General features: G+C 70.5%; 165 protein-coding genes, 2 tRNA genes and 1 riboswitch (1 of these 168 cut by a window edge). Of the genes, 89 read left to right on the top strand and 78 right to left on the bottom strand.

What is annotated here, in order from left to right:
• The 5 genes from JAP66_RS16805 to JAP66_RS16785 form a co-directional block, all read right to left on the bottom strand.
• The coding region (locus JAP66_RS16805; protein ID WP_199432673.1) for an FAD-dependent oxidoreductase at window positions 1-795 on the bottom strand (795 nt) is incomplete at its 3' end.
• A 108-nt stretch (window positions 796-903) separates the two neighbouring features.
• Complete coding sequence (locus tag JAP66_RS16800) at window positions 904-1,287, bottom strand: hypothetical protein (protein WP_199432672.1); 384 nt, start codon at window positions 1,285-1,287, stop codon at window positions 904-906.
• 185 nt (window positions 1,288-1,472) lie between these two features.
• Window positions 1,473-2,174, bottom strand: a complete 702-nt coding sequence (locus JAP66_RS16795; RefSeq protein WP_199432671.1) for a glutaredoxin domain-containing protein — start codon at window positions 2,172-2,174, stop codon at window positions 1,473-1,475.
• Entirely contained in the window at window positions 2,171-2,401 is a 231-nt protein-coding gene (locus tag JAP66_RS16790) for a DUF427 domain-containing protein (protein ID WP_199432670.1), read from the bottom strand. Before JAP66_RS16790 ends, JAP66_RS16795 begins: the two co-directional genes overlap by 4 nt.
• Window positions 2,398-3,072, bottom strand: a complete 675-nt coding sequence (locus tag JAP66_RS16785; protein ID WP_199432669.1) for a TetR/AcrR family transcriptional regulator — start codon at window positions 3,070-3,072, stop codon at window positions 2,398-2,400. The genes JAP66_RS16790 and JAP66_RS16785 overlap by 4 nt, the downstream gene beginning before the upstream one ends.
• Window positions 3,073-3,265: 193 nt before the next feature.
• Between JAP66_RS16785 and JAP66_RS16780 the strand changes: the two genes are divergently transcribed.
• The 4 genes from JAP66_RS16780 to JAP66_RS16765 all read left to right on the top strand — a co-directional run bounded on the left by JAP66_RS16780 (window position 3,266) and on the right by JAP66_RS16765 (window position 7,072).
• Window positions 3,266-4,831, top strand: coding sequence for an FAD-dependent monooxygenase (locus tag JAP66_RS16780; protein ID WP_199432668.1), 1,566 nt, complete (start codon window positions 3,266-3,268; stop codon window positions 4,829-4,831).
• Between the two features lie 250 nt (window positions 4,832-5,081).
• Complete coding sequence (locus JAP66_RS16775) at window positions 5,082-5,798, top strand: SAV_915 family protein (RefSeq protein WP_199432667.1); 717 nt, start codon at window positions 5,082-5,084, stop codon at window positions 5,796-5,798.
• The gene (locus tag JAP66_RS16770; RefSeq protein ID WP_199432666.1) at window positions 5,758-6,114 is read left to right on the top strand and encodes a hypothetical protein; all 357 of its coding nucleotides are present in this window, start codon (window positions 5,758-5,760) and stop codon (window positions 6,112-6,114) included. The genes JAP66_RS16775 and JAP66_RS16770 overlap by 41 nt, the downstream gene beginning before the upstream one ends.
• Window positions 6,115-6,136: 22 nt before the next feature.
• On the top strand, window positions 6,137-7,072 hold the full coding sequence (locus tag JAP66_RS16765) for a hypothetical protein (protein WP_199432665.1): 936 nt from the start codon (window positions 6,137-6,139) through the stop codon (window positions 7,070-7,072).
• A 101-nt stretch (window positions 7,073-7,173) separates the two neighbouring features.
• On the opposite strand, the gene JAP66_RS16760 is transcribed toward JAP66_RS16765, so the two are convergent.
• Window positions 7,174-7,995: an SAM-dependent methyltransferase gene (locus JAP66_RS16760; protein ID WP_199432664.1), complete on the bottom strand. Its 822-nt coding sequence runs from the start codon at window positions 7,993-7,995 to the stop codon at window positions 7,174-7,176.
• Between the two features lie 45 nt (window positions 7,996-8,040).
• Window positions 8,041-8,430: a RidA family protein gene (locus JAP66_RS16755; protein ID WP_199432663.1), complete on the bottom strand. Its 390-nt coding sequence runs from the start codon at window positions 8,428-8,430 to the stop codon at window positions 8,041-8,043.
• A 95-nt stretch (window positions 8,431-8,525) separates the two neighbouring features.
• Between JAP66_RS16755 and JAP66_RS16750 the strand changes: the two genes are divergently transcribed.
• On the top strand, window positions 8,526-8,870 hold the full coding sequence (locus JAP66_RS16750) for a winged helix-turn-helix transcriptional regulator (RefSeq protein WP_199432662.1): 345 nt from the start codon (window positions 8,526-8,528) through the stop codon (window positions 8,868-8,870).
• A gap of 16 nt (window positions 8,871-8,886) precedes the next feature.
• Here the strand turns inward: JAP66_RS16750 and mdlC are convergent, their stop codons facing one another.
• On the bottom strand, window positions 8,887-10,488 hold the full coding sequence (mdlC, locus tag JAP66_RS16745) for a benzoylformate decarboxylase (protein WP_199432661.1): 1,602 nt from the start codon (window positions 10,486-10,488) through the stop codon (window positions 8,887-8,889).
• Between the two features lie 196 nt (window positions 10,489-10,684).
• Between mdlC and JAP66_RS16740 the strand changes: the two genes are divergently transcribed.
• Window positions 10,685-12,151: an aldehyde dehydrogenase family protein gene (locus JAP66_RS16740; RefSeq protein ID WP_199432660.1), complete on the top strand. Its 1,467-nt coding sequence runs from the start codon at window positions 10,685-10,687 to the stop codon at window positions 12,149-12,151.
• Window positions 12,152-12,164: 13 nt separating this feature from the next.
• Here the strand turns inward: JAP66_RS16740 and JAP66_RS16735 are convergent, their stop codons facing one another.
• The 4 genes from JAP66_RS16735 to JAP66_RS16720 form a co-directional block, all read right to left on the bottom strand.
• Window positions 12,165-12,629 (bottom strand): MarR family winged helix-turn-helix transcriptional regulator, encoded by a 465-nt coding sequence (locus tag JAP66_RS16735; RefSeq protein WP_199432659.1) that lies wholly within the window; start codon window positions 12,627-12,629, stop codon window positions 12,165-12,167.
• Window positions 12,626-13,429 carry an alpha/beta fold hydrolase gene (locus tag JAP66_RS16730; protein ID WP_199432658.1) on the bottom strand — a complete coding sequence of 268 codons (804 nt, stop codon included), beginning with the start codon at window positions 13,427-13,429 and terminating at the stop codon, window positions 12,626-12,628. Before JAP66_RS16730 ends, JAP66_RS16735 begins: the two co-directional genes overlap by 4 nt.
• A 195-nt stretch (window positions 13,430-13,624) precedes the next feature.
• On the bottom strand, window positions 13,625-14,110 hold the full coding sequence (locus JAP66_RS16725) for a nitroreductase family deazaflavin-dependent oxidoreductase (protein ID WP_199432657.1): 486 nt from the start codon (window positions 14,108-14,110) through the stop codon (window positions 13,625-13,627).
• Window positions 14,111-14,150: 40 nt separating this feature from the next.
• Window positions 14,151-14,753, bottom strand: coding sequence for a TetR/AcrR family transcriptional regulator (locus JAP66_RS16720; protein ID WP_199432656.1), 603 nt, complete (start codon window positions 14,751-14,753; stop codon window positions 14,151-14,153).
• 213 nt (window positions 14,754-14,966) lie between these two features.
• Here JAP66_RS16720 and JAP66_RS16715 point away from each other — a divergent pair, with 213 nt between their 5' ends.
• The 12 genes from JAP66_RS16715 (at window position 14,967) to JAP66_RS16660 (ending at window position 27,087) form a co-directional block, all read left to right on the top strand.
• Complete coding sequence (locus JAP66_RS16715) at window positions 14,967-16,238, top strand: phenylacetate--CoA ligase family protein (protein WP_307849592.1); 1,272 nt, start codon at window positions 14,967-14,969, stop codon at window positions 16,236-16,238.
• 54 nt (window positions 16,239-16,292) lie between these two features.
• The gene (locus tag JAP66_RS16710) at window positions 16,293-17,399 is read left to right on the top strand and encodes a zinc-dependent alcohol dehydrogenase (RefSeq protein WP_199432654.1); all 1,107 of its coding nucleotides are present in this window, start codon (window positions 16,293-16,295) and stop codon (window positions 17,397-17,399) included.
• A gap of 20 nt (window positions 17,400-17,419) precedes the next feature.
• Window positions 17,420-18,508, top strand: coding sequence for an amidohydrolase family protein (locus tag JAP66_RS16705; protein WP_199432653.1), 1,089 nt, complete (start codon window positions 17,420-17,422; stop codon window positions 18,506-18,508).
• 105 nt (window positions 18,509-18,613) lie between these two features.
• Window positions 18,614-19,171 (top strand): UGSC family (seleno)protein, encoded by a 558-nt coding sequence (locus tag JAP66_RS16700; protein WP_199432652.1) that lies wholly within the window; start codon window positions 18,614-18,616, stop codon window positions 19,169-19,171.
• Window positions 19,168-20,268, top strand: coding sequence for a hypothetical protein (locus JAP66_RS16695; protein ID WP_235999050.1), 1,101 nt, complete (start codon window positions 19,168-19,170; stop codon window positions 20,266-20,268). The genes JAP66_RS16700 and JAP66_RS16695 overlap by 4 nt, the downstream gene beginning before the upstream one ends.
• A complete protein-coding gene (locus JAP66_RS16690) occupies window positions 20,265-20,495 on the top strand; it encodes a hypothetical protein (RefSeq protein ID WP_199432651.1) in 231 nt (76 codons plus the stop codon). Before JAP66_RS16695 ends, JAP66_RS16690 begins: the two co-directional genes overlap by 4 nt.
• Window positions 20,496-20,552: 57 nt before the next feature.
• Window positions 20,553-21,575: an ABC transporter ATP-binding protein gene (locus tag JAP66_RS16685; protein WP_199432650.1), complete on the top strand. Its 1,023-nt coding sequence runs from the start codon at window positions 20,553-20,555 to the stop codon at window positions 21,573-21,575.
• The gene (locus tag JAP66_RS16680) at window positions 21,565-22,560 is read left to right on the top strand and encodes an ABC transporter ATP-binding protein (RefSeq protein WP_199432649.1); all 996 of its coding nucleotides are present in this window, start codon (window positions 21,565-21,567) and stop codon (window positions 22,558-22,560) included. Before JAP66_RS16685 ends, JAP66_RS16680 begins: the two co-directional genes overlap by 11 nt.
• On the top strand, window positions 22,557-23,516 hold the full coding sequence (locus tag JAP66_RS16675) for an ABC transporter permease (RefSeq protein WP_199432648.1): 960 nt from the start codon (window positions 22,557-22,559) through the stop codon (window positions 23,514-23,516). Before JAP66_RS16680 ends, JAP66_RS16675 begins: the two co-directional genes overlap by 4 nt.
• Window positions 23,513-24,553, top strand: coding sequence for an ABC transporter permease (locus tag JAP66_RS16670; protein ID WP_199432647.1), 1,041 nt, complete (start codon window positions 23,513-23,515; stop codon window positions 24,551-24,553). Before JAP66_RS16675 ends, JAP66_RS16670 begins: the two co-directional genes overlap by 4 nt.
• Window positions 24,554-24,580: 27 nt before the next feature.
• A complete protein-coding gene (locus tag JAP66_RS16665; protein ID WP_199432646.1) occupies window positions 24,581-25,513 on the top strand; it encodes an SDR family NAD(P)-dependent oxidoreductase in 933 nt (310 codons plus the stop codon).
• Window positions 25,510-27,087, top strand: a complete 1,578-nt coding sequence (locus JAP66_RS16660) for an ABC transporter substrate-binding protein (protein WP_199432645.1) — start codon at window positions 25,510-25,512, stop codon at window positions 27,085-27,087. The genes JAP66_RS16665 and JAP66_RS16660 overlap by 4 nt, the downstream gene beginning before the upstream one ends.
• Window positions 27,088-27,134: 47 nt before the next feature.
• Here the strand turns inward: JAP66_RS16660 and JAP66_RS16655 are convergent, their stop codons facing one another.
• On the bottom strand, window positions 27,135-27,935 hold the full coding sequence (locus JAP66_RS16655; RefSeq protein WP_199432644.1) for an IclR family transcriptional regulator: 801 nt from the start codon (window positions 27,933-27,935) through the stop codon (window positions 27,135-27,137).
• Window positions 27,936-28,230: 295 nt separating this feature from the next.
• On the opposite strand from JAP66_RS16655, the gene JAP66_RS16650 reads away from it, so the two are divergent.
• Entirely contained in the window at window positions 28,231-29,892 is a 1,662-nt protein-coding gene (locus JAP66_RS16650) for a catalase (RefSeq protein WP_199432643.1), read from the top strand.
• Between the two features lie 243 nt (window positions 29,893-30,135).
• Here the strand turns inward: JAP66_RS16650 and JAP66_RS16645 are convergent, their stop codons facing one another.
• On the bottom strand, window positions 30,136-30,939 hold the full coding sequence (locus tag JAP66_RS16645) for an aminotransferase class IV family protein (RefSeq protein ID WP_199432642.1): 804 nt from the start codon (window positions 30,937-30,939) through the stop codon (window positions 30,136-30,138).
• Between the two features lie 65 nt (window positions 30,940-31,004).
• On the opposite strand from JAP66_RS16645, the gene JAP66_RS16640 reads away from it, so the two are divergent.
• Entirely contained in the window at window positions 31,005-31,370 is a 366-nt protein-coding gene (locus JAP66_RS16640; RefSeq protein ID WP_199432641.1) for a MerR family transcriptional regulator, read from the top strand.
• A 51-nt stretch (window positions 31,371-31,421) separates the two neighbouring features.
• Here the strand turns inward: JAP66_RS16640 and JAP66_RS16635 are convergent, their stop codons facing one another.
• Complete coding sequence (locus JAP66_RS16635; protein WP_199432640.1) at window positions 31,422-32,048, bottom strand: TetR/AcrR family transcriptional regulator; 627 nt, start codon at window positions 32,046-32,048, stop codon at window positions 31,422-31,424.
• Window positions 32,049-32,115: 67 nt separating this feature from the next.
• On the opposite strand from JAP66_RS16635, the gene JAP66_RS16630 reads away from it, so the two are divergent.
• The 4 genes from JAP66_RS16630 to JAP66_RS16615 all read left to right on the top strand — a co-directional run bounded on the left by JAP66_RS16630 (window position 32,116) and on the right by JAP66_RS16615 (window position 35,796).
• On the top strand, window positions 32,116-32,781 hold the full coding sequence (locus tag JAP66_RS16630) for a DUF4386 family protein (RefSeq protein WP_199432639.1): 666 nt from the start codon (window positions 32,116-32,118) through the stop codon (window positions 32,779-32,781).
• Between the two features lie 81 nt (window positions 32,782-32,862).
• Window positions 32,863-33,981, top strand: a complete 1,119-nt coding sequence (locus JAP66_RS16625) for a sensor histidine kinase (RefSeq protein WP_199432638.1) — start codon at window positions 32,863-32,865, stop codon at window positions 33,979-33,981.
• Window positions 33,968-35,110: a hypothetical protein gene (locus tag JAP66_RS16620; RefSeq protein ID WP_199432637.1), complete on the top strand. Its 1,143-nt coding sequence runs from the start codon at window positions 33,968-33,970 to the stop codon at window positions 35,108-35,110. The genes JAP66_RS16625 and JAP66_RS16620 overlap by 14 nt, the downstream gene beginning before the upstream one ends.
• Window positions 35,068-35,796, top strand: a complete 729-nt coding sequence (locus JAP66_RS16615) for a response regulator (protein WP_199432636.1) — start codon at window positions 35,068-35,070, stop codon at window positions 35,794-35,796. Before JAP66_RS16620 ends, JAP66_RS16615 begins: the two co-directional genes overlap by 43 nt.
• A 107-nt stretch (window positions 35,797-35,903) precedes the next feature.
• Here the strand turns inward: JAP66_RS16615 and galT are convergent, their stop codons facing one another.
• A complete protein-coding gene (galT, locus tag JAP66_RS16610; protein ID WP_199432635.1) occupies window positions 35,904-36,980 on the bottom strand; it encodes a galactose-1-phosphate uridylyltransferase in 1,077 nt (358 codons plus the stop codon).
• A 350-nt stretch (window positions 36,981-37,330) separates the two neighbouring features.
• Between galT and JAP66_RS16605 the strand changes: the two genes are divergently transcribed.
• The 5 genes from JAP66_RS16605 to JAP66_RS16585 all read left to right on the top strand — a co-directional run bounded on the left by JAP66_RS16605 (window position 37,331) and on the right by JAP66_RS16585 (window position 44,672).
• Complete coding sequence (locus tag JAP66_RS16605) at window positions 37,331-39,871, top strand: LamG-like jellyroll fold domain-containing protein (RefSeq protein WP_199432634.1); 2,541 nt, start codon at window positions 37,331-37,333, stop codon at window positions 39,869-39,871.
• A gap of 150 nt (window positions 39,872-40,021) precedes the next feature.
• Complete coding sequence (locus JAP66_RS16600) at window positions 40,022-41,107, top strand: ABC transporter substrate-binding protein (protein ID WP_199432633.1); 1,086 nt, start codon at window positions 40,022-40,024, stop codon at window positions 41,105-41,107.
• Between the two features lie 16 nt (window positions 41,108-41,123).
• The gene (locus JAP66_RS16595) at window positions 41,124-42,701 is read left to right on the top strand and encodes a sugar ABC transporter ATP-binding protein (RefSeq protein ID WP_199432632.1); all 1,578 of its coding nucleotides are present in this window, start codon (window positions 41,124-41,126) and stop codon (window positions 42,699-42,701) included.
• On the top strand, window positions 42,694-43,683 hold the full coding sequence (locus tag JAP66_RS16590) for an ABC transporter permease (RefSeq protein WP_199432631.1): 990 nt from the start codon (window positions 42,694-42,696) through the stop codon (window positions 43,681-43,683). The genes JAP66_RS16595 and JAP66_RS16590 overlap by 8 nt, the downstream gene beginning before the upstream one ends.
• Entirely contained in the window at window positions 43,680-44,672 is a 993-nt protein-coding gene (locus JAP66_RS16585) for an ABC transporter permease (protein ID WP_199432630.1), read from the top strand. Before JAP66_RS16590 ends, JAP66_RS16585 begins: the two co-directional genes overlap by 4 nt.
• A 59-nt stretch (window positions 44,673-44,731) precedes the next feature.
• Here the strand turns inward: JAP66_RS16585 and galK are convergent, their stop codons facing one another.
• On the bottom strand, window positions 44,732-45,883 hold the full coding sequence (gene galK / locus JAP66_RS16580) for a galactokinase (protein ID WP_199432629.1): 1,152 nt from the start codon (window positions 45,881-45,883) through the stop codon (window positions 44,732-44,734).
• Entirely contained in the window at window positions 45,880-46,698 is an 819-nt protein-coding gene (locus tag JAP66_RS16575) for a DeoR/GlpR family DNA-binding transcription regulator (RefSeq protein WP_199432628.1), read from the bottom strand. Before JAP66_RS16575 ends, galK begins: the two co-directional genes overlap by 4 nt.
• A gap of 302 nt (window positions 46,699-47,000) precedes the next feature.
• Between JAP66_RS16575 and JAP66_RS16570 the strand changes: the two genes are divergently transcribed.
• The gene (locus tag JAP66_RS16570; protein WP_199432627.1) at window positions 47,001-49,694 is read left to right on the top strand and encodes an NPCBM/NEW2 domain-containing protein; all 2,694 of its coding nucleotides are present in this window, start codon (window positions 47,001-47,003) and stop codon (window positions 49,692-49,694) included.
• Window positions 49,695-49,715: 21 nt separating this feature from the next.
• On the opposite strand, the gene JAP66_RS16565 is transcribed toward JAP66_RS16570, so the two are convergent.
• Window positions 49,716-50,744 carry a tryptophan--tRNA ligase gene (locus tag JAP66_RS16565; protein ID WP_199432626.1) on the bottom strand — a complete coding sequence of 343 codons (1,029 nt, stop codon included), beginning with the start codon at window positions 50,742-50,744 and terminating at the stop codon, window positions 49,716-49,718.
• Window positions 50,745-50,826: 82 nt separating this feature from the next.
• Between JAP66_RS16565 and JAP66_RS16560 the strand changes: the two genes are divergently transcribed.
• Window positions 50,827-52,242 carry an aminotransferase class V-fold PLP-dependent enzyme gene (locus JAP66_RS16560; RefSeq protein WP_199432709.1) on the top strand — a complete coding sequence of 472 codons (1,416 nt, stop codon included), beginning with the start codon at window positions 50,827-50,829 and terminating at the stop codon, window positions 52,240-52,242.
• Between the two features lie 4 nt (window positions 52,243-52,246).
• On the opposite strand, the gene JAP66_RS16555 is transcribed toward JAP66_RS16560, so the two are convergent.
• Entirely contained in the window at window positions 52,247-52,846 is a 600-nt protein-coding gene (locus JAP66_RS16555) for a CGNR zinc finger domain-containing protein (RefSeq protein WP_199432625.1), read from the bottom strand.
• Window positions 52,847-52,901: 55 nt separating this feature from the next.
• Between JAP66_RS16555 and JAP66_RS16550 the strand changes: the two genes are divergently transcribed.
• Window positions 52,902-53,324, top strand: coding sequence for an SRPBCC family protein (locus JAP66_RS16550; protein WP_307849590.1), 423 nt, complete (start codon window positions 52,902-52,904; stop codon window positions 53,322-53,324).
• On the opposite strand, the gene JAP66_RS16545 is transcribed toward JAP66_RS16550, so the two are convergent.
• The 4 genes from JAP66_RS16545 to JAP66_RS16530 all read right to left on the bottom strand — a co-directional run bounded on the left by JAP66_RS16545 (window position 53,299) and on the right by JAP66_RS16530 (window position 58,427).
• Window positions 53,299-53,850, bottom strand: a complete 552-nt coding sequence (locus JAP66_RS16545; RefSeq protein WP_199432624.1) for a TetR/AcrR family transcriptional regulator — start codon at window positions 53,848-53,850, stop codon at window positions 53,299-53,301. The genes JAP66_RS16550 and JAP66_RS16545 overlap by 26 nt on opposite strands.
• The gene (locus JAP66_RS16540) at window positions 53,823-54,632 is read right to left on the bottom strand and encodes an SGNH/GDSL hydrolase family protein (protein ID WP_199432623.1); all 810 of its coding nucleotides are present in this window, start codon (window positions 54,630-54,632) and stop codon (window positions 53,823-53,825) included. Before JAP66_RS16540 ends, JAP66_RS16545 begins: the two co-directional genes overlap by 28 nt.
• 133 nt (window positions 54,633-54,765) lie before the next feature.
• On the bottom strand, window positions 54,766-56,361 hold the full coding sequence (locus tag JAP66_RS16535) for a beta-N-acetylhexosaminidase (RefSeq protein WP_372448978.1): 1,596 nt from the start codon (window positions 56,359-56,361) through the stop codon (window positions 54,766-54,768).
• A 173-nt stretch (window positions 56,362-56,534) separates the two neighbouring features.
• Entirely contained in the window at window positions 56,535-58,427 is a 1,893-nt protein-coding gene (locus JAP66_RS16530; RefSeq protein WP_199432621.1) for a propionyl-CoA synthetase, read from the bottom strand.
• 148 nt (window positions 58,428-58,575) lie between these two features.
• Here JAP66_RS16530 and JAP66_RS16525 point away from each other — a divergent pair, with 148 nt between their 5' ends.
• A complete protein-coding gene (locus JAP66_RS16525) occupies window positions 58,576-60,267 on the top strand; it encodes a serine/threonine-protein kinase (protein ID WP_199432620.1) in 1,692 nt (563 codons plus the stop codon).
• Between the two features lie 5 nt (window positions 60,268-60,272).
• On the opposite strand, the gene JAP66_RS16520 is transcribed toward JAP66_RS16525, so the two are convergent.
• Complete coding sequence (locus tag JAP66_RS16520; protein WP_199432619.1) at window positions 60,273-61,844, bottom strand: dolichyl-phosphate-mannose--protein mannosyltransferase; 1,572 nt, start codon at window positions 61,842-61,844, stop codon at window positions 60,273-60,275.
• A gap of 62 nt (window positions 61,845-61,906) precedes the next feature.
• Here JAP66_RS16520 and rsmI point away from each other — a divergent pair, with 62 nt between their 5' ends.
• Complete coding sequence (gene rsmI, locus JAP66_RS16515; RefSeq protein WP_199432618.1) at window positions 61,907-62,755, top strand: 16S rRNA (cytidine(1402)-2'-O)-methyltransferase; 849 nt, start codon at window positions 61,907-61,909, stop codon at window positions 62,753-62,755.
• Between the two features lie 4 nt (window positions 62,756-62,759).
• Here the strand turns inward: rsmI and JAP66_RS16510 are convergent, their stop codons facing one another.
• Window positions 62,760-63,272, bottom strand: a complete 513-nt coding sequence (locus JAP66_RS16510; RefSeq protein ID WP_199432707.1) for a QsdR family transcriptional regulator — start codon at window positions 63,270-63,272, stop codon at window positions 62,760-62,762.
• A 118-nt stretch (window positions 63,273-63,390) separates the two neighbouring features.
• On the opposite strand from JAP66_RS16510, the gene JAP66_RS16505 reads away from it, so the two are divergent.
• Window positions 63,391-64,350: a quinone oxidoreductase family protein gene (locus tag JAP66_RS16505; RefSeq protein ID WP_199432617.1), complete on the top strand. Its 960-nt coding sequence runs from the start codon at window positions 63,391-63,393 to the stop codon at window positions 64,348-64,350.
• A 144-nt stretch (window positions 64,351-64,494) separates the two neighbouring features.
• Here the strand turns inward: JAP66_RS16505 and JAP66_RS16500 are convergent, their stop codons facing one another.
• Window positions 64,495-65,814 (bottom strand): aminodeoxychorismate synthase component I, encoded by a 1,320-nt coding sequence (locus JAP66_RS16500; RefSeq protein WP_199432616.1) that lies wholly within the window; start codon window positions 65,812-65,814, stop codon window positions 64,495-64,497.
• 26 nt (window positions 65,815-65,840) lie between these two features.
• Complete coding sequence (locus JAP66_RS16495) at window positions 65,841-66,335, bottom strand: DUF4234 domain-containing protein (protein WP_199432615.1); 495 nt, start codon at window positions 66,333-66,335, stop codon at window positions 65,841-65,843.
• A gap of 139 nt (window positions 66,336-66,474) precedes the next feature.
• On the opposite strand from JAP66_RS16495, the gene JAP66_RS16490 reads away from it, so the two are divergent.
• On the top strand, window positions 66,475-67,464 hold the full coding sequence (locus JAP66_RS16490) for a glycoside hydrolase family 183 protein (protein WP_199432614.1): 990 nt from the start codon (window positions 66,475-66,477) through the stop codon (window positions 67,462-67,464).
• Window positions 67,465-67,495: 31 nt separating this feature from the next.
• Here JAP66_RS16490 and JAP66_RS16485 read toward each other — a convergent pair whose 3' ends face one another.
• From JAP66_RS16485 to JAP66_RS16470, 4 genes are all read right to left on the bottom strand, one after another.
• Window positions 67,496-68,086, bottom strand: coding sequence for a glycoside hydrolase family 25 protein (locus tag JAP66_RS16485; protein ID WP_199432613.1), 591 nt, complete (start codon window positions 68,084-68,086; stop codon window positions 67,496-67,498).
• Between the two features lie 126 nt (window positions 68,087-68,212).
• The gene (locus JAP66_RS16480; protein ID WP_199432612.1) at window positions 68,213-68,980 is read right to left on the bottom strand and encodes an ABC transporter permease; all 768 of its coding nucleotides are present in this window, start codon (window positions 68,978-68,980) and stop codon (window positions 68,213-68,215) included.
• The gene (locus tag JAP66_RS16475) at window positions 68,970-69,959 is read right to left on the bottom strand and encodes an ATP-binding cassette domain-containing protein (protein ID WP_199432611.1); all 990 of its coding nucleotides are present in this window, start codon (window positions 69,957-69,959) and stop codon (window positions 68,970-68,972) included. Before JAP66_RS16475 ends, JAP66_RS16480 begins: the two co-directional genes overlap by 11 nt.
• Window positions 69,960-70,039: 80 nt before the next feature.
• Window positions 70,040-70,639, bottom strand: a complete 600-nt coding sequence (locus JAP66_RS16470; protein ID WP_199432610.1) for a PadR family transcriptional regulator — start codon at window positions 70,637-70,639, stop codon at window positions 70,040-70,042.
• Between the two features lie 59 nt (window positions 70,640-70,698).
• On the opposite strand from JAP66_RS16470, the gene metG reads away from it, so the two are divergent.
• From metG to JAP66_RS16445, 5 genes are all read left to right on the top strand, one after another.
• Window positions 70,699-72,492 (top strand): methionine--tRNA ligase, encoded by a 1,794-nt coding sequence (gene metG, locus JAP66_RS16465; protein ID WP_199432609.1) that lies wholly within the window; start codon window positions 70,699-70,701, stop codon window positions 72,490-72,492.
• Window positions 72,482-73,312 carry a TatD family hydrolase gene (locus JAP66_RS16460; RefSeq protein WP_199432608.1) on the top strand — a complete coding sequence of 277 codons (831 nt, stop codon included), beginning with the start codon at window positions 72,482-72,484 and terminating at the stop codon, window positions 73,310-73,312. Before metG ends, JAP66_RS16460 begins: the two co-directional genes overlap by 11 nt.
• Before the next feature lie 297 nt (window positions 73,313-73,609).
• On the top strand, window positions 73,610-75,067 hold the full coding sequence (locus JAP66_RS16455) for a resuscitation-promoting factor (protein WP_307849588.1): 1,458 nt from the start codon (window positions 73,610-73,612) through the stop codon (window positions 75,065-75,067).
• Between the two features lie 82 nt (window positions 75,068-75,149).
• Window positions 75,150-75,995: a 16S rRNA (adenine(1518)-N(6)/adenine(1519)-N(6))-dimethyltransferase RsmA gene (rsmA, locus tag JAP66_RS16450; protein ID WP_199432607.1), complete on the top strand. Its 846-nt coding sequence runs from the start codon at window positions 75,150-75,152 to the stop codon at window positions 75,993-75,995.
• A gap of 76 nt (window positions 75,996-76,071) precedes the next feature.
• A riboswitch (SAM riboswitch) is annotated at window positions 76,072-76,161 on the top strand.
• 174 nt (window positions 76,162-76,335) lie between these two features.
• Window positions 76,336-77,340, top strand: a complete 1,005-nt coding sequence (locus JAP66_RS16445) for a methionine ABC transporter ATP-binding protein (RefSeq protein WP_199432606.1) — start codon at window positions 76,336-76,338, stop codon at window positions 77,338-77,340.
• A gap of 53 nt (window positions 77,341-77,393) precedes the next feature.
• Here JAP66_RS16445 and JAP66_RS16440 read toward each other — a convergent pair whose 3' ends face one another.
• Window positions 77,394-78,815, bottom strand: a complete 1,422-nt coding sequence (locus tag JAP66_RS16440; RefSeq protein WP_199432605.1) for an MFS transporter — start codon at window positions 78,813-78,815, stop codon at window positions 77,394-77,396.
• Window positions 78,816-78,956: 141 nt separating this feature from the next.
• Between JAP66_RS16440 and JAP66_RS16435 the strand changes: the two genes are divergently transcribed.
• From JAP66_RS16435 to JAP66_RS16420, 4 genes are all read left to right on the top strand, one after another.
• Complete coding sequence (locus JAP66_RS16435) at window positions 78,957-79,526, top strand: TetR/AcrR family transcriptional regulator (protein WP_307849587.1); 570 nt, start codon at window positions 78,957-78,959, stop codon at window positions 79,524-79,526.
• A 23-nt stretch (window positions 79,527-79,549) separates the two neighbouring features.
• Entirely contained in the window at window positions 79,550-80,518 is a 969-nt protein-coding gene (locus JAP66_RS16430) for a 4-(cytidine 5'-diphospho)-2-C-methyl-D-erythritol kinase (RefSeq protein ID WP_199432604.1), read from the top strand.
• A 41-nt stretch (window positions 80,519-80,559) separates the two neighbouring features.
• Window positions 80,560-82,338 (top strand): ABC-F family ATP-binding cassette domain-containing protein, encoded by a 1,779-nt coding sequence (locus JAP66_RS16425; RefSeq protein ID WP_199432603.1) that lies wholly within the window; start codon window positions 80,560-80,562, stop codon window positions 82,336-82,338.
• 114 nt (window positions 82,339-82,452) lie between these two features.
• Window positions 82,453-84,135: a fatty acyl-AMP ligase gene (locus JAP66_RS16420; RefSeq protein ID WP_199432602.1), complete on the top strand. Its 1,683-nt coding sequence runs from the start codon at window positions 82,453-82,455 to the stop codon at window positions 84,133-84,135.
• On the opposite strand, the gene JAP66_RS16415 is transcribed toward JAP66_RS16420, so the two are convergent.
• The 8 genes from JAP66_RS16415 to JAP66_RS16380 form a co-directional block, all read right to left on the bottom strand.
• On the bottom strand, window positions 84,092-84,469 hold the full coding sequence (locus tag JAP66_RS16415; protein WP_199432601.1) for a DivIVA domain-containing protein: 378 nt from the start codon (window positions 84,467-84,469) through the stop codon (window positions 84,092-84,094). The two genes, JAP66_RS16420 and JAP66_RS16415, sit on opposite strands and share 44 nt — an antisense overlap.
• Window positions 84,470-84,835 (bottom strand): DivIVA domain-containing protein, encoded by a 366-nt coding sequence (locus tag JAP66_RS16410; protein WP_199432600.1) that lies wholly within the window; start codon window positions 84,833-84,835, stop codon window positions 84,470-84,472.
• A gap of 185 nt (window positions 84,836-85,020) precedes the next feature.
• Window positions 85,021-85,614, bottom strand: coding sequence for an aminoacyl-tRNA hydrolase (gene pth / locus JAP66_RS16405; RefSeq protein ID WP_199432599.1), 594 nt, complete (start codon window positions 85,612-85,614; stop codon window positions 85,021-85,023).
• 9 nt (window positions 85,615-85,623) lie between these two features.
• Window positions 85,624-86,271 carry a 50S ribosomal protein L25/general stress protein Ctc gene (locus tag JAP66_RS16400; protein WP_199432598.1) on the bottom strand — a complete coding sequence of 216 codons (648 nt, stop codon included), beginning with the start codon at window positions 86,269-86,271 and terminating at the stop codon, window positions 85,624-85,626.
• 211 nt (window positions 86,272-86,482) lie between these two features.
• Window positions 86,483-87,463 (bottom strand): ribose-phosphate diphosphokinase, encoded by a 981-nt coding sequence (locus tag JAP66_RS16395; RefSeq protein ID WP_199432597.1) that lies wholly within the window; start codon window positions 87,461-87,463, stop codon window positions 86,483-86,485.
• Window positions 87,460-88,932, bottom strand: a complete 1,473-nt coding sequence (gene glmU / locus JAP66_RS16390; protein ID WP_199432596.1) for a bifunctional UDP-N-acetylglucosamine diphosphorylase/glucosamine-1-phosphate N-acetyltransferase GlmU — start codon at window positions 88,930-88,932, stop codon at window positions 87,460-87,462. The genes JAP66_RS16395 and glmU overlap by 4 nt, the downstream gene beginning before the upstream one ends.
• A 51-nt stretch (window positions 88,933-88,983) precedes the next feature.
• Window positions 88,984-90,690, bottom strand: coding sequence for a GGDEF domain-containing protein (locus JAP66_RS16385; protein WP_199432595.1), 1,707 nt, complete (start codon window positions 90,688-90,690; stop codon window positions 88,984-88,986).
• 93 nt (window positions 90,691-90,783) lie between these two features.
• Window positions 90,784-90,855, bottom strand: a tRNA-Gln gene (locus tag JAP66_RS16380).
• 159 nt (window positions 90,856-91,014) lie between these two features.
• On the opposite strand from JAP66_RS16380, the gene JAP66_RS16375 reads away from it, so the two are divergent.
• Window positions 91,015-91,968, top strand: coding sequence for an acyl-CoA desaturase (locus JAP66_RS16375; protein ID WP_199432594.1), 954 nt, complete (start codon window positions 91,015-91,017; stop codon window positions 91,966-91,968).
• A 94-nt stretch (window positions 91,969-92,062) separates the two neighbouring features.
• Window positions 92,063-92,656: a TetR/AcrR family transcriptional regulator gene (locus tag JAP66_RS16370; RefSeq protein ID WP_199432704.1), complete on the top strand. Its 594-nt coding sequence runs from the start codon at window positions 92,063-92,065 to the stop codon at window positions 92,654-92,656.
• 7 nt (window positions 92,657-92,663) lie between these two features.
• Here the strand turns inward: JAP66_RS16370 and JAP66_RS16365 are convergent, their stop codons facing one another.
• The 3 genes from JAP66_RS16365 to JAP66_RS16355 all read right to left on the bottom strand — a co-directional run bounded on the left by JAP66_RS16365 (window position 92,664) and on the right by JAP66_RS16355 (window position 95,545).
• A complete protein-coding gene (locus JAP66_RS16365) occupies window positions 92,664-93,524 on the bottom strand; it encodes a cytochrome c biogenesis CcdA family protein (protein ID WP_307849586.1) in 861 nt (286 codons plus the stop codon).
• Window positions 93,525-93,526: 2 nt separating this feature from the next.
• Complete coding sequence (locus tag JAP66_RS16360) at window positions 93,527-94,141, bottom strand: protein disulfide oxidoreductase (RefSeq protein WP_199432593.1); 615 nt, start codon at window positions 94,139-94,141, stop codon at window positions 93,527-93,529.
• A 192-nt stretch (window positions 94,142-94,333) separates the two neighbouring features.
• Window positions 94,334-95,545: a PQQ-dependent sugar dehydrogenase gene (locus JAP66_RS16355; RefSeq protein ID WP_199432592.1), complete on the bottom strand. Its 1,212-nt coding sequence runs from the start codon at window positions 95,543-95,545 to the stop codon at window positions 94,334-94,336.
• 136 nt (window positions 95,546-95,681) lie between these two features.
• On the opposite strand from JAP66_RS16355, the gene mfd reads away from it, so the two are divergent.
• Window positions 95,682-99,275: a transcription-repair coupling factor gene (gene mfd / locus JAP66_RS16350; protein WP_372448977.1), complete on the top strand. Its 3,594-nt coding sequence runs from the start codon at window positions 95,682-95,684 to the stop codon at window positions 99,273-99,275.
• A 32-nt stretch (window positions 99,276-99,307) separates the two neighbouring features.
• Here mfd and JAP66_RS16345 read toward each other — a convergent pair whose 3' ends face one another.
• Entirely contained in the window at window positions 99,308-100,186 is an 879-nt protein-coding gene (locus JAP66_RS16345; RefSeq protein WP_235999049.1) for a hypothetical protein, read from the bottom strand.
• A 313-nt stretch (window positions 100,187-100,499) separates the two neighbouring features.
• On the opposite strand from JAP66_RS16345, the gene JAP66_RS16340 reads away from it, so the two are divergent.
• From JAP66_RS16340 to JAP66_RS16330, 3 genes are read left to right on the top strand one after another with little or no spacing between them, the layout of a single operon-like run.
• Entirely contained in the window at window positions 100,500-101,450 is a 951-nt protein-coding gene (locus tag JAP66_RS16340; protein WP_199432590.1) for a SurA N-terminal domain-containing protein, read from the top strand.
• On the top strand, window positions 101,447-102,412 hold the full coding sequence (locus JAP66_RS16335; RefSeq protein WP_199432589.1) for a nucleoside triphosphate pyrophosphohydrolase: 966 nt from the start codon (window positions 101,447-101,449) through the stop codon (window positions 102,410-102,412). The genes JAP66_RS16340 and JAP66_RS16335 overlap by 4 nt, the downstream gene beginning before the upstream one ends.
• A gap of 53 nt (window positions 102,413-102,465) precedes the next feature.
• On the top strand, window positions 102,466-103,257 hold the full coding sequence (locus tag JAP66_RS16330; protein ID WP_307849585.1) for a lysozyme family protein: 792 nt from the start codon (window positions 102,466-102,468) through the stop codon (window positions 103,255-103,257).
• 24 nt (window positions 103,258-103,281) lie between these two features.
• On the opposite strand, the gene JAP66_RS16325 is transcribed toward JAP66_RS16330, so the two are convergent.
• Complete coding sequence (locus JAP66_RS16325; RefSeq protein ID WP_199432588.1) at window positions 103,282-103,683, bottom strand: tetratricopeptide repeat protein; 402 nt, start codon at window positions 103,681-103,683, stop codon at window positions 103,282-103,284.
• 141 nt (window positions 103,684-103,824) lie between these two features.
• On the opposite strand from JAP66_RS16325, the gene JAP66_RS16320 reads away from it, so the two are divergent.
• The 8 genes from JAP66_RS16320 to JAP66_RS16285 all read left to right on the top strand — a co-directional run bounded on the left by JAP66_RS16320 (window position 103,825) and on the right by JAP66_RS16285 (window position 112,154).
• On the top strand, window positions 103,825-104,283 hold the full coding sequence (locus tag JAP66_RS16320) for a VOC family protein (RefSeq protein WP_199432587.1): 459 nt from the start codon (window positions 103,825-103,827) through the stop codon (window positions 104,281-104,283).
• Window positions 104,284-104,373: 90 nt separating this feature from the next.
• The gene (gene eno / locus JAP66_RS16315) at window positions 104,374-105,660 is read left to right on the top strand and encodes a phosphopyruvate hydratase (protein WP_199432586.1); all 1,287 of its coding nucleotides are present in this window, start codon (window positions 104,374-104,376) and stop codon (window positions 105,658-105,660) included.
• A gap of 168 nt (window positions 105,661-105,828) precedes the next feature.
• Entirely contained in the window at window positions 105,829-106,188 is a 360-nt protein-coding gene (locus JAP66_RS16310) for an FtsB family cell division protein (RefSeq protein ID WP_199432585.1), read from the top strand.
• A 90-nt stretch (window positions 106,189-106,278) separates the two neighbouring features.
• Complete coding sequence (locus JAP66_RS16305; protein ID WP_199432584.1) at window positions 106,279-106,800, top strand: DUF501 domain-containing protein; 522 nt, start codon at window positions 106,279-106,281, stop codon at window positions 106,798-106,800.
• A gap of 180 nt (window positions 106,801-106,980) precedes the next feature.
• Entirely contained in the window at window positions 106,981-108,222 is a 1,242-nt protein-coding gene (locus JAP66_RS16300; protein WP_307849584.1) for a lytic transglycosylase domain-containing protein, read from the top strand.
• A gap of 16 nt (window positions 108,223-108,238) precedes the next feature.
• Window positions 108,239-109,192, top strand: a complete 954-nt coding sequence (locus JAP66_RS16295) for a Ppx/GppA phosphatase family protein (protein WP_199432582.1) — start codon at window positions 108,239-108,241, stop codon at window positions 109,190-109,192.
• Between the two features lie 93 nt (window positions 109,193-109,285).
• Window positions 109,286-111,025, top strand: coding sequence for a S8 family serine peptidase (locus JAP66_RS16290; protein WP_307849583.1), 1,740 nt, complete (start codon window positions 109,286-109,288; stop codon window positions 111,023-111,025).
• A 178-nt stretch (window positions 111,026-111,203) separates the two neighbouring features.
• Window positions 111,204-112,154 (top strand): hypothetical protein, encoded by a 951-nt coding sequence (locus JAP66_RS16285; RefSeq protein ID WP_199432581.1) that lies wholly within the window; start codon window positions 111,204-111,206, stop codon window positions 112,152-112,154.
• Between the two features lie 3 nt (window positions 112,155-112,157).
• Here the strand turns inward: JAP66_RS16285 and JAP66_RS16280 are convergent, their stop codons facing one another.
• Window positions 112,158-113,651 (bottom strand): S10 family peptidase, encoded by a 1,494-nt coding sequence (locus tag JAP66_RS16280; protein ID WP_199432580.1) that lies wholly within the window; start codon window positions 113,649-113,651, stop codon window positions 112,158-112,160.
• Window positions 113,652-113,682: 31 nt separating this feature from the next.
• Between JAP66_RS16280 and JAP66_RS16275 the strand changes: the two genes are divergently transcribed.
• The 3 genes from JAP66_RS16275 to JAP66_RS16265 all read left to right on the top strand — a co-directional run bounded on the left by JAP66_RS16275 (window position 113,683) and on the right by JAP66_RS16265 (window position 115,898).
• Entirely contained in the window at window positions 113,683-114,390 is a 708-nt protein-coding gene (locus JAP66_RS16275) for a uracil-DNA glycosylase (RefSeq protein ID WP_199432579.1), read from the top strand.
• Window positions 114,391-114,474: 84 nt separating this feature from the next.
• Window positions 114,475-115,797: an NAD(P)/FAD-dependent oxidoreductase gene (locus JAP66_RS16270; RefSeq protein ID WP_199432578.1), complete on the top strand. Its 1,323-nt coding sequence runs from the start codon at window positions 114,475-114,477 to the stop codon at window positions 115,795-115,797.
• 27 nt (window positions 115,798-115,824) lie between these two features.
• Window positions 115,825-115,898: transfer RNA gene (locus JAP66_RS16265), tRNA-Leu, on the top strand.
• Between the two features lie 81 nt (window positions 115,899-115,979).
• Here the strand turns inward: JAP66_RS16265 and JAP66_RS16260 are convergent.
• The 11 genes from JAP66_RS16260 to JAP66_RS16215 all read right to left on the bottom strand — a co-directional run bounded on the left by JAP66_RS16260 (window position 115,980) and on the right by JAP66_RS16215 (window position 123,372).
• A complete protein-coding gene (locus JAP66_RS16260; protein ID WP_199432577.1) occupies window positions 115,980-117,134 on the bottom strand; it encodes a tyrosine-type recombinase/integrase in 1,155 nt (384 codons plus the stop codon).
• Entirely contained in the window at window positions 117,134-117,310 is a 177-nt protein-coding gene (locus JAP66_RS16255) for a helix-turn-helix transcriptional regulator (RefSeq protein WP_199432576.1), read from the bottom strand. The genes JAP66_RS16260 and JAP66_RS16255 overlap by 1 nt, the downstream gene beginning before the upstream one ends.
• Window positions 117,307-118,665, bottom strand: coding sequence for a replication initiator (locus tag JAP66_RS16250; RefSeq protein WP_199432575.1), 1,359 nt, complete (start codon window positions 118,663-118,665; stop codon window positions 117,307-117,309). The genes JAP66_RS16255 and JAP66_RS16250 overlap by 4 nt, the downstream gene beginning before the upstream one ends.
• Before the next feature lie 102 nt (window positions 118,666-118,767).
• Complete coding sequence (locus JAP66_RS16245; RefSeq protein WP_199432574.1) at window positions 118,768-119,454, bottom strand: DUF2637 domain-containing protein; 687 nt, start codon at window positions 119,452-119,454, stop codon at window positions 118,768-118,770.
• An 18-nt stretch (window positions 119,455-119,472) separates the two neighbouring features.
• Entirely contained in the window at window positions 119,473-119,706 is a 234-nt protein-coding gene (locus tag JAP66_RS16240; protein WP_199432573.1) for a hypothetical protein, read from the bottom strand.
• Complete coding sequence (locus JAP66_RS16235; RefSeq protein WP_199432572.1) at window positions 119,703-120,125, bottom strand: hypothetical protein; 423 nt, start codon at window positions 120,123-120,125, stop codon at window positions 119,703-119,705. Before JAP66_RS16235 ends, JAP66_RS16240 begins: the two co-directional genes overlap by 4 nt.
• A 19-nt stretch (window positions 120,126-120,144) precedes the next feature.
• Window positions 120,145-121,566 carry an FtsK/SpoIIIE domain-containing protein gene (locus JAP66_RS16230; RefSeq protein WP_199432571.1) on the bottom strand — a complete coding sequence of 474 codons (1,422 nt, stop codon included), beginning with the start codon at window positions 121,564-121,566 and terminating at the stop codon, window positions 120,145-120,147.
• 153 nt (window positions 121,567-121,719) lie between these two features.
• Window positions 121,720-121,932 (bottom strand): hypothetical protein, encoded by a 213-nt coding sequence (locus JAP66_RS16225; protein ID WP_199432570.1) that lies wholly within the window; start codon window positions 121,930-121,932, stop codon window positions 121,720-121,722.
• A 241-nt stretch (window positions 121,933-122,173) separates the two neighbouring features.
• Window positions 122,174-122,443, bottom strand: a complete 270-nt coding sequence (locus JAP66_RS16220; protein ID WP_210770219.1) for a hypothetical protein — start codon at window positions 122,441-122,443, stop codon at window positions 122,174-122,176.
• 49 nt (window positions 122,444-122,492) lie between these two features.
• Complete coding sequence (locus tag JAP66_RS32710; RefSeq protein WP_268963242.1) at window positions 122,493-122,615, bottom strand: hypothetical protein; 123 nt, start codon at window positions 122,613-122,615, stop codon at window positions 122,493-122,495.
• A 403-nt stretch (window positions 122,616-123,018) separates the two neighbouring features.
• The gene (locus JAP66_RS16215; RefSeq protein WP_199432569.1) at window positions 123,019-123,372 is read right to left on the bottom strand and encodes a hypothetical protein; all 354 of its coding nucleotides are present in this window, start codon (window positions 123,370-123,372) and stop codon (window positions 123,019-123,021) included.
• A 142-nt stretch (window positions 123,373-123,514) separates the two neighbouring features.
• Here JAP66_RS16215 and JAP66_RS16210 point away from each other — a divergent pair, with 142 nt between their 5' ends.
• The 3 genes from JAP66_RS16210 to JAP66_RS33555 all read left to right on the top strand — a co-directional run bounded on the left by JAP66_RS16210 (window position 123,515) and on the right by JAP66_RS33555 (window position 125,739).
• Entirely contained in the window at window positions 123,515-124,258 is a 744-nt protein-coding gene (locus tag JAP66_RS16210; protein WP_199432568.1) for a GntR family transcriptional regulator, read from the top strand.
• A 134-nt stretch (window positions 124,259-124,392) separates the two neighbouring features.
• Complete coding sequence (locus JAP66_RS16205; RefSeq protein WP_199432567.1) at window positions 124,393-124,779, top strand: SCO5389 family protein; 387 nt, start codon at window positions 124,393-124,395, stop codon at window positions 124,777-124,779.
• Window positions 124,780-125,286: 507 nt separating this feature from the next.
• Entirely contained in the window at window positions 125,287-125,739 is a 453-nt protein-coding gene (locus JAP66_RS33555) for a GvpU-like protein (RefSeq protein WP_504957005.1), read from the top strand.
• Window positions 125,740-126,080: 341 nt separating this feature from the next.
• Here the strand turns inward: JAP66_RS33555 and JAP66_RS16200 are convergent, their stop codons facing one another.
• Window positions 126,081-126,932, bottom strand: a complete 852-nt coding sequence (locus tag JAP66_RS16200; protein ID WP_199432566.1) for a VOC family protein — start codon at window positions 126,930-126,932, stop codon at window positions 126,081-126,083.
• A gap of 116 nt (window positions 126,933-127,048) precedes the next feature.
• Between JAP66_RS16200 and JAP66_RS16195 the strand changes: the two genes are divergently transcribed.
• Together JAP66_RS16195 and JAP66_RS16190 are read left to right on the top strand one after the other, a co-directional pair.
• On the top strand, window positions 127,049-127,585 hold the full coding sequence (locus tag JAP66_RS16195; protein ID WP_199432565.1) for an MmcQ/YjbR family DNA-binding protein: 537 nt from the start codon (window positions 127,049-127,051) through the stop codon (window positions 127,583-127,585).
• Window positions 127,586-127,756: 171 nt separating this feature from the next.
• A complete protein-coding gene (locus JAP66_RS16190) occupies window positions 127,757-128,950 on the top strand; it encodes a hypothetical protein (RefSeq protein ID WP_199432564.1) in 1,194 nt (397 codons plus the stop codon).
• Between the two features lie 24 nt (window positions 128,951-128,974).
• Here the strand turns inward: JAP66_RS16190 and JAP66_RS16185 are convergent, their stop codons facing one another.
• The gene (locus JAP66_RS16185) at window positions 128,975-129,652 is read right to left on the bottom strand and encodes a hypothetical protein (RefSeq protein WP_235999048.1); all 678 of its coding nucleotides are present in this window, start codon (window positions 129,650-129,652) and stop codon (window positions 128,975-128,977) included.
• Between the two features lie 224 nt (window positions 129,653-129,876).
• Window positions 129,877-130,239, bottom strand: coding sequence for an STAS domain-containing protein (locus tag JAP66_RS16180; RefSeq protein WP_199432563.1), 363 nt, complete (start codon window positions 130,237-130,239; stop codon window positions 129,877-129,879).
• Between the two features lie 150 nt (window positions 130,240-130,389).
• Between JAP66_RS16180 and JAP66_RS16175 the strand changes: the two genes are divergently transcribed.
• The 6 genes from JAP66_RS16175 to JAP66_RS16150 are packed head-to-tail and all read left to right on the top strand — an operon-like array spanning window position 130,390 to window position 135,728.
• A complete protein-coding gene (locus tag JAP66_RS16175; RefSeq protein WP_199432562.1) occupies window positions 130,390-131,232 on the top strand; it encodes an STAS domain-containing protein in 843 nt (280 codons plus the stop codon).
• Between the two features lie 12 nt (window positions 131,233-131,244).
• A complete protein-coding gene (locus JAP66_RS16170) occupies window positions 131,245-131,622 on the top strand; it encodes an STAS domain-containing protein (protein ID WP_199432561.1) in 378 nt (125 codons plus the stop codon).
• Window positions 131,619-132,044, top strand: a complete 426-nt coding sequence (locus JAP66_RS16165) for an anti-sigma regulatory factor (RefSeq protein WP_199432560.1) — start codon at window positions 131,619-131,621, stop codon at window positions 132,042-132,044. Before JAP66_RS16170 ends, JAP66_RS16165 begins: the two co-directional genes overlap by 4 nt.
• Entirely contained in the window at window positions 132,041-133,042 is a 1,002-nt protein-coding gene (locus JAP66_RS16160; protein ID WP_199432559.1) for an ATP-binding protein, read from the top strand. The genes JAP66_RS16165 and JAP66_RS16160 overlap by 4 nt, the downstream gene beginning before the upstream one ends.
• Window positions 133,039-134,412 carry a PP2C family protein-serine/threonine phosphatase gene (locus JAP66_RS16155; RefSeq protein ID WP_199432558.1) on the top strand — a complete coding sequence of 458 codons (1,374 nt, stop codon included), beginning with the start codon at window positions 133,039-133,041 and terminating at the stop codon, window positions 134,410-134,412. Before JAP66_RS16160 ends, JAP66_RS16155 begins: the two co-directional genes overlap by 4 nt.
• A complete protein-coding gene (locus JAP66_RS16150; RefSeq protein ID WP_199432557.1) occupies window positions 134,409-135,728 on the top strand; it encodes an amidase family protein in 1,320 nt (439 codons plus the stop codon). Before JAP66_RS16155 ends, JAP66_RS16150 begins: the two co-directional genes overlap by 4 nt.
• Before the next feature lie 60 nt (window positions 135,729-135,788).
• On the opposite strand, the gene JAP66_RS16145 is transcribed toward JAP66_RS16150, so the two are convergent.
• The 4 genes from JAP66_RS16145 to JAP66_RS16130 form a co-directional block, all read right to left on the bottom strand.
• A complete protein-coding gene (locus tag JAP66_RS16145; protein WP_199432556.1) occupies window positions 135,789-136,730 on the bottom strand; it encodes a coiled-coil domain-containing protein in 942 nt (313 codons plus the stop codon).
• Window positions 136,731-136,809: 79 nt separating this feature from the next.
• Window positions 136,810-138,804, bottom strand: a complete 1,995-nt coding sequence (locus tag JAP66_RS16140) for an SDR family oxidoreductase (RefSeq protein WP_199432555.1) — start codon at window positions 138,802-138,804, stop codon at window positions 136,810-136,812.
• A 93-nt stretch (window positions 138,805-138,897) separates the two neighbouring features.
• Window positions 138,898-139,635 carry a class F sortase gene (locus JAP66_RS16135; RefSeq protein ID WP_199432554.1) on the bottom strand — a complete coding sequence of 246 codons (738 nt, stop codon included), beginning with the start codon at window positions 139,633-139,635 and terminating at the stop codon, window positions 138,898-138,900.
• Between the two features lie 2 nt (window positions 139,636-139,637).
• Window positions 139,638-139,817, bottom strand: a complete 180-nt coding sequence (locus tag JAP66_RS16130; RefSeq protein WP_199432711.1) for a hypothetical protein — start codon at window positions 139,815-139,817, stop codon at window positions 139,638-139,640.
• A gap of 296 nt (window positions 139,818-140,113) precedes the next feature.
• On the opposite strand from JAP66_RS16130, the gene JAP66_RS16125 reads away from it, so the two are divergent.
• Window positions 140,114-140,944, top strand: a complete 831-nt coding sequence (locus JAP66_RS16125; protein ID WP_199432553.1) for a Bax inhibitor-1/YccA family protein — start codon at window positions 140,114-140,116, stop codon at window positions 140,942-140,944.
• Window positions 140,945-141,094: 150 nt separating this feature from the next.
• Complete coding sequence (locus tag JAP66_RS16120; protein ID WP_199432552.1) at window positions 141,095-141,859, top strand: LppU/SCO3897 family protein; 765 nt, start codon at window positions 141,095-141,097, stop codon at window positions 141,857-141,859.
• A 63-nt stretch (window positions 141,860-141,922) separates the two neighbouring features.
• On the opposite strand, the gene JAP66_RS16115 is transcribed toward JAP66_RS16120, so the two are convergent.
• Both JAP66_RS16115 and JAP66_RS16110 read right to left on the bottom strand, forming a co-directional pair.
• Complete coding sequence (locus JAP66_RS16115; protein ID WP_199432551.1) at window positions 141,923-143,143, bottom strand: acetyl-CoA C-acetyltransferase; 1,221 nt, start codon at window positions 143,141-143,143, stop codon at window positions 141,923-141,925.
• A gap of 122 nt (window positions 143,144-143,265) precedes the next feature.
• Window positions 143,266-145,113, bottom strand: coding sequence for a bifunctional metallophosphatase/5'-nucleotidase (locus JAP66_RS16110; RefSeq protein ID WP_372448976.1), 1,848 nt, complete (start codon window positions 145,111-145,113; stop codon window positions 143,266-143,268).
• A 110-nt stretch (window positions 145,114-145,223) separates the two neighbouring features.
• Between JAP66_RS16110 and JAP66_RS16105 the strand changes: the two genes are divergently transcribed.
• The 4 genes from JAP66_RS16105 (at window position 145,224) to JAP66_RS16090 (ending at window position 149,973) form a co-directional block, all read left to right on the top strand.
• The gene (locus JAP66_RS16105) at window positions 145,224-146,594 is read left to right on the top strand and encodes a cystathionine beta-synthase (protein ID WP_199432550.1); all 1,371 of its coding nucleotides are present in this window, start codon (window positions 145,224-145,226) and stop codon (window positions 146,592-146,594) included.
• Window positions 146,595-146,714: 120 nt separating this feature from the next.
• On the top strand, window positions 146,715-148,232 hold the full coding sequence (locus JAP66_RS16100) for a hypothetical protein (protein WP_199432549.1): 1,518 nt from the start codon (window positions 146,715-146,717) through the stop codon (window positions 148,230-148,232).
• A 98-nt stretch (window positions 148,233-148,330) separates the two neighbouring features.
• The gene (locus JAP66_RS16095; RefSeq protein WP_199432548.1) at window positions 148,331-148,795 is read left to right on the top strand and encodes a hypothetical protein; all 465 of its coding nucleotides are present in this window, start codon (window positions 148,331-148,333) and stop codon (window positions 148,793-148,795) included.
• A 20-nt stretch (window positions 148,796-148,815) separates the two neighbouring features.
• The gene (locus JAP66_RS16090) at window positions 148,816-149,973 is read left to right on the top strand and encodes a cystathionine gamma-synthase (RefSeq protein WP_199432547.1); all 1,158 of its coding nucleotides are present in this window, start codon (window positions 148,816-148,818) and stop codon (window positions 149,971-149,973) included.
• A gap of 6 nt (window positions 149,974-149,979) precedes the next feature.
• On the opposite strand, the gene JAP66_RS16085 is transcribed toward JAP66_RS16090, so the two are convergent.
• Window positions 149,980-150,249: a hypothetical protein gene (locus JAP66_RS16085; RefSeq protein ID WP_199432546.1), complete on the bottom strand. Its 270-nt coding sequence runs from the start codon at window positions 150,247-150,249 to the stop codon at window positions 149,980-149,982.
• A 99-nt stretch (window positions 150,250-150,348) separates the two neighbouring features.
• Here JAP66_RS16085 and ilvA point away from each other — a divergent pair, with 99 nt between their 5' ends.
• Window positions 150,349-151,554, top strand: coding sequence for a threonine ammonia-lyase (gene ilvA / locus JAP66_RS16080; protein WP_199432545.1), 1,206 nt, complete (start codon window positions 150,349-150,351; stop codon window positions 151,552-151,554).
• 71 nt (window positions 151,555-151,625) lie between these two features.
• On the opposite strand, the gene hppD is transcribed toward ilvA, so the two are convergent.
• Window positions 151,626-152,810, bottom strand: a complete 1,185-nt coding sequence (hppD, locus tag JAP66_RS16075; RefSeq protein ID WP_199432544.1) for a 4-hydroxyphenylpyruvate dioxygenase — start codon at window positions 152,808-152,810, stop codon at window positions 151,626-151,628.
• Window positions 152,811-152,931: 121 nt separating this feature from the next.
• Between hppD and JAP66_RS16070 the strand changes: the two genes are divergently transcribed.
• Window positions 152,932-153,399 carry an Lrp/AsnC family transcriptional regulator gene (locus tag JAP66_RS16070; RefSeq protein WP_199432543.1) on the top strand — a complete coding sequence of 156 codons (468 nt, stop codon included), beginning with the start codon at window positions 152,932-152,934 and terminating at the stop codon, window positions 153,397-153,399.
• A 48-nt stretch (window positions 153,400-153,447) separates the two neighbouring features.
• On the opposite strand, the gene JAP66_RS16065 is transcribed toward JAP66_RS16070, so the two are convergent.
• The 3 genes from JAP66_RS16065 to JAP66_RS16055 all read right to left on the bottom strand — a co-directional run bounded on the left by JAP66_RS16065 (window position 153,448) and on the right by JAP66_RS16055 (window position 155,394).
• The gene (locus tag JAP66_RS16065) at window positions 153,448-154,254 is read right to left on the bottom strand and encodes an MBL fold metallo-hydrolase (protein WP_199432542.1); all 807 of its coding nucleotides are present in this window, start codon (window positions 154,252-154,254) and stop codon (window positions 153,448-153,450) included.
• Window positions 154,255-154,348: 94 nt separating this feature from the next.
• The gene (gene greA, locus JAP66_RS16060) at window positions 154,349-154,846 is read right to left on the bottom strand and encodes a transcription elongation factor GreA (RefSeq protein WP_199432541.1); all 498 of its coding nucleotides are present in this window, start codon (window positions 154,844-154,846) and stop codon (window positions 154,349-154,351) included.
• 170 nt (window positions 154,847-155,016) lie between these two features.
• Window positions 155,017-155,394, bottom strand: a complete 378-nt coding sequence (locus tag JAP66_RS16055; protein WP_199432540.1) for a DUF4307 domain-containing protein — start codon at window positions 155,392-155,394, stop codon at window positions 155,017-155,019.
• Window positions 155,395-155,607: 213 nt separating this feature from the next.
• On the opposite strand from JAP66_RS16055, the gene mca reads away from it, so the two are divergent.
• Together mca and JAP66_RS16045 are read left to right on the top strand one after the other, a co-directional pair.
• On the top strand, window positions 155,608-156,522 hold the full coding sequence (gene mca, locus JAP66_RS16050; RefSeq protein ID WP_199432539.1) for a mycothiol conjugate amidase Mca: 915 nt from the start codon (window positions 155,608-155,610) through the stop codon (window positions 156,520-156,522).
• Window positions 156,519-156,896 carry a hypothetical protein gene (locus JAP66_RS16045; protein WP_199432538.1) on the top strand — a complete coding sequence of 126 codons (378 nt, stop codon included), beginning with the start codon at window positions 156,519-156,521 and terminating at the stop codon, window positions 156,894-156,896. Before mca ends, JAP66_RS16045 begins: the two co-directional genes overlap by 4 nt.
• A gap of 52 nt (window positions 156,897-156,948) precedes the next feature.
• Here JAP66_RS16045 and JAP66_RS16040 read toward each other — a convergent pair whose 3' ends face one another.
• A complete protein-coding gene (locus JAP66_RS16040; protein ID WP_199432696.1) occupies window positions 156,949-157,701 on the bottom strand; it encodes an ABC transporter permease in 753 nt (250 codons plus the stop codon).
• A gap of 68 nt (window positions 157,702-157,769) precedes the next feature.
• Window positions 157,770-158,723 (bottom strand): ATP-binding cassette domain-containing protein, encoded by a 954-nt coding sequence (locus tag JAP66_RS16035; RefSeq protein WP_199432537.1) that lies wholly within the window; start codon window positions 158,721-158,723, stop codon window positions 157,770-157,772.
• A gap of 90 nt (window positions 158,724-158,813) precedes the next feature.
• On the opposite strand from JAP66_RS16035, the gene JAP66_RS16030 reads away from it, so the two are divergent.
• The 4 genes from JAP66_RS16030 (at window position 158,814) to JAP66_RS16015 (ending at window position 164,233) form a co-directional block, all read left to right on the top strand.
• A complete protein-coding gene (locus JAP66_RS16030) occupies window positions 158,814-159,599 on the top strand; it encodes a TetR/AcrR family transcriptional regulator C-terminal domain-containing protein (protein WP_307849582.1) in 786 nt (261 codons plus the stop codon).
• Between the two features lie 12 nt (window positions 159,600-159,611).
• Window positions 159,612-161,618, top strand: a complete 2,007-nt coding sequence (locus JAP66_RS16025; RefSeq protein ID WP_199432536.1) for a thioredoxin domain-containing protein — start codon at window positions 159,612-159,614, stop codon at window positions 161,616-161,618.
• A gap of 93 nt (window positions 161,619-161,711) precedes the next feature.
• Complete coding sequence (gene abmR / locus JAP66_RS16020; RefSeq protein ID WP_199432535.1) at window positions 161,712-162,269, top strand: ATP-binding transcription factor AbmR; 558 nt, start codon at window positions 161,712-161,714, stop codon at window positions 162,267-162,269.
• Between the two features lie 41 nt (window positions 162,270-162,310).
• Complete coding sequence (locus JAP66_RS16015) at window positions 162,311-164,233, top strand: acyl-CoA dehydrogenase family protein (protein ID WP_199432534.1); 1,923 nt, start codon at window positions 162,311-162,313, stop codon at window positions 164,231-164,233.
• 136 nt (window positions 164,234-164,369) lie between these two features.
• Here the strand turns inward: JAP66_RS16015 and trhA are convergent, their stop codons facing one another.
• Entirely contained in the window at window positions 164,370-165,017 is a 648-nt protein-coding gene (gene trhA, locus JAP66_RS16010) for a PAQR family membrane homeostasis protein TrhA (RefSeq protein ID WP_199432694.1), read from the bottom strand.
• A gap of 117 nt (window positions 165,018-165,134) precedes the next feature.
• Here trhA and JAP66_RS16005 point away from each other — a divergent pair, with 117 nt between their 5' ends.
• Window positions 165,135-165,914 (top strand): isoprenyl transferase, encoded by a 780-nt coding sequence (locus tag JAP66_RS16005; protein WP_199432533.1) that lies wholly within the window; start codon window positions 165,135-165,137, stop codon window positions 165,912-165,914.
• A gap of 70 nt (window positions 165,915-165,984) precedes the next feature.
• Here JAP66_RS16005 and JAP66_RS16000 read toward each other — a convergent pair whose 3' ends face one another.
• Window positions 165,985-166,215, bottom strand: coding sequence for a hypothetical protein (locus tag JAP66_RS16000; protein ID WP_307849581.1), 231 nt, complete (start codon window positions 166,213-166,215; stop codon window positions 165,985-165,987).
• Window positions 166,216-166,993: 778 nt separating this feature from the next.
• Between JAP66_RS16000 and phoH2 the strand changes: the two genes are divergently transcribed.
• A complete protein-coding gene (gene phoH2 / locus JAP66_RS15995) occupies window positions 166,994-168,280 on the top strand; it encodes an RNA 5'-3' helicase PhoH2 (protein ID WP_199432531.1) in 1,287 nt (428 codons plus the stop codon).
• 123 nt (window positions 168,281-168,403) lie between these two features.
• On the opposite strand, the gene JAP66_RS15990 is transcribed toward phoH2, so the two are convergent.
• Together JAP66_RS15990 and JAP66_RS15985 are read right to left on the bottom strand one after the other, a co-directional pair.
• Window positions 168,404-169,243, bottom strand: a complete 840-nt coding sequence (locus JAP66_RS15990; RefSeq protein ID WP_199432530.1) for an ABC transporter permease — start codon at window positions 169,241-169,243, stop codon at window positions 168,404-168,406.
• Window positions 169,243-169,265 carry the end of an ABC transporter ATP-binding protein gene (locus tag JAP66_RS15985; protein WP_199432529.1) on the bottom strand. The gene runs 934 nt beyond the window's last position, so only the last 23 of its 957 coding nucleotides appear in the window; its start codon lies off the right edge, out of view; the stop codon is at window positions 169,243-169,245. Before JAP66_RS15985 ends, JAP66_RS15990 begins: the two co-directional genes overlap by 1 nt.

The raw sequence follows: 169,265 nt of genomic DNA, 5'->3' as shown, positions 1-169,265 counted from the left end.
GGTGGCCACCAGGACCCGGTCGGCGGACACCGTGGTGGAGCCTTCGGGCCCGGAGGCCGTCAGCTCGGTCCCGGTGGTGTTGCCGCGAGCCTTCGTGACCCTGGTGGAGGTCAGTACCAGCAGACCCTCCGCGGACAGCGTCGCCGCCAGCGCGCGGCCTGCCCGCGGTTCCTCCTTCGGCAGCAGGGTCTCGGCCGTCTCGACGATCGTGACTTGGCTGCCCAGACGGGCGAAGGCCTGCCCGAGCTCGCAGCCGACCGGGCCGCCGCCGAGAACCGCCAGGCGCGCGGGAAGTTCGGTGAGCTCCCACACGGTGTCACTGGTCAGCGGCTCGGCGTCGGCCAGGCCGGGCACCGGGGGCAGGGCGGGGGAGGAGCCGGTGGCGATGACCGCGTGCCGGAAGCGCAGCACCCGATCGCCGACTCGTAGCCGCGCGGGCCCGGTGAACGCGGCATCGCCGGTGACGACCTCGGCACCGGCCTCGATCAGCGCCGCCGGGGAGTCGGCGGGTTCGATGCGCGCGATCGCGTTGTGTACGTGAGCCCGCACCGCGGCGAAGTCCACCCGCGGTTCGTGCGGGGCGATGCCGAGGCTGGCCCCGGTGCGCATCCGGTGTGCGGTGTTCGCCGCGGCGATCAGCGACTTGCTGGGCACGCAGCCGGTCCACAGGCAGTCGCCGCCGGTGCGATCCCGCTCGACGAGCAGCACGCGTGCACCCAGCCGTCCCGCGGTCCTGGCCGCGATGATGCCCGCGGTGCCGCCACCGACCACGACCAGGTCATAACGCCGCTGCACAGCTGTGCCCCTTCCTCGCCGAGCTCATCTCCTCGTGACGGCAGCCTTACGCGTCCCATTCGGATCGGCCACTCCGAGCTCACGACGAACCTCTCACGTGGTGAACGGTCAGGCGAAGGTGCCGAGCCAGGTGGTGAACGCGTACAGCGCGAGGTAGGTCAGCACCGCGACAGCGGCGACGCCGAGCAGTCGCCATCGCCGGCGCCGCATTCCGGCGACGTTGCACTGGTTCTGCCGCCGCAGGGACCGCCACACCAGCAGCGCCAGCACCACGAGCCCGCCGAGGCGGAACAGCCACGCGTAGCCGCCGTAGAGCTCGCTCGCCCACGCGAAGGCCGTACCCGCGCTCACGATCCCCAGCAGTGCCAGCACAGTCGGGCCGACACAGCACAGGATGCCGACCAAGCCGCCGGTCAGGCCGATTCGCCAGACCGGCAATCGATCGGTGCGGGGCTCGCTGGTCGTGGCGGCCGGCTTCTCGGATGTGGCCAACGGTGTTCCTTCCCGGTTCTGGCCGTCCATCACAGCGGCCGACTCCGGCCTCGCGCAGCGGGAATGGTGATCAACATGACGAGATCCGAGCCCACGCTTCACGGTACCGCCAACCAGCTCGGTGGACGCGGTCATTCGAGCAGGTCGCGACCGACGCGGCAGGAGGTTGTTCGTCGTGGGTGCACTCACGAGGGGTCACCACGCCTCCGTGCTCGGGATCGCGGGTCCCTGCGCCGGGGAACGACGGCGAGCGCGGCGCCGGCGAGCGTTCCGAGCGCGATGCCGGCAAGGGTTTCGGTGAGCCCGTTGGGAAGGCCGAACAGGGCTGGACCCGCCAGCGCGTTGCGGGCCGCCAGCAGTGCGGTGGTGACCACGGCGAGCAGGCCGCCCCCGAATGCTGTCGCCATGGCGGGCACGGCAGGCAACGCTCGGGCGGCACGCAGCCGGCGGCCGACGGGCCAGGCGGCCGCCACGATGGCGGACGCGAAGTGGTACGTCGTCGTGGGGTTGCCTGCGGCCAGCGCGAACCACAGCCCGGCGATGACGATCGCGAATCCCAGGCCGGCGTGCCAGGGTCCGACCGCGATCTTCGCCAGGCCGTCCTGGCTGATCTTGTCGAGCAGGCCAGGCGCTTGGGCACGGGCGGCCTCGACCACCTCGGTCGCGCTGGGGTTGACCATCGCGTGGTCGTCGCCGACGACCACCGTGGGCACGGTCTCGTTGCCGCCTGCGACCGAGCGCACGCGGGCGGCTGCTCCGGTGTCCTGCCAGATGTCGACCTTCCGGATGGGCAGGCCGATCCGGTCGAGGTCACCGAGCAGCCGAGAGCAGTACGGGCAGCCGGGCCGCCAGTACACCGTCACGGACGGCGTGGCTTCGTCGCTCACGATGTCCTCGCGTGACCGAACAGCCGCCGCCGGTTGCCCTGTTCGCCCTCGTTCCACGCGATGCCCTTCCACGGGCAGAGCGTCTTCATCCTGCTCCTGCTCAACTGCTGCTGCTTCACCGTTTCCGGCGGAAAGTAGTGGTTGCCTTCGATGCGGACCGTGTGCGGCGCCTCCGCCAGCACGGTCCCGTTCAGTGCTGTGACAGCGGGGTAGGGGCGTCGGGTCACCGACCGCGACTGCCGGTGCGCGGCTCTGTTGCCGGGGCCGCCGGTGATGTCGATGCGTTCACCTGGGCGGCCAGGCCCGCGATGAACACGTCGAGCATGAACTCGAAATGATCGATCCCCTCGCCGCGAAAGTGTTCCCGCATGGCGACCAGGTGCGGCACCCGGTCGGCCGGCAGGGAATCCAGGTAGGCGTTGATCTCTTCGAGACGTTTGCGGGCTTCCGAATCCTGCGCGGAGGACCACAGACTGGCCTCGTAGGCGAAGGCGGTGACGTACAGGGCGAGGCCATCGCATGCCGGGGGGACCAGGCGCGCGGGCAGGCCCGAGCTACGCACGATCCCCAGCATCGCGTCCATCGTCACGAGGATGCCCGGAGTGGTGGGGATCAGGGTCTCCATGGCGATTCGGGCGATGCCCGGATTCCGCACCATGATCCTGGCCTGGTCGAGGCCCAGCTGCTTGAGTTGCTGTTGCCATCGCTCGGGGTCCGGTTCGGGCACGGGGATGTCCCGCATCGCGGCGTCGAGCATCAGCTCGTGGAGTTCTCGCTTGTCGCGGACGTGGGCGTAGAGGGAAGCCGGTCCGGTGTCGAGTTCGTGGGCCACCCTGCGCATGCTCACCGCGTCCAGGCCCTCGGCTCCCATGACGCGCATCGCGGCGTCGACGATCACGTCGACATTGAGCTGCCGACGTGGCTTGCCGCGCTCACGCCGCCAGGGCGGGGTCGGGAGTTCGCGATCCGTCGTCACGCCGAAAGCGTACGGCAGGGCCCACTGAGACGAACACCGTACTTGTCAGGAACAATGTTCGCTGATAGAACGGTGTTCGTTAACGAACGGTGTTCGCCAAAGTGGGGAGTCTGTGATGTCGGTTGATGAACGGGTGCCGGTGCTGGTGGTGGGCGCGGGTCTGGCCGGGTCTTCGGCCGCGATGTTTCTCGGCTTGCACGGTGTGCCTCCACTGCTGGTGGAGCGGCACGCCGGTACGTCCGCGCAGCCCAAGGCCCGGGGCCAGTCGTGGCACGCCATGGAGGCGCTGCGCATCGCCGGGGTACACCAGCGGGTGCGCGACGCAGGCTACGACGTCGATGCCGGTATGCCGATCGTGATCGCCCAGAGTGTTGCCGGTCCGGTACTTCACGAGATCGTCGGCGACGCATGGCCGGACTGGTCGCACCTGACCCGGGAAGAGATGGGAATGGCCAGCCAGGAGAAGACGGAGCCGATCCTGCTGGAGCGCGCACGCGAGCTCGGTGCGCGGGTGCGGTTCTCCACCAGGCTCGACGCACTCGAGCAGGAGGTGGACGGTGTCCGTGCCCGGCTCACCGATCTCACCACAGGATCCGAGTACACCGTGCACGCCGACCATGTGGTGGCTGCCGATGGCCGGCGCAGTCCTCTTCGCCGCGCGCTCGGTATCGGCGTGCACGGGAGGGGGCCGCTGGGGCACTCTGTCGCGGTGCAGTTCGAGGCCGATCTCAGCGACCTCGTGGGTGGTCGTGAGTTCGCCCTCTTCTACCTTCAGAACAACCCGACGCTGGCTGACGGTGCGACTCTCGTGAGCACGGACCGCCCGGGCCACTGGGTTTTTATGGTGCCCTACGACTCGGATGCGGGCGACAGGGTCGACTACTTCACCGAGGAACACCTGATCGCGTGTGTGCGGGCCGGGGTGGGCGTGCCGACGCTTCCGGTCACGGTGCTCGATGCCACGCCGACCACGATCGCGCACCAGGTGGCCGATCGGTTCACGTGCGGGAGGGTGCACCTGGTCGGCGATGCCGCCCACACGATGCCACCCCACGGCGGGCAAGGCGGCAGCACCGCGATCATGGACGGCTTCTATCTCGCGTGGAAGTTGGCCGCCGTTGTGCGTGGCTGGGCAGGACCCGGCCTGCTGTCGAGTCACGACGTCGAGCGCCGTCCCTACGGCGCTCTCATCGCGGGGCAGCAGTACACGAACATGATCACGCGATCGCGTCCCGAACTCGCGGACGGCACCGAGGACCCGCCGGTTCCCCCCGAAGAGCTCCTGTTCGGCTACCGCTACCCCGACGGTGCCATCGTGCCGGAACAGGGGGAGGACGGCGCTCGCCTGGAGGACCCTGCCACGGCCACGGGGCGTCCGGGGTCTCGGGCACCGCACGTGTGGCTGCCGGGTGGCCGTTCCACAATGGACTTGTTCGGACGTGGTTTCGTCCTGCTCACGGTCTCACCCCGATGGGTCACCGCGGCACGGGAGGTTGCCGTCCGACTCGGTGTGCCGCTCCATGCTGAACGCCTGCCGGCGGGCGACTGGACCACCCGCTACGGAGTCACGCCGAACGGTGCTTCGCTGGTACGCCCCGACCGATTCGTGGCCTGGCGTGCGCACGACGAGGCATCCGCCAGTGAACTCGAGTCCGCACTGCGAACCATCCTCGCCCGCTGACCGCGTGCTGTCGCGTCCGGCGAACGACGTCCGCGACATCGCCGCGGCGCGCACCAGTCGTGAGTGAGGAACCGTGTTCTAACTCGCGTGGGCACTCACGAGAGGTGACCAGCCTCGGGTTTGCAATGGCGACCGCTTGAACTGATCGGCGGGTGCGCCGGCCGACGGTCTGGTAGACATCACGAAAGGCGGAGGTCTTACATGATCTATTCGTCGTGGTGTCGCTGGCTGACGACAGGGACGTGCACTGATGAGTGACAGTAGCGGCGGCCTGGGGTCCCTGAGCCGTGCCGGGTTGCTGGCCCCTGACGACGTCGCAGGCCGGGTGCGTTCCGATCTGTTCGTGCTGACCTCGCCGGAGGGCATGCTCGAACTCGGGGGGACGGACCGGAACGAGGCAGTGGTGTGGGCGTATTCGACGGTCGGTCTCCTGGTCGAGTCCTGTGGCAACGGGCAGCCCTATGCGCGACTCACCGCGCACGAGCTCGCGGAAGCCCTCGCCAGGCAGAGCTCGGTGTTCGTTGCGCTGGACGTGCGGCACCCCGACGGTGTCCGGTATCCGGAGCCGGACGCGCGCGACCTGCCGCACGCGGAAGAACTGGACGAGGAGCCGGCGAGCGCGGCGGTGCTGTGGGTGCCCAGCCAACCGGTCCGGCCCCGGGACCAGCGTGCGGACCTGGAGTTGCATCGTGACGACTCCGGCCGTCCGATGCTGCTGGTCTACTCCTCGCTCGAGCGGCTCCGCGCGGGTTGCGGGCCGTACCAGGCCGCGGTGGCCATCGAGACACACCTGATCGGTGAGGTGGCACGGGACGTGGGTGCCGAGGGCGTGGTCCTCAACCCGGAACTCGCCGAGCAGGCACGGCACACCAGTGCGGTCAGATTGGGCAGAACGAAGGGCCGGCCGAGCGAAGGGCGACAGAAGCGTGGCAGGACAGTGGGACAGCGAAACCCCGATCGGGATTGACACGAGCGGTTTCTCGTATGACGCGGGGGCGCTCGAGTCCGTCGAGGCTCATCTCAGGGGCGCCGCCGACACCTTGCACGAGGCGACCGGCAACCAGGTCGGCTCCGTCGACGCCGGTGCCTCGACCGAGATCGTCACGGCGGCGATGGCCACACTGCAAGGACTCGGCATGATCAGCACGCACGTGCTGCGCGAGGCGGCCGCCAAGATCGACGCCGCCCGCGGCTCCTACGGCGAGATCGACAACACCGCGGAAGGCTACATCCGCCGTCAGGAGGAGATCACCGAGCAGATGGTCGAGGACTACCAGAGATGACGGACAACGTGGGGAACCAGCGATGACAGGGCATCTCGACACCGCGGTGGAGGGCGATCCGAACTCGTGCGCCGAGGCCGCGGACACGATGGGCACGCTGGCTACGGCCGCCGCCGGTGCCGCCGACGAGTTCGGCACGGCGCTGGCGACCGCCCAAGCGGGCTGGCAGGGGCCGGCGAGTGAGTCGTTTCTCAGCGCCGTGCATTTCCTCCACACTGATCTCGACGAGATCGCGTCCACCGGGGAGAAGATCTCCTCGGGCCTCGCCGAGTTCGGTTTCGCCCTCGCGGCCGCGATCGCCAAGATGGCGGACATTCGCGGCCAGGCGGCCGCGGGTGGCCTCGAGGTGGACGGAACCATCATCCTCCCGCCACAACCGGGGCCGGTCCTGAAACGGTACGGGGCGATTCTGGCCGGTTCGCGGCAGCAGGGACGGTTGCTGAGTGACGAGGACCGCGAGTACATCCGAAGCGACGAGGTCAGTCAGGCCCTGGACGCGCACAACGCCAAGGTCCGGTTGTACAACGACTGTATCGACAGCGTTCGCGAGGTTCGGGAACGCGAGGAAGAGGCACACCGTACGTTGCACGACGTGATCACCCCGCCCGCCAGGAAGCTGGGCGACGTGATGATCCGCGTGACTGCGCTCTCCGTGGCCTTCACCGCAGGCAAGCAGGCCTATAACGCTCTGCAGGGCCACCAGAGCTGGGGCGAGGCAGGTAGCAAGGTGCCCAGCATCGTCGCCGGAGGTCTCGCCGGCGGCTCGAACGGTGCGGCGGTGGGTACCTTTGTCTGGCCGGGTCCCGGCACGGTGGTCGGTGGAGTGCTCGGCACGATGGGAGGCAGCGTCGTCGGCGGGATACTCGGCTCGAAAGTGGCCGATTTCGTTCTGCCGGAGAAGGACCTCCTCGGCGATGTGGACGAGCAGTCGGAGATCCCTCTCTACCGCGGGTCGTAGCGGCGTGGTGCCTGGTCACCGCTCGTGAGTGTCCAGCCGAGTTAGAACGCGGCTGGACACTCACGACCCGTGAGCTGCTCCCACCGGGCACGCGTAGCCGGTCAGCGCTTGCGGCCGACTCCGGCGAGCACCGGAGTGTGGGCAGGGCCGTCGTCGGACGCCGTATCGCGCCGCCATTGTGAAGCCGACACCAGGCCGGGCTCGACCAGTACGAAGTCACCGAACAACTCGGCGATGTCCTCGCGGCTTCGCATCCCGCCACCCTGGTTCACGGTCTGCTTCGCGTAGTTGGCGGCGATGCGCCGCAAGGCCGCCTGCGCCTGCTCGTCCGCGGGATCGAAGTAGGCGTGGGACAGCACGAGCAGGCTGCCCGGCGCGAGCTGGTCGCGGTAGAAGGACAGGATCCGCTCGGGCTGCCGCTCGGCAGGCAGAAGATGGAGCAGAGCCACCGTGAACAGGCACACCGGCTGCTCGGGGTCGATGCCACCCTCGTCGAGGATGCGTTGCCACAGCTCCGGTCCGTCGAAGAAGTCTCCCCACAGCGCGTGGTGGCGAGCCAGGTCCGCGGTGCTCTCCAGCAGGATCTGGGAGTGCGCGTGCGCGACCGGCTCGTTGTCGACGTAGACGACCCGCGCCTCACCCGGTGCGACATCGTCGGCGACCTCGTGCACGTTGCCCTGGGTCGGTAGCCCGCTGCCGATGTCCACGAACTGCCGGATCCCGGACTCGGTGGCATAACGCACGGCGCGTCCGAGGAACGCCCGGTTCGCCATGGCGGCGTCCCGGATCTCGGGGGCCAGTTCCAGCTGGCGCTCGGCGAACTCGCGGTCGATGGCGTAGTTGTTCGTCCCGCCGAGCCAGTAGTCGTAGACACGACCCGAGCTCGGGCGATCAAGGTCCAGTGGTGGTTTGTCGTCCGGCACGAGGAGACCGTACCGAATCAGGGGGACGATCCGGCAGAGACGCGGTCACCTGGCGACCGCGATCGCGTCGATCTCGACCATCCAGTCGGGTTGCGCGAGACCGGCCACCTGCAACAACGTGTCCGCGGGATACGGCTCGGTGAAGTACTCCTCGCGCAGCCGGACGATCTGGTTCAGGTAGCTCATGTCGGTGACCATGATGGTCACTTTCACGACATCGGCGAGGCTACCGCCGCCCTGTTCGAGCACCGTCGCGAGATTCCGAAACGCCTGGCGTGCCTGGGTTTCGAAATCACCGGCGCCCACTGTCCTGCCGTGCTCGTCGATCCCTGCCTGGCCGGAGACGAAGACCAGGCCGTTCGCCTTGATCGCCAGCGAGATGCGGTAGGGCTCGTACCAGTCGGGGTCATGTTCCACCCGTTGCATCGAAGTCATGCGAAGAGCCTCGGCCGTACAAGCACTCTTCGCAAGTACTGTCATTCTTGACCCGTACTATCAAAATGTATAGCCGTGAGGTCAGGGAGGTATCCATGGGCACTCGCATCGATGACCTGGCAGAAGAGTGCACCGTCGAGGCCGCGCTGGAGGTCATCGGCGGCAAGTGGAAGCTCGTCATCCTGCGACATCTGCTGGAGGGCACCAAGCGCTTCGGCGAACTCGACAAGGCGCTGCCCGGCATCACCCCGCGGATGCTGACCCGGCAGCTCCGTGAACTGGAGAGCGACGGCTTGGTGCTGCGGACCGTGTACCCGCAGGTGCCACCCAAGGTGGAGTACTCCGTCACCGAGATCGGCGAAAGCCTGCGCGCCATCACCGACCAGCTCGAACAGTGGGGCCGCGCCTACCGGGAACGTGAACACACACGGCGCTGGTGACGCCAGTGCAGGCCGGTCAGCCGAGCGGGCGGGTCTCCGCGGTGATCGGTATCTCGATCAGCCGGGGACCCGTGTCCGGCCCCGCGCTCGCGAGCACGGCGTCGAGCTCGTCGAGATCGGTGAGGTGCTGGGCGGGTAGGTCGTAGCCCTCCGCGATGCGCACGGCGTCGATGCCCGGCAGGTCGAGGCCCGGCGCGCCGGACACGCCGAGCTGCGCCACGAAGCTCCGCAGCGCGCCGTAGCCACCGTTGCGCAGCACGAGGAACGTGACCGGCAACCGCCATTGCACCGCCGTCCACAGCCCGGCCATGCCGTACTGGGCTGCGCCGTCGCCGAGGACCGCCACCACCGGGCGGCCGGGGTCGGCGAGAGCCACGCCCACCGCGGCGGGCAGCCCGAAGCCGAGCCCGCCCGCGGCGGGGAAGAACAGGCTGCGCGGCCGGGCGAGGTCGAGGTGTTGCCAGAACTGCGTGGTGTTCGCCGTCGATTCGTTCACCACGCGCGCGTTCGCCGAAAGCGATCCGCGCAGGCGGGCGAAGACCGCATCGGCGGTGAACGGCGCCTGGCCCGGCGCGGGACTCCCGGGCCTGCTCCGTGCCGGGGGAGCCGCCCTGTCCAGGGTCGCGGGCAGGGCGTCCAGCAGCTGGGTGAAGACCGTGCCGACGTCCGCGACGATCGCGTCACCGAACGCCGCCCGTGCGGCGTTGCCCGGATCGGCGCCGACGGAGATCAGCGCGGTGCCTTCGGGCAGCCAGGGTCCCGGCCGGTAGGCGTGGTAGCGGAAGACGGGTGCTCCGGCGACGAGCACGAGATCGTGGCCCGCGAGATGCTCGCTGACGCCCGCGACGCTCGGCGGCAGCACGCCCTGCCACAGCGGGTGCCGGGTGGGGAACGGGCAGCGCGGTGGCGTCGGCGCGGTCCAGACCGCGGCGCGCAGCCGCTCGGCGAGGGCGACCGCTAGGTCGAACGCGGGTTCGTCGTCCACCTCCGGGCCCAGCACGAGAGCGGGGGACCGGGCGGCACTCAGGCGACCGGCCAGGTCGGCGAGCAGCTCCGGGGTGAGCGCTCCCGCGGAACGCACCCGGCGCGTGGCGAGATGTGCCACCTCGGTCTCGGGCACCTCCTGGACCCAGTCGTCGAGCGGTAGCGACACGAACACCGGCCCGGCCGGGGGCAGGGTCGCGAGGTGGAAGGCCTCCGACAGCGCGCGGGGTACGTCCTGAGCCCGTGCCGGTTCGGACGCCCATTTGACGTGCGGCTCGGGCACTCGCGTCATGGCGGGCTCCGCGAGCACCGAACCCAGCGCGACCATCGGCCGCGCCTGCTGTCCGGCGGTCACGACCAGCGGGGTGCCCGACGCGCGGGCGTTGGCGAGGTTGCCCATCGCGTTGCCGAGCCCGGCGGCTGAGTGGAGGTTCACCAGCGCCGGCCGGCCGGTGGCCTGCGCGTAGCCGTCGGCCATCGCGAGCACCGCGCCCTCGTGCAGGCCGAGGACGTAGCGGAAGTCCTGCGGGAACCCGTCCAGGAACGGCAGCTCGTTGGAGCCGGGATTGCCGAAGACGGTGGTGAGTCCCCAGGCGCGCAAGAGCCCATAGGTCGTGTCGCGAACGGTCGGCAAATGCTGCTCCCAGGTTCCCGGCGTTGCGTGTGCGCCACTCGGCCTCCGGCGCGGCCGGACACCGAGTGTTCCCGGTGGGTTCCCCGGCGCCCTGCGTCAAATGTCGCGACCACATCGCGTCCGCTGTCCGGCAGCGCCGGAGACGTCGAGTCGTATCGTTCGCGGCGAGAACCACCTTCAAGGAGACGAGACGACGATGACGATCTCCGCAGACCAACTGCCTCTCATCGAGACGGGCCTGTTCATCGACGGCGAGGCTCGCGGGGCGGCCGACGTGCTCCGGGTCGTCGACCCGGCCGACGGCACGTCCGTGGTCGGCCACGCGGCGGCGGCGACGGCCGAGCAGGCCACCGCCGCGGTCGAGGCGGCCGACCGGGCGTTCCCCGCGTGGGCGGCGCGCAGCCCGCAGGAGCGGGCAGAGCTGCTGACGTCGGCGCTGGCCTCGCTCGAGGCCGACCGTGCCGCGACCGCGGAGATTCTCACCAGGGAGAACGGCAAGATCCGGATGGAGTCGTTCATCGACTCGCTGGTGTTCGAGCAGCGCTGCCGCATGACGATCGACCTGGCCGGTGACGTCGGCGAGGTGACTCACCTGCCCGCTCCGCCGTACCGCACCGAGGTGCACCACCGCCCACTCGGGGTGGTGACGATCATCGTGCCGTTCAACTGGCCGATCGCCATTCTCGGCGCGTCGCTGCCGCATGCGCTGCTGGCGGGAAACACCGTAGTGGTCAAGCCGCCGCCCACCGCGCCGCTGGCCACGGTGCGCACGGCCGAGCGGGTGGCGAAGGCGCTGCCGCCCGGCGTGCTCAACGTCGTCACGGGTGCCGACGCGGAGATCGGTGAGGCGCTGATCGCCGACGACCGTGTGAAGAAGGTCTGCTTCACGGGCAGCCCCGGCGGCGGCAAGCGGATCATGGGTATCGCGGCGGGTTCGCTGACCCGCGTCGCGCTCGAACTCGGCGGGAACGACCCGGCCGTCGTGCTCGCCGACGCCGACCTCGGGCCCGACGCGCTGCGGTCGCTGTTCAGCGGCACGTTCGACTCCACCGGCCAGATCTGCATGGCTGTCAAGCGGCTCTACGTGCACCGGTCGCGCTACGCCGAGGTGGTCGACGGGCTCTCCGAGCTGCTGTCCGGAACGGTGCTGGGGCACGGCCTCGACGAGACGGTGACGATGGGGCCGCTGCACAGCCCCCGGCAGAAGGAGTTCGTCGAGGAGCTCGTCGCGCAGGCCAGGGCGTCCGGTGCGGAGGTGCGGGAGTTCGGGACCCCCGCGGACGGTGCGGATCTCACGCGTGGCAACTTCCTGCGGCCGACGCTGGTTCTCGACCCGGCCGACGACACCCGGGTCGTCACCGAGGAGCAGTTCGGGCCGACGCTGCCGATCCTGCCGTTCGACGACGAGGACGCGGTGGTGGCCAGGGCCAACGACACGTGGTCGGGCCTGTGCTCGTCGGTGTGGACGGCCGATCTCGACCGCGCCGCGGACGTCGGGTCGCGGCTGCGGACCGGCTACACCTTCGTCAACGTGCACGGTGCGGCGCACCTCGACGAACGGGCGCCGTTCGGCGGGTTCGACAACAGCGGTATGGGCCGGGAGCTGGGCATCGAGGGTATCCGCGAGTTCATGGACACCCATGCCCTGAGCTTTCCCGCCTGAGCGGTGGGCTCCGCTACCGCCCGGGCGAGCCGGGGTGTCCCGAGTGCAGGATCTGCCCCAGCGCGGCCTTGACGTCGTCGAACCGCTCGGCTCCCACCATGCGCGCGCTGCGGTCTTCCAGCTCCGCGAAGTACTCGGCGGCGGCCTCGGCCGCCGCCTCGCCCCGTTCGGCGTAGATGACCACCCGCGCGCGCCCGTCGCCGGGATCGGGGACCCGCCGGACGTAGCCGGCCTGCTCCAGATGCGCGACCAGCTCGCTGACCGCCTGTGGGGTCATCCCTGCCCGCTGTGCCAGGACGGTCGGCCTGGTGCCGTCGCAGTCGATGTGCCGCAGCACGTTGACCACATGGGTCGGCCTGAGGTCGGTGAAGCCGCGACTGCTCAGGTGTTCGTCCAGCCCGATGACCACCCAGTCCAGCAGCTGGCTGATCAGCTGGGGCAGTGACGCCGGACCGGCGTTCGCCGATGACCCGGTCATCGCGGGAGATCACCGTTTCGGGCCTGCGGCGAAGACGGTGCGTGGACGCGCCGGACCCAGTCGGCGACCGTTTTCGTGAAGACCTCTGGCTGGCACAGGTTCGAGGGGTCGACGGAGTCCTCGATGAGCGTGAACTCGGACTCCGGCAGGGCCTCGTGGACCCGGCGCATCATCTCCACTCCCGTGGGCATGGAGGCACCGGCCACGCACAGCGTCGGCGTCGCGCAGCGCCGCAGCCGGTCTTCCAGCCGGATCGCGTTGACGGCACGGCGTTGCTTCACCAGGTCGTCGCGGCGTGAGTTCAGGAGGGCGTCCGCGACCGCCTGCCCGGCCTCCGGCCACCGCCGGTAGACGCGCTGCTCGAGTGCGGACAGCCACCGCGGCGGCAACCGGTAGAGGAGAGGCTGGACCTTCGCGCTCGCCATCAGCAGGCGCTCGGGCAGGCTGCGGGGCCGCATGTCGCACAGGCTGTCGCAGATCACCGCGGACGCGACACGCTCGCCGTGCTCCAGCATGAGCGTCTCCACCACGACGCCGCCGTAGGAGATGCCCACCAGGTGCGCCGCCGCGATCCCTCGTTCGTCCAGGGCCTCGACGATCTCCCGGGCCTGCACTCGCAGGACCTCGTGCTCCGGGACACCGTCGAGGGTGGGCGAGGCTCCGCAGCCACGCAGGTCGACGGCGAGACAGCGGAACTCGTCTCGCAGCGCCTCGACCTGCGGCGCGTACATCCGGTGATCGGCGCCGAGTATGGGAACGAGGACGACGGCCGGGCCGCTGCCTTCATCGAGTACGAACACCGGGACCTCCGAGCCGCCGTGCCGGACAGATGCTTCAGACGCCTTGTAAGGTAACTTACCAAGGCTTCCTTACCAAACAGGGAGTCGGTTCCGGGCGGTGCGTCCTGCCGCCGTCGTGGTCACCCCTCGTGAGTGCACACGCGGGTTCTAACTCGGCTCAACACTCACGAGCACGAAGTGCGGCGGGCGGGGGCGTCATGCGGCTGGCTGCGGCAGCGGGGTGAACCGGACGAAGGGAAGCGTGCGTCCGGCCGCGCGAAAGTCCTCGGTGCTTCCGTCGACCTCGATGCCCATCAGCTTGCGAAGGCCCCGCCTGGCCAGGCGGGGTCGCTGGGCGCCGTAGAGCGCCATGACGTCGCCCCCTTCTTCGGTGGGCAGCGCTTCGGCGACCGCCCTGGTGCGGTGCCTGCCGACCTGGATCGTCACCTCGGGTGTGTCGAGGACGTTGCGGTACCAGTCCGTATTGGGGCCGAAACCGGCGCAGACGAGGTAGCCGCTGTCCCGGCCGACGACTTCGAGCACCACCTCGCGGGGCCTGCCGGACTTACGTCCGATGTGGACAAGGTAGAGCAGCCGACGTCCGAGTAGCCACCCGAGGCCCAGCCGGTACAGGCGGATCGGCAGGCGGAACACCAGCCGGGTGATGCCGGTCGGCGGCTGGGGCCGCTTCACGATCTTCATGTTTGACCTTTCTGTGCGTCTCGTTCGGTGTCGGCCGCGGTCATGAGCAGTCCACCAGCGCGGCGATCATGTCGTGGGCCGCGTCCAGCGCCTCCGCCGCCGGTGCCTCCGGATCGAGCATCAGGTGCAGGGCCAGCCCGTCCAAAGCCGACATCGCCATCGTGGCCGTTCCGGCGCACCGCCCCCGCGTCCAGTCCGGATGCAGCTCGGCGAGCCGGTCGGCGATGCGGTCGCGGGCGAGTCGTGTCTGCTCACGCAGGTCCGCGCCGAGTTCGGGATCACGCAGAGCGCCGGCAAGCAGCTCGACGACAAGCGGCAGGGCCGACCTCTCGTCGGCGGTGACCGGCAGTGCGTCGCGGACGGCCGCGAGCGCGGCCCGCTCGTCCGGCGCGCCGACGAGGAGTTCGACGACGGGGCCGATGACCAGATCGACCGCCCTGCGGGCGATCTCGACGCGCAGGCGGGGAAGGCCGCCGAAGTGGTAGTGGATCAGCCCCGCGTTGACGCCGCTGCGCTCGGCCACGGCACGGGTGGTGATCGCGCTCCAGCCTCCCTCGCCGAGCAGCGCGATACCGGCGTCGACGAGCTGCTCACGCGTGTGCCGGCCACGGCGCGAACTTGCTCGATCGACTAAGTTAGTCACTCGACTAATGTAGCATACGTCCGCCTGACGGCCTTCCGCGTCACGAAAAGAGTCTCGTCGTGCCGGGCGGTGGCACGGCACCGTGAGTTCACGCAGGGAAGCCGGCGTCTCCCGGGAGCTGGGCGGGGTGCCCGCGGTCCGGGCCGCTGGAGTCGGTCACCACACCGGTAGTCCCCCTTACCCGAGAGGACCACTGTGTTCACACCGAGTTTCGTGGCACCGCAGGACACCGAGGCCGTCACCGAGCTGCTTCGCGCGCAGCTCGAGGAACTGCCCGGCCGATCGCCGCTCTACGCCGACCTGTTCGCCGAGCACGGCGTGACCGCGGCGACGTTCGCGACGCTCGACGACCTCGGCAAGTTTCCGTTCACCACCAAGCAGATGCTGCGCGACTCGCAGGCAGCCACTCAACCGCTCGGGCGGCACGCGGGCGTGGACATGACCGAGGTCATCCGCGTGCACGCCTCCACCGGCACGACCGGCAGACCGAGCTGGGCCGGGGTGACCCGTCGTGATGCCGAGGCCTGGACCGACATGGTGGCCCGTGCCTTCCGCACGATGGGCGCGACCCGGGAGGACGTGGTCCTGCACGGCGCCGGGCTCACCCTGTTCGTCGGTGGCCTCCCGATCCGCGACGCGCTGGAGCGGATCGGCGCCACGATGGTCCCGATCGGCACCGGTGCGTCGGACAAGGCGGTGCTGGCGCTGGAGACCCTCGGCGTCACCGCCCTGCACTCCACCCCTTCCTACGCGCGCTACCTCGCGGAGCACCTGCGCGAGCGGGGCCGCGACCCCAAGGAGTTCGGGCTGCGCAAGATCTTCGTCGGCGGTGAGCCCGGCGGCGGCGAACCGGCGTTCCGCCGTCTCGTCGAGCAGGAGTGGGGAGCCCCCGTCACCGAGGGACTGGGTAACGCGGACATGGCACCGGTGCTGTTCGGCGAGGCTCCCGGCACCGACGGAATGCGGTTCACCGGAGGCAGGCATGTCGTCGTGGAGCTCATCGACCCGGATACCGAGGAGCCGGTCGTGCCCGAGCCGGGGGCGTCGGGCGAGCTGGTCTACACCTCGGTGGACCGCGAGTGCTGCCCGCTCGTGCGGTTCCGCACCCGCGACCGGGTGCTCGTCACGGGACTCGGTCCGGACGGGGCGCCGCTGATCCGCTGTGTCGGTCGCAGCGACGACATGCTCATCGTCCTCGGGGTGAACGTCTTCCCTTCCGCGATCCGTGACCTCGTCCAGACGCTGTATCCGCGCACCACCGGTGCGGTGCATGTCGTGCTGCCCTCGAAGGGGCCACGCGTCGAGCCCCCGCTACGGGTGGAGGCGGAGTGGGGAAGAGAAGCAGGCGACCGCGACCAGCTCGGGCGGGAGATCGAAGAGCTCATCCGGGCCCGCCTTTCCGTGCGCGCGGTGGTCGATCTCGTGCCGCCGGGGACGATCGAGCGTTCGGAGATGAAGTCCAGCCTCACCCGACTCGCCCCGTGACCACCACCTTCCGCACGCCGCGAACCGCGGCGATCACGACGACAGGAGCAGCTCATGGGTGAAACGGTCCGGGCCGCGGTGCAGGTCGGTCCACGACGGATCGAGATACGGGAGTTCCCGCGTCCCAAGATCGGCCCGGACGACGGGCTGCTGCGGGTGGAGGCCAACGGCATCTGCGGCAGCGACGTCGAGGTGTTCAAGGGCCATATGGGAGGGGACCGGCGAGCGCCCATGGTGCCGGGCCACGAACCGCTTGGCATCGTGGAGGAGATCGGCGAACGCGCCGCCGAGCGCTGGGGTGTGCGGGTGGGCGACCGGGTGGCGCTGGAGGTGATCGTGCCCTGCCGGTCTTGTCACGACTGCCTCACCGGCCGCTACCAGTCCTGCCGGAACCGCCGCTACGCCCACGGCGTCACCGGCGTCGACGTGGCGCCGTCGCTCTGGGGCGGGTTGGCCGAGCACCTCTACCTCACGCCCGGTGCCGTCCTGCACAAGATCGACAAGCGGCTCCCCGCCGAGGTCGCGGTCATGTTCAACCCGCTCGGGGCGGGCGTGCGCTGGGCGGTCCACCTCGGCGGCGCGGGGCTCGGTGACACCGTGCTCGTGCTCGGCGCCGGGCAGCGGGGCATCGCCGCGGTGATCGCGGCCAGGGCCGCGGGAGCGGGGACGATCATCGTGACCGGCCTCGCGTCCGACGCCCACAAGCTGGAGCTCGCCCGCGAGTTCGGCGCCGACCACACGATCGTCGTGGGCCCGGACGGGGTCGACGATCCGGTGGAGCGGGTCCGCGAGATCACCGACGGGGCGATGGCCGACGTCGTGCTCGAGCTGACCCCGATGGCGGCGGAGCCGGTCTCCCACGCGTTGCTCGCGGCCAGGCACGGCGGCTGCGTGGTGCTCGCCGGTCTGAAGGGCGGGGCCGAGATTCCCCTGCGCACCGACCTCATCATCCAGCGTGCGCTGAACGTGCGGGGCGCGTTCGGTGTGGACGCTCGCGGCTACGCCGACGCGATCGCCATCATCGAGTCCGGCCGGTTCCCGCTGGAACGGATGCACACCCACTCGTTCGGCCTGGACGACACCGCACTGGCCATGGAGACGCTCGCGGGCGACGTGCCGGACGCCGGCGCCGTGCACGTTTCCGTCCATCCCCACGGCTGATCCCAGATCCGGAGGCACTCGTGCTCGTCGACACCCACGCCCATCTGCTACCACGCGACTACCCGGCCGACGCGCCGGATTCCTTTCCCCGCATGGAGTCCATCGACGGCGAGACCGCCCGCCTGCTGCTGTGGGGTGCGACCCGCTTCCGTGCCCGGGACGTCTTCTTCGACGCCGAGCGACGCATCGCGGCGCAGGAGGAGTCCGGTGTGGACGTCGAGGTACTCACCCCGATGCCACCGCTGTTGCGCTACGACCTGCCGGGAGCCGAGGGGCTGTCGCTGGCACGGCATGTCAACGAGTTCACCGCGACGCTCTGCTCGGCCGACCCCGGCAGGCTGATCGGATTCGGCCTCGTGCCGATGCAGGATCCCGACCTGGCCGCGGCGGAGCTCGCGGTGCTGAAGGAGCACGGCCTTCGCGGGGTCGAGGTCGCGTCCAGCGTGCTCGGCCGCTCCATCGGGGACGAACAGTTCCTGCCGTTCTTCACGGAGGCGCAACGGCTCGATCTCGCCGTGTTCGTCCACGCCATGCCCGCTCCGACGGACCGGCTTCCCGCCTCTGCCATGGGAACCTACGTGGTCGGCCTGGAAGGGGCGACCGCCGCCGCTTCGATGATCACCGGAGGAACGGCGGCGGCCTGCCCCGAGCTGCGGATCTCGTTCAGCCATGCTGCGGGCGGCTTCCCGCTCATGCTGCCGAGAGCCCAGTACTTCTGGGGCGGCTCGTGGAACGAGGAGCCGCCGGTGCCGGAGCGGGCCTTCGCACACGACGACGGACCGTCGCCTCTGGACTACGCGCGCCGCTTCTACTACGACTCGATGGTGTTCGACCGGCGCGCGATCCGGTACCTGATCGACCTGCTCGGCCACGAGCGGCTGCTCGTCGGCTCGGACTTCCCGGCGATGCCTCGGGAGGAGCCCGCGGGCCGCACGTTGCGGTCGATGGAGCTGCCCGACGCCGTTCTGGCGGACATCACCTGGCACAACGCGTTCCGCTGGCTGGGAATCGAGCCGAACGCCGATCACGGCGCGCATTCCATCGCACGAAAGTCCCGTAGCGACCGGCACAGCCGCGGAACTAGCGTAGGAAACGCAGCGGGCCGGTAGCCGCGCACGGCGGGCCTCACCTGCCGCGACGCGCGGTCGCCCCGCGTTCGATTCCCGGTGCCACCGCCGCTTTCCGGTGCGCGCTCCGAGGGGAAGGAGTCCCGGATGTTCGAGAAGATGATCGATCCGACCGCCGGTCCGGACGTCGCCGCCGGCGACGCACCGCGTCTCGCCGAGCGCACGGACCGGCTCGACGGGCTGACCGTCGGACTGCTGGCGAACACGAAGCAGAACGCGGCCGCCTTCCTGGACGCCGTCGCCGAGTCGCTCGCCGAGGAGCACGCGATCGCGGACGTGGTGCGGCGGACCAAGCTGAGTATCACCGACCCGGTACCACCGGACATCCTCACCGAACTGGTCGACACCTGCGACGTCGTCGTGGTCGGCGTCGGGGACTGCGGCTCGTGCAGTGCCTCGGCGGTCGTCGACGGGATCACCCTGGAAGCCGCCGGGTTGCCCGCCGCGGTGATCTGCAGCGACGCGTTCCAGGTCAGCGCCGACGCGATGGCGGGCCTGCGCGGCAGCCCCGGCTACCGCTACGTCCGCACGCCGCATCCCGTCGCGTCGCTCGACGCCGACGCCGTGCGCGAGCGGGCCCGGACCGCCCTTCCCGAGATCGTCGGCCTCCTGACCGGTGCCCGGCCGGGAGCGGTCGCCCGATGACCGCCGTCACCGGCAGCGCCGCCTCGGACGACGCCGAGGACGTGGACGAGACCGCGCGGCTGCACTACGCCAGGGAGGCGATCGAGCACGCCTACGCCCAGGGCTGGACGGACGGCCTGCCGATCGTCCCGGTGACCGAGGCGGTCGTCGAGGAGTTCCTGGCGGTGACGCCACGGGACCGGCACGAGGTGGTCGCGGCGGTGCCGCACCTCGGGCGGAGGTGCACGGTCGAGCAGGCCGCAGTCAACGCAGCCATGGCCGGGTGCCGCCCCGAGTACCTCCCGGTGGTCCTGGCCGCCTGGGACGCGCTGATGAACCAGCGGGTGGTCACCGGCGGCGGCTGGCAGAGCACGAGCGGGCCTGCGCCGCTGATCATCGTCAACGGCCCGATCCGTGGTGAGCTGGGGATCAACTCGGCGGGCGGCGTGCTCGGTCCCGGATTCCGGGCGAACGCGACGATCGCCAGGGCCGTCGGCCTGGTGGTGCGCAACGTACTCGGAATCCGCCCACAGGAACTGGAACAGGCGACACAGGGCATCCCCGGCCGGTTCACCCTCTGCGTCGGCGAGAACGAGGAGGAAAGCCCGTGGGAGCCGCTGGCGACCGAGCTCGGCCTGCCTGCAGGGGCCGATGCCGTCTCGGCGATGCTGCTGCGGACCTGCGAGTACGTGGACAACCGGCACACCACGGACCCCGAAGGCGTGCTGTGGGACCTGACCGACACCGTCGCCAGGACCGGTGCGGTGATCGGCCGGAACTCCTCGGCCGGGCTGCTCCTCGGCGTCGAGCACGCGCAACTGCTGGCGGAGGCCGGGATGTCCAAGGCCGACGTTCAGCGGTGGATCTCCGGGCACGCGAGGCGCGGTGCCGCCGATCTGCGGCGGGCGGGCAAGGAGATCGAGCAGGGGCAGGACGAGGGAACCGGGGAGCTGCGGATGGTGCCGGACCCGGACCAGATCCCGATCGTCGTCACCGGCGCGCGCAACGCGGCCATGTCGATGGTCATGCGCCCGTTCGGTTTCGGCGGCTGGTCCCGCACGGCCCATCCGGTGCGCCGTCCCGCGGTGTCCGAATCGGACGGAGGAAACCGATCATGAGCATCGACGAACAGGCACTCGCGGGTCTTCGCGACACGCTCGCCGCCGACGACTACCGGCTCGCCGTCACGGAGTCGGAGACCGGCTACCAGGTGACGATCACCGCGGGGCCCGAGTCCTGCGACGACTGCCTCGTGCCGAAGCCGGTGATGCGGTCCGTGCTGACGTCCGCGCTCGGTGTGCCCGAGGATGCGATCGAGCTGGTGTATCCCACCGATCCGGCCTGAGCCGGGAGCCGGTCCCGCCACCGCATCATCCACCGCACAGACCAAGGAAAGCCGACGATGACTTCTCCTCCGTTGCTCGCCGTGGACGATCTGCGCGTCGAGTTCCCCACACCGGCCGGTCCCGTGGAGGCCGTGGGCGGCGTGTCGTTCACGGTCTCCCCCGGGGAGACGGTCGCCGTGGTCGGCGAGTCGGGCTCCGGCAAGAGCGTCAGCTCCCTCGCGGTGCTCGGGCTGCTCGGCAGCGGCCGGATCACCTCCGGATCGGTTCGCTTCCAGGGTGAGGAACTCGTCGGCGCGGGCAGGGAACGGTTGCGCCGCCTCCGGGGCTCCGAGATCGCCATGGTGTTCCAGAATCCGATGAGCTCGCTCGATCCGCTGTTCACGATCGGCGGCCAGATCGCGGAGGCCCTCCGGATCCACCGGCCGATCTCCCGCGGTGCGGCCCGTGCGCGCGCGGCCGAGTTGCTGCGCGAGGTGGGGATCCCGGATCCCGAGCGCCGCCTCCGTTCCTACCCGCACGAGCTGTCCGGCGGGCAGCAGCAGCGGGTGCTGGTGGCGATCGCGCTGGCCTGCGATCCGGCACTGCTCATCGCCGACGAGCCGACGACGGCGCTGGACGTCACCGTCGAGGCGCAGATCCTCGAACTCATGCGCAAGCTGCAGCATGAGCACGGCGCGTCGCTGCTGTTCATCACGCACGACATGGCGGTGGTCGCGCAGATGGCCGACCGCGTCGTCGTGATGTACGCGGGCCGGGTCGTCGAGCAGGGGGCGGTGGCCGATGTGCTCCGGTCGCCTCGCAACCCCTACACCCGGGCGCTGATCGACTCGATCGCGACGCCGACCACGCCACGGGACGTGCCGCTGCCGGCCATCGCGGGCAGCGTGCCGAACGCCGCGGACTTCCCGGCCGGCTGCCGGTTCCACCCGCGATGTCCCGAGGTCCTGGACCGATGCCGGACGAGCGAGCCACCGCTGCTCGACATCGAGCCGGGCCGGTCGAGCCGCTGCTGGCGCCACGACGCCGGACAGGCCGGCGAGCCGGTGGCGGCCGGAGGGAGCGTGCCCGGTGTCAGGTGAATCGGCGCTCACGCCCACGCTGTTCGAGGCGCACGACCTGGTCAAGCACTTCCGGCGGCGGGGCGGTGTCGTCCAGGCGGTCAACGGGGTGTCGCTGTCGATCCCCCGTGGACGCACGGTCGGTCTCGTCGGCGAGTCCGGATCGGGGAAGTCGACCGTGGCGCGCCTCGTGCTCCGGCTGCTCGAGCCGACCTCGGGGCGGATGTCCTTCGACGGGGCCGATCTCCTTCGTGCGTCGCGGACCGAGCTGCGCGGCCTCCGGCGAAGGATGCAGATCGTGTTCCAGGATCCCGCCGGCTCGCTGAACCCGCGCATGACCGTGCTGCAGGTCGTCGGGGAACCGCTCGTGGTGCATCGCCTCGCGCGCGGCAGGGACCTGCCCGCCCGGGTGGTGGAGCTGCTGGAACGGGTCGGCCTCGGCGCCCGCGACCTGTACAAGTACGCCCACCAGTTCTCCGGGGGGCAGGCGCAGCGCATCGGCATCGCCAGGGCACTGGCCACCGACCCCGACCTCATCGTGTGCGACGAGGCGGTTTCGGCGCTCGACGTATCCGTACAGGCACAGGTCCTGAACCTGCTCAAGCGGCTGCAGGCGGAGAGTGGGCTGTCCTACCTCTTCATCGCCCACGACCTCAACGTGGTGCGGTACATGTCCGACGAGGTCTGCGTCATGTACCTCGGCGAGATCGTCGAGCGAGGCGACGGGGACGCGATCTTCGCCGATCCCCGCCATCCCTACACCCGGATGCTCGTCGACGCGATCCCGGAGCTCACGACGACCGGACCGCTGCGGACCGCGCGGTCACTGCCGGTCGGCGAGCCCCCGAGCCCGAGCGCTCCACCCTCGGGATGCCGTTTCCACACCCGCTGCCCGCACGTGACCGATGCCTGCCGGGCCGCCGTTCCGCCCCTGCGCCAGGTCTCGGCCGACCGCAGTGTCGCGTGCCTGCTGGCCGAGCCCCAGCGGGAGGTGGCCGCGACATGATCTTCTACACCCTCCGCAGGCTTGCCTACGGCGCCGTCGTGATGGCTCTGGTCACCGTGCTCGTCTTCGTGATCATGCGCATGGTGCCGGGTGACGCGGTCAGCCTCCAGCTCCAGGAGACCGGGGTGAGCGCGGAGGAGGCCGCGGCGATGCGCGCCCAGTTCGGCCTCGACGACCCGGTGTGGGTCCAGCTGTGGACGTGGCTGGCCGGTGCGTTCCAGGGCGACTTCGGGACCTCGTACTACGGCGGGGAACCGGTGCTGTCGCTGTTCCTCGACCGCGTGCCGGTGACGGTGCAGCTCGGCCTGCTCGCGATGGTGATCGGTTCGCTGCTCGGGATCGGTCTGGGCATCGTCGCCGCGGTCACCCGCGGGTCGGCCACCGACGGCGCCGTGCGGGCGTTCGCCGTCGCGTTCCTTTCCGTGCCCAACTTCGTGGTCGCCCTGCTGCTGCTCACGATGTTCTCCCTCTGGTTCGCCTGGTCACCCCCGCTCGTCTACGCCGGCCCTGGAGAGGACTTCGGAAGCTGGCTCCAGCAGATCGCGATCCCGGTCTTCGCGCTCGGCACCGGCGGAATGGCCGCCATGGCCCGGATGACCCGCTCGTCGATGCTCGAGTCACTCGGCTCGGACTACATCCGCGCGGTGCGGGCCAAGGGCGCCGGCAACCGGACCGTGATCGCGAAGCACGCCCTGCGGAACTCGACGATCTCCGTGCTGACCCTGCTCGGCCTCGAACTGGCGACCGTGCTCGGCGGAACGGTGATCATCGAGCAGATGTTCTCGATTCCCGGTACCGGCCAGCTCATCTACCAGGCCGTGCTGGACCGCGACTACCCCGTGGTGGTGGCCTGCACGATCTTCTACGCGGCGCTGTTCGTGGTCATCATCATCATCATCGACCTGCTGTACGCGCTCGTCGATCCCAGGATTCGCACCGGGAGGGCGCTGTCATGAGCGAGGAGCAGAAGATCCACCAACAGGCGGGCGAGCCGTCGCCTACCCGGCGGCGCGGTCCGAGAGCCGTGTTCGCCGCACTGCGCGGGTTCGTCGTGGCTCAGCCGCTGGGCGCCGTGGCGCTGGTGTTCGTCACCGCGTTTGTCCTCGTGGCCGTGTTCGCGCCGTTGCTGGCGCCGTACGACCCCCTGGAGCAGTTCCGCCGCGAGATCCTCCAGCCACCGTCGGGCCGGTTCCCGCTCGGCACCGACGACCTGGGCCGGGACGTGCTCAGCCGCACCATCCACGGCGCCAGCACGTCGCTGCTCATCGGGGTGGTCACCACCGCGATGAGCCTGGTGCTGGGGACGACGATCGGGGTGATCTCCGGGTACTTCGGCCGCGTGGTCGACGTTGTCCTGCAACGGGTGATGGATGCCGTGCAGGCGGTCCCCGGCATCGTGCTCCTGCTGTTCATCGCCGTCATCCTCGGCCCGTCGATCCGGAACACGATCATCGCACTGACCGTCGTGATCACCCCGTCGTTCAACCGGATCGCCAGGGGCGAGGCGTTGCGGGTCAGGGAGGAGCGCTACATCGAGGCCGCCCGCGCCACCGGAGCGACCATCGGGCGGATCCTGGTGCGGCACGTGCTGCCCAACATGTTCGCCCCCGTGTTCACGCTGGGCAGCCTGATCTTCGCCGGGGTGATCATCGCGGAGTCGGCGTTGAGCTTCCTCGGCATCGGCGCACCACCTCCCACGCCCTCGTGGGGGCTCATGCTCTCCGAAGGCGTGCGCTACGTCGAACGGGCGCCCTGGCTGATCATCGTTCCCGCGGTCGTGCTCTCACTGGCGGTGTTCGGGTTCAACCTGATCGGTGACGCGCTGCGCGACCACCTGGACCCGCGGCTGGCGGGCCGGGTCTCCCCGCGTTCGGTGCGGCCGCGCTGGTGGCGCGGGCGGCCACCCTCCCGGCTCGCCCCCACCCTCGCCCGCGCGGTCGAGCGCGCCGAAGGAGACCCCGGAGAAGGACCACCGACGACATCCACGCGCTGAGCATCGAACAGTCCGAAAAGGAGACTCATGGAGATATCGCTGGAGGGCAAGGTCGCCCTCGTCACCGGCACAGGCCCGAACATAGGCAGCGGCATCGCGCTCGCCCTCGCGCGCTACGGCGCGACGGTGGCCTGCAACGACCTGAACCCGGCGGCCGCGAAGACCGCGGTGGAGCGGATCGAGCGCAACGGTGGGAAGGCGATCGCGGTTCCCGGCGATGTCACCGACGAGCAGCAGGTCCTCGGCTACATCAACAAGGTCGTCGAGACCTGCGGCCACATAGACATCCTCGTCAACAACGCCGCGTTGCTGGGTGGCATGGGCGTGCTCGACGAGAGCGCGGAGTTCTTCGGGCGGGCCGTCCAGGTCGCGGCGATGGGCAACTTCCTCAACACGAAGTACGTCGGCCGGCACATGGCGGAGCGGGGAATCCGCGGCTCGATCGTCGCGATCTCGTCCTCGAACGGCTGGTCCGGCTCCGCCGGCGTGATCGCCTACGCCTTCCACAAGGGAGGTGTCAACAACTTCGTGCGCGCGGCGGCGATGGACCTGGCGCCCTACGGCATCCGCGTGAACAGCTTCACGCCGACGGCACCGACGCCCGACAACCCGGAGCTCGTCGCGGAACAGGGCGCCGGAGGAGTGCTCGACCGGCCCCGCTCGGGCGGGATCGGCGGCGAAACCGGCCAGGAGGAATGGCGCAGGCCGGCGCGCTGGTCCGGGGCGCGCCCGCCCCTGGTGCCGATGGGCACGACCGGCACACCCAGCGACATCGGGCACTGCGTCGCGTGGATGTGCTCGGACTACGCCCGCCTCATCACCGGATGTGACTTCGTGGTCGACGGCGGCGCGCGGGCGAAGAACTTCGCCTACGCACCGGCCCCCGCATCCGAGGTCGCGGGTCCCGTTCCGCTGGTCCCGCTCGACGTCACCGGTGAGCTCGACAAGGAGTTGACATGAAGCGACGTGCGTTGTTCGCGGCCCTGACGGCGGCCGTGGTGACGATGGCGGGTTGCAGCGGCGAGGGCGGGTCCTCGGCAGGTCCGGGGGGAGAGCCGGTTCCCGGCGGCACCCTGGTGTTGCAGCTGCCCGCGGAGATCAAAAGCGGCATCAACCCGCTGGAGTCGAGTGACCCGACCGCGATGGGGATCGTCTCCGGCACGGTCTACAGCAAGCTGGTGGAGTTCAAGACCGGCCCCGGCGTGGAGGGTCTTGAGGTCGTGCCCGACCTGGCGGAGTCGTGGGAGATCACGCCCGACGGGCTGACCTACACCTTCCAGCTCCGCGACGACGTGCGCTGGCACGACGTCGCGCCGGTGAACGGCCGGCCGTTCGTCGCCGACGACGTGGTGGCCACGTTCCAGGCACTGAAGCAGTCGACGGGCGTGCACGGGTGGATGATTGAGCCGGTCACCGACATCTCCGCGCCGGACGAGCACACGGTGGTCTTCACCCTGAGCAGGCCCTACAGTCCGCTGCTCGAATACCTCGCGTACCACTTCAACATGATCCTGCCGAGGGAGGGTGTCGAGGGCGAGTTCGACCTGGCGACCAAGGCGATCGGGACTGGCCCGTTCATCCTCGACAGCCACAAGCCCGACGTCGAATGGGTCCTGCGCCGCAATCCGGACTACTTCGTGCCCGGGCGCCCCTACCTCGACGAGATCCGCAGGCCGATCATGACGGACGCCGCCGCCGTCACCGCGGCGTTGCGCAGCGGACGCCTCGATGTCGGCACGACCAGCGATGCCAACATGGCCGAGGAGTTCCGTTCGCGGGGCGGCTTCAGCATCACCGAGACCCCGGGCGCCCCGGTCAGCTTCTACATCAACCCCGAGCGGGAGCCCTTCGACGATCCCCGCGTGCGGCAGGCCGTCGTCGAGGGGATCGACTGGGCCGGCATGGGTGAGAACATCCGCGGGCGGTTCAACCTGACCTCGATGCTCCGGCCGGACACCAGTGACGCCGCGCTCACGGAGGAGGAGGTCCGCGAGGTTCGCCCGTTCGACCCCGAGGGGTCCCGGTCGCTGCTGGCGGAGGCCGGGCTGCCGAACGGGTTCTCCACGACGTTGACGGTGCAGCGTGTCGACGACGAGGACGTGCGCGAGGCGCAGTGGATCCAGGCCGACCTCGCCGATATCGGGGTGAAGGTGGAGATCGAGATCGTCGACCCCGCTACCGGCATCGATCGCCGGCGCAGTCACGACTTCGCGATGGCCAAGGCGTTGCGCGGGGTGCACCTTGCCGACCAGGTGTGGCGTGACTTCGAACCCGACTCGATCGAGAACTACGCCCTGGTCGACGATCCGGAGCTCAACGACCTGATCGCCGGCGCGCGCGCCGAAACCGACCCGGCGGCCCGTGGCGAGCTGTACCGGCAGGCGCAGCTCCGCATGGAGACGGAGATTCGCCAGGCCCTCTATCCGATCCAGAAGTTCGACTACACCATCGCGGGCGAGCGCGTGCACGACCTGTACGCCAGCCCGATCTACCAGGGCAGGCGGCTCGCCGACGTGTGGGTGACCCAGGAGTGACCGCACCGCCGGACCCGGCTCACCACGAGCCGGGCCCGGCGGGCTCGTCAACCGGTGTGGACTCCGTTCGCGGCCTTCAGCGACCGGCTGATCGCCCGGGACACCTCGCGCAGCGCGATCTCCAGCTCGCGCGGGCGGGCCCGCTCGGACTCGACCACGACGGAGATGGCGGCGGTGACCTCACCCGAGATGGCGAGGACCGGGACCGCGACCACCGTGTTGGGCAGCGTGATCTGCCCGTGCGCCACGGCGACGCCGGTACGCCGGATCTGGGTGAGGATCCGGCGCAGCTCTCCCGGGTCGACCACGGTCTTCGGGGTGAACCGTTCGAGCGGTGCGCTCAGGACCTCGTCCTGCACATCCTGGCCGGCATGGGCCAGCAGGACCAGGCCGGTACCCGTCGCGTGCAGCGGCCACCGATCGCCCACCCGGCTGGTGATCGGATGCCTCAGCCGGGACCGCATGGTGTCGACGTAGACCACCTCGCTGCCGTCGCGGACGCCGAGGTGCACGTTGCCGCCGGTGGTCCGGTGCAGATGGCTGAGGAAGGGGAAGGCGATCTCGCGCAGCTGGAGGCCACGTGGCGCGAGAGCCGACAGCTCCAACAGCCGCAGCCCCACGCCGTAGCGCCCGTCGTGTCCCCGTTCGAGGGCGCCGAAGCTGACGAGTTCGGCGACGAGCCGGTGCGCGGTCGGCAGTGTCAGCTCGCCCCTGCGGGCGATCTCGCTGAGCGAAAGGAGCCGGTGCTGGTAGTCGAACGCGCCCAGCACCGCGAGAACACGGCCCGCCGCCGTCCGGCCTGCGGGCGCGAGCGAGTCAGTGGGTGGCTCGGCGGTGGTGGTGGTCATGCTCAGCTCCTCCGGTCGCGAGGGTGTGGCGGCAGGAACCTTGGGTACGAGGCACGTCGGTCCTGCGCGCCAACGTCGTCGTCCAGCGCCGCCCGGGTCAGGTTTACTCTCGGCACCGGAGAGCCATGTCACAACCGTCGTCCCGCCGCGCGCGGCCGACCAGGTCCGGCATGCCGGTCCGGGACGAATGACGTACGACTGACTTGCGTCCTGAGGCACGGTTAGGGCGGGGAGCGGCCGGGTATGCACCGCAAGACCTCGTCCAGACCGTCGTGCAGGAAGGACACCGAGTGCCATGACGGACGTGTCGAGCCAGGGCCCCGGACCGGGGGACGACCGCCCCGTGCTGACCAACCGGCAGGGGCATCCCGTCTACGACAACCAGAACCAGCGGACGGTCGGCACTCGCGGCCCCGCCACTCTGGAGAACTACCAGTTCCTTGAGAAGATCAGCCACTTCGACCGCGAGCGCATTCCCGAGCGGGTCGTGCACGCCCGCGGCACCACCGCGTTCGGCTTCTTCGAGGCGTACGGAACGTGGGGCGACGAGCCCATCGGCCGCTACACCAGGGCGAAGCTGTTCCAGGAGCAGGGCAAGCGGACCGACGTCGCCGTGCGCTTCTCCACTGTCATCGGGGGCCGCGACTCGTCCGAGTGCGCCCGTGACCCGCGCGGCTTCGCGGTGAAGTTCTACACCGAGGACGGCAACTGGGATCTCGTCGGCAACAACCTCGCCGTCTTCTTCATCCGCGACGCGATCAAGTTCCCCGACGTCATCCACGCGCTCAAGCCCGATCCCGTGACCTTCCGGCAGGAGCCCAACCGGATCTTCGACTTCATGTCGCAGACGCCGGAGAGCATGCACATGCTGGTGAACCTGTTCAGCCCGCGTGGCATCCCAGCCGACTACCGGCACATGCAGGGCTTCGGCGTCAACACCTACAAGTGGGTCAACGAGGCGGGTGAGACCGTGCTCGTGAAGTACCACTGGATGCCGGCCTCGGGCGTGCGGAGCATGACGGAGGCCGACGCCGCGGCGATCCAGGCCGAGGAGCTGGGGCACGCGACCCGGGACCTGCACGAGGCCATCGAGCGCGGCGATCCACCGGAGTGGGAGCTGCTGGTCCAGCTGATGACCGACGAGGAGCACGCCGAACTCGACTTCGATCCGCTCGACGACACCAAGGTGTGGCCGGAGAACGAGTTCCCGCCGAAGCCGGTGGGCAGGATGGTGCTGGACCGCACCGTGAGCAACTTCTTCGCGGAGAACGAGCAGATCGCCTTCGGCACCGGTGTGCTGGTGGACGGCCTCGACTTCTCGGACGACAAGATGCTCGTCGGCCGCACCTTCTCCTACAGCGACACGCAGCGCTACCGGGTCGGGCCCAACTACCTCCAGCTCCCCGTGAACCAGCCGAAGAACGGCCGGGTGCACACCAACCAGCGGGACGGGGAGATGACCTACTACGTCGACCAGGGCGGCGGCAATCCCCATGTCAACTACGAGCCGTCCATCACCGGCGGGCTCCGGGAGGGCCAGTACCCCACGCACGACGAGCAGGGCCCGCGGATCGAGGGGCGGCTGACCCGCAAGCGGATTCCCCGGACCAACGACTACGTCCAGGCGGGCCAGCGCTACCTGCTCATGGAGGACTGGGAGAAGGACGACCTCGTGCGCAACCTGGTCAACCTGCTGTCCCAGTGCGAACGGCCGATCCAGGAGCGGATGGTGTGGCACTTCCTGCTCGCCGAGGACGAGCTCGGTCAGCGCGTCGGCGACGGCCTCGGCATCGGTGCGGACGACGTGGCAGCGCTGAAGCCGCTGGCAAGCCAGGATCTCACCGAGGAGGACCGCAAGCGGCTGGAGAACCTGGGCCGCAACGGCCGCCGGGACGTCGCCGACCTGAGGATGACGCACTGCGTTCCCGACGAGCGCGCCTCGGCCACCCGCTCCTGATCCCCGGTCACCTCTCGTGAGTGCGTNGGCTGGAGAACCTGGGCCGCAACGGCCGCCGGGACGTCGCCGACCTGAGGATGACGCACTGCGTTCCCGACGAGCGCGCCTCGGCCACCCGCTCCTGATCCCCGGTCACCTCTCGTGAGTGCGTACGCGAGTTAGAACGCTGTTACGCACTCACGAGCGGTGACCTGCTTCAAACAGTGCGCTATGGTCCGCTACGGCAGTTCGAGGACAGGCCTCTTACGGCGTGGTGAGCGGTTCGGCCTGGTAGACCCGGTGAAGCAGGTCCAGGAAGGACGGTGCGCCGGGCAGGGCAACCGCGCCGATCCGGTGGACCGCGACGCCCGGTGTCCAGGAGTTCATGACGACGCCCCCGGCCAGCGCGGGCAGGTCGGCGAGCGTGACCTCCTGCGTGCGCTGGGGCACACCGAGGCGGTCGAGCTGCCTGCGGACGATGCCCATCGTGGTGCCGGCCAGCATCTCGGCCCCGGGCCACACCACCGCGGCGCCGTCCCAGAAGGCCAGGTTCCAGATCGAGCCCTCGCTGAGCCTGCCCCGGTGGTCGACGAAGGCGGCGTCGTCGAAACCCTGTCCGGCGGCCCGGCGGAGGAAGTACGTCTTGGCCACCTCGCCGACATGCTTCACAGCAGGCAGGACACGTTCGTGCTCGACCGCCGCGAGTGCCAGCGGGCCCACGGGACCGGATGCGGCCGGCCCGGTACGGACCAGCACCTCGGGCTCCGTGTCGGCCTCGGCCACGGTGAACTCGCCCGCAGGCGAGTACATCGTGACCAGCAGTGAGAGGTCGGCGGGACCGCTCGCCAGTGCCGTCCGCAGGAAGGACCGCACCCGGTCGTCGGGCAACGCCCGGCCGAACAACTCGACCGAGGCGGACCGCAGCCGCTCCAGATGGAGGTCGAGCCCTCGGACCCGGCCCCCGCGCACCTGCATGGCGGTGAAGTGTGCGTAGCCCGCGAAGGCGAGCGGCGCCAGCTCCCCGGCGGTCGCCGGCCTGCCGTTACGTTCGACGACGAAAGAGGTCATGACGGCAACGTAGGATCTGACACAGGTGTGAGTTTCAAGCGCGGATGGGGGAGATCACACTGAGGATGAAGATCGGTGACCTGGCGCGCGCGACCGGCGTGAGCCCGCGCCTGCTGCGCTACTACGAGGAGCAGGGACTGCTCACGTCGCACCGCGTCGGCCGTGGCCACCGCCGGTATGCCGATGATGCCCCGGTCGTGGTCGGTCACATCAGGGCCCTGCTCGCCGCCGGCCTGCCCACCAGCGCCATCCGTCAGATGCTGCCCTGCGTCGAGGGCCCGGGCCCGGAGCTGAACCACTGCGCGACGGCAACACTGCGCGAGCACCTCCACGGCCTGGACGACAGGATCTCCACGCTGCGTAGTGCCAGGTCCGCGCTCGCCGGTCTCCTCGCCACGACCACGACCCCTGCCGAGCGTCAAGGCTCGTGAGTGCCGAGCAGAGTTAGAACTCGGCTAGGCACTCACGAGCGGTGACCGGCTTCAGCGCAGGAGCTCGCGGGCCAGCGCGTCGCTCCACCATCGCTCGACCCGATCGGGCGGCCACGCGCGTTCCGTGGTGAGCGTCGTGTAGACGTCGATGTTGCAGATCGCGGCGTAGATGTCAACCGCGGACGGTATGTCGAGGCCGGGCCGGAGCACGCCTTCCGGCCAGGACGAGAACACCTGGACCCGGGTCTCGTCGCCGCGCCTGCGGGCCTCGCGGTATGCCGTCGCGAACTCGTCCTCGGTCCGGCCCGCTTCCCGTACCAGGGTGATGACGTCGCCCGCGCGCTCGAACAGGCGCCGGTCGTAGGAGGCCATCGCCGCGAGCTGCCGCTCAGGGTCGCTCGGCGCGGCTTCCAGGTCCGCGAGCTGCCGCGAGGCATCGGCCGAGAGGTCGGCCGCATCGGCAAGGGCCCAGATCAGCCCCGCCTTGTTGCCGTAGGCCGCGTAGACCGTCGGCACGGCGACTCCCGCCTCACGCGCCACATCGCGCACGGTCGTCGCCGCCCAGCCACGGGAGACGAAGAGCCGCCGGGCCGCATGGGCGATCCCGGCCCGGGTCGCCTGCGCCTGCGCCGTCCTGCGCAACGAGTCGTACCGGCGCCGGCCTCTCTCTGCACTCATGATCGTCCTCGGGGTTTCCGCTGTGTATATTCAATATATGGTACGTAAACTCAAAGCAGGAGGGCTGGTGTTCGCCCGTCTCGGTGGCTTCGCCGGGCTCGGCTTCGCCGCGCTGATCGTCCTCGGCAACGCCGTCGTGGTGCCGGCCGGCCTGCCGCGCACGGACGCCGACACCGCCGAGGTCGCCGCGTTCTTCACCGAGAACGAAGATGCCGTCGGCATCGCGTCCTCGCTCGGGCCGATCGCCTGGGTGCTGGCCGCCGTGTTCGGCGCCGGTGCGGTCTCGGCGCTGTGGCCGTCCGATCGCGGGCGGGGCGAGGCGTGGTCCCTGGTCGGGCTCGCCGGCCTGATCCTGCAGAACGGCACCTTCGCCGGGGTGATCGCGATCCGGCTCGCTCTCGCCTCGGCCACCGCCGACGATGGCACCACTGCCGGGCTCTGGGCGCTGCACGACGCGCTGTTCACGCTCAACGGCACCTTTCTGGCACTGGCCCTCATCGGACTGTCCGTGGCCGGCTTGCGTGCCGGTCTCATTCGCCAGTGGCACGGCGGCCTGGGACTGCTGGCCGCCGCGCTGCTGTTCGGTTCGGCCACGCTCGCTCCCCTGGTCATCGACCACACCGGGCCGCTCGGCCTGCTCGGCCTGGCCGGCTGGCTGATGTGGGTCGCGTGGATCGTCGGTTACGGCATCACCCTGATCCGCCTGCCGGCCCCGGCCGGCGACGAACACTGATTGTTCGCTCCGCCCTGGGCGGCTTGCCGGTAATGTCACGGTCGCGTGGCCGGAGCTGGCAGGCGGGGCGAGGTGACTGGGGTGGCTGGGGGAGCCGCGGGGCTGCTGTGGCGGTTCGGCCGCCGGTCTGCGGTGGTCCTCCGGATGGCGACTCTGCTGCCGATCGCCGCGGTCGCCCTGCTCCGCGTCTCGGCGCAGCAGCTGGCGGCCACCGCGTCGGTGGTCGGTGTCATGGTGGTATGGACCTGCGCGTACGGGTGGTGGCTGCTGAGGGCCGAGGGCCGCCTGCCCGTCGTCGTGGACGTGGTGGTGCTGCTCGGTGTATGCCTGAGTGTCTTCTGGACCGGCGCCGTCGAGGAGACCAATGTCGGCTGGATCAGGCTGCTCATCACCTTCGCGTGCGTCACCTACCAGTGGCACACCTCGTTGCTGGCGGGCGGGATCGCCGCGCTGGTGGTCGACGGCGGGCTCCTGGTCGCCGCCGCCGCGACGGGAGCGGACGGGAGTGTGCTGAAGGCGATCGCGTGGGTACTGGTGGCGGCTGCGCTGTCCAGGACGGCGTGGGTGCTCGTCGAACGTGCCGCCGCGCGGGCCGACCGGATGACCGCCGAGGCCGAACGGGCGCGCCGGGAGTCGCTGGTGGCCGCCGCGGTGCGCGCCGAGGAGCGCGAGCTCGCCAACGCGCTGCACGACACCGCGGCCACGACGCTGCTGATGGTCGGTACCGGGCAGGTGCCCGCGAATGCCGACTGGCTCGGGCCGCAGGCGAGGCGCGACCTGGACCGGCTGCGCTCCGACGGCGCGCGGCCACGCGGGCACGCCGATCTCGTCGAGCTGCTGCGGGCCGACCTCGATGCCGTGCACCTCGACGTCGAGTTCGACGGCCCGGCACTGCTGCCGCTGCCTTCCGGGGTCGCGAGAGCCATCGCGGATGCGGCGGGGGAGGCTCTCAACAACGTCCGAAGACACGCCGGCACGGAACGGGTGGCCGTCCGGCTGCGCGGTGACGCGGTGGGACTGCGGCTCGACATCGCCGACGAGGGAAGCGGCTTCTCGGCCGACGACGTCCCGGCCACCCGCCGTGGACTACGGGATTCGGTGCGGGGCCGGATGAGCCGTGTCGGCGGTACAGCCGTGATCACCTCCACGGTGGGAAGCGGCACGGTCGTGCGCCTGGAGTGGGGCCATGGCCGTGGATGACACCGGCGAAGTGCGGACGCGGGCGCAGCTGCAACTCGGCCTGCGGACCGCGACCCTGCTCGTGACCGTCGTCATCGTCTGCGGGCTCGGCCTGTCCAGCCTGGTGCGCCACTGGGATCGCTACGACCAGCCCCTGGCGCAGGCTGGCGCCTTCGCGGCACTCGCCGCCGTGCTCGGCGTCGAGGCGGTGCTGCTCGTCCTGCGCAGGCCGTGGCGCCGCTCCCTGCGCCGGACGGCGATCGCCGTGGTGTTCGCCGCGTCCGCTCTCTCCTACGCCACCGTGCCCGACGGTCGTACCTCGACCTCGGTCGACTGGGTCTTCGGGGCCGCCAACTGGGTCGGCGTCGTCGTTCTACTCGGTCGTCCACTATGGATACTCGTGGCCTTTCTACTGGCTCACGAGCTCACTGCCCTGCTGAACCTGCTCGTGTTCGACGACGTCAGCCGGGCGGCACTGCTGCGGTTCGCCACGGGCTCGGTGAACGTGATCGGCTTCCCCCTGTGCGTGGCCGTGGTGGCTTCGGTGCTGCGCAGGCTCGGCAGCGCGGCGGCGGCTGCCGGCAGGGAGATCGAGCAGGCGCGGACCGCGGAGGCCGTCGCGGCCGCCGCGCACCGGCTCAGGCAGCAGCGCTTCGCCGAACTCGCCGAGAACACGATTCCGTTGCTGGAGGGGCTGGCCGACGGTTCGCTCACTCCGGACGAGGCCGGGGTCCAGCGTCGCTGCGCGATCGAAGCGGCCCGGATGCGGCGGCTTTTCGCGGAGGTGGACACCGTCGCGAACCCCCTGCTGCACGAGCTCCGCCACTGTGCCGATGTCGCCGACCGCAAGGGCGTGCTGGTGGAGCTCGACATCCGCGGCCGATGGCCGCCGCTGCCCGTGGCCGTCCGGCGCGACCTCACCGAGGCCGCGCTCACGGCTCTCGCAACCGCTGCCTCGTGGGCGCGGGTCACCGTGATCGGCGATTCCGCCCGCGTATCGGTGAGTGTCGTCGCGGACTGCGGAGCGGTGGACGTGCCGAGCCCCAAGGTGCCCGGCGTGCGAATCGACACGTTCGGCGACGACGAGACGATCTGGATGGAGGTCCAATGGCAGGCGACTCGACAGCGGACGACGCCGTCACGGCGGTGATCGTCGACGATCACGTGGCGATCGCCGCGGGCGTCCGGTACTGGTGCGAGCAGGCGGTGCCGCCCATCGCCCTGGTCGATGCCGGGAACCGGCTCGGCGAGGTCTGGACAGGGCCGGGCGCGGCCGCGGACGTGGTGATCTTCGACCTGGAACTGGTGCCCGGCAAGCCGGCGTTCGGTGAGCTCCGCAGGCTGGTGGACAGCGGCCGCTACGTGATCGTCTACTCGCAGCACGTCGACGAAGCCACCGCGATCAAGTGTGTCGACCTCGGTGCACTCGCCTACCTGACCAAGCGGGAAGGGCAGGCGCACCTGGTCCCGGCCATCCGGGCGGCCGCGCGGGGCAGGCCGTACACGGCACCGTCGTTGTCGGGTGCGCTCATGGCCGACGATGCCCCCGGCCGGCCGCGTCTCTCCGTGCGTGAGGCGGAGGTACTGCGGTCCTGGTTCGCCTCGTCGTCCAAGGAGCTCGTCGCCGCGAAGCTGAACATCACCGTCAAGACCGTCGACACGCACATCACCCGGGTGCGGATCAAGTACGCGAACGCGGGCAGGACGGCCCGTACCAAGAGCGAGCTGGTCAGCCGGGCACTGGACGACGGCCTCGTCACGCTCGCGGAGCTCAACCAAACCGTTACCGCGGTGTCGGGCGTTCACCCGACAGCAGAGGATTCCCTGCCCGCATAGCGTGGTGATCGCCGCGGCACTGCCGGGGGGACAGCCGTGTGACGTGGTACCTGCCGGCCGAGGGGCGGCAGGTACCACGTTGCCTGCCTGCCCGCCCGCGCGCGACGTCACACCTCGCGGAGGCGGCGGGCGAGGTCCTCCGGCAGCACGTCGGTGATGAAGGCGTCCATCCCGGACTCCGAACCGGCCAGGTACTTCAACTTGTCGGCCGCGCGGCGCACGGAGAACAGCTGCAGGTGCAGGTAGCCGAGGTCGTCGTCGTCGCTGACCGGCCCCTGGTGCCAGGCGGAGATGTAGGGCAGCGGCGCGTCGTAGAGCCGGTCGAACCGGCGCAGCAGGTCGAGGTAGAGCCCGGCGAACTCCTGCCGCTGCGCGTCGTCCAGCTCCGGGATGCTCCGGACCCGCCGCAGCGGGTACACATGCACCTCCACCGGCCAGCGCGCCGCGGCCGGAACGAAGGCCACCCAGTCGGTCGTCTCGGCGACCACCCGCAGTCCTGCCGCCCGCTCGGCGGCGATCACGTCGGCGTGCAGGTTCCCGCCCGTGCGCTCGCGATGCCCGCGCGCGACCTCCCACATCCGCCGGGTGCGCGGCGTGACGAACGGGTAGGCGTAGATCTGCCCGTGCGGATGCGCGAGCGTGACCCCGATCTCCGGCCCCCGGTTCTCGAAGCAGAACACCTGCTCGACACCGTCGAGCGCGGACAGTTCCTCGGTACGGTCGGCCCACGCGTCGACGACCACCCTGACCTGGTCGTGGCTCAGGTCCGCGAACCGCGCGTGGTGGTCGCTGGTGAAGCAGACGACCTCGCACCGGCCGTAGCCGGGACGCACCGGAACGAGCGGGTGGCGCACGTCGACGTGTCCGGGCCCGGCGTGCGGGGACAGGCTCGGGAAGCGGTTCTCGAAGACCGCGACCGTGTAGGCAGCCGACGGGATCTCGGTCTGCCGCCCGTTCGCCGAAGGGCACAGCGGGCAGTCGTCCTCCGGCGGCCGGAACGTGCGGTGCTGCCGGTGCGAAGCCATCATCACCCACTCGCCGAGCAGGGGATCGAGCCGCATCTGCGAGGCCGTGCTGACCGCGGGGAGCCGCCGTGGATCCGGCTGCACGTGCACGCTCTCGCCGTCGGCCGCGAAGTACAGCAGCTCGCGGCCGTCGGCCAGCGTCGTGGTCGTCCTTTTCACCGGGTCATCGCTCCTCGGGCCACGCACGTGGGGATCGGCACGCATTCAACCATGAAGAAACACAAACCAACAGACTTGCTCGCTCGCGGTGCTCACCAGGAGTGTTGTGTTGCGGAAGGCAGTCGTGGCCTGTTGCGTAGCGCGGAAGTCGTCCAGCGCGTGTCCGGCTCTGTCTGGTACGCCCCTAGCACTGTTGAAACATGGGCGGGTTTGGTCGCAAGTGTTGACACCGCCATCCAACATGTGTGAAATACTTCACGCCGAGTGAGATTCGTGTGAACCATGACTTTCGCCGGTGCTGTGGCGCCAGCGAACCGCTGGCGCGGTCCCCCCGAGAAGGGTGTTCGACTGTGCTGTCACTCGCACCACTGACCCGACGACCCCGACGAGGCAGACGCGGTTCGCGCCCGGCCTCGGTGACCGCGGCACTGTCCGCGCTGCTGATCGTCGCGACCGCGTCGCCGGCGGCCCTCGCCCAGACCTCCGACGGCTGGGAGATGGGCACGCCGAGGCTGACGACTCCGTGGACGGCTCAGGTGTCGCCCGGCAACGCGCTGCCGGAGTATCCCCGTCCGCAACTGACCCGCGACCAGTGGCGAAACCTCAACGGCGTCTGGGAGTTCGCCGGCGCCACCGACGGCGAGGCGCCCCCGTTCGGCGAGACACTCGCCGAACGGATTCTCGTGCCCTATCCCACCGAGTCGGCCCTGTCCGGCATCCAGCGGCACGAGGACCACATGTGGTACCGGCGCACGTTCGAGGTGCCTCCGAACTGGCGGGTCGGCAAGGCGAACTCGCTGAAGCTCAACTTCGGCGCGGTCGACTACGCCGCGACCGTCTACGTGAACGGCAGGCAGGTCGCCACGCACAAGGGCGGCTACGGTTCCTTCTCCGCCGACGTGACCGGCGCGCTGAAGCCCGGCGGCCCGCAGGAGATCGTCGTCGGGGTGGAGGACCGCACCGACGCGACCTGGCAGCCGGTGGGCAAGCAGCGCCGCGTGCCCGATCGCGGCATCTTCTACGAGGGCGCCTCCGGTATCTGGCAGACGGTCTGGATGGAACCGGTGCCCACCGGACACGTCAATACGCTCGACATGGTGCCCGACATCGACTCCTCGACCCTCGGCCTGACGGTGAACACGGCGGGCGAGTCCGGCGGGCTGGCCGTGGAGGCCACGGTCAAGGACGGCAACCGGATCGTCAGCCGCACCAGCGGCCCGGCCGACGACCCGATCGAGCTACCGGTGCCCGATGCCAAGCTCTGGTCGCCGGACTCCCCGTTCCTCTACGACCTCGAGGTCGTCCTCAAGAACGGCAACCGGCCCGTCGACCGGGTCTTGTCGTACTTCGGCATGCGCGAGATCGGCACCACCGAGGGAGCCGACGGCAGGCTGCGGATGACGCTCAACGGGGAGATCCTCTTCCACATGTCCACTCTGGACCAGGGTTACTGGCCGGACGGCATTTACACCGCGCCGACGGACGAGGCGCTGCGGTTCGACCTGGAGGAGCACAAGAAGCTCGGCTTCAACACCGTGCGCAAGCACATCAAGACCGAGCCCGACCGCTGGTACCACCACGCGGACAGGCTGGGCCTGCTCGTGTGGCAGGACATGCCCTCGATGCGTACCGGCGGTCGCCCGCCTGCCGACGCCCAGCGGCAGTTCGAGGCCGAGCTGCACGAGATGGTCGAGCAGAAGAAGAACTGGACCTCGGTCGTCGGCTGGGTGCCGTTCAACGAGGGCTGGGGCGAATGGTCCAGGGACGCCACCGGCCGGATCGCCGACGAGCTCAAGGCGCAGGACCCGACCCGGCTGGTCAACGCGCACAGCGGTGTCAACTGCTGTGACTCGCTCGGTGATTCCGGTCGCGGCGACGTGATCGACTGGCACGCCTACCCGGGCCCGGCCAAGCCGATGCCCGAAGGGGAGCGCGTCTCGATCGACGGCGAGCACGGCGGCTACGGGCTCGAGGTCGAGGACCACATGTGGTTCGGCGAAGGGCATGCCTACCGGATGCTGCCCGACGAGGAGAGCCTGACCGCCGCCTACGTCGACAACCAGCGCGAGGTGCTGGCCGCCGCCCGCAGCTGCGGGATCAGCGGGGCGATCTACACCCAGATCACCGATGTCGAGCACGAGGTGAACGGCTTCCTCACCTACGACCGGCAGGTCCGGAAGATGGACTACGCCCAGGTCCGCGCGGTCAACGAGTCGATCATCCGCAACGCCGACGGCAGTGGTGACGGCGGGCCGGCTCCGGATCCCGGCACGCCCGGACTCCAGGGCGTGCACGCCTACAATTTCAACGAGGGCAGCGGCTCGACCGCGGCGGACGCGGTCGGCGACGCGGATGCCACGCTGAGCGGTACCGAGTGGGCCGAGGGCGTGCACGACGGCGGGCTGTCCTTCGGCGGCGCGGGCGAGGCCGACACCGGTGCGGCACTGGTCGACACTGCGGGCGGTTACACGGTGTCGGCGTGGGCCAGGCTGGACGAGGCGGGCGGCGCCTTCCAGACCGTCGTCAGCCAGGACACCGGCGGCAACAGCGCGTTCTTCCTGCAGTACTCCGGGCAGGACCAGCGCTGGGCGATGAGTTTCGTCGGGCTGCGGGCGCTCTCCCCGGAGAAGCCGGAACCCGGACGCTGGTACCACCTGACCGGCGTCCGCGACACCGAGGCGGGCACGCTCGAACTGTTCGTCGACGGCGAGAAGGTGGACACGAAGAGTGCCTGCTCCGCCGACGAGACCAGCGGCAGCACGGTGATCGGCCGCGGCCAGTACGGCGGCAACGAGGTCGACTACCTGCGTGGCGACGTCGACGACGTACGGGTCTTCGACCGGGCGCTCTCCGACGTCGAGGTCGCCGAGCTGGCCACGGCCGGCGAGTGACCCGTGGCCGGGGACGGGCGGGTCGCCGCCCGTCCCCGGCCGTCCCCACTTCCGGCATTCGTTGCCGTTTCTTGATACTTGCTTCTTGCGTGAAACTGTTTACTTCTGTTTGATTAACCCCGCCGGGGGCGGTGAACAAAGGAGTTCCACATGAACCGCGCGACATCTCCGCGCCACTGGCGCATTCTGGCCTCTTCCGCGGTCGTGCTCGGGCTGGCACTGACCGGCTGCACGAACCCGGGCGAGCAGGACCAGGCCGCCGCCCCATCCGGCGACGGCGGCGGGGACGGCCAGGTCGTCAAGGAGAGCTCCGGCGAGGACTGCACGCTGGAGGACTACGGCGCCGAGAAGCTGGACCTGGCGAACGCCGTGGTCGGCTTCTCCCAGTCGGAGCCCGACACCGCCGCCTTCCGGGCCGCGGAGACCAAGTCGATCCGCGAGGCCGCCGACGCGGCCGGGGTCGAGCGGCTGCTCGTGACCAACGCCAACAACGAGCTGCCCAAGCAGATCGCCGACATCCAGAACATGCTGAGCCAGGGCGCCGAGTTCCTGATCGTCGCCCCGGTGAACTCCGACGGGCTCGACCCGGCACTCGACGCGGCCAAGCAGAAGGGCGTCCCGGTGCTCACGATCGACCGCAAGGTGACCAACACGCACTGTGAGGACTACGTCGCGTTCCTCGGCTCGGACTTCTACGAGCAGGGCAGGCGCGCCGCCGACGCGATGAACGAGGCCACCGGCGGCGAGGCGAAGGTCGCCATCCTGCTGGGTTCATCGGGCAACAACGTGACGGACGACCGCAACTCCGGCTTCAAGGAACAGGTCGCGGCGGAGTACCCGGGGCTGGAGATCGTCGCGGAGCAGACGGCCAACTTCGCCCGCGACGAGGGCCAGTCCGTCGCCGAGCAGCTGTTGCAGTCCAACCCGGACATAACCGCGATCTACGCGCACAACGACGAGATGGCGCTCGGCGCGGTCACGGCGGTCCAGGCGGCGGGCAAGCAGCCGGGAACCGACGTCAAGATCGTGTCGATCGACGGTACGCGCAACGCCGTCCAGGCCATTGTGGACGGAAATATCAACGCCGTGATCGAGTCGAACCCGCGGTTCGGACCGCTGGCCTTCGAGACCGCCGAGAAGTTCTTCGCCGGTGAGGCGATCCCGGAGGACGTCATCATCGAGGACGACGAGTACAACCAGGACAACGCCGAGGCCGAACTCGGTAACGCCTTCTAGAAGGACCGGGAAGACGATGGTGACTCCCACCGACACGGCCCGGCCGCCGTCCACCGGGACGGCGACCGTGCTGGAGACCGAGGGCGTGACGAAGTCCTTCGGCGGCGTGCAAGCGCTGCGGGGCGTCGACTTCCACCTGGCCGAGGGTGAGATCCATGCCCTGGTGGGGGAGAACGGCGCCGGGAAGTCCACCCTGATCAAGGTGCTGACCGGCGTGCACCGGCCGGACGAGGGCAGCGTGCGGTTCGCGGGCAGGGAGGTCGAGTTCCACCGGCCCGCGGAGGCGCAGCGGGCGGGCATCTCGACCATCTACCAGGAGGTCAACCTGGTGCCGCTGCTCTCGGTGGCCCGCAACATCTTCCTCGGCCGGGAGCCGCGTACCCGGTTCGGCCTCGTGGACACCGCGGCGATGAACCGGAGGGCGGCGGAGCTGGCCGGCTCGCTGGGCGTCGACATCGACGTCACCGAGGACCTCGGCAGGCTCGGCCTCGGCGCGCAGCAGATGGTGGCGCTGGCGCGGGCCATGTCGGTGGACAGCCGCGTGGTGATCATGGACGAGCCGACGTCCTCACTGGAGGCCAGGGAGGTGGCCACGCTGTTCGAGGTGGCCCGCAACCTCGCCGGCCGCGGGGTCGGGCTAGTGTTCGTCTCGCACCGGCTCGACGAGCTGTGGGAGCTGTGCGACCGGGTCACCGTGCTGCGTGACGGGCAGCTTGTGCACGCGGGCCCGATGGCGGAGCTGGACCGGGTGAACCTGGTCGCCCACATGCTCGGCCGGGAGGTCGCCGACGTGGTCCGCGGCGGCACGACGGAGTTCGGCGACACGCACCGGCGCGACCGGGAGCCCGTGCTGGCCGTGACCGGCCTGGATGTGCGCAAACGGCTGCACGACGTCGCCTTCACCGTGCGCCCCGGCGAGGTCGTCGGACTCGGCGGCCTGCTCGGCTCCGGGCGCAGTGAGACGGTCAAGGCGGTGTACGGGGCGCTGCCGGTGCGGGCAGGCACGGTGAGCGTCGATGGGCGGCCGGTGCGGGCGAACTCGGTCCGGCACGCGCTGCGCTCGGGTGTGGCGTTGCTGTCGGAGGACCGCAAGGCGGAGGGCATCGTCCCGGATCTGTCCGTCCGGGACAACATCGCGCTCGCCGTGCTGCCTCGTTTCTCGCGTGCCGGGCTGGTCGCCGAGCGGCGGATCGACGCGCTCGTCGACACCTTCGTGCGCAGGCTGCGCATCAAGGCGGCAGGCCCGCACCAGAAGGTGCGCGAGCTCTCCGGCGGCAACCAGCAGAAGGTACTGATGGCGCGGTGGCTGTGCACGGAGCCCAGGGTGTTCCTGCTCGACGAGCCGACCAGGGGGATCGACGTCGGCGCCAAGGCCGAGGTGCAGGCGCTGATCGACGAGCTCGCCGAGCAGGGACTTGCCGTGGTGCTGATCTCCAGCGAGATGGACGAGCTGGTGGAGGGGGCCGACCGGATCGTCGTGCTGCGCGACGGGACGGTCGAGCGGGAACTCTCCGGCGAGCTGCTGACGAGCGCCGCGCTGCTCGCGGCGCTCGCCGGTGCCGGGGCGGGGAGCGAGGAGCACGACGATGAGTGAACAGGTGGCCGCCCCGCCGCGGCCCGCGGCACCGGAGCCGCGCAGGGGACGACGGTTCGACGCCGACTGGATCAGGCGCAACGGCGTGTACGTGGCGCTCGTGGTGCTGCTGGCGATCAACGTCGTCATCACCGACAACTTCGTCAGTGAGGGAACACTGCGGCTGCAGCTGATCCAGGTGACACCGGTACTCATCGTGGCGCTGGGCATGGCGCTGGTGATCGGCACCGAGGGCATCGACCTCTCGGTCGGCGCGGTGATGGCGATCGCCGCCGCGCTGATCCCGCTCTACATCGGCTACGGCACCGCCGTGGCCATCGGGATGGCGGTGCTGGCCGGCGGCATCAGCGGGGCGCTGGCCGGGACGCTCGTCGGCCGCATCGGCGTCCAGCCGATCATCGCCACGCTCGGCATCATGGTCGCCGGGCGCGGCCTGGCCAACCTCTTCGGCGGCGAGATCAAGAGCATCCGCGATCCGGGCATCGTCGCGCTGGGCTCGGAGAGCCTGCTCGGCGTGCCGTACGTGGTACTGATCGCGGCGGCGGTGGCGGCCTCGGTGTGGTTCCTCGTCCGCCGCTCCACCTTCGGGCGCGAGCTCGTGGCGATCGGCGGGAACAAGCGCGCGGCTGAGCTCGCCGGGCTGCCTGTGCGCCGGGTGCTGACCACCACCTACGTGATCTGCGGCCTGCTGGCCGCGCTGGCCGGGGTGTTGCTGGCGGCGCGCTCGCAGGCCAGCGACCCGACCAAGGTGGGACTGCTGGTGGAGCTCTCGGCCATCACCGCCGTGGTGATCGGTGGCACGCCGCTCTCCGGCGGGCAGGTGCGGATCGCGGGCACGATCGCGGGGGCGCTGCTCATGCAGCTGATCACCGCGACGCTCATCTTCCACGACATCCCCGACTCGACGGCGCAGATCGCGCAGGCCGTGATCGTGGTCGCGGCGGTCTACGTCCAGCTCGGCCGCAGGAAGGCGAAGTCATGACGGCAACGACCGCGGCCCCGGAGCACCTGCCAGGGAGCGGCCGCGCCCGCCTCGCGCGGCTGGCGCAACGGCAGGGCGCGCTGGTGATTCTCGTGGCCGCCGTGCTCGTCTCGACGTTCGTCTTCGACTCCTTCGGCACCGCGGGCAACCTCACCAACATCGCACTGCAGGCCTCGTTCCTTGCCGTGGTGGCGCTGGGAATGACCTTCGTCATCATGTCCGGTGGCATCGACCTTTCGGTCGGCTCGGTGTTCGCGCTCGGCGGGGTCCTGGCGGCCTGGGGCGCGCAGCACGGGACGTGGGCGGCGCTGTTGGTGCCGCTGACCGTGTGCGGTGCCATCGGTCTCGTGCAGGGGCTGGTCATCGCGCGCGGCGGGCTGCCGCCGTTCATCGTCACGCTGGCCGGGCTGCTGTTCGCGAGGGGCCTGCTGCTGCTCATCAGCGACGAGGGCGCCACGACCTACAAGGTCCCGGCGGGCTCGGCGTTCCGCGAGCTCGCGCAGGGCGGCTTCCTCGGCATCGGCTATCCGATCTGGATCGTGCTCGCGGCGTTCGCGGCCGGCGGGCTGGTGCTGCACCGTACGTCCTACGGTTCGACGGTGCTCGCGGTCGGCGGCCAGGAGGACGCGGCGGACCTGATGGGCCTGCCGGTGGCGCGGACGAAGCTCGTCACGTACACGATGTCCGGGGTGCTGGCCGGTTTCGGCGGCCTGCTGATGGCGTCGTACACGTCCTCGGGCGTCACCGTGCTCGGTGTCGGCATGGAGCTGGAGGTCATCTCGGCCGTGGTGCTCGGCGGAACGCTGCTCACCGGTGGTGCGGGCACCGTGCTCGGCTCACTCGTCGGCGTGCTGCTGCTCCAGGTGATCCGCAACGTGATCAACCAGGTCGGCTCACTCAACTCCAACTGGCAGGCCGTGATCAGCGGGACGATCCTGCTGATCGTGGTCACCGTGCAGCGCTGGCTCGCCACCGTCGAGCGCCGGTAACCCTCGTGAGTGCGCACGCGAGTTAGAACTCGCTTGCGCACTCACGAGGGGCGGGACGCTCAGGACAGGCGGCGGGCTCCGGGAGACGGGGTGGCCGCGAAGCCCGCCGGTTCGGCGAAGCCGTTGCGCGCGAACGACTCGCGTACGCCGGCCAGCACGGTGGCCGCCTCGTCCTCGGCGACGAGCGCGATGACGCAGCCACCGAAGCCGCCGCCGGTCATCCGCGCGCCGAGGGCGCCCGCGGCGAGCGCGGCGTCCACCGCCGTGTCCAGCTCCGGCACCGTCACCTCGTAGTCGTCCCGCAGCGAGGCGTGCGAGGCGGTGAGCAGTGGCCCGATGCCGTCGATGTCGCCCGCGCGCAGGCGGCGCACGACGCCGAGCACCCGCTCGTTCTCGGTGACGACGTGCCGCACCCGCCTTCGCTGCACCTCGTCGTCCAACCGGGACAGCGCGCCCGGAAGCGCGTCGCTGGTGACGTCGCGGAGCATGCGCACACCCAGTGCCGCGGCCGCCTTCTCGCAGGTGCGCCTGCGGTCGGCGTACTCGCCGTCGACGAGCCGGTGCGGTGCCCGGGTGTCGAGCACGAGCAGCGTGCGCCCGTGCGCGGTGGGCACGAACGGCACCTGTTCGGTGGCCAGCGACCGGGTGTCGAGAAAGAGCAGGTGGTCCGCCGTGGCGGACATCGAGGCCATCTGGTCCATCACGCCGCAGGGCATCCCGACGAACTCGTTCTCCGCGCGTTGCGCGGCACGTGCCAGTTCGGCGTCTTCGAGGTCGAGCCCGAACAGGCCGGCCAGTGCGGTGGCGACGGCACATTCGAGGGCGGCCGAAGACGAGAGCCCCGCACCCGCGGGGACGTCGCCGTCGATGGCGATGTCCGCCCCGCCGAGTTCGAACCCGGACGAGCGCAGGCTCCACACGACCCCCGCGACGTAGGCCGCCCATCCGGTCACCGACCCGGGTTCCGCGTCGGTGCCGAACGTCGCGGGTTCGCCGGGCTCCTGCCGGGAGACCACGCGCACGGTGGAGCCGTCCGTGCGGGCGGCCGCCGCCCGCACCCCGTGCGGCAGTGCCATCGGCAGCACGAAACCCTCGTTGTAGTCGGTGTGCTCGCCGATCACGTTGACCCGGCCCGGCGCGGCCCACACTCCTTCGGGCGGGCGGCCGAAGGCGGCCGTGAACGTGCCGGCCGGCTCGCTCGCCGCGGTCATGCCCTCGGCTCGCTCGGGGTGCCGTTGCCGCTGTTCTGCGCGCCGGCGTCCACCACGATCAACTCGCCGACGTGCTCGCGCAGCCCCGCGCGGTACTCCTCGGCCAGCCCGGAGTCGGTGATCAGCACGTCTGCCGCATCGATCCTGGCGATCGTGCTGATGCCGAGCACGCCGTACTTCGTGTGGTCGGCGAGCACCACGAACCGGCGGGACGCCTCAACGAAAGCGCGGTCGGTCTCGGCCTCCACCAGGTTCGGTGTGGTGAAGCCGTTGCGCAGGTCCATGCCGTGCACGCCGAGGAAGATGACGTCGAGGTTCACCGACCGGATCGCCGCCACGGCGAACGGGCCGACCAGCGCCTCCGACGGGGTGCGGATGCCGCCGGTGAGCACCACCGTCTGGTCCGAGCGCGGCTGGCGGGAGAAGAGATCGGCCACCTGTACGGAGTTGGTCACCACGGTGATGTCGGGAACGTCGCGCAGCAGCCGGGCGAACGTCCACGTGGTGGTGCCACCGGAGAGGCCAACCGCCATTCCCGGCTCCACCAGCCGCAGCGCCTCGGTGGCGATCGCCTGCTTCTCGGGGTTCTGCCGGTTGGACTTCGCGGCGAACCCGGGCTCCTCGGTGCTGCGCCCGCCGGGCAGCACCGCGCCGCCGTGCACCTTCTGCAGCTGGCCCTCCTGGGCGAGCACCTCCAGGTCCCGCCGGACGGTCATGTCGGACACGCCGAGGTGCTCCACCAGTGCGCTCACCCGCACGGCACCGGCCCGCCGGATCTCCTCCAGGATCTGCGACCGCCGTTGGCTCGCGAGCATGGGGCGTGTTCCTCCTCAGATGTGCATGGTCACGACAGCACGGGCAAAGGATCGCACATTTTCACAAGGTTTTCGATAGTGCTGCCGAGGAAGGATGTTGAGGTCGGTACGCGCAGCCGCACTGGTCAGCCCGCTCCCTGGTCCGCCCGGAGCAGCGTCGGCGCCACGCCGATCGGCCGATCGGCGCCTTGTGCTCGGCTGTCTGAAGTCGTTTGATCGGTTCGGATAGTGATGCGACATGTCGGAATCGGACGATCAAATCGACACAGTCGCACAGACGGACGGAGTCAGGGAGGATTCCGATGAGCCGACACCGGCTCCGCCGCGCCACGGGTGGCGGAACGCTCATGGCACTGCTCGCGGTCGTGCTCACCGTCGTGCCGGCGCCCGTGACGGCGAGCGCGGCGCGGGCGGACGGCTCCGGGACCTGGACCGTCGACTCGCCCGCCGGTTCGGGTATCCGCGCCAAGGTGCGGCTCGATCCGGACACCGGGACGCCGGCACTGTCCGTGTCGCGCCACGGCCGCACCGTGCTCACCCCGGCACCGGTCGGTCTCACGACCGCCGACGCCGACCTCACGCGCGGGCTGCGGCCTGCGGGCGACCCCGCCACCAGGGTCGTGCACGAGCGCTACACCATGACCACGGGCAAGCGGCTCCGGCGCGCGGCGCTGATGACCGAGACCCGGCTGCCGTTCGCGGCGGAGGACGGCACGCGGCTCGACCTGCTGGTGCGGGCCGCCGCCGACGGCGTCGCCTACCGCTACGTGCTGCCCGCCCCCGGGGGCAGCACGGTGACCGGTGAGGCTTCCAGCTTCAGCCCGCCCGGCGACGCGACCGCGTGGCTGCAGCCGTACAACGCCCAGCACGAACGGCGCCGCGTGGAGACCACCGCGGCGGCGGCGGAGACCGGGGAGTACGGCAACCCCGCGCTGTTCCGCACCGGAGCCGACTACGCACTGCTGACCGAGTCCGACGTGGACGGAAGCTACTCCGGGGCGAGGCTGTACCACGAGCAGGGTTCTGGCGCCTACCGCGTCCGGCTGGCCGACGCCGAGGTGAGCGCGCCTGGACCGCTGGAGACGCCGTGGCGCACGGCGATCGTCGGCGACCTGGCCACCGTCACCGAGTCGACCCTGGTCGACGATCTCGCCGACCCCGCCCGGATCGGGGACACCTCATGGGTGCGCCCGGGCAAGGTCGCCTGGTCGTGGCTGAGCGAGCACTCGAGCCCGGCCAGCTTCGAGCGGCAGCGCGACTACGTCGACTTCGCCGCTCGCAACGGCTGGCCGTACGTGCTGGTGGACGAGGGCTGGAGCGAGGAGTGGGTACCCGAGCTGACGCGCTACGCCAGGGCGAAAGGCGTGGACGTCCTGCTCTGGTTCCACTGGACGAGCCTCGACACGGAGGCGGAGCGCGCGACGATCCTGCCCAGGATCAAGAACTGGGGCGTACGCGGTGTGAAGGTCGACTTCATGGAGTCGGACTCCCAGGACCGCTACCGGTGGTACGACACGATCCTCGCGGCGACCGCCCGGCACCGGCTGATGATCAACTTTCACGGCTCCACCATCCCGCACGGCCTGGCCCGCACCTGGCCGCACGTGATGACGATGGAGGCGGTCCATGGGCAGGAGCAGTTGCCACAGCCGGACGACAACCCGGTGCACTCCTTCGCCCGCAACGTCGTCGGCTCGATGGACTTCACGCCGGTCGCGCTGGAGGTGGGGCCGCGCACGTCCTCGGTCGCGCATGAGGCGGCGCTGGCGATCGTCTACGAGTCGGGCTGGCAGCACTTCGCGGACATGCCCGAGGCGTACGAGCGCCACCCCGGCGTGCTGCGGTTGCTCAACCAGGTGCCCACCGCGTGGCAGGAGACCCGGCTCGTCGGCGGCCGGCCCGGCGACGAGGCGATCCTCGCACGTCGCCACGGGGACCGGTGGTTCCTCGGGGCGATCGCCGCGGGGGAGGCCAGGACGCTGCGGGCGCCACTGGACTTCCTCGGCGGCGGCAGGTGGCTCGTCGAGCTCGTGCGCGACGCCGAGGGCGCGCCGCGCGCCGATGTCCGGCGGGAACGGTCGGTGGCCGGCCCGGCCGAGACGCTCGCGGTGCACGTGCCGCGCAACGGCGGGTTCGCCGCCATCGTGTGCCGGGCGCGGCCGGGCAGGCAGACCTGTGACGAGCCGCTCCGGCTCGCGCCCGAGACGTCGCTGACGGTCTCGCCGGAGGACGCGGGTGACACCCCGCCGGGCACCTCGTTCGACGTCACCGCCGAGTTCACGATGGAGGACGACCGGACAGCGCGGGATGTGCAGCTGCGGCCACGTGTCCCGGATGGCTGGACCGTCGACGGACCGGCGGTCACCGCACCGCGCCTCGAACGGGGACAGCGCCTGACCGGTCGCTGGCGCGTCACCGTCGGGCCGCAGGCCGCGAAGGGCCCGGCCGAGCTGGTGGTCGCCGCGGAGTTCCACGACCCGGCGATGGACCCGGACCGGGCGCGGATGCACGTCGCGAAGGCCGTGCGGGCGTTCGTGCCACCGCCGGTCCCCACCGGCACCGCCTACGTGAGCGACCTGCCGTTCCAGCGCGAGGTCAACGGCTACGGGCCGGTCGAGCGGGACACCTCCAACGGCGAGTTCGCGAAAGGCGACGGCAACCCGATCACCATCGCGGGCACCACCTACGCGAAGGGGCTCGGCACGCACGCGCCCTCGGAGGTGAGCGTCTACCTCGGACGGCAGTGCGAGAGCTTCGCCGCGCTGGCCGGGCTGGACGACGAGACCGGCTCACCTGGCTCGGTCTCCTTCCAGGTGCTCGGCGACGACGGCGACGTCCGGTTCGACAGCGGTGTCGTGCGCGGCGGCGAGGATGCGGTCGAGGTGTCGGTGGACACCACGGGAGTGCGGATGCTGACCCTGCGGGTCACCGACGGCGGCGACGGGAAGAACTTCGACCACGCCGACTGGGCACGGGCCCGGGTGCGCTGCGGCTGACGACGCGCCGCGCCCCGGTCGTCACCTGCCGATGCCGATGGCCTCGCGCACGGAGCCGAGCACGCGGCCCGCCCGCTCGCGGGCCTTCACGGCGCCCTCGGCGAGGTAGGCATCCAGGTCGCTGCCCGGCTGCATCAGCTCGTCGTAGCGCTCCCGCAGCGGCGCGAGCTCGGTGTTGAGCACGTCGAACAGCACGTTCTTCAGCTCGCCCCAGCCCATGCCGCCGGCCTCCAGCCGCTTGCGAGTGTCGGCCACGACGGCGGCGGCCGAGGGCGGCGCGAACTGCTCCAGGATCTGGAAGACCGCGGAGCCGTCCGGGTCCTTCGGCGCCTCGACCGGCGTGCTGTCGGTCGGGATCCGCCGGACCAGCTTCTTGAGCTGGTTCTCCGGGAGGAACAGCGGGATCGTGTTGTCGTAGGACTTGCTCATCTTCCGGCCGTCGAGGCCCGGCAGCGTGTGCCCGGTTCCGGCATCCGGGATGATCGCCTGCGGCACCTTGAGCCGGTACGACTCGCCGTAGAGGTGGTTGAAGCTGCCCGCGATGTCGGCGGCGTACTCGACGTGCTGCACCTGGTCCTTGCCGACCGGCACGACGTCGGACTCCATGATCAGAATGTCGACGGCCATCAGGATCGGGTAGTTGTAGAGCCCCATGTTCACGCCGGCGTCCGGCTCCTCGCCCGCCTCGACGTTGCGGTCCCGCGCGGCCTTGTAGGCGTGCGCCCGGTTCATCAGGCCCTTGCCCGTGACGCAGGACAGCGCCCAGGTGAGCTCGAAGATCTCGGGCACGTCCGACTGGACGTAGAAGATGGTGCGGTTCGGGTCGAGGCCCGCGGCCACCCAGGTCGCCGCGACCGAGCGGCTGTAGTGCCGGAGCAGCTTCGGGTCCCGCACGCTGGTCAGCGCGTGGTAGTCGGCGATGAAGTAGACCGAGTCGTACTGCTCGGCCAGCTGCAACGCCGGCCGGATCGCACCGATCAGGTTGCCCAGGTGCGGCTCACCGGTCGGCTTGATGCCGGTCAAGGAGACCTTGGCTACGGGCTGTGACATGCGGATCATCCTACTGCCCCGACTCGGCGCTCCGTTCCGCCGTGCCCGCGCGCTCGCTAGGGTCGCCGGCATGGGCGAGCACATGACGCCGGAGGAGTTCCGCGAGTACGGCAGGCAGGTGGTCGACTGGATCGCGGACTACCTCGGCTCGATCGAGTCCTACCCGGTGCGGTCGCCGTCGAGGCCCGGCGACGTCCGGGCGGCCCTGCCCGCGCACCCGCCCGAGCGGGGCGAGCCGTTCGACGCCGTGCTCGCCGACCTGGAACGGACGATCCTGCCGGGTATCACGCACTGGCAGCATCCCGGCTTCTTCGCCTACTTCCCGGCGAACACGAGCGGCCCCGGCATTCTCGGCGACCTGCTGTCGGCGGGGCTGGGCGTGCAGGGAATGGTCTGGGCGACCAGCCCCGCGTGCACCGAGCTGGAGACGGTCGTCGTCGACTGGCTCGCCGAGCTGCTCGGGCTCCCCGCGCACTTCCGCACCGACGCGCGCGGCGGCGGGGTGATCCAGGACTCCGCGTCGAGCGCAAGCCTGGTCGCCGTGCTCGCGGCCCGGCACCGTGCGGGCGGCGCGCCCGGGCGGCACACGATCTACGTGTCGTCGCAGACGCACTCCTCGCTGGAGCGCGCCGGCCGGATCGCCGGTCTCGCCGAGGGCGACGTCCGCGCGGTCGACGTGGACCCGGACACGCTCGCCATGGACCCGGCGCACCTCGATGCCCTGATGTCGGCGGACGTGGCCGCGGGCGCGACGCCGATCCTGGTGTGCGCCACCGTGGGGACCACGTCGACGACCGCCGTCGACCCGGTCGCGCGCATCGGCGAGGTCTGCCGTGCGCACGGCGCCTGGCTGCACGTCGATGCCGCGTACGCCGGGGTCTCGGCGGTCTGCCCTGAGTTGCGGTGGATCAACGACGGTGTCGCCGAGTACGCGGACTCCTACGTCACCAACCCGCACAAGTGGCTGCTCACCAACTTCGACTGCTCGGTGCTGTGGCTGGCGGACCGGGTGCCGATGATCGACGCGCTGTCGAGCATGCCGGAGTACCTGCGCAACGCGGCGACCAGCTCGGGCGAAGTGATCGACTACCGGGACTGGCAGATCCCGCTCGGCCGCCGGTTCCGCGCGCTCAAGCTGTGGTCGGTGATCCGCTGGTACGGCGCGGAGGGCCTGCGGGCGCACATCCGCGGCGGCATCGAGCTCGCGGACGAGTTCGCCGCGCTGGTGCGGGCCGATCCTGGCTTCGAGGTGCGCGAGCCGCATCCGTTCGGCCTCGTCTGTTTCCGTCCACTGTGGCCGGACCTGTCCGCGGAGGAGGCCGGTGCGGCGACCCTGGCGATGATGGAACGGCTCAACGACTCCGGCGCCCTCTACCTGAGCCACACCAAGGTCGGCGACCAGGTGCTGCTGCGCATGGCGGTCGGCGCACCGTCGACCGAACGCCGCCACGTGCACGAGGCGTGGCGGCGCATCCAGGAGGCTCACGAGCGGCGGTGACCGCTCATCCGGCCTTGCCGCGATAGGTGCGCACCTTGTGCCGGTTGCCGCAGCGCTGCATGGAGCACCAGCGGCGCGTGCCCGGCCGGGACGTGTCGAGGAAGAGCAGCCGGCAGTCGTCCGCGCCGCACTCGCGCAGCCGCGCGGAACCTTCGCCACCGATGATGTCGATGGCCTCCCGCGCCGCGGTGCCGAGGAGCTGTGCGCCGGTGACGGGCGTGACCCAGCGGCGCCGGCCGGTGGCCGGGTCGAGTGCCGGGCGCAGGGCCGTGGCGGCGGACTCGTTCAGGACCTCCAGATCCGCGCCTGCCGGACGCTCACCGCGCGCGGCGGCCGGCATGACCGTCCACAGTGTATCGCGGAGGCGCCGCACCTTTCGCAGCTCGGCGGGCGTGATCCGCGGGTCCGGCGGGGCGAGCGGCGCCGTTGCCGCCAGCCGGGAAGCGGTGAGCCAGCCGGCGAGGTCGGCGGGGCTGTGCAGCGTCTCGAACGACCCGTACGGCCCTGGTCCCCCGGTGAGCAGCAGTTCGAGGCAGAGACTCCCCGGGTCGAACTCGTAGCTCCTGCCGTCGCCGCCGGTCAGCCTTCTTGTGCCCGCCTTCATGTAACCAGTATATTCGGTGTCGGCTACTGGTTAAACCGGTTACCGGAGGGGTGTCGTGGCTACGGGAGAGACCAAGGACGTCGGTTACCAGATCGGCGTGTCGAAGACGGTGCCCTACTCCGTCGCGGAGGTCTGGCGCTTCCTGGTGAGCCCGGCGGGCGTCGCGTTGTGGCTCGGGGAGGGCGCGGCGCTGGAACCGCGCAAGGCCGCGCCGTACGAGACGGCCGCGGGCACGACCGGCGAGGTGCGGAGCTTCCGCGAACGCGACCGGGTCCGGCTCACCTGGCGGCCGCGCGACTGGGACCACGACACCACCGTGCAGGTCGCCGTCAGCGCGAGCGGCGCCGGCCGCACGGTGCTGAGGTTTCATCAGGAGTGGCTCGCCGACGCCGACGAGCGGGCCCGGCAGCGAGAACATTGGCGCGCGGTGCTGGCCGCCGTCCTGGGCGGGCTCAACCGAGATACGTCTCCAGTGTGACGTCGAGCGTGGCCCGGACCCGGGTTCCGTCCAACCCGCCCCACAGCCACAGCTCGGCCAGTCCGTGCAGGGCGGCCCAGAGCGACGCGGTGAGCAGGCGCCGGTCGGTACCCGCCCGCCAGCCGTCCCGCTGTGCCGCGCCGACCAGCTCGCTGAGGTGGTCGAACGCCGCCGTGTTGGTGCTGGCCAGCTCCGGCTCGGCCGCGTCGATCAGATCGTGCCGGAACATGAGCTCGAACATGGCCGGGTTGTCCAGCGCGAAACCGAGGTAGGCGCGGCAGGCGGCCAGCAGCCGTTCCCGCGGTGCGGAGCCGGGCAGGTTCTCGCCGCGCCGCCGCAGTTCGGCGAATCCCGTGGTGGCCACGGCGGAGAGGAGTTCGGCGCGGCCCGCGAAGTGCCGGAGCGGGGCGCCGTGCGACACGCCGGCCTCGCGGGCGATGCGACGCAGGGTGACCGCCTCCACGCCCTCGTCCGTGAGCAGGGCCGTCGCGCTCGCGATCAGGCGCTGCCGGGGATCGGTGTCCATCGGTCCCGCTCGTCGGTGAGCACGGGCAGCAGTTCGGGCCGTTTGGGCAGGTAGCCGTCGCCCGTCGAACGTCCGGTCACGTAGTTGACCATGCGGCCGCGCGCGACCGGGAGCACGCAGTCCCACACCCACCGCGCGTGTGCCAGCAGTCCGGGTTCGGCCGGATCGCCGGGCAACGGCTCGTGCCAGCTCGCCTCGCAGGGCACGCCGATCCGGCGTAACAGGTGCGCGGCGACCCGGCGGTGGCCGTGCTCGCCGAGGTGCAGCCGGTCCGGCCCGAAGTAGCGCAGGTCGGCCGCGGCCTCGTCCGGCCACAGGTCCACCAGCGTCGCACCGTAGTCATCGGCGGCCTCGCGGATCGCGTCGTTGAGCACCTCGATCCGGCTGCGCATCCGGCGCACGAGCGGCATCCGGAATGAGACGTCGCTGAGCGTGAACACCGCGACCGTCGGCGCGGCGTCGCTGAGCAGGCGCACCGCGGCCCGGACCCGGTTCGCCACGACCTCGGCGCTGAACGCCCTGGTCATGAGGTCGTTGCCGCCGCCGAAGAGGACCACGAGATCCGGTTCGAGGTCGATCGCGGTGGGGATCTGCTCGATGATGATCTGGTCGAGCCGCCGCCCGCGGACGCCGAGGTTGGCGTACCGCAGCCCCGGCTCGTCGCGGGCCAGCCTGCTCGCCACGAGGTCCGCCCAGCCACGGTACTGCCGCTTGCCCGGGTACGGGTCGTCGATGCCCTCCGTGCAGCTGTCGCCGACCGCGACGAAACGTTGGTACGCCATTCGACTCCCCGACATCCGCCGTTCAACTTGCAGACATTGTCCACTGCGACGTAGACGCCGTCTACAGGCGGCCACCGGGTCGTGAGTGCTGACACGAGTTAGAACTCGTCTCAGCACTCACGACCCGGCGCTGCTATCGCCAGTCGACCTGGGGCGAGCGGTAGAAGTCGACGTCACGCCACTCCCAGCGCGGTCCCTGTTCGGCGAGCCGCTCCCGGAAGGACTCCCAGTCGTGGCTCGCCCGTGCCGACCAGCCTAGCTCCGCGATGGCCGGCAACCTCGGGAACGCCATGTACTCGATGTCGTCCAGCGTGCGCAGCGTCTCCGACCACAGCGGTGCCTCGACGCCGAGCACCGACTCCGCGCCGACGCCCTCGACGTGGCTGCCCGGGTCCCAGTCGTAGGCGTCGCGGACCTCGGTGTAGCCCGCCCAGGACAGGCCGAGCGGCGTGTTCTGGTCGTACTTCATGTCGAGGTAGGCCTTGTTCGCAGGCGACATGATGACCTGGTTACCGCGCGCGGCGGCCTCGGCCAGGTCGGCGTTGGTGTTCGTCGTGCCCCAGAACTGCGGGACCGCCGAGGCGGGCGGGTCCACCTTGGCGATCTCGTTCCACCCGGCGGGCCGCTTGCCGTACTTGTAGACCATCGGCAGCACCCGGTCCATGAACTTCTGGTAGTCCTCCTCGGTCGTGGCATGCGCCTCGTCGCCGCCGATGTGCAGGTACGGCCCCGGGGTCATCTCGGCGACCTCCCGGATCACGTCCTCGACGAAGGTGTAGGTGATCTCCTTGTCGATGCACAGCGAGCTGTAGCCGACCTCGATGTCGGTGCGTGGCGGAGGCGCCACGCCGTCACAGTTGAGCTCGGCGTAGGTGGACTGCGCCGCGTTGGTGTGCCCCGGCATGTCGATCTCGGGCACGATCGTGATGTGCCGCGCCGCCGCGTAGCCGATGAGGTCGGTGTACTCGGCCTTCGTCAGGTATCCGGGGCCCTCGCCGTCCACGCCGGTGCCCGGGCCGCCGCCCGTGGTCGTCAGCTCCGGCCAGCTGTCGATCTGGATCCGCCAGCCCTGGTCGTCGGTGAGGTGCAGGTGCAGATGGTTGATCTTGTACTGGGCGAGCTCGTCGATGTAGGCCTTGACCTCGTCCGGGGTGTGGAAGTGCCGGGCCAGATCGAGCATTGCGCCCCGGTAGGCGAACCGGGGGTAGTCGACGATCTTGCCGCCGGGCACGGTCCACGTCCGCCGCTGTGGCCGGTCGGCCTCGATCTCGGCGGGCAGGAGCTGGCGCAGGGTCTGCGTACCGGCGAAGAGGCCCGCGGCGGTGTTGGCGCGGATCGTCACGCCCCTGCGGGCGACGTCGAGCCGGTAACCCTCGTCGCCGATGCGCGGGTCGGCCTTGCCGAGCAGCAGGGAGATGGTGGACGGCCAGGATCGTTTTGTTGCCGCCACGGGCAGCGGATAGCCGGTGGCCGGACGCAGGACGGCGGCGAGCTGCTCGCCGACCCGCTTCGCCTCGGCCGAGCCGGGCTGGGTGCGGATCAGGGTGAAGGGACTGAGCCGGAAGTCGGCCCGGGGGTCGGGTTTCGCCTCGACCGGAGCGGGGACCACGTCGGTGAGCTGACGCTCGGGTACATGGGTGGTCCCGGCATCGTCGGCCGTCGCCGTGAACCCGGGCAGGCACAGTGCCGCGACGGTGAGCACACCGGCCAGCGTTCTGCGTTGACGCACGGAGCACCTCCAAGGGGTGAGAGGGCAGTGCGTAAAGGTATAGACCAATGAAACAGGTATGGACATCCGCCGTTCGGGCTAGCGCATGTTCGGAGAGGCTGCCCTCGAACCTGCTGGAGCGGACCAGGACGCGCCATTTCCGCAGGCCAGGCGGCGCGCTGACAAAACACAGCCTAGTGGCCTGCCCGCTCCCCGGGACGAAGGATCTCCCGCAGGGCGGTGAGCACGTTCGGGTCCTCGATCGTCGAGGGAACCGGCTCCTCGCGGCCGTCGGCGATGCCCCGCATGGTCTTGCGCAGGATCTTGCCGGAGCGCGTCTTCGGCAGCGCGTCCACCACGGAGACGTCGCGGAACGCGGCGACCGGGCCGATGTCCCTGCGCACCGCCGCGACCAGCTCCTCCCTCAGCCGCTCCTCGGTGATGTCGGCGCCCGACTTGAGCACCACGAACCCGCGCGGCAGCTGGCCCTTGAGCTGGTCGTGCACCCCGATCACGGCGCACTCGGCCACCGCGGGGTGCGCGGCCAGCACCGCCTCCATCGAGCCGGTGGACAGCCGGTGACCTGCCACGTTGATGACGTCGTCGGTGCGTCCCATGACGAACAGGTAGCCGTCGGCGTCGCGGTAGCCGGAGTCGCCGGTGAGGTAGTAGCCGTCGTAGCGTGCCAGGTAGGCCTCGACATAGCGTTCGTCGTCGCCCCACAGCGTCGGCAGCGCGCCGGGCGGCAGCGGCAGCCGGATCGCGATCGCGCCCTCCTGCCCCGCGGGCAGCTCCTCCCCCGACTGGTCGAGGATGCGCACGTCCCAGCCCGGCACCGGCACGGTCGCCGAGCCGGGTTTGACGGGCAGCCGCTCGATCCCGCGCGGGTTGGCCGCCATCGGCCAGCCGGTCTCGGTCTGCCACCAGTGGTCGATCACCGGCACGCCGAGCTTGTCGTGCGCCCAGTGGTAGGTCTCCGGGTCGAGCCGCTCGCCCGCCATGAACAGCGTGCGGAACTCTGGCCGGTCGTACTTCGCCATCTCGTGCCCGTCCGGGTCGACCTTCTTGATCGCCCGCAACGCCGTCGGTGCCGTGAAGAGGGCCTTCGCCCCGTGTTCGGCGATGACGCGCCAGAACGCCCCCGCGTCCGGCGTGCCGACCGGTTTGCCCTCGTAGAGCACGGTCGTGGCGCCGATCAGCAGCGGCGCGTACACGATGTAGGAGTGGCCGACGACCCAGCCGACGTCGGAGGCGGTCCACCACACGTCGCCCGGGTGGATGTCGTACACGGCGCCCATCGACCACGCCAGCGCCACCGCGTGCCCACCCGTGTCGCGCACGACGCCCTTGGGCTTTCCCGTGGTGCCCGAGGTGTAGAGGATGTAGAGCGGATCGGTCGCGGCCACCGGCACCGGATCGGCAGGCGCGGCGCCCGCCGTCAGCTCGGCCCAGTCGACGTCCCGCTCGCCGAGTTCGGCGCGGGCGGCTTCGCGTTGCAGCACGACCACCCTGTCCGGCTGGTGCTGGGTGGTCTCGAGGGCCGCCTCGATGATCGGCTTGTACTCGACGACCCGGTTGGGCTCGATGCCGCAAGACGCCGCCAGGATCACCTTCGGCCTGGCGTCCTCGACCCGCGCGGCCAGCTCCTTGGGCGCGAACCCGCCGAACACGACCGAGTGGATCGCGCCGAGGCGCGCGCACCCGAGCATCGCGATGACCGCCTCGGGCACCATCGGCAGGTAGATGATCACCCGGTCGCCCCTGCCGACGCCGAGCGAGGCGAGCGCACCGGCGAAGCGGGCGACCTCGTCCCGCAGCTCGGCGTAGCTGTAGCTGCGCCGGGAGCCGGTCACCGGCGAGTCCCAGATCAGCGCGGCCTGCTCGCCGCGACCCTGCTCGACGTGCCGGTCGAGGGCGTTGTAGGCGGTGTTCAGCTCGCCGTCGGGAAACCAGCGGTAGAGGGGCGCGTTCGACGAGTCGAGCGCGCGGGTGGGCTTGCGGGTCCATTCGACGGCCTCGGCGGCCTCCAGCCAGAAGCCCTCGGGGTCCTCCAGGCTGCGCCGGTAGGTCTCGGCATACGCGCCCATCCTGCCTCCTCCTCGTCGTCGAGCGGAACCTCGTATCGCAGGTTACGGGCCTGCGAGCGAACCCGAACAGCACCACCCGCGTCCTTGAAGGCAGTGCGGTCATAGTCTGGTGCGGACGTTGCCGGGCGACGCTGGCGAAGGAGCGAGGGTGGAGTCGATCGCAAGCTCGTTGCTGTCGCTGGCGCATGCCCTGTTCGCCCCGGGCTTCTGTCCCGGGGACTGGGCGTGGGCGACGAGCGCCGCCGGCTCGCTCATCGCGCTGTTCCCGGTGGCCGCGGCCATGGTCGTGGCGATCATGCGCAAGGTGACGGGCAACCGGTATCACGGCGCTCCGCTGATCGCGATCGGCGTCGTCGGCGGCCTGCTGGTGCTGCTGTTGCCGTGGCTGTACGCCACGGGGATCTCCTCGGTCTACCGGGCGGTCTTCAACGGTGGTTCGGGCGGGCTTCCGGCCGGCAGCGTGCAGGAGCTCGGCAGGCAGTACTGCTTCGTCGGCACGCAGGCCGAGTACCTCGGCGGCGGCCAGAACATCTACGAGACGCTGTTCTACCCCTCCGGCGACGCGCTGGCCTACGGCTACTACCTCGGTGCGCTGCTGGGGCTTCCGCTGCTGGCGCTGCTGGCGGTCATGCTGCTGGTACGCACGGCGCTGCGCCGGGGCCCGAAGTGGCCGGGCCGCCTGCTGTGGGGCTCGTTCGTGGCGTACTTCCTGCTGACGGCGGGTGTGGAGGCCAACACGGCGGTGCACCTGTGGCTCGGGTACCTGCCGGTGGTCGTGCTCGGGATCATCCCGGTCGCGCTGATCGGGCCCCCGAGCTGGTCGGTGATCCAGAAGTCGGACCGGCCGCCGGAGCGCCCGCCACCCCCGCCGCCACAGCCCGAGCAGAAACCGCCGCCACCACCGCCACCGCCCCCACGGCAGTACGCGCCGACATCCGTGGCGCCCGCACAGGATCTCGCCGCCGTCCCCGGTCCCGTCCCGGTGCCGCCGGGTTCGGGTAGCGGGGGCAGCAGCAGGTTCCGGCGGGTGCGCAGGCTCGGTCACGGCGGGTTCGGCACCGTGTGGGAGGCGGTGGACACCCAGCTCGGCCGCACGGTCGCGCTCAAGATCGCGCACGCGCCGGACCGGGACACCGAGCAGCGGATGCAGCGGGAGGGGCGCGCGCTGGCCGCGTTGAACCACCCGAACTGCGTGCGGGTGTACGACCTGGTCGAGGAGCCGGACGGCCTCGCGCTGGTGATGGAGTACCTGCACGGTCAGTCGCTGTCGACCGCGGTGGACACCGTGGGCACGCTCGACGACGTCGCCGCCGGGCGGCTGTGGGCGACGATGGCGAGCGCGCTGTCCGCGGCGCACGACAAGAGCGTGCTGCACCGCGACGTGAAGCCGTCGAACGTGATCGTCGACCCGGCGGGGATGCCGCACCTGATCGACTTCGGGATCGCCCGGAGCAAGGGTGACTCCACCCTCACCGCGACGGGCATGATGGTCGGGACGCCGGACTTCGTGGCACCAGAGACGGCGGCCGGCGCGCCGGCCAGCCCGGCCTCGGACGCATGGCAGCTCGCGGCGACGGTGAGCTACGCGCTGTCGGGCTACCCGCCGCGGGGCACCCGTGAGACGCCGATGGCGGCGCTGATGGCCGCCGCGCGGGCGGAGCCGCCGTCGCAGCTCCCGCGGCGCAGCGTGCACGCCCGGTTGCTGATCGCCTCGCTCGACCCTGAACCGCGCAACCGGCCGACACTGAACGCGGTGTGCAAAGAGGTCGAGGGCTGGCTGTCCAGGGCGGGCAAGTCGGTCGACGGCCCCGTGACCAAGGTCGTCCCCCGCGTCAGGTAACCTGCTCAGCGCCAGGACGGCAGCCAGAGTTCGGCCTGCCAGCGGTCGCTGGTGATCGAGTCTCCGTTCAGGATCGGCCACAGCCAGACGAAGTTCGCCACCACAAGGCCGGTGTAGAGGGCGACGACCAGCAGACCGGTGCCGCGTCTCTCGAAGCCGTTGCGCGCGCTGCCGAGGATCTGCCCCAGCGCCAGCGTGAGCCCGAGGATCAGGAACGGTGCCAGCGGCGTGGCGTAGAAGAAGTACATCTGCCGGTCGAGCATCGCGAACCAGGGCAGCAGCCCGGCGGAGTAGCCGACCAGCACGGCCGTGTAGCGCCAGTCCGCGCGGAAGATCGACCGCCAGAGCCCCCAGCCCAGCAGCGGCAGCGCCAGCCACCACAGTGCGGGCGTGCCGACGAGCATGGTCGCGCGCACGCAGTCCGCCTGCCCGCAGCCGGCGGCCTCGCTGCCCGACTCGTAGTAGTAGAGCATCGGCCGCAGGCCCATCGGCCACGTCCACGGTTTCGACTCCCACGGATGCGGGTCGTCCGTCGGAGTCGTCAGATCCTCGTGGAAGCCGAGCACGTTGGTCGTGTAGAGGAACAGCGAGCGCAGCGCGTCCGGCACGAAGCCCAACGGCCCGGCCGGCACTCCCTCGATCTCCACGTAGTGCCGGTCGGTGGCGGTCTCGCTGGCGAACCATGCCCACCAGCTGCTGAGGTACACGAGCACCGCGATCATGCCGATCCCCCACGCGGCGGGCGCGAGGTCGCGGCGCAGCATGCCAAGCCACGGCCGCGCCACCCCGGCCGCCCGCCGGGCCGCCACGTCGAAGGCGATGCACAGCAGGGCGAAGGCCACGACGTAGTACGCCCCGGACCACTTGACCGCGGTGGCCAGGCCGAGCATCACCCCCGCGCCGAGGCGCCACCACCGGAAGCCCAGCCGTGGCCCGTACGGCGACTCGTCCGCCCAGCCCTCGCGCACGGCGACGGCGAGCCGCTCGCGCACCTGCTCCCGGTCCAGCAGCAGGAAGCCGAAGGCCGCGAGCACGAACAGCGCGAGGAAGATGTCCAGCATCCCCATGCGGGACTGCAGGTGCAGCACGCCGTCGCTGATCACCAGGATCCCGGCGATCGCGCCGAGCAGCGTCGACCTGGTCAGCCGCCGCGCGATGCGGATGGTCAGCAGGATGATCAGCGTGCCGGCGATCGCCGCGCTCAACCGCCAGCCCCAGCCGTTGTAACCGAGCATCCACTCGCCGATCGCGATGAGCTGCTTGGCCAGGGGCGGGTGGACGATGAGCTCGTAGCCGTAGTTGTCCTCGTAGCCGCCGTTGCGCAGCATCTGCCACGCCTGCGGCACGTAGTGCTTCTCGTCGAAGACCGGCGTGCCGCCGTCGGTGGGGAAGCCGAGGTTCTGCAACCGTACGAACCCGCCGATCGCGGTGAGCACCAGCGTCACCACGAGGGCGCGCATCCGGTCCCCCGGCATCGGCCTGCCCAGCAGGGTGGCCTCGCGATCGCCGGATGGCCGCGTCCGCTCCGGATCCGGGCCCGTGCCGTCCCCCGGCGAGCGGATGAGGAGTGCGGTCACGAGGGTCGATCCTAAGGGCGGCGCGGTGAACTCGGTGTCGATGGCCCCGCTAGCCTCGGGGCATGGCTCAGCTCGGCCGCCTGGTACTGGCCGCCACCCCACTCGGCGACTCGCGGGACGCCTCGCCGCGTCTGGTGCAGGCGCTCGCCGGCGCCGATGTCATCGCGGCCGAGGACACCCGGCGGCTGCGGTCGCTGGCCACCGCGCTCGGCGCGAGGCCGACGGCGCGGGTCGTCAGCTTCTACGAGGACGTCGAGACCGCGCGGCTGCCGAAGCTGCTCGAAGCGCTGCGCGCGGGCGAGTCCGTCCTCCTGGTGACCGACGCGGGGATGCCGAGCGTGTCCGACCCGGGGTACCGGCTGGTCGCCGCCTGCGTGGCCGAGGACCTCCCGGTGACCTGCATACCGGGCCCTTCGGCGGTGACGACCGCGCTCGCGGTCTCCGGGCTGCCGTCCGACCGGTTCTGTTTCGAGGGCTTCGTGCCCCGCAAGGGCGGGGAGCGGGCGAAGTGGCTGGGCGGGCTGGTCACCGAGCCGCGCACCACCGTGTTCTTCGAGTCGCCGCACCGGCTGGCGGCGACCCTCGGCGACGCCGCGGACGTGCTCGGCGGCGACCGGCGCGCCGCCGTGTGCCGGGAGCTGACCAAGACCTACGAGGAGGTGCGCCGCGGGCCGCTGGCCGAGCTGGCCGAGTGGGCCGCCGGTGGCGTGCGCGGCGAGGTCACGGTCGTGCTGGCCGGTGCCGCGCGACAGGAGGTGTCCGTCACCGACCTGATCGGGGAGGTCGCCGACCGGGTCGCCGCGGGGGAACGGCTCAAGGCCGTCACGGCCGAGGTGGCCGAGGCCACCGGGGTGTCGAGGAAGGAGCTCTACGACGCGGTGCTGGCGGCCCGCCGTGGTCCCGCCTCGTGAGTGCCTACCCGCGTTCTAACTCGCGTGCGCACTCACGAGGGGGTGTGAGCAGGGCCATGACGGCCTGCCGCGCCTTCGCCGCGTCGGGCTGCTCGCCGGTGATGACGTCGGTGTAGAGGAACGACTCGGCGATGCGCACCACGAGGTAGGCCAGATCGGGCACGGGCAGCGGTGGCGTGAGCCTGCCCGCCCGGATCTCGGTGTCGAGCACCTCGGCCAGCTTCGTGATCGTGCGCCGCTGCACGACGCTGGCCTTCGTGGTCAGCACCCGCAGCGCGCGCTCCGGCTCCCGCCGCAGGAACTCGCGGAACGCCTCGTCGGCGTTGACCACCTCCACGAACTCGCCGACCGTGCGCGCCACTAGCTCGGCCCCGGAACCCCGCTGTGCCCGCAGCCGGTCCTCGAACACGGGCTCGGCCAGCGACCACAGAATCTCGCCGAGCAGCCGGTCGCGGTTGCCGACCCTGCGAAACAGCGTCGCCCTGCTCACGTCCAGCTCGGCGGCCAACTCGCGCATGTCGATGCGCCTGCCGGTGCGGAACCAGCGGCGCGCGACCTCGAAGGCGCGGTCATCCACGGTCACGAGTGAAACATATCAACATCCGTCTCAGGTGAGACGGATGTAGGATCGTCTCATGCGAGCCGTACAAGTCACCGAGTTCGGTGGTCCCGAGGTCCTTCAGCCCGTCGAGTTGCCCGATCCCGGAGAGGTGCCGGACCGGGTGCTGATCGAGGTCGAACACGCCGGCGTCAACTACGCGGACACCCATCAGGCGGAGAACAGCTACCTCGCCGAGAGCACGCTGCCGATGGTCCCCGGCGGCGAGGTCGCCGGGCGCACGACCGACGGCCGCAGGGTCGTCGCACTGCTGAACGACGGCGGCGGCTACGCGCAGCGGGCGCTCGCCGACCCTGCGCGGGTCTTCGAGATCCCGGACGGAGTCGACAACCTGACCGCACTGGCGCTGCTGGTGCAGGGCACCACCGCGTGGCTGCTGCTGCGCCGGAACGCACACCTTGAGCCCGGCGAGTCGGTCGTCGTGCACGCCGCCGCGGGCGGCGTCGGCACCATCGCCGTCCAGCTGGCCAAGGCGTGGGGAGCAGGCCGGGTCATCGCCACCGCGAGCAGCGCGGAGAAGCGTGAGCTGGCGATGAAGCTCGGCGCGGACGTCGCCGTCGACTCGCGGGCCGAGGACATGACCGCCACGCTGCGCGAGGCCAACGACGGCAGGCGGGTCGACGTCGTGCTCGACATGACCGGCGGCCCCGTGACCGACCAGAGCGTCGCCGCGCTCGCGCCGTTCGGCAGGCTCGCGTTCTTCGGCATGGCCAGCAGGCAGCCGCCGCAGCCGGTGCAGCTGCCGAGCCTGCTCAAGCACTCGACGTCGGTGTCCGGGATGTGGCTGCCGCATGCGTTCACCTTGCCCGGCAACGTGTTCGGCACCGCGCTTACGGAACTCTTCGGGCTGGTGCGTGCGGGGAGCCTGCGCGCGGTGGCCGGCGGTGACTACGCCCTGTCCGAGGCGCGTCAGGCACACGAGGCGCTGCGCGCGCGGGGCACGATCGGCAAGCTCGTCCTCGACACCAGCCGCTAGCGGTCGTCACAAGACCGGCGCCGCCGTGGTGCGGACTTCAGGAACAAGGCACTTGCGAGGCTGTCCTTGATCCCAGGAAGGCGCGGGCGTTGTGCCTGGTCACCTCTCGTGAGTGCTTACTCGAGTTAGAACACTGTTACGCACTCACGACCGTCCACCCGGAGGCTCTCTCGTCTCACGGCCGGGCGAGGCGAGCAGCCACTCCAGTGGTGCGGCCTTGTGCAGGCATTCCTGCCACTCGGCGGCGGCGTCGGAATCGGCCGTGATCCCGCCGCCGACCCCGAGTTCCAGCGTGCCGCCCCGCAGCTCGAACGTGCGGATCGCGACGTTGAGCTCCAGCCCGGCGATGGGGGAGGCCAGGCCGACAGCGCCGGTGTAGCCACCGCGTGGTGCGGTCTCCAGCTCGGCGATGAGGTCCAGCGCGCGGATCTTCGGTGCACCCGTCACCGAGCCCGGCGGGAAGGTGGCCCGCAGCAGCTCCGCGTCCGTGGTTCCCGCGGGCAGCGTCCCGCGCACGGTGGAGTGCAGGTGCCATACGCCCGGTGCGGCGCGGACGGCCAGCAGCTCCGGCACGGTGACGCTGCCGACCGTGCAGACGCGGCCGAGGTCGTTGCGCACCAGATCGGTGATCATGACGTTCTCCGCGACGTCCTTTGTGGACTCACGGAGCCTGCGGGCGAGCGCGTCGTCCGCGGCGCCGCGGCGGGGGAGCGTGCCCTTGATCGGTGTGGAGTGCACCCGGCGGCCGGACCGGGCGAGGAACAGCTCCGGCGACATCGACACGACCGCGCCCCAGTCACCGGCGAGGTAGGCGCCCCGGCCGGGCCGCAGCGTGCGTACCCCCTCGGCGAACAGCGCGCTGGGCTCGCCGTCGAACCGGCCGGTGAAGCGGGTGCAGATGTTGGCCTGGAAGAGCTCGCCCGATTCGATCGCGTGCACGCAGGCCTTGACGGCGGCGTGGTGCTCGGCGGGCAGCGGGCGGTCCAGCGTGGCCGGTCTCCAGGTGGGCACCGGCGCGTCGGAGCTGAGCGCCGAGTCGAGTTCCTCGGCCAGCGAGGCGGGGTCAGGCGCTCCGTCGGGCACCAGCGCCTCGAACCACCAGAGCCCGTCGGCATCGAGCCGCAGCACGTGATCGGCCCAGCCCCAACCGGCGGCGGGCAGCGCGCCACGGCGCCCGGAGGGGTCGGTCAGGTCGTAGGAGAGATAGCCGAACCACCCGCCGCCCACCGCGCCGGGTACCGCGTCCCGCACGGCGGGCTGGCCGGCCGGCACGGCGAACGCGGCGTCCGCCCCGGTGACCGCGGCGATGTCGACGGTCGGCGCCAGCACGGCGCGCGCACCGAACCACTGCCCGGTCAGCGCGGCGGGCGCGGCCAGGCCGTGCGCGCGAGCGCGCCGGTCGAGCAGCAGCAACGCCCGATCCGGCGTCGTGCTCGACCGCAGGGCCCTGCGCACCAACCGCATGCCGCCATTGTCGCCTTGCGGTTTGCTCACACGTAGAGCGGCACCTGCTGGCCCTCTCCCACGCCGTAGGTGTCGACGACCTTGTTGAGCTCGACCTGGTAGTAGAGGATGCCGGCGCCCAAGACGAGCATCAACACGGTGCCGACCCCGGCCGAACAGGTCGCCGGCAGCCCGGCGGAGCGCTGGGCGTTGCGAATCCGGTTGCCGCAGTTGTAATAGCTCACCAGCGGTGCGATGGCCGTCCAGCCGAGGAACAGCAGCACCAGCATGGGCCCGGCGGTGGGAACGGCGCGTCGCCGGTCGAACTCGGCCATCTCCTTGTGGATCTTGAAATACCAGACGAGATGATAGATGCCGAGCGTTAGGAACGGCCACAGCAGCCAGGCGGCCACCGGGTGCCGCTTCTTCATCCCCAGTCCCATTGCGACCGGTTTTCCGCCGGGCACATTCGGCGCGAGCTGCGCCGCCGGTGCCGGGGGCGGGGGCGGTGGGTTCTGGGCGTCGAACTCAGGCTGCGTCACGCGATCTGCCTCCATATTGCGGTTGTGCTTCGCGTAGTCGTGCGGGTGGCCGGCACCGTTACGCGAAGCAGCGCTCAGGTATCGATCTGTTACACATCGTCGCGACCGTTGCCGGCGCTTCCGCGTACGGTCGGAAGGCATGTTCCGCGTGCTGGAGACATCCCGTGTGGCGAAGGTGACCGGGGCGGGCTCGGCCAACCGCACCGACGAGCGGTTCGGCATCCACGCCACCGACCTGGGCATCATGTGGGACGGCGGGGACGGCCGGGTGTTCGTCCTCTTCGGCGACACGTACGGCCGCGGCTGGGGCGGCAACGGCGCTGGGCCCGGGCACGCCGACTGGCGGCGCAACGTGCTCGCGTTCTCGACCAGCCGGGACCTGACGGCCGGGCTCGTGCTCGACGATGTCGTGTGCCGCCCGGACGGCGGGGCGTGCCAGGTGATCCCGTCCGGTGGCGGCAGGGAGGTCACGGTGATCCCGAACGGCGGCATCGCCGTCGGCGGCAAGCAGTACGTGCACTACATGTCGGTGCGGAAGTGGGGCCCGCCCGGCAGGTGGCGGACGAACCACGCGGGCATCGCGGTGTCCGCCGACGGCGGCCGGACCTGGGACAAGCCGCGCTCGGCGCGATGGCCCAACCGCTGGCGGCGGGACAGCCGGTTCCAGATCGGCGCCTTCACCCGCGCGGGCGAGCACGTCTACCTGTTCGGCACGACCAGCGGGCGGTACGGGGACGCCTACCTGGCGCGGGTGCCACCTCCCGGCCTGCTGCGGACCCGTGCCTTCGAGTACTGGGACGGCTCCGGCTGGACGGGCGGGGAGCGGGCGGCCACCCCCGTGTTCGCGGGTCCGGTCGGCGAGATGTCGGTGGGCTACCACGCCCACAGCGGCCGGTGGCTGGCGATGCACCTCGACGAGCGGCGCAAGGGCATCGTGCTGCGCGCGGCCGAGCGGTTGACCGGGCCGTGGAGCTGGGGCGAGGTGCTGGTGTCCGGGCGAGAGTACCCGGCCGTCTACGGCGGCTTCCTGCACCCGTGGTCGCTGGAGGGCCCTGACCTCTACTACCTCGTCTCGCAGTGGGGCCCGTACAACGTCTTCCTCATGCGTACCCGCCTCGTGAGTGCGTAACAGTGTTCTAACTCGTGTGCGCACTCACGAGTCAGAGCAGCACGTCGGCCAGGGTGAACGGGTAGACGAGCGCGTCGACCCCGTACTCCCCGCCACTGTGCTGGTGCAGGCCCAGCCGCGAATGGAACCAGCCCGGCCGCCCCGGGATGCCGTTGTGCCGCACCAGCCACAACACCACCTCGCTGTCCGCCCACTTGTCCGGATGCAGCCGGTGCAGCCACTGCTCGTAGCCGGCGTAGACGAGCACCCGCCGGAAGCCGGAGGCATGCCGCACCGCCTTGATCCAGGACTTGATGAACCGGTCGTCCACGCCGGTCGCCTCGACGTCCAGCGTGGGGGCGAGCGCGCCGGGTGCGAAGGCCCCGAGCAGCCTGCCGGTGCGGACGAGGTGCTCGGCCTGATCGTGCACCGCGCCCGGACGGGCATAGTGCCGGATGCCGGTGTGGATGCCCGCCTGCTGCGCGGCACCGAGCTGCCGCGCGGCTCCGGCATCGGTCCAGTTCAGGCTCTCGGTGACGGTGATCGACGCGAACGAGACGGCGTGCGCCCTGGCCGCGGGCCAGTCGGGCACGACCTGGTGCAGCGAGAGGTCGACGCCACGCTCGGTGTCCTGTTCCGGCACTCCTTCGCCCCCGGGCCTTGACAAACTGCGGTGAAGGCCAGCCTACGTCCCATCGGCGCAGGTAGCTGGCCTTCACCGCAGCGGGCGTGTCAGTGTCCGTCAGGACTGCCGGTCCCCGGGCCCGGGTCAGGCGTTCTCCCGGCGGAACGTGCGGGTTCCCCAGAACACGGCCAGCGCCGCCAGCGCAACCAGCACCACGCTGCCCGTGAACAGCGCGTCCATCGTGAACTCACCGCGGAAGCCTGCCCGTTCGGCCTCGACGACGTGGGTGAACGGGTTGATCCGCGAGATGTTGTACAGCCACGCCGGGGCGAGCCCGGTGGTGATCGGCAGCAGGATGCCGGAGAGCAGCAACACCGGCAGCAGCACGGCGTTGAGCAGCGCCGGGAACGCCTCCTCGCTCTTCAGGGTCAACGCGAGCGCGTAGGAGGCCGACGCCATCGTCACCGCGAGCAGCGCCACGATCACCAGTCCGAGGACGATCCCGCCGAAGGGCGCTCGCAGGCCGAAGGCGACCACGGCGAGCGTGATCAGCAGGATCGCCTGGATCACCGCCTGCAGTGCGTTGTTCAGCACCTTTCCCAGCAGCAGCGCCACCCGGCTGACCGGCGTCACCCGCAGCCGCTCGATGACACCGTTGCGGTAGTCGGCGAGCAGCGCGAACCCCACGAACGAGCTGCCGAACAGCGCGATCATCACGATCAGCGCCGGGGTGAAGATCTGCCAGACGTCGCCGGGCGGGAAGCCGGGCGTGTTCGCCACCATCTTCTCCATCAGCGGCCCGAACAGCACCAGGTACAGCAGCGGCTGCATGATCTGGATCAGGATCCACGCCGGGTTCCGCAGCGACAGCAACAGGTCGCGCCGGAAGATCAGCCACACGTCACGCAGCATCGGCGGTCACCTCCCCGGCTTCCTCCGTCTGCTCGGCGTCGCGCAGCGAGCGGCCCGTCAGGGTCAGGAACACGTCGTCGAGCGTGGGCCGGTGCACCTGCATCGACAGCATCGGCACGTCCGCGGAGTCGAGCGCGCGCAGCAGCTCGGGCATCGCGGTGTCGCCGCGCGGCACCCGGAACCGCACCGTGCCGTCCAGGACGGACACCTCGTGCGCGCCCTCGATCCTGCCGACGATCTCGGCGGCGGTGGTGACCGACTCCGCCGGGACGCCGATCTCAACGCCGTCCCCGGACACTCGCGCCTTGAGCGAGTCGGGGCTGCCCTCGGCGACGATCTGGCCGTTGTCGATCACCAGGATCCGGTCGCACAGCGAGTCGGCCTCGTCCAGGTAGTGCGTCGTGAGGAAGAGGGTCACGCCGTGCTCGGCGCGCAGGCCACGGATGTGCTCCCACAGGTTCGCGCGGCTCTGCGGGTCGAGCCCGGTGGTCGGCTCGTCGAAGAACACGAGCTTGGGGTCGTGCACGAGCCCCAGCGCGATGTCGAGCCTGCGCCGCTGCCCGCCGGAGAGGGTCTTGGTCAGCCGCTCGTCGAGGCCCGCGAGATCCAGTTGCTCGGTGAGCGCCGCGCCGCGGCGGTGCGCCTCGGCCTTCGTCAGCCCGTAGAGCCTGCCCTGCAGCTCGATCTCCTCACCCAACCGGCATTCCGGGGCGGTGCCGCCGCCCTGCGCGACGTAGCCGATGCGCTTGCGCACGCCCAGCGGGTCGGCCAGCAGGTCACAGCCGCCGACGACGGCCTCTCCCGCGGTCGGGCGCAGCAGCGTCGTCAGCATCCGCAGCGTGGTGGTCTTGCCCGCGCCGTTGGGGCCCAGGAAGCCGACGAGCTCGCCGGCGGAGACGTCGATGTCGACGCCCTTGACGGCGTCGACGGTGCGGCCGCGGGCGGAGAACCGCCGCGCGAGACCGCGTGCCTTGATCATCTTTCCCCCTTGATCGGTAGTCAAGTTTGACTAGCTGCCTGCACAGCTTGTCCTATGTGTCGCTCGTTGGTCAAACTTGATTACTCGATGGCGCCCGGCCGGCCGAAGGCGGGCTCGGGGTCATCGGCCATCGCGTATTCGCCGGCCCTCAGCCGTTCGATCAGATCGGCGGCCCAGTTCAGGTCCGCCTCGACCTGGCCCTGCCACATGCGGTACAGCGCGTTCACGTGTTCCGGCTGGCCCCACTCGGTGCCGTGCCGGAGCATGAGATCGAGGTTTGCCTGCTGCCCTTTCAGTTGTGTGACGCGGTACTGGAGCAGGCTGATCGCGCGTTCGCGGCCGAGGGCGGGCAGGAAGGCGACCGCGGCGGCGAGCTCGCGTCCGCCGTGGTCCTCGCGCACCTCGGCGAGCATCGTCTGCAGCAGCTGGTCGAAGTGCTTCTGACCGGCGTCGGTAAGCCGGTAGGCCACGCGTTCGGGGCCCTTGGTGCCCGCTTCCGCTTCGACCTGGTCCAGCACTCCTTCCCCGGCCATCTTCTTCAGTGCGTGATAGATCGAGCCCGGCTGGACGTTCGCCCACTTGTCCGCCGACCAGGAGAGCAGCTCGCGGCGCACCTGGTAGCCGTGCGCCCGCCCGTAGATGCGGACCACGCCGAGCACGAGCAACCGAGTGGCGGACACCGGACCTCCTCACTCCCTCGCGGACAACGCGCGAGACGCCATCCGTAGGCTAAACAGGCATGAGCACCTCTGTGTTGACCGCGGTGGCCTGGCCCTACGCCAACGGCCCCCGCCACATCGGCCACGTATCCGGTATCGGCGTTCCCTCGGACGTCTTCGCGCGCTACCAGCGGATGGCCGGCAACCGGGTGCTCATGGTGTCCGGCAGCGACGAGCACGGCACGCCGATCCTGGTCCAGGCCGACAAGGAGGGGCTCACCCCCCAGCAGACGGTCGACAAGTACCACCGGGTGGTCGCCGAGGACCTGCGCGGGCTCGGCGTCACCTACGACCTCTACACCCGTACTACCACCGGCAACCACGCGAAGGTGGTGCAGGAGATCTTCCTCGCGCTGCACCGCAACGGCTACGTGGTGCCGAAGACCACCACGGGAGCCGTGAGCCCGTCCACCGGGCGGACACTGCCCGACCGCTACATCGAGGGCACCTGCCCGATCTGCGGCTACGACGGCGCGCGCGGCGACCAGTGCGACAACTGCGGCAACCAGCTGGACGCCGCGGAGCTGATCAACCCGGTCTCCCGGATCAACGGCGAGCGGCCCAAGTTCGTCGAGACGGAGCACCTCTTCCTCGACCTGCCCGCGTTCACCGAGACGCTCGGCAAGTGGCTGTCCACGAAGACCGACTGGCGGGCCAACGTCCTGAACTTCACCAGGAACCTGGTCGACGACATGCGGCCGAGGCCGATCACCCGTGACCTCGACTGGGGGGTGAAGATCCCGCTGGACGGCTGGCGGGACGAGCCGCTGAAGCGGTTCTACGTCTGGTTCGACGCGGTGATCGGCTACTTCTCGGCCAGCGTCGAATGGGCAAGGCACTCCGGCGACCCCGACGCCTGGCGGGAGTGGTGGAACAACCCGGACGCCGAGATCGTGCACTTCATGGGCAAGGACAACATCACCTTCCACGCCCAGATCTGGCCCGCGTTGCTGCTCGGGCACAACGGCCAGGGCGACCGCGGCGGCGAGGTCGGCCCCTACGGCGCGTTGAACCTGCCCACGGAGATCGCCTCGAGCGAGTTCCTCACGATGAGCGGCTCCAAGTTCTCCACCTCGCGCGGCACGGTGATCTACCTGAACGACTTCCTGCGCGACTTCGGCCCCGATACGCTGCGCTACTTCATCTCCGCGGCCGGGCCCGAGACGCAGGACGTGGACTTCACCTGGGACGAGTTCGTGCGCAGGATCAACTTCGAGCTCGCCAACGAGTGGGGCAACCTGGTCAACCGCTCGGTCTCGATGGCGCACAAGAACGTGGGCGCGGTGCCCCGCCCGCATGCGCCGGAACAGGCCGACGAGGAGCTGAAGGCGATGGCGCGGCAGGCCTTCGACACCGTCGGCGGCCATCTGCGGCGATCGCGGTTCCGCGCGGGCGTCAGCGAGGCGATGAAGGTCGTCACCGCGGCCAACCGCTACATCTCCCAGCAGGAGCCGTGGAAGCTGAAGGACGACCCCGAGCGGCGCGACACCGTGCTGCACACCGCGCTGCAGGTCGTCTCCGACGCGAACGCCCTGCTCACGCCGTTCCTGCCGCATTCGGCGCAGAAGGTGCACGAGGCGCTCGGCGGCACCGGCGTGTGGGCCGCGCAGCCGGAGCTGAAGGACGTCGACGACCTCGACATCCCCGGCCGCACCAACCCGATCCTCACCGGCGACTACACGCGCGAGCAGGCGCGCTGGGAGTCCGTGCCGATCGAGGTCGGCCGCCCGCTGGCGAAGCCGACCCCGCTGTTCGCCAAGCTCGACCCGAAGCTGGCCGAGACCGGACCGGAGTGGGCCCCCATTGAGCCGTGAGCAGCGTCCGCCCGCGCCTGAGCCCCTCCCGGCACCGGCGATCGACTCGCACACGCACCTGGACGCCTGTGGCGCGGGCACGGCCGCCGACGTCGCGGCCGTGCTCGACCGGGCGGAGGCCGCGGGCATCGTCCGGGTGGTGACCGTCGCCGACGACCTCCCCTCCGCGCGCTGGGTCGCCGAAGCGTCCATCTGGGACGATCGGGTCTATGCCGCGATCGCGCTGCATCCCACGCGTACCAAGGACTTCGGCGATGCCAAAAGGTCCGAAGTGGAACGGCTCGCCCGTGGCGACCGGGTGGTGGCGGTCGGTGAGACCGGGCTGGACTACTACTGGGACTACTCGCCGCACGAGGCGCAGCAGGAGGCCTTCCGCTGGCACATCGACCTCGCGAAGCGGCTCGGCAAGCCGCTGATGATCCACGATCGCGAGGCGCACGAGGACGTGCTGCGGATCCTCACCGAGGAAGGGCCACCCGAAACGGTGGTGTTCCACTGCTTCTCCGGCGACGCCGGCATCGCACGGCGCTGCGTCGACGCGGGGTACGTGCTTTCCTTCGCCGGCACGGTGACCTTCCGCAACGCCCGGGACCTGCACGAGGCGGCGCGCCTGGTGCCCGCCGGGCAGTTCCTGGTGGAGACCGACGCGCCGTTCCTCACGCCGCATCCCTACCGGGGCAGGCGGAACGAGCCGTACTGCGCCGCCTACACGGTCCGCGGACTCGCTGAGCTGCGCGGACAGCCCGTCGCGGAAGTCGCCGATGCCGTGCGGCACAATGCTGAACGAGTGTTTCGGATGCCCAGTGTCACAACGAGTTAGACGCATTGCGACATCCGTGGAAGGTCAATACATCCTTCGATGGAGTGACGAAGGTCACGACATTCCGGGGGGTGTTTGCGCAACCCCGGCGCCTTCGTTACTGTCCCGTGATCGTGCCGGTTGGATAGCTCGACCTGTGAGTTTTCGATCGGTACGCCCACAGTCACGTCGGTGTACGTCGGGGAAGCGGCTCATCGCCGCGAGGGACGGCGCTGACTGCGGGAGTCGGACGAGAAAGGTGGGCCACCGCCCACCCACGTACAAGGCCACCGGCCTTATGCGAAAGGGATCGACCCTGTGACTGGTAGTTCGAGGCACACTGGTGCGCGCGCCGGTGCCCCCGCGAGATCCACCGGCGGTTCCACCGCCCTCCTGGACTGGCCGAGCCCGGCCGACGACCTGGACTTCTCGCCGGACCCGCGAGTCACCCCGCACGATGTGCGGACGGCACTCGGGCCGCAGGCCGACGACCTGCTCTCCGAGGCGGACGTCGATGTCGACGAGCTCATCCGGCTGATCAACGCAGAGACCACGATGCTGCCGCCGATCGTCGCTCCCGACGAGCGCGGCGCGGACCGGACCGGCAAGCCCGCCGAGGCGCTCGACGAGCCCGGGAGCGGCCTCGTCTCCGCCGTCCGGACGTGGAAGAAGCGCTTCCTCAAGGGCGCCGCCCTCGCCGTGCTGATCACCCTCAGCGGCGGCGGTGCCGCGGCGCTCGCGATGAACAAGAGCGTCACGGTCGACGTCGACGGTGAGCAGCAGACGGTCCGCAGCTTCGGCGACACCGTCGGCGAGGTGCTCGAGGACGCGGGCATCGACATCGGCGCGCACGACGCGCTCTCGCCCTCCCCGCAGGCCGCCGTCGGCGACGGCGGCGTCATCAAGCTCGAGCGCGGCCGCCAGCTCGATCTCATCGTGGACGGCGTGCAGCGCGAGTCCTGGGTGCGCGCGACCACCGTGAAAGAGGCGCTGGGCCAGCTCGGCCTCGCCGACCTGAACAAGCCCGGCACCTGGTTCTCCGTCCCGCCCAACGGCGAGGTGCCGCTCGACGGGATGACTCTCGAGGTCAAGACCCTCAAGCACATCACCCTCTTCGACGGCGGCAACAAACCGCGCGAGGTCACCACCAACGCGGTGACGGCGCAGGAGTTCATCGACGAGGCTTCGTTGCGGCTCGGCCCCGAGGACCAGGTCGAGGGCGGCCTCGACGTCAAGCTGGTCGACGGTGCGGAGGTGCGGATCAGCCGCACCGGCGTGTCCGTGGTGAACGAGAACCAGGTCATCGAGCCGCCGGTCAAGGAGATCGAGGACCCGGAGCTCGAGCAGGGCAAGGAGATCGTCGTCGAGGAGGGCACTCCCGGCGAGAAGGTCGTCACCCTCCGGATCACCAAGAAGAACGACGAAGAGGTCGCCCGCGAGCAGCTCTCCGAGAAGATCATCAAGAAGGCCGAGCCGAAGGTCGTCCGGGTCGGCACCAAGGAGCCGCCGCAGCCGGAGATCAGCGACGGCGCGGTGTGGGACCGGCTGGCGCAGTGCGAGTCCACCGGCAACTGGTCCATCAACACCGGCAACGGCTACTACGGCGGCCTGCAGTTCGACAAGCCGACCTGGGACGCCTACGGCGGCGACCAGTACGCGGCCTACCCGCACGAGGCCAGCCGGGAGCAGCAGATCGCGATCGCGACGAAGGTCCGCGACGACCGCGGCGGCTACAGCGCCTGGCCGCACTGCTCCAGCCAGCTCGGCCTGAGCTGACCGCCCGCGGCGACCGTTCACGGTCTCCCCGGTGCGGCGAGCGCCGCACCGGGGAAACGTGGCCGGGTTCTAGGCTGGCCCCGTGACCGAAACACCGGGCCTGCTCGGCCCCGCGGAGATCCGCGGGCTCGCCGCCGAGCTCGACGTCCGGCCGACCAAGAAGCTCGGCCAGAACTTCGTACACGACCCGAACACCGTGCGCCGCATCGTCGATCTCGCGCACGTCGGTCCCGATGACGCCGTGCTCGAGGTGGGCCCTGGGCTCGGCTCGCTCACCCTCGGCCTGCTGGCCTCCGGTGCGCGGGTGGTCGCCGTCGAGATCGACCCGGTGCTCGCCGAGCGCCTGCCCGCCACCGTCCGGCGGCACGCGGGTCCCGTCGACCGGCTGAGCGTGCGCAACGCCGACGCGCTGCGGCTGCGGGCGGAGGATCTCCCCGAGCCGCCCACGACGCTGGTGGCGAACCTGCCGTACAACGTCGCCGTGCCGGTCGTGCTGCACCTGCTCGCGGAGCTGCCGTCGCTGCGGCGCGGGCTGGTGATGGTCCAGACCGAGGTCGCCGACCGGATGGCCGCCGGTCCCGGTGGCCGGGTCTACGGCGTGCCGAGCGTGAAGATGGCGTGGTACGGCCGCACGCGCAAGGTGGCCGCGGTGCCGCGCACGGTGTTCTGGCCGGTGCCCAACGTCGACTCGGCGCTGGTCGAGTTCGAGCGGGGCGAGCCGCCCGCCCTCGCCGAGAGGGACGCGGTGTTCCGGCTGGTGGAGGCCGCGTTCGCCCAGCGCCGGAAAACTCTGCGGGCGGCGCTCGCCTCGTGGGCGGGCTCGGCAGCCGAGGCCGGGCGGCTGCTGTCCGCCGCCGGGATCGATCCGGCGACCCGCGGTGAGCGGCTGAGCGTCGAGGATTTCGCGCGTATCGTCGCCGCCCGCTAGTGGCCGAGTGTGGCGATGGTGTGATCTCCGCCCGCGAGGTTGCGTAAACGCCACCGTTTCCGGTGTACTTGTCGGGCATCCATCCCGAGCGACCGAGAGACCTGGCTCGCCGAAGTCGCAGCAACCGCCCCGCCGGGGCAGGTGCTAACGCCAGGACCGATGGAGGATTCGTGTATCGCTCCCGAAGGCTCACCAGGCGTCGAGTCGTCGATGAGGGCCGCCGCACCGTATGTGCGTGTCGCCGCCACACCGTCCTCGTCTGACTTCCTCCTTACCGCCTACTCCGCATCACCTTCTCGCCGCCGGCGCGCGGCGACCTCGAGCTGCTCTGGAGCCTTACGTGATCACCGTCGAGAACGTCAGCAAGTCCTTTCCCGGTAACGGCGCGCCCGTGGTGGCGCTGCGCGATGTGAACCTCGAGATCGGCGCGGGTGCCCTCTACGGGGTGGTCGGCCCCGCCGGTGCCGGCAAGTCGACCCTCGCCCGCTGCGTCGCGCTGGAGGAGCGTCCGGACCGCGGCGCGGTGCGCTTCGACGGGCTCAACGCCACCCGGCTGGAGGGACGGCGGCTGCGGGACACCCGCCGTCAGGTGGCGGTGCTCGACCCGCGGCTGCGGACCGAGCGGACCGTCGCGGGCAACGTCGCGCTGCCGCTGGAACTTGGCGGCGTGGACGGCCCCCAGCGGCGCAGCCGGGTCGGCACCCTGCTCGATCTCGTCGGCCTCACTCAGCGTGCGGCCGACCGGCCGGACGAGCTCACCGCGGGTCAGCGGCAGCGGGTGGCCGTCGCGCGGGCGCTCGCGGCGGCGCCCGCCGTCCTGCTGGCCGACGACCCGACCCATGAGGTGGACTCCGAGGAGTCCGGCGCGGTGCTGACCGTGCTCGACCGGGCGCGGGCCGAACTGGGTGTCACGGTGCTGCTGACCACGCCGGACGCCGGGGTGGCCCGGCGCGCCTGCGACGAGGTGGCGCTGCTGGAGCGGGGCACGGTCGTGGAGAGCGGCAACCTGCTGGAGCTGCTGGCGAAGCCGCACAGCCGGGCAGGCAAGGAGTTGCTGCCCGCGATCGAGACGACGCGCGCACAGGCGGCGCAGTACGACCGCGCGGTGGACGTGGTGCTGGTCGGCTTCGCCGCCGTGGGCGCCCTGCTGCCCGAGGCGGCGGGCCGGTTCGACGTCGAGCTCGCCACGATCGGCGGCGGGCTGACCCGCGTCGGCGACACCCCGGTGGCCCGCTTCCGGCTCGGCGTCCGTGGCCAGCGGGCCGACGCCGCCCTCGCGTGGATTGCCGAGCGCGGCGCCCACGTCACGCACACCCTCTACGGCCTGCGCAACGTGGCCGCCTGACCCGCAGGTCACCGCTCGTGAGTGCAGACACGAGTTAGAACTCGTGTCCGCACTCACGAGCGTTCGCGCGCCCGGTACAGCCAGCCGACCATGATCGCGCCCACGGCGAGCACGGCGGCGCCCCAGCCGCTGGCCGTCGCGAAGCCGTGCACCGTGGCCGCCGCACCGCCGGTGGCCGCCGACGCGGTCGCGGCCGTCGCGATCGTGTTCAGCGATGCCGTCCCCAGCGACGCGCCCACCTGCTGCGACGTCGTGACGAACGCCGAAGCCGCGCCCGCCTCCCGCGGCGCCACACCGCTGGTCGCGACGTTGATGACGGTCGGCATCGCCAGGCCGGCGCCGAGGCCGAGCAGCAGCTCCGCGGGCAGCAGCAACCCGGCGTAGGAGCTCTCCGGCGTCAGCCAGGTGAGCAGGAACAGCCCTGCCGCCAGCAGGAGCAGCCCGCCGACCAGTAGCGGTCGCGTCCCGATGCGGGCCGAGAGCCGGCCGGTGATCTGGGTGGCGGCGAGCACATTGGCCGCGACGAGCGGCAGGAAGGCGATCCCGGTGGCGAACGGGCCGTAACCCATGATCGCCTGCATCTGGTAGGTCAGGAACAGGAACATCCCGAACATGCCGAACGCCGCGACGCCGACCGCGAGGAAGGCGGCGGCCCGCGACCGCTCCGTCACGATGCCGAGCGGCAGCAGCGGCCCGCGCGTGCGTGCCTGCCGCAGCACGAACGCGACCACGAGCACCGCGGAGGCGCCGAGCAGGCCGAGCACCAGCGCGGAGCCGAACCCGCTCTCGGCGGCCTCGGACAGCGCGTAGACCAGCGAGACGATCGCGCCCCCGCCGAGCACCGCGCTGGTCCAGTCGAGCCGGGCATCGCGGTGGCCTCGCGCACGGGGCAGCACGAACACCCCGGCCACGACGGCGACGGCCGCGATCGGCAGGTTGATGTAGAGGCACCAGCGCCAGCCGAGGTACTCGGCGAGCGCCCCGCCCGCGATGAGGCCCACCGCCGCGCCGGACATCATGATCGCGCCGAAGATGCCGAACACCCTCGCCCGCTCCCGCGGCTCGGTGAACGTCACCGTCAGCAGCGAGAGGGTGGACGGCGCGAGCAGCGCGGCGAAGACGCCCTGGGCGGCGCGCGCGACGAGCAGCATCTCCGTGCCGGTCGCCGCGCCGCCGACCGCCGAGGCGAGGGCGAAGCCGACGACGCCGGCCAGCAGTGTATTCCTGCGGCCGAGCCGGTCGGCGAGCCGCCCGCCGAGAAGCAGCAGGCCGCCGAAGGTCACCGTGTAGGCGGTGATGGCCCACTGCCGGGCGGCGTCCGACATGCCCAGGTCCTGCTGTGCCGACGGCAGCGCGATCGTCATGATCGTCATGTCGATGATGACCAGGAGCTGGGCGAGGCCGATCACGGCCAGTGCCAGCCATCTGCGCCGGTCGACCTGCGCCGCCACCGGGGCGGGAGCAGTTGTCGTCATTGTTTCCCCTTGTGAGACCGTGTGGAGGCCCGATCTGACCGGCACGACGCGGAGTCGAATGATTACTTGCCGGCCGACTAGGTAGCCTTACGGTAGCAACGTAAGCCGGAACTAGCCGGGCGTCAAGTAAGTTTGTGAAGGGTGTTTGGAAGGGCGGACATGGCGGGGCGGCGCAGCGACACCAGGGAGCGCATCCAGCGGGTGGCGCTGGAGCTGTTCGTCGAGCAGGGCTACGAGAAGACGTCGCTGCGGGAGATCGCCGAGCGGCTGGATGTCACGAAGGCGGCCCTGTACTACCACTTCCGCACCAAAGAGGACATCGTCCACAGCCTCATCCAGGACCTCGTCGCCGCCCTCGACGAGCTGCTGGAGTGGGGCCGCGCCCAGCCGAGCTCGGTCGAGACGCGCGAGGAGGTCCTGCGCCGCTTCTCGGCGCTCGTCGCGGAGCGCTTCGCGCCCGTTATGCGCCTCATCCAGCAGAACGCTCCTGCCATGAAGGAGCTCGGCGTGATGCATCCGCTCGGTGACAAGCTCCGCGACCTGTTCGAGCTCATCTGTGCCGACGCGCGCGACCCGGCCAGCGAGCTGCGGGCCCGGCTCGCGCTCGTCGCCCTGGTGCTGGGACTCAACCCGATCTTCGGTGGCGGCAGGCAGGCGCCACCCGACGTCGCGCTCCAGGTCGCATTGGAGCTGGTTGCGCCGCGAGACTGAGCACGCCAAGTAGGCTGGAGGCCGTGCTTGCCGTCGTACCGCCGCCAGTCACCGTGCGGGTTCCGTCGAAGGTGAACCTGCACCTGTCGATCGGTGACGCGCGCGAGGACGGCTACCACGACCTCACCACGATCTTCCAGGCGCTGTCGCTGACCGACGAGGTCACCGTCGCCGCCTCCGAGGAGCCGGGCATCGAGGTCTACGGCGAGGGCGAGAAGTCGGTGCCGACCGGAACCGGCAACCTCGCGTGGAAGGCCGTACGGGCGCTCGCCGAGCACGTGGGCCGCCCCGAGGACGCGAGCAAGGTGCGGGTGGTGCTGCGCAAGGGCATCCCGGTGGCCGGCGGCATGGCCGGCGGCAGCGCGGACGCGGCCGCCACGCTGGTCGGGTTGAGCGCGCTGTGGCGGCTCGAGATCGGCCGCGACGACCTGGCCGAGATCGCCGCGGACCTCGGGAGCGACGTGCCCTTCGCGCTCTACGGCGGCACCGCCCTCGGTACCGGCCGCGGCGAGCAGCTCGTGCCCGTGCTTTCGCGGCACGTCTTCCACTGGGTGCTCGCGTTCGACCAGCGCGGGCTGTCGACGCCACGGGTGTTCGGTGAGCTGGACCGCCTGCGGGCGGCCGGGAACCCGCCGAGGGTTGGCTCGCACACCCCGGTCGTCGAGGCGCTCGCCTCGGGCGACCCGCACCAGCTCGCCCTGCTGCTCGGCAACGACCTGCAGGCGGCCGCCGTCTCGCTGCGGCCGGGCCTGCGCCGCACGCTGCGGGCGGGGGTCAACGCGGGGGCGCTGGCCGGCACGGTCTCCGGATCAGGGCCGACGTGCGCGTTCCTGTGCACCGGCGCGGACTCCGCGTTGGAGGTGGCCGCCGAGCTGTCCGGGGCGGGGGTGTGCCGCACCGTGCGGGTGGCGCACGGACCGGTGCCCGGTGCGCGCCTGGTCGGCGGTGACGACACGCCCCGGCACTCCGCGCCTCCGCAGGTACATGCCTGATCTGCTCGACGTTTTCGAATTCTGAGAGGAACAACCAACGGATGGCCAACCTGGTCAACCTGGAATCGGCCAGCAAGTCCTACGGGGTGCGGCCACTGCTCGACCGGGTGTCGCTCGGTATCGCCGAGGGAGACCGGATCGGGGTGGTCGGGCTCAACGGTGGCGGCAAGACGACGCTGCTCGAAGTGCTCGCCGGCATCAGCCCGCCGGACTCCGGGCGGGTGAGCCGGGCCCGCGGCCTGCGGATGGCCGTGGTCACGCAGCGCACCGACCTGCCTGAAGGCAGCACGGTGCGGGAGGCGGTGCTCTCGAACTACGCGGCCGAGTACGAGTGGGCCGCCGATGCCCGCGTGCGCTCGATCGTGGACGGCCTCGGCATCTCCGCGCTGGGCCTGGAGACGTTCACCGGGACCCTGTCCGGCGGTGAACGGCGCCGGGTCGCGCTGGCGGCGGCACTGGTCGCCGAGCTCGACCTCGTGGTGCTCGACGAGCCGACCAACCACCTCGACGTCGAGGGCGTGCGCTGGCTCGCCGAGCACCTGCTCGCCCGCAAGACCGCGCTCGTCGTCGTCACCCACGATCGCTGGTTCCTCGACACGGTGTGCGGCCGGACGTGGGAGGTCGCGGACGGCAAGGTCGAGCAGTACGAGGGTGGCTACGCCGACTGGGTGTTCGCCCGTGCCGAGCGGGCCCGGCTCGCGGCCACCGCCGAGGAGAAGCGCCAGAACCTGGCGCGCAAGGAGCTGGCGTGGCTCCAGCGCGGAGCCAAGGCGCGCACATCCAAGCCCCGGTTCCGCGTCGAGGCGGCCGAGGCGCTCATCTCGGACGTGCCGGAGCCGCGCAACACGCCGGAGCTGCTCGCGTTCGCCAAGCGCCGCCTCGGCAAGACCGTGCTGGAGCTCGAGGACGCGTCGCTCAAGGCCGGCGAGCGCACGCTGCTCGACCACGTCACGTGGCGGGTCGGCCCCGGCGACCGGATCGGGCTCGTCGGTGTCAACGGCTCCGGCAAGACCACGCTGCTGCGGTTGCTGGCCGGTGAGGCGGAACCGATCACCGGCAGGCGGATCGAGGGCAAGACGGTGCGGCTGGCGCACCTGAAGCAGGAACTCGAGGACCTGCCGGGCAACCTCCGGGTGCTGCAGGCCGTCGAGGCGGTCGCGGGCAGGGTGACGTTCGGCAAGCAGGAGCTCTCGGCGTCCCAGCTGGCCGAGAAGCTCGGCTTCCCGCCCGCGCGGCAGTGGACCCCGGTCGACGATCTCTCCGGCGGCGAGCGGCGCCGGCTGCAACTCGTGCGGCTGCTGATGTCGGAACCCAACGTGCTGCTGCTCGACGAGCCGACCAACGACCTGGACATCGACACGCTCCAGCAGCTGGAGGACCTGCTCGACTCGTGGGCGGGCACCCTGGTGGTCGTCTCGCACGACCGCTACCTCGTGGAACGTGTGTGCGACCACGTGGTGGCACTGTTCGGCGACGGCAAGATCACCCACCTGCCCGGCGGCATCGAGGAGTACCTCACCCACCGCAACAGCATTCATGAACGACCCGCTACTGGCGATAAGCGCCAGGAACGAGTCGTTCATGGCAGTCCGCCGAAGGTGACCGCTGCCGAGCACCGGGCCATCACCAAGGAGCTGGCCAAGCTCGAACGCAGGCTGGACACCCTGCACACCAAGGAGGCCGGGCTGCACGACGAGCTGGCCGCCGCCGCGACCGATCCGGACCGCCTGATGGAGCTCAACACCGAGCTCAAGAACCTCCGCGCGGAGAAGGACGACGTCGAGCAGCGCTGGCTGGAGATCTCCGAAGCGGTGGAGTGACCAGTGCGCCCGGGGCTCGTGAGTGCGCACACGAGTTAGAACTCGCGTGCGCACTCACGACCGGGAGGTGCTCCACGCCGCGGCGGCTGCTGTGCGCGAGGTTAAGGTCTACCCATGAGTCGGTTCGTGGACACGATGGTCGCCACCGCGCAAGCGGGTGGCAGGCAGCGCGGCATGATCACCGGTGAGCCGAAGGAGCCGGTCCGCAGAACGTGGTACGAGGTGCACGAGCGGGCCCGCCGCGTCGCGGGCGGCCTCGTCGCGGATGGCCTCCGGCCGGGCAGCGCCGTCGCCGTGCTCGCCGCGGCGCCCGAGCTGATCGCACCCACCGTGCAGGGCACGTGGCTCGCCGGGGGCAGCGTCACGATGCTGCACCAGCCGACACCGCGCACCGACATCGCCCAGTGGGCCTCCGACACCCTGCGCGTGCTGGAGATGATCGGCTCCGAGCTCGTGCTGCTGGGGGAGCCGTTCGACCAGCTCGCGCCCGTACTGACCGAGCATGGCATAGGCTTCTCCATGATCACCGACCTGCTCGCCGCCGAACCGCTCGCCGAGCCGGTGCCCGCCACCGAGGACCAGCTCGCGCTGCTCCAGCTCACCAGCGGTTCCACCGCAGAGCCCAAGGCCGTGCGCATCACCCACGGCAACCTCTACTCCAACATCAAGGCGATGGTCGACCGCGCCGAGTTCGTCTTCGACACCGATGTGATGGTCTCCTGGCTGCCGACCTTCCACGACATGGGCATGGTCGGGTTCCTGACCGTGCCGATGACGTTCGGCGTCGAGCTGGTCAAGATCACGCCCGTCGAGTTCCTCGGCGGCCCGCTGATCTGGCCCGAGCTGATCAGCAAGTACCGCGGCACCACAACCGCCGCGCCGAACTTCGCCTACGCGATCGTCGGCCGCCGGATGGCCCGGGTCTCCGACGACGACGCCTACGACCTGTCCACCCTGCGCATCGCCCTCAACGGCGCCGAGCCGATCGACCCGACCGCGGTCAAGACCTTCACCGATGCCGGTGCGCGGTTCGACATGCCGCCCGAGTGCGTCTTTCCCGCCTACGGGCTCGCCGAGGCCACCCTCGCGGTGTCGTTCGCCCCGCTGTTCACCGGCCTCACCGTGGACGTCGTCGAGGCCGAGGCGCTGGAGGCGCAGAACAGGGCCGTGCCCGTTCCCGAGGGCGACCCCCGCCGCGACACCGACGAGGTGCGCGCTTTCGCTCTGCTCGGCCCACCGCTGGACGGGCTGGAGGCGGAGATCGTCGACGAGCAGGGCAACCGGCTCGGGGAGCGGGAGGTCGGCGAGATCCGGCTCCGCGGCGAGGCGGTCACCCCCGGCTACCTGACCGTCGACGGCCCCGCCCCGGCACAGGACGCGGAGGGCTGGTTCGCCACCGGCGACCTCGGCTACCTCGTCGGAGAGCAGATCGTGATCTGCGGCAGGCGCAAGGACGTCATCATCCTCGGTGGCCGCAACGTGTACCCGACCGACATCGAACGTGCGGCCAGCTCAGTGGAAGGTGTTCGGGCTGGCAACGCGGTCGCGGTGCGGATCGACGCCGGTACTCGCCGGGAACGCTTCGCCGTCGTCCTGGAGTCCAAACTGGCCGGTGCCGAGGACGCGGAGACCAAGCTGGCGAAGGAGGTCACCGCCCGGGTGCGGGACGCCGTGGACGCGCGGCCGTACGCGGTCGTCGTGCTCCCGCCCGGCAGCCTGCCCAAGACACCGTCGGGCAAGGTCAAGCGGGCGGCTACGGAGACGCAGTACCGGGAGGAGATCCGGAGCCGGGCCTGACCCTGCGCCACAACGGCTTGCGCGCGTGGCTGTGCTCCAGCGCCGGTGCGACGTACGGCCGGTTCGGCCCGGAGTGCCCGGCCCTGGCGGCCAGCGTGCTCTCCACGACACGCAGGAATGCGTCGACCGCGGCCGGGTCGTAACCGCGCTTGCCCAGCGGTGCCGGGCTGAACGCGACCTGGTGGACGTCGGCCGCGGTGACGTCGTCCTCGCCGTCGAGAGTCGCGGCCACCCGGTCGAGGAAGTCGTCCACCTGCACCTCGTGGTAGCCGCGCGTGCCGAAGGGCGCCTGGGTGAACCGGATGTCGCGCGCGTCCGCGGAGGTTACGGCCACCTACCGGTCCCTGGCTGGTTCTGCGGCGGTGGTGTGCGGCCTGGCGCGCCCGGAGGTTGCCTGCGACTGCTCGCGGGCCGGTGGCACCTGGTGCGCGTCGCGCCGCACGCCGGTCCGGCTGAGCAGCTGCTCCTCGATGGTGTCCAGGAACTCGTCGACCTCGCGCTCGTCGTAGCCGCGCTTACCGATGAGCGGCCTGCCGAATGCAACGTGATGGACCTCGGCGGCGGTGAGGTCGTCCTCGTCGGAGAGCGTCTTCGCAACCCGCCCGAGGAACTCGTCGACCTCGTGCTTGGCGTAGCCACGGCGACCGATGGGGGCGTTGCTGAACTCGACGGCAAGCACGTCCGCAGCGGTGAACGACATGTAACTCTCTCTCCTGGCTCGGGTGGGGCGGTTTCTGTCCCCATTCCGTCCTAGCCGTCGGGAGAAGTGCCGGGAACCCCTCGGCGGGGTCCTCGACTCGAACAGGTGCCGTTGAAAACGCCTTCGAGTGAGGGGTCGGACACGCTGTGCGATCGCCGGAAGGGCTGTTCGGCGGTTCCTGCGGGTCAGGCCGCGTGAAACGTGTTCTGTGCCGCGGCGAGGCCGCGCGCGACGAGCTCCTCCGCGGCGTCGGCACACCGGTCGACGTTCAGTGCCAGCTCGCGCCGCTCGACCGCGGAGAAGTCCTTGAGCACGTAGTCGGCGGGGTCCATCCGGCCGGGTGGGCGTCCGACACCGAAGCGAACGCGGTAGTAGTCCTTCGTTCCCAGCGACTTCGTGATGGACCGGAGTCCGTTGTGGCCGTTGTCGCCGCCACCGAACTTCAGTCGCAGCGCGCCGTAGGGCAGGTCGAGCTCGTCGTGCACGACGATGACGCCGGTCGGCTCGACCTTGAAGAACCGGGCGGCGCCGGCCACCGGCCCGCCGGAGAGGTTCATGAACGAGCGGGGCTTGGCGAGCACCGCCTTGCGGCCGCCGATTCGCCCTTCGAGGACCTCGGCACCGCCCTTGTGCGCCTTGAACTTGCCGCCGAGCCGGGCAGCGAGCTCGTCGAGCACCAGGAAACCGACATTGTGCCGGTTGCCGGCGTAGCGCGGTCCCGGATTGCCGAGGCCGACGAGCAGCACCTGCTCGCCGGCGCCCGGCAGATCGTGCTCCACGGGTGGTGCCTACTCGTTCTCTTCGGACGTCTCCGGCTGGTCCTCGACGACGCCGGCGCCCTCGGTGTCCACGTCGGCCTCGAGAGCTGCCTCGCTGGGCGCCTCGTAGATGGAGACGACGAGGTGCTCCGGGTCGGTCGCCAACGTCGAGCCGGCAGGCAGCGGAACCTGGGAGGCGAGGATCTGGGAGCCGATCTCGGCACCCTCGATCGAGACCTCGAACTGGTCCGGAATGTGCATCGCGTCGACCTCGACCTGCAGGGTGTCGAGGTCCTGGTTCACCAGGCCGCCGGGGCCCGGATCGCCGACGAGCACCAGCGGGATGTCCACGGTGACCTTCTCACCGCGGTGGACGACCAGCAGGTCGACGTGCTCGATGTAGTTCTTCAGCGGGTGCACGGTGATGGTCTTGGTGAGCGCCAGCTCGGTGGCCTTCTCGGCGCTGGCCTTCGCGCCGGCGACGTCCAGGGTGAGCACGGCGTTGTTGCCGTTGTCCCGGATCACGCGGGCGAACTCGACCGCGGGAAGCGCCAGGTGGCGCGGGTCGGCACCGTGGCCGTAGAGGACCGCGGGGATCTTGCCGGAACGGCGGGTACGGCGCGCCGCACCCTTGCCGAACTCGGTGCGCTGTTCGACGGTCAGACGTACCTCGGACACGGGTATGCACTCCTCGCGGTGGGGTCAGAAGCGTTGCTGTGCGGCTGTCCGGCGGCGAGTTCCACGACGCGCGCGCACGCGTGGCCGCTCGAGCCGCCGCGTCGATCACGTCGGGCACCGGTTGCCGGGTGCCCGCCTCGCCGAGACAACCTGCACAGTTTAATCCAACCGCTGTGACACCGGGCGCCGGGTGGTCACCTCAACGGTCCGGTCAGGCGCTGCCGTCGAACAGGCTGGTCACCGAGCCGTCCTCGAAGACCTGCTCGATCGCGCGCGCCAGCAGCGGCGCGATGGAGAGCACGGTCAACCCCGGGAACCGCTTCTCCTCAGGGATCGGCAGCGAGTTGGTGATGACGACCTCGCGCGCCTGGCAACCGGCCAGCCGCTCGGTGGCCGGATCGGAGAGGATCCCGTGCGTCGAGGCGATGACCACATCGGACGCCCCAGCCTCGATCAGCGCCTCGGTGGCCTTCACGATCGTGCCGCCGGTGTCGATCATGTCGTCGATCAGCACGCACAGCCTGCCCTGCACGTGTCCCACGACACGGTTCGCCACGGCCTGGTTCGGCGTGTCCGGGTCGCGCGTCTTGTGGATGAAAGCGATCGGGCGGTCACCGAGCTGCTGGGCCCACTTCTCCGCCAGCCGGACCCGGCCGGAATCCGGCGAAACCACCGTGATGTCGGCGTCGCCGTAGGTGTCCCTGACGTGGTCGGCGAGCACGGTCTGTGCCAGCAGGTGGTCGACGGGACCGTCGAAGAAACCCTGGATCTGCGCGGTGTGCAGGTCGACCGTCATGATCCGGTCGGCGCCCGCCTTCTTGAACAGGTCCGCGATCAGCCGTGCGGAGATCGGCTCCCGGCCCTTGTGCTTCTTGTCCTGCCGCGCGTACGGGTAGAACGGCATGATCACGGTGATGCGCTTGGCGCTCGCGCGCTTGAGCGCGTCGACCATGATCAGCTGTTCCATCACCCACTCGTTGATCGGCGTGGTGTGGCTCTGGATGACGAAGGCGTCCGAACCGCGGACCGACTCCTCGTAGCGAACGAAGATCTCGCCGTTGGCGAAGTTGTGCAGTGTCTGCGGGGTGATCGTCGCGTTGAGGTTCTTGGCGACCTCTTCGGCGAGTTCCACGTGTGCGCGCCCGGAGAAGAGCATCAGGTTCTTCTTCGGCGTGCCGGACTTCGGACTCATTCTGGCGACTCCCCGTCGGTATCGGTTTCCTGCTGTGCGGTGAGCGCCTTCTCCGACGCCTCGGCCGCGGGAGTGCCCGGTCTGCGCCGGGGCACCCAGCCCTCGATATTCCGTTGTGGTGCCCCCGAGACCGCCAGCGCGCCCGGAGGGACGTCGCGGCGGATCACCGTGCCCGCACCGCTGTAGGCGCCGTCGCCAACCGTGACCGGTGCGATGAACATGGTGTCCGAGCCGGTTCGCACATGTGAGCCGACCGTGGTGTGGTGCTTGCTGACGCCGTCGTAGTTGACGAAGACACTGGACGCGCCGATGTTGCTGTGCTCGCCGATCGTGGCGTCACCGACGTAGGTCAGGTGCGGCACCTTGGACCCGGTGCCGATGTCGGCGTTCTTCGTCTCGACGAACGTGCCGATCTTGCCCCGCTCGCCGAGGCGGGTGCCCGGCCGCAGGTAGGCGAACGGGCCGACCGAGGCACCCTCGCCGATCACCGAGGCGCTGCCGTGCGTGCGGATCACCGTGGCGCCCGCCCCCACGGTCAAGTCCGTGAGCGTCGAGTCGGGCCCGATCCGGGCACCTTCGCCGACGCTGGTGGCGCCGTGCAGCTGCACACCGGGTTCGAGCACGACGTCGCGGGCGAGCGTCACGTCCGCGTCCAGCCAGGTCGTCGCCGGGTCGACCACGGTCACGCCCGCGCGTTGCCAGTGCCGCACGATCCGGCGGTTGAGCTCGGCGCCGAGCGTGGACAGCTGCACGCGGTCGTTCACGCCCTCGGTCAGCCACGGGTCGTCCACCACGAGGGCGCCGACGCGCTTGCCGTCGCCACGCGCGATCCCGAGCAGGTCGGTGAGGTACAGCTCGCCCTGCGCGTTGTCGGTGGAGAGGCGGGCCAGCCCGTCGGCGAGTGTCGCGGCGTCGAAGGCGTAGACACCCGAGTTGATCTCGGTGATCTCCAGCTGTTCCGGGCCGGCGTCCTTCTGTTCCACGATGCCGAGCAGTTCGCCGTGCTCGTCGCGCAGGATGCGGCCGTAGCCGGTCGGGTCCGGCAGGACCGCGGTCAGCACGGTGGCCGCGTTGCCGCTTCCGGAGTGCTCGGCGAGCAGTGCGGCCAGCGCCGTGGTGTCCAGCAGCGGGGTGTCGCCGTAGGTGACCAGGACGGTGCCCGAGAGGCCGGGCGGGAGGTCGGCGAGGGCGCAGGCGACGGCGTGCCCGGTGCCACGCTGCTGCTCCTGCACGGTGGTGGCCACCGACCTGCCGAGGGCCTTGCCGACGCCGTCGAGGTGCTCGGTCACGGCCTCCCGCCCGTGGCCCACGACCACCATCAGCTGCTCGGGGTCGAGACCGGCCGCGGCCCGCACCGCGTGCTCCACCAGCGGGCGCCCGGCGATGGGATGCAGTACCTTCGGTGTGTTCGAGCGCATGCGGGTTCCCTCACCCGCGGCGAGTATGACTGTGCTCAGCGGGCCGGTCACGGCACTCCTCAGTGTCTATCTGGAGTCTATCGGGAAAACGCGGCCACGATCCTACGTGTGGTCTCTCTGGCCGGACGCGGGGTCGCCGGCCGACTGTTCCAGGTGGTCATCCGCCTGCTCCTCGGATGTCATCGGCGCTGACGCTATCTGATTGCCGCCACGGCGTTTCGCCTGGTACATCGCGGCGTCCGCGCGGGAGAGCACCTCCTCGGCCCGCTCCTGCGGGCGCAGGGAGACGAGCCCCACGGACAGTGTCACACCGTGCGAGAGGTGCTTCGGCAGCGAGGCCACGGCGTCGACCGAGCGGCCGAGCGCCTGGGTGGCCGCCGACACCGGCGCACCCGGCAGCAGGACGATGAACTCGTCCCCGCCGTAGCGGGCGACGATGTCGTCACCGCGCAGCGCGTCGCGCAGGGTGCTCGCGACGACCCGGAGCACGTCGTCGCCCTCGGCGTGTGAATGCTGGTCGTTGACGTCCTTGAAGCCGTCGAGGTCGACGAGCGCGACGGCGAGCGGCTGGCTGGCCGCCGAGGAGGAGAGGGCGCGCAGCCGCTCGTCGAGGGCCCGCCGGTTGGGCAGGCCGGTCAGTGGATCCTGCAGTGCCTGCTGGGTGATCGCGCCGTGCTCGGCGTAGAGCCGCTCGTGCTCACGCCGGGCGTTGAGCGCCGCGATCTGCGACTCGCGCAGCGACCACAGCTCGGCCTCCAGCGCGGCCGCGTACTCGGACAGCGGGCTGCTCGGTTTCGTCTCGGGCTCAACCGACTCGCCGAATTCGTCCACACCGAGCCTGGCCAGCTCGCGCACCAGGTTCAGCCGCATCGACGGCTGTGAGTTGTCCTCGGCCTGCGTGTGCCGCGCGGTTCGCAGCACGTCCAGCGCTTCGTCCCGGCGGTCGTCGGCGTCGAGGCAGCGGGCGAGCGCGATCGTGACGATGACGTGCTCGTGCGGGTAGCCCTGCTCGCCGTGCAGCCGCCGCAGGCGCTCGACGTGGGCGGGGCTGGGGGCGGCGAACGCGAGCGAGGCGGCCAGCACGCCGACCTGCTCCACGGCCGGTACGCCGGTGCGGCGAGGGAACAGCGATTCGGCGAAGGGCGCCTCGACGGCGATCGCCATCGACGCGGCCGTGCGGAACTTCTCACCGGCCTCGTCGTAACGTCCCACCCGCTCCAGGCGCAGGCCCCAGCCGAGCAGCATCTTCACGCGGTTCATCAGCTGGAGGGTGATCTCGTGCGGGCCCGCGCTGTCCCGGACGGCCTGGTGGGCCCTGGCGATGACCTCCTCCGCCGCCTCGTACACGCCCAGCTGGTTGAGCACGATCCAGCAGTCGATCAGTGCGGAGGACAGCAGGCGGTCCCAGGCACGCCTGCCGAGCTGGACGTCCGGGTTCGGTGAGTCGTCGAGGATGGCGAGCGCCCTGGCGATCTCGGTGAGCGCCGCGTCCTCCTGCGCGGACAGCACGAGCCGCCTGCCGCGCAGCGCGTGCGCGTTCGCGCGCAGGAGGGCGAGGCCGTGCCGCTTGGTGTGCGCGAGCATCTCGTCGAGCAGCGACTCCGCCTCGTGGGCGAGGCCGCGGGTGACGAGCCGGGCGAGCGCTGTCGCGCGCAGCATCTGGGCGACCAGTATCGGCTCGCCCCGGCGCTGGGTCTCCTCGAGCAGCCCGTCCAGGGTCTCGATGACCCTGAGCTGCTCGGGCCGTTCGCTGCGCTGGACCGTGGCGATGAGTTCGCGGGCGCGACCGACCAGCCAGGCGTCGGACATGTCGCCCAAGGCCGGGCGCCTGGGATCCGCCGTGTCGAGACCCTCGCTGTGCAGCCGCCACACACCCCCTACCGGCTTGTCGGAGCTGCCGTGCTCCGCCGCCAGGATTCGAACCTGAACTGTCAGAACCAAAATCTGAAGTGCTGCCAATTACACTACGGCGGATCGCGCCTGGTCAGGATAGCCACTTGGAGATTGGGTACTCGCTGTGGGGTTGACCCCGCGCCGTCGGGTCTCCCCAGGGGGTGCGACCTCCTGTACCGTAACTTACGGAAACGTAGGTAAGGTGACCCTTAGGTCTGTTCGAGGAAAGAAGTGAAGTGCATGACGGCGACCCTCGAAGGTTCCGCGGCGCCCGCCGCCAAAGGCCCTAAACCGATCCTGGACGGGAAACGCTCCCTCGGTGTGCAACTCTCCGTGTACTTCGGCGTCCTCGCTCCGCTGGCCGCGCTGGTCGCGGCCGTTCCCTTCGCCTGGGGCTGGGGCCTGACCTGGGTGGACGTCGCGCTTTTCGCGGTGTTCTACGTCATCAGCGGCCTCGGCATCACCGTGGCGTTCCATCGTCACTTCACCCACGGCTCGTTCAAGGCGAAGCGGTGGCTGCGCGTGACGATGGCGATCGCGGGCAGCATGGCCGTGCAGGGACCGCTCATCACGTGGGTGGCCGATCACCGGAGGCACCACGCGTTCTCCGACCGCGAGGGCGACCCGCACTCCCCGTGGCTGTTCGGGACCTCGCCGGCCGCGCTGGCGAAGGGCTTCTGGCACGCGCACATGGGGTGGCTCTTCGAGCGCGACCAGAGCAACGTCGAGCGGTTCGCGCCCGACCTGCTCAAGGACCCCGCGCTCAGGAAGGTCGACCGGCTCTTCCCGCTGTGGACGGCGCTGACGCTGCTCGCCCCGGCGCTGATCGGCGGCCTGGTCACCTGGTCGCTGTGGGGTGCGGTGACCGGATTCTTCTGGGCCGGGCTCGTGCGGGTCTGCTTCCTGCACCACGTGACGTGGTCGGTGAACTCGATCTGCCACATGATCGGCGAGCGCCCGTTCACCGCCCGCGACCGCTCCGCCAACTTCTGGCCGCTGGCCATCTTCTCCTTCGGCGAGTCGTGGCACAACCTGCACCACGCCGACCCCACGTCCGCACGGCACGGCGTCGGACGCGGCCAGATCGACATCTCCGCACGGCTGATCTGGATGTTCGAGAAGCTCGGCTGGGCCTACAACGTCCGGTGGCCGACGCCGGGACGTCTGTCCAGGTTGGCGGCCGAATCCCGCTAGACCCGGCCGGTAGTCTGCCGGAGTGGCGAGAAGGCGGGCGAAACGTGATCCGGCCACCGGGGTGCGACCTGGCGCCCCGGTGGCCCGGGTCCGCATGACCGGTACCGAGCGCAGGCAGCAACTGCTGAACGTGGCGCGCGAACTCTTCGCCGAAAAGGGTTTCGACGGCGCTTCGATCGAGGAGATCGCGCATCGGGCGAACGTGTCGAAACCGGTCGTGTACGAACATTTCGGTGGCAAGGAAGGGATCTACGCGGTCGTCGTCGACCGGGAGACCCAGCTGCTTCTCGATCGCATGATCTCCACGCTGCACGGCGGGCACCCGCGCGCGATGCTGGAACAGGCGGCGGGTGCGCTGCTCGGGTACGTGGAGGAGTCCCACGACGGGTTCCGGATCCTGGTCAGGGACTCGCCGGTCGCCAGCTCCACCGGCACGTTCTCCACGGTGCTCAACGACATCGCCAGCCAGGTCGAGCACATCCTCGGCCAGCAGTTCTCCGCGCGCGGCTACGACGAGAAGCTCGCCGCGCTCTACGCGCAGGCGCTCGTCGGCATGGTCGCGCTGACCGGGCAGTGGTGGCTGGACGCGCGCAAGCCCAAGCGCGACGAGGTCGCGGCCCACCTGGTGAACCTGGCCTGGAACGGCCTGTCCCACCTGGAACACAAGCCCAAGCTGCGGCTGCAGTAGCTCCCGCTCAGCGTGGCCGGCGAGTACGGGTACGCGTGAGGGTGAGCGTTGCGGCCAGCGCAACCAGCACGGCGAGGATCCCGAGCAGCGGTACCGGGCCGATCCGGTCGACCCACTCGGCGAGCAGCGCCTGCACGGAGCCGGCGGCGTCCACGATCGGATCGGCCGCCGAGCCGCCGGCGTGGAAGAGTCGCAGCTCGTAGCTGCCGTAGTAGCCGATGTAGAGGCCGGCCAGTACGAGCAGGCCGCCACCGATGCGGTTCACGTGCGGCAGGATGCGCCGCATGCCGCCGGTGACCGCCGAGCTGGCCAAGGCCACCGCGACCGCCAGCACCCCGACGACGAGTGTCATGCCGAGGCCGTAGGCGAGGTAGGCGCCCACGCCCTCGACGATCGAGCCGCTGCTGAACGTCGTCGCCGTCACCGCGAGGAACGGTGCGATGGTGCAGGAGAGGGAGGCGACGGCGTAGGCGAAGCCGTAACCGAGCATGGAGCCGATCCGCGCGTTCGGCGCGCCCCTCGCGGGCTTGGGAAGCAGGAGTGTGAGCTCCCTGCCCGCCAGCAGCCACCCGCCGAGCGCGACCATCACGGCACCGGTCACGACGGTCACCACCGGCAGGTACTCCTGCACCGACGACGCGAGCGGCGCGATCACGAGCCCGAACGCGCCGAACACCGTGACGAAGCCGACGGCCATCGCCGCGGTCGCCACGAGTGCCCGGCCCGTCGCGGCGAGCCTGCCGTGCTGGTGCGCGCCCTCGCCGGCCACGACCAGTGCCAGGTAGGCGGGCAGCATCGCGAAGCCGCACGGGTTCACGGTGGCCACCATCCCGGCGGCGAGTGCGAAACCGAGGGTGTCGAGGTCCACGTTCAGCCGGCTGCCAGATTGCCGACGCGCTCGGCGAGCTCGGTTTCGGAGAGCTGCTGCTTGACGACCTCCACGGTGCCGTCCGGGCTCACGAACGCGTACGCGGGCTGGTAGGTGACACCGAACCGCTGCCAGATCTCGCCGCCGCTGTCGTCGAGGTGGCGGAAGCCGTCCACGCCGTAGTCCCGCACGAAGTCCCGCATGGCACCGGTGTCGGACTGGGAGGCGACCCCGACGAAGGCCACGTCGCCCTCGTTCGCCGCCGCCGTGTCCGCCAGCGTCGGCGCCTCGGCGCGGCAGTTCGGGCACCACGGCGCCCAGAACCACAGCACGGCGGCCTTCCCGGCCAGACTGGCGCCGGAGAACTCCTCGCCCTCCAGTGTCCGCGCGGTGAAGTTCAGCTCCGCGGGCGGATCCGGCTCGGCCGCGGGTTCTCCGCCGGCCACGGGGCTGCCGGAGGACGTGGACGACGTGGACGACGCGGACGGCGACTGGGCGGCCGGTGTCGCGTCGCCGCGCGGTTCCTGCTCCGAGCCCTCCGAGCCGCAGCCGGCGACCAGCGCCGCGGCGGCGATCGAGACCAGTAGTGCGCCGAACGGCCTGGCGCGAACGAACATGGTCGACCTCCGTTGATTTGCCTCTGCCGGACATCCTGCGCCATCGCGGCCGGGAAGAAGACGGCCAGGCACATTACGGACCCATGACGTCTACCGAACCAAACGCGAGGGACCGGTCGTGAGTGCGCAGACGAGTTCTAACTCGCGTAGGCACTCACGACCGCCACCTCGCCGGCCGCGCGTTCCCGGTGGTCAGCCCGGCGTGACGCGCAGGAGCTGGTCGTCGTCGCCACCGGAGGTGGTGACGTAGAGCGCACCGTCCGGCCCGGAGCGGACCGCGCGCAGCCTGCCGAAGTCGTCGTTGAACGCGGGGGGCACGACGACCTCCGTCACCTGCTCGCCCGCCTCGTCGATGCCGAACAGCAGCAGCTTCTGCCCGCGCAGCGCGCACACCGCGAGCGTCCCGTCGAGCTCGCCCCACTGCTCACCGTCGACGAACGCAGCGCCGCTCGGCGCCTCGGTCTGCTCGCCGGTCGTCCACAGTGGAGGCACGGCGTCCGGGAACCGTTCCAGATCGGTCATCGGGACGTCCTCGTCGTAGTGGTCCACGGTGCCGCCCTGGGACGGGTCCCAGCCGTAGTTCCCACCGGCGCGCAGGCGGTTCACCTCGTCCAGGCCCGTCGGCCCGTGTTCCGAGGTGAACACCTGGTCCGTGCCGGGACGCAACGCGACGCCCTGCACGTTGCGGTGCCCGTAGGTGTAGACGCGCTGCTCGTTCTCGTTCGCCGACGAGGCGAACGGGTTGTCCGGCAGAGCCTCGCCGGTGTCCAGGTCGATCCGCAGCACCTTGCCGCCGAGGCTGGTGCGGTCCTGCGGGATCGTGGGGTCCTCGGCGGTGTCGCCGGTGCCGACGTACAGCGCGCCGTCGGGGCCGATCGTGGGCCGGCAGCCGGAATGCCTGCCGCTGGAGTTGATCGGCAGTCCGGTGAGCAGGTCCCGCTGCCGGGTGGCGCTGCGCCCGTCCGGCGACAGCGTCCAGGTGACCAGGCGAATGTCCACGGCCTCGCCGTTCTCCTGGTATGTCTGGCACATCGTGAACTCGCGGGACTCGGCGAAGTCGGGGTGCACGACCATGCCCATCAGCCCACCCTCGCCCTGGACGTACACGTCGTCCAGATCGGCCGCCACGTCGGTCACCGTGGCGTCCGGACCGGTTCCGGAGACGAGCGTGAGCCGGGCAGGGCGCTGGGTGAGCAGGATCTGCCCGTCCGGCAGGAAGCCCACGTCCCAGCCGTGCTCGAGCCCGGAGGCGACCTCCTGGATCTGCAGATCGGTCCCTGGCTCCCCGGTCGGCGCCGAGGTGGGGACCGCCTCGGCGGGCTGGTCCTCGGTGTCCGGTGAGCAGGCCGCGGCGAGTATCGCGAGCAGGGCGAACCCGGCGATTCCGATCTTTCGTGCACGCATGCGCCCCAGTGTGCCCTGGACCGCGGTAACGCCGCCGTGTGCGGCGTGTCGTACGGTCGCCGTACCCTGGAATCCGAGAGCCCCTGCCGCGTCTCCTCCTGGGCAGGGGTGTGTCCTCATGTGAGGGGAATCTTTGGTGGCCGAGCCGAACACGTCGAGCACCGCTCTGCTCTCCGGGCTGTTGTCCGCGGTCCTGCCCGATCCCGCGCTGCGGGGCGTCGTCGAACGTGCCGGGGCGCCGTTGCTCGAGCTGGAAGGTGCACCCGCGAGCAGGCAGCTCGTGGTCGCCGCGCTCGCCGCGGAACAGGGTGCGAACCGGCCGGTGCTGGCCGTCACCGCCACCGGCAGGGAGGCCGACGAGCTGACCGTCGCGCTGCGCAGCCTGCTCGGAGCCGAGGTGGTGGCCGACTTCCCGTCGTGGGAGACGCTGCCGCACGAGCGGCTGTCGCCGCGCGCCGACACGGTGGGCAGGCGGCTGGACATCCTGCACCGGCTCGCCCAGCCCGGCCACGGCGGGCTGCGGGTGGTGGTCGCCACCGTGCGCAGCCTCATCCAGCCGATGGCGCCCGGGCTCGGCGAGCTGGCTCCGGTCGAGCTGCGCGTCGGGGAGGAGAACGAGTTCGAAGCGGTACTGGAAAGGCTGGTCGAGCTCGCCTACACGCGAGTGGACATGGTCGAGAAGCGCGGCGAGTTCGCCGTGCGCGGCGGCATCCTCGACGTCTTCGGGCCCACCGCCGAGCATCCGCACCGTGTCGAATTCTGGGGCGACGAGGTCAGCGAGATCCGTGCCTTCGCAGTCTCCGACCAGCGCTCGCTGGCCGGTGAGATCGCCGAGGTCGTCGCGCCGCCGTGCCGGGAGCTGCTGCTCACCGCCGACGTCAAGGCCAGGGCGACGGAGCTCGCCGAGGCGCACGCCGCCGACGCGCAGCTGGCCGAGATGCTGACCAAGCTCGCCGACGGCATCCCGTGCGAGGGCATGGAGGCGCTCATTCCCGTGCTCTGCGAAGGCGAACTCGAGCTGCTCACCGACGCCATGCCGGAGGGCACCCATGTGGTGCTCGCCGATCCGGAGAAGATCAGGGCCAGGGCGGCGGACCTGGTGCGCACCGGGCAGGAGTTCCTCGAGGCGTCCTGGATGACCGCCGCGGGCGGGGGCAACGCGCCCATCGACCTCGGCGCCTCCGCCTATCGCGGCCTCGCCGACGTGGCCGCGCACGCGGGACAGACCGGTCGCGCGTGGTGGACGCTTTCACAGCTGACCAGCGAGGACGACGTCTACCGGCTGGAGATCGACAGCGCACCCGGCTACCGCGGTGAGCTGGAGCGGGCGAGCGCGGACCTGCGCGCCCACACCGCCACCGGCGGCGCAGCCGTCGTGGTGGTGCCCGGCGCGGGCACGGCCGCCCGCGCGGTGGAGCAGCTCTCCGCCGCCGAGGTGCCCGCCACGCTCGCCGCCGAGGGCCTCCCCGAACCGCCGCGCGCGGGAGTGGTCACCGTGACCTGCGGCGGGATCGCCGACGGCTTCGTCGCGCCGTCCTCGGCGCTCGTGGTGCTCAGCGAGTCCGACATCACCGGCAGGGGTGCCACCGCCGGGCGGTCGACCCGCGACCTCAACACGAAGATGCCGTCCCGGCGGCGCAACTCCGTGGACCCGATCGCATTGAAGGCCGGCGACTACGTGGTGCACGACCAGCACGGCATCGGCCGGTTCGTCGAGATGGTGCAGCGCACCGTCGGCGGCGCGACGCGGGAGTACCTGCTGCTGGAGTACGCGCCGTCCAAGCGCGGCCACCCGGGCGACCGCCTGTTCGTGCCGACCGACCAGCTCGACGAGGTCTCCCGCTACGTTGGCGGGGAACTGCCGACGCTGAACAAGCTGGGCGGCTCGGACTGGAAGAACACCAAGGCGAAGGCGCGCAAGGCGGTCAAGGAGATCGCCGCCGAGCTCGTGCAGCTATACGCTGCCCGGCAGGCCGCGCCGGGGCACGCGTTCGGCGCCGACTCGCCGTGGCAGGCGGAGCTGGAGGACGCGTTCCCGTTCGTCGAGACCGGTGACCAGCTCGCGGCGATCGACGAGGTCAAGGCCGATATGGAGCGCAGCGTCCCGATGGACCGCGTGATCTGCGGGGACGTCGGTTACGGCAAGACCGAGATCTCGGTGCGGGCGGCGTTCAAGGCCGTGCAGGACGGCAAGCAGGTCGTGGTGCTCGTGCCCACGACGCTGCTGGCGCAGCAGCACCTCAACACCTTCACCGAGCGGATGCAGTCGTTCCCGGTGAACATCAAGGGCCTGTCCAGGTTCACCGACCCGCACGAGGCGGAGCAGACCATCGCCGGGCTGGCCGACGGTGAGGTGGACATCGTCATCGGCACGCACCGCCTGCTGCAGACCGGCATCCGCTACAAGGACCTCGGCCTGGTCATCGTCGACGAGGAGCAGCGCTTCGGGGTGGAGCACAAGGAGCACATCAAGGCGCTGCGCACCCACGTGGACGTGCTGACGATGTCGGCGACGCCCATCCCGCGCACGCTGGAGATGAGCATGGCGGGCATCCGGGAGATGTCGACGATCCTGACGCCGCCCGAGGACCGGCACCCGATCCTCACCTACGTCGGCGCCTACGACGACAAGCAGGTGGGGGCCGCGATCCGGCGCGAGCTGCTGCGCGACGGCCAGGTCTTCTACGTGCACAACCGCGTCTCGACGATCGAGAAGTCAGCCCGGCGGCTGCGGGAGCTGGTGCCCGACGCGCGCATCGTCACCGCGCACGGGCAGATGAACGAGCACAAGCTCGAACAGGTCATCCAGGGCTTCTGGGAGCGCGAGTACGACGTGCTGGTGTGCACGACGATCGTGGAGACCGGGCTGGACATCTCCAACGCCAACACGCTGATCGTCGAGCGGGGCGACATGCTCGGCCTGGCGCAGCTGCACCAGTTGCGCGGCCGGGTCGGCCGCGGCCGAGAGCGCGGGTACGCGTACTTCCTGTACCCGGGCGAGCAGCCGCTCACCGAGACCGCGCACGACCGGCTGGCCACGATCGCGCAGAACACCGAGCTCGGCTCCGGGATGGCGGTCGCGATGAAGGACCTGGAGATCCGCGGCGCGGGCAACATCCTCGGCGCGGAGCAGTCCGGGCACATCGCGGGCGTCGGGTTCGATCTCTACGTGCGGCTCGTCGGCGAGGCGGTGGACGCGTTCCGCAGGCACGCGGGTGCCGAGCCGGCCGAGGAGCCCGCGCCCGCGGAGGTGCGGGTGGACCTGCCGGTCGACGCGCACATTCCGCACGACTACGTGCCCGGCGAGCGGCTGCGGCTGGAGGCCTACCGCAAGATCGCCGCCGCCCCGGACGACGCCGGTCTCGACGCGGTGCTCGACGAGCTCACCGACCGGTACGGCCAGCCGCCGGCTCCGGTGCGGAGGCTGCTGAAGGTCGCGTCCTTCCGGCAGTCGTGCCGGGCCGCGGGAGTGACCGAGGTGACGATGCAGGGCAACACGGTCCGGTTCGCGCCGCTGCCGCTGGCCGACTCCCAGCTGGTCCGCCTGAAGCGGCTCTACCCGAAGGCGGTGTTCAAGGCGGTGACGGACACGGTTTCGGTGCCGAGGCCCACGGAGGGCCCCGCGGGCGGGCGGATCGGCGCGCCGCCGTTGCGGGACGAGGCCCTGCTCGACTGGTGTACGCAGCTGCTGACCTCGCTGACCAAGCAGCCCGCCGCCGTCGGCTCGTGAGTGCGCACGCGAGTTCTAACTCGTCTCCGCACTCACGAGCCTGAGCAGCGGCAGGGGTTCACCGTCGGCTGCCAGCCGTGCCGGTGCAGCACCCGGCGCACCTCGGCCGCGACGGCGCACGGGCCGTCGTGCACGTCGTGCCAGCCGTAGACGAGCCGTGACCGCCTCGCGAGTTCGGCGGCGTTGTCGCGCCGCCGATCGCGGAAGGCGACACCGGCCGTCGCATGGGTGGCACGGCCGTCCAGCCGCACGGTGAGCGGCACGCCGAGCGGGTCGTACGTGACGTCCTCCCACAGCGTGCGGCCGTCCACGCTCATCGGTGCCTGACGCCTGCCCCCGGGAATGCCTTGCTCACGCTCGACGCGTTCGGCGTACTCGACCTCCAGCGCCGACATGAGCCCGCCGGCGACCAGTTCGAGCGCCCGCTTGATCGCCGTGCGGTAGCGCCACGGCGGCCGGCTCTGCACGCAGCCGAGCATGTCGGTCATCGACACCGGTGCCGAGCTGACGAGATCGACGACCAGGTACAGCGCCTGCCGGGCGGTCTCCTGCGCGACCGCGAGGTCGACGATCGTGTCGGTGCGCCGCGTGCGCGGCAGGGTGGCCTCGGCGACGGAGTGGCGCAGCGCCCGCGACCGGTGCACCCGCACGAGCGGGGGCTGGGAGACCGCCGAGCACGAGTAGGGCACGGTGATCTCGACGGGGCGGTCGGCGACCGGCAGCATGCCCCACTCCTCGGCGGCCGTGTGGTGGGACAGCGTGGCATACGGCCCGCCGTACAACAGCGCGGCGCGCAGCCGCGCGGTGCGGGACGGTTCGCCGGTGAACGTCGCGTAGACCCTGGGCAGCACGCGATGCCAGCGGCCGGCCACCAGGTTCGCGGCGATGTCGCCGTCACTGTGCCCGTGCATGCGCAACTGCGCGTGGCTGACGATGCCGGTCTGGTCGTCGAGCAGGGTCCGCCAGCTCTGCAGGCGGTCCGGGGGGGGGGATGGCCTCGGCGGACCATCTTCGGTGAAGGGGCATGCACTCGACCATGCGCGATGATCGCCCGCCGGGGGATCTCCACTTGCTCAGGTTGTGGACAACCCCATCGATGTGGACAACCCGAACCGCCCGCCGTGGCCGCTCGTGAGTGCGCACGCGAGTTCTAACTCGCGTGCGCACTCACGAGGCGTGCGGTGGCTTGCATTCGTGGAGGTGTGCTGTGAGAAGGTACGGCGTGTGACCCGGACCATCCGCCGCCCCGCCGCGCTGCTCATCGCCCTGATCGCCTCGCTCGTGCTGGCCGGTTGTGGTTCCGGTCCGAGCCAGGTCACCTCCGCCGCGATCATCGGCGACCACGCGATCTCACTCGACGACGTCCAGCAGGAGATCCGCTGGGTGCTGGACAACGTGCCGGAGGCGCAACAGGCGCACGAGCAGAACAACTTCGAGGTCCAGGCCCGCGAGATCGTGCGGAGCAGGATCATCCACCACCTCGTGACGGTCGCCGCCAGGCGTGAGGGGCTGCGCGCGGACCCGGCCCGGATCACCGAGCTCATCGAGAGCAGCGGGGGAGCCGAGTCGGTCGCCGCCTCGATCGGCATCGAGCCGGAGCGGGTGCGTGACGTCGCGGCCGACCAGATCCTGCTGCAGCAACTGGCGCAGCGCTACGCGGACCGGGTGTCGGTCCAGCTCGTCGGCACCACGATCGTCACCGAGAACGCGGAGGCCACCGCGAAGGAGCAGGCACTCGACCTCGGCCGGAAGCTCGCCGCGGACCCGGGTGCCGCCGAGCAGGTGATTCGCGACGGCGGCCACCAGCTGATCGACCAGGAGCTGACGCTGGCCGAGACGCTGCAGAACCAGCCGGAGCTGGCGATCAGCGCGGTGTTCGGCGCGCAGGAGGGCACCGTGCTGGTGATCCAGCCGAGCCGCGAGCAGACGGGCTGGCTCGTCGGGCTCGTCCGCGACCGTCAGGTCGGTGCCGGCAGCGGTGAGCAGGCCGCGCAGCAGGCGGATCCGCAGGTGCTCTACTGGGCCGGCATCCGCCAGTTGCAGCCGATCGCCGACGAGCTCGGCGTGCGGCTCAACCCGCGCTACGGCGTGTGGGACGAGACCGAGATGGCGCCGGCCGCCAGCGAGGACGAGGTGACCGGTTACCAGCTGAGGTCCCGTACCGTGCAGTCATGACGTCGTTTCCCGCCACGGTGGTGCTCGTCTCACCCGCACTGCCGGCGGTGCTTCCGGCGGCCGCCTGGCCGGCGCTGCGGGCGGCGGAGGCCGTCTACGCCGCGGGCGACCTGCCCGAAGCGACGCGGGCGGCGCTCGACGCCAAGACCGCGCCCGATCCGGCCACCCTCACCCGGCAGCCCGGCGTTGTGCTGGTCGCCGCGGGGACGACCGATCCCGGGGCCGCTGCGCTCGTCGCCGCGGGCGCGACCGTGCTCGGCACGCCGGTGCCGCCGCTGGTGCGGGCCGCCGAGGTGATGGACCGGCTGCGCTCGCCGGGCGGCTGTCCGTGGGACGCCGTGCAGACCCACGAGTCGCTGTTGCAGTACCTGGTCGAGGAGACCTACGAGCTGCTGGACGCGATCGAGGAGGGTGATCGCGCGGCGATGCGGGAAGAACTCGGCGACGTACTGCTGCAGGTGCTCTTCCACGCCCGCGTCGCCGCGGAGGACGCTGCCGACCCGTTCGACATCGACGACGTGGCGGAGGAGCTCGTCGCGAAGCTGGTCGGCAGGCACCCGCACGTGTTCACCGGGGCCGAGCAGGTGCGCACCGCCGAACACCAGCAGGTTCGCTGGGAGGAACTCAAACAGGCGGAGAAACGCCGGGAGTCCATTGTGGACGGCGTGGCGCTCGGTCAGCCCGCCGTCGCGCTCGCCGGCAAGCTCGGCCAGCGGACCGGCCGTGCGGGCCTGCCGTTCGACCTGTTCCCGGTGGGCAACGACGAGGGATCGAAGCTGTTCCGGATCGCCGCGGCGGCACGGCGGGCGGGTGTCGACCCGGAAGGCGCCCTGCGCGCCGCGGCGAAGACCTTCGCGGGCAACGTGCAGGCCGCCGAACGCGCGGCCCGGCGGGCCGGCTTCGACCCGGCCGCCCTCGACCCGGACGCCTGGCGCCGCTTCTGGCCGGCCGGGACCTCTTGACGCATCGTGGTGTTCCCCTCCGGCTCACCGTGCTCACCGCGTAACCTGTTCGGGTGGTCGATCCCGCCCCACCGCCGTTGCCGCGCCGCTACGTCGGCAGGCTGGTGCTCGCCGGGGCCCTCGTGGTCACGGGCCTCGCGTTGATCCTCACGATCGGGATCACCAAGGACGAACCGGACACGTCGTTCACCGTCCCCGATCAGCGCCCGCGGCCGCACGCGAGCACACCCCGCACCCCGGTGGCCGCGCCGGTCGACCGGCCGGACGTCTCCGATCAGGCCGAGCTCGACCAGTGGTCCGAGCAGGTCTCCGCGGTGACGGACGTACCCGCACGGGCACTCGCCGCGTACGGGCGCGCCGAGATGTGGATGCGCGCCGAACATCCGGACTGTCACCTGTCCTGGGGCACGCTCGCCGGGATCGGCCGCGTCGAGTCGCGGCACGGCGGTTTCGGCGGCGCCCGGATCGGCGCCGACGGCACGGCGACCCGGCCGATCATCGGCGTCCCGCTCGACGGTTCGCCAGGCGTCCGGGAGATCCGCGACACCGACGGCGGGCGGCTCGACGGCGACACCGCGTGGGACCGCGCGGTGGGCCCGCTGCAGTTCCTGCCGGAGACGTGGCAGCGCTGGGGCGCCCGCGCCGTCCGTGACGGCAAGCCGCCCGACCCGCAGAACATCGACGACGCCGCGCTCGCCGCCGCCCGCTTCCTCTGCTCCGGCGAGCGTGACCTGCGCACGGCCCATGGCTGGTGGGACGCCGTGCTGGCCTACAACCGATCCGTCGAGTACGGGCGGAACGTCTTCAGCGGCGCCGATGCCTACGCCGCCTCGGCGACCCCGTGACCGGGCAGTCGGCGCAGTCAGCTCCTAGTCGCCGCTGAGCGCGATCCGGGCGCGGACCTCCGTGATGGCCTCCTGGTACTCGGGTACCGGGTTCATCGCGGACGCCATCCGCAACTGCCCCAGGGCCTCCACGAACCGGCCGAGCCGTTGCAGGGTCCGGCCCAGTACGAAGCGGGCGTAGTGGTCGGCGGGATCCATCTCGACGACCCTGGTCAGCGCCCGTTCGGCCCGGCGCAGCTGCGCGGAGTGAAAGTAGGCACGCCCGGCGAGCAGTTGCACGCTGGGCTTGTCGGCGTCGGCGTCGAGCACGGGCTCCAGCACCTTCAGCGCGTCGAGCGGACGCCGCCGCACCAGGGCCTCGGCCCGGCGAAACGCCTGGAACCGGGCCTCCGCCGAATGCTCCGGAACTGGCTCCTGCTCCATCATGATTCTTCCGACATTACCTGCGCCACGGCCGATTCTCGATCCTCCGAATGATCGGGAGCGCATGTGACGGCGGTCGCGGAAGCGTTGCGGGGCCGGGGTGACTGCGCCGCGCCGGACGGCGATGTGATGGACTCTCCCGCCATGAGCGACGAAGACCCGAGGTACCTCGGCCTCGCGCCGTACCTGTACTACACCGACGCCACCGAGGCGGTGGAGTGGCTGACCCGCGTTTTCGGGTTCAAGGAGAAGCTGCGCATCGTGGACGCGGCGGGCGATGTGTTCCAGGCCACGGTGCTGGCCGGCGACGCGGAGATCCAGCTCACCGCGGTCGGTGCCGACTACTGGGAGGCCAAGGGCGTCGACGGTCCGGTCGGCCAGCTCAACGTCGTGTACGTGGACGACGTGGACACCCATTTCGAGCAGGTGTGCGCCGCGGTCGGCGACACCGTCGAGGTCTCCCGGCCGCAGGACCAGCCCTACGGCGCGCGGTTGTTCACCGTGCAGGACATCGGCGGCAACAGCTGGACCTTCTGGCAGCAGACCTCCGACGTCGTCGATCTTCCCGCGGGCTGGCAGGAGATCCGTCCCGGAGAACACTGACGGGGCGGCCTGCGTGCCTCCACCGGGTGATCCGGGCATGCGGCTACGCTGGGTGCCGTCGTCGCTGGCACAACCGGGTGAGGAGTAAGTGTGGCGGTCATCGAGCAGGTAGGCGCCCGCGAGATTCTGGATTCTCGTGGCAACCCGACCGTGGAAGTGGAGGTGGCCCTCGACGACGGCACGCTGGCGCGGGCCGCCGTTCCGTCGGGAGCGTCCACCGGTGAGCATGAGGCCGTCGAGCTGCGTGACGGTGACTCCGGCAGGTACGGCGGTAAGGGCGTCGAGCGGGCGGTCGCGGCCGTGCTCGACGAGATCGGGCCCGACCTGGCCGGAGTGGATGCCGTCGACCAGCGCATCGTCGACCAGAAGCTGGTCGATCTCGACGGCACGCCGGACAAGTCGCGGCTGGGCGCCAACGCGATCCTCGGCGTCTCGCTGGCCGTGGCGAAGGCGGCCGCGGACTCCGCCGAGCTCGAGCTGTTCCGCTACCTCGGCGGGCCGAACGCGCACGTGCTGCCCGTACCCATGCTGAACATCCTGAACGGCGGTGCGCACGCCGACACCGGCGTGGACATCCAGGAGTTCATGATCGCGCCGATCGGTGCGGAGTCCTTCCGCGAGGCCCTGCGCTGGGGCGCCGAGGTCTACCACGCCCTGAAGTCGGTGCTCAAGGGCCGCGGCCTGGCCACCGGTCTCGGCGACGAGGGCGGCTTCGCCCCGAGCCTGACCAACAACCGGGAGGCGCTGGACATCATCGTCAGCGCGATCGAGAAGGCCGGCTACGTGCCCGGCCGCGACGTGGCACTGGCGCTCGACGTGGCCGCGACCGAGTTCTACGGTGACGGCACCTACACCTTCGAGGGTTCCAAGCGCAGCGCCGAGCAGCTCACCGGCTACTACAGCGAGCTGGTGGACGCCTACCCGCTGGTGTCGATCGAGGACCCGCTGAGCGAGGACGACTGGGACGGCTGGGTGCGGCTGACCGCGGAGCTCGGCGAGAAGGTGCAGCTCGTCGGTGACGACCTGTTCGTCACCAACCCGGACCGGCTCGAGGAGGGCATCGCCCGGCGTGCGGCCAACGCGTTGCTGGTGAAGGTCAACCAGATCGGGACGCTGTCGGAGACGCTGGACGCCGTTGCGCTGGCCACCTCCTACGGCTACAAGTCCATGATGAGCCACCGCTCCGGCGAGACCGAGGACACCACGATCGCCGACCTGGCCGTCGCCACCGGGGTCGGCCAGATCAAGGCGGGTGCGCCCGCGCGCAGCGAGCGGGTCGCGAAGTACAATCAGCTCCTGCGCATCGAGGAGACCCTCGGCGATGCCGCGCGCTATGCCGGCGACCTGGCATTCCCGAGATTCGCGCCGGAGGGCTGATCAGCGGTGGCCGCCGAACGTGGGAGGCCGCGAAGCCGGCGGAGCGGAGGGCGGGCCCAGCGCTCGTCCCCGCGCCGCCCGGAACGCGCCCGGCGGGACGGGCGCAGGGCTCGTCTCCGGCGCGGGCTGAGCGCCACGCGGGCCTCCAGTGCGGCCAAGGTGCTCGGGATGTCCACCACCCGGCGCGCCGCCGTGGTCGCGATCGTGGTGTGCGCGCTCGCGTTCACGATCGCCGTTCCGCTGCGCACCTACCTCTCCCAGAAGGCGGAGGTGACCCAGCAGGAGCAGCGGCAGGCCGAGCTGCGCAGGCAGGTCGCCGAGCTGGAGGCGCGTGAGGCGGAGCTGAGCGACCCCGCGCAGGTCGAGGCCGAGGCCCGGCGCAGGCTGCGGTACGTCATGCCGGGCGAGACGCCGTACATCGTGCAGTTGCCGGAGGACGAGGCGGCCGCGGAACGACCGCGCCCCGGCGAGTACCGGCACCCGCAGGGGCCCTGGTACGAGCGCCTGTGGGAGAGCGCGTCCGGCTAGCCCTCGTGAGTGGCCACGCGAGTTAGAACTCGCGTGGCCACTCACGACCACGGCGGCCGGTGACGTCGGCGGCCTGGCTACCCTGCTGCTGTGAACGAAACCGAGTCGCCCCAGTTCGAGCCCGTGACCGATGCCGATCGGGAGATCGTCGCGGAGCAGCTCGGCAGGCCGCCTCGCGCGCTACGGGCGATCGCGGCCCGCTGCCCCGGTGGCCACCCCGCGGTGGTGCAGACCAGCCCCCGTCTCGAGGACGGCACCCCGTTCCCGACGCTGTACTACCTGACCTGCCCCCGGCTGAGCGCCATCGTGGGCAAGCTCGAGGCCGAGGGCGTCATGCGCGAGATGACCGAGCGGCTGGCCGAGGACGCCGAGCTGGCGGCGGCGTACCAGCGGGCACACAAGTCGTACCTGGCCCAGCGGGACGCCATCGAACCGCTCGGACACCAGGTGAGTGCCGGTGGCATGCCCGGCCGGGTCAAGTGCCTGCACGTGCACCTGGCGCACACGCTGGCCTGCGGCCCCGGGGCGAACCCCTTCGGAGACGAGACGCTGCGACTGGTCCGGGCCGAGGGCTGGCCTGCGGGCGACTGCGCCCAGGACAATCCACAGTAGACTGTCAATCCGCCGTAACGGTCACGCCGCGACGATGATCTTACTGCAAGTGGACTAATCCAGGTGCCAATTGGCCTGGAGGGGATGAAACCTGCCTCGCGATTAGGCAGGCTGGCAGAATCATGTTCCCGGACGGTGGGGGAGCACAGGCTTACCACAGGTGAGGTCGGAGGTTCGAGCGTGCGTGCGACCCGGATACCCGCCGCCATCGGTGGCGCGACCCGGAGGTTCGGGCTTCGGCACAGGACGCTGGCCGCTCTCCTCGGAGGGTCGCTGGCCGTGCTGCCCGCGGTCGCCGCCAGCAACGGCGCGGTCGGCTGGCTGAACGCCGCGGCGAGCACCGACCACACCGGCGGCACCGAGTACAGCGGTGACCTCGCGCTGGAGGGCGGGTCGCCCCCCGGAACGAGAACGATCTCGGTGGACGGCAGCCTGCCCGAGCCGCCCGACCCGGAGAACCTGACCGTCTACGAGCTGCCCGCGCCCGGTCCGCTTGGCATTCCCGGCACGGCCCTCGCCGCGTACCGCAACGCGGCACAGCTGGTGGGCCGGGAGCAGCCGGACTGCAATATCGACTGGGCGCTCGTCGCCAGCATCGGCCGCATCGAGTCCAACCACGCGCGCGGCGGCTACGTCGACGTGAACGGAGACACGCTGGAGCCGATCCTCGGGCCCGTGCTCAACGGTGTCGGGCCGGTGGCCGCGATCCCGGACACCGACCAGGGCCGCCACGACGGCGACGCCGTGTGGGACCGGGCGGTGGGGCCGACCCAGTTCATTCCCGGAACGTGGGCCCGCTACGGCGCCGACGGCAACGACGACGGCGTGCAGGACCCGAACAACATCTACGACGCCACCGTGGCCACCGCTCGCTACCTCTGCTCCGGCGGTCTCGATCTGTCGAAGGACGACCAGCTGCGGGCAGCGCTCTACCGGTACAACAACTCCGACACCTACGTCGAGACCGTGATCAGGTGGGCGAAGGCGTACCGCAACGGCGTGGCGACGCTGCCGGACAGCGATGTGCCGCTGGCCGTGCCGAAGGTGACCACCAGGGAGGCGCCGTCACCCGTCGACCCGCCCTCGGCCAGCGCCACGCCCCGCGGCCGGTCGGCGGCCACCTCGGCGCCCCCGGCCACATCCGGCTCTCAGCTGCCTCCGGACAACTCGGGCCCGTCGATCCCGCCGGACACGACGAACCCCACCACGCCGACGAAGCCGGACGAGCCGGAGGAACCCACGGAGCCGACCGAGCCCACCGACCCGACGGACCCGAGCGAGCCCGGTGAGACGTGCGAGCCGCCGGACTCCACCTCTCCCACGCCGACTCCCACGCCCACGGAGCCGGACTGCGAGGAGTCGGGGGACGAGAGCGGCACCGAGTCGGCCGATCCGGAGTCGAGCCAGTCGTCGACGACGTGACGGCTAGGGTGGCGCCATGCCCCGGGTAGCCGCGATCGACTGTGGAACCAACTCCATCCGCCTGCTCGCCGCCGAGCTGACGTACCGGCACGACGGTACGGTCGACCTGCGCGACCTGCATCGGGAGATGCGCGTCGTGCGGCTCGGCCAGGGTGTCGACGCCACCGGCAGGCTGGCCCCGGAAGCTCTCGAGCGCACGCGGGCGGCCCTGGTCGACTACACGGTCGCGGCGCGGCGCAAGGGGGCCGAGAAGGTCCGCATGGTCGCGACGTCGGCCACCCGCGACGCGAGCAACCGCGACGAGTTCTTCGCCATGACCCGCGAGGTGCTCGGCGTCGAGGCGGAGGTGATCACCGGCGACGAGGAGGCCAGGCTGTCGTTCATCGGGGCCGTCGGCGAGCAGGACCCGGACGACGGCCCGTTCCTCGTCGTGGACGTCGGCGGCGGCTCCACCGAACTGGTGCTCGGGACGTGGGACGGGCGCGACGCCGAGGTGCTCGCCGCCCGTTCCGTCGACATCGGCTGCGTCCGCATCACCGAGCGCACCCTGCGCACCGATCCGCCTGCTCCCGCCGACGTGAGCGCGGCGCGGGAACTCGCCGCCGAGGTACTCGCCGAGGCGTTCGACGCGGTGGACGTCGCCAAGGCGAACACGTGGATAGGGGTCGCCGGCACGGTCACCACGCTCTCCGCGATCGCGCAGGAGCTGCCCGAGTATGATTCCGACCGGACCCACCTCTTCCGGCTCACCCCCGCCGACATCGACCGCACCGCCCGGCAGCTGCTGACGGTGGACCACGCCACCCGCGCGGCGAATCCCGTGATCCATCCCGGAAGGGTGGACGTCATCGGAGGTGGCGCGCTGATCGTGCAGGTGCTGGCGGAGCAACTGGCGGCGCGCGGCGGGCCCGCGGACCTGGTCGTGAGCGAGCACGACATCCTCGACGGCATCGCACTGTCGCTCGCGTAGCGCGCACCGCCCGTCCAACTTTCGTAGGGATTTCCCTCGCGCCGCTCCGTTCGGTCGGTACGTTCTTCCCACCTGTGTCCAAGGAGGAACCGCGTGAGGAAACCCAAGCTTCTGGTGGCGGTGCTGACCGCACCGCTGATCGGCGGGCTCGCCGGTGTCGCCGCCCCGGTGGCCACCGCGCAGCCACAGCCTTCCGGCCCGGCGACGGAGTTCACCGTCCTGGCCGCGGACGGCCGGAGCGTCGCGGCGGCCGCCACGGCTGTCCGGGAGGCCGGCGGTACGGTGCTGCGGACGAACCGGGCGGTCGGCCTGATCACCGCCAGCGCGCCGGCGAGCGGCTTCGCGGAGCGGGTGTCGGCCGATCGTGCCGTGTTCGGTGCGGCGGAGGCCCGGCCGATCGGGCACGCGCCGGAACGGGGTAGCGGTCCCGCACCGGACCGGGTGGAGAAGGAGCACCAGCGTTCCGGCGCGAAGTCGGCCCCTGGCGGCCGTGCCCGCGCGCCGGAGCCGGTCGGCACCGATCCGCTGGACGAGAAGCTTTGGGGCCTGAAGTCCGTCCGCTCCGATCTCGCGCGCACCGTCCAGCCCGGAGACAAGCGCGTCAGGGTCGGCGTGATCGACACCGGTGTCGACGGCACGCATCCGGACATCGCGCCGAACTTCGACCGGGCGGCGTCCCGCAACTTCGTGCGCGACGTTCCGGCCGACGCGAACGGCAACGAGGTGGACGGCCCGTGTGAGTTCCGTGGCTGCGTCGATCCGGTGGACCACGACGGTCACGGCCACGGTACGCACGTCGCGGGCACCATCGCCGCGGCCGCGAACGGCGCGGGTATCTCCGGCGTCGCACCGAACGTGCGCCTGGCGAACCTCCGCGCCGGTCAGGACTCCGGCTACTTCTTCCTGCAGGCGGCGGTGGACGCGATCACCTACGCCGGTGACGCCGGGATCGATGTCATCAACATGTCCTTCTACATCGACCCGTGGCTCTACAACTGCGCGGCCAACCCCGCCGACTCGCCGGAACAGCAGCAGGCGCAGCGGACCACGGTCGAGGCGGTCAGCCGCGCGCTGGCGTACGCGCACCGCAAGGGTGTGACGCAGGTGGTCGCGCTCGGCAACCAGCACTCCGACCTCGGTGCGCCGCAGCCGGACTCGAGCAGCCCGAACTTTCCTGAGGGCGGCAGCCACGACCGCGAGATCGACAACGCGACCTGCCTTTCGATGCCGACCGAGGGCCCGCACACGATCGCGGTGTCGGCATTCGGTCCCTCGCAGGCGAAGGCGGACTTCTCGAACTACGGCACGGAGCAGATCTCGGTCTCCGCGCCGGGCGGGTACTACCGGGACTACTTCGGTTCGGAGTGGTTCCGTACCAACGAGAACCTGATCCTCTCCGCGTACCCGCGCGACATCGCAGTCGCGGAGGGAACCGTCGACGAGGCCGGCGAGATCACGCCGCTCGGTGCGGAGCTGGGCGTGCAGCGGGCCGAGTTCGGCGACGGGACGTTCGGCTACTACCAGTACCTGCAGGGGACGTCGATGGCCGCGCCACACGCGTCCGGTGTGGCTGCGCTGATCGTGTCGGAGTACGGCAGGCCCGGCCGTGGTGGCTTCGGGCTGAACCCGGACGCCACCCAGCGGGTGCTGGAGGGCACCGCGGCGGAGATCCCGTGCCCGGTGCCGAACACCGTGGACTACCTCGACGAGGGCCGCGACGAGTCCTACACCGCGACCTGCACGGGCACCCCGGAGTTCAACGGCTTCTACGGCCACGGAGCCGTCGACGCCTACGCCGCCGTCCGCCACGGCGCCGGCCACCTCCGCCCCTAGCCGGCGTCCGAAGCTCCCCAATGTGGCGTTAGGTGCGTTCAACGCACCTAACGCCACATTGGGGGCACCGTGGCGCTCGAACGTGGCTGCTCCGTTCGGGTGTAGGCGGCGTGAGAGCGCCGTTCGCCTCTGACGGCACACCGTTTTCGTCGGGGGCGCCGCGCACCCTGCGGGCACTATGAGACGAGGAGACTGGTCCCGGCACCCGCTTGTGGTGGGGGACAAGAAGAGTCCCAGGGTCGTGCGGGTCCGCGTGCTGGAAGGTCTCGGCATGTCCCGGAGCGCCGTCTATCGGCGCTGCCTGCCCGGTGGCCCGTGGCGCCGGCTGCTGCCGGGAATCGTCAAGCTCGACAACGCGAAGCTCACCGCACGGCAGAAGTTGGAAGCGGCGTTGCTGCGCGGTGGCTCCCGCTCCCTGGTCAGCGGTCTGTGGGCGCTTCGTTGCCACGGCCTCAAGCGCACGCCGGAACCGGACGAGGTACACGTACTCGTGCCCGCGGTGCGCGAGATCACCAGTGCGGGCTTTGTGCTCGTCGAACGTACTACGCGACTGCCGGCGCCGGTGCGGTGCGACGGACTGCCACTCGCGCCCGTGCACCGGGCACTGCTCGACGCCGCCCGGCGCATCGAGGACTTCGACGCGATTCGGGGCATGCTCGCCGAGGCGGTACAACGCGATCGGTGTGCGCTCGACGTGCTGCACCGGGAACTCGAGGAGGGCAGTCAACGGGGTTCGGCCCTGCCCCGGCGCGTGCTGGCCGAGCTCGACGGGGGTGCGAGGTCGGTCGCGGAGCTCGACGCGTCGCGACTGTGGAAGCGAACGGGCCTGCCGAGCTGTGACTGGAACGTCGCTGTGCACGACGCGTCGGGCGCACACATCGCCACGCCGGACGCGTGGTGCGACGATGTCGCCTTCGCATGGGAGATCGACTCGAAGGAGTTCCACTTCGACGTCGACGGGTACGCCAGGACCCTGTCCCGCAACGCGCGGTACGCGGCAGCGGGCATCGTCGTGCTCACCACGTTGCCTGCCCGGCTTCGACGCGAACCGGGGGCCGTGATCCGCGAGCTCCGCGCCGCCTACGGGGCGGCGAGGAACCGGCCACGGCCCCCGGTGTACGTCCGATGACCGCTACCGGTTGGAGGCGGTGCGGACGAAGGCCGCGAGGTCCTTGGCCTGCTGAACGCGGGACGGCTCGTGCACGTACATCATGTGGCCCGCCGGGTAGTATGCGGTCTCCACATTGGACCGGAGTTCTTCCGGGATCTGGAGCCGGGCAAGCACGTGCTCGGCGGCGTAGTACGGTGTGGCGCCGTCGTAGTGGCCGAGCGCCACGTGCACCCTGAGATGGGGGTTGGCCCGCATCGCCGAGCTGAGATTATCCACAACGGACACATGGCGGCCCTCGAAGTCCGAGTAGGACCAGTCCCGGTTGACGTCCATCGACAGGATCTCGTACGGCAGATCGTTGGCGTAGCCGAGCTCGGCGCGCACGTAGTGGTTGAAACCGGCCGAGTAGGCGCCGATGATCCGCGAGATGGAGGCGTCGTCGCTCATGTGCTCGCGCCCGCCGTCCGGCTCCCACGTGGTGAACCTGCCGTCCATCCGTCCCGTCGTCAGTCCACGGTCACGCAGCAGCTCGGTGAAGAAGCGGACGTGCTCGATCCGCATGTTCACGCGGTCTACGTACGACTCGGCCAGGCCGGTGAGCGCGGCCAGCCGGGACACCACGTCGGCGCGCTGCGACTCGGTGAGCCGTGCGCCGCGTTCGAGCGCCCACGGCAGATCCCGCGAGGCGAACTCCTCGGCCTCGGCGAGTACGTCCGCCAGCGGCCGGTCGCCGTGCTTGCCGTGATAGTGCGCGATCGCCGCGTACGTCGGTACGTACAGCGAATGTGGCAGGTCGTTGCCCTCGTGGAACGCGATCGTGCCCATGTCGAGGACGGAGGAGATCAGCAGCAGCCCGTTGAGGAACAGCCCGCGCCGCTCCTGCAGGTGTGCCGCGAGCGCGGCCGCGCGCAGGGTCCCGTAGGACTCGCCTGCCACGAACTTCGGCGAAAGCCACCGTTCGTTGCGCGAGGTCCACAGGCGGATGATCTCGCCGACGGCCTCGATGTCCGGGGTGAAACCGTGGTACTCCTTCGGCTTCTCGCCTTCCGCCGCGCGGGAGTAGCCGGTGGACACCGGATCGATGAACACCAGGTCGCTGTGCGCGAGCAGCGTCTCGGGGTTGTCGGCGAGCCCGTAGGGCGGGGGCTCCGGAGCGTCGACGTCGCCCGAGACGACCCGGCGCGGGCCGAGCACCCCCAGGTGCAGCCAGATGCTCGACGAGCCGGGCCCGCCGTTGAACGCGAAGGTCACCGGCCTCGTGGCCGGATCGGCGCCGTCGAGGGTGTAGGCGGTGAGGAACACCTCGGCCTTCGGCTTGTGCCCGTCGAACTTCCCGTCGGTGAGCACCTCCTTGCGCAGCACGACACGCCCGGTCCGGGCGGTGTAGGCGAGCTTGCGCCGCTTGATCGTCAGGGTGTGCTGGGTGGTGACCAGCTCGTCGGCTGGTTCGCTGATCTTGGTCGCCTCCGCCTTGGCTGTCGGCTCGGCGTTCTCGTCGATGGAGGTGTCCGGCATGGGCCCAACGTAGTTGAGGGACAATGATGGTGTGACAGTTACCGCGAGTTCGCTCGCCGAACTCGACGCCGCGGTGAGCGAATGCCGCGCCTGTCCCCGGCTGGTGGCCTGGCGGGAGCACGTGGCGGCCACCAAGCGCGCCGCGTTCGCCGGCGAGACCTACTGGGGCAGGCCCATCCCCGGGTTCGGCCCCGCCGACGCCGCGCTCGCAATCGTCGGGCTCGCCCCGGCCGCGCACGGCGCCAACCGCACCGGCCGCATGTTCACCGGTGACCGCTCCGGCGACGTGCTCTACCAGGCGCTCTACGACGTCGGGCTTGCCTCGCAGCCCACGGCGACGCATCGTGAGGACGGGCTCGAACTGCGGGGCACCCGGATCACGGCCCCGGTGCACTGCGCGCCTCCCGCGAACAAGCCGACCCCCGCCGAGCGCGACACCTGCCGGCCGTGGCTCGCCCGGGAGCTGGAGCTGCTGCGGCCGACGCTGCGCGTGGTCGTCGTGCTGGGCGGCTTCGGCTGGCAGGCGCTGCTGCCCGTGCTCAGCGATGCGGGCTGGCACGTGCCCCGGCCCCGGCCGAAGTTCGGCCACGGTGCCCGGCTGACCCTCGAAGGGCCGGGCGAGCTGCATCTGCTCGGCTGCTACCACGTGTCCCAGCAGAACACCTTCACCGGCAGGCTGACCCCAGCCATGCTGCGCGATGTGCTGGGTAGCGCGGCTTCACTCGCGGGACTCGACTGAATCGTTCTCGTAACAGCGGCGATGCTGGTCACAGCAGAGTAGGCCCCACGAGCCATCGGCGTGAAGTAGTGCGACTATGGGGTCATGGCAGCGAAGTCGGAACCGACGCGGATCCTGATCCTCGGTGGCGGTTACGTCGGGTTGTACACGGCCCTGGGGCTCCAGAAGATGCTCCGCGCCAACGAGGCGTCCGTGACCGTCGTCGATCCACAGCCGCACATGACCTACCAGCCGTTCCTCCCGGAGGCGGCGGCCGGGGCGATCGAGCCCCGGCATGTCGTGGTGCCGCTGCGTCGTGCGCTCCGCCGCTGCCACGTCCTCACCGCGCGGGTGACGAAGATCGAGCACGAGCGCAAGTCGGTGACGGTCGAGGCCGCCGACGGCCACATCGAGCAGCTCTCCTACGACGTGCTCGTAGTGGCGCTCGGCTCGGTGGCGCGCATCCTGCCCATCCCCGGGCTGGCCGAGCAGGGCATCGCCTTCAAGACCATCGGCGAGGCCATCTACCTGCGCAACCACGTGATGACCAAGCTCGACGAGGCCGCCAGCACGCTCGACCCTGACCTGCGCAAACGTTTGCTGACCTTCACGGTCGTCGGAGGCGGTTTTGCCGGGATCGAGGCGCTGGCCGAGCTGGAGGACATGACCCGCTTCGCCACGCGCTACTACGAGAACATCGACGCCGACGACATCCGGTGGGTGCTCGTCGAGGCCGCGGGGCGGATCCTGCCCGAGGTCCGCGAGACGCTGGGTGTCTGGACGGCTGAGCAGCTCGAGAAGCGCGGTATCGAGGTGTACCTGTCCACGGCGGCCAAGTCGTTCGAGAACGGTCACGTCGTGCTCTCCGACGGCACCGAGTTCGACAGCGACACGATCATCTGGACCGCCGGCGTGAAGGCCAACCCGGTGCTCGCCAACTCCGACCTGCCGGTGGACAAGCGCGGCAGGCTCCAGGCGACGGCGGGCCTGCAGGTCGTCGGCCACCCCGACGTCTGGACCGCGGGGGACAACGCCGCCGTGCCGGACCTCTCCCGCACGGAGGAGGACCCGACGGCGACCTGCCCGCCCAACGCGCAGCACGCCGTGCGGCAGGCCCGGCACCTGGCGAAGAACATCATCCGGGTACTGCGTGGCGGCACGCCGAAGGACTACGTGCACAAGAACCTCGGTGCGGTGGCCAGCCTGGGCCTGCACAAGGGCGTCGCGGACGCGATGAGGCTCAAGATCAAGGGCTTTCCGGCGTGGCTCTTCCACCGCGCCTACCACGTCAAGGCGATGCCGACCTTCAACCGCAAGGTCCGGATCCTGCTGGACTGGGCGCTGGGCGGCCTGTTCCGTCGCGAGGTCGTCTCGCTCGGGCAGATCAACAACCCGAAGGAAGAATTCGCCAGGGCTTCCAAGTCGTAGCAGCTCCGGGGGCATAAGCTGCTCGGTGCCCCCGTAGCCCAACCGGCAGAGGCAGTCGACTTAAAATCGACGCAGTGCGGGTTCGAGTCCCGTCGGGGGCACCGTTCCCGCTGGTCAGCGGCTTGCATAAGTGAGGCACCAAGATCAAGTGCCCCACTTATGCCCCACAAACGCTCGAACCCTCACAAGACGCTCTCCAAGGCCGCCGCCGCGTCCGGCGAGGTGGCCCCGCGGCCCATGTACACATCCTGTGTCAGCGACGGCCGCGAGTGCCCGAGCTGATCAGCGATCACCCTGGCCGTCAGCCCCGCCTCATCCAGGATCGTAGCGGCCGTCTTACGGAACACATGTGAAGTGACCCACGCGAACCCGTCGCTCCCCCTTGCCTCCCGAAGCGCACGCCGCGTGTTGGATGGGTCACGGAGCCCGCCGTAGGTATCGGGAAAGACAGGGCTATCGGGTGGCCGATTCTCGGCTTCCGCGACTTTGCGACGCTGCCGGAGCATGTCCAGTGCCCAGCTGGGCAGCGTGAGCAGCCTTTCGCCAGATGCCGACTTCGGGTCAGTGCGCCGCAAGCCTTCGCCGCGTACACGCACCACCGTCCAGCCTACGAAGACAGTACCTGCATCGAGGTGCACGTCTTCCCAGTACAGCGCCAGCGCTTCACCGATCCGGACGCCGGTCGCCATCATGAACCGGGTCAAATCAGGTAAGTCTTTGCCAGCAGCCTTCGGGTCGAGCTCCAACTGGGCGAGCCAGGCGCGACGTTCTTCGGGGGTCAGCGCCCGTGACTTCTTCCGTGTACCACCCTCGATCGGCTCGATCTCGCGGACCGGGTTGGCCGTAATCGCGCCATGCCGAGCGGCGTAGCGCAGGACGCCACTGACCACCGCGCGAGCAGTACGTGCGTGAGCGGCGCTGGACTTCACCCGGACGGCCGGGAAGAACCTGTCCAGCCGGGGCACGGTGACCTCGTGAAGTCGCAGTTCGCCGAGCGCAGGCAGAACGTGGTTGTTCAGCATGCTCCTGTAATTGTCGAGCGTGCCCGTAGCGCGTTGGCCGTCAGCTACCCGCCGCTCTTGTGACGCGAGCCAGTGTTCAGCCACCTCCCGGAAGCGGGTCTTCGCGGTGATGTCACCGCCGCCGGGGGTCTGCAACTCCTGTGAGATCGCGAGTTTGAGTTCTCGTTCAGCTTTGACTTTGCTCGATCCTGAGCGGCTGATATCCCGGATCACGCCGTCATAGCCGCGGAAACGTGCCTTCGCGCGGTAGCCCTTCGTGAGCTTCGTGAAGCGAATCGCGCCGTGAGTCCCCACGGCTAACGGTGGCCTGCCCATCAGGCTCCCCCCTGTTGTTCGATCCAGGTGTCGACGTCTTCGGGGCGGTAGCGGACGTACTTGCCGATGCGGCGGCCGGTCGGGCCGTAGCCTTTGGTGCGCCATTGGTAGAGGGTGTTGACGGGTACGCCGAGGTGGTCGGCGAGGTCGTTGATGGTCCAGAGTTTGGTGCTCATGGGTGCTTCTCCTGTTCGTGGCGGTGTTGGCGGTGCTGGCGTTTGCGCTGGTAGATCGCTTCTGCGAGTTCGCGTTCGGCCTCGCTGGCGTAGCCGTTGCCGGTGTGTCGCCAGTGGTTGATCACGAGCACGGTGTCTTCGCTGGCGCCGAGGTCATCGAGGGCTTGGTGCTGCTGCCAGGCCCGGCGGGTGCCGCGTAGGTGCTGGAAGGTCAGCGAGTAGCGCTGGCTTTTGGTGAGGAAGTGACCGCGGAAGCCGAACATGTGCGCCCACTTGCGCAGCAGGCCCACGTCGTCGTTGCCGCCGAGTTCCCATGCGGTGGTGATCATGCGTTTGTGGTGCGGGTGCACCGGTACGAGATCGATGTGGCGTTCCGAGCGGATCGGCCGGTCGGGGACTTCGCTGGTTGAGGTGCCTTTGATGGCGTACTTGGCGATGTATCCGGCCAGGGCGCGATCGGTGATGTCCCCGCCGTCGTCCTCGATCCGGTGGGCATGGGCAGGGCGGATGGCGCGCGTGTCGAGCTGGGTGCCGAAGCGGAAGGTGTGCCGTTCGGGTTGCCCGTCGAGGGTGAGCGTGCGGTGTAGCTCGGTAGCGGCCACCGCGGTGTTGATCGCGCGGGTCAGGGTGCGGGAGTCGGCCCAGGCGGGAGCGGAGTCGTGTGGTCCGTCGGGGCCGTCGAGGCGGAACACGGCGTGGAAGTGCACCAGCCCGCGCTTCTGGTATTCGGCGACCTTGGCGTAGGAGAGCCGGACGTGCTGGGGGAGGTCTTTGACCCGGATCCCAGCGGTCGCGGCGAGGGTGCGGCGGATGGTGATGATCAGCCGGTGCCAGAGTGCCCCGGCGTGGTATTGCCACAGCACCGCGCCGCGGTAGTCGTAGCGCTCGGGATCGATGGCGGTGCCGAGGCGAGTGTCGGCGGGGTTGTGATGCTCGCCGCAGCGGCAGGGGATGACCTTCCCGCCTGTGGTGGTGCGCCGGGTGTGCACGGGGCCGAAGCCGGGGGCGGTGACGGTGACGAACACCCGCGGTTTGTCGGCCACCGTCTCGGGGATGGTTTTGCCGCCGGACATGCCGCTACGCAGCAGGTGGAAGGCGTCCGCGGCGTAGCGGTCGGAACAGGCCGGGCACACACTCTCGCGGCGGTTGCCGCAGGGGGTGAACACGGTGCCGCTGTGCCGGTCGAGGACAGTGCCGGTGGCAGCGTCGGTGATGGTGCGGTGCCCGGTGAGGTGCACCGGCTTGGAGCAGCCGCCGACGGCTTCCACGTGGGTGCGCCAGCGCCGGTAATGCGGATGGGTAAGTCGCTGCTGTACGCGGTCGGCCAGCGATGTGGGGTCGTGCTCGGGATACATCGGGTCTCCATTCACAGCGCGCAAAACGGCAGGGCAGGCCACAGCGGGATGCCGTGGCCTGCCCTGGGTGTGCGGGAGGCGAGAAGCGAAGCGGATGGTTCGTCAGGCGGTGAGCGGATGGTGATTGACGGTGGCGTTGAGTTCGTCCACCAGCGCCGGGAGCACCGCGTCCGGCAGAGTGATCCGTTCGGTGAGCTCGTCGGCGGTGACGGGGCGGCCTTGCTGATGAGCGGTGGCGGTGGCGTCGGTGATCGCTGTGCGGGCGGTGGCCGGCAAGCGCGCCAGCACCGTTCCGGCAGCGGGAGCCGGTGACGAGTCCTGCCGTGTGGGTGTGGTGGCTGGCTGCGACGGCGGGGTCGGGGCCGACGCACCTGCCGGTGTGGGTGGCGGTGTGCGGCGCATGAGGAGTTTGACCACGACGAGGAAGCCGAGGGCGGGCATGGCTGCGAGGAGCCATCCGGCCACCGTGCGGGGTGCGAGGGCGACTTGGGCGGCCATCTGGATTCCGAAGGCGACCACCAGCACTACGACGGGGAAGGTGATCCGGCGGGTGCGGGTCTGATGTTGGTGGTCGCGTTGGATTTCGAACCCGGCGACGACGGCCATGCCCTCGATGACGACGGCGTCGGCCCAGGCGAGCCAGCCGGTTTGGCCGTTGGCGACGGCCCAGTCGTGGGTGTGCTTGAACCCGGCAGCCGCGCCGATGCCCCCGAGGATCACGGTGATCAGGATGCGGATAGCGTCCGCCACGCGGTGCGGGCGTTCGGCGGGACTGTCCGGCGTGGACATTGAGACACCTCCTTTGCTCTATTCGTGGTCGGTGTGGCGGATGATCTGGTAGTGGTAGGCGCCGCCGCCGCGGTGCTGATGCCGCCACTCGGTGAACAGAGCGGCGGTGAGCAGTCCGAACACGGCCAGCGTCAGACCAGCGGTGAGGGCGAACCATCCGGCGGTGGTGGTGACGCCGTACTCGATCACCAGGGCCAGGGCGGTGAGGGCGGCCAGTTTGAGCCAGCGGCCCAGGAACGCGAGGGTGATCATGGGGTGTCCCTTTCTCGGGTGCGCAGGGTGAGGGCGAGGCGGTACAGCTCGTCGGGGGTGACCGACTCCCGGCGGCCCTGCTCGAGTCGCAGGTGCGTGCTGGCCTGCTCGTAGGGGAAGCCGCTGTAAACCTTGATGCGGGTGCCGTACGGCCCGCGGCCGGTCAGCGTGATGTGCAGGACGCCGCCGGGGGTGTGCCACCAGCGCCCGATGATGCCGGTGAGGCGGTGGGTCCAGATCAGTAGCGCCCCGAGCACCGCGACCGGTTCGTAGCGAACGCGGGGTTGAAGGCTGATCGTCTGATCGTGCGGGTAGAGCGTGACCGTGCAGGGCTCCGGGGCCGGGGTGGTGGTGACGTGGCGCCGGGCGACGAGGGCGAGTTTCGCGACATTGCCCAGCGGTGTGATGGCGGTGGTCATCGGGGTCCTTTCCGGGGGGTTAGGCGGTGGCGGCGAAGCGCAGGACCACTCCGGCGGTGTCGTCGTCGGTGGTGTCGGGAGTGCAGAGGCGCACGAGCTGGTCGATGTCCTCGTCGGTGACGTGACCGAGGCGGACGCGGATAGGGTTGCGGGACTTCTCGGTGGTGCGGTAGCCGATTCCGGCGTAGTCCTCGGTTTCGGGAATCTCGTCGGCCATCGCGCCGCGGAGGCGGGCGTCTTCCCCGAGCACCATGTCGACATAGGACGCGGACGTGGTGCGCAGGCAGAAGCGGCGGGTGAACAGATCCCGCACCGGCACGACGTCTTTGGTGGGTTCCTGCACGTAGGCGCACACGGTGAAGCCGCATGCGCGGCCTTGGGTCAGGATCTCGGCCAGGACCCGGTTCATCTGGGCGGTCATGCCGCGGCCGGCCAAGGCGGTGAGCATGGCCAGCTCATCGATGATGAGCACGTCGAGCGGGGTGTCCAGGCCGACGGCGAACTTGCGTTTGCCCTGGCTGCGCAGGTGCTCCTGCCGGGCTTTCATCTCGTCGCGGAAGCGTTCCAGCAGTGCCAGCATGGTGTCCGCGCCGTCGTCCTCGTCGTCATCGCCGGTGGGGGCGGAGGTGGCGTAGCGGTCTTCGAACAGGGGGCGGGCACGTTCGGTTTCCATGCCGCCCTTGGGATCGATCAGCCATACCCGGACCTGCCGGTCGCGGATCATCGGTCCGAGTGAGCGCAGCGCGTTCCAGATGAACCCGGACTTGCCGGAGCCGGTGGCGCCGCAGCCGAACCAGTGTTGCCCGATCAGCGGCTCGGTCCAGGGGCGGCCGTACTCGGTGTCGCCCAGCTCGACCGCGCCGAGATCCACGTCGCTGGTCTCGTCGGGGATGTCCACGGCGGGCACGGTGGTGTCGAACGGATTGCCGTGCACCAGCGTCAACGTCAGCACCCGCGGTTTGGTCTTCTCGATCCCGAGCACGTCCGCGCCGAGGGCGGAGCAGAGTTCATCCCGGCGGTCCTGGAACACCCGCAGGCTCTGTCCGCGGCAGATCTTGACCCGGACGATGTCGATCGACGGGGTGGGGGAGGACACCCGCAGCACCCGCGGCACCAGCACAGCGCCGGTGCGCCGGTCATCGGTGGTGAGTTCGCACGCGTCGAGGGTTTTACGCCACAGGTGCCCGTGGTAGCGGGTCCAGCGCCGCCGCACCGATCGCAGCCGCGGGGCGGCGATGCGGCAGTAGGAGTCCGGGTCGGCGCGGTACCAGCCGAGCCCGGCGGCCACGACGCCTGCCGCGACACTTCCGGTGGTCACCGGCCCGAACTGGGTAAGGGCGGTGGTGACGGTGGTGGGGGTGGCGATCATGCCGGGGTGCCGGGCCAGCCACAGCGCGGCCTTGGCCTCGATCCCTCGCGTCTTCTTGGTCTGGGTTGCCATCAGTACCTACAGCTCCTCGCGATCAAACTGGGGGCGGGCGGGCACAAACAGGGCCGCAACTCCCCGGCACCTGATCGCCAGCGGTTACGGCCCTGTTCTGTCCCTGGTGTGCTGTTGTGGGTGGTGCGGTGGTGGGTGCACGCGCGCTCCGGCTCAGCGGGTGCGGCGGCGTTTGGTGGTTTTCTCGGTCAGCGGTGCGGCGTCCTCAAGACGGGTGAGGACGGTGGCGACCGACCGGGCCGCGGTGTCGTGGTGTTTCTTAAATCCCGCGGTGCGAATCTGGGTGGCGCGCATCGTCCGGCGAAGCTCTTTCATCGCCTTCTCCACGTCCTCGACCCGGCGATCCAACTGATGCGAACGACTCACGATCAACGTCCTTTCTCTCCAATGAATGTGGCGGTCTCAGGAGTGCGCCTTACCGCGCTTTTCTAGGCGTCGGCAGGTCGGGCACCAGTTCGCAAACAGCGGGCGGAACCAGTACGGGTTGTATTCACCAGGCTCAGCGGTGTCCCCGCACAGCGCGGTCACGCGACCCGACCAGTGGGAGCGCTCCGCCACCACATGCGTATAGCCCTCGTCTCTCTTGGCCATCAGTGCCGCCTTCCCGTTAGACCCGCCAGCTTCGAGAGACCAGCTCGGCCTTGTACTCGGTCGCGTGCTTGCGCAGGGCGTCCAGATCGTTGCTGGCCTTGCGCAGCGCCGCGGCGATCTCGACCTTGGTCGGCACCTGCCAGCCCTGAAACCGGGTGTCCGACTTGTCCGAGAGGGTCTTCGAGAACTTGATCAGTTCGTCCAGCGCCAGCCGGGCCGTGCCGATCGCGGACTCAAACTCCGCATACCGCTTACGCGCGTGGTTGTTCACTACCTGCGACTGCACAATCTCTGTCCTTCCTCGCTACGTTGTGGTTGTGCCGTTTCCAGCGGACTCAGGTGCGGGCCACCACGACCGCGCCACCGGCCAGGGCGAGCAACCCAACCAGCGGCATCGCGGCCAGCAGACACGCCACCAGCGCCAGCCAGATCACATACGGCAGAAAACTCACGATCATCGAAATCGGTGTCCTTTCACATCGGCCATTGACGGCCGCACACCGTGCACGTGGCAATTCGTGACGGTGACAGCCAGAAATTCGCTGAACACGCATGCCCGCTCATCACGCACCCCGCTTCACGCCGTGCGGATCGAACGTGCACACGCCATCGCCGGTCAGAAGACGGCTCGTCATCGGTTTCACCTCACTAACTGGTTACGGACGGGTACTTTGTGGTGGAACCCCAAGACCCCCGGAAGAATGCGCCGGGAATCAAGGCGCGCTACCACAAATAAGCGCGAATTTAAACATAGCTCGGCCCACTCTGGAATTGTCAAAGAACACAGGAGCGCCCTCGCCCGACTCGAACGGGCTACTTACCGTGAAAAGGGAGGGCTATTCAGAAATGACTGAAAGCGGGCTAGGTGACCGGCTTGAGCCCGCGGGCTGCGAACGCCACACCGGAGACCGTCTCGCCGCGCTCGTTCTTCATCGAGTACGGCGTCACCCGAGGGTCGATCAGCTCCACCAGCTCACCGTCGTTGACCTCGTGGCCGGGGTCGGAGTCCAGCGTCACGCGGATCTCCTCGCCCTTCTCGCGGCGCTCACCCGACTCCTGCCGCTTCTTCGCGAACAGGCCCACCACGAACTTGGTCACCCCGTTCGCGTCCGTGACCACCTCGTCCTTGCCGTTGTCGCCCTTTCGCACCTTCATCTCCGGTGCCTCCGTCACCTGAAGGCGGTAGCCACCGAGGTTGATCGGGATGTTCCGCATGTGCGCTCCTTGGTAGTCTTGGTATGCCAACCGAGTTGGTATGCCAAGACTGTAGCGCAGCGACAGAAGGCGACGCAAGCACTTGGCATACCAAGATTGAAGAAGGGGTGTGACCAGCATGAATGACCCAGAGCCGGAGCACATGTACGAGCGCATCGCGGCCGCTGTTCGCGATCAGATCCTCGCGCGGACGCTGGAGCCGGGGGAGCGGTTGCCAACGCAGGAGGAGTTGTGCGAGACGTTCGGGGCATCCCGGATCGTCGTGCGCCGCGCCCTCGACCTGCTTGAAGCGGAAGGGTTGATCAACCGGGTGCAGGGCGGCCGGGCAACAGTCCGGCTCTACGATCCGCTCATCCGACGGGCATCCCTGCACTACCGCTCGGATCCAGGAGCGCCCTTTGCGGAAGAGGCGATCGCCACCGAGCGCGTCCCGCGGTACACCCACGAGACGAAGCCGGATCGCGCGGGGCTGGAGACGGCCCACAGGCTCAAGATCGGCGTTGGGGACGAGGTGATGCGCACGGACTACGTGTCCTACGCCGACGACGAGCCGATGATGACGGTGGCCTCGTTCGAGCCGCTGGCGATCACGCAAGGCACCCCGATCGAGAAGCCAGAAGAAGGGCCGCTGATGGGGGCGGGCATCATCGACCGGTTCACCTCGATCGGCCTCCGGCCGACGACCGTTGTCGAGCGACTGCACTCCCGGATGCCACGGCCGTCAGAGGCCGAGAAGCTCAACTTGCGGCCAGGTATCCCGGTGGTAGTGATCGTGCGCATCGCCTACCGCGAAGACCGGCCGCTAGAGACAGCGGACATTCTGCTGGCCGCGCACCAGTACAAGCTTGAGTACGTCACGAAGGTGGACCCGCTCCCGGCGGAGTGAAGGCTGCCCGTTCGTCAATCACGGTTGGTAGCAACCCGGCTGGACTGCTCGTCTGGTCGGGTTGTTTGCCTTTCGCGGCGGCTCTCCGTGTGGGAAGAATGAAGATGACAACCGTCTTCAACTAAGGAGAGCAAGTGTCGCTCAACGTTCCGGCTGCCCTTCAGGCGCAAGCCGAAGCAGGAGACATCAACGACGCCGACTTCCTCCGGTGCATCCAGGAATCACTGCCCTATGCGTGGTCTGTCGTCTCCAACGTGGCGAAGGATCTCCAGTCCAACGGCGAGCCGTTCGCAGTCAACGAAGAGGTCCCGCCGACCGAAGAGGCATGGGGACAGCTCTTCCGGCTGGTCGCCAGCGACTCCATGCGCTCAGCCGTCGAGAAGCACTTCGGCGCCCGGCTGGCCTTCCAGAACTGCTGCAAGGTCGGCCTGTTCCAGCCCACGGCCACCAAGGAGTACGCCGAGTTCACCTCCGCCCGCGCCCAGGTGCTCAATCAGAAGCCGGAGCTGCTGAACTGCTGATCGACCGGCGACAGCCTGCCGTGTTCAGAGTTTCCTTACTTGTTCAAGGCGGCCCCTCCGGGGCCGCTGGCCTCTGTGCTCATGGCCGACGCCCCAGCGGAGGCGTGCGGCTGCCGCCGGTCCTCCGCGGGCGTCGGCCGTGAGGCGGCCAGCGGCCACCCGCCGGAGGGGCCGCCAAACAGGGAAGCTGTGAACAGATGCCCTCGCCGGGCGGGCAGGCTCCGGGATGGGCCCAAGCGCGAGCCGAGTGCTACGGGACCGGGGGAGTGGCTGGTCACCAGCTGGTCATCCCGTCGCCTGCCCTGATGGCTATCACACCGCGCCGGGACCGCAAGCCTGGCAAGTTCGGCCCGGCGGATGGCAGCCACGGTTGCGGCCCCGACACGGCGTGATCGAGACGCCATCAGGCGACGGGATGACCAGCAAGCGGGTCGCGTCTTGAAACAAAAACCTCCGACGGATCGATGGGAGGGCAAGTAAGCGCAACTACGAGAGGGGCATCAGCTCTTGAACACCCTAGACGACGACGTCGATCACGTCCTGAGATACCTCGTCGAAATCATAAATGCTCAATCTAGTGATGCCTCTATGGGTATTACACTCAGCATGCCCTCAGGAATGGTCACAGGGCAGCTGATACCGGGCCGCCTCTGGATGAGTGAGGTAGCCGATCTCTTCCAGCAAGCTTCGGGCAGTGAGGAAGAGGCTCCGTTCGCGCATTTTTTCAATCAGGTGAGACGACAATACGACGACGTTGACTCAACTGACTCCCCAAGTGAGGATGACTCGCAACATGATGACTCGCAGGATGATACAGATAAGCCAGTGACTGGGTTCATTCACCTCCGTAATGCACGGTTCTTTGTCGGCGCACAAATGGCTCCGCAGGAGGGTGCGCACTGGCGTGGACGCTTAGTGGATGTTGCTGGTTGGAATCCAGGCCACATGTCAGTGGGGTAGCCGGGCGTCTCAACATTCCGACAGCAGATGTGCCGCCGAGTCAGGTAGCTCGGCGGCACAATGCAACTGGACATCTTCTGCCTCCACCGTTGACAAGATCAAGATCAAGTGCCCCACTTATGCCCCACAATGACTGGAAGAAGACGGTCAACGCTCAGTGACCGCCACCGTTTGCTGTCGCGAACTAAGCAGGTGAGGGCGCGCATCGGCAGACGACGAGAAACGGTGACCTTGGCCGCGCGGAAATCGACGCAGTGCGGGTTCGAGTCCCGTCGGGGGCACTGTTCCCGCTGGTCGGTGAGGTAATCCCGCGGTCCGGGTGATCGTCGGGCGCTCCCGCGTCAGGACGCGGACGGCGGCGGGGTGAACTGACTGGCGGTGAACTCGGCACCCCACGGGTCGCGGAGCACGGCGGCCCTGGTCCATTCGGTGTCGGAGGTCGTCACCACGGTGCCGCCGAGTCGTTCCGCGATGGCGGCCGTCTTGTCGCGGTCGGCCACCGTGAACGTGACATGCCAGTGCGAACGCTCGGTTGCTGCGAGTGGAACGAGCCAGCCGATCGCGTCGGCGAAACCGGGTGGCGCGAACCCTTCCTGCCGCTCGTGGATGTCCGGGTCCACCGTGCCGGCGAGATGTTCTCCGTATCCCGGGCGGCGGATCATCGTCGCGTAGCCGAGGTCTTCGAACTCCCATCCGAAGACCCTTCGGTAAAAGGAACTCGACTCGGCGGGATCGGCCGCATGGAGGTCACTGAAGTTCCACGCGCCGGGGGCGTTGGTCAGCTGCGCTCCCGGTCGCCTGTTCGCCTGCCACAGCCGGAACTCGACGCCGGCAGGGTCGGCGCACACCGCCGACACCCCACCCTCTCCTGCCGACGCCGGCGGCGAGACAACGCGACCGCCCGAGTACGCGACCAACCGGGCGGTGGACTGAGCATCGTCAACGGCGATGTAGGTGTTCCACGAAGCGGCTGACGTTCGCGGTTCCGCCGGATCGGCCGGGCCTGCGACGCCGGCGACATCCTGACCGTCGAGTCGCGCGATCACGTATCGGAACGGCGCACCCGGCGCCGTGGCGTCCGAGAAGCTCCATCCGAACAGATCCCCGTAGAACGCCTTCACGGCCTCGACGTCGTTCACCTCCAGGTCGATCCAGGACGTCACCCCGGCAGGGTAGGTGCGCACTTCGGCCATGTGTGTCTCCTTCGTCGTCGGCTCATCGAACGTAGAGGAGGGGTCCGACAAAACGCCTCGCCTGCGTTCCGCCGCGCGCCGGTCGATGTCGGTGCGGATGCCTAATATCGGGTTCCATGACGACGTTGTCGCATCTGCGTAAGGCCGCGCTCGCCCTCCCGGAGGTCGAGGAGGGCACCCACTTCGGCATGGTCGCGTTCTCGGTGCGCGGCAAGGGCTTCGCCTCGGTGACCAAGGACGGCCAGGTACAGCTGCAGCTGTCACCCGACGATGCCGAGGCCGCGCTCTCGGCGCACCCGGCGGGGGAGCGCCTGGTCCGGATGGGCACTCCCATCGGCTTCCGCATTCAGTTGGCCGACATCAACGGCAAGGATCTCAATGCCCTGGTCCGCGCGGCATGGTTCCGCCGCGCACCGAAGCGGCTGGCGGCCACGCTCGCCGCCGCCGACGCGGGAGTCGGGCAGCAGGACGGCGACCTGCCCGCCGCCATCGGCAGGCCCGCGACGCAGGCCATGCTGGGAGCCGGCTTGGGCACTCTCGACGAGGTCGCCAGCCGTACCGAGAAGGAGTTGCTCGCACTGCACGGTGTCGGCCCGAAGGCGGTACGCATCCTGGCCGAGGCGCTGGCGCGGCAGGGCAAGTCCTTCCGCTGACTCCCGCGCGGCCGGGAGCGGACCAGGGCGCACTGTTTCCGCACGTCACCGGTCGTGAGTGCGTAACAGTGTTCTAACTCGCGTGCGCACTCACGAGATGTGACACCGCCGTCCCGCTCGATATCGCATCACTTACCATTGCGCAAACGCAATTCTGGGAGGCGAAGCATCGTGCAGACGCCCGGCTCGGCGCAGCCGCATGGGAAACATGTCTACTTCCACGTCGGTGCACCGAAGACCGGGACGACGTACCTCCAGCTCGTGCTGCAGCAGAACCGGAAAGCGCTGGCCGGCAACGGTGTGCTGTACCCCTACGACGAGCACGGAGACTCCTTCCGCTCCACGATCGACTTCCGCGGGATCGGCTGGGCCGGGCGTGGCCCCGGCGAGCACGCCGGGACCTGGGACCGGGTCGCCGAGCGTTGCCGGGCCTGGTCGGGCTCCACGGTGATCGTCTCCAACGAGCTGCTCGGTGGCGCGACCGTCGAGCGGATCAAGGCAGGACTGGCCAGCGTGCAGCCTGCCGAGGTCCACGTCATCTTCTCGGCACGGGATCTCGCGCGCCAGCTCGTCTCCGACTGGCAGGAGCACATCAAGCACAAGCACCTGGTGACGCTCGAGGACTTCGTCGGCGACCTCGTCGAGAAGGGCTTCGACGCACCCGAGCCGTTCGGCGAGATGTTCTGGGGTCTGCACGACGCCGCCTACGTACTGCAGAACTGGGCGGAGGTCGTCCCGCGGGAGAACATCCACATCGTCACGGTGCCCCAGCAGGGAGCGCCCCGGGACACGCTCTGGCGGCGGTTCTGCGAGGTCACCGGCCTGGACCCGGAAGGATACGACACCACGGTCCCGCGGTCCAACTCCTCGATGGGAGTGGCCGAGACCGAGCTGCTGCGGCGGATCAACGCCGACGTTGCCGACCTGCCTGCCGACAGCTACGACCAGCTCGTCCGCATCCAGCTCGCGGAGAACATCCTGGGGCGGCAGTCACCCGGCCTGAGCCTTCCGCCCGAGCGCGCCGACTGGGTGCGGCAGCGCTCGCGCGATCTCATCGACGAGCTGAAGCGAGCCGGCTACCACGTCGAGGGTGACCTCGAGGAGCTCATGCCGGCTGAGAACGCCGAATCCGGCTACGTATCTCCGACCGGGCTGACCGAGGCGGAGCTGGCGCCCGCCGCGATCCGCGCGGCGACCGGCCTGCTGCGGCACAGCAGCGTGCAGCACCAGCGGATCCGCGAGTTGAAGGGGCACCTCGAAGGCCCCCGGCCACCGGCCGGTGCCAGGGACCTGGCGGCACAGCTCTACCGGGTCGGCCGCCGCCGGGCGGGCCGGGTGGTGCGCGCGGTGCGGAGCCGCCGCTGACCGCACCACCGCGGCCGTACCGGATCAGGCTTCCAGGGCCTCCTTGAGCGCGGCGAGCCGCTCGCCCCAGAAGGTCTTCATCCGCGCGGCCTCCTGCGCGTCGGTCAGCTTCTCGTGCTGTAGCGCTACCACGGCCTTCGCGTCACCCTTCGGGATGAAGCCGACCACGATCCGTGTCGAGCCGTCCACCCAGTCCGCGCGGAACGACTTGGGTGCCGTGGCGGTTCGGACGTTCAGCGTGACGCCGGGCAGCCACCGTTCGAGCAGCCGGGAATCGGTGAACGCCGTGAACAACCGCTCGACGGGCACGGCGACGGTCTTGCTCCGGCTGATGCCGAAGTAGCCGTCGCTCTTCTGGCCGGGTGCACGCATCCCGCGAGCCTGCTCGTATCCCACCGTGACGCTCTGCGCCCACCAGCCGTCGACCCCATGTTCCTCGACGAGGTGGCGGGCGATCTCGGTGTGCGTGTGCTCGGTGGCATTCCACGTGTCGAGCAGTGCGAACCACTCGTCCCAGCCGCGTCCGGTGCGCTCGCGGAGAGCAGCCTCGGACCCTCGCTGGGGCTGGACGGCGACAGGCGGCGCGGACTGTGGCGCGGTGTCCGACTTCTCCAGAATCCGGCGCCGGGCGGTGGTGTAGCTCTCGCCGGTCTTGTCCGCGCGGGTCCGGACGCGGGTCTTGAACGACTTCTGCCTGGTCATCACATGCTCCCTGATACGACACGGCGCGACCACGGGACTCACGCTCCCGTCGGCCCCGCCGGAATGGGGCATGTCACCGGCGTCCCGAGAACTCGAGGTCCCCTTTGCCCCCACGAGCCGATGGCGTGAGCACCGGTAACGGGGGTGCGGCGCAGGACGGCGCCGACTCGACAATACACGGAGCAGGCCCGTGGCGGTAGCGACCAAGGCAAGCGAGCCCGGAGTCAGCCGCCGTTTCCTTGTGCGGGGACGATCTCGAACAGCGGAAGCAGGCCCGCGATCTGCAGGACCCGGTGCGCGAAGCGGTCCACGTTGACGATCTTGACGGTGCCACCGCGGTCGGTCACCGTGGCGTGCGCGCGCACCAGCGCGCTGATGCAGGCCGAGTCGAAGAAGGACAGCTTCGCGAAGTCGACAACGAGCCGGTCCGCCCCGGCGGAGAGCAACCGTTCCAGTGCGGCATCCAGTTCCGGCGCCACACCGTGGTCGATCTCGCCGGTCAGGGTGATCCGGCCTTCGCTGCTGATGAGCTCGGCGTGCACGGTCGAGGCCGCCGCCGGATTCGGTTCGCGGTTGCCGTCCGTCATCTTTTGCGCTCTCCTGACGCCGTGTGTGGTTGCCTGCACCAGCCAGCTACCCCAACCGGAGGCATACCAAGTCGTACCCTAAGTTTGCCAGCACGCAACCAACTTGTGAGTGTGTACGCAGCCACGTGCATCTCGATCGGGAGCTTCAGTATGACTCTGACAGCCCAGCCGGTACGCGAGGAACTCGCCGAATTCCTCCGGGCGCGGTGGCAGGACATCGTGCGGGCGTGGTCGGCGGCCGCCGTCTTCGGGCATGCCGATCCCGCCGACACCGAGGACGAGTGCGCCGAACTGCTCACCGGCGTCGCGCAGGCGATCCGTGAGGGTGCCGAGGGCGATCCGGCCGACGAGGGCTTCTCCGCGGCGCGGTCGGTGTTCGGTCCGCTGGTCGCGGGTGTGGCCGCGGGCCAGGGTGGTCGCCCGGACGTGGCGGCCCTGAAGGCACCCCTGCTCCGCCTCTGGAGTGAGCACGACAAGCCGGCGGACATGGCGGCGGACGGTGCCGTGGCGCTGTCCACGGTGGTCGACACGCTGCGCCTGCTGCTGCTGGAGATGGAGCTGGAGTCCAGCGCGGAAACCATCCGGTCGCAGCGGGAGCAGCTCACCGAGCTGTCGACCCCGGTGATAAAGCTGTGGGACGGCGTGCTCGCGATCCCGCTGATCGGCACGCTGGACAGCATGCGCAGCCAGGCCGCGACGGAGAACCTGCTGGAGCAGATCGTCGCGCAGCAGGCGCGGGTGGCGATCCTGGACATCACCGGCGTGCCCGCCGTGGACACCATGGTCGCCCAGCACCTGCTGAAGACCGCGATGGCGGCGCGGCTGATGGGGGCGGAGTGCATCATCAGCGGTATCCGCCCGCAGATCGCGCAGACGATGGTGCAACTCGGCATCGACCTCGGCGAGCTGGCCACGCGGGCGAGCCTGGCCGACGCACTCGGATATGCCCTGCACGAAACCGGGATGGCCGTAGTGGCCGACCAGCACCGTTAGGGGTGAACACTGATGAGCGCGACCTCCGTGATCGAGCTGGACGGTGTCCTGCTCGTCACCATCCAAGGTGAGCTGACCGATCATGACGCCATCGCGCTGCAGCAGGACCTGACCACCCAGGTCGCCGAGCGTGGTGCCCGGGGCGTGCTCATCAACATCTCGGCGCTGGAGATCGTCGACTCCTTCCTCGCCAGGACCCTGCACGAGATCGCGGGCGTGACCTCCCTGCTCGCCGCGGAGACGGTGGTCGTGGGCATGCGGCCCGAGGTCGCCATCACGCTCGTGGAGCTCGGCCTGACCCTGAACGGGCTCCGGACGGCGCTTTCGGTGTCCGACGGCCTGTCGATGTTCGGCGGTGCCTCCATCGCCCGGCGCGCGGAGGGGGCATGACCACCGTTCCCACCGTGCGCGAGGTGCCCATCCGTGCCGAGATCGGCATCGTTCAGGTACGGCAGGCCGTTCGCGAGGTGGCGGTATCGGTCGGGTTCTCGCTCGTCGACCAGACGAAGCTGGTGACCGCCGCGAGCGAGCTCGCCCGCAACACGCTCAAGCACGGCGGTGGCGGCGTCGCGGAGATCGAGCTCGAACAGCGGGTCGGGTCGACCGCCCTGCGGCTGAGGTTCCACGACAAGGGTCCCGGCATCGGTGACGTGGAGCTGGCCCTGCGGGACGGCTACAGCAGTGCAGGTGGCCTCGGACTCGGCCTGAGCGGGGCCCGCAGGCTCGCCGACGAGTTCGATCTGGAGACCGCCCGGGGCGAGGGCACGACGGTGACGGTCACGTTCGTGGCCGCCGGCCCGGCGGCCCGATGAGCGGCACCACGATCGCCGTCACGCAGCCGGTGCACATCGCCAGGGCTCGCAACGTGGCCACGTCGACGGCTCGTGCCGTGGGCCTGCCGAGACCGTCCGTCGACCGGGTCGCGCTCGCCGCCTCGGAACTGGCCAGCAACCTGGTCAAGTACGCACTCGACGGGCTGTTCTCCGCGGAGGTGCAGCCTGCCGGGCTCGACCTGCTGGCCACCGACCGCGGCCCCGGGATCAGGCGGGTCGACGAGTGCCTCCGGGACGGCTACTCCAGCACCGGCACGCTGGGGACGGGCCTCGGCGCGATCCGCCGCCTCGCCGACCGGTTCGACATCTGCTCCCGGCTCCAGCAGGGCACCACGGTGCTCGCCCGCTGGCACGTGGCGCAGCCCGAACCGCTCGGTGTACGGCTCGGCGCCGCCGAGTACACCTCACCGGGCGAGACCGTCAGTGGCGACGCGTGGGCCGTCGCCGAGACCGGCGGCGTCACCACCCTCGGTATCAGTGACGGCCTCGGCCACGGCCCGGGAGCCGCGGCCGCCAGCGCCGCCGCGATGGCACAGGTCTGCGCGGGCGCGGCCGGGTCGCCGGACCAGGTGCTCGCCGCGATGGACGCGGACATGGGCGGTACCCGCGGCGCGACGGTCGCTGTGGCGCAGTTCGACCTCGCGCGGCAGCGGCTGCGGTTCAGCGGCATCGGCAACATCGCCGCCCGGCTTTACGGGGGTGGTGGCGCGATGGGCGAGACGCTGGTGTCGATGCCCGGGATCGTCGGCAAGCGGCCCCGGCAGATGCGCAGGCACGAGCCGCTGGTACGGCCCTGGTCGGCCACCAGCATGCTGGTGCTGCACACCGACGGCATCGCGGGGCGGTGGAACCCGGCCGACTGGCCAGGTGTTCTCCGGCACGATCCCGCGACCGTGGCGGGCTGGCTACTTGGCCAGCACGCCCGGCGACGCGATGATGCATGCGTGGTGGTGATCGCCGGAGGTGACACGTCGTGAACGCAGGCAGGCGGGACACCCGCAGCGCTGCCGAGCTGCGCGCCGAGCTCGAGCAGGCGCTGCGCGGCAGACGCCTCTCCGCCGAATCCTGGGAGCCGCTGCTCGCGGAGTTCGAGTCCGGTGGCGCGCTCGCCGGTGCCATGCGCGAGCTGGTGGACGTCGCCCGGGAACAGGAGCTGGAGCTGCGCTGGCACCAGTCCGAACTGGAGCAGACCAACGCGGGGCTGCTGGCGCTGCACACCGAGATCGACAGGCAGCGGCAGCGCAACGCCTTCCTGGACGAGGTCAGCCGCGCCTCGGCGACCTCACTCGACCCGGCCGAGGTGCTCGGTGTGGTCGCGCGCCTGCTGCGCAGGCAGGACTTCGCCGACCACGTCGACGTCTGGACGATGACCGAGACCGGCCTGCTCGGGGCCGGTGACCCGGAGCGGGAGCCGGACACCACAACGCGCGCCGCGGTCCGGTCGCGGGAGACGGTCCGCGACGGTGACCATCGTGTGAGCGTGCCGCTCACGGCGGGCCCGCACGTACTCGGCGTGCTCGATCTCTACCGCGGGGCCGCCGAGTTCGGTGACGAGGACGTCGCGCTCGCCCGCGGCGTCGCCGACCGGGCGGCCGTCGGGTTGCGCAACGCGAACGTCTACGAGCGGGAGCACGAGCTCGCCGAGCGGCTGCAGCACGCGATGCTGCCCGGGCTGACGCCGCACGAAGAGCTCGACCTCGTCGCCCGGTACCGCTCCGCGACCAGGGGTGTGCACATCGGCGGCGACTGGTACGACGCCGTCTCCCGGCCGGACGGGACGGTGGTGCTCACCGTCGGTGACGTCACCGGGCACGGACTGGACGCCGCGGTCGTCATGGGGAAGCTGCAGAACGCCCTGCACGCCTACGCGCTGGAGGGCCACGGACCGGCGACCTCGCTGCGCCTGGTGCACGAGCTGCTCCGCGGGGGGCCGACGACGCTCTTCGCCACGGCGGTGGTCGTCGAGGTGGAGAAGGCCACCGGCATGCTGCGCTGGGCCAGCGCCGGGCACCTGCCACCTCTGCTGGAGGCCGGTGACGGCCAGGTCCGCTTCCTGGAGGCCGAGCACGCGCCGATGCTCGGCATCAACTTCGAGCACGGCATCCCCGAGCACAAACGTCAGCTCTCGCCGGGCTCGTCGATCGCCCTCTACACGGACGGGCTCATCGAGCGCCGCAACAGCGATATCGACGCGGGCCTGGAGCGGCTGGCCGCGGCGTTCACCTCGGCTTCGGGCCAGCACGTCGAGGCGCGTGCCGAGCACGTGCTGCGCGACATGCTCGGCGCGGCCGACCACGATGACGACGTCTGCCTGCTGCTCTGCCGCTGGCGCGGGGACTCGCGATGAGCGCCACGCCCACCGGCGCGGAGATCGCGGCGGCCGTCCGGCGCGGCGAACTCGACCCGGTCCGCGTCACGGAGGACGCGCTGCGGCGGATCGACGCCGCCGACGGCATCGTCGGCGCCTTCCGGCGGGTGCGCGGGCCCGAGGCGCTCGCCGAGGCCGAGGGGCTGCGCGGACGGCCCGATCTCGACCGGTTGCCGCTGGCTGGCGTGCCGGTCGCGGTGAAGGACGTGGTGGAGGTCGCGGGCGAGACGGTCGAGTGGGGCTCGCGGGCGGCCGGCCCGCCGGCCGCCACCGCCGACCACGACGTGGTGCGGCGGCTGCGCGCGGCAGGCGCGGTGATCGTCGGAATCACGCGGGTGCCCGAGCTGTGCGCGTGGCCGATGACCGACACACCGGACGGCATCACGCGCAACCCGCGGCAACCTGCGTACACGGCCGGTGGCTCGTCCGGTGGCAGCGCGGCCGCCGTCGCCGCCGGGTTCGTGCCGATGGCGCACGGTACCGACGGCCTCGGCTCCGTCCGGCTGCCCGCCGCGATGTGCGGCCTGTTCGGTATCAAGCCGGGCCGGGACGTGATCGTCGACACCTCGGGGCCGCACTGGTTCGGGATGTCCACCCACGGTGCGCTGGCCACCACGGCGGCCGATGCCGCGTCCCTGCTCGCCGTGCTCGCCGACCGCCCGGACCTCGCAGGCACGGCCACGCCCGGCCCGGTGCGGATCGCGGTGTCCTCGCGGGTGCCGCTCACCCGCGCGCCCGTGCCGAGGCCGCTGCGCGCGGCCGCCGAGCGGGTCGGTGAACTGCTCGCGGGCGCCGGGCACCGGGTGAGCGCCGCCTCGCCACGCTACGGTGCCGCCGCCCCGGCCGGACTGCTGACCCGCTGGGTCGCCGGACCGGCCGAGCAGGCCGAGTCCTTCGACAGGGCGAAGCTCCAGCCGCGGACCCGCGCCCACGTGCGCGCGGGTGACGCCGTCCGCCGGGCCGGGCTCGTGCGTGAGCGCACGGCGCGGGAATGGACCAGCAGGGCAGAGGAGTTCTTCACCACGCACGACGTCCTGGTGACCCCCATGCTGGCGACCCTGCCGCCGAAGGCCGCTCGCTGGCACGCGCGGTCGTGGGCCGCCAACGCGCTGCCCTCCATCGGGCTCGCCGGGTTCGCCGGGCTGTGGAACCTCGCCGGGTTCCCGGCGATGTCGGTGCCCGCGGGCCGGCGCCCGGACGGCCTGCCGATCGGCGTGCAGCTCGTGGCCGCCCGCGGCGGGGAGAGCACCCTGCTCGGGCTCGCGGCGGAACTGGAACGGCTCGGAAACGGCTAGCGCAGGTCCCAATGCGGCATCGGGTGCGACCAATGCCGCATCGGGGCACGTCGGCGCGAACTAGGCGCGCAGCCGCACCCCGTCGTGCTCCTGCGAGGCGGGCAGGTCGGCGATGTCGGCGTCCTCGTCCTGCACCGGCACGAGCGCCGACTCGCCCTCCTTCAGCACCTTGTCGGCCTCCTTGAGCCGGGCGCGCGCCTCCTCGCGGATCCGCGCCAGCCGCTCCACCGTGTCGTTCGCCTCGGTAGTGCGGCGCTCTGCCTCGGCCTTCGCCTCGTCGAGGATGCGCTCGGCCTCCGCGCCGGCCTCGTCGACCAGCCGCTTGGCCTCCGTCGTGGCCTCCGAGATCCGCCGCTCGGCCTGGTTCTTGCTCGCGGTCTTCTGGTCGGCGATGTACTTGTCGAGGGCGTTGCGCTCCGCGGTCATCTTCGCGTCGAACTCACGCTCGATCGTGCGGCGCCTGTTCTCCGCCTCGCTGTCGAGCCGTTCCCGCCGCCGCACGGCCTCGGTGGTCATCTTCTCCACCTCGGCCTTGGTCGAGGCGAGCGCCTCCTCGTGCTCGCGCTGCAACGCGTCGGCATGACCGTCGAGCGTCTCCAGCAGCTTCATGTACCGCTGGTGCAGCTTGTCCGAGACCGTGCTGCTCTCGGCCCAGTGCTTCTCGGCGCCCTCCTGCGCGCGGGCGATGATCTCCTCCGCGCGCGCGTTCGCCAGCCGGACGGTGCGCTGCATCCGCTCGTCGAGGTCCTCGATCCGCTCCGGCGGCTTCTTCAGCTCCTCGATCCGGTCGTGCAGCTTGTTGATCTCCCGGCGAGCGTTGTCCAGCTCCCGGGACACCGTGTTGATCTGGGCGCGCGCCGAGTCGCGATCGGACATGAGCCGCCGCAGCTGCGTCTCGATGTGGTCGACGTACTGCAGGACCTGGTTGCGGTCGAACCCGTGCCAGGCCTGGCTGAATTCCCGTCGCAGCGGCAGAAGACCGTTGTCTCGCTCGGAAGCCATGTCATGACCGTACCCGCGCACGGTGCGTTATCGCCGCCAGGCCTGGGGTCTTTGCCCGACTTCGCTCACGATTTTCTCGTCACCAGTGGAAGCCCCGGGTGAGCTTCACGAGCGCGGTCGCGGCCCTGGACAGGTGCCGGTCTCCCTTGCCGATCCGGAGGCCGCCGCTGCCGCCCGCCGCCGCCGAGTCGGGGAAGACCCGATACCCCTGGTAGGCGATGGCGTCCACCAGGCCGGGCGCGAGCGCGTAGGCGGCCTGGATCAGGTAGCCCTCGGGGGTGCCGATGTGCTTCGGCTTGTCCTTGAGCGCACGGACCACCATGTCGGCGGCCTGCTCCGGCGACTTCGTGGGGAACGCGTCGTAGATCTTGGTCGGCCGGATCATCGGGGTGCGCACGAGTGGCATGTGGATCGTTGTGAACGTGATCCCGTCGCCGTGCGTCTCGGTGGCCACGATCTTGCTGAAGTAGTCGAGCGCGGCCTTCGAGGCCACGTACGCGGAGAACCGTGGCGCGATGCCCTGCACGCCGATCGAGGACACGTTCACGATGTGCCCGTACTTGCGCTCGGTCATGTGCGGCAGCAGCGCGACGATCAGCCGCACCGCGCCGAAGTAGTTGATCGCCATCGCCCGCTCGAAGTCGTGGAAGCGGTCGAAGGAGAGCTTCACCGACCGGCGGATCGAGCGGCCTGCGTTGTTCACCAGCATGTCCACCCTGCCGTGGTCGGCGAGCATGGCGTCGACGATCTTGCGCACCGACTCCTCGTCGGTGAGGTCCGCAGGGTAGACCGAGGCCTGCCCGCCCGCGGCGATGATCTCGTCGCGCACCTCCTCCAGCTCGTGCCGCCTGCGCGCGACGAGCAGCGGCACCGCGCCCTCGGCGGCGATCCGCAGTGCGGTCGAGCGCCCGATCCCCGACGAGGCGCCGGTGATCACGACCCGGCGGCCGTCCAGCTCACCCCGCGGGCCGTGCTTGCGCGCGCGGAAGGGGTCCAGGTGCTCACGCCAGTACCGCCACAGCGCCGGGGCGTAGCGCTCCAGCGGCGGCACGTCCACTCCGGACCCGGCCAGCTCCCTGCGGGTCGCGGCGGAGGCGAACACGGCGGGAAACGTCAGCGTCTCCAGCAGCACCGGCGGAATGCCGAGCCGCTCGAACACGGCATCGCGCGCGATCGTGACACCCGGTACGTGCTCGCTCAGGCGCACCAGGTTCACCACGCGGCGGGAGATGCCCTCGCCGAGTTCGAGGTCGATCGTCGGGGCGCCGGCCGCCCTGGCGAACGCGTTGTAGACCGCAGCCACCGGCTGCGGTTCCGGGTTGACCAGGTGGAACGCGCGGCCGTCGAGACCGTCCCTTGTCACCAGTTCGAGCATCGCCTTCGCGACGTAGTCGACCGGTACGACGTTGGTGTCGCCGATGTCCGGTCCGACGACCGGCACGTTCGGCAGCGCCGCGAGGCGGCTGATCGCGTTGAAGAGGTAGTAGGGGCCGTCGATCTTGTCCATCTCGCCGGTCTCCGAGTGCCCGACGACGACGGCGGGGCGGTACACCCGCCACGGCACCTCCTGCTGCTCGCGGACCAGCCGCTCCGCCTCGAACTTCGTGCGGTGGTACGGCGTGACCAGGCGCTGGCCCGCGTCGAACATCTCCTCGGTGAAGATGCCCGCGTAGTCACCGGCGACCGCGACCGACGACACGTGGTGCAGGCAGCGGGCGCCGAGGTCCGCGGCCAGCTCGATGACGTGCCGGGTGCCCTCCACGTTGGCCCTGATGCTCACCTCGTCGTCGGCGGTCAGGTCGTAGAGCGCGGCGAGGTGCACGACGTGGTCCACCCGTCCCCGCAGCTCCTCACGGGTGGGCGGGTCGACCCCGAGGGCCTCCTCGCCGAGGTCGCCGGGCACCAGCGTGACCTTCTCCGGATGCGGCCACTCCTGCACCAGCGTGGCCAGGCGCTCCCGGGAGCGTTCGCGGACGAGCAGGGTCACCCGCTCGGTGTCCGCACGTTCGAGCAGCAGCCGGGTGAAATGACGTCCGATCAGTCCGGTCGCCCCGGTCACGAGATAGGTGGCCATTGGCTTACCCCTTCACCGCCGTGGATCGAGACAGAGCAACACGCGGCAATTCTGCCGCACGTGTCGAATCCCCGCGCCGGTGTTCGGCGATGCTCACCCCGGCTCGGCGAGCACGACCCGGTTCTCGGCGTAGCCGGTGGTGCCGCCGAGCCAGCGACCGCCGCAGGTGACCAGCACGATGCGGTGCGGGCCGCTCTGGCCGAACAGCTCACCTGCCCTGGCGGGCAGCTCGTCCTTGGCCAGCGTGACGATCCGGGTGATGTCGTAGTTCCATGCCGTGCCCGCCTCGTCGACGACGGTGACCCGCTCGCCGATCCGGGCGGCCCACAGCTCCGCGAACGGCCCGGTGCGCCCGTTCCAGTCGACGTGGCCGGCGAACACGCTCGCCCCGCCGGGCGCGCCGACGCCGGCGCCCCACCAGGTGGCTTCTCCGAGATCGTCCGGCACCGGGAGCACCGCGTCCGGCCCGACCTCCCCGCGCACGAGCCTCGCGGTGCCGCCGTCGGGAAGCCGGATGGTGCCCGGCGGGCGGCCCGGTGATTCGTCGCCAGGCAGCGTGGCGGGCGCCGGTGCGTCGGCCGGTGCGGCCGTCCCGGTGGGTGACCGTCGCGTCGCCGGTGCCCGCTCGGCCGCGGGCTCCGGCGGCGGGGCCGGCGGGACGACCCGCCGTCCCGGCTGCGTGGCGACCGGCGCGGGCTCGGCGACACCCGCCACCACGGTCGGTGCCGTCGCCGGCGGGAGCAGCAGTACACCGGTCACGGCCAGCTCGGCGACGAGCAGGCCGGCCGCGCCCAGCAGGTAGGCCCGCGCCCGGCCTCGCCCCGGCCGCATCGTCACCGCCCGGTGAGCCGTCGCCGGGCGGCCCATCCGGTGAGCAGTTCCTCGCCCGGTTCGTACACCTCGCCGGTGTACGGCGCCTGCAGCGCGAAGGAGACACAGAACACGTGCTCGCCGCCGAGCAGGCAGACCGCAGGCAGGCGCAAGGCCGTGACCAGCCGCGTCGTTCGCCCCATGCGTCCCTTTCCCTCCCGTGGGGAACCGCGCGCGGCGTGGCCGCACACGAACGATGAGATCCCCGACGCGCGTTCGGTGACGAACCGAATACGCCTGGTGAGAGTCGCGCGAACGGTATGAACGGGGCAATAGGCCAGTGGGTGGACGTAGGACGAGCGGTCGCGGCGTGTCATCCTGACGCGGGTCCACACTGCCCGGGATCAGTGTGAGTAAAGTTGCCTTTACGGACGGGAACCGGCCGGCATGAGCGGTCGTTGTACCCACAGCAAGTGCCAGGGAGATCCAGGAGGATCAGGTGCGAACCTCTAGCAACCCCGCTTTCCGTAACCTGCCGCGGGGCGCCGCGGCGGGCGGCGGGTACGCGGGCTTCAACCAGCCGCAGGGCGGTGTGCCCGGGTACGGAAAGCCCCAGGCTCCGGCAGGTGCGGCCGATCGGCCGATGACGGTCGACGACGTCGTCATGAAGACCGGCGCGTGCATCGGGACCGCGCTGCTGACCGGCGCGCCCACCGCGATCTGGGCCCAGTCACAGCTGGCCGCGGGGTCGATGGGCGCCGTCTTCGGCGCGCTGATCATCGGCATGCTCGTCGGGCTGGGCCTGTCGCTGTTCATCATCTTCAAGCAGAAGGCGAGCGGTCCGCTCACGCTTGCCTACTCGGCAGCCGAGGGTGTCTTCCTCGGTGCGTTCACCGGCGTGTTCCAGAGCTTCGTCTCGCCCGGCCAGCCGCTCGCCCTGCAGGCGATCCTGGGGACCGGCCTCGTGTTCATCGCGATGCTGGTGGTCTACAAGACCGGTGCCGTGAAGGTGACGCCGAAGCTGACCAAGTGGGTCATCGGCGCCGCCGCGGGCGCGTTCATGCTGATGCTGGTGAACCTCGTCGTCGGCATGTTCAACGGCGAGGGGATCGGTATCCGCGGCACGGGCCCGCTCGCGATCGGCATCAGCCTGCTGTTCATCGGTATCGCGGCGTTCATGCTCCTGCTCGACTTCGACATGGCCGACCGGATGATCCGCGACGGCATGCCGTCGAAGTGGGCCTGGTTCGCGGCCTTCGGCCTGATGACCACGCTGGTCTGGCTGTACCTGGAGATGGTCCGGCTGCTCGCCGCGCTGAATAGTGAGTAGCGTCGGCCTGAGGTAGTTCGACGATGTGAAAGGCGCCCGGCCGGCCGGGCGCCTTTCGCGCTCGGCCGAACGGGTCAATGAACGCCGGTGTGATCACGGCGTGTTAGATGGCGGGCGTCCCTTTCGCCTGAGATCTGTGTGAGGTTCCTGGTGTCGGTTCCGCCCCCGCCCGGTCAGCCCGAGCCCGGCTCGCCGAACCCGTACGGGACACCGCCGGGTGGGCCGCCACCGGCAGGACCGCCGCCGTACGGGCCGCCGCCAGGCCAGCAGCTGCCCCCGGGACCGCCGCCGTACGGGCCGCCACCGGGGCAGCAGCCGCCACCGTACGGGCAGCCGCCGTACGGCCAGCCCCAGCTCGGGTTCGGGCCACCGCCCGGCGGGCCGCAGCCGCCGAAGAAGAAGCTGCTCTGGCTGAAGATCGGCCTTCCCGTGCTGCTCGTCCTCGTGGTCGGCGCGGCCGCGCTCGCCGGCGTGCAGCTGTTCAAGAACTCCGCGTGGAACGCCGAGGTCGGCGACTGTCTCGACGTCCCGGAGTTCTCCTCGGACACCGACAAGCAGCCGAGCAAGGTGAGCTGTGACGCCGAGGACGCGACCGTCAAGGTCGCGGTCAAGGTCGACGGCGAGAACGGCAACTGCCCCGAGGGCGACTACGACCACATCTCCTACGAGGGCGGGGACACCTTCTGCCTGATGATCAACGCCAGGGAGGGCGACTGCTTCGCGGACGTCAGCTCCCCCACGGCGGGGTACTCGCGGGTGGCGTGCACCGATCCCGGCGCGGAGGTCGAGTTCCTCAAGGTCGTCGAGGGGCAGACCAGCCCGGAAGCCGCGTGTGCCGACACCGAGGCGACGTTCCCGGTCGTCTACTCCGACCCGCCCACCGTCCTCTGCGCCAGGGAACCCAGCGTCGCCTGATACCCAACGCTCGTGAGTGGCTACGCGAGTTCTAACTCGCGTAGCCACTCACGAGGGGCGTGCTCAGCTGAGGCGTTCGAGCACCATGGCCATGCCCTGGCCGCCGCCGACGCACATGGTCTCCAGGCCGAACTGCTTGTCGTGGTGCTGCAGCGAGTTCAGCAGCGTCGAGGTTATCCGGGCGCCGGTCATGCCGAACGGGTGGCCGACGGCGATCGCCCCGCCGTTGACGTTGAGCTTCTCGATGTCGATGCCCAGGTCCCGGTAGGACGGGATGACCTGCGCGGCGAACGCCTCGTTGATCTCGACCAGGTCGATGTCGCCGATGGACATCCCGGCCCGCTCCAGCGCCTGCTTCGACGCCTCGACCGGTCCGTAGCCCATGATCTCCGGCGAGAGCCCGGACACGCCGGTGGACACCACCCGCGCGAGCGGCGTGATGCCGAGCTCGCGGGCCTTCGTGTCACTCATGACGACAAGTGCCGCGGCGCCGTCGTTGAGCGGGCACGCGTTGGCGGCGGTCACGCGGCCGTCGGGGCGGAACACCGGCTTGAGGCCGGAGACGCCCTCCAGCGTGACCCCGGCCCGCGGACCGTCGTCCTTCTCCACCGTGCTGCCGTCGGGCAGCGTCACCGGGGTGATGTCCTTGGCCCAGAAGCCGTCCGCGATGGCCTTCTCGGCGAGGTTCTGTGAGCGCACGCCGTACTCGTCCATCTCCGCGCGGGAGATGTTCTTCACCCGGGCCAGGTTCTCGGCGGTCTGCCCCATCGCGATGTAGACGTCGGGCAGCCGGCCGTTCTCCCGCGGATCGGTCCACGAGTCGGCGCCCTGCTCCGCGGTCGCGGCCGTGCGGGCCTCGGCGTCGGCGAAGAGCGGGTTGTGGGTGTCCGGCCAGGAGTCCGAGCTGCCCTTCGCGAACCGCGAGACGGCCTCGACCCCGGCGGAGATGAACACGTCACCCTCGCCCGCCTTGATCGCGTGCAGCGCCATCCGCGTGGTCTGCAGGCTCGACGAGCAGTACCGGGTGATCGTGCACCCGGGAAGGTGGTCGTAGCCCAGCTCCACGGCGACGACGCGGCCCATGTTGAAACCCGACTCGCCGCCGGGCAGGCCGCAGCCGAGCATCAGGTCGTCGATGTCGGCCGGGTCGAGCTGGGGAACCTTGTCGAGTGCCGCACGGACCATCTGGGTGGCGAGATCGTCGGGGCGCATGTCCACCAGCGATCCCTTGCCCGCCCGTCCGATGGGCGAGCGAGCTGCGGCGACGATGACGGCTTCTGGCATGGCGGACGCTCCTTCGGGTCAGCTAAGCGATTGCTTATCCCCCATCCTCCCGGCTACGGCCGGGGAGGCAACCCGTAAGTGCCGCCGGACACGTTCCGGCGGTACTTACGGGTGGCGGCGGCTCAGCCGACCGCGGTGATCCGGCCTGTTCCGCCGACGGGGTAGCGCTCCGCGGTGACCGTGCCGGACAGCCCCTCACCAAGGTAGCCCTCCAGCGCCTGCTGGTACGTCGTCCCGACGGGGGTGAACGGCAGGTCCCCGAAGGGGTAGCCGTCGCCGCCCCGCGCGGAGAAGTCGTTCGTGGCCAGCGAGACCGGCGGGCCCTCGACCACCGTCCCCTCGGACACGACGACCGTGCCGTCGTCCAGCACGACGTCGCGGACCCGCTCGCCCGGCGTGACGATCGTGCTGGTGCCCTCCTCGACGACCTGCGCGGTGCGGGTGGTGTCGTAGGTGAACTCCAGCCCGGACACCTGCATGAACGCGCCTGCGGCGTTCGGTGAGGCCGCGACACCGCGTTCGAGCAGCTGCCGCAACGTCGCCCTCGGCACCTCGGGCACCACGGAGACGAAGTTCGAGAACGGCGCGATCTCGTAGGTGTTCAGCGCGGTGATGTCGCCGGCGGGCAGGACCGAGTCGTTGCGGATGCCGCCGCCGTTCTGGATGGCGACCCGGGGCGGCGTCACCCCGTACTCGGCGGCGCGCTGCCGCCCGGCCCAGCGCAGGCTGTCGGCGACCAGGTCGCCGAGATTGGTCTCCCTGCTGCGGACCTCGTTGCGCACGCCGTCGAGCGGCACCTCGCTGGCGGCCACCACCGTCTCGGCGAGCTCTTCGAGGTGCTCGGCCACCGGCTTCTCGACCTCGGCACGCACGCGCGGGTCGCCCGCCACGGCGTCCGGGCCCACCCCGGAGACGCGGACCGGGCCGGTCCGCCGCTCGTCGATGCCGATCACGTCGCCGCGCCGGTCGAAGTTGAGCACCAGCCTGCCGACGTACTTGTAGTCCCCGGTCGTGGTCACCACCGGGATCGAGCGGCCGGTCGCGTCGTCGGCGTAGAGCGGGAAGCCGCGCTCGGCGGTGTCCCCGGGAATCAGCCGGTCGGCCGGTCCGGCCAGGATCTCGCCGCCGCCCGCGCCCACCACGGCGTCCACACCGGACAGTTGCGGTACCAGCGCGAGCTCGTTGTCGATGTCCTGGAGATGGCTGACCAGGATCACCTTGTCGATGCCGCGCCGCTGCAAGTCCTCCGTCAGGCCGTTGGCGATACCGGCGAGGTCGCCGCTGACCGCCACGTCGCGGGGGCTGGAGATCGCCGGCAGTTCGGGGGTGGTCAGGCCGATGACGCCGATCCGCTGGCCCGCGGTCCGCAGCACCTTGCTGGAGACGATCGTGCCGTCGTCGACGTAGGCGTCGAGCACCGGCTCGCCCGAGAAGTCGAGGTTCGCGCTGACGAAGTCGAGGGAGCCGCCGAAACTCTCGACGAACTGCCCGAACACCTCGGGCCCGAAGTCGAACTCGTGGTTGCCGATGATGCTGGCGTCGTAGCCGATCTCGTCGACGGCGATGGCGTCGTAGAACGGGACGCCGCGCTCCAGGCTCGCGGAGAACTCGGGACCGGCGAGGAAGTTGTCGCCGCCGGAGAGGGTGATCTCGCCACGCCTGCCTGCCTGGCCGCGCGCCGGCTTGCCGGTCGTCGCCTCCTTACGCAGCTGGTCGACGAGTGTCTTGGTGCGGGACGCGCTGCCGTACGGGTTGGCGCCGCCGTCGGTGATCGAGCCCTCGTCCGTACCGTCGCCCGCGACGCCGAGCAGCGCGGACTCCATGTCGTTGGTGAAGTGCACGCTGAGGGTGAAGGCGGGGTGCCGGTGCGCTCCGGCCGCGGCGGGTGCGCCGCTCGCGGTGACGGCCAGTGCCCCGGCGAGCGCGGCGGTGACCGCGACCCGCAGCGGGTGTTTGCGGAGGGATCTCAAGCGGACTCCTCGAATCTCACTCGGAAGGATGATCCGGCGAGCTAAGCACAGCGCCGGGGGCCGGACAATCCTGCGGCGCGGCCGCGGCGGCGACTGTTTACGCTGTGCCCGTGGACTACGCCGAACATGTCATCGACCTCGTGGGCAACACCCCGTTGGTCAAGCTGAACGCCCTGGCCGAGGGCCTGCAACCGCTCGTGCTCGCCAAGGTGGAATTCCTCAACCCCGGCGGCAGCGTGAAGGACCGCATCGCGCTCCGGATGGTGGAGGCCGCCGAGGCCTCCGGCGAGCTGCGGCCCGGCGGCACGATCGTCGAGCCGACCTCCGGCAACACCGGGGTGGGGCTGGCCATCGTCGCGCAGCGCAAGGGCTACCGCTGCGTCTTCGTGTGCCCGGACAAGGTCAGCGAGGACAAGCGCAACGCGCTCAAGGCCTACGGTGCCGAGGTGGTCGTCTGCCCGACCGCCGTGCCGCCCGACCACCCCGAGTCCTACTACAAGGTCTCCGACCGCCTCGTCGGCGAGATCGACGGTGCGTGGAAGCCGAACCAGTACGCCAACCAGGAGAACCCGGCCAGCCACTACAGCTCCACCGGCCCCGAGGTCTGGCGGCAGACCGACGGCCGGATCACGCACTTCGTGGCCGGTGTCGGCACGGGCGGCACCATCTCGGGCACCGGGCGCTACCTCAAGGAGGTCTCGGAGGGCCGGGTCCGGATCGTCGGCGCCGATCCGGAGGGTTCGGTGTACTCGGGCGGTACCGGCCGCCCCTACCTCGTCGAGGGCGTCGGCGAGGACTTCTGGCCGGAGACTTACGACCGCGACGTCGCCGACGAGATCATCGCGATCTCCGACGGCGACTCGTTCACGTTCACCCGCAGGCTGGCCCGCGAGGAAGGGTTGCTGGTGGGCGGCTCGTGCGGGATGGCGGTGGCCGCCGCGCTGCGGCTCGCCGAGCGGTGCGGCCCGGATGACGTGATCGTGGTGCTGCTGCCCGACGGCGGCCGCGGGTACCTCGGCAAGGTCTTCAACGACGCGTGGATGTCGTCCTACGGCTTCCTCTCACCCGATTCGAGCGGTGCCACGGTGGGCGACGTGCTGCGCCGCAAGGACGGCACGCTGCCCGAACTCGTGCACAGCCACCCGACCGAGACGGTGGCCGAGGCCGTCGCGATCCTGCGCGAGTTCGGGGTCAGCCAGATGCCGGTGGTCAGTGCCGAGCCGCCGGTGATGGCTGCCGAGGTGGTCGGTGCCGTGAACGAGCGGGACCTGCTGGAGGCGCTGTTCACCGGCAAGGCCGCGCTGGCCGACCGGCTCGACCGGCATATGTCGCCGCCGCTGCCGACGATCGGGGCCGGTGAGCAGGTCGGGTCCGCGATGAAGGCGCTGACCTCGGCGGACGGTGCGCTCGTGTTGATCGGCGGGAAGCCGGCCGGGGTGGTCACGCGGCAGGACCTGCTCGCGTTCGTCTCCGGGCACTGACCGAATCATGTGACATCGCCACGGCTGGTCGGGGCGTTACGAGCGATCAGTACCCCGATCCGCTAGCGTGTGCGCGAGCCAATTTCATTTAGGTCCTCGTCAAGGGGGTTCAAGACCCACATGAGTGCTCCGCAGCCACCGAATCAGCCCTGGGGCGGTGGGCAGCCGCCGCAGGGCCCTCCGAGTGGTTCCCAGCCTGAGCAGGACAGCCCGTTCGGATCCCCGGAACCGACGCACGTCGTCCAGCCACAGCAGCCGCAGGGGGAACAGCAGTTCGGCGACAGCCCGGAACCGACCCAGGTGGTACAGCCGCCGCAGCCCGGTGGTGAGCAGGACACCGGGGGCCAGCAGGGGGAGGGCCCCGGTGCGGATTCCACCCAGCTCGTACCGCCGGGTTCGCAGCCTCCGCCCTCGATTCCGTACGCGCCACCGCCGAGTGCGGCCGACAACCCCGCCGCGATGAACCCCCAGGGCGGCTTCGGCCAGCAGCCGGGCGGCTTCGGCCAGGAACAGCAGGGCGGTTTCGGCCAGCAGCAGCCGGGGGGCTACGGCCCGCCGCCCGGATACGGCGGCCCGCCGCCGGGGCAGCCCGGTGCCTTCGGCCAGCCGGGCGGGTTCGACCCGGCGCAGGGGCAGGGTGGCTTCGGCGCACCTCCGCAGCAGGGATATCCCGGCCCGTACGGCGGCCCGCCACCAGGGTTCGGCCCGCCGCCGCAAGGCGCGGGCGGCGGCAACAACCAGCTGTTCGGCTGGGTCGCCGGCGGTGTACTGGCGCTGCTCGGTCTCGTCGCCGCGATCTTCGCGATCATCGACGTCACCGACATGACCGGGGACCTCACCGAGGGTCAGGCCAACATCAGCCAGGAAGACATCGACAGGGCCTTCGAGCAACTGGGCTTCGCCTCGCTCGGCACCCTGCGGTTCTACATCATCATGGTCCTGCTGGGTGCGATCATGGTGCTGGCGAGCGGTGTCCTGCTCGCCATGGTGAGCAAGCTGGGTGCGGTCTTCAAGAAGGTCGTGCCGATCCTGGCGGCCGCGGGCGGGTTCCTGCTCGTGCTGTTCGCCATCCTGATCATGGTGGGTACCACCATCTCCTCCGATGCGCGGCAGCAACTCGGGGCCGCGGCGGACGACTTCAGCGGTCCGGGCACACCCGTGCTGTACCTGATCATCGGCATCCTCGCCCTCGCGGTCGGGGTGCTCGGGCTGATCCCGGCCACCGCGCAGTTCGTGGGTCTCGGCGGTGGCCAGGGTGCTCCCGGTGGCTTCGGTGGTCCCGGTGGCTTCGGCCCGCCGGGCGGCGGCTTCCCGCCGCCGCAGGGTGGTTACGGCCCGCCGAGCCAGCCCGGTGGTTTCCAGCAGCCCGGCTACGGCCAGCCCGGCGGGCCCAACCCGGGCAGCGGTGGGTTCCCGCAGCCGGGACAGCCCGGTGGCCCGCCACCCGGTCAGCCAGGTGGCTATGGCCAACCTGGACAGCCCGGCCAGCCTGGTCAGCCCGGCGGCTTCGGCCAGCCCGGCCAGCCGCCGCAGCAGCCGGGTGGTTTCGGCGGTCCGCCACCCGGTCAGCCCGGTCAGCCAGGTGGCTACGGACAGCCCGGCCAGCAGCAACCCGGTCAGCCGCCGCAGCAGTGGTGACGGCCTGATCGCGCAGGTCAGCGAAAGATGCCCCCGGCAGCCGCCGGGGGCATCTTTCTTCGTGCCGTGAACGGCGCGTGGCGGCTAAGGTGATCGCCGTGTCCGGACCTGACGGCGACCGCGCGCTGCGAAAACCCCTCGGCGTGACCGCGATCGGCGCCGCGGTCCTCGCTCTCGGCCTGAGCGGGTTGATCGGCTACGTGCCGGTGACCACCTTCGTCGACGTGGGCCTGGACCGGCTGGAGACCTCCGCGGCTGGGCTGTTCGCCGGGTACGCCGCGGCGGCGGCGCTGCTGCTGTTCGGGGCGCTGCTGACGACCGCAAGGGTGGTCGCGGGCGTCCACCTGCTCGTTCTCGGCGCAGTGCTCGCGGCGGCCGCGGTCGGGCTCGAACCGGCGATGGTGCTCCACGGTGAGTACCGCTTCTACTTCCAGGAGATCGCGGAGCTGGACGGGATGGACGCCCTCTCCCGGGCGGCCGGCCTGGTGCTCGGCCCGCTGACGCTGGTGCTCGCGTTGCTGCCCTCGACGTTCCGGTGGGTCCGGCAACGGCAGGCCGGGTAGCCGAGTCGTAGGCTGGGGGCATGGTTCACGACCCCGCCAACTTCGGTTTCGAGACCCGCGCCATCCATGCCGGTCAGGAACCTGATCCACGGACCGGTGCGGTGATCGTGCCGATCTACCAGACCTCGACCTACGCCCAGGACGGCGTCGGCGGCACCCGCGAGGGCGACTACGAGTACTCGCGCACCGCCAACCCCACCCGGACGGCGCTCGAACAGGCGCTCGCCGCGCTGGAGGGCGCCCGGCACGCGCTCGCCTTCGCCTCGGGCATGGCCGCGAGCGACGCCGTGCTCCGCGCGGCGCTGCGGCCCGGTGACCACCTCGTGCTCGGCGACGACGCGTACGGCGGCACGTTCCGCCTGATCGACAAGGTGCTCACGCACTGGGGCATCGACTACAGCGTCGCGCATCTGTCCGATCTGGACCAGGTCCGCGCCGCTGTCCGGCCGGAGACGAAGCTCGTGTGGTGCGAGTCGCCGACCAACCCGCTGCTGGGCATCTCCGACATCGCGGCGCTCGCCGAGGTGGCTCACGTCGGCGGGGCAAGGCTGGTCGTGGACAACACGTTCGCCACGCCGTACCTGCAGACGCCCCTGGATCTGGGCGCCGACATCGTGGTGCACTCGACGACCAAGTACCTCGGCGGCCATTCCGATGTGGTCGGTGGCGCCGTGGTGACCAACTCCGCGGAGCTGCGCGAGCAGCTGTTCTTCCTCCGCAACTCCTCCGGCGCCGTTCCCGGAGCGTTCGACGCGTGGCTCACCCTGCGCGGGCTGAAGACCCTCGCCGTACGGATGGAACGCCACTGCGACAACGCGGAACTGGTCGCCGATGCGCTCGCGGCGCACCCGAAGGTGAGCAAGGTGTACTACCCCGGCCTCGCCGACCATCCGGGTCACGACCTGGCGGCGAAGCAGATGCGCCGCTTCGGCGGCATGGTGTCGTTCGACCACGCCGACGGTGAGCAGGCTGCGCTCGACACGGCCGCGCGGGCGAGGCTGTTCATCCTCGCCGAGTCGCTGGGTGGCATCGAGTCGCTCGTCGAGCACCCGGGGCGGATGACGCACGCCAGCGTTGCGGGCTCGATGTTGCAGGTGCCCGCCGAGCTGGTGCGGCTGTCGGTCGGGATCGAGGACCCGAGGGACCTGCTTGCGGACCTGAACCAGGCGCTCGGCTAGGGCAGACTACGGACGCAGGTTGTTCGGCGGGACGGAGCGGATCATGTCCTCGCCCTGCTTGCCCGTGGTGGTCTGCGGCAGGTCGGCGCCGTCGAAGCAGCCGCCGACGAGCTCGACGTGGTTGTCGTGCCGGACGTACTGGCCCGGGTCGGCGCACGTCGCCTGCTCGACGGTGTAGAAGGCGGCGCCGGTGAGTGCCAGCGCCGACGCGACACCGGCGACAAGCGAACCGACGCCGGCGAAGCGGGATGCGCCCGACGTGGTAGCCCGTGCCATGCTGGTGTCTCCCTGCTCGATGCCGGTACCGGGGACCAGAGTACCCGGTTGCGTTCGCTCGGGCCGTACGTGTCCGGCGGGATGGGATCATCTGCACTTATGGAACTCGTCGACGTGGACCGGATACGTGCCGCCCGGCAGCTGCTCGAGACGGTGGTGCGCAGGACCCCGGTGGAGCACGCGCGCGATCTGGAGCCGGCCCACGGCGGTCCCGTGCACCTGAAGTGCGAGAACCTGCAGCGCACCGGCTCGTTCAAGGTCCGCGGCGCCTACACGCGGATCCACGGGCTGAGCGACGCCGAACGTGCCGGTGGCGTCGTCGCGGCGAGTGCGGGCAACCACGCGCAGGGTGTGGCGCTTGCGGCCGCACTGCTCGGCACCAAGGCCACGGTGTTCATGCCCGAGCGGGCGCCGCTGCCGAAGCTGGCCGCCACGCGGGGATACGGCGCCGATGTCCACCTCAGCGGTTCGGAGCTGGAGGAGACGCTGGCCGAGGCGATCGCGTTCGCCGAGCGGACGGGTGCGGTCTTCATCCACCCGTTCGACCACGCCGACATCATCGCGGGCCAGGGGACCGTGGGGCTGGAGATCCTGGAACAGGTGCCCGAGGCGGCGACCGTGCTCGTGCCGACCGGTGGCGGCGGCCTGGTGGCGGGTGTCGCGTCCGCGGTGCGGGCGGTGGCACCCGGCGTGCGGATCGTGGGCGTGCAGGCGGAGGCGGCGGCCGCGTGGCCGGCCTCGCTGGCGGCCGGCCACCCGGTTCGCCGCACCGGGCTGCAGACGATGGCCGACGGGATCGCGGTCGGCCAGCCGGGGCCGGTCACCTACGCACACGTCTCGTCGATGGTGGACGACGTCGTGACCGTCAGGGAGGAGTCGCTGTCGGGCGCGGTGCTGCTGTGCCTGGAACGGCGCAAGCTGGTCGTCGAGCCCGCGGGTGCCGCGGCGGTGACCGCGCTGATGGAGCACCCCGGTGCGTTCGAGCCGCCGATCGTGGCCGTCCTCTCCGGTGGCAACGTCGACCCGCTGTTGCTGCTCCAGATCATCCAGCACGGCATGACGGCAGGCGGGCGCTACCTCAAGCTCCGGTTACGCGTGCCCGACCGGCCTGGCTCGCTGGTGGGCGTGCTCTCGCGGGTGAGCGAGCTCGGCGCGAACGTGCTCGACGTGGAGCACTCGCGGATCGCGGGCAGGCTCGCGATCGGCGAGGTGGAGATCGCGCTGACGCTGGAGACGCGCGGCCCCGAACACTGCGCGGACGTGGCCGGCGAGCTCCAGCGCGCGGGCTTCACCGTCATGCACTGATCGCCGGGCTCACCGGCGCGCCGGTCGTACTGGTGGCAACGGCCGGGAAACACCGTGGCCGGCGCGCGGCGCTACAGGTTTCCGCGGCGCTGCTGCTCGCGCTCGATCGCCTCGAAGAGTGCCTTGAAGTTGCCCTTGCCGAAACCGAGGGAGCCGTGCCGCTCGATGAGCTCGTAGAACACCGTGGGCCGGTCGCCGATGGGCTTGGTGAAGATCTGCAGCAGGTAGCCGTCCTCGTCGCGGTCCACGAGGATGCCGTGCTCCTTGAGCGTCTCGATCGGCACGCGCACCTCGCCGATACGGGCCCGCAGCTCCGGGTCGTCGTAGTAGGAGTCCGGGGTGTTGAGGAACTCCACGCCCGCCGCGCGCATCGCCGTCACCGTCGCGATGATGTCGTTCGTCGCCAGCGCGATGTGCTGGCAGCCCGCGCCGCCGTAGAACTCCAGGTACTCGTCGATCTGCGACCGCTTCTTCGCGATCGCGGGCTCGTTGAGCGGGAACTTGACCCGGTGGTTGCCGTTCGACACCACCTTGCTCATCAGTGCCGAGTACTCGGTGGCGATGTCGTCGCCGACGAACTCCGCCATGTTCACGAAGCCCATGACGCGGCGGTAGAAGTCCACCCAGTAGTCCATCTTGCCGAGCTCGACGTTGCCGACACAGTGGTCGACGGCCTGGAACAGCCGCTTCGGGGCGTCGGCCGGGCGGGTGATGCCGCTGGTGCGGGCCTGGTAGCCGGGCAGGTAGGGGCCTGCGTAGCGGGAGCGGTCGACCAGTGAGTGCCGGGTCTCGCCGTAGGTGGCGATCGCCGCGAGGCGGACGGTGCCGTGCTCGTCGGAGACGTCGTGCGGCTCCTCGAGGATCGTCGCGCCCTGCGTGCGGGCGTGCTCGACGCACCGGTCGACGTCGGACACCTCGAGGGCGAGGTCGATCACCCCGTCGCCGTGCCTGCGGTGGTGATCCAGCAGCGGCGAGTCGGGGCGCACGCCGCCGTTGATGACGAAGCGCGCCGAGCCGGACTTCAGCACGAACGACTTGTGGTCGTGGTTGCCCGTCTCCGGGCCGGAGTACGCGACCAGTTCCATGCCGAACGCGACCTGGTAGAACCAGGCGGTCTGGGTGGCGTTGCCCGCGATGAACACGACCGCGTCCATGGCCTTCACCGGGAACGGGTCGGCCGAAGGGTCGTGGTCGACGAGGCCCACGAGCTGCCGGAGCTGGTCGTAGCTGACGTCGTCGAGCGCTGGGTTCGTCATATCCGAAGGATGCTCCTGACAGGTCAGGGTGAGCAATCGAGGCCGGATTCGCTGGACAATCTGTGCAATGATTCGCAGAATCGGTTGATCGAATCAGGCAGTTTGCGCAGGAGGGGGTGCGGTGAGTCTGGACGCGCTGGACGCCCGGCTGCTGTTGCTGCTCACCGACGCACCACGGCTGGGCGTGCTGGAATGCGCCCGGCGGCTCGGCGTCGCGCGCGGCACCGTGCAGGCCCGGCTCGACCGGCTCACCGAGCGCGGGGTGCTCACCGGCTTTCCCCCAGAGCTCGACCTGGCGGCGATGGGTTACGGGCTCACGGCGTTCGCCGTGCTGGAGATCGCGCAGGGCCGCCGTGCCGAGGTGGCCGCGGCGCTGGCCGCGATCGACGAGGTGTGCGAGGTGCACGCGACCACCGGCCAGGGGGATCTGTTCGTGCGTATGGTCGCGCGCTCCAACGACGACTTGCAGCGCGTGATCGACGAGGTGGTCGGTGTGCCGGGCGTGCGCAGGACGTCCACCTCGATCGCCCTGTCCACGCCGGTGCCGCAGCGCGTGCGCCCGCTGCTGGAACGCGCCGCGAGAACCTGACCGAACATCCTGGTCACCTCGTGAGTGGCCACGCGAGTTCTAACTCGGCTACGCACTCACGAGGTCGAGGTAACGCTCGACGGAGTGGCGCACCACCTCGTTGCCCTCCCCGCGGACCACGGCCGCCCACCAGGCCCCGTAGATCTCGTCGAAGGTGTACCCCGCCAGCAGCTCGCCCGCGCGCCGGACGATGCTGGGCCGCTCCGGCAGGTAGTTCGGGTAGCTGTACATGAAGGCCACCAGGTCGTGGTTGGGCACGACCTGCACGATGTCCCCGCTGAGCAGCGCGCCCTTGCCCTCGGCGCCGTCGCGCCAGTGCAGCACCGTGCCGCCCGCGAAGTGCACTCCGAGGTTGACCAGCGTCAGGTCGTCGGCGAGCCGGTGTTCCCCGCCGCGCCACAACCGCACCCGCGGGTCGGGCCTGCCGATCCACTGCTGGTCCTTCTCGTGCAGGTGGATGGGCACGTCGAACGCGTCGGCCCACTCGACCATGGTCGTGTAGTAGTGCGGGTGGCTGATCGCGATCGCGCTGATGCCGCCGAGTTCGCGGATCTCGCCGATCAGGTCGTCGTCGAGGTAGGGGACGCAGTCCCACAGGATGTTGCCGGACGCGGCGCGGACCAGCAGCGCCCGCTGGCCGATCCCGAACTTCGGCTGGACGCCGATCCCGGTGACGCCGGGACCCTCCTCCTCGATCGAGAAGGTGTGCTCGCCCGCGCGCAGCTCGGCGAGGGTCGTCCACTGCTGGCCGGAGCGGGGAACGTACTGGCGCTCGTCCTCGCAGATCGGGCAGTCGGGCCGGGGTGCCCCGTACTGCGTGCCGCACGTGACGCAGATGGGCAGGTGAGAAGCCATGGGACGAACCTAGTGCCCGGCGTGTCCGCACGTCCCGCACCGGCCCCGGCGGAGATCGCCGGGGCCGGTGCGGTGTTCTGGTTCGGGGCGGAGCTCAGGCGCCGTAGGGGACCGCTCGCACCAGCGTGACCTTCTGGGTGCGGCCGTTGGGCAGGTCGTACTCGCGCGCCTCGCCTTCCTTGGCACCGAGCAGAGCCTTGCCGAGCGGCGAGTCGGGGGAGTAGACCTCGATCTCTCCCTCCGCGCCTTCCTCACGGGTGGCGAGCAGGAACTTCTCTTCGTCGTCATCGCCGTCGTACCGCACGGTCAGCACCATGCCGGGCTCGGCGACACCGTCGTTCTGCGGAGCCTCGCCGACCTTCGCGGTGCGAAGCAACTCCTGCAAGTGCCGGATGCGGGCTTCCTGCTGCCCCTGCTCCTCACGGGCGGCGTGGTAGCCCCCGTTCTCCTTGAGGTCGCCCTCTTCCCGGCTGTCGTTGATCTTCGCTGCGATGACCGGACGATTCTCGATCAGTTCGTCGAGCTCGTGCTTGAGCCTGTCGTAGGCATCCTGGGTCAGCCAGGTCACCTTGGTGTCGCTCACGGTCACCATCTCCTCCTAGGGCCTGCCAGGCCTGGGTATACAAGCCGGCCGCCACGCTTGCGTGGCTGAGATAAAGGAAAAACACGGCCCGCCTGGGGCCGTGCCGGTAGATCAGGATAACACGATCGGCACCGCCGATGCTGCTCAGTTCACAGCTCAGCGGGCGCTCGGCGCACTGTTCACCCCGTTGGCCGATATGGGGTTGACATGTACTTGGGCACATTATAGGAGCAGCCGAACACATCCGCTGTCACGGGCCTCCCGACACTCCGAACGACCGTGGACAGCCGTTCCTCCCCGGATGGGACGTAAATCTCTTTGCGTCCGCTTTCCGTGCCCGCCGCGTTCAGTACGCGTACAATGCACACCGCCGCGCGCTCGGGTTCGCTCCGGTTCACGTCGATGGTGATCTCCATGGCGTTGCCCGGCTGCTCGCTGAACGTCACCCGCTGCGCCTCGATCGGCGCGTTGCCCAGGTTGCGATAGCCCACGTAGGCGGCCGTGCCGCTGATCAGGACCGCGATGAGCGCGAACACCCAGAGTCGCCAGCCGCGCATCGCCCGCGGGGTCCGGCGGGACCTGCCGTAACGACCCTCCGGGAGCGGGCCGCCCGGGATGGCGTGTCCGGTGCCCAAACCAGGCCTCCCGATCGTTCCTGTCGTCGTGGTGAGGACAATGGAGTTCGTGCCTCGCGTGACGAGTATCCGCGTGGTGGCAGAGGCGCGGGCCGCCGGGTCCGCGGAAACTGGGTGAGAAGGGACCAGTCGGTCATGGTGGGAACTGACGGGCGGACAGCGACCAGCACCGGCGCGGGACTCCGGCTGATGGCGGTACACGCCCACCCCGACGACGAGTCGAGCAAGGGCGCCGCGTCGATGGCGCGCTACGTCGCCGAGGGGCACGAGGTCATGGTGGTGACCTGCACCGGGGGCGAGGCAGGCAGCGTGCTCAACCCGGCGATGGACCGCCCTGAGGTGCACACGAACATGACGGAGGTCCGCCGGGAGGAGATGGCCCGCGCGGCGAAGATCCTCGGCGTGCACCACCGCTGGCTCGGGTTCGTCGACTCCGGGTTGCCGGAGGGCGAGCCGATGCCGCCGCTGCCCGAGGGCTGCTTCGCGATGGTCCCGCTGGAGGAGTCCACCGAGGCCCTGGTGCGCGAGATCCGCGAGTTCCGGCCGCACGTGATCGTCACCTATGACGAGAACGGCGGCTACCCGCATCCCGACCACATCCGCTGCCACGAGGTGTCGATGGCCGCCTACGACGCCGCACCCGACCCCGAGCGCTTCCCGGACGCCGGCGAGCCGTGGCAGCCGCTGAAGCTGTACTACTCGCACGGTTTCTCCCGCGCGAAGCTCACCGCCTTTCACGAGAGCCTGGTCGCGCGCGGCCTCGACTCTCCCTACGAGGAGTGGCTCGGCAGGTGGGACCCGGACAAGGCGGATGTGATGGAGCGGGTCACCACCCGCGTCCGCTGCGAGGACTACTTCGAGGTCCGTGACGAGGCGCTCAAGGCGCACGCCACGCAGATCGACCCGAACAGCAGGTGGTTCGCTGTGCCGCTGGACATGCAGCGCGAGGTGTGGCCCACCGAGGAGTACGAGCTGGTGCGCTCGCTTGTGGACAGCACCCTGCCGGAGGACGATCTGTTCGCGGGGGTCCGAGAGAAGGTAGGGACATGACGTTACCCGCGTTCGCCGCCGTGCCCGTGCTGACCGGCGCCGCGGCGCTCGCGCAGCAGCCGGGCAACGGCGACGGCGGTGGCCAGGGCGAGGACTTCGGCAAGTCCTCGCCCGTCGGCCTTTTCCTCTTGCTGATCTTCCTGATCGCGGTGGCGCTCCTGGTCCGCTCCATGACCAAGCACCTCAAGCGGGTGCCGGAGAGCTTCGACGAGCCCGAGCAGCAGGCGGCCGGCACGGGCAGCACCGACGGCACGGGCAGCACGGACGGCGCGGCCCGTGCGGGCGAAGCGGCCGCGGACGATCAGCCGGCCGGCGAGGCCCGGCGGGGCGGAGCCGAGCACGACCCGGCCGCCGAGGAGCCCCGCACCTCGTGAGTGCGCACACGAGCTAGAACTCGCGTACGCACTCACGAGCGGTGACGGCCTCTCAACGGCTCAGCCGCCGGTAGCGGCGGATCGACAACGGGGCGAACACGGCGATGAACAGTGCGGGCCAGAGCAGCGCCGTCAGCAGCGGGTACTGCGCCGGCCACGACTCGCCCGCCCAGGCCGGGTTGCCGAACAGTTCGCGGGTCGCGGCGACGGTCGCCGACAGCGGGTTCCACTCGACGGCGGTGCCGAGCCAGCCCGGCATCGTGCCCGGCGGTACGAATGCGTTGGACAGGAAGCCCAGTGGCCACACCAGGATCTGCAGTGCCATGACCGACTCGGCGCTCCGCAGCACGAGACCGAGATAGATGCCCATCCACAGCATCGCCAGCCGCAGCAGCAACAGCAGTCCGAAGGCCGCGAAGGCGGCGGCGAGACCGCCGTGCCAGCGCCAGCCGATCGCCAGCCCCGCGGCGACGAGCGCGGCCAGCGTCAGCACGGCGTTCAGCAGGTCGGCGGCGCTGCGGCCCACGACGACCGCGGACGAGGCCATCGGCAGTGACCGGAAGCGGTCGGTGACGCCGCGCGCCACGTCGGTGCTGATCGCGGTGAACGTCGCCTCGATGCCGAACACCATGCTCAGGGCGAGCACGCCCGGTACCAGGAACTCCCGGTAGTTGCCGCCGGGCGCGGACATGGCGCCGCCGAAGAGGTAGCCGAACATCAGCATCACCATCACCGGGAACAGCAGCCCGGCCACGACGAGCCCCGGCTGGTTCGCCCAGTGCATGAGGTCGCGCCGGGTCATCATCCAGCCGTCGGCGACCGCCCAGCGCAGCCGCTCCCGCGGTGTGCCGGGAACGACGAAGGTCGGCGTGCTCACGAGTGCACCTCCTTCTTCGTCAGGTGCAGGAAGACCTCGTCCAGGGTCGGCCGTCGCAGCGCGACGTCCTCGGCGGCGATTCCGGCGTCGTCGAGCGCGCGGACAAGCTCCGTCAGCGCGGCCATCCGGTCGCGTACCGGAACACTGACCCGGCGCCGGTCGGGCTCTGTCTCGGCGTCGGCACCGGCGACCGCGCGCACCACCTCCGCCGCCGCCGGGAGGTCGGCGGTGTCGTGGACCACCACGTCGAGGCGGTCGGCTCCGATCCGCCGTTTCAGCTCGTCCGGTGTGCCGTCGGCGATGACCCGGCCGCCGTCGAGCACCGAGATGTGCTCGGCGAGCTGGTCGGCCTCGTCGAGGTACTGGGTGGTCAGCAGCACGGTGGTGCCCGCGTCCGCCAGCTCGCGGACCGCGTCCCACATCTCGTTGCGGCCGCGCGGGTCGAGGCCGGTGGTCGGCTCGTCCAGGAACAGCACCGGCGGCGCCAGGATCAGGCTGGCCGCGAGATCGAGCCGCCTGCGCATGCCGCCGGAGTACTCCTTGACCGGCCTTCCCGCGGCCTCGGTCAGCCGGAACGTCGCCAGCAGTTCCTCGGCGCGGCGCTCGGCCGTCGCCGCGCCGAGGTGCTGCAGCCTGCCGAACAGCACCAGGTTCTGCCTGCCGGTGAGGATCTCGTCCACCGCCGCGTGCTGCCCGACCAGCCCGATGCGGTACCGCACCTCCATCGCTTGCCGCCGCACGTCGTATCCGGCGATGCGTGCGGTGCCGGAGTCGGGGCGCGTGAGGGTGGTCAGGATGCGTACCGCGGTGGTCTTGCCCGCCCCGTTCGGTCCGAGCAACCCGTGCACGGTGCCGGCCGGCACCGTCAGGTCGAACCCGTCGAGCGCCACCGTGTCGCCGTATCTCTTGCGCAGGTCTTCGGCCACCACGGCCGGACCGGTGCGGTTCATCGCCACCTCTAACTCTCTACGTTGTATGGAGATCGCGGAGATGATAGCTATACACTGTATAAAGTGCAACTGGATGGGTATGGTGCCCGCGTGACGAGCGTGTACAGCGGTAGTGGCGACCCCAAGCGCAGCATCGAGCTGCTCTGGGGCATCCAGGAGCGGCCGCGGCGGGGCCCCAAGCCACGACTGACCGTCGACGGCATCGCGGCGCAGGCCATCGCCATCGCCGACGCCGAGGGGCTTTCCGCGCTCTCCATGCGACGGGTCGCGGCCGAGCTCGGGGTCACGGCCATGTCGCTCTACAGCTACGTGCCCGGCAAGGCGGAGCTCGTCGACGTCATGGCCGACCGGGTGTTCGGCGAGCTCGCCGCGGCCGGGGACGAACCCGAGGGCTGGCGCGCCGGCCTTGAGCTCGTCGCGCGGCGGAGCTGGGACCTCTACCTCCGGCATCCGTGGCTGCTGCAGGTGGCGACGAGCAGGCCGCTGCTCGGGCCGAACGTCATCGCGAAGTACGACCAGGAGTTGTGCGCGGTCGCCGGCACCGGCCTCACCGTCATCGAGATGGACCTGACGGTGACGCTGGTGGCCAACTACGTCCACGGCGCCGTGCGCGGCGCCATCGAGGCCGCGCAGGCCGAGCAGCGGACCGGGATGAGCGACGACGTGTGGTGGGAGCAGTACGCGCCGTTGCTGGAGAAGGTGTTCGACGCGGAGCGTTATCCCACGGCTGCCGCCGTGGGCCCGGTGGCCGGCGAGGAGCTCGGTGCGGGCGACCCGGCCCGGGCGTTCGAGTTCGGCCTCGAACGGCTGCTCGACGGCATCGAGGTGCTCATCCGGGGGCGGGCCGGGGAGGCGGCGGATCGGGATCGCGTGTGAGACGGTGGAAACGTGAACCGTCTAGCCAGTGCCACCTCGCCGTACTTGCTGCAACATGCCGAGAACCCGGTGGACTGGAGGCCGTGGAGCGCCGAGGCCCTCGCGGAGGCGAAGCGGCGGAACGTGCCGATCCTGCTGTCCATCGGTTACGCGGCCTGCCACTGGTGTCACGTGATGGCGCACGAGTCGTTCGAGGACGAAGAGACCGCCGCGCTGATGAACGAGAACTTCGTCAACATCAAGGTCGACCGTGAGGAGCGCCCGGACATCGACGCCGTCTACATGACGGCGACGCAGGCGATGACCGGCCAGGGCGGCTGGCCGATGACGTGCTTCCTCACGCCGGAAGGCGAGCCGTTCCACTGCGGCACCTACTACCCGCCCGCGCCGCGCCACGGGATGCCGTCGTTCAAACAGCTCATCCAGGCGGTCGTGCAGGCGTGGGCCGAGCGCCCCGGCGAGCTGCGGGAGGGCGCGGGCAAGATCGTCAGCCACCTGGCGGAGCAGACCGGGCCGCTGCAGGCGTCCACAGTAGACGACGAAACGCTCGCCGCCGCGGCGGCGAAGCTCGCCGACGAGGCCGACACCGAGCACGGCGGCTTCGGCGGTGCGCCGAAGTTCCCGCCCTCGATGGTGCTGGAGTTCCTGGTGCGCCACTACGAGCGGACGGGTTCCGTGGACGCGCTGGCCCTCGCGGAGTCCGCGGCCGACGGGATGGCTCGCGGCGGCATCTACGACCAGCTCGCCGGGGGCTTCGCGCGGTACTCGGTGGACGCGGCCTGGGTGGTGCCGCACTTCGAGAAGATGTTGTACGACAACGCTCTGCTGCTGCGCGCCTACGCGCATCTCGCCCGCCGGACGGACTCCGCGCTGGCGAAGCGGGTGGCCGGTGAGACGGCCGACTTCCTGCTGCGCGACCTGCGCACGCCCGAGGGCGGGTTCGCGGCGTCGCTCGACGCCGACACCGAGGGCGTGGAAGGGCTGACCTATGTCTGGACCCCGGCGCAGCTCGTCGAGGTGCTCGGGCGCGAGGACGGCCACTGGGCGGCGGATCTTTTCGCGGTGACGCCGGAGGGCACGTTCGAGCACGGCGCGTCGACGCTGCAGCTGCCGCGGGATCCGGACGACCCGGCGCGCTGGCTGCGCGTGCAGGCGACGCTGCTCGCCGCGCGGGACCGGCGGCCGCAGCCCGCCAGGGACGACAAGGTGATCGCCGCCTGGAACGGGCTCGCGATCACCGCGCTCGCCGAGGCCGGGATCGCGTTCGAGCGCCCGGAGTGGATCGACGCCGCGCGGGCGGCGGCGAGCCTGCTGCTCGACCGGCATCTGGTGGACGGCAGGCTGCGGCGCAGCTCCCGGGGCGGCGCCGTCGGCGAGGCGGCCGGCGTGCTGGAGGACTACGCGTGCCTCGCCGACGGGCTGCTGGCGCTGCACCAGGCGACCGGTGAGCCGCTGTGGCTCACGGAGGCGACGATGCTGCTGGACACCGCGCTGGCGCACTTCGCAGGCGACGAGCCGGGCGTCTTCTACGACACGGCCGACGACGCCGAAGCCCTCGTGCAGCGACCGGCCGACCCGGCGGACAACGCGAGCCCGTCCGGTGCGTCGGCGCTCGCCAACGCGTTGCTGACGGCCTCGGCGCTGGCCGGGCCAGAGCAGGCGGGCACGTACCGCGACGCGTGCGAGCGGGCGATCGAACGAGCCGGCATGCTCGCCACGCGGGTACCCCGTTTCGCCGGGCACTGGCTGACCGCCGCCGAGGCGCTTCGGGCCGGGCCGGTGCAGGTGGCGGTCGTCGGTCCGGACGCCGCCGCGCGGTCCGGGCTGCTGGTGGAGGCGGCTCGTGCCGCGCACGGTGGCGCGGTGGTGCTGGCAGGGCCACCGGAGGCCGAGGGAGTGCCGCTGCTCGCGGACCGGCCGCTGGTGGACGGCGGTCCCGCCGCATATGTGTGCCGCGGCTACGTGTGCGAGCGGCCGGTCACGACACCCGGCGAGCTGGCCACCGCCCTCGCCTCGTAGGCACGTACGCCGAGCGAGAACGTGGTTTCCACCTACCTTGCCTCCGCGTAACGTCGGTAGCGACGTAATCATGTAATCGACTTGGAGGCGAGCATGGGACGTGGTTGGAAAGGCCGCGGCGGCTGGCAGCACGCGGAGGTGCCGAGCGCGGACGATGCGGCGGCCTGGTTCAGTGGCAGGTTGCCGGACGAGTGGTTCACCGGCGAGCCCGAGATCACGGTGGACAGGGACGAGATACTGCTCGTCGGGGAACTGCCCCCACTGACCGGCGAGTACGCCGACGACGCTGCGCGGGCGGCGGCGGAATCCGGGCGGATCAGCCGGTTCCGCGAGGAGACCCGCGACGAGCGCATCGAGATCGCCAGGCAGGCCGAGCACCGCTACCGGCGCAAGGTGTCCTGGGGCGCGCGGCTCGGCGGTACGACCGAGCTGTTCACCACACTGTCGGCACCGGTGATGACGCGGCTTCGGCAGCCGGAACGGCGCGTGCTCGACACACTCGTTGACGCGGGCGTGGCCCGCTCGCGGTCGGAGGCGCTGGCCTGGGCTGTCCGGTTGGTGGGCGAGCACACCGACTCGTGGCTGAGCGAGCTGCGCGCGGCGATGTCCACGGTCGACGATCTGCGCACCAAGGGTCCCGACCTCGGCTGACTCGCACTGCGGTGCCGTCCCGGTTGCGGCAGCCTGGTGACATGACCTCGTTGCCGACGGCCACCGAGATCGATCCGGGCACGTTGACGGCGCTGCTCGACGGGCGCTGGGCCAAGATCCGGCGGGAGATCCGCGAGCAGGTGGCCGACACCAGGTTCCGCGAGCCGTACGGCCTGGACGTCGAGCGGCACCGGGAACAGGTGCTTGAGCAGTTGCACGAGCTGGCCAGGACCGGAAGGCCCCGGCTGGGATTCTCGGCGGAGTACGGCGGCGGCGACGACGTCGGCGGTTCCATCACGTCGTTCGAGATGCTGGCCTTCGGCGACCTCTCGCTGATGGTGAAGGCGGGCGTGCAGTGGGGGCTGTGCGGCGGCGCCGTGCAGCTGCTCGGCACGCGCAGGCACCACGAGCGGTACCTGCGGCGGATCATGGACCTGGACCTGCTCGGCTGCTTCGCGATGACCGAGACCGGGCACGGCTCCGACGTCCAGCACCTGCGCACCACGGCGACCTACGATCCGGCCGCGCAGGAGTTCGTGATCACCACGCCGGACGAGTCGGCGCGCAAGGACTACATCGGCAACGCGGCGCGGGACGGGCAGCTCGCCGTCGTCTTCGCGCAGTTGATCACCGCGGGCGAGGGACGTGGGGTGCACGCGTTCCTCGTGCCGATCCGGGACGAGGAGGGGGCCGCGGCGCCCGGCGTGCGGATCGAGGACTGCGGGGTCAAGGCCGGGCTGAACGGCGTCGACAACGGGCGGTTGGTGTTCGACCACGTGCGGGTGCCGCGCACGGCACTGCTGAACCAGTACGGCGACGTCGCCGAGGACGGCACGTACTCCAGCCCCATCGAGAGCGACGGCAAGCGCTTCTTCACGATGCTCGGCACGCTCGTGCGCGGCCGGATCAGCGTGGCGGGCAGCGCGGGAAGTGCGACGAAGCGGGCACTCACCATCGCGATCCGCTACGGCGAGCGGCGGCGGCAGTTCCAGCGTCCCGACGACTCCGAGGAGGTCGTCATCCTGGACTACCGGGCACACCAGCGGCAGTTGCTGCCCGCGCTCGCAAAGACCTATGCGCTGCACTTCGCCCAGGAGGAGCTCGTCGCGGCACTGCACGAGATCCAGAGTGCAGGCGGGGACGTCGACGACCGCAGGCAGCGGGAGCTGGAGTCCAGGGCGGCCGGGCTGAAGGCGGCGGCCACCTGGCACGCGACCGAGACGATCCAGACCGCCCGTGAGGCGTGCGGCGGTGCGGGTTACCTCGCGGAGAACATCCTGCCCGCGCTGAAGGCGGACACCGACGTGTTCACCACGTTCGAGGGCGACAACACGGTGCTGCTGCAGCTTGTCGCGCGGGGCCTGCTCACGCAGTACCGGGACGACTTCCAGGACCTCAGCCCGCTCGCCACGATGCGTTTCCTCGCCGAGCAGTTCATGGACGCCGTCATCGAACGGACCTCGGCGCGCAAGGTGGTGGAGCGGATCGTCGAGGCGAGCCCTGGACGCGACGACGAGGAGGCGCTGTTCGACCGGGCCTGGCAGTGCCGCGCGTTCGAGGACCGTGAGGAGCACGTGCTCGACGGCGTGGCGCGGCGGCTGCGGCAGGCGACGCCGGAGAACGCTTTCGAGCTGTTCAACGAGGCGCAGGACCACGTGCTCCGGGCCGGCCGGGTGCACGTGGAGCGGCTGGTGCTGGAGGCGTTCGTCGCGGCGATCGACCGGTGCGACGACCCGGCGGCGAAGGGGCTGCTGGAGCGGCTGTGCGACCTGTACGTGCTGTCCAACATCGAGGCGGACCGGGCGTGGTTCATGGAGCACGGCCGCCTGACGGGTACGCGGGCGAAGGCGATCGTGGCGGCGGTGAACGACCTGTGCGGGGAGCTGCGCCCGCACGCCCGCACGCTGGTGGACGCCTTCGCCATCCCGGAGCAGTTCCTCGCGGCCCCGATGCTCGAGTCCTGACCCGCGAGGCCCCCGCCCAGGCCTGCGACTGCCGCGTCCAGGCCTGCGAGTGCCGCGTTCGCGCCTGCGGGTACCGCGTTGGCGTCGTCGTGAAGGCAGAACTCGCGGGTTCGAGCGGGGGACTCGCGGGCCGTGGCTAGGAGTACATGGCGAGCCAGATCGCGATGTAGTGCGAGATCGCGGCCAGCACGGTGCAGGCGTGGAAGAACTCGTGGTAGCCGAAGGTCCGGGGCCAGTGGTTCGGCCAGCGGGTGGCGTAGAAGATCGAGCCCAGGGTGTAGAAGACGCCGCCGACCAGCAGCAGCACGAGTGCGGCGACACCGGCGGTGCGCGCCAGCTCGGGCAGGACGAAGACGGCCACCCAGCCGAGCGCGATGTAGATCGGCACGCCCAGCCAGCGCGGCGCCCTTGGCCACAGCATCTTGAGCGTCACCCCGGCGATCGCGCCGCCCCACACGATGCCCAGCACGATGTAACCCGTCGGCTGCGACATCGCGAGCAGTGTGAACGGTGTGTACGTGCCGGCGATGAAGAGGAAGATCATCGAGTGGTCGGCGCGCTTCATCCACTGGTAGGCCCGCGGGCTCCAGATCCGCCGGTGGTAGAGGGCACTCACGCCGAACAGCCCCAGCACCGTGACCCCGTAGACCGAGGTGGCCAGTGCGGCGGTGGCGGAGACCGTCGAGGCGGCGAGAGCGATCAGCGTCGCCCCTGCGGCGACGGCGGCGAAGAAGCTCCAGAAGTGAATGTGCCCGCGGAGGCGGGGTCGATCCGTGACGTCCATGCTGTCGGCTCGCTGGGAATCGGTCGCCAAGCTCACGACTCCACGCTACGGACCGTAGGTTGCCGTCGCCAGGACAGCGCGGTGTGCTGTTCGTCGCCAGGCGTACGCTGCCGTGACGTGAGCCTTCGGTCCTTCCTCTCGAGAGTCGTCTACACCGCCTACTCCTGGCGCCTGAAGCAGCAAGCCGCCGGGCGCAGGCCCCGACACATCGGCATCATGCTCGACGGCAACAGACGCTGGGCGAGGGAAGCCGGTTTCACCGACGTCAACGACGGCCACCGCATGGGAGCCAAGAAGATCGCCGACTTCCTCGGCTGGTGCCGCGAGGCCGAGGTCGAGGTCGTGACGCTATGGCTGCTGTCCACCGACAACATGCGCAGCAGGTCGCCGGAAGAGGTCACGGCGCTGATGGAGATCATCCCGGAGGTCGTGGACGAACTGGCCAAACCGGGCACCTCGTGGCGACTGCGGATCGTCGGCGCGCTGGACACCCTGCCGACCGAGGTCACGGCCAGGCTCACCGCCGCCGCCCAGCGCACCGACGGCCGCAACGGCATGGTCGTCAACGTCGCTGTCGGTTACGGCGGCAGGCAGGAGATCGCCGACGCCGTGCGCAAACTGCTCCGGCAGCACGCCGACGAGGGCACGTCGATTCACGAGCTCGCGAAGATACTCGACGTCGACCATATTTCCGAGCACCTGTACACGTCAGGGCAGCCGGATCCCGACCTCATCATTCGTACATCCGGTGAGCAGCGCCTTTCCGGCTTTCTGTTGTGGCAGTCGGCGCACTCGGAATTCTGGTTCACCGAAGCCTATTGGCCCGCCTTCCGGCGGGTCGACTTCCTGCGGGCCCTGCGGGACTACGCGGTCAGGCACCGCAGGTACGGCGCCTGACCGGACATACACAGGCCGGTGGCCCGCGGGATGCTCCCGCGGGCCACCGGCCTCTCGTCTGGCGGAGGGATCAGTCGCCCGCCGGGTTGAGGATCAGGTGCGGCGTACGGGCGATGCCCGTGTAGGCGCCGGCGACCAGGGAGGCCGCGCCGTAGCCGAGTGCGCCGCCACCTTCGGTGAACTGGTAGAAGGCGTCGGAGAAGGTGATGCCGTCGTCGACGGGAACGGGAACGGGGGACTCCGCTGGGGTAGCGAACGCGGTGCCGCCGACCATCAGCAGCGCGGCAGTGGTGGCGGTCACGAAACCAGCCTTCTTCAGCACTTCGCACACTCCTAGTTCGTTTATTTCGAATCCGGGGCAACCGGGAAGTCCGGTGCGTCCGTGGAAAGGAAATTACTCCATTCAGCCGTACTGTGATCGTCCTGTTACACCATTGTGTGAGTCAGATTCGGGTGGTAACACCCGTTCGCCTGGGAACTCGTGGCGCTGCTGGCGAAAAACTTTTCGGGTTGGTATATACCTCGTTGCGGTGAACGCTGTGAACGAATTCATGGCTCGTATTGGTGACGGTTACCGGAACAGGGCTCCCGCGATCGGCGTAGCGGACACGGAGCGTGACTAAAACACCGTCATATGCGCGCTGTAAGTGATCACGGACTTTCCGTCAGATGACCAGTCGGCGAATCACCTGCCTGGCTGCCTGCATGAAGGCGCCGTCACAGGTAGCTTCCGAGGTGACGGGTCGCGAACCCATGCGGACCGTCGCGGGAGGCCCTGGTCGTGGCAGTGGTTGAGAGAACGGCGAAGCCGTTCAGGAAACGCACGAGGGGGCCGGCACCGGGCCCTCGTGGTCGCGGCTGACGCTTCGGCGTCGGGAGCGGACCAGCCAGGGCAGTGCCCGGCCCAGCGAGTGCGGGCGTGGTGCCACGCCCACGAGGGAGATGCCGTCGTGACTGCGCAGCGTTTGCCCCGAAAGGCCTCCGGCCGCTCTTCGACCAGTGCCACTGGCACTGAGGAAGCCCCTGGCGCCCCAGACTCGAAAGACTCCGGAGAATCCGACACACAGCGCTACACCTACGTGCTCGACACCTCGGTGTTGCTGTCCGACCCATGGGCGGTGACCAGGTTCGCCGAGCACTCGGTGGTGCTTCCGCTCGTCGTGATAAGTGAGCTGGAGGCCAAGCGCCACCACCCCGAACTGGGCTGGTTCGCGCGGGAGGCGTTGCGGCTGCTCGACGACCTACGGCGCACACACGGACGGCTCGACGCACCGGTGCCCATCGGTGAGCACGGCGGGACCCTGCACGTGGAGCTCAACCACTCGGACCCGACGGTGCTGCCGCCGGGCTTTCGCACCGACTCCAACGACCACCGCATCCTGGCCTGCGCGCTGAACCTCGCCGACGAGCTGACGTCGGTCACGCTGGTCACCAAGGACATCCCGCTGCGGGTGAAGGCCGGCGCCGTCGGCCTCGACGCGGACGAGTACCGCGCGCAGGAGGTGACCCCGTCCGGCTGGACCGGCACGGCCGACCTGCACGTTCCGCAGGAGGCGCTCGACGCCCTATTCTCGGACAGCACCGCCGACCTCACCGACTTCGGCGTGCCCGAGGCGGCCGAACTGCCGTGCCACACCGGGCTGCGGCTGCTCGCCGGAACGGCGAGCGCGCTCGGCCGGGTGACGCACGACAAGAAGGTCCGCCTCGTGCGCGGCGACCGGGAGGCCTTCGGCCTGCACGGGCGCTCGGCCGAACAGCGCATCGCGCTGGACCTGCTGCTCGACCCCGAGGTGGGGATCGTGTCGCTGGGCGGCCGGGCCGGTACGGGCAAGTCGGCGCTGGCGCTGTGCGCCGGGCTCGAGTCGGTGATGGAGCGCAGGGCGCACCGCAAGGTGGTGGTCTTCCGCCCGGTCTACGCGGTCGGCGGGCAGGAGCTCGGCTACCTTCCCGGCTCGGAGAGCGAGAAGATGCAGCCGTGGGCGCAGGCGGTTTTCGACACCCTCGGCGCCCTGGTCAGCGAGAACGTGCTCGACGAGGTGTTCGACCGGGGCATGCTGGAGGTGCTGCCGCTCACGCACATCCGCGGCCGCTCGCTGCACGACTCGTACGTGATCGTCGACGAGGCGCAGTCACTGGAGCGCAACGTCCTGCTCACCGTGTTGTCCCGGCTGGGGTCCGCGTCGCGCGTCGTGCTCACCCACGACGTCGGGCAGCGGGACAATCTGCGGGTCGGCAGGCACGACGGCGTCTCGGCGGTGATCGAGAAACTCAAGGGGCATCCGCTGTTCGCGCATGTGACGCTCACGCGCTCCGAGCGTTCGCCGATCGCCGCGCTGGTGACCGAGATGCTGGAGTACCACGGGTAGCCCACCGAGCCCACCGAGGCCACCGCCGGGTCTGGGCCCCCGCTGTGGCACGCTTTTCCGCCACAGTAGGGGAGAGTGCGCACGCGAGTTCTAACTCGGGTGCGCACTCACGACCCGCCGGGCTCAGTCGAGGGCGCGGCGCATGAAGCCCTTGATCCCGATCGCGCCGAAGAGCGCGATCGCGCCGATCGCCACCGGCACGTCGATCCACAGCGGGATGGACCGCACGGTGTCGCCGATGAGCAGCGAGCGCATGCCCTCGCTGACGTAGGTCAGCGGGTTCAGCGCGCACACCACCTGGAACCAGCGCAGGTGCTCCAGTCCGTACCACGGGAACTGCGTGGACCCCGTGAACATCAGCGGCACCAGGATCACCGCGAACATCACGTTGATGCGGCGGGGCGAGACGAGCGTGCCGATCGTCATGCCGATCGCGGCGCCGGCGAGCGAGCCGAGCACCACCATGCCGAGCACGCCCGGCCACGCCGACATCGGCCAGTGGATGCCTTCCAGGATCAGGAAACCGACCGGGATCATCAGCAACGCGGCGATGATCCCGCGCAGTGCGCCGAAGACCATCTTCTCCAGCGCGACCAGCGGGATCGGCATCGGCGCCAGCAACCGGTCCTCGATCTCCCGCGTCCAGGAGAAGTCGAGCACCAGCGGCATCGTCGTGTTCTGCAGCGCGCCGAGGAAGCCGTTGAGCGCCACGATCCCGGGCAGCAGGATCTGGACGAAGTTCTCCTCGACGTAGCCGATGCCGGTCAGCACAGTGCCGAAGATGAACAGCATGAAGAACGGCTGGATCACCACCTGGGCCAGGAACGGGCCCAGCTCCCTGCCGGTGACGAACACATCGCGCCAGAGCACGGCGAAGAAGGTTCGCGCGGCGGTCGCGGCCGTGGCCCGCGTCGGCGGTGTCGAGGGTGCGGTCCCGGCGGTCTGTGTCGTCGTGGTCGCCATTACCGCAGCTCCCGTCCGGTCA

The organism is Qaidamihabitans albus, from assembly GCF_016464705.1.
Classification (GTDB): Bacteria; Actinomycetota; Actinomycetes; order Mycobacteriales; family Pseudonocardiaceae; genus Qaidamihabitans; species Qaidamihabitans albus.
This window is presented reverse-complemented; position numbering and strand designations above follow the sequence as displayed.

Coding starts and splice junctions, on each gene's coding strand:
- JAP66_RS16780 (WP_199432668.1), top strand. CDS start 3,266: ATGTCGGTTGATGAACGGGTGCCGGTGCTGGTGGTGGGCGCGGGTCTG.
- JAP66_RS16775 (WP_199432667.1), top strand. CDS start 5,082: ATGAGTGACAGTAGCGGCGGCCTGGGGTCCCTGAGCCGTGCCGGGTTG.
- JAP66_RS16765 (WP_199432665.1), top strand. CDS start 6,137: ATGACAGGGCATCTCGACACCGCGGTGGAGGGCGATCCGAACTCGTGC.
- JAP66_RS16755 (WP_199432663.1), bottom strand. CDS start 8,430: ATGACTTCGATGCAACGGGTGGAACATGACCCCGACTGGTACGAGCCC.
- JAP66_RS16750 (WP_199432662.1), top strand. CDS start 8,526: ATGGGCACTCGCATCGATGACCTGGCAGAAGAGTGCACCGTCGAGGCC.
- JAP66_RS16740 (WP_199432660.1), top strand. CDS start 10,685: ATGACGATCTCCGCAGACCAACTGCCTCTCATCGAGACGGGCCTGTTC.
- JAP66_RS16735 (WP_199432659.1), bottom strand. CDS start 12,629: ATGACCGGGTCATCGGCGAACGCCGGTCCGGCGTCACTGCCCCAGCTG.
- JAP66_RS16725 (WP_199432657.1), bottom strand. CDS start 14,110: ATGAAGATCGTGAAGCGGCCCCAGCCGCCGACCGGCATCACCCGGCTG.
- JAP66_RS16710 (WP_199432654.1), top strand. CDS start 16,293: ATGGGTGAAACGGTCCGGGCCGCGGTGCAGGTCGGTCCACGACGGATC.
- JAP66_RS16700 (WP_199432652.1), top strand. CDS start 18,614: ATGTTCGAGAAGATGATCGATCCGACCGCCGGTCCGGACGTCGCCGCC.
- JAP66_RS16695 (WP_235999050.1), top strand. CDS start 19,168: ATGACCGCCGTCACCGGCAGCGCCGCCTCGGACGACGCCGAGGACGTG.
- JAP66_RS16690 (WP_199432651.1), top strand. CDS start 20,265: ATGAGCATCGACGAACAGGCACTCGCGGGTCTTCGCGACACGCTCGCC.
- JAP66_RS16685 (WP_199432650.1), top strand. CDS start 20,553: ATGACTTCTCCTCCGTTGCTCGCCGTGGACGATCTGCGCGTCGAGTTC.
- JAP66_RS16675 (WP_199432648.1), top strand. CDS start 22,557: ATGATCTTCTACACCCTCCGCAGGCTTGCCTACGGCGCCGTCGTGATG.
- JAP66_RS16670 (WP_199432647.1), top strand. CDS start 23,513: ATGAGCGAGGAGCAGAAGATCCACCAACAGGCGGGCGAGCCGTCGCCT.
- JAP66_RS16665 (WP_199432646.1), top strand. CDS start 24,581: ATGGAGATATCGCTGGAGGGCAAGGTCGCCCTCGTCACCGGCACAGGC.
- JAP66_RS16660 (WP_199432645.1), top strand. CDS start 25,510: ATGAAGCGACGTGCGTTGTTCGCGGCCCTGACGGCGGCCGTGGTGACG.
- JAP66_RS16655 (WP_199432644.1), bottom strand. CDS start 27,935: ATGACCACCACCACCGCCGAGCCACCCACTGACTCGCTCGCGCCCGCA.
- JAP66_RS16650 (WP_199432643.1), top strand. CDS start 28,231: ATGACGGACGTGTCGAGCCAGGGCCCCGGACCGGGGGACGACCGCCCC.
- JAP66_RS16645 (WP_199432642.1), bottom strand. CDS start 30,939: ATGACCTCTTTCGTCGTCGAACGTAACGGCAGGCCGGCGACCGCCGGG.
- JAP66_RS16640 (WP_199432641.1), top strand. CDS start 31,005: ATGAAGATCGGTGACCTGGCGCGCGCGACCGGCGTGAGCCCGCGCCTG.
- JAP66_RS16635 (WP_199432640.1), bottom strand. CDS start 32,048: ATGAGTGCAGAGAGAGGCCGGCGCCGGTACGACTCGTTGCGCAGGACG.
- JAP66_RS16620 (WP_199432637.1), top strand. CDS start 33,968: ATGGCCGTGGATGACACCGGCGAAGTGCGGACGCGGGCGCAGCTGCAA.
- JAP66_RS16615 (WP_199432636.1), top strand. CDS start 35,068: ATGGCAGGCGACTCGACAGCGGACGACGCCGTCACGGCGGTGATCGTC.
- JAP66_RS16600 (WP_199432633.1), top strand. CDS start 40,022: ATGAACCGCGCGACATCTCCGCGCCACTGGCGCATTCTGGCCTCTTCC.
- JAP66_RS16595 (WP_199432632.1), top strand. CDS start 41,124: ATGGTGACTCCCACCGACACGGCCCGGCCGCCGTCCACCGGGACGGCG.
- JAP66_RS16590 (WP_199432631.1), top strand. CDS start 42,694: ATGAGTGAACAGGTGGCCGCCCCGCCGCGGCCCGCGGCACCGGAGCCG.
- JAP66_RS16585 (WP_199432630.1), top strand. CDS start 43,680: ATGACGGCAACGACCGCGGCCCCGGAGCACCTGCCAGGGAGCGGCCGC.
- galK (WP_199432629.1), bottom strand. CDS start 45,883: ATGACCGCGGCGAGCGAGCCGGCCGGCACGTTCACGGCCGCCTTCGGC.
- JAP66_RS16575 (WP_199432628.1), bottom strand. CDS start 46,698: ATGCTCGCGAGCCAACGGCGGTCGCAGATCCTGGAGGAGATCCGGCGG.
- JAP66_RS16570 (WP_199432627.1), top strand. CDS start 47,001: ATGAGCCGACACCGGCTCCGCCGCGCCACGGGTGGCGGAACGCTCATG.
- JAP66_RS16565 (WP_199432626.1), bottom strand. CDS start 50,744: ATGTCACAGCCCGTAGCCAAGGTCTCCTTGACCGGCATCAAGCCGACC.
- JAP66_RS16560 (WP_199432709.1), top strand. CDS start 50,827: ATGACGCCGGAGGAGTTCCGCGAGTACGGCAGGCAGGTGGTCGACTGG.
- JAP66_RS16555 (WP_199432625.1), bottom strand. CDS start 52,846: ATGAAGGCGGGCACAAGAAGGCTGACCGGCGGCGACGGCAGGAGCTAC.
- JAP66_RS16545 (WP_199432624.1), bottom strand. CDS start 53,850: ATGGACACCGATCCCCGGCAGCGCCTGATCGCGAGCGCGACGGCCCTG.
- JAP66_RS16540 (WP_199432623.1), bottom strand. CDS start 54,632: ATGGCGTACCAACGTTTCGTCGCGGTCGGCGACAGCTGCACGGAGGGC.
- JAP66_RS16530 (WP_199432621.1), bottom strand. CDS start 58,427: ATGGGCGCGTATGCCGAGACCTACCGGCGCAGCCTGGAGGACCCCGAG.
- rsmI (WP_199432618.1), top strand. CDS start 61,907: ATGGCTCAGCTCGGCCGCCTGGTACTGGCCGCCACCCCACTCGGCGAC.
- JAP66_RS16510 (WP_199432707.1), bottom strand. CDS start 63,272: ATGCGCGAGTTGGCCGCCGAGCTGGACGTGAGCAGGGCGACGCTGTTT.
- JAP66_RS16505 (WP_199432617.1), top strand. CDS start 63,391: ATGCGAGCCGTACAAGTCACCGAGTTCGGTGGTCCCGAGGTCCTTCAG.
- JAP66_RS16500 (WP_199432616.1), bottom strand. CDS start 65,814: ATGCGGTTGGTGCGCAGGGCCCTGCGGTCGAGCACGACGCCGGATCGG.
- JAP66_RS16490 (WP_199432614.1), top strand. CDS start 66,475: ATGTTCCGCGTGCTGGAGACATCCCGTGTGGCGAAGGTGACCGGGGCG.
- JAP66_RS16480 (WP_199432612.1), bottom strand. CDS start 68,980: ATGCTGCGTGACGTGTGGCTGATCTTCCGGCGCGACCTGTTGCTGTCG.
- JAP66_RS16475 (WP_199432611.1), bottom strand. CDS start 69,959: ATGATCAAGGCACGCGGTCTCGCGCGGCGGTTCTCCGCCCGCGGCCGC.
- metG (WP_199432609.1), top strand. CDS start 70,699: ATGAGCACCTCTGTGTTGACCGCGGTGGCCTGGCCCTACGCCAACGGC.
- JAP66_RS16440 (WP_199432605.1), bottom strand. CDS start 78,815: ATGACGACAACTGCTCCCGCCCCGGTGGCGGCGCAGGTCGACCGGCGC.
- JAP66_RS16425 (WP_199432603.1), top strand. CDS start 80,560: ATGGCCAACCTGGTCAACCTGGAATCGGCCAGCAAGTCCTACGGGGTG.
- JAP66_RS16420 (WP_199432602.1), top strand. CDS start 82,453: ATGAGTCGGTTCGTGGACACGATGGTCGCCACCGCGCAAGCGGGTGGC.
- JAP66_RS16410 (WP_199432600.1), bottom strand. CDS start 84,835: ATGTCGTTCACCGCTGCGGACGTGCTTGCCGTCGAGTTCAGCAACGCC.
- JAP66_RS16395 (WP_199432597.1), bottom strand. CDS start 87,463: ATGAGTCCGAAGTCCGGCACGCCGAAGAAGAACCTGATGCTCTTCTCC.
- JAP66_RS16385 (WP_199432595.1), bottom strand. CDS start 90,690: ATGTCCGACGCCTGGCTGGTCGGTCGCGCCCGCGAACTCATCGCCACG.
- JAP66_RS16375 (WP_199432594.1), top strand. CDS start 91,015: ATGACGGCGACCCTCGAAGGTTCCGCGGCGCCCGCCGCCAAAGGCCCT.
- JAP66_RS16370 (WP_199432704.1), top strand. CDS start 92,063: ATGACCGGTACCGAGCGCAGGCAGCAACTGCTGAACGTGGCGCGCGAA.
- JAP66_RS16360 (WP_199432593.1), bottom strand. CDS start 94,141: ATGTTCGTTCGCGCCAGGCCGTTCGGCGCACTACTGGTCTCGATCGCC.
- JAP66_RS16355 (WP_199432592.1), bottom strand. CDS start 95,545: ATGCGTGCACGAAAGATCGGAATCGCCGGGTTCGCCCTGCTCGCGATA.
- JAP66_RS16345 (WP_235999049.1), bottom strand. CDS start 100,186: ATGCACGGGCACAGTGACGGCGACATCGCCGCGAACCTGGTGGCCGGC.
- JAP66_RS16335 (WP_199432589.1), top strand. CDS start 101,447: ATGACGTCGTTTCCCGCCACGGTGGTGCTCGTCTCACCCGCACTGCCG.
- JAP66_RS16325 (WP_199432588.1), bottom strand. CDS start 103,683: ATGATGGAGCAGGAGCCAGTTCCGGAGCATTCGGCGGAGGCCCGGTTC.
- JAP66_RS16320 (WP_199432587.1), top strand. CDS start 103,825: ATGAGCGACGAAGACCCGAGGTACCTCGGCCTCGCGCCGTACCTGTAC.
- JAP66_RS16310 (WP_199432585.1), top strand. CDS start 105,829: ATGTCCACCACCCGGCGCGCCGCCGTGGTCGCGATCGTGGTGTGCGCG.
- JAP66_RS16295 (WP_199432582.1), top strand. CDS start 108,239: ATGCCCCGGGTAGCCGCGATCGACTGTGGAACCAACTCCATCCGCCTG.
- JAP66_RS16285 (WP_199432581.1), top strand. CDS start 111,204: ATGAGACGAGGAGACTGGTCCCGGCACCCGCTTGTGGTGGGGGACAAG.
- JAP66_RS16280 (WP_199432580.1), bottom strand. CDS start 113,651: ATGCCGGACACCTCCATCGACGAGAACGCCGAGCCGACAGCCAAGGCG.
- JAP66_RS16270 (WP_199432578.1), top strand. CDS start 114,475: ATGGCAGCGAAGTCGGAACCGACGCGGATCCTGATCCTCGGTGGCGGT.
- JAP66_RS16260 (WP_199432577.1), bottom strand. CDS start 117,134: ATGGGCAGGCCACCGTTAGCCGTGGGGACTCACGGCGCGATTCGCTTC.
- JAP66_RS16255 (WP_199432576.1), bottom strand. CDS start 117,310: ATGAGCACCAAACTCTGGACCATCAACGACCTCGCCGACCACCTCGGC.
- JAP66_RS16250 (WP_199432575.1), bottom strand. CDS start 118,665: ATGTATCCCGAGCACGACCCCACATCGCTGGCCGACCGCGTACAGCAG.
- JAP66_RS16245 (WP_199432574.1), bottom strand. CDS start 119,454: ATGTCCACGCCGGACAGTCCCGCCGAACGCCCGCACCGCGTGGCGGAC.
- JAP66_RS16240 (WP_199432573.1), bottom strand. CDS start 119,706: ATGATCACCCTCGCGTTCCTGGGCCGCTGGCTCAAACTGGCCGCCCTC.
- JAP66_RS16235 (WP_199432572.1), bottom strand. CDS start 120,125: ATGACCACCGCCATCACACCGCTGGGCAATGTCGCGAAACTCGCCCTC.
- JAP66_RS16230 (WP_199432571.1), bottom strand. CDS start 121,566: ATGGCAACCCAGACCAAGAAGACGCGAGGGATCGAGGCCAAGGCCGCG.
- JAP66_RS32710 (WP_268963242.1), bottom strand. CDS start 122,615: ATGATCGTGAGTTTTCTGCCGTATGTGATCTGGCTGGCGCTGGTGGCG.
- JAP66_RS16215 (WP_199432569.1), bottom strand. CDS start 123,372: ATGCGGAACATCCCGATCAACCTCGGTGGCTACCGCCTTCAGGTGACG.
- JAP66_RS16210 (WP_199432568.1), top strand. CDS start 123,515: ATGTACGAGCGCATCGCGGCCGCTGTTCGCGATCAGATCCTCGCGCGG.
- JAP66_RS16200 (WP_199432566.1), bottom strand. CDS start 126,932: ATGGCCGAAGTGCGCACCTACCCTGCCGGGGTGACGTCCTGGATCGAC.
- JAP66_RS16195 (WP_199432565.1), top strand. CDS start 127,049: ATGACGACGTTGTCGCATCTGCGTAAGGCCGCGCTCGCCCTCCCGGAG.
- JAP66_RS16185 (WP_235999048.1), bottom strand. CDS start 129,652: ATGACCAGGCAGAAGTCGTTCAAGACCCGCGTCCGGACCCGCGCGGAC.
- JAP66_RS16180 (WP_199432563.1), bottom strand. CDS start 130,239: ATGACGGACGGCAACCGCGAACCGAATCCGGCGGCGGCCTCGACCGTG.
- JAP66_RS16175 (WP_199432562.1), top strand. CDS start 130,390: ATGACTCTGACAGCCCAGCCGGTACGCGAGGAACTCGCCGAATTCCTC.
- JAP66_RS16170 (WP_199432561.1), top strand. CDS start 131,245: ATGAGCGCGACCTCCGTGATCGAGCTGGACGGTGTCCTGCTCGTCACC.
- JAP66_RS16165 (WP_199432560.1), top strand. CDS start 131,619: ATGACCACCGTTCCCACCGTGCGCGAGGTGCCCATCCGTGCCGAGATC.
- JAP66_RS16160 (WP_199432559.1), top strand. CDS start 132,041: ATGAGCGGCACCACGATCGCCGTCACGCAGCCGGTGCACATCGCCAGG.
- JAP66_RS16150 (WP_199432557.1), top strand. CDS start 134,409: ATGAGCGCCACGCCCACCGGCGCGGAGATCGCGGCGGCCGTCCGGCGC.
- JAP66_RS16145 (WP_199432556.1), bottom strand. CDS start 136,730: ATGGCTTCCGAGCGAGACAACGGTCTTCTGCCGCTGCGACGGGAATTC.
- JAP66_RS16140 (WP_199432555.1), bottom strand. CDS start 138,804: ATGGCCACCTATCTCGTGACCGGGGCGACCGGACTGATCGGACGTCAT.
- JAP66_RS16135 (WP_199432554.1), bottom strand. CDS start 139,635: ATGCGGCCGGGGCGAGGCCGGGCGCGGGCCTACCTGCTGGGCGCGGCC.
- JAP66_RS16130 (WP_199432711.1), bottom strand. CDS start 139,817: ATGGGGCGAACGACGCGGCTGGTCACGGCCTTGCGCCTGCCTGCGGTC.
- JAP66_RS16115 (WP_199432551.1), bottom strand. CDS start 143,143: ATGCCAGAAGCCGTCATCGTCGCCGCAGCTCGCTCGCCCATCGGACGG.
- JAP66_RS16100 (WP_199432549.1), top strand. CDS start 146,715: ATGAGTGCTCCGCAGCCACCGAATCAGCCCTGGGGCGGTGGGCAGCCG.
- JAP66_RS16090 (WP_199432547.1), top strand. CDS start 148,816: ATGGTTCACGACCCCGCCAACTTCGGTTTCGAGACCCGCGCCATCCAT.
- JAP66_RS16085 (WP_199432546.1), bottom strand. CDS start 150,249: ATGGCACGGGCTACCACGTCGGGCGCATCCCGCTTCGCCGGCGTCGGT.
- ilvA (WP_199432545.1), top strand. CDS start 150,349: ATGGAACTCGTCGACGTGGACCGGATACGTGCCGCCCGGCAGCTGCTC.
- hppD (WP_199432544.1), bottom strand. CDS start 152,810: ATGACGAACCCAGCGCTCGACGACGTCAGCTACGACCAGCTCCGGCAG.
- JAP66_RS16065 (WP_199432542.1), bottom strand. CDS start 154,254: ATGGCTTCTCACCTGCCCATCTGCGTCACGTGCGGCACGCAGTACGGG.
- greA (WP_199432541.1), bottom strand. CDS start 154,846: ATGGTGACCGTGAGCGACACCAAGGTGACCTGGCTGACCCAGGATGCC.
- JAP66_RS16055 (WP_199432540.1), bottom strand. CDS start 155,394: ATGCGCGGCTGGCGACTCTGGGTGTTCGCGCTCATCGCGGTCCTGATC.
- mca (WP_199432539.1), top strand. CDS start 155,608: ATGGTGGGAACTGACGGGCGGACAGCGACCAGCACCGGCGCGGGACTC.
- JAP66_RS16045 (WP_199432538.1), top strand. CDS start 156,519: ATGACGTTACCCGCGTTCGCCGCCGTGCCCGTGCTGACCGGCGCCGCG.
- JAP66_RS16040 (WP_199432696.1), bottom strand. CDS start 157,701: ATGATGACCCGGCGCGACCTCATGCACTGGGCGAACCAGCCGGGGCTC.
- JAP66_RS16035 (WP_199432537.1), bottom strand. CDS start 158,723: ATGAACCGCACCGGTCCGGCCGTGGTGGCCGAAGACCTGCGCAAGAGA.
- abmR (WP_199432535.1), top strand. CDS start 161,712: ATGGGACGTGGTTGGAAAGGCCGCGGCGGCTGGCAGCACGCGGAGGTG.
- JAP66_RS16015 (WP_199432534.1), top strand. CDS start 162,311: ATGACCTCGTTGCCGACGGCCACCGAGATCGATCCGGGCACGTTGACG.
- trhA (WP_199432694.1), bottom strand. CDS start 165,017: ATGGACGTCACGGATCGACCCCGCCTCCGCGGGCACATTCACTTCTGG.
- JAP66_RS15990 (WP_199432530.1), bottom strand. CDS start 169,243: ATGGCGACCACGACGACACAGACCGCCGGGACCGCACCCTCGACACCG.